Origin of the sequence: Pseudoalteromonas sp. SR43-2 (assembly GCF_014163885.1) — a bacterium.
Lineage (GTDB): Bacteria > Pseudomonadota > Gammaproteobacteria > Enterobacterales > Alteromonadaceae > Pseudoalteromonas > Pseudoalteromonas distincta.
The window spans coordinates 1-230,686 of the sequence record NZ_JACJED010000001.1 but is presented as its reverse complement, the minus strand read 5'-3'; the positions used below and the strand labels follow the sequence as shown (position 1 = coordinate 230,686).

Here is a 230,686-nt window from a genome sequence, read left to right as displayed (position 1 = left end):
TAAAGTCAGCGGAATTAGTGCCACCAGCCAGTTTATAAATGACGCTTGCAGGCTTGTAAGCTCATTTTGGTTATTGGTAATTTGCGCTTCGTTTTTATCACGTAACCATAAAGTAAGCTCAGCAATTAAATCGCTCACTGGCACAAATAGCTCAGCTTGTTGTTGTTTTTGCTCAACGAGTTTTACATGCGCGGTTTGTAAGGTGGTATATAAGCGTTGCCATTGGTTGATATACTCTTTATTCGGGTTTACAAATTTGAGTTCATCAATGCTTTGTAGGGATGATTGCCATTTATCGACAATGAGCTTATCAAGCGATTCACTTTTTAATACCCAGTTTTGCCTAGTAGCGCGTTCAAGGCTGTTGAGTTCTTGCTTTAAAGTGTTAAACGATTTGGTAACTTGGTAGTTACTACTCACAATACTTTGAGTAACCGCTAATTGCTTATTAAGCGCATTTAAAAATACGATCACCACTATAGAAAGCGGAAGTAGCGAAAGCAGCATACTCATTGCAAATTGCCCAATTAAATTAGGCCGCCAGTTAAGCATTGCTTGGTATTTTTTAGCTATGGTTGCTGGCATTTCGTTTAGTCCTTTTAAGTTAAGCGCTCTATTATTAAGTGCTTACCTTATACACTAGCTGAACCAGCAATTATATTTAATACGATTAACAGCCAGCACTATAAAACAATGTGTCGCCAAATAGAGACAACGTAACTCGTTGATTTTAATAAATTCCCTTTCAACCTCACTAAATAGTGTTGCAAAAGGCGCACAAAAATTACAATAAACCCAGTAAAAACTTCTCACTGGCTTAAAGCAAAAACAATAACCAATTGAAAAATAACAACAATTATTATTGGCACCATTTTTGTAATAGGAGTAATAACTTTAATCAATAAGGAAATAATTATGAACAAACGCATTTTAGTAATTTCATCATTACTGGCTTTAGGCTTTTTAGGCGCTAATGCACACGCAATGGACGTTCACGCGACTTTTAACGAACTTGATAAAGACAGTAACGGCACATTGAGTGAAGCCGAAGCAGGTGAAGATGCTGTGCTACACGAGAATTTTTCTCAAATTGATACTAATCAAGATGGGCAATTGTCGCTAGATGAATTCAAAAAATTTATTCAATAAACTCATTTAATAAGGAACGTGATTATGAAACAACTTATAGCCGCTTTTTCATTAATGTTTTTAGCAATTAGTGCCACCGTAATTGCATCGCCAACAAATGTGCGCTTTGCCCACTTAGATAAAGACATGGACGGACAAATATCAATTGCAGAAGCAAAGGAAGACAAGGAAGTAATGAGACAGTTTGCCGACTTAGATGAAGACGGTGATGAAAAAGTCTCAAAAAAAGAATTTGAAAGCTTTAAACCTTAATGAGTAATTACTGATTAAGCTTTACTTAAGCTTGTTATAGGTAAACTGGAATTAAAAGCATTTGCCATAATCCCTGAGGGAGTGTGTAAAAGGATTTAATGTTGGGAGTTAAATTACGGCAAGTGCTTTTTCCTTTTCACTTTATTTTAGCCACAAACTTTAAATACATCTTTTGGAAGGAACACCATGAAGATACTTCCCCTTATTATAAGCATCTTAATGCTATTAAGCTTTGATGCCGCTGCACTTGATGTAAAGCAACGCTTTGATCACCTCGATAGCGACAAAAGTGGCTATTTAACGCATGACGAACTTGATCCCCAACCACAACTATTAAACACATTCGTAAAATGGGACAAAAACCAAGATAACCAAATTTCGTTAATCGAATTTAAAAATTACCTTACCAATAACCTCTACTGAGTATTTTTCATGAAAAAAACAAGCTATATAGCGCTTTTTGCGTTTAGTATTTTTAGCACATTAGGCTTTGCTGCAAGCAACAATGTTGCAGAGCAATTTGAAAAACTTGATAGAAACCAGGATGGTTTTTTAACACGTTCAGAAACCGCTGTAGACCCCGCTTTGTGGTCTCGATTTTCAAGCTATGATCAAGACAAAGACGGCAAGCTAACGCTAAGTGAATACAGTTTATATGCAAGTATGTAATCTTATAGCTAGGTACACAAACACCTAGCTTATTATATTTATACTATTAATTACGTTTAGACTTTATTTTTACAACAATGCGCTAAGTACTCTGCATCAGTAGGTTTTGGGCTCACCATAAAATCCATTTTGAGATAAGTTAGAATCGGTTGCTTACTCGTATTTTCAACTGTCGGTTTCCAGCTCCATAAACCCACAGCAGCTGCCGCATCAATATCAAACACGCCCTCAGGGTAAGACGAGACAACCTTATACCCTTGGGCTTCACCTTGTGAATTAATTAACATAGCAAACTCAACACAGCCTTAAATACTTTTCTTTGCAGCTTCTATCTGATATCGCGGCTCAACTCTTTTAGCAACATCCCAGTATTCACCTACCTTACTTCGCAGTTCAGGACTTGATAAATCAATAAAACTCGGCATTTCATCGTTTATTTGTTTATCAGACATTGAGCTACAGACTGTCAGCATCATGCTCAAGGGGAGTAATAAATAGAGAGCTTTCATAGCATTTCCTTATCAATTCGTTATAAATAATTTTTTAAGTAGTTGCATCAATTACCTGTTATGCAAACGCACCACCAAAGTGAGGTATATAAATACTCCACTTAAAATCTTATGACTTTCTTCTTTCTCCCGTTATTTGAAATGCTTCGCCAGCCGGACAATTCTTTAAATATTTTTCACCTACTGGTTTTGATTCAATAGTGAAATCAATTCTAATATGAGTAAGAACAGGCTGTTTAGCTACATTTACGTTAGTAGGCAACCAGGCCCATGTACTTAAAGATTGAGCTGCGGCTTCATCAAATAACCCTTTAGGATATGAGGAGGTTACTTTATATCCTTGCGCCCTACCCTCAGAATTAATGATAGTCATGAGTTCTACACAACCTGCAAGACCTTTTTTTGCAGCAGCTATTGGATATTGTGGTTCTGTTCTTGTTAAAATATTCCAATAGTTTTTCACCCTATCGCGCAGCTCAACACTTGATAAATCTATATAATCTAGCTTTTCAACAGTTTCCTCTGTCGTAGGTGTTGCTCCACATGCCACAAGTAATGAAGTTAATGGGAGTAATAAATAGAGGGCTTTCATAGCGTTTCCTTATGCTTTATTGATTGTTTTACATACTAAATATTCACATCAATTACCTATTTTGTAAACAGTTAGTATAGAGAAAAACCTTAAAATGAGACCTATCAATTCATTGGTATTATAAAATCAAGTTTGTTAATGTAAGTAAATTAACAATAAAAATTAAGTAACTATGCCGCTCAAAAAAATAATCAAACCACTCATACTAGCCAGCCTTTGCGCTAGTTCTAGTTACACTATTGCACAAACAAAAGTAATTTATAATGCCAACGGTTATACCCCTTTATATCAAGGTGAAGTACAGCAGTTTACTACCCTCGTTATTAAAAATGGCAAGGTAGTAAAACTAGGTAGCGATACACTTAAAGATAGCTACCCAGATGCCAAGCTAATTGACGCGCACGGTAATACCTTATTACCAGGCTTAATTGATGCTCATGGGCACGTTATTGGCCTTGGCGATAATTTATCGCAACTTGATGTACGCGGTGCAAAATCGGTTGATGAAGTAACGAATAAACTAAAAGTATTTGCCGATAACAAACAAGGTTGGATTATAGGGCGAGGTTGGAACCAAGAGCTATGGCCTGATACACGCTTTCCTACGGCTAAAGATTTAGACAAAGTAGTTAACGATCGACCTGTGGTGCTTTCTCGAGTTGATAGCCATGCCATTTGGGTTAATTCAAAAGCGCTCGAACTTGCAGGTATTACCGCCCAAACAAAAGCACCTGAAGGCGGTGAGATAATTAAAGACGAATTTGGCAATCCTACGGGTATTTTTGTAGACAAAGCAGAATCGCTAATTACACAGCATATGCCAGCCCCTTCAAAACAAGATATAAGTGACTCACTAGATGCAGCTGGTAAACATTTATTAAGTTTAGGCATTACCTCTACTCACGATGCAGGTATTGATAAAACCACATGGGAGGTTTACAAAGAGCGCGGCGACCTTGGTAATTTACCACTGCGTATTGTGGCAATGTTAAGTGGTGCAAGCCCTGATTTAGACACAATGTTAAAGGCAGGCCGGTACCACGACAAAAATGACTTTATGGAAATTCGCAGTGTTAAAGTTTACGCCGATGGCGCACTGGGCTCTCGTGGTGCAGCACTTATTGAAGAATATGCAGACAGACCTGGTCACCATGGTTTAATGCTTGAAACACAAGAGAAACTCGAAGCACTCTTTACACAAAGCTTTAAAAGCGGCTTTAGCGCAAATACTCACGCCATTGGCGACAAAGCAAATAAAGTAGTACTTGATGCCTATCAAAATGTGTTTAAAAAAACGGGCGGTATATTACTGCGAAACCGAATAGAGCACGCCCAAATTGTAACCCCTGATGATATCCCTCGCTTTAAAGCGTTAAAAATAATCCCTTCAATGCAGCCGGTGCATGCCACTTCTGATATGCATATGGCAGAGCAGCGTTTAACTGAAAAACAACTAAGCGGCGCCTACGCGTGGCAAACATTTTTACAGCAAGGTTCGGTGGTTGCTGCGGGCTCTGATTACCCTGTAGAGCTTGCAAATCCATTTGATGGTTTGTATTCAGCCATTACACGCATGGATCATAACAAACTACCGGAAAAGGGCTGGCGCGCAAGTGAAGTACTAAGCCGCGAAGATGCATTACGTGCATTTACTCTTGGTGGCGCCTATGCAGCTCATCAAGAATTTAAGGTGGGTAGTTTAGAAAAAGGTAAATGGGCCGACTTTATTTTAATTGATAAAGACTACTTTAAAGTGCCTGTTGAGGAGATATACAAAACAAACGTACTGCAAACATGGGTAGCAGGAATAAAGCGATACGAAAAAACTAAAACAGAAAATACCACCGAAAAATAAAACTAAAAAAGGGTTAACGCAAGTTAACCCTTTTTGGTTGTGTAGGAAGGCACTTTTAGCTAAACATGTTTTTCACATCTTTTAGCATGTCGTTGTACTCATCACTTGTGAATAGCTGCATAGACGGTATAACGCCTTTGTCTATATACGTTTGCAGCGCTGCAGACTTATCAGAAACTTGTAACGTGCCCTCTAAAATAGCCCCTACTCGAATAAAATCCACGTAACTTACTTTTTCAGGTTTGTAACTTGGGTCAGCCCAGCTCTGAGCTACATCAACAAACTCTTTAGGGAATTCCCACGCTTGCATAATAGATGAGCCAACCTTTCCGCTAAGCTTTTGAATTGCATGAGCCAAAAAGCTTGGATTAGCAAACACCTCTGGGTGGCGCTCAGCTTCAGTTAAAATTGGTAATACACCAATATTATAAACAAGTGCGGCTAGTGTAATAGAATCGCGGTTTAGTGACGTGTGCTTACTATTTTTTAAATAAAACTCCATGAGTGATATTGAATGGCTAGCAACGGTTAATGTTTTTTGCCATGCCTTACCCATGTAGCCTTTAATTAGCTCATTATTTGATACAAATAATTGTTCCATAGCCATAGCTGTAGCAATGTTTTTAATTTGACGTAATCCAATACGAGTCACTGCTTGTTGTAAATTAGATACTTTTACAGAACGTCCCATAATCGCACTATTAGCTACTTTTATCATACGAGCTGAAAGCGCTGGATCTTGTGAGATTACATCTGACATTTGGATTAAATTCACATCTGGGTTATCTGCAGCTTGGCGAACCTTAATCGCTACTTCAGGTAGCGTTGGTAAAACCAACGTATCGTTATTTATTCTATCGACTAGAATCGTTAATAAAGCGTTTTCTGTAGACATAAAGCTGCCATCCTTTTGTGTTCAGCCTGTAAAGTAACCGCAAACTCAGGCATTTAATTTTCGTATTAGTAATATAATTAGTATTGTCTAACTTACCGATAAAGTTAAGAAAATTATAGAAGTTTATTTTTATTTATAATGCTTTACCGCTCATGCTTGCCTTACAACGCCAAATACTTGCTATTTACCATTTAGTTTTGCTTTAATGCACTCACAATAAGGAAGCGTTTGTACATACTTAATATTTTAACTAAAGCAGTACAAATTATTAAACTTACTTTTTAACAGGCAATATAATGATCTTAAATAAAATTAGCCAAGCAATTATGCTCTCTGGTGTTGTTTTTCTTAGCGCATGTTCTGAAAAAGCGCCGTCTTCTACCGACAACACAGCCGTAGAGCTTGCTCAAAAAAGCAGTGCACAGTCAGGCCCTAAGCTTATTAATGCAGATAAACAACGTTTAGATATTTACACCGACTTTAGCTTACAAAGTGATTTATCGCACTTAAGCGATAATCAACGAGCAATGGTTGCAAAGCTTATTGACGCTTCAAAAATAATGGATGAGTTATTTTGGAAGCAAGCATTTGGTGAAAATAAAGATGCTTTTTTAGCAAAACTAAACGATGGAAAAGTACGTAAATTTGCTGATATTAACTATGGTCCATGGGATCGTTTAAATGGTGATGAAGCATTTTTATCCAGCTATAAAGAAAAACCTCTTGGCGCACAGTTTTACCCTGCTGATATAACCAAAGAAGAGTTAAACAATGCAGACGTTGAAGACAAAACAGGGCTTTATTCTGTAATTAAGCGTGATGAGCAAGGCAAGCTTTACAGCGTGCCATATTCAAAAGAATACGCTGATGAGCTTGCAAAAGCCGCTGATATTTTACGTGAAGCAAGCAAGCTTGCTGACGATAAAGAATTTGCTAACTATCTAAACTTGCGTGCCGATGCTCTACAAAAAGATGACTTCCAAGTATCTGACTTTGCTTGGATGGATATGAAAAATAACCCAGTAGATGTGGTTATTGGTCCAATTGAAACTTATGAAGATCAATTATTTGGTTACCGCGCAGCTTATGAATCTTACGTACTTATTAAAGATTTAAAATGGAGCGAACGCTTAGCTAAATTTGCAGCATTTTTACCTGAGCTTCAAAAAGGCTTACCTGTAGATGCTAAGTACAAACAAGAAGTACCAGGCTCTGACGCCGACCTAAATGCATATGATGTTGTTTACTACGCTGGGCATTCAAACGCGGGTAGTAAAACAATTGCAATTAACTTACCAAACGATGAGCAAGTACAGCTAGAAAAAGGAACTCGTCGTCTGCAACTTAAAAACGCAATGCGTGCTAAATTTGATAAAATTTTAGTGCCAATTTCAGAGCAGTTAATTGTACCAGAGCAGCGTAAACACATTACTTTTGATGCATTTTTTGCCAATACGATGTTCCATGAAGTGGCTCACGGTTTAGGTATTAAAAATACAATTACTGGTAAAGGTACTGTTCGTCAATCATTACAAGAACACGCAAGTGCCCTTGAAGAAGGTAAAGCCGATATTTTAGGTCTATACATGATTGAACAGTTACTTAAAAAAGGCGAAATAACTGAAGGCACTATTGAAGATTATTACACGACCTTCATGGCTGGTATATTCCGCTCAGTTCGTTTTGGCGCATCAAGCGCGCATGGTAAAGCAAATATGATCCGCTTTAACTTTTTTGCTCAAGAAGGTGCTTTTTCTAAAAATGAAGAAGGCTTATACCGCGTTAATATGGAAAAAATGAGCATTGCAATGGCCAAGCTTTCTCGCTTAATTTTAACTCTGCAAGGTGATGGCGATTACGAAAAAGTAGATCAACTAATTGCAACGCATGGCGACATTAAAGAAGAACTTGCTAAAGACTTAGAAAAACTAAGTAAAGCTAATATCCCTGTAGATGTAACATTTAAGCAAGGTAAGGAAATACTAGGGCTTAAATAAGTTTAGTTAAACTTAGTTAAACCCTAAAAAAGCGTTGCAGCTTATAAATGCAGCGCTTTTTTTAGCTCTGTAATTTGTAGATCTGTATAAGGCACTGCTGGGTGTTTACCCCATATTGGCGCAGGCCATGCAGCATCACTCGTAAAACGCGCAATATGATGAATATGCAATTGCGGCACCATATTACCTAAAGCCGCTATGTTTAATTTATCAGGTTTAAATACATCCATTAATAATTTACTTAGCTTGGCTGACTCTTTTAAATAAACAATTTGATCATCCTCAGATAAATCAATTATCTCTTTTAAGTTAGCCTGCCTAGGCACTAATACAAACCATGGATACAAGCTGTCGTTCAATAAAAGTACTTTACACAATGGCCAATCGGCAAGTTCTATACAGTCGCGTTTAAGTTCTGGCGCTAGTTTAAATTCAGGGTGAGTCATTGCTATGTCCTACTTTGTCTTTGATAATCGCCACTTTATAGCATTTAGTTGCAGTTGCACACGCTTGGCTTTACCATCAAAGCAATATTTATAATAAGCTAAGGCAACCTTGTGCTAAAAAAAATAAAACACCTCTCACTAGCTATACCGTTAATGGTTGGCGCTATTAGTGTTCAAGCAAAACCTTTATCGCTGGAGCGAATTTTTGACGATCCGAGCCTTTCTGGTAAATCACCTGTACAACTTAAATTTTCGCCTGACGGCAGCCGTGTAACTTACCTACAAGGCAAAAGCGATGACTACAACCGCTACGATTTATGGGAATACAATCTAAAAGATAACACCAACCGTGTGCTAGTTGATTCGGCAAAGTTATTTTCAGGCCCAGAAAACCTATCAGATGAAGAAAAAGCACGCCGCGAACGCCAACGTATTTTTGGTAAAGGCATACTTGAATACAAATGGTCTAAAGATGGCAAAGCACTTTTATTCCCACTCAATGGTGACCTTTATTATTACGATTTAGCCTCAGCTAAAAGTAAAAAACTAACCGACACTGAAGCATTTGAAACCGATGCACGCTTTTCACCTAAAGGTAACTACGTATCGTTTATTCGAGAGCAAAACCTTTATGCTTTAGAGCTTGAATCAGGTAAAGAGATTCAGCTTAGTAAAGATGGCGGCGGCGTAATTAAAAATGGTATGGCCGAATTTGTTGCTCAAGAAGAAATGAGCCGTATGACAGGTTACTGGTGGTCAGGTGATGAAACTAAAATTGCCTATACCCGCGTTGACGAAACCCCTGTAAAAGAAGCTATCCGTAACGAAATTTACGCTGACGAAGTTAAATTATTTAACCAGCGCTACCCGTTTACAGGTACCGATAATGTTAAAATTCAACTTGGTGTGGTTAAGCTAAACGACCAAAAAGTAGATTGGATTGATTTAGGTAAAGATGAAGACATTTATATCGCGCGTGCTAAATGGCTAAAAGACGGCCATACACTGTCGTACCAATGGCAAAATCGCTCGCAACATAAATTAGAACTGCGTTTTTATAACAGCGAAACTAAAGCCCAAAAAGTAGCGCTGACCGAAAACAGCGAAACGTGGATAAACCTACATTTTGATCTTGAGTTTTTAAAAGACAAAAAACACTTTGTATGGGCATCTGAGCGCGACGGCTTTAAACATTTATATCTGTATCGTACAAACGGTCAACTTGTTCGCCAAATTACCTCAGGTGACTGGGCTGTTGATAGCTTAAAAGGTATTGATGAGAAAAAAGGCATTGTTTACTTTGCCGGCCGAAAAGATACACCGCTTGAAAGCCATTTATACAGCGCGCCTTTATTTAAAAAAGGCGATTCTAAACGTATTACCGAAAAAGGTCAGTACCACAATGTTGTGCTAGCAAAGGACAGCAAAACCTTTATCGATAATAGCTCGTCTGATAATAAACCAAACTCAGCAGCACTTCGTAAAGTAAACGGTGAATTCATTACCTGGCTTGAAGAAAATAAGCTTGATAGTAGCCACCCCCTTACTCCTTATTTAAGCGACTTAGCAAAACCAGAATACGGCACAATTAAAGCCGATGATGGCCAAGTTATGCATTACCGTTTATTTAAGCCTAGCACCATTGCTGATGGCAAAAAGCACCCTGTTATTGTTAACGTATACGGCGGCCCGCATGCTCAACGAGTGACGAATAGCTGGCGCAGTAAAAACTTGTACTTTCAGTACATGGCGCAACAAGGTTACGTAATTTTTCAACTGGATAACCGTGGTTCGTACAACCGTGGTAAAAAGTTTGAAGATGCTATTTATAAACATTTAGGTGTGGTTGAAGTTGCCGATCAAATTAAAGGCGTAGAATTTTTACGTACACTTGATTACGTAGACCCACAACGCATCGGTGTTTATGGCCACAGCTACGGCGGCTACATGGCGCTTATGACTATGTTTAAAGCGGGCGATTACTTTCAAGCCGGCGTATCAGGTGCTCCAGTAACCGATTGGGCTCTATACGATACACATTACACAGAGCGTTATTTAGGTCACCCCGATACAAATGCTAAAGGCTATGAAGACAGCGCAGTATTTCCATATGCTGATGGCTTAAAAGGCCCATTAATGATTTACCATGGAATGGCTGATGACAACGTATTGTTTACGCATTCAACTAAGTTGTTTAAACAACTGCAAGATAACGAAAAACAGTTTGAAATGATGACCTACCCAGGCTCTAAGCACAGCCTACGCGGTAAACAAGTGCAAACACACTTACATCAAACAATTACAAACTTCTTTAATCGCCATTTTGACGTTAAATAAGCAAGTAAAGTAATAACAGACTAAAGGCTGATTGATAAATCAGCCTTTTTTTTGCATTAATAGGCGTTAAGCCTAGATTAAACTCTTTTTTTAGCTACGCTTATTCTATGCGCTAAAGCGCACACTTTTTGAGGATAAATGTATGCCTAATCTACGAAGTTTTAGTATAACCCAGCGTTTTTCACTGTTAATAGCCATCGTTGTATTTGGACTAATAATACTTAGTATATCGAGCCTAACTCACCAATATAGTTCGCTAAAAGACGAGCAATACATAAAAACACAAAATGTAGTAGAAACGGCGTACAGTATCATCGAACACTATTATGCACTTGAACAAGATAACACTCTCACTCAACAACAAGCTCAATCACAAGCACTTAATGCAATAAAAGCACTGCGCTACGACAAAACCAATTACTTTTGGATTAACAATTACCAGCCAACAATGGTTATGCACCCTATAAAACCTGCGCTTGATGGAAAAGATTTAACTAATAACAAGGACCCTGACGGCAAAGCATTGTTTGTTGATATGGTAAATATAGTTAAACGCTCTGGCGAGGGATTTATCCCTTATAAATGGCCAAAACCAGGTAAAGATAAACCGGTTGAAAAAATCGCATTTGTTAAAGGTTTTAATCAATGGCAGTGGATTATTGGCTCGGGTGTTTACCTTGATTCAATTGACGAAGCATTTAGTGAGCAACGTAACCTTATAGTCATCAGTGCAATAATTATGATTATTGCTGTTATTTTACTTAGTTACTTTATAGGTAAGAGTATTTTAATACCGACTCGCTTAGCAGCCGATATGATGAAAGACATTTCTCAAGGCGAAGGCGATTTAACCCGTAAATTAAATGAATCCGGTAATGATGAAATATCTGAACTATCACGTTCATTTAATTTATTTGCTCTAAAAATGCGAGAGTCACTTGTTCATGTAGCACAAAGTGCAAACGATGTAAGCGAACATGCGCATACAGTTGACGACTCAAGTAGAACAAGCCACTCATTTATTGAGCTTCAAAACGATAGTTCAACCCAAGTTGCAGCTGCCATGGAGCAAATGACTCACCAAATACACGATGTAAGCCGTAACGCTGAAGCCGCAGAGCAAGCAGCTAAGGATGCAGCACAAAATGCATCAACGGGTAAAAATGTGGTTGCGCAAACAATTACAGCAATAGAAACACTCTCAAGCAACATTGAAACAGTCAGCCGTGTAACAGAAGATTTAGCCAACGAGAGCCATAATATAGGCTCTGTGCTTGATGTAATAAGAAGCATATCAGAACAGACAAACTTACTGGCATTAAACGCTGCCATTGAAGCTGCTCGCGCAGGAGAGCATGGTCGAGGATTTGCTGTTGTTGCTGATGAAGTAAGAACATTGGCCAGTCGTACAGGGCAAAGTACTGACGAAATTCAAACCATGATCACTAAACTACAAGAAGGTGCAAAAGCAGCAGTAGAAGCAGTTAAATCAAGCCAAGCACTTTCAGTTTCTACTGTAGAGCAGGCGTCATCAGCCAATACTTCACTTAATGAAATAGAACGACTTGTTTCAATTATTACCGAAATGAACAGCCAAATAGCACGTGCCACAGAGCAACAAACGCAAGCTGCCGACGAGGTTAATTTGCGTATAAATGAGCTATCTCAATCAACTGAGCAATCATTAAATAATACTAAGCAGCTTACCGATGCCAGTGATAATCTCAAACAAAGTAGCGAAGGTCTTTCGAGCGTAGTTAATCGTTTTAAATTAGATTAATCGATAGCGTTCTCATAAAATGCAAAAGCCCTGAATTAACAGGGCTTTTTTATTACATGTAAGTTTTTAGCTTACAAACAATAACGTGCAAACAAGCTCGTTACTGATGCAGCTGTTGGCTTACCATGCTGCCAATCACCGCCTTCAACACCGCTACCTGCTATATCCATATGAACATAAGGTAGAGGCTGTGCAGAGTCATTACCGTGCTTATCAAGCCCACCAACAATAGCCATAAACGCCATAGGGAACTGATGTCCACGAGCAGTAACGGCAGATGCTGCGTTATTGCTAGATAAAACATCGTCAGCTAGCGTACGTGGTTTAATAAAGTCGTAGTCTTCACGGCGTGAACGCGATACTTCAGCGCCATCGGCCCACAAATCTCCAAGGTCAGCTATTTGACGTGAGACACCAGCACTACGAGCTGGACCATTTTCAACATACGCACCGTAAGGACCCATTGCACGTGCCGCATGACCCGTTAATGTAGCAACAGTAAACAGCGTTGGGTTAATCTCACCTTTAGCTAAATCTTTCATTTCGCTAAGCAGGTCGCCCATTGCTAAACGCCCTTCTGCATCGGTATTACCAATACGTACACGAACACCTTCACGGCTAGTAATAATTTCATCTGGCACAAAACAATCTGAGCCAATAGAGTTACGAACAACAGCTAAGTACGATACCACTTTAACGCCTTTAGGCTGATAATCAGCAACGGCTTTCATAAAGCCCGCAACAGAAGCTGCGCCGCCTTTATCACGACTCATGCCTGCCATATGGCCGCCTACTTTTAAATCTGCACCGCCTGTATCGTATACAAGGCCCTTACCTACAAACATAAGTGTGCGAGTAATTTCTCCCTCTGGTACATATTCAAGCTTAACAACACGTGGGTGATGGCGCTCAACTGCATACGATGCGCGAGCAACAGTACTTAGCATTGGGTAGTTTTTATCAATAGCTGCAATATCATCAATTACGTCAACTGCAATGTTTGAGCCTTTAAACAATTCAACGCAGTAATCAGCAAAACGTGGGGGAGCCATACGCTCAGGTTCAGTGCCACACAGGTCACGCGCTGCATATTGGCCAGCTGCAATTGCATTAACAGCTTTAATAGTTTGCTCGCTTGCGCCAACTAAACCAATCTGTGTAATTGGTTCAATGCTTTCACCGTGATATTCACGCGCTTCTAATGGCTGCCATAAGGCTTGGCAAGCACCTAAATAAGCAACTTCTAAAGCATGCTGATAACGGCTATCGCCATTTAAATTTGTTAAAAATAATGCAGGGTTAACACTGCCCGACGCTTTTGCTTCGTTAATTGCTAATTTAGCAGCATCAAAATAACGACGCACGTCGTCGTAATCTCTATTTAACGGACCGGTTGGCGCAAGTACAACGCGCTTGTTTTCAATTACTAATAAAGTAACTTGCTTACCGATGCGAGAATCTACGTTTGCTTGAGCTAAAATAGCATCACGTAATGAGTTATTTGGTAACTGAGAAAAGTCATTACTAATAATAATAAGCGCATCATGAGATGTGCATTCAAGGCTTGCACTAACCGCTTGAGGGTATGCCATAAATAAGGTCCTGTTAGAAAACATAAGCCCCTATTATCGTCGATTTAAATATTGAAGACCAGCAAGGAGCGATGAGCTAATCACATAACCTGTCAATAAATGGCAACTTGAAGTTACAGGCTTTACAGCTTAATCGAGAATACTAAGTTGGAAGTTTTGCTCTGGTTCGTTTTTAATGCCAACGCCTATGCCAAGTAATCTTACAGGCTGCTGTAGCCCACGCTGGTAGGCCTTAGTAAGTAGTTGAACAAATATTTCTGTGTTGAGCTCGTGATATACCTGATCGGCTGAGGTCACTACAAAATTTGCAAACTTCACCTTAACACTCAATTTATTAATACGGTTTTGTAACTGCTGTTTATTTAGCCTTAAAACTAATTCCTCTAACAATCTTGGCAGCTCATCTAAGCACTCTTGCAAACTTGTTTTGTTGTACTCGTAGGTATGTTCAACACTCAGCGATTTTCTTATACGATCTGTGGATACTTTACCAACATACTCACCTGCACATTTTTGATAAAGCGACACACCAAAATTACCCACATGTTGCTGCATCCAATTAACGCCTTTTTCACGTACATCCTTGCCAGTATATAAGCCTTTTAAATTTAGCTTTTCGAGCGTTACTTTGCCCACTCCTGGAATTTTCCCCAGCGGTAATTGCGCTAAGAAGTCATCAACCTCATCAGGCAAAACGACAAATTGACCATTCGGTTTGTTTTCGTCACTGGCTATTTTGGCAATAAATTTAATCGGTGCAATACCTGCTGATGCAGTGAGCCCTGTAGCATTGTAAATATCGGCTCTTATTTGCTGTGCAATAAGTGTGGCACTGCCTTTACATGCGGTGCTGTCTGTTACATCTAGATAGGCTTCGTCTAAAGAAAGGGGTTCAATTAAGTCTGTGTAGCGGCTAAATACTTCACGTATTTGGTTTGAAGCTTCTTTGTATACAGCCATGCGCCCTGGGACAATAACTAAATCGGGGCATAATTGTTTAGCATGATAGTTCGACATAGCCGATCGCACGCCATACTCTCTAGCTATATAGTTAGCGGTTGAGAGCACGCCTCGTCGGCTATTGCCTCCAATAGCAAGCGGTACAGATGCAAGTTTTGGATTATCTCGCATTTCTACTGCTGCATAAAAGCAATCCATGTCTATGTGAATAAACTTTTTCATCACCACAATAATAACTGGTTATTTATACAGTCATTATTATAGAATCACATGCGATAAGCAAGCCTAGGGCCTGTTTATCTTTCGAGGTTAAATTTGCAGAAGTATGTTTGGTATTTAGGCAAGGCAGAGCCTATGTAGTGTGGTTATTCCCCATAAATAGGCGATAACGTAGCACAAATGCCAAACATACGCTGCCCGAAGGGTTCTGCCTAGGGCCAATGTACTCTTTGTTGCCTACATGGATGTAGGTAAGGGGCGTGAGCAGGACGCGGAAGCTTTGCTCGGTTTTTACTTAGCCCACTAGGTCACAAACCTCGCGCCGCGATTAAATAGCCCCTAGATTGAACAAATTTTAATCCTGAAAGGTCAACAGGCCCTAGTTAACGATTAAAAAAAGTGTTTATTGTCCTCCGCTCTCTTATAACCACGTAGCCAATACATAACCTCAAATAAAAATCCTGCCAACATTAAAATGATAGCGCCAGATTCATTCCCCATCGCGTAACAGGTAAAAGAGGCTATAAAAACCAAACAAGCTAAGGACCAATTAATTATATTCTGCATATTATTACCTTTGTGTGTGTTTTTATGTGTCTGTGTAATTTAACTGTAGACCTAAAATTAAACAGGTACAATCATCTTATAAAAAAAACATGCCATTAATTACCTTGAGCTCGTAACACCATGTTGATAATCTAAGTACTTTAAAAATCAAGGGCCAATAAATAATGCAAACGTTTAAAGATCAGCACCCTATTCATACCGATATCACCGTAGCATGGGCTGATATGGATGCGCTACAACACGTAAATAATGTAGTGTATTTACGTTACTTTGAAATAGCCCGAATCGACTTTTTAAATAAAATAAATCTGTTCGACACAATAAGCCCAAACGGTGTGGGCCCAGTAATAAGCGAAAATAACGTTCGCTATAAACGCCCAGTAACGTTTCCCGACACACTCACTGTAGGCGTTACAATTACAGATCTTAAAACAGATCGCTTTACCATGAACTACACCGTTTACAGCCATGCACAAAAAGCAATAACGACTACGGGTGCATCTAAAGTTGTAATGTTTGATTTTACTACAGGGCAAAAAGCCCCAATCTCCGAGCCTCTTTTATCGGCTTTAATCAGCCATGCTCAAAACTAATTTAGTTAAGGAATTTTTATGCAATACAACCCACTAGGTAGCAGTGGCGTAAACGTATCTCGAGTGTGCCTAGGGAGTATGACATGGGGTAAACAAAATACTCAAAGCGACGCTGATGAACAAATAGCCTACGCGCTAGCGCAAGGCGTAAACTTTATTGATACAGCCGAAATGTATGCTGTACCTCCTTCGCCAGAGACCTATGGTAAAACCGAGGAAATTATTGGCAATTGGCTATCGCGTAATCAGCAAAAGCGCAGCGATGTGGTACTAGCTACAAAAATTGCAGGCAATGGATTATCGTGGGTACGTGATGGCGGCAATATTACTCGCCAAACAGTAATAGAAGCCGTGGATGATTCACTTAAGCGACTTCAAACAGACTACATTGATTTATATCAACTACATTGGCCAAACCGCTCTACCCCTCACTTTGGCAGACAATGGCCCGGCACTCTTAAATTTACCGACGTAAATACACAAGAGCAGCAAGCTAGTATGCTTGATATTCTAGAAGGCCTTAATGAATGTGTTAAAGCAGGTAAAATTAAGCACTGCGGTTTATCTGACGATACGCCATGGGGTATAAGCCAGTTTTTAAGTTTGGCCAAAGAGCATAACTTACCGCGAATGGTATCTATTCAAAATGAGTTTAGCTTAGCGCACGCTAAAGACTGGCCGTATTTAATAGAACAATGTGTACACGAAGATATTGCCTACTTACCGTGGTCGCCTTTAGCAGCCGGTTTATTAACGGGTAAATATCTAAATGGAGCTCGCCCTGAAGGCTCTCGTTGGACCTTCATGCAGCGTAACGGTATTTTTAGAGATACACCCAATGCAGAGCAAGCAACTAAGCAGTATGTTGAGCTGGCTCATGCAAACAATATTACTCCAGCACAACTAGCCTTAGCATGGTGTAACCAAGTAGATGGCGTAACTTCTTCAATTATTGGGGCAACATCTATAGCTCAATTAAAGGAAGATATAGACGCATTTAGCATAACGCTAAACGACGAAATTCTTAGTGAGGTTAACACCATATTTAGAAACCATCCGATGCCTTATTAAGTATGTATGAGTTAAAAGCAGCCTTGAATGAGGTTGCTTTTAACTAAAATATTTGACCCTACTACAACCAACACTATACTTTTATTAAGTTTTCTTAATTCAACGAACACTTATCAATGCTGAAAAACGGATACTATGCATTTTGCTTATTAATTGTATTTAACGCGCACGCCGTTGAGCAAAAAGTACAGCCTCTAGAAGAAATTATTTGGCTGCAAAGTTACACGCCCCCTTTTCATATAGCTAAAAGTGAAAGCGCACCACAAGGCGGAATTTGCGACAACCTAACCGAGCAACTCATCAGAACTATAACTGATGTAAAACATACCCGCTTAATTGTTCCTCAGCAGCGTATAAATAAATATTTAAATGAAGGAAAAAATGTATGTTTTCCGTGTGTTATTTATAAAAAAAATAATAACCAACAACTTAACTACTCAAATCCAACAACGGTATATCCCCCATTTTCAATTATCACAACTAAAGAGCTAAAGCCGCAATTAGAAGAAAAGCACGGCTCGCCTATCCACCTTATTAATTTATTAACCGACCCGCAATATGTATACGGGCAAGCAGCTGCACGTAAATTTACAACTAAAATTAATACAATTATTGAAAATACAAAACGAGATAAAGAGTCCTCGTTAAGTTGGAATAGCGAAAATGAAAGTCAGGCTGTTATAGCACGCTTGAGTCACGGCTTTTTAGACTACTCAATTGATTACCCGTTTATGGCTGATTACTTTAATAAACAAGGGGAGTATACGAATATAGAAAGTGTGCCAATTGCAGAAAATGACATTCAATTTATAAGAGGAGCAATAGGTTGTGCGGCTAACGCACCTAATAATTTTGCACAGCAAGCCCTTAAAAAAATTAACCGCGCACTAAAAGCTAATGTACTCCAATCGCCTGAGTATCAACAAAGTCAGCATAATTGGCTTAAAACTACCTTTACTGACTTTGATAAACACTACCAACAGCAAGTCATTAATTTTTACTTACTTGCCACTGATGCTCAAGCAAACACTGATCATTAGCATAAAGCGCCACTGCAAAAATACTTTTAGCTGTTACCTCACCTACGCCCGACGGTGTACCTGTCATTATTACATCACCGTCTTCTAAGCTCATAAATTCACTAATTTCTTGTAAAATTGAGTCAGGGTTGTGCAGCATAAAATGAGTATCACCTCGCTGAATCACTTCATTATTAATTTTAAGTTCAAAGGTAAAGTGCTTCATTGCATCAGTTAGCGCTACAAAATCAGTTAAAATTACAGAGCCGTCGAACGCTTTAGCGCGCTCCCATGGAAGCCCTTTATTTTTTAATTTACTTTGCACAGTACGCTTAGTTAAATCAAGGCCGAGTCCCACACCTGCAAATTTTTTATCTTTAACTACAAAACATAGCTCGGTTTCATAATGCAGCGTATCGCCGTTGTGAGCTGCAAATAACGTATTAGTAATTGCGCTATTTGGCTTATTAAATAAAACCATTTGATCTGGCGTTTCGTTATTTAGCTCTGCAATGTGTGCGGTATAATTACGACCAACACACACTACTTTTGATGGTGTTAATTCTTCAGATACTAACTTTATTGAATGCATATAAATAATGTCTCAGTTATTGGACCTGTTGACCTTTCAGGATTAAAATTCGTTCAATCTAGGGGCTATTTAATCGCGGCGCGAGGTTTGTAACCTAGTGGGCTCGATAACTGATCCTGCGTTATTCTACTGACTTACATCCCTGTAAGAATAAGTAAAAACCGAGCAAAGCTTTCGCGTCCTGCTCACGCGCCTTACCTACATCCATGTAGGCAACAAAGAGTTAATAGTCCCTAGCTAATAAGCGTTTCAAGTAAGCTCAAATTAATAGGTTTAAGTAAAACTCGGTCAATATTTAAATCTTTTATTTCTCTTGGATCTGGCTCTGCGCCACTTACAATCACTAAACGTAATTCAGGATATCGTTCATTAATTTGCTGACCTAAGTCAACGCCACGACCATCAGGTAAATGCATATCTAACAATACCTTATTAAATTGCTGGTCGTGATTAAGTATTTGCAAACATTGTGCGCAGCTAGACGCAATGACGGTTTCAACACCTAAACTTTCTAAAAGTAGTTGCGTAATTTGCGCTGCATCATGATCGTCTTCCACAAGTAAAAAGCGCTGCTTTTTCTCGGTTAAGCCATTACTACAATTTATATCTTTAGCTTGCGGTGCATGCTCTGGCGCTACCAAGTAATCTTGCAAACATTGATATAAAGCCGCGCTATCAACAGGCTTTGGTATTACATCGTTAAAACCAAGTGCAGCAAGCTCCTCATGTATGCCTTTCATAGTAGCAGCAGTGAGCGCAATTATTGGGCCTTTGTAGCCCATTTTTCTAAGCTCTATGGTAGCTTCCTTGCCGCCCATTACAGGCATATGAATATCAATAAAAATAATATCGTAAGGCGCTTTATACGCATCTGCTATGCGTACTTTTTCAAGTGCTTGCTGGCCATGTTCGGCATAATCTACGCGCGCACCACAGGTACTGATCATATGACCAACTAGCATGCGTAAATCACGTAAATCATCAACCACTAATACTCGCCCATGCACTTTGCATGGAGCCGATTTACTTTGTAATTGTGGGGCACTACTAAAATTAAGTACTTGTCGTTCTACTTCGCTAATATCACCTGGATATACCGAAATCGTAAATGTAGAACCTTTGCCTATTTCAGAGTGCAAACTAATATCACCGTGCATACGCGCTAACAATTCAGCACATATTGCCAAACCTAAGCCTGCGCCACCTACAGAGCGTGATTCTACATCGGCTATTTGTTCAAATGGCTTAAATATGAGTTCTTGTTTTTCAGGGGCAATGCCCATACCTGAATCTTTAATGCTAAAAAATAGCATTTCGCGATCATCAACCCATTGCGTCCACGCATTAACAACAATTTCGCCTTTATCGGTAAATTTAACCGCATTGTTTATTAGATTTATTAAAATTTGACGAACTCTTGTTGCATCAAGTCGTGCAACCAAAGGTAATGGCTGATGAGATTCAAAGCGCAGCGTAAGGCCCTTATCAAGCACCGATACGCGCATTAGCGTGTAAACATCGGCAAGCATGCTATCAAGGTTAACTTCGCTTAGGGTAAGTTCCAGTTTATCGGCAGCTATTTTTGATAAGTCGAGCACGTCGTTTAACAAGCTCAATAAGTGTTTACCATTTCGATAAATAACACCCAATTCATTTTCAGCTTGCTGACTAAAATCGCTCTGCATTAACAGTTCGGTGTAGCCTAAAATAGACGATAGAGGAGTACGTAACTCATGGCTCAAATGAGCTAAAAATCGATCTTTTGAACGGTTTTCGGCCTCAGCTTTTAAGCGCTCTACTCTCTCGCCTTCAACATCTTTACGTGCCAAAGCATAACGAATAGCACGCGCAAAGCGGCTCGAACTCATTTCTGTTTTAATTAAGTAATCTACTGCACCGGCATCAAGCGCCGCCGAGTCTAACTCGTCGTTTGACTGCCCGGTAAGCATAATAATCGGTCCGCTAAAGCCATTGGCAATTGCTTCTTTTAATACATCTAAACCATTCGATGCACCCAAGCGGTAATCAAGCAGGCAAATGTCGTGCTCATTTTTACTAAGCGTTGCAATTGCCTGCTCTGGGGAGCTTATCCATTGAATGTTAAACGTGTGTGAATCCAATTGGTCCAGATAGTCGCAGGTGAGTATGTAATCATCTTCATCGTCTTCTACAAGCAGCAACTGAGTCACTTTATCTAACATACAATCTCCATTAATCGTTAAATGTTGTCGGTAGCTCTACAAATTCTACCCAGTATTTTCCTAGCGTTTTCATCAAATCAACCAAACCATCAAACGTTACTGGTTTTGTAATGTAAGATGCAGCACCTAAGTTATACCCTTTAACCATGTCTTCTTCTTGTTTAGACGTAGTTAATATAACAACCGGAATTCCCTTTAAGTTAGGGTTTCCTTTTATAGCTTCAAGCGCTTCACGGCCATCCATTCTAGGCATATTTAAATCAAGTAATATAAGTCCAGGACGCGGCGAAACTGCTTTGTCTTCAAACTTACCTTTACGCTCTAAATACTCAAGCAACTCAACGCCATCTTCAACAAAATGAAGCTCGTTAAGTACACGACTTTCAGCAAGGGCATCTTGTGTTAACAAACGATCATCTTCATCGTCGTCTGCCATTAAAATAGTAATCGGTTTTACTTTTGAATAGGGCATTTAAGCCTCTCCTTGCAATGTGAAAAGCTCAGCTTCCACAGGTAGTTTTATAATAAAGGTTGCACCTTCACCGTCTTTACTTTGGGCTGTAATTGTTCCGCCGTGGCGCTCCACAATACGCCTACATACAGAAAGACCAATACCCGTGCCTTTATATTGTGAGCGTCCATGCAAGCGCTGAAACGGTACAAATATTTTATCGGCATAGTCTTGTGAAAAACCAATACCGTTATCTTCTATGGTAATAACTTGAAAACTTAAATGAGTATTATGATCAGAGCTGAAAATATCTTCATCTTGATAACTAATTTTTATGTGTGGGTTTACGTCGGGACACCTAAATTTAACAGCGTTCGACAACAAATTTAAAAACAGCTGCTGCATTTGGCTTTTATCTGCCTGAATAACTGGCAAATCATCTACATCAATTTGTGCTTCAGACTCTTTTATCGCTATCTCTAAATCACTTAATATATCAGCTACAACTTCATTTAAATTCGTGTCATCAAAATCTTTACCACGCGTTGTAATTCGCGAAAACTCTAATAAGTCGTTTATTAAATTAGACATACGCTGCGCTGCATTTTTCATGCGCCCAATGTAATCCATCCCCTTTTCACCCAATTCATCTTTAAACATGGTTTCAAGACGGTCGCTAAAGGCTTGGATTTTTCTAAGAGGTTCTTGTAAATCATGGCTTGCTACAAAAGCAAACTCTTCAAGCTCTCGGTTACTACGGCTCAATTCATCTGAATATAATGTTAGCTCTTGTGTCCGTTCAGAAACCTTCATTGCTAATGTTTCGTTTTGTTTTTCAAGCTCAAAACGATATTGTGCTGCATTTCTTAAATTAAGGCGCGTCATAATAAACATACCAATAATCAGTAACGCACTCGTTATTGCTGTTATAGCGAATGTAATTTTAGCTTCATTTTTAATCTGTGCTAATTTAGAAAAATGGCTTACTTTAAAGAGTAATTCACGGTCTTGAATTTCATTAACATACTCTCTAATTTGCTTATAAAGCTTTCTTCCTTTATGCGTATTTAATACATACAACGCACGTCTTTCTTTGTCATCTAGCGCAAGGTTTACAGTTTGTTTTAATTCTTTAATTTTACTATCTACAAGAACTAACAACTGGGCTATACGCTCAGCTTGACCGTCAATCTCAGAGTGAAGCGACTTGACATGTTCTGTTTGCGCTTCAATTTGGCCTACAGCATCGTAGTACGGCGTTAAATAGTCAGCCTCTTCTGTCAATAAATAACCACGCTGTCCTGACTCAGCCTGCACTATGGATAGATGCAGCTTCTCAATTGCAGTGGTTAGCATGCTAGTGTTGTCTAAACTTTTTTGGGTTTGTGTTAAGCCTTGAATCGTATTCAATGCTAAAAATGCGTTGCCCACAATAATACCTAGCACAACCACCATAAATGTTGCCCAAGTGATATTCGCCTTACCTTGCTGTTTTTTCTTGCTCATTTAGCTTCCCGAATTAAAGTTTATACAACACTTAATATTTATTGAGAGTCTGATATTTTTTGCAAACTTTCGCTGCACTGTTGGCAATTATTGATAATTTTATCAAGTGCATCTAACGCTTTTTCTTTTGGCATATCGTTTTCAAGTACCAATTTAATCAGCTCAGCATTCATCGAAATACGATTTAGCGGCCCTCTTGCATCGTGCACTAATTTATTGAGTTGCTCTGTTTGGTTATCGGATGTCATGCCCTTCCTCAAATCTATTTATATTCGCCAATACCGCCATATGCATTAAGGCGGTTATAAAGTGTTTTAGTACTAATACCCAGCATTTGTGCAGCAAGCGTTTTATTACCTTGCACCTTATCAAGCGTTGCATGAATAAGTTCTTTTTCAACTTCTTCAATTGTTTGCCCTGCTGATACAGGCTTTTCGGCAGCTTGATTATTAACGCGCGAAAAAGGTGACTCTAAGTTATCAGGTAAAATAATGTCGCTGGTTTGTGGGTCGCTCATAATAAATGCACGGTGTATAGCATGGCGGAGCTCTCGCACATTACCCGGCCATTCATAGCTTTGCAGCTCTTTGAGCTGTGCGGCAGTCCAACTAAAGGCAGTGCCGTTTTCGTCATTAAGTTGATCTAAAAAGGCTTTTGCTAATAAAGGTACATCTTCTTTTCTATCGCGAAGTGGCGGTATATCAATAGGAAAAACAGCCAACCTAAAGTAAATATCTTCACGAATAACATTATTTTGTGCTAAATCGGTAAGCGAGCGGTTAGTAGCTGAAATAACACGGCAATTAGTTGGTATTTCTCTGTTACCACCTACGCGTGTTACCTTTTTAGTTTCAAGCACTCGTAGTAAATTTGGCTGCATATCAATTGGCATTTCAGTTACTTCATCTAAAAACAAAGTACCGTTATTTGATTGCTCAAATACACCTTCTTTACGTGCAATTGCGCCTGTAAATGCGCCTTTTTCGTGGCCAAATAACTCACTACCAATTAACTCTTTGGAAAGTGCGCCACAGTTGCTAGCAACTAATGGCCCTTCGCACTGGCTTGCGTTATGAATAGCTTGAGCCACTACTTCTTTACCTGCACCACTTTCACCCATAAGCATCACGTTAGCATTTGTTTTAGCTACACGTTCAATCATGCTGTAAAGCTTTTGCATTGGCTCAGATTCACCAATCAAACCGCCAAAGTGGCGTACAATACCGCTCGACTTTGCTTTTTTAACTGCTTTTTTAGGGCCATTTAAAACGAGTTCTAAATCTTCACGTTGTAATGGTTTTAATAAATGCCCTACATTTGGCTCACACATATCAGCTAAAATACCTTTAACTGAAGGATGGCCCGAAATAAGTGTAATTTTTGGAGATTGCCCAATCGTTTTTAAGTGATCAAGTAAGTGCAAACCGCTACCATCAGGCAGCATAAAATCAAGCAGCACATGATCAAAGGCATTATTTTCAAACCATTGATGTGCTTCTTTTAAACTGGTAGCTGTGCTTATATTGTGGCCGAGGAATTCGACTATGTGGCAAACAACGTCACTAAATTCAACGTCGTCATCTACTAAAAGTATGTCTAACATGATAAATCCCTATTCTTTTTCCTTATTCTACGCATCCTAGATATTAATTTAAAGGTGCGCACAGAATCTAATTTTTAAAATAAACTTAAGCGATTAAATGCTATTAATGTTACCAACCTAATATTTACGTATGCTGAAAAAAATCGATCATAAATTATGATTAATAATTAAAATCATTTCTATTTATAGAATGCTAGCAACTATTATTATTATTAAAAACCTAAAAAAGGAGACGAAATGCAGCAATTAAAAACCTTAATACATTCAGGTATTAATATTGACCAAGGCACTCAATTTACACGCTTAACAGCTCGCGCCATTGTAATTAAAAATAATAAAATACTTTTAATGTATACAAACCGTTATGAAGACTACAGCCTACCCGGCGGTGGAGTAGATGACGGCGAAAGTATTGAGCAAGGCTTAATTCGCGAACTAAGCGAGGAAACCGGTGCACAACAAATAAGTGTAGTTAAAGCTTATGGACTCTATGAAGAGTATCGTCCTTGGTATAAAGACGATTTTGATATTATTCATATTAAATCGTATTGCTTTGTATGCAGTATTGCCGACGAGTTTGGCAAAGCACAGTTAGAGCATTACGAGCAGCAAAATGGCATGACAGCTAAATGGGTTGATATTAACGACGCAATTGCACATAACGAGCGCACCATTGCTAACAGTGAAAAACAAGGGCTTTCTATTTTACGAGAAACTTATTTATTAAAGCGCATTGCAAAGGAGCTAATATAAAGCTCTGTGTTTGCCCCAGAGGGTGTTGTAAATTTTGCAACGCCCAGAATATTTTACTACCTCGAGCACCTCAATTTTTATATTTAAAAAATACCCCTTCAGCAAAAATATAAATTTAACTAATAAAATCAGATGGATAAAAACAAAAGCAACTTTTTTAAAAACTGGCTCTAGCCTTGCACCTTTTAAATAACTAAATTTGTAAGGAGATAGAAATGAGTAACACAGTTAAAACGATTAATCCCGCAACTGAGCAAACCATTGAAACCTACACGCTACTTTCTCAAAAGGAAGCAGAACAGGTAATCGAAAAATCTCACGAAACATATTTAAAATGGCGATTAACGTCATTCACTGAACGTGCAAAATACCTTAATAAGTTAGCATCGCTATTTGAAGATCAAAAAGAAGCTATTGCAAAACTCATGACCGAAGAAATGGGTAAAGTTTACGAGCAAGGCTTTCAAGAAGTTGAACTATGTGCAGGAATTTGTCGTTATACAGCCGAACAAGGCCCACAAGTACTTGCTGACGAAGAACGTGATATGGACGGCGGCCGCGCAATTATCAGCTACCAACCAACAGGTGTACTATTAGGTATTCAACCGTGGAACTTTCCGCTTTATCAGGTAATTCGCTACAGTGCTGCTAACATCATGGCGGGTAACACAACCGTATTAAAACATGCTGGTAATGTATTTGGCATGGCTGAAAAAATAGAAGAGCTATTTAAACAAGCTGGTTTCCCAGAGTATTGCTTTAACAATCTACTTATCGACGGCAAAACAGCCAGTTCTTTAATTTCGCACAAAGCAATTAGCGGCGTAACCTTTACCGGTAGTGATGCGACAGGTAAAAAAGTAGCAGAAGAAGCAGGTAAACACGTTAAGAAAACAGTGTTAGAGCTTGGTAGTAACGACGCTTACTTAGTACTTGATGATGCAGACCTAGAGCTTGCAGTTAAAACCTGTGTAACCGGGCGCATGATCAATAACGGTGAAACGTGTGTATCAGCTAAACGTTTCGTTGTTGTAGAGTCACTTTACGATGACTTTAAAGCGCAAATTAAAGAGCAATTTGAAGCCATGAAAATGGGCGATCCAATGGCTGATGACACAGACTTAGGTCCAATGGCACGTGAAGACTTACGCGACGGTATTCACGACCAAGTAATGGAATCAGTTAAAGCAGGTGCAAACATATTAACGGGCGGCGAAATACCTTCGCAAACAGGCTATTACTACCCACCTACTCTACTAGATAACTTAGCCCCTGGTATGCCAGCCTACGACGACGAATTATTTGGCCCAGTAGCTTCGCTTATTAAAGCCAAAGACAACGACGATGCAATGCGCATCGCTAACGACTCTCGCTACGGTTTAGGCGGCGGTATTTTCTCTAAAGATGAGAAAAAAGCCATTGAACTAGCTAAAAAGTACTTTGACACAGGCATGATCAATATTAACGGCTACGGTTTAGCACAACCTAACCTACCGTTTGGTGGTGTTAAAGAAAGTGGCTACGGCCGAGAGCACGGCGGCTTTGGTATGCGCGAATTTGTGAATATCAAATGTATTATGATCAATAGCTAATTTAGCTGCATAAATGAAATAAGTGTTTTAAATACAGATTCTTAATACCTGTTTAAAATACAAAAATTACTAAGCCTAAAAGTGGTTACCCACTTTTAGGCTTTTTTTGTGGGCTAGTGTTACTCAGTGTTATGCGCTTTAAAATACAAATTTAAAACCTCACTTCACAATTTAGCTTATTTGATAAAAACACAGGCATGATTTTTAAACAGTTTGAGTGCAAATAGCTCGATAAACTCGATTAAACACAGCACTAATAATTGAAATGTAGAAGCTGATACTGAGCTTAGAGTTTATATAGATACAGATAGACTTAATCAGGCTGGCAATAATGAGTGAACAACGATCGTTGATAAAGTTGGTTTTCACGTGCAAAATAAAATCTTAAATTGTTGTTGCTTTGCATGGTGTAAGATTGAATCAGTTTATCGTTACGAATATTGAAAACTATGAGGAGAAAGTCTATGAGCTCTCTGAAAATATTGTTGAAGATTTTTTAAAATCCAAAAAAGTTCTTTCTAACACTTTAAAAGCCGAAACACTCTACGACCAAATAATAGAAGCTCATTTAGATTTTAAAAATAAGTTAAACTATTGGAATATGAGAACAGCAGCGAGCATGCTACTAGATTATAATCTAAACTACGAAATAAGAAGCTCATTGAACCGCCTAGCATTTAATCTTCTAAACTTGGGTAAACTATATTTAGATTGGCATTACTTTGAAGAATCTAAGAGAAATAAAAAAAAGAGTAAAAACAATACCCCTCCCAAAACACTTGCTTACGACATCACAGAAGATGAAGCAGTAATTAAAAAAGTTAGAGAACAACGTGAGAGTATTTTTGATAATAACAACCTTTACCGTATCGCTTGTAAACTAAGGGGCTATAGCCAACACAGTGCATTACCAATTAACAAATTTAGAACGAATAACATTAATAACACCGCAGGTTTTTTTATATGTTTTGAAATATTCTATGAATATGATGAATTAATAAAGATCGGTGTGCCGAAAGAGATTTTAAATGAATTCAAAACTATTGATTTAAAAGAGATTATAGATGGTTATGTTTATGCTATTGGACAGAAACATACACTTAATAGAGAACTAATTAGCGATGCGGTAGAGCTAGCTAAAAATAATATTAATGAGCTTACGAATAACTACTTTAATTCTAGTGGATTTAATAAATGCTATGGTCGAATTATTACCATGGGACTAGTAAAACATAATGTAAATACTGAGTGGTTTGATGTCGTGAATTATCTTCAAAATAAAAATTGCTTTAACATTAACCATTCAAGCGTTAGTTTTGATTCATTTTCAGCCAAAAAAAGTTAATTTTAATGCTCTCTGGACATTTTTCTTAAATTATTTTCTAAATATTCAAGAAAAAAAGCGATTAATTTTGTTTTTTCAGTTATTACTGGCCACTTTCTCCTTAAATAGAATTAGCGACGTTTCTACAATTTAAAAGAAGAAAATACTTATTAAGTGTTTGACTAGTAAATCTAATTAATATTGATATATTGCTTTTGAATATAAATAGGCGAAGTTACGGCAGAAAAAGAGGCTACTTTCTTATAATTAAACCGTTATTCATCTGAAGGGCTTATGAGTGAAATGAATGAGCAGTTAAAAATAGCGACTTCTTTAGCTAAAGAGAAGCGATTTGATGAAGCAATTGAATTATTGCAAACCATTATTCCTCAAATGGGCCAAATCGGTGGTTATAGCCACTCAAGTTATACAAAAATAATCCCTTACTTTCAAAAAGCAGGCAAGTACTTCGAAGTAGAAGAATATTGTAAAGGCGACTTGTTCGCAGCAGTTGTTACAGATTGCAGAAACGTTTTAGGGCATCAACCTGAAGAAACAATCAATGCATTTATTCATTTATTTACCTGTAAAATCTACGATAAGTTACGCCTCTGTGCTCAAAGAGAAAGTGATTTGGATTCCAAGCTACGTTTTGAAGATGCAGGGCGTTATCACTATGAAATCTATGAAAAGTGGTTAGATAAACAAGGTTTCAATCTAGGAAAAATATAACAAAGCTACGATCAGTCGCAAGATATTCGGGTCCACGTCTTGCACTGCGCGCAGTGTAAGGTGACTAACGACCACTTCACGCTCTAAGACTTATTCAACTGATAGCTAAAAACTAGCAGCTATCACTTTTCCTCAAACCTCGGCACTTTTCGCTTATCTGCCTTATTCATAGCAAGCTCTTGGATTTCTTCATGCTTTAGATCTTCGGGTTTATCTTCTAGTGACTCCTGATTGGCGTTCTCAAAAGAAAGCTCAGTCAGTAGCGCAAAGTGATCAGAGCCATACTTAGCTAAGCGCTTAATACGTTTTACTTTAAAGCCTTCGCTGTGAAATAAGTGATCGAGCGGCCAACGCATAAAAAAGTAGCTTGCATGAAAGGTGTTATAAAAACCACGGCCTTTTCGAGGGTCTAAAAAGCCACTTATTTGCATAAACAAACGGGTGCTACGCGACCATGCTACGTCGTTTAAATCACCGGCAACTATGGTAGGTCGTGTTGGGTTTTTAAGTGCTTTAGCCACCATTATTAGCTCAGAGTCGCGCGGACGTGATGAGTCTTCCTCTGTCGGGCTTGGCGGTGCTGGGTGAATAAAGTGCCCTTGCATTTGCAGGCCTTCATCGTTTTCAAACAGAATATGAATTGAAGGAATATCTTCTTCTATTAGCTCACATATTTGTGCATCGAGTATTTTAAACTTGCTGTATAAGTGCATGCCATAACGATTGTCTTTAGGGCATTCTATGTAATACGGGTAATTTTTTTTAATGACTGATAATTTATTTTCCCACCAGCTATCGCTTTCAAGCGTAATGAGCAGGTCGGGTTGGTGCTCATCTACAAGGCTAATTAGCTGCTCACTTTTATGGTTCGACATAAGTACATTTGCCGACATAATTCGTACGCTGTGGTCTATATGCTTTGGTGCGCTTTGCACTTCTTTTTTAGCAAGCCACGTATACGGGTAAATCCATTTACCTTGTAAAACCATTATAAATAATGAGGTTAAGGCTATAAATACATAACCTATTGCGCTACTTTGCCATAATAAAAACAACGATGTAACGGCTACAAAACTGGCAATATAAAATACCTGTAAGCGCACAAAGTCGCAGCTACGCACTAAGTAATGCTGGCTGTACGACATAGGCAACAAGGTAACCAGTAAAAAAAAGCCAATAATTATAGCCAGCGCAATAAGCATTTTAATATCCTTATAAAGTTAGTTTAGCGACTTAAAATTGAAAGTATTTCTCGGGTGTCGTGCACCATATGGATAACTGTACGGTCTATTTCTATACTCACTGTACCATTATCTCTAGAGCGTTCAATCACTCTACCTCGTTTATATAAATCACGATCTAAATAGTCGCCTCTGTGGTAGCTTTTACTTAGCCCTGGTGGCGTCCAACCTGCGCGAATTAACTGCTTAGCCTCTTTTTTAGAAAGGTAGTCATTGTCGTTGTGTTTATGTGAATGATGCTTATTATGGCCGTGTTTATGACCATGCTTATCTTTATGCGGTTTTGCATCTGCGCTTATTGAACATAAAGCCAATGCTATTAGTGCTGTGTATGTTAGTGCTCTCATAAATAATCTCTAGCGTAATTAATAGCTAAAGGTTAACAAACACGGCTGAACATCATATGAAACAGCTTACACTTATTTAACGTTGTTTATATTGTGTTTTACAGTGGCTTCGCATAATAGCGGGATCGCGTAATTTTAAGTGTTTTGTTTTACGACCAGCATGGCGTTTACGCCACACTTTAAAACTGCCTTTTGAAATATGTTCGCGCATAAATACCATCAGCTGCGGGTATTTTAATCCGTATAACTGCTCTATTGCCTCAAAAGGGGTTCTATCTTCCCACGCCATTTCGATAATGCGTGACTGCTGCTCTGCGTTAAACATGGTATATCTCACAAAATTTAACTTATACGCTAGGTAAAAATACTTAGATCAATGCAATTAAGCTCAGTAACTGTATAATTGGCGTTCAATTTATGTATTTTAAAAGATATCGAATTTTTATTTATGCGCGCAATATTTCTGTTTTTAGCTTTAACTTTACCTTCGTTATTACTTGCAGCGCCAAGTAAGACTTTGCGCTGCGTAACAACTCACTACCCGCCTTTTACTATATTTGATGAGAAAAGCGATACGTTCACAGGTTTAGATATTGAATACTTAACCTTTATTGAGCGTAATTTAAATCTTAAAATTGACGTAATTCATCTGCCATGGGCCCGCGTTAAAAAAGAAATGGCGCTGGGCTACTACGACTGCTATTTCTCTTTGGCCAATACAGAGGAACGAGCAAAGTATTTAGATTTTACAAGCGTGCCCTTGCATACTACTAAGTATGGTTTATTTGCTTTAAACAAAGATAAATTGCTCACTGACGATTTATCAAATACCCCAATAGCAATGCTGCGCGGCGTTCCTGTGCCTGAGGTTATTGCTAAAAAGTATAACCTTGATGAGGATAATCTGCTTCGTTCACTTTCAACTAAAGACACTTTTGAGCTGCTAGAAAAAAATCGCGTTGAATACGCAATAACTAACTATCAAGCAGGTTTGTGGTACTCAAAGGAATATAAAAACGTATCCGCTAGGCAGCTCAATGAGTTTACGTTTCCTACTTACATTGCTTTTAAGCGTGGCGTAATAGATACAAAATTAGTTGATGAGCAAATAAAGCGTTTTAAAACACAAACTCAATAATTAACACCGCACACGTTAAGAGATAACCAATGTTTACAGAACTACCAAAGTGGGTTGAATATGGCGCGTTTACGCTCGCATTTATAGCGGGCATAGTAAACGCTGTAGGCTTATTAGGATTTGAGCACCAGGCTATTTCGCATGTATCTGGCTCTGTTACTTTACTTGGTATTAAAGCAATAACTAATTCTAGTACTGCCTTATTGTTACTTTCAATAATTGTTAGCTTTATGTTGGGTTCGGCACTGTCGGGCTTTTTGCTCTCTGGTGGCTCATTAAAACTTGGTCGTCATTACGACACTTTGCTTTTTATTGAAGGATTGCTACTACTTGCGAGTGCTTATTTACTCAAAAACACATTCGTTTACGGCATTGTTTTAACGTCAGCTGCGTGTGGGTTACAAAATGCGCTAGCAACTAATTACAGTGGTGCTGTTATACGTACGACACATTTAACCGGTATTTTTACTGACCTTGGTTTAATGCTAGGTAAAGCGCTTAAAGGTGAGCAATTTGATACCCGTAAAGGCGTTATGTTTTTACTCATTATTGCAGGCTTTTTAATAGGCGGTATAACCGGCTACGTTTTATTTAAGCATTACTTAGTGCTGGCTTTGGTGTTTCCTGCTGTGGCTTGTTTTGTTTTATCAATTACGTATCGGATTTATAGGTTACGTACGCTTTAACGCAACAAGTTTAAATGCATATTAAAACCGCATATTATAGAGGCAATGCAATATAGATTACTTTCAAGGAATGTATGAAACCTTATTTTTTGCCGCTGATATTACCCTTTAGCCACACTGCGTTTGCCAATAATCAAAACAACGATGCAATAGAAACCATAACAACTACTGCATCACGTATTGAAGCGCTATCTACCCCAATGCCTTTATCAATAAGTACACTCAGCGAAGCGCAGCTAAATAGCATAGCGCCTACCCATATTGAAGAAGCCCTGCAACGTGTAGCAGGGGCTAATATTCAACGCGGAAATGGCCAAGAATATTTACCCGCACTTCGCTCCCCCGTACTTTCGGGCGCAGGCGCATGTGGTGGCATATTGACTTTGGAGGATGGCATACCACTGAGAGCCGCTGGGTTTTGTAACATAAACGAGCTATTTGAAGCGCACAGCGAAATGGCGCAGCGCATTGAAGTACTAAAAGGCCCTGGCTCTGCACTTTATGGCTCAAACGCTGTGCATGGTGTTATTAATGTAATAACGCCCGACACCACACAAGGCGGTGGCTTAGTTGGTTTAGATTATGGCTCGTACGGTTATACTCGCTACAAATTACGCGCAGGGCAAGATTACGGCAACAGCGGTATAGGCATTAACGCAAGTGTTACCGACGATAGCGGTTACCGCGACGACGAAAGCGTAGAGCAACAAAAAGTAAATATTCGCCATCGCTATTCAAATAATAATTTATTACTTACCTCAGGCCTTACTTACACAAATCTTAATCAGCAAACGGCTGGATTTATTACAGGCTTTGAAAGCTATAAAAACGAAGACCTCGCGCAAAAAAACTTTGACCCTGACGCATTTAGAAAAGCACGCGCATTTAGAGCATGGAGCAATGCAACATGGCAATTAAATAACGATGATGTGCTCTCTACTACGTTATATTTTCGCGACCAAAGCATGGACTTTTTTAAGCACTTTTTACCCGGCACACCGCTTGAAACAAACAGTCAAACTGGTTTTGGCATACAATCGCTTTATCAACATAATTTACAAAGCAATGTAAAAGTAAACCTCGGGCTTGATGGCGAATACACGCAAGCCGACTTTACTCAAAGCCAAAACGACCCCACTCAAGGTTCTGCATTTTTAGTTGCTACAGTACCCCAAGGTAAGCATTACGATTACGATGTAAACGCCACGCTTTATGCCCCTTTTGCATCGGTTGATTGGCAATTAAATAAATGGTTACTTACCGCAGGTGTGCGCTACGAGCATATGCAGTACGACTACACCAATAATATGCTAGCAGGTAGAACAAAAGACGATGGCACAGAATGCGGCTTTGGTGGTTGCCGATACAGCCGCCCAGCGAGTGCTAAAAATAGTTTTAGTAATCTATCGCCAAAGCTTGGGGTTAGTTATCAGTACAATACAAATAACACGCTTTATGCAAACTTTTCTCGCGGTTATAGAGCGCCACAAGCGGCTGAGCTATACCAATTACAACGCGAGCAAACTACTGCAAATTTAAGCGCCGAAATAGCGAATAACGCAGAGCTGGGTATTAAAGGGATTTACGAAAAACTACGTTATGGTGTGTCACTTTACGCTATGAGTAAACACAATACGATTTACCGCGATAGTGACTTTTTTACGGTAAATAATGGCAGCTCTCGCCATCGTGGTATTGAGCTTGAGCTTGACTACCAGTTCACTAAGTCGCTTGCGCTTAACTTTGCAGGCACTCACGCAAAGCATACTTATACTAACAACCAAATACTTAACGGTTTAAATATAAACGGCAACGACATAGATACCGCGCCGCGTAATATTGCTAATCTCGATTTAACATGGCAGGCATTAAACAACGCGCAATTTGCTTTGCAGTGGCACCGCGTTGGTAACTACGACACCGACCCAGAAAACTTAAATAAATACCAAGGGCATGATGTTTTAAGCCTACGCGCACAGTGGCAAGTTACTAATAACCTTGAAGTGCTTGCCCGCATTATTAATTTAACTAATGAGGCTTATGCAGAGCGCGCCGATTACACCAGCTTCACCGGCGACAGGTACTTTCCTGGCAAACCACGTAACGCGATGCTTTCGGCAACTTACACGTGGTAATGCTTACTTAAAGGCTAAACTTATTTAAGAGCTAAGCTAATTTAACTGATTTAGGTCGCTCATGTATTTCATGGGCGACTTTTTCATTACCTTTTTAAACATAGTAATAAACGCACTCACCGACTCATACCCTAATAATTCCGACACCTGCTGCACACTTTGCTTATCAGAAAGCGCTTTTAAGGCTGTAATTATATGTAATTGCGTACGCCACTTTCCGAATGTCATGCCTGTTTCTTTTTTAATTAACCGCGCTAATGTGCGCTCAGTTAATGCAAACTGCTTAGCCCATTGTGGTAGTGTTTTTCGGTTATTTGGCATATTTATGAGCTGATCGCTCATAGTTTGAATTACCTCATTTTTAGATAATACAAAATCCAGTGGTTGTACGGGCATTTCAATAAGTTGATCAAATAACACCTGCGCTAAACGCGCTGTTTTACTATTTAAAGTATAGTGCTGATTATGCCCAGCCAACTCACACATTAGCTCTTTAACCAGCGGCGTAATGGCTAACGTACAGGTATTTAACGGCATACCGTTTTTACTACTATCAATAAATAAATGACAAAGCTGCGCGTTATCAGACGCCCTATTGCTATGCACCTTTTGTGCTGGGATCCAAATTGCACTGTGCGTAGGCACCATCCACATTTTTGCCGACACTTCACACGTTACATAACCATGTAGCGCTAAAATTAATTGCCCTTTTGGATGGGTATGCAGTGGTATTTCGTGACTTGCATGGGCGTGCTCTATTTTGGCTATTATGGGCTGCGCCATAGTTTCAAAATTTTTAATGTCGTCCCAACCAATTGCATCAAACATAGTTTTGTCTGTTTTTAGTTATTTAATGTCATTATCTCTAAATTATAGTTTTTACTAAGCCTTTATACTAGCGCCCATTAAGTATTAGCTTTAATGGTCTTCCCTTTTGTTAAATAACACACCTAAATCACGCTTTGCTGGCATATTACTTGTGCTTGGCATATTACTTATTGCCGCAAATTTACGCGCTACATTTACAGGTATTGCACCTGTGCTTGAACAAATTATTAATCACTTTGGGCTTAGCGCATCGCAAGCTGGTTTTTTAACAACATTGCCACTCATTGCCTTTGCGGTTGTATCGCCAATGGCCGCAACCCTTGCTAAAAAGCAAGGGTTAGAGCGCACCTTGTTTTTGGCTTTGTTATTTATACTTGCAGGGGTTGCAGCGCGGGTAATAAATACCTCAGCTATGCTTTTTGTAGGCACCGCTATTATTGGTGTGGGCATTGCCATTGCAAACGTATTATTACCAAGTTTAATTAAGCGCGACTTTCCTGCAAAGGTTGCGTTAATGACCTCAGCCTACGTGCTTACTATGGGCGTGGTGTCGGGTGGGTTTTCTACTTTAGTATTTCCGCTTAGTCAGTTAAACGGATTAGGATGGCAACTTGCGCTGGGCTCATCAGCTCTTATTACTTTGGCGAGTATTATTGTATGGATGTCGCAATTAAGTAAGCACACAAAACCCGCGAGTATTGCTCAACACACCGACACGTCAAAAAGTGTATGGCGTTATTTACTAGCATGGCAAATTACCCTACTGCTGGGCTTAAACTCGTTTTTAAATTATATAATTATTACGTGGTTACCAAGCATATTAACCGAAACCGGTCACTCAGCTACCCAAGCAGGTGCTTATCATGGTGCTTTTCAAATAGCGACTGCATTACCGGGTTTAATATTAATCCCCCTATTGGCAAAATTAAAAGATCAAAGCGCGCTTAGCTTTATTTTAGCCATGTTGAGTGCACTCAGTGCATTGGGGCTGCTTTACATGCCTAGCTTTGCTTTTGTTTGGACCCTAATGCTGGGCTTTTGCTCTGGGGCATGTTTTATATTGGGGCTGTCGTTTATTAGTTTACGAACCGATGATTCGCAACAAGCAGCGTCGCTTTCAGGTATGTCGCAAAGCGTAGGTTATTTGCTCGCGGCTATTGGTCCTATGCTAGCTGGTGCATTACACACGACTACGGGCAGTTGGAGTGCGCCATTATGGCTGTGCGCTATTGCAGGAGTACTGTGTGCTTTATGTGGTTTGGGCAGTGGTAAAAACACCACTTTAGCTAAATCAGCTAACTAGCTGCTGTAACCACGAAAATAAACCAGACGAAGGTTTACTACTCGCATGCTTTTGCTCATAGCGTTTATTCGTTGCTTCGCGCTGTTCACGGCGCTCTTGTGCTAAATTAGCTTTTGCAGCAAAACGCAAGCGCTGCTCTTGAGTAAGCTCATCATTAAAGCTAATGGCTGACTTTTTAACGGCTCGGCTACTTTTAGGTGAACTACACATATATTTCTCCACATGACGGTCTTATAAATAGACAGTCATGTAGGAAAAAAAATTTCAATAATCGTTTGTCGTATCCATTGGTTGTTTCGCTTTTAGCATTTAACGCACCTAATTTAATACGGCGAGGTAGAGCGACATGCTTCTATTTCATCGGTGGTCGGTTTTTTTAAAAATTTAACGCTGTGGCTCTTTTCGTCAATTTTAACTATATCCATTGCGGCCATTTTTTTTAGCCAACCAAACATAGGTAAAAATTGCCACTTTTTTGCAAATGTATTGGCGTTGTTACAAATATCTTCGGTGTAATTTAAAGGTGGCGTAAACTTATCGTGGTACTGGTGCAATACCCAGTCATCAATGTAATTAAGCTTTATATTGCTTACTTTGCACTGCATTGCAAAGTCGGTGTCTTCTGCGCCGTAACCAATAAACTGCTCATCAAAACCATTAACTTTATTAAAGTCACGTTTGTTAATCACAAAAATTAAAGACCAAAAAGTTAAAAAATCTACCTCTTCGTTTATAGGTAAGTTTTTGCGTTTAGGGTGATCAACAGCTTCCTCCACTAATAATTCATAGTTACCGCTTTTGGGCACATACGGTAAATACTTTGCTTTAGCACTGACCACTAATCCGTGCGTTAGTTTAGCAAGTAAACTTTCAAAAAGTGTTGGGGAGCAAATGCAATCTACGTCTATAAATATAACGTCGTTTTGCTGCGCATTTTTAACCCCCGTGTTGCGCGCTTTAGCAAGGGGTAAGCCGTTTTCTTGTATGTACACATTTTTAGTCACAAAAGACGTGTTTGGGGTAACATTATGGCTGTTTTTTTCATCCATCCACACCACCACCATATCAGATGGGCGAAGCGTGCTATTTTCTATACTGTGGATAAGGTTAGCAAGCTGCTGGTGGCGGCCTTTTACAATAGTAACGATTGAAAAATTATGACTCAATTGCAACCTCCTTAACTAATTCTACAAACTCGCTGGTAAACTGTTCTGTAGCATTTATTATTTGTGTTTTACTTGTTTGGGTTTTTCTTACATTAACCAACGCAGCCTCTATTTGGGCATTGTTGTGCTGTAAAAACGCTGAAAAAGGCAAATGCACTGCGAGGTTATTTTTAGCTAACATGCGCGCTTTTTCATCTTGCTCTTGGTAGGGTCGGTTTTCGGGTATAACAATCAGCTTTTTCCCCAGTGATAACAACTGTGATACTGCGTTATTGCCACCACTTGTTACAACCACATTTGCTGAAATCGCTTGATCTATATTGCTCACTTTGCCTTTGTAGGTTACTCCTTCAATGGCTTCACCTTGGCAACCAATAACCTCAACGTGTTCGGTGTACTTAATCAGTGTACGGGCAATTAATGCCGCGCTTTGGGCATCGGTCATTAGCAAAGTAATACAGCTGCCAAAATCTGTATTGGTGGCACTTTCACAACCTGTGTATTTTGATATAAATCCTAAATAATGAGTTTTATTAAAATAGCTGTAGTGAGGTGTTTCTAGCTGCTTTGGGTACGGGGCATATAGTTTAGTCGCGCATTCGTAAGCAAACACTTGCGTGGGGTCGCCACTAATATCACCCGAATGGCGCTGCATTAAAACAGGTAAACCAATGCTTCTGGCCATAATAGTCAGTTCGGCCGATACATCACTAATAAATAGTACCGGTTTGTATTGCTGCGCCAATAGGTTAAAGGTTATGGAGCGTTCAAGTGGCGCTTCGCTATATTCTATTCCTTCAAATGCAGTGTTATAGCTTCTTTGTACAGCGCTTTGGCCTGCCCATTTTGAAGGTAGCTTTTCAAAAATGCTCCGCTTACACACTTTATTCAAAGCAATTTTTACGTTTAAATCGCCATAAAGCACCACTACGTTATAGCTATTTTGTAACTTAGTAATAAGTAACTCAGCACGTGTAATGTGGCCCGCGCCATGATGGTGAACATAAAAAAATACAGTCGGTAAATTTGGCTCATATAAGTGCTGCATATTCGGCCTCATAATTTGAAACAGTCACGTTAAAGTCGAAGTTTTTAGCAAAAGATTGGCACGCTTGCGGCGATACTTTGCCTAGCTTTTTAATGGCTGATACAGCTTCATCCACATTGTTTAGTGCAGTACACACGTTAGAAAATCGTAGTTCTTCTGGTATGGCTGTTTTAAAGCCTACAACAGGTATACCATGAGCAAGCGCTTCAATAGTGGTTAGGCCAAAAGGTTCATTCCACTTAGAGGTAGCTAAAAACAAACAAGATTTAGCAAGCTGTGTAAACAATTCATCGTGTTTTAAATGCCCAATATAATAAATGGAGTCTGTAAGTAGCGGTTCGACGTGAGCATTGAAGTATTCCCTATCCTCAACGGGGCCAGCTATGCATAATTTGCGCTGTAATTTTTGCGCTATTTTAATCGCCGATACTAGGTCTTTTTCGGCGTTAATACGTCCCATCCAAAATAAATCGTGGGTTTTGTTAATTTTTTGCACACACTCACTTTTGGGTAGAGTAACGCCATTTGAAATCACTTTAATGGCACTACCTAGATGAGCCTCCCACTCTTTGCATAACCTGTTAGATACGGCAATATAGCGGTGATCGCTACGCGCTTTATGCAGCTTATGTATTAAGCCTAACTTTGGTGATACCGGGGCATGTAAAGTAATTACGCTTTTTATATTATGAAGTAATGCCACATCATATAGTGCATGGTAGTAACTGTGGTAATGCACAACGTCGTAATACGAATTATCTATTAGCGCAAATTGGGCAGCCTGGTACAGCTTTTGGCCTTCTTCCTCTGTGGTTATGTTGTCTTTCATGCGCAGTGGGGATTCGTCTAACTGTAAAATGTTAAACTCGTTTTCTTCATCAGCATCTTTACACAACACATCAACAGTGTGGCCTTTTTTACACAATGCGTTAGCTAAATTAGCAACAAAGGCTTCTGTGCCCCCTTTAAAGGGCTGCCTTAAAGAGACTATTGGGCTTGCGACCATCAGTATTCTCATGCAATTCTCCCCAGTATATTGCTATATTCGCTACACATTTTTGCAATAGGAAAATTACGAGCGCTTTTAATTACATCGCTTCGATTTAGTGAGAATGAAGCTTCAAGCGCGGCGGCTAAACTATTTACATTATTGCCCTTAGCAAGCACGCCTGCGCCTTCACTGACTATTTCAGCAAATGCACCGCGATTAAACGACACCACAGGCGTACCTGTTGCCATAGCTTCTAAAGTAGAAAGCCCAAAAGGCTCATCCCATCGGGTGCCAAATACTGCAGCTTTGGCATGAGCCAATTGGTGTTTGATACTATGGTGATCAAGGTGCCCTAAATAGGTATCGCAGGGTTTTAGTAAAGGCCGCACTACGTCATCCATATAGTGTTGATCGGCTATGGGGCCGGCAAATTTAATAGCAATCCCCATTTGCTGAGCTGTAGATATTGCTATATCAATGCCCTTACTTGGTAATATTCGACCATACGTAAACACATAATCTTGCGGCTTTTTTGTTACCTGCCAGCGTTTAAGGTCTATACCATTGTAGGTCACTTCTACTTTATCGTTTATAAAAGGCTCCCACGCTTCTGCTAAAGAGTGCGACACTGCAGTAAAGTGTATAAATGGCGAGTAAGAAGCCAGCCCTACCACCGCTTTTAATTTTGAGTAAGGCGGTGTGTGCAACGTGGTTAACATAGGAATATTATTTTTACTGGCCCACAGTATGGGAATCGGGTTAAGGGAGTTGTTATGCACTACGTCAAACTGCTCTTTAGTTATATCGTCCATTACCTTGAGCATAAAATCGTTTTCAACTATATCGGGGTATTGTTGATATTGGCTGTTATCCATCGGGAACGATTTTAATTTACAGTCAACCTCACTGTCTGGGTGAGCATATAAAGTAACCTCATAAACTGATTGGTAGTATTCAACTAATGCGCCAGTAAAAGCTTCTAGCCCACCAGCATAGGGAGATTTAATAGGAAATCGGGGATGCGCTATTATTGCTAGTTTCATACAGCAAGCTCCTCGCGACCATGCGGTTTTTTATACAAAAGAACGAGTGGCACTTCCTTTTTGCTTTTTGTAGCAAACATCTTTTTCATTAGCTGCCAATCGCTGCTTGGGGCTGTTTTAAAAGGTAAAAACGCTAATAATGAATTCTTTTTAAATACCAGGGTTTCTATCGGTCTTTGATAAGTGTGCTCTACTTTTTTTGTATTATCAAAGTAATAGGGAGTAAAAACAAAGTCCTCTTCAAAGCCTTCGTTTATTAGTTTAAAAGTGTGCTTTTCATCAAATACATCGTCGTCAGTACGAAAAACAACAAAATCACTCAACGTTGTTTGCAGCCCCACGTTATAAGCCGTAAACCGACAGTTTAGTGTGTGATCAATATAAATAATGTTGGGGTCAATCGCCTTTAATCTTAGGCGTAAGTTATACCTTTGTTTGTACTTTTGTGTTGAGTTATCAACAATCGTGATGATGTAATTACTGGCGTATTTTTGTATTTCTTTAACGCGCTCTATAACACCTTCATTGCAGTGGTAAGTTACTAGCACGATGGCCGTTTTACAGTACCTTTTGCTTTTCATTGTTTTTCCTTAGCCATATTATTTAAAACCGCTTAAACAAGGGGATTAATTTCCATATCTATTACGCTAATAAATCAAACGCTAACTTTTGTATTCGTTAAAGTAAGCGCTTAGTTGTTTTAAGCGCAGCTCTAAGGCTAACTTTTCAGAGAGTTTCCAGTGGGGTAATTTTTTTAAACGTGATTTGGCTGCTTCTAATTCAGCCCCTACTTCGCTCGTGGATAAAATTCTCATTCGTTTCACCTCATCATTAATATGTAGTCCGTGGTGTTTATCAGCAATTAACAAGCCAAATAGGTACATATAAAAATAAACTTTATTTTTATAAATATCATGAGCTTAAATACAAAAACTGAGGTGAGGTATTACTACAAATGAGCATATAGGCATATATTTCAATAAAATATGAAAATAATTCACAAAGTCATTTGGCCTACAAATACTTTAATTTTTATATAAAGAGGAGGTAAAAGGAGGGAGTAAAATGCAGCTAGCGAGATTTTTCCCACTAGCAAAGCATAGCTAATTAGCTGTTTTATTTTCTCAACGCTCACAGCACTTATGATTGAGGTGTAGTTTCAAAAGCAGGCACCTGGTGTAAATCGTTTAGCCATTTAAGCGTTGATTGCGACCAAATTTGTGCAGCTGGGGTAAATTCATCTCGCTGATCAACAGCACCTATACGCAGGCCGTACACTCTATCGGCCTTTGCTTCATTAGTTGCGTAAAGTGTAGTGCCGCACGTACCACAAAAGCCTTGCGCACGTTTATTGCCGCTCTGTGCTGTTTTAACATACTCTTTTGGCTCGCCTTTAGTAAAAACGACTGAGTTAGGCTCTGCAATTATGACTGCTCTAAATGGGCCGCTCGACATACGTTGGCAATCGCTACAATGGCAAACAAGTGCGTTGTTATTTTGAGACTTTGCTTGGTATTTAATTTCACCACAGTAACAGCTTCCAGTAATTTCCATTATTTAAATCCTTAATGCTTATGAAGATTGAATCGAGATATAAGACCGGCAATATCGATTCATTATTTTTAAAATATAAAAAACTGCTCGCCGGTTCATTTGTATGTTCGGTTAGATTTTTAATTTTTGAGAGTGATTTTTTAAAAGTTGAGCAAGTGCCAAAAACATGATCCGATGTTTTAAATAAAACAGCAATACCACGTTAAGCTAATAGCGTAACGTGGTGTGTTTAAGCTATCTTTTATGTGCGTTTAAATAATCAACAGCTAACAGGCTAAGCGCCTTAGTGCCTACTTTAAACGATGATTCGTCGGCATAAAAATAAGGTGAGTGATTACTAGCCACTGTATTTAAATCTTGCTCACTTGGTGTGCCGCCTAAAAATACAAATACACTCGGTACTTCTAATGCGTAAAACGAAAAGTCTTCTGCGCCGGTTATTTTTCCCATTTCAACTACGTTTTCATTACCTGCTGCTTTTTTAAGGCTAGGTAACATTTGCGCAGTTAACTTTGGGTTATTAATCGTTACCGGATAACCTTCGTGAATGTGTACCTCTGCAGTAGCACCTGACGATTTAGCAATGTGCGTGGCTGTGGTTTTTATTTTTTCAAATATTTGTGCTCGGTTATCCATATCAAAGTTACGAATTGTGCCTACCATTTCGACTTCTTCAGGAATAATATTATTACGTACCCCACCCGCAATCTTACCAAACGAGACAATAGCAGGCTCTTTGGTAATGTTGATTTGGCGACTAACAATATGATTTACGCCTGTTACTATTTGCGCAGCTGCGGCAATGGGGTCAACCCCAGTCCACGGTGCAGAGCCGTGTGCCTGCTTGCCATGTACTGTTATTTCAAATCGGTCTGCACTGGCCATTGCAGGGCCACTTCTATAGCCAATTTTACCGCTGTGCAAACTAGATGTTATGTGTAACCCAAAAGCAGCTTCTGGTTTGTATTGTTTAAATATGCCTTCTTTAAGCATTAACTCAGCGCCCCCCTCTTCCCCCTCAGGTGCGCCTTCTTCTGCAGGCTGAAATACAAACATAATATTACCGTGTAGCTCATCTTTCATGTTTGCAAGCACTTGTGCAGCGCCCATTAGCATAGCCACGTGCGTGTCGTGCCCACAAGCATGCATTATGCCTACATCTACACCACGGTAATTAGTGGTTTTAGTTGATTTAAAATCAACATCTGCTTTTTCAGTAACGGGCAGCGCGTCCATATCTGCGCGTAGCATTACTGTCGGGCCTGGCTTTGCACCTTTTAATAGCCCCACAACACCTGTATAAGCAATCCCTGTTTGTACTTCCATACCCAGCGACTTTAAGTGCTTAGCGACAATACCTGCTGTGCGGGTTTCGCGATTTCCAAGCTCAGGGTTTTGATGAAAATCACGTCGCCAATCAATAACCTGTTGCTCTATCTTTTTAACTTGCTGATCAATGTTTGCATTGGCATTAAACGCACTAAGAGCAGCAAAGCCCAACGCTATTGAAATTAGTGATTTTTTCATCCTGTTTGTCCTTATTATATTTATTGGTTTTATAATATTGATGAGCACGAGCCCTTATGTATTATTGAGAATATAATTAGTTCGCTCTATAACCACTATTACTGAAGGCTCTACAATAATCAATCCCATTTAAGTTAGATGCCCAACTATGGGGGGCTTTATCTATTTTTAGTGTAAAGATTTAGCGCTAATTAAACCTACCATTTTTGCTTTTGTTGATTTAAAAATGGCATTGAATAGTCAACCAACGCACGTAAAGTGAGTTTTAATAAGCGCGGTGGTGGATAGAAGAAGCTGGAGAGTAATAGGCTTGGTACATAATTGCTATTCAGATTATAAAATAAGAATAGCAATGTAAGACCTCCTAATGTTGGAGGTAATTATTTATAAGCATTCGCATTTTTAATGCTGTCAAAATCGTTAAAGCGCACGTTGTGCTGCGCCATTACTTTAAGTATTTTTTTACTTAGCATTTGGCGTAAATAAAACGGCTGATTTGGCACAAAATGATGAATGGTATGCGTTTTACCAAAGTTAAAACAAAACAAGTGAAACGGCATAAATAAACGACTCGTTAGTACATGAGTTTGTTCAAGCATGTTATTAACGCCACCATAGTAATGCATGCTTGAGGTAACAAAATTAAGCGAGCTTGAGCGAATAATATTAGGCACAATGAGCACAACCATTAAAAATTCAAACACATCCATTGTACTTAACAACCAACTAGGTGAATTTAGCGAAAGTGGTATAAATAAATCAACAATATGGAATAAAATAACGCTATATAAAATAGCAAAATACGCAGTCGCTATCGGAAATCCCGCATTAAAAACACTCGAAAAACTAAAGCCATTAATTTCTTTTCTAAAACGTTTAGTAGAAATAATTAGCCCTAATAACCCATCTACAATAACTAGCGCACGTAAAAATGGATTTTTAATACCGTTTCCCACCAAGCGTTCTTCTAGGTCTTGTTGTGTGCCTGAGGTTTTGTGATGGTGTAAATGCATTTTACGTCGGTACCATGGGCTAATAGTATTTGGCCGCATTAACCATACTACTAACATCATAGAATTATGCATGAAAGGCTGATTGCTAAAGTATTGTTTATGTATAAGGTCGTGCTCTAACTCATGGGAAATAGACGCAGCAATAGCCGCAAGTACTATACATACCCAAGCAGGTATTAAGGCTAAATAATATAAAGCACCAACACCAATTAATGCGCTAAGCGACAGCAATAAAATAATTAACCCTAAGGTATTTTGATGTGCAAGTAATGGGTATTTTTGACGAAGTGATGCTTCCTCTGCCTTAATAGCTTTAACAATCGATTGAATGTTCTGTTTGGCACTTAATTGAATCATAATTAATGTCTTAAAAGCCTTGTTGTACAAATAATACCTGAATTAAACGCAAAATCGGCATAAAGCAGGAATAACTATTATAATACGATTCACTATTATCAATAGTTCAATTGCTCATTTATTCAATCGCATGACAATTTAATAGCACTCATAACCCAAAATATTCGCTTTATATATCAACCAAAAAAGACTTAAAAAATTTGCCGGTGGAGTCTCCTTGCTATAAACGATTAATTATCAATCAGTTGTTATTACAAACAAAAGAAAATGCTTGCCGCCCCCTCTTTTGTTTGTATAATGCGGATACAGAATAAGAGGTATATAAGTATCCTTTTTATTTTAAGTGGTTTTTCTTTATCTTTTTATGCTTAAAAGATTAAAGAAAAATTATGCCAGCGTGATGAAATTGGTAGACATGGGGGATTCAAAATCCCCTTCCGAAAGGAGTGCCGGTTCGAGTCCGGCCGCTGGTACCACTTTTTGAACCTCAGCTAATTATTGGCTGAGGTTTTTTTATGCCTAAAATTTAACTAGTAATCTATACCAACTCACTTTACTAAGTGAGCTACTTTTAGGTAAGAAAACCGTGTCGATAACAAGGCAAAACCTAGTTAAGTTGAAGCAAAAGCTACAAGCCTTCCATTGAAGCCATCAAGGTAATTAGAAAGCTACATAAATCTAATTAGCATGCGAGTTATGCGTCTTGCTCTTGATTTGTTATATTCCCAATTCGATTATTTAACTCTTCGTCACTAACATCTTCTTTGTGTGTACCAATGATCCATATATGACCAAATGGGTCTTGTAGCGTGCCGGTCCTATCACCATAAAACTGATCATGTACGGGTCTTATTTCTGTTGCACCAAGCTCAATTGCTTTTTTAAACACGGTATCAACATCTTCAACATAAAGCATAAGGCTTAGCGCTGTACCACCGAGCTCTTTTGGGTTTTTTAAATGCTCTTCAGAACCATTATCTGAAAGCATAATATGCGAATCACCAATTATTATTTCTGCATGTGCTATTCCACCATCAGGTAAAGGCATCTGCATTACGTGTTCAGCACTAAATGCATCACAATAAAAATCTATCGCTTTTTGTGCGTCATTCATAATTAAATAAGGTGTAACTGAATGAAACCCTTTTGGTATTGCTGAGACTGCCATAATATTCTCCTTTACTTACGCGGTGATTTTTAATATTTAATTAACTAAATATGCATTTAATTGCCCCTAAATTTAAGCTTAGCTCATACAAAAAATTGCGTTACTTTTCGAGGTTTAAACGCTTATGCCAAGCAGCAATACTTTCATCAGGGTATTCTTCAAACTGCTTGTCACCTTCATTAATGGGCGCATTTACCCAATTTGCTTTACTACCAAGCATTAAATGAGTGCGCTCTGCCGGTATGGGTAACTCACTATCTATTGCACCTGCAAAGGGGTGAACTTGCTCAGGCCAACGTGCATCGTATAACCACAAGTTAGCACTACAATGCTTACAAAAATGACGCTCTGCAGGGCTGATTTTATCGCCTATTTTTGCATGATAAATAGTTATGTGTTCACGCCCTGTAACCTCAAGCGTGCTGTATTGCGCGTTTAAATTAATAACAAACCCGCCACTCCCTGCGGTTTTACGGCATATAGAGCAGTAACATAAATTGTAAGGATAAGGGTGTTTTGAGTTGACCTTAAATACCACTTTGCCACAGTGACAAGCGCCATTAAGCTTCATAATATATCCAATTTTATTGTTGGCTTGAACTAATACCTTAACTAGGTGAGCTAAAAAAAACCACAACAATTACATGTTGTGGTTTTTTTGATTATTGAGCTTACTAACGTTCCCAATATCTTAAATTACGCAATGTATTTATAAATTTATCGGCTGAATGTGCCTCTAAATCTATCCAACCATCATCTACTTTTCCATCAAGGCCTGCCGCTTTGAATAAAGGCTTAGCCTCATTTGTAAAGCCTATAAATTTCATATGTGCGTACGCATCACTTACAAAGTCTTTAGCTTCTGCTATGGCAGCTAGTTTTTCAGCTCCATCTTCGGTGGTGAGTACAAGTACCGCATCGTATAAAACCGATGGACCACCATTAATAACCTGATCAGCTTTAAAGTGCTTACCTTTACTGCATTTAGCACCGCCAACTTGCGGGGCAATAATTTCAAAGTTTGCACCTTCACTTTTAAGTGCATTGGTAACCGATTCAAAAATTTCTGCATTAAAGCCATCACTTACTATAATACCTAATTTACGGCCTTTGAAGGTGTTGGGCGCATTTTTCAAAATACTTAACGCATCTGATACAGGTAAGTCTTTACGTGTTGGCATTGCAGCTTCAGCTGGAGCTGGCATTTCTTGCAAGCCAAGACCTTCGGCAACTTTATTTGCGAGGGTTTCGTCAATATTTAACAAGTGCGATACCAAACGTTCTCGTATTGGCAAATGCTCAACTTTAGACAGCTCAAACACGTACGCAGATTGAATATGCGCCTGCTCTACCTCTGTTTGACTTAAATAAAATTGACGAGCTTGACTGTAATGATCGCTGAATGTTTCTGAGCGATAACGCAGTTTATCACCGCCACTTACTTCAGGTTCCTTTGAGCTTTTAAAGCCATGTACTGGGCATTCGCGCGGGTTGTTTTCGTCGCCGCTCCATGAGTTTGGCTCATAATTAACACGCCCTTTTGGATTGTGCATTGCCATGTGGCCATCTTGCTGAAAATGACGCATTGGACATTTAGGCGCATTGACCGGAATATGCGTAAAGTTAGGACCACCTAAACGCTTAGTTTGAGTATCTAAGTATGAAAAGTTACGACCTTGCAGTAGCGGGTCAGGTGTAAAGTCGAGCCCCGGTACAATATTTTGAGTACAAAATGCTACTTGCTCTGTTTCTGCAAAAAAGTTGTCTACAACACGGTCAAGCACCATACGGCCAACAATTTGCACTGGTACTTGCTCTTCAGGTATAAGCTTAGTGGCATCAAAAACATCAAATTCAAATTCATCAGCAAATTGCTGATCAAACACCTGCACACCTAGTTCCCACTCAGGGAAGTCGCCGTTGCCAATAGATTCCCACATGTCTCTGCGATGAAAATCAGGGTCCGCGCCGTTTAGCTTAAGTGCTTCGTTCCATACTACAGATTGCATGCCGCCTTTTGGTTTCCAATGAAATTTAACGAATTTCTCTTCACCTTTGGCATTAATAAATTTAAAGGTATGAACACCAAAACCTTCCATAAAGCGTAAAGAGCGTGGAATAGCTCTATCAGACATTGCCCACATAACCATGTGCATTGACTCAGGTGACAAACTCACAAAGTCCCAAAAGTTATCATGTGCTGTTTGCGCTTGTGGAAAACCACGATCAGGCTCGGCTTTAGCTGAATGAACTAAGTCTGGAAACTTCATCGCATCTTGAATAAAGAATACCGGTATATTGTTACCCACTAAATCCCAGTTTCCTTCTTGGGTATAAAATTTTACCGCAAAACCGCGTACATCACGTGCTAAATCTGGAGACCCTTTATTACCTGCAACCGTAGAGAAGCGAGTAAACACAGGCGTTTTTTCACCTTTTCGCTGAAAAATATCTGCACAGGTTAAATCTTCAAGCGTGTCGTAAGTTTCAAAATATCCGTGTGCACCATAGCCTCTGGCGTGCACTACACGCTCAGGAATGCGTTCGTGATCAAAGTGAAAGATCTTCTCGCGCATTATGTGATCTTCTAATAATCCGGGGCCACGCTTTCCTGCACGTAATGAGTTTTGATCGTCACTTACGGGGCAGCCCTGCGCGGTGGTCATGGTAGGGTGTTCACCCGATGCCTTTTGATGCAATTCGCCGCCATGCCCTTTATTACCTGAGTATTTAAATGATTCAGCCATGTTTAGTCCTTCATACAGTTTAATTTAATGGGTCGATAGTTTTTATGAGCTTTAAAGCTAAAAGTGACTATGCAAATGCAAAATAAAGACCAGCCATCAAACCTAGTAAAAAAGGGCTGTACAGATAACAATGTAGTATTTGAGGTGATTTATAAAAGAAAAGGTTACACAGGTATGTAACTTTTTCACATAAAAAAAGAGCACTTAAAAGTGCTCTTAGGTTTATGCATTTTTAAATTTAGTTAATCTTTATTCTCGTTAACTAAAATAACTTTACGATGTGGGAAAGGTATTTCAATGTTGTTTTCATCAAGTGCTTTTTTAATTAACTCTGGCACCGTGTAAAGAATATCGAAGTAATGCTCGCCCTTACAAAATGGCCTTACTAAAAAGTCTACTGAGCTGTTGTTAAGTGTTTCTACTTCAACAAAAGGAGCTGGATCTTTTAGTATATGTGGGTGCGCTGCAAGTACCCCATCTATAACTTTACGTACAGCCGTTGTATCTTCACCGTAAGCAACACCAAAATGCATATCCACACCACGAATTGGATGATGTGAATGGTTTATAATTTGCGCGCCCCAAATTTGACTATTTGGTATAATAACCTGTTGGTTATCGAACGTTTGTAAAATAGTAGTGAACATATCTACTTCTGTTACTTTACCAAAACGCCCTGCTGCCTCAATAAAGTCATTCACTTTATAAGGTCTGAAAACAAGCAACATAACGCCCGCGGCAAGGTTCGACATTGCACCTTGTGACGCCAAGCCTATAGCAAGCCCCGCAGCACCGAGTAAAGCAATAATAGAGGCTGTTTGTACACCAAAGCGATTTAACACAGCAATAATAACGAACGCTAATATGATGTAGCGAGCCATGCTGCCTAAAAAGCGAATCGTCAAGATGAGTGTATTTATGACACAAGCCAATACTTAAATTGCGTACTTTGCCCGCTAACCATAAGCCCGCAAGTAAAATTGCAATTGCTAGTAATATGTTGGTTGCCCACGTAATTGCAGCGGGTAAATATTGATTAATATCAATGTTGTTTATTATGTCTTCCATTGTTTTTCCTGTTTTAAAAACTTTTAGCTAGTTTTGCTACACCAAGCGCAACAGTTTAACAAAAAATTAACCAAAGTACGGATATAGGAGTATTTTAAAACATAACGAAAGAGCGTTCCCCTCAAAACATGTCATCGCTCATGTAAATCTTTCAACACATAATTTTGCTTTACCCCTTGGTTTATAGCTTAAATAATTAAACTTTAACTAGTTCATAAATAAAGCTAATACCCGAGATACACCTCGGTTAACTCTCTTAATTTTCTAATTATTGCTGGCACTCATCTATAAATTTACCGATAATCTCACCTAAGCGCGCATATATTGCGAGACATCACAATTGGATGAAATTAAAACAAAGGATTATTATGAAAAATTACTCAATTTTAGTTACAGCGGCAGCACTTACTGTACTTGCTGGTTGTTCAACATCTGTTGCAGTAAGAGACTTTGAACAAAACCCTATTCCGCAAACATCAACAATTACCAACAGTGAAGCTGACGTAGAAAAAGGTATTCTAAAGGCATGTATTCAGCTTGGTTGGAAGTGTACGCCTTTGAGTGAAGGTAAAATAAAAGGTGTACTGGATATTCGCACACATCAATTAACTGTCGATATTGCGTATGACAAAACGGCATACTCAATCAACTATAAAGACTCTATTAACTTAAACTACAACGGCAAAAAAATTCACCGCCAATATGTTAATTGGGTATCAAACCTAATACGCCATATAGATGCTGAAATGATTTAGCAGCGCGTTGACCTGCTTTACATATTATAAAAAAACACTAAATATGAATAATCAAAGTGGAGAAGTTACCTATAGCTACTCCATTTTTTAGTTGAGATTTAAACAGTAATAATTACGTCAAAAATATTACTAACTTTCAACCAGCTAAAAGTCAAAAAGTACCAAACCTTATACTATTAGTAAAAGTACTCTCCCATCTTTCCACTCTTTAATGAATGAGTAATTTTTTACTTATCCCCCTTCGTAAAAGCATATTTTATATCTTGCTATAACGCAGTTTGGCTCATATAGTCAGCAAATTATCACACCTTATTTTGAACATCTTTGTTTATGAAATCTTCTGCTCCTGCTAGTGATTTTGGTACTTTATTAGGTTATGCACCTGGTAATGTTGCTGTTTACTCATCTGATTATGATACGGCTGATGAAAGCATTTATCCTAACCGTAGTGCCTATCGTAGTTACCTAGACGGTATTTACATGGGCTATAAATGGCAATGCGTTGAATTTGCCCGAAGATGGATGTACCTCAACCATGGTTATATTTTTGATGACATAGCTATGGCTTACGATATTTTTGAGTTGCGTTCAGTGCGCGATGTAAGTAGCCAAAACAGATTGCCACTAAACGCGTTTAAAAATGGTGCTAAACATCACCCTCAAGTAGGTAGTTTACTTATATGGGAAGAAGGCGGCGAGTTTGAAGAAACAGGCCATGTTGCTGTCATTGTTGAAGTGCATGAAGATAAAATACGTCTTGCTGAGCAAAATGTAGGGCATCAAATATGGCCAACAAATCAAAACTGGTGCCGTGAACTAAAAGCAAAAGTAACTAAAGATGGCGACTATTGGATTGAGTGCTCTTACAGCGACGCCACTATTTTAGGTTGGATGACACAAACTGATGAAACAGAATATGCTGAGCCAACGTTTGAGCTAAACACTGACTTATTTACTATAGAAGCCCATAAAGCAGCAGATACAGGCCAAGCAAACAAGTCATGGTTAAATATTGCGAATGACGATGAAGCTGCCTACGTAAAAATGATGCAAGGCCATAAACTTACATCCGTAGATGAAGATCAACATAATTACTTTGCAATATTTCAAACGGCGCAGCAAAGCATTGAGCATGCAACAAATGAGCTGCATGGCTTATTTATGCATGCAACTGACTATGTACTACAGCACCCTGAGTTATTAAAAAAGTTTAATTTACCCGATGTTGTACTTAATAAAATTCGCCAATCGTGGGATAACCGCTTAAACCAATTAATTACCAGCCGGTTTGACTTTGCCTTAACAACAGCAGGTTTAAAAGTTTACGAATACAATTGCGATTCGGCATCGTGTTACATGGAAAGCGGCAAAGTTCAGGGTAAATGGGCAAAACACTTTGGTGTTAAAGCAGGTGTAGATGCAGGCCAAAATTTATTTAAAGACCTCGTAAGAGCATGGCGTAAAAGTGAAGTAAAAGGTCTTGTTCATATTCTGCAAGATGATGAACAAGAAGAACATTACCATGCATTATTTATGAAAGAAGCTATTGAAGCCGCAGGCTTTGAGTGTAAGTTAGTAATTGGCTTAAGCACACTTCGCTGGAATGAGTCAGGCAACATAGTAGATGAAGACGGCGCACAACTGAGTTACGTGTGGAAAACGTGGTCGTGGGAAACCGCACTTGATCAAATTCGTGAAGAATGTGAAGCCGACCAATCATTAGGTGATAACTTTGAACCACAATTCAAAATTGGTGAAACGCCACGTTTAGTCGATGTATTACTGCGTAAAAATGTCATGGTATTTGAACCGCTGTGGACATTAATTCCAAGTAACAAGGCTATTTTACCAATACTGTGGAGCTTATTTCCTAATCATAAATATTTACTTAATACCGCGTTTGAACTTAACGACGAGTTATTACAAACTGGTTATGTAGTTAAACCAATAGTGGGACGCTGTGGCGCTAATATTCAACTTGTTGATGAACAGCAGCAAGTTATAGAAAAAACAATGGGGCACTTTGCCGATCAAGACCAAATATACCAACAGCTATTTGCATTGCCTAAAGTAGATGACTACTTTGTACAAATATGTAGTTTTACCGCCGCCGGAAAATACTCTGGTGGTGGCGTACGCGTTGATAAAAGCATGATCATAAACGGCCATAGCGATTGTATGGCGCTGCGTATTAAATAATAAACAATACTAAGCCCGCAATTTGCTGCGGGCTTAAGTTTGTGTAGCCCTTCCCTCTTTTAAGTTTTATAGCTATCTCAAGCGAGTTACTCCTGATAGAGTAAATTTATTAAACACCACTAATTAAGGTATTTCATGGCGAATCAATTTAATGTACTCGGCACACGCTTAAAACTATGTTGCGGTAATGGTGGCTACACACGTGAAGGGTTTTGTTATGTACCAGAATCAGATCTTGGCAATCACAGTGTGTGTGCAATTATGACTGATGAGTTTTTACAATTTTCAAAATCACAAGGTAACGATTTAATAAGCCCGAACCCTCTTTACGATTTTGAAGGTTTAAAAGCCGGTGATAAATGGTGCTTGTGTGCGCTAAGATGGCTTCATGCTATTTCAGCAAACGTTGCGCCACCAGTGGTACTTGAGGCTACAAATAAAAAATCATTAGAAATAGTGCCGCTCGATGTTTTAAAAGCGCACGAATATAAAGCCAACGTTTAAATACACCTAAAAGTAACTAGATCGAAGTCTGCATATTTTACAAATATATGCAGGCTTTTCAAAAATCCAATCACCCCTCCAGCCTCTAAAATCTTAAATAAAAACATAACCCCATGTCTTTAAATGATTTTTAAAAGAAATCAACTTACGGCATAACAGTTGCTTTATTAAGTTTAAGTCACGCTCATCACGCAACATATTATATGAGCAAAACATTACTTAATGTAGGAGAAATTATGAGTAACAATAACGAATCAAACAAAACAACTAAATTTACCGCGCCAGGTATGAGTGACGAATCAGCCCAAAAAACAATAGCTACGCTAGATAACCGCATGGTTGCATTGATAGATTTACAGCTTACTTTAAAGCATATTCACTGGAACGTAGTGGGACCTAACTTTATTGGCGTACATGAAATGATAGACCCGCAAGTAGACATTGTACGCGAAATGACAGATACAATTGCAGAGCGAATTGCGACTCTTGGTGCAGTACCTGTTGGCACACCAAAATCAATTGTAGATCGCCGTACTTGGGACGAATACTCTGTAGGCAAAGGTTTAGTAACCGAACATTTGGCTGCGCTTGATAAAGTATATAACGGCGTTAATGCCGATCACCGTAAAGCAATCGAGACTCTTTCTGAGCTAGATCCGGTCTCTGAAGATATGATCACCAGCCAACTAGCCGATTTAGAGCAATTTCAGTGGTTCATACGAGCACATTTAGAATCATCTACAGGCGAATTACAGAGCTAATACATCTAAAGTAAGAAAGCCCAGCATTATTATGCTGGGCTTTTTTTTGCGTAAAAATCTATTTATCGCTACCTAGTGTATCGCCCCCCCAGCTAGTACAAAATCAATATAAAAACAATAGAAAATTGGTATTACCAAATGATTTTTAATTATTTTAACCTCTCCACTATTTCGCAAATTTATAAATCATTTAGAACTTTTAATGGTCGCTCTTCCAAGTCAATATCACTTAAAAAGTAAACTAAACACGTATAAAAGTACGCATAAAATTTAAAAATAGTACTAACAAATGTATTAAATAGTACAAATAATATATAAAAATGCCTTTGGTAAAGATACTTCAATAAAATTCATTCAAAATACAAAAAATAAAAACACACTATAAGCCTTTAAATTTATTAAATATAAGCAAAATAAAAGAGGTTTTTGTAATACACATTGTGAAATTTTGGTAAACAAAGGTTGTAAATAAAGTTGAATTGGATTAATTTCAACCATACCACCTGTATGACACACTACAGGAAAGAAACAGTTAAATTGGTTAACCAAACCAGGTAACAACACACACAATGACGCAAGTCGTACCCAAACGGGAGAGATACATGAAACTCAATCAAATTACTTCAACATTAATTAATAAGCATAAAAGAAGTAGCTCTACAGCAATCAGTGCCGCAGCCCTTTTACTAATGGCTTCTTCAAATATTGCAGCGCAAGAGGCTCCCGCAGCTTCAGAAACGGCAGCTGCAGACATTGAAGTTATTGAAGTAAAAGGCATGCTAGGCAGTATGAAAGCCGCCGCTATGCTTAAGCGTACTGACGGACGTATTGTAGATGCAATTGTTGCTGAAGACATTGGTAAGTTACCAGATAATAATATTGCAGAAGCGTTGCAACGTATTACTGGCGTATCTATTAATACCGATTTTGGTGTGGGTGACAGTGTTTCGATTCGTGGCTTACCTCAAAACCGTGTTGAATTAAATGGTCGCTCTACTATTGGTGACTCTCGTGACGGCATTAGCTTGCAAGATTACCCATCAAGCTTCTTAAAAACAGTAGAAGTAGTTAAGTCTCCTACTGCCGATATGATTGAGGGTGCATTAGGCGGAACAGTTAGTTTAAAGACAGTTCGCCCATTAGAGTTAGATAAACTAACTGGCGCAGTTTCATTAGATGGCGAATACGCTGATAAAACAGAAAATGTAGCTCCTATTTTTAGTGGTTCAATTGGTAACAACTGGGACTTTGATGAAATGGGTACCTTTGGTGCCATTGCTATGTTTTCATTCCAAGATCGCGAAATTCGCCAAGATGAAACATCTAGCCGTGTTAAACCTCAGGATATCGAAATTAATGGCCAAGAAGGTAATACACCTAGTGGCAACGCTATCGTAAGAGACGAGCACAGTGTTGAACAATATGTAGAACAACGTAAACGAACTGCTGTAAATTTATCTCTTCAATGGGCACCACAATCTGGTAATGGCATGGTGTATCTTGATTTAAGCGGCACAAAGCGCTCAGGTGAACAAGCTGGTAACTCTATTTTAGGTGTCGCAGGTTCGTTATCAACAGATGCAAATACAACTCAAGATGCTAACGGCGTAAATAATTACACGTTAACAAACGAATTTGGTATTCCTAAAACATACAGTGACTTTCGTGAAACTGACTCGTTTTCAAATGCACTTGGTGCAGAGTGGAACCTTACTGACAGCATCAAAATCTCTGGTGAAATTGCGGTAGCATCATCAGAAAGCGTAAGACCTGACTCTGAATTTACACTTCGCCCAATCGAAAAATCAACATTTGAAGCAAGTGGCGGAACTCAGCTAACAAATCATTTATATGATGGTGCATTCTCTCAAGACGGTAATAAATTACCAAGCATCATTCATTCAGATCCTAATGCATTTACTGACCCACAAAACTTAGCACTTCGTACGTTTAAAAGTGAAGATAGAAGAACAGACAATGACGAAACAGCTATTCGTTTTGATGTTGAAATGTTTGAGCCACTCAGCAGCTTAAGCTGGGTATCTAAAGTAAAAGCGGGTGTACGTGTTACTAACCGCGATTACGAATATGAGCAATACAAAGTAGAAATTAAAGACATTTATAAAAATGCATTTAACGACTCAGACGGTTCGTTAGCCACTTTATGGGTTGATGACTACAATGCTGCTTTTTCAAATAGCTTTACAACAGTTAGCCACGACAACTCATTTGACCAATTAGGTCATTCGGGACAAAACGACCTACTAACCTTTTTAAGCTACAACGGTTTATCTAACCCGGCCAATACTTACGCTCAACTTCAGCAGTTACTTGCAGGTACTAACCTAGCGTCAACAGGTAGTCTTTCAGATAACCAAGAGTTCCAAGAAAGCGCATACCGTAACGTAGTTGAAGATACAGCTGCCGTGTATATATCAGCCTACTTAGACTTTGATAACATCACCGCAATTGTGGGTGGTCGTTATGTAACTACGGATTTAGAATCAAGCGTATTTCTTAATGGCGAAAAAGTAACTGGCGACAATGACTACAGCGACTTTTTACCAAGCTTAAACGTAACGTATAACTACTCAGACGAAACATTATTCCGCTTTGCTGCTGCAAAAGTTATGCGCCGCGCTGACTTCAGTGAGCTAAGCCCTGCATTTGACGTTAATAACGACATTACAGGTGCAACGCAAGGCTCTATTGATTTAGAACCATATCGTGCAACGCAATACGACTTATCTGTAGAGCATTACTTTGACCAAGGTAACGTAATTTCTTTCGCAGTATTTTATAAAGATGTTGAATCTTTCTTAAGTAACGAAAGTAGCTGTGTGGCGGCATCAAGCACTTCAACAGGCCAAAACGTAACTCAATGGAACCAAGTATGTCAGCTTGACGTTGCAGGTGTTTCACAAGATAACCTAGTTTACTCGGATGCAACTGACTTCCCAGTAGATGCTGATGGCTTTAACCATGTAGCAGGCTTACGTGACGCAGGACTAACGGGTATCGATACTGTTAAAAATGTAAACGGTGAAAACGGCTCAGTACAAGGCTTTGAAGTTGGTTATCAACAGTTCTTTACAGACCTACCTGGTGCATTTTCTGGCTTAGGCATTAACGCAAACTACACATACGCAGACAGCGAGCAACCAAACGGTAACCCGTTATTAGATATTTCTAAAAATACGTATAACTTACAAGTATTTTGGGAATACGAAGGTTTCTCTACTCGTCTAGCTTATAACTACCGTGACAGTTTCTTAGATACTGAAAACGAGAAACGTGTAGAAAATATTAACTCTGACGGCAGTATTTCAGCAGAAGGTACTGTTTACGGTAATAACTACCGTGACGACAGAGGCCAGTTGGACTTCTCTGCAAGCTGGGATATTAACGAAAACGTGACCTTAGTAGGTAATGCGACCAACTTAACGGGTGAGCCTTCTATTTACCTATCTGAACTAGGTGGTGCTTGGAAGTACACTGAAGCGGATCGCCGTTACAGCTTTGGTATTCGCGCTAAATTTTAATTTTCCCTAGAAACTAAAGCCTGCTTTTATGCAGGCTTTTTTACGTCTATAAAAAAGTGGCACTTGTGTTAAAACATCGCACAATTTTTATAACTAAATATTTATTTAAAACAATAAAATTATCATTGAATAATACTTCAAACTAAAATTTAGATACCGCGTAAACAATATCAACCTCCTGCACTTCACTTTTAGCGCACAAACTAAGCACCATACATTGCACTAAAAACCAGCAACCTTGCAGCTTGGTTATAAAATGTCTAGTATTCTAAAGCCGTACTTATAATTGGTACGAAAAAAGGATTAACAATGTCTCTAAAATACATAACAACAATATCAATCACATTATCATTACTATTATTAACAGCATGCGGCTCTGGGGGAAGTAAAACAAAAGAGGCTGAAAGCATTGAAATACCACAATCAAAAGCGGTTATTAATAACAGTCCCTTAAGTGACTACAAAATAATTATCTATGGTAATAGCCATAGTTCACAGTTAGGGGGCTTATTAGAAATAATTATTACAAACCAGTTACCTAGCACTTCAGTCAAAATAACGACTGTTAGTGGTCGATTTTTAGATGAAATAGTCGCAGTAAATGCGAATGTCGATAAATTAAAAAGTGATAACTGGAGTCATGCAATTTTTCAAGGCCAAAAGTACTCACAATCAGGTTCGACTGACTACCCTACAAGTGCAACTGAGCAATTAATCTCGAACGCAAAAGAGCATAAAATTACACCTATTTTATTTCCAGAGCATCCTCAAAAAGGGGATCCCGCAGAAGCAAAGCTGGTTTACGACCTCCATTTAGCAATCAGTCAAAAACAACCTAGCTGCATAGCGCCTGTTGGCTTTGTATGGAATCGAGTATTAGAAATAATGCCTAGTATAAACCTTCATAGTGCCGACGGTAATCATGCATCCTATGCTGGGAATGTCCTTACAGCGATGACCTTTTATCAAATCATTACCTCGGAATTAACAGACACAATGCCATTTATTCCTGCTATAGATTTAACACAGCAAGAACAAGCCTTATTTGGACAAGTAGTAACAGAGGTGCTTGAGTTATATCCGGCATGTGGTGCTAAATAATCTTAAAAAATTTAAAACTAGATTTTAGATTTAGTGATTTCCTGAGGTGCTCAATACCAGTACATTAATACTACGCACATAAGCTGATTAAAAGACACCTCAGGAAAATTCAATTTTCACTTTTTTGCCAAATTATAAATTTAATATCTTGATAAATAATCACCTGCAATTTATTAAAATAACCGCCGTCCTAGCTATACTTATTTGAATATTAAATTTACTATCAAAACGTTGTAACTATTAGCAGGAAAACTAAAGTGCTGTCGCGTTTATATAATTTTATGCCCGGTTTAAATACATTGCTGCACTATGAACGCCAATGGTTTGCTGATGATGTAAGGGCGGCGCTATCAGTAGCTGCAGTGGCTCTACCTGTTGCCATTGCTTACGCACAACTAACCGGTGTTAACGCCGCCGTAGGGTTATATTCTTGCATACTGCCAATGATGCTATATGCACTTTTTGGTACTTCAAAACAATTAATAGTCGGCCCTGATGCCGCAACCTGCGCCGTTATTGCCGCTGTAGTAACACCTCTTGCTGCAGGTGACAGCTTTAAGCATTGGCAACTTGTTGTCACCATGACCGCTATGACCGGCTTTTGGTGCTTTATAGCCAGTAAATTTAAGTTAGGTGTATTAGCTGACTTTTTATCTAAACCTATTTTAATGGGCTTACTAAACGGCGTAGCTATCACTATTATTGTGGGTCAATTTTCTAAAGTATTCGGTTTTACCTTTGATGAACGCTACTTACTTGAGCGCCTAGGTGGTGTGCCCACATACCTAGCGCAAACACACGTTCCAACCTTATTAATGGCTTTGTTTACACTGGCGGTCTATTTTGCCATGAAACGGATAAAGCCCACGTGGCCTGCATCTATGTTTGCTATTGCTTTTGGTGCGCTTTTGGTATGGATTTTCGATTTAAAACAATTTGATATAAAAACCATTGGCACCGTAACTGGCGGGCTTCCCGTTTTTAATACCCCTGTTTTTGATTTAGGGATTATTCGCGAGCTGGTGGTACCCGCACTTAACTTAGCCATCGTGAGCTTTGTTAGTATGATGCTAACTGCCCGCAGCTTTGCTGCTAAAAATGGCTACGACATAGACGCCGATAAAGAATTTAGAGCGTTAGGTATTGCCAATATAGCGTCAGCTCTTTCGCAAGGTTTTGCAGTCAGTGGCGCCGACTCACGCACCGCTGTTAACGATGCAACAGGTGGTAAAACGCAGTTAGTATCAATAATAGCAGCGGCCATTATTGCGCTCATAGCTGTATTTTTAACAGCCCCACTTGAATTTATTCCAAGCGCAGCGCTAGGTATTGTACTTATTATTGCCTCTGTACACTTACTCGATTTAAAAGCTGTTTGGCAATTAAAACGAAAAGACAAACAGGCATTTTATCTCGCCTCAGGCACCTTACTTGCGGTGTTATTTATTGGCGTTATACCAGGGATCACACTTGCTGTATTACTGGGGTTATTTCAATTTATTCGCACTGTTATGCGCCCAACCGACAATATTCTCGGCGTAGATGTTAACGGTGTAGTAAGAAGTTTAGACGCCACAGATAAAGCAAAAGCAGTGCAAGGCGTGTTTATCTATCGCTTTAATTCACCTTTAACTTACTTTAATGCCAGCTACTTTAAACGCAGATTACTTGAGCAATATGCAAGGCAAAAAGACGACACTCAATGTGTAATAATTGACGCTGTGCCCTGCTTTACTCATTTAGATTTAAGTGTAATGGCCATGCTTGCAGATCTCGACGTTATATTTAAAAAGCGCGATATAAGGCTTGAGCTTGCAGGTAGAAAACGTCAGTTACTTTCGTGGTTTGATATTGCAGGAATGAAGTCAGGAAAAGAAGGTATATATATTCATTCAGATTTATACATCGCCCTAAAAAGAAATAGCGTAAGCAAGCACACGCAAGAGGTTAGCTTGTTTGAGTCAGACGAAAATAAAGAACCGCTCACACAGCAATAAAATACAATAAGCAGATCAGCTAACTGATCTGCTGTTTAGTATTAATTACTTTTTATACTTTTGGGTAGTTTGAAGGAAAAAACGCTTTTTTAGCATCTTCATCAAACTCTTTTTTAAAGGCTATATCAGTACCAATTGCGCGTGCACGTGCAACCGCTGGGCGGCTATCAATGCTTTCAAACCAACGCTTAAGATTTGGGTACGGTGCTAAGCCCTCTTCACCTAATACAACCGGTGCTTTATCAATCCAACCCCATGCAGATACATCAGCAATGGTATACGTATCACCCACTATAAAGTCACGACCTTCAAGGTGAGTATCAAGTACTTCGTAATGGCGCTGCGCTTCACGTAAATAACGATTAACCGCGTAATCAAGCCCTTCTGGCGCCATGTGTCTAAAGTGAACACTTTGCCCTGAATATGGACCTAAACCCGATGCGATAAACATTAACCACGACAGCATTTCAGCGCGGTCTTCTAGTTTTCCTTCAAGCTTCCCATACTTTTCAGAAAGGTACATTAAAATAGCATTTGAATCGAACACACGCGTTTCACCATCAACAATTGCTGGCGCTTTAGCGTTTGGATTAATTGCTTTAAATTCAGGTGTATGTTGCTCACCTTTTAAAGTATCAAGAGGAACAAGTTCAAACGGTAAGTCTGTTTCTTCTAAAAAGAGCGCAACCTTCATTGGGTTAGGAGTATGGTGAAAATAAAATTTAATCATATAAAGTTCCTCAATAATTGAGCAACGATTAAAGCACAACTTGAGCGGGTGTTCAAATTAAGTTTTAACTAAGTAAAATACACAGTTAAAACGTGATTTAATTGTGAGTATTTCGTGATACTTCAATCGTAAAAATCACTTATGCCAAGGAAAATATCAGCCTTTGCGAGAAGTAACATGCTTTTAGAAATTTATGATTCACAAGGTGAAGAATTTGCCCACCAGCAGAGCTGCTGAGTTTCAAAATTTACAGATGATGTAAAACTATAGACTGGTTTAATCCTTATTAATTCCGATGTTAATTACTGAGAGTGTTCAGTATGGAAAGATCCTTTTTACTTTCGCTGGTTTTATAAAAACTTCAAAAAATAATAATAGAGTAGCAAAATGCAATGTCTTTTTTTTAGCCGGTTCTACATGTTAAAGTTGTCATTATCACTAAATTACTCTTATAGTGAATCTATATAAATATTGAGCATTACTATGATAAAAGCACAAATACCAGCTGACGAAGAATCTAGATTAAAGGCCCTTTACGAGTATGAAATATTAGATACTGAAGCCGAAAAAGTATTTGATGATTTAACTCAACTTGCTTCTGATATTTGTGAGGCCCCCATATCACTTATAAGCTTAGTTGATCCACAAAGGCAGTGGTTTAAATCAAAGTATGGTATCGATGTAGACTCCACTGAAAGAGATATCGCATTTTGCTCTCATACAATACTGCAAGACCAAGTATTTGAAATACAAAACGCTCTACTTGATGAACGTTTTTATGATAACCCTCTAGTAACCAGCGATCCAAACATTCGGTTTTATGCGGGCACACCGCTAGTTACACCTAGTGGCAGCACAATTGGTACATTATGTGTTATCAGCGACCAGCCAAAAAAGCTAACTCAAACACAAATTAACGCACTGAAAATACTTGGCAAAGAAGTTATCGCACAACTTGAGCTCAGGTTAAACAACAGAAAGCTGGCCACTGCATTAAAACAACAACAAATCCATAATAAAAATCTTGAAGAACTAAAAAAAGAAGCTGACACAGCTAACACTCTAAAAGGTCGATTTTTAGCAAATATGTCTCACGAGCTAAGAACTCCGCTGCACGGCATTTTAAATTTAGCTGAGTTTGGACTAGCAGAGACTTCAAATATAGAAAAAGATAACGCCTTAAAGAGTATTTTAAGCTCCGCGAATATACTCTCAAATATTGTAAATGATATTTTAGACTTTTCAAAAATTGAAGCGGGTAAATTAAATATTGAGAATATTAACTTTAACCTGAGCGAAGTCATTAACAATGTAATTAATCCACTAATGAAACAAGCCACAGATAAAGGCATAAAATTTATTCCATCTATAGATAAAAATATCGCTACAACCCTAAAAGGCGACCCTGTCAGAGTTTCTCAAATTTTAAATAACTTATGCTCAAATGCGATTAAATTTACACAACAAGGCCAGGTAGAGTTTAAAGTCACTGTAAAGGAGAATCTCTTAAACACGCAAAATATTGTATTTGAAATAATCGATACGGGTATTGGTATTAGTAAAGCTGCGCAGCAAAATTTATTTCAAGAGTTTCATCAGGCCGATTCATCTACATCTAGAAAGTACGGGGGCACGGGACTTGGTCTCTCCATTTGCACCAAGCTAAGTGATTTAATGAATGGCAAAATCAACTTCACGAGTAAAGAAGATAAAGGTACTGTATTTACTTACCAACAAAGCTTTGAAACATCAGAACTCGATGAATTATTAAAACCAAATAAAGAAATAACCGATTTACAAGGGTGCACTATTTTGGTTGCCGAAGACAATAAAGTAAATCAAGTTGTCGTAAGTAAAATGCTACAAGCTCATAATGCGAAAGTAATATTTACCGAAAATGGCAAAGAATGCATTGATTACTTTTTTGCCAACCATGTTGATTTAATTTTTATGGACATTCAAATGCCAGTGATGGATGGAGTGCAAGCCACTAAGATAATTAGAGAGCAACAAACAGGTAAAACAACGCCAATTATTGCCATGACAGCCAACACCATGAAACCAGATATTGAACACTATTTGAATATTGGTATGGATGGCTATTTAACGAAGCCATTTAATAAAGATCATTTAAATAGTTTGCTCAATGTTTATAATCCAAAAAACTCAAATCTCAAAAATTTAGCAGTTAAAGTTAGTAACCCAAACATTACGAGTGAACGTAAGCTAAAACAGATATGCAATGAGCTAAAAAAGTTAATTTCAAATGCCGACAGAGTCAGTCTATGGTTGTTTAATCACGACTATACTGCCATTAATAGCTTAATTTGCCTTGATGAAAAAAATGAGATAGTAAGTAATGCAGTTTTAAAAGCTGAAGACTTTCCTGCATACTTTGACTATATTTTAGAGCATAAAGTATTAGACGCATCAGATGCGAGAAACCACGAAATCACTAAAAACTTTACCAAGGTTTATTTTGAACCATCAAACATTTACTCCTTGCTTGATTACATCTACTTTATTGATAACAAACCGCTAGGTGTTATTTGTTGTGAAAGTGTTGGCTCAAAAATTTCATGGAGCCATGCAGATAAACTGTCACTTATTAAAGTAGCTGATGTAACAACCTTGTTTTTATCCAAACAGTTGAAATCATAGTAGCTACTTTGATTTATTAAGCATCGCTTTTAAATCGGCAAATGGAGAATGCGTTGCAGCCTCAACTTTTCGCTCTGTAGTCGACCCGCCATACATAATATATTCGTGGTATTTATTGTGCTCATTGTCGTGGCAATAAATACACAATAACTCCCAGTTACTGCCATCCTCTGGATTATTACTATGGTTATGATCAATATGATGCACCGTTAACTCTCGTAAATTAGAGTACTCAAACTCACGAGCACAACGCCCGCATACCCAAGGGTATAATCTTAAGGCTTTTATTCTATAACCTTCCTCTTGCTTAACATAAGCCTGGGGTACATCGTTATTCTTACTCATAATATTCCAGTTAAATTTGTTATTTCTATGCTTAACAAGTAAATAGCCAATATGTTAAAGCAAATATAAAAGTAAAAAGTTCGTAAGGGATCTAACTTAAGCTACGTTTCGTATAAGCCAGGTCTAATTATAAAGTTGAGCAACATGGAAAATATATTCCAAACAAGTCGGTTTTTGGTCGTAATCGCCGTTATTACCGCTGCAATATCATCATTACTCGTTTATGTTTCATGCATTAATATTGTAGCTAATATAGTAATAACAACGCTATTTGACCTGCCTGATTCAGCTAAAGCCGGTAAAGCCCTAATAGTTGAACTACTGAAAATTCTTGATTTGCTACTAATCGGAATTACCTTACAAGTTATTGCTATTAGCTTGTACCGACTATTTATAACACCATCTAAGCCTGAGGAAAGTAAATTTCTTGCTGCTTTTAATATTAAAGACTTTCATGATTTAAAAATAACTCTGGTACAAGTAACTTCGGTTGTACTGGTAATACTATTTTTAGAGCACGCAGTTGAGTTCGGGGGCACAATAGAAACACTCTACTTAGGTATTGCCATTGCGATCGTTATTGCAGCATCTACATTTGCATGGCGCTCAATGAAAGACTAACTAAGCACTCATTACTATTAAGTAATTACATGCAGGTGTAATTACTTATCCCTAAAATTCTGCAAAAACTTAAGTGAGAGCCCCAGCACTCAATACTAAAAAAACTTAATTACTGACAAATCACCAAAAGACGTATCTATATGCCGGCCTGTTTGCTCCCACGCACGTAGTACGACCATAAGTTTTTTATTGTCGGAAGTCCAAGAAATTCCACCACCGTATGCCTCGACTTTTTCGGCGCCCGAATCTTTTAACCCCAGCCCAGGGTTTGTGTTTTGAATATGCCCTTTACCTACTTTGTATTCAGCAAATACGTGAACATTATGCGGTAACGAAAATGATAAAAGCGAGCCAATACTCGCCCCATACGAATTAGAAATTAACTTAGTGATCTGTGGCACAGGTGAACTTAAAAAATCAGCCTGAAACACAATATTATCTTTGTTCTCAAGAGATACATGCTTGAAAGACCAAGCGCCAACAACACTTAACGACAAATCAAATTTGCTGCTTAGCTTTGGCCTATTAAGAAAAAAATGCTCAAACAAAGACGCTTTATTATTGAAGGTATAAAAGTTGTGTTGGCCAGATAGCTCAAACTTGGTTGAACGTGTATTTTGCGAGAAAATTTGATCCGTTTGATTGCTGCTTAAATTGCTAGCCGTGCTTTGCAGCCCTTCAAGCGTTTGATAGTTAAATGTGATTTTAGAATTTTTAAATTTTCTATACGAAAGCAGTATATCCTGTGTTTTTGTTTCAACGTCATCTTCAAAAATATCGGCAGAGTAGCCAATTTCAATGTCGTTAATATCAAAAAACACACCCGCACGCTGGTTATTTATGGGCTCTAACGAAAACAGTGCTTTTTGATTACTCCCAGCCAAGTCGTCGTATATTAACGCATGGCTAGTATTTGGATTTGAAATAGTTGTGCGTACCGATTTTAAGTCGAAGTCGAAAGCCAATACAGCACCGGATTGAAATGCCGCTAAAACAGCAAAGCCCACAATAACCAAGTAATTGCGATTCATTAAAAACACTCAAAAATTAATTTGTATTAGAGTAGCGTTTTTTTCACCTTAACTTATCACAAAAGATTAACAATTGATGAAAACTTTAAATAATGCGCTTTATGCCATTTTTTGGGGTGCTTTCAAGGTCAAACTCACTTACATGGTTAATTAGCTCAGGGAAAAACTCTAAAAAAGTAGCCTCTAGTTCGTCGTAATTCTGTGCTATGTCATCAGCCGCGCCCGCAAAAGTGTTCGTAAAACGAATGCGCTTGGCTATGTTATCGAGCGCAAGCCCTACTCCCTCAACGGTTTCGTACTCTTTAAACCAATCGTTTTTAGTCATACTTGTTACAACATGCTGCATTCGCGCTGGCATAACAGGTATACGGTTATTTAAAAGCTGATAGCTGGTGTACTTAAAATCACTCAAAGGTTGCTTGCTAAATCGTTGCCAATGCACAATTAAAAAGTGATCAAACACCACATCAATAGCCACACCAGCAAAGCGTTTACGCTCGGGTGAAAAGTATTGTTTAGCGTGTTTTACTGCAGGGTGGGAGTCGGTAAATTTATCAACTAAATAATGGTTATCGAGGCCATTTTTAACTGTGTTTGGTAAGTGCTTTACATGTCTTTTTCCACCAAAGTCACCCAACAGGTTCCCAAAGTGAGAGTCTGCTGTGGGCTGCGCTAAATAAAGATGAGCTAAATAATTCAAAGTGTTCTCTGATTGGCTAATACAAATAAATAATAACGCAAATTTAAACCAAACTCACATTCGTGTTTAAGGCAGTACTTATGGTTTTGCTTACCAGTTTTTACTCAAACAGACTGCAAAGTATTGTATAAACATCGCAACTATAAAACGAGTATATAAAAAGCCGCTATATCAGCTATGGCGGCTTTTAAATGCTTAAGCTTTGTTGTTGGTTTAGTTACTCGACTTTACCCAATTTCCATTATCATTTTTGCTATAACTATTTTTAACCGCCGACCAAGCTACTTTGTGCGCTGTTGTTTCGCGGTCATCATCGTTTTTTCTATCGCTAGGGTCCTTATAGGTATCCCACGCACTATTAAACGCCTCTTGATATATCTCTTGAGCATGTTTAGGTAAGTTACTTTTTACCGACTCAGGTAATTCATCACGATTTTTATATGGCATAACTTTCTCCTTATATTTACTCAATTACGCCACAAGCAACACGTTTGCCACCGCCACCTAATGGCTTTGGCTTATCTGCATAGTTATCACTTCCTTCGTGAATCATTACTGCGTGTTGTTTAAGTTTTTCAAGCGTGAGCCTTGGTGCTAAAACAGGCGATTTAGCTTGGCCACTTTCATTTACATACAACGCCGGTAAATCGCCTAAATGGCCATCCCCCCAAGGAGCATCATGATGCTCACTAGCTTTTGGATCGAAATGCCCACCAGCGGCGCCCCCCGGCACAACCTTATCGCCTTTTTTCTTGGGTTCACAACTAGCAAATTGGTGAACATGAAAACCATGCAGCCCCGGTGTTAAACCTTTTAAACTTGGTGAAAAAACAACACCGTTATCATTTTCTGTTAGTGTAATAGTACCTAGTGATTGCCCTTGGCCTGACTTAGTTACTTGGTGCATTTGAACTTTTACATTAGCCAGTGCGCTATTTTGTAGTAACACACCGGTAAGTAGTATCGCAAAAGTGGGTTTTAAAACGCGGGTTAAAGATCTTTTAGCGTTTGAATCAAACTGCAAACAATTCATCATCATCTCCTCGTTTAGTATCAAATTAATAAAACAATAACGCTAAATTAAGCGACTATTAAACAAGTAGTTTCAATGTATATACCAGTCCTACGCGAAAGCATTAATTTATGAATGATTTATTTTTAATCTATTGATTAAAAAGTAAATTTATAGTTTTTATTAAACTTAAATAAGTAGCTAATTAACTAACAAAACTGACTTTCAGCCAAGGATTGAGCAAAAACCAAGGCATATTTACAAACAAAATGGCAACTTTACAAAACTCATAAAAGGAGATTACCAACGATCCAGCTCAAAAAGCCAAGTTAAAAAAACGAAAAAAAAGGTGAAACTAAGTTTCACCTTTATAATTAATTTTGAAACTAATTAGTTAGCGTTAAGCCGTAGAAACGTTACTTGCGCCTGCATTGTTAAGTATTTCTTCAATAGCGTTTTTGTTGTCACTATCGTACTTAACACCAATTAATATAGAGCCCTTTTCAATGGCATCTTCATAATATTTAATTTCGTGCTCAGGGATAAACGCACCAATTGCAGCACCTAAAGTACCACCTACTGCGGCGCCTGCGCCACCAGCTGCAAATGCTGCGACTAATGGTCCGGCAACTAATAAGCCCGTACCACCTGTTGCCACAGTACCCACTGCAGTAAAACCGCCAATAATTGCAGCAAGAATACCACCTGAAGCCGCGCCTACAAGGCCACCTTCAGCCGCTTTTGTACCTTCGTCTACAGCAAAATCTTCCTTTGCGTATGAGTCATTGGCTACAATGCTTATGTTAGCTTCATTAATACCTAAAGCTTCTAATCTATAAATTGCGAGTGTTGCTTGTGATGCACTTTCGAATAACCCAGTAATAACGGTACTCATAATAACTCCTTTATTTATTTAAGAAAATACACTTACTACTAAGCAAAACCCAAGCCAATAAATTTATTATTTAAAATCAATGAGATAAAACAAAATCAACAACTAACCCTTTCATTGTTAGAGTAAAAATTGCCAAATTTTGTAAAAAACTCCTATCTACAAAAAAACAACTTACGAAATAAAGGGTGGTTTTTATTACTCTCTTGTTTATGGTTATTACCATGCTTACCAATAAAATTAAAAACACCAAAAGAGCATTATTTTTCATACGCTTTAAAGGTTAAAAAAGACGCTTATGCTCTTCAAGCTCCCTACCCAGTTACAATTGAGTTTTATTAATTCAGTAAAGAGTCAGCCTAATTTTGTTATCACTACTGCTCATTTTTAGGTGCGCATGAATCGTAAAATACTGTGCTAAATCTCCTTTTTATATTGCCCTGCTATTAGCAGATATAGGCCGGCCATGGATTATGAAAACAACTTTTTAAGTCAATCACAGCAAGCTGCACTTCAACAATCGCTAATTAATACCAAGCTTTTAAGTCGCCTTTCAGTAAATAGTGAAGATGTACCTTCGCTTGAGCAACAAGCTTATGGGGCTATTGCAGTTATGCTTTATCGCTTTAATTTACAAAAAATAAAATGGTCATCATTTTTAAAAACGGCAATAAACACAGCTAGCAACGCCTGCCAATGGCTAGCCAGCGAGCTTACAAGATGCCAACAAGAATACAAAACCCAACCTAATGACGCTGTAATAATTGAGCAAAACGCTTTTTTGAATGGCATTTTTAGCGAAGAGCTCGTCTATATTGACGCCTTACTAGGTACTGAGTTACTAACTTAAGAAATACCCTAACATCAGTAGAGTAATCTTTAACCTAATATTCTAACTAATGCCACGGTACTGGTTGCTCTATAACCACCAATCCTCAACTAAGTTAGCATCAGGCTAATGCTTCAAATTGATTAGTATTATTGCGGGTAGATATAAATGCTTTGTGTTTCTCGTAATACCTATTTTAAGCCTATCGGTATATAAATTGCTGTTAATACTGTTCTTACTTAAAGAGTTACCTATTAATAACTCAAGTTACAACTAAATAATCGAGGATAATATGAGTAATAAACAGCTAATTACGACAATAGGTATAGGTCTGGCCGCTGCATCTGCAGGTATGTTAACAAGGAAAACTTTACAAAAATCGTGGGAAAAGGTTACCAACGAACCAGCCCCAAAAGATAGACCAAGCGAAGAAACAGATCTTAAAGAGGCCGTTACATGGGCAGTAGTCTCAGGTATTGGTGCGGGTGCTGCAAGAATGGCCGTACGCTATGTACTAGACAAGCGCCGATCTAAATAAACCGTCCCTATTGATACCTCTTATAAGTATTAAACGTAATACGGAGAGGCTCAAAAGGCGGCTTGCGACAGCTAATCCTGTATTGTCGCAAGCTACTTAAAAAAACCTCAAACAAGGTTATTTAACCATAGAGTTAAAATACATTAATATTAATGTCCAAATTAAGGTCCTGCGATGAAGTTTGAAATGTCGGATGGCACGGCTACGCCGCTTATACGACCTACGTAGATTGGAAAAGCCAAAGGCGCCTTCCAACATGCACTCCAGACTTTAAACAGATACACTCTATTAAGCATTAATCCCCTTTCAAAGTTGTTGCCTGCCCACAAGCTTGCGTATAATGCCCACATTCCGGCTGCATTTTTTAGCCGCTAACTTGGATTTTAATAATGAAAAAACTCTCTGCAGTGCAAATAAAACAGCAAGCGCTTGTACTTAATACTGCTGAAAAATTAGAAGAGCAAGGCCGCGCTGAGCTCCCAGGCATGCTGCAATGCTGGTTTGATGTGGAATATCACTTATTTCCAAGTTCACTACTGCTGTGCTTTCAGTTTGAAAACGAGCAAGCCTTAGCAGCCGCAGAGCCAGATTTATTAAAATGGCAAAAACGCTTAAGCGGCGCAATGCTTAAAAAAGGCGTGATTTTAAAGGATATGCGTAAACATTTAGTGTTTACCTTAAAAGGGCCAGATGATTAATAGAGGGTTTTAAAGGACTATAAAGCCTTTCGCTCGTATCGTCGAAGCGCATAAAACCATAATGAAAAGCCGTTGCATTGCTGTAACGGCTTTTTACTTTTATTAGAACTTAAAGTAGAACCTATAAAGATCAATTTTTGACTCAGGGATTTTTATTAGCCGATGATACTAATTGGCCGTTAAACAATACTAATGCACGGCAAAAGCAAATTTCAGTCGATTCAACGTTAATCGGTTGCCCTAAGTTAGTAATAATAGGATAGTAAATTACACATAAAAAATAGCCTTATATTAGGAATATTATGATTAAAGTATTATTAGCGACCAGCTTAATTGCCTCTTCATTCGCTGCTTTAAGTAATCCTTTAACTGTTGAAGAACAGCGCATCAACAAAGCCCAATCGGCAATGCCAAATGTTTTAAATGCATTTACCTCACAAGTATCAAGTTTTGAGCAACAATTTAAAGAATTAAACAACTTTAAAAGTGCAAAAGCATTAGTACAAAGCTTTAGCTTTGAGCTGTGGGAAAACGCAAAACAACGCATAGTAAAAACCAATAACTACGACGACCGAGAGCTTTACTGGGCGCGCCTGCTTTCAAGCAAAGTAATACGCACAACTTCACCTAAATTTTCAATTACGCAGGCTCAACTAAATACTTTACTAACCCTACTTGAGGAAGGCAGCAGAGGCCGCACCGACCTTGCTTTTTCATCAGGCAGCACTAAAAAAATATTACTTACGGGCTTTGACCCTTTTTTACTCGATAGAAACATAAACCAAAGTAACCCCTCAGGTGTTGCGGCGTTATTGCTCGACGGCCAAATTATTAATTACAACGGCATCAGCGCAGAAATTAACACCGTTATGGTACCTGTACGCTACGAAGACTTTGATCAAGGCATAATAGAGTCACTACTTGCCCCCTACTACGCACTTAATAATGTAGACATGGTAGTAACCGTAAGTATGGGCAGAACAGAATTTGATTTAGAGCACTTTCCGGGTAAACGCCGCAGTGTAACCGCCCCCGATAATGCCAACATTGTGTATGGTGGAACGCAAACAAACCCAGTAATACCAAAGCTTAATGGCCGACCGCTCCCGGGCAACGAGTTCGTGAAATTTAGCTTGCCTGTAAATTACATGCAAAAAGCCAAAGGGCCTTATAAAATTATCGACAATCATGAAGTCACCACGCTTGAAAAAACCTATAAAGCGCCTTCGTACGGCGATCTTAAAAATAGTATTGCGGTAAATGGCGGCGGCGGTGGTTACTTGTCTAACGAAATATCGTACCGAAGTATTCGCCTGCGCGATGCGCTTAATTCGAGTATACCTACAGGGCATATTCATACCCCACGTATACAACAATTCGAACCTGAAACAGAAGCTAAAATAGTAAAACAAATAAAGGCAATGCTAGAGCAAAGCTTAGTAGCACTATAGTTTATAACTACCAATTTAAGCGCATAATAAAGGGCAATAATATTGCCCTTTATTATAACCAGCTGTAAAGAAGTAGTAATAGGGTTTCTTCTGCTCTAAGCTTTGTTAGTTTAGATATAAGAACTTTTGTAGGATCAGCTTCCATAATAGGCGAATTTTACTAGAGGTTTCTAAAGTTGAATGAAAGCAAGCAGAAAAGCAGTATTCAATCTCAAACAATGAATTAATAGCCGAGCTAGCCGGCCAAGTTGAAACAACAACACTGAAATTTGTGATATTTCCGGCCTTAATTACCGTGTTAACAAGTGGAGTCCGTACAATGACCTTAGTTTGTGAAGAGAAAAATTTAAATGAGCTATATCTTATAAGTATTATCGAGCCAAAATGATAGGGCTTATTATATTAGGCTTAGTTACATTAATTTATTATGGGAAAATTAAATTCACTAAGCCTACAAACATCGCCTCTGAAAACGGAATAAGTAAACTATTTATCTTATATACAATCCACTGCGGTACAGCGCTAGGGCTAGGTATAGCTTTGCCTGTAGTTGCTCTTTTTACAGTGCCAGATCTTTTGCTGCTACTTATTTTATCATTGGCTATTCTGGCTGAGTTTATCGTTTCATATTTCTATATTTCATCCAAGGAAGTTGAGTGAGTTTAGGGTCAAAGGGCTTGTGGTCTGTGAAGGTTTGCAAGGCTAGGCTTGGAGTCGGTAGGCTTGGGGTCAGGTAAAGGCTAGGCTTGGGGTCAAATCTTGACTTCATACATCAAACTATCTCGAAGTTTTTCGAACTGTAAGTTGACCTTATCATCTTCAATTATTAACTTATTTAGCCTGCATACCGTTTGAGATATGGCAGAATAATGTTGAACATTAAAAGCAACGGCCAACGCTTTCAAATTTTGCCTTGTTAAATCTTGGCATAATTTTATGGCAAACATACGAGGCAAGTTTTTCTCTTTGCGCCCTTTTTTAACCGTTAAAATATCATGTGCATCTATACAAAAATATTTAGCTAAATACGCAATAACATCATCAGTTGAACGCCTCTGAACAACAACGCTTTTTTCGTTGTCTGATTTTGCGATATACTCCTTAATATTCTGAATAAATTCATCGCCGCCCAACACCGAAAATAACTTTTTAGCGCCATAAAAAGCACTTATTTCTTTATTGTTTTCATATTCAACAAACTGTTTGTACGCAGCATATTTACGATTTTTTCCTTGAAGCAAAAATATAAAGTCTCGAACCAACCATTTTGGAGTTGCTGTTTTTTTGATAAAAGCTGAATAGCTAGACCATTTATAGTCAATTAGCTCATCTACTAACGGTGTACTTGTTTCTATTGGGTTACGATGTATATAACGACTAACATGTAGTAAGTAATTATCAGCATCCACCAGCACCACCTTGTAGCGACCTCTAAACAGTGCACCATCTGTATTATGTGTTCTATTAAAATATTGCGTATAAAGGCCATTAATATGCTTCATGGCTCTGCCTAAATTTGCATCAGGGGTTTTTATAAGTAGGTGGTAATGATTGGTCATTAAACAATACGAATGCACTTCAATATTAAAACGAAGGTTTGCTTGTTCAATGCAGTATAAAAAGTGCTTAAAATCGTCATCACTCAAAAAAGTGTTTTCACGCCCTCTGCCGTGATTCATCACATGATAAAACGCATTTTCATAATCTATTCGCAACGGTCTAGACATAATAATAAACTCAATGAGTAATAAACTATAAATCAAGACCATTGATGTATGAAGTCAAGATTTGACCCCTTTGGTTTCCGCATAATAAGTACAAGGGGCAGGACTGGCTTCTTGCCACGACCAAACTCCAATATCACGTTTAAAAACCTCTCAACGTCATTGCTAGGTGCGTAGCCATATTTAAATTGAGTTTAAATAATAAGAACACTTGGTTTTTGAATAAAAAGCTAAAGTAAACACAGCTGCTTGCTTGACTGGGACTTTCTAATGGGTGACCCCTCTGGTTTTTCTATCGCCTAAAGTCATTATTCAAAAAATAATGTAGATAAAAACATTAAAAGTACGCAAAGCATAAAAATTACAAAATACACTTTAAATAGTATCGAGGCTTGAGCTGGCACCTTGTTTCTATCACTTAATAAATTATAACGCTTTGCATACCAATCAAATAAAAATACACTGCCATAATGAAGCAAACCATGAAGCGCCATAAAAATATTTAGAGAATAATAGCGGTTTCCTGACTCTAAAATGTCTTCAACTGTTCTGAGCTTTTTCCCTTTTAAATAAAAGGCTAAAGGGAAAATAATGACAAAAATGACACCTAAGCCAATCCCAAATAAAAGCAAGCCAAAAAGTTCGCTATCAATAGTCACTTTTCAATCTTCTCATATAAAACTCCTCCCAATTTATCACCTTTTTCTGAGAAATATTTTCCACCTAAATACCCGCCACCTCCTCCGACAACAATACCGCACCATAGTAAACTTGTTCCTCCAGAGGGTAGACCAAAAGCTACAGAACAAACTCCCCAAGTCGCCAGCCCGCCAGAAACAATGCCACCGCCTATTGCTCCTGCCGCTTTACCTGTCTCAACATACTTAGCCTTAGTACAAGCTTGCTCATTTCCTTCTGTGCATGCTTTTACAATATTTGCACTTGCCTCGACACCTGTCAGCGCAATTCCAACATACCCAACTCTTTTCAGGTTTTTGGCCATATTGGCTACTGTTTTATAGTTTTGGGCAAATTCAGGAATACTTTTAGCCATCCCACCTTGTTGTTGCCAATGATGTATCATGCTTTTAGAGCTTAATCCTAAATTTCGTCTTATATCACCCGCCACTAAACTTCCGCCTAAGGCTGGCTGAGCAAAGCGGCTTAGAGCTGTATCTAAACGAGTAAAAAGAAGTTTGCGCCTATGGAAAAACTGTTGGTTATTTAAATTGCCATGCGCATTGTATTGATTAACATATGTCTTTTCTAACTCCTTTAAAATCGCTTTAACTTGCCCAACGTGTGAATTCCAAGAGTTGTTAGCAACACCTAAATACAACCCATTATACTTAGCGACATTACTAAGCAGCTCATAACGCTTAGAAAGTATTTCTTTTTCATGCTCATCGAGCTCTCTTAGCTTTTTATCTACTTCAAGAGCTGAAGCCTGAAATTGCTGTTCTAGCTCAGTGCACTCCATTGTATTGATTGGCGATATCAACACGATCTGACCTGGCTTTGCATAGCCATCAACAATATGTGAGTTTACAAATTTAAAGTGTTTGAATGTCTTTTCAGAAGGGGTGTTATAGAGTGCGATTATTAAAGCATCGATACTCATTCGCTTTTCTACAATATGAATCGCGTAGTCGTTTGGTACTAAGAATTGATCAGTCATATTCGCTCCTTGCGTTATTAATTACTCTAGAAAGCATACTACAGCATGTAGTTTTTTCATATATCTCAATGCTTACATATATTAAAAAATGAATCAATAAAACACCCTAGGATAATTAGAAGTACAATCTATAAAAATTATATTAATTTGTACAAAGGAGATGAGAGCTGTTCACGTCATTAAAAAATATGAATGCACTTCAATATTAAAGCAAAGGCTTACTTGTTCAATGCAGTATAAAAAACATTTAAAATCGTCATCACTCAAAAAGGTATTCTCACGCCCTATTCCACGGTTCATCACATGGTAAACGCATTCTTAAACTCTACTCGTCGTGGTCTCGACAGAGTAATTAAATCAATGAGCAATAAATTAAAAACCTAGATACCTGATGTGTAGTCAAAATTCAGTGCCTTTGGCTCTGTTAGAAAGTCGACTTGCTGCACAAATGTTATGGGGCTTTGGGGATCATGAAGGCTAAATCCTTTTACCATACTATAGAAATAATTACCCCCTCGCAGGGCGCTGAGCTTACGGGTAGCGGGAGGGGTGTTGTTGATGTCAATAATAGAGATTATAAGTATAATTTCAAGGCATTTGTTGTTTAGGCCGATATTGGCACTAAACGATGAGTGAGAGGTAAGCCAAGAGCCTTAATTAATCATCAATGATGCGTAATTAAAACGCTTAAACTCATATGGCGCTCTTTATTCAAGCCATGGTGGATATTCGCACCAATCGACGACATTACTAGTTAAGTATTCATATTTAAATTGAGTTTAAAAATAATAAGAGCACTTGGTTTTTGAATAAAAAGGTCAAGGAGATAGAGCAGCCTGCTTGACAGGAGTTATCTAATGGGTGACAACTTTAATCTCCTGCTTTTGAAAATTATATTACTACTAGTCTTCAGTATTTATTGATATTCTTTTTTAAGGATTATTGATTTTATAAAGGATAAGGAATGTCGATAAAAAATGTAATTGAGTGGGTTAACGCTAAAGGTAAACCTTTGTGGTGGCGAGCAGCAGTTAAAGATATTTTAGACAATGGAACTTTGACTGGACAGCACAGAAATGTGTTATTAGAGTTAGCTAAAACAGAGCATTTAATTAACTCTCCAGACGCTCTCTTTGCAACTAAAACAGCTCTTGTATCAGATGTTGGATATAACGTTGAAAGCGAGCCTGTACGTTTGCTAGGTATCTCCAACACTTCTAATGTTGCATCACTGGTGCAAAACCAAAATTTAGCATTTGACGCACAAACTAATTTGATTGTTGTTTATGGCAATAATGGCTCAGGCAAATCCAGTTATGCCAAAGTGTTAAAAAATGCATGTTTAACTAGAGGTGATGCTCCTGAAGTAATTTCTAATGTTTATGAAAATACGAAAGGAATACCAAGTTCAGAAATTAACATTCAGATAAGCGATAAACAGCCCAAAGCAGATGTTTGGGTTAAAAATCAGGCATCATCACCTGAGCTGAAATCAATTCGAGTTTTTGATAATAAATCGGCCAATCATTATCTAGCTAAAAAAGGTAATGTTGAATATAAGCCTGCGGCTCTAAAAGTGTTGGACGAGCTAATTCTAGTCTGTAATCACGTAGCTAAGGCTAGTATTACTAGCGTTCGAGCACTAGGAGAACAGACTACTTTCCCTCAACTTCCGACAGGTTCTCGAAGTGCAATATTTCTTCAAAAAATCAATAAAGACACTACTGTTGAAGAGTTAGAGCAAAATTGTGCATCACAAGTTGAAGTAGATAGCCTAACCCAATTGAGAAAAGAGTTGGCTGAATTGCAGGGGAGTTCGCCTGAAGACCTGCGTAAAAAATTTAAAGAGCAATATCAGCGACTTGATCCTCTAATAAATCACTTTGATAGGCTATTAAAGTCCACAAGTAATGAAGCTGTTTTAACTATTTCTAAGCTATTTGATACTTATAAGACAACCGAAACAGCGGCAGATCTCGCTAGACATCAAGCTTTAGGTGGATTGCCAGTTGAAGGTATTGGTTCGCAAGTATGGAAATCAATGTGGCAACATGTTGAAGAGTTTATTAAGCATAACGGGCAAGGTCAATCATTTCCACCTGTGGCTGGAGAAAGTTGCCCTACTTGTTTACAGCCGATAACAGAGACAACCGCCAAACAATTACAGAAGTTTAATGATTACTTAAAAGACAAAACACAAAGTGAAGCAGATGCAGCTAAGAAAAATTTCGATCAAGCAGTTAAATGCTTAGGGAGGTTAAACTTTGACTTAACAGCGCATGAAGGAGTTTTAAGTTGGATTGAAGGCTCCAAAAAAGAAGTTGCGGATAGCTTAAGAAACCTTAATGCTGATATTCAAAAAAGGGTCAATGGTATAATTGGTAAACCTGCTATTTTCCAGTTTAAAGAGTTAGTGCTTAATGGCTTAACTTGGTTGAAACTACAAAGTGAAAACTTTAAGAAAAAAGAACAAGAAGTAAAAGATGACGCAGCTAAACAAACCACAATAACTTTACTGATAAATAAAATATCTGATATAGAAAATCGCAGCCAAATAACGACAAATAAAGCTTTAATACAAAACGAAATTAAACGTTTAAAGCAATTGCACTTGTTAGAAAATTTAGGCCTAAGTGCCAAAATTTCTTCTATTACAAGAAAGGTAAACGAGATAGCAAAACAAGGTAGTGTTGGCAAACTACAAGAAACCTTTGTTCAGGAACTCAAAAAACTCAATTTCAAACACCTTGAAGTCCAAACTACAACTAGCGGTAAAGCTGGTCAATCTATGCTAGAGATTAAATTAGCTAATAGCGAAGCAAAAATCCCTGAAATTGCCAGTGAAGGCGAGCAAAAGTGTATTGCACTAGCTGGCTTTATGGCTGAGCTAATAGTAGATAACCGTAAGTCTGCGATCGTGTTTGATGATCCCGTAAATTCGCTTGATCATCTATGGCGTGAAAAATTTGCAAATCGTATTGTTGAAGAGAGCAAGAATAGACAAGTAGTTGTATTAACCCACGATTTACCATTCTTAAAAATGCTTGAAGATCTGGCAAATCAACATCAGTTTCCTATTAGTATTAGTGCAATTCGAAGGCATGGAAAGTTAGCTGGATACCCTATGGTTGAACCACCTTGGGAAGCATTTAATACTAATAAGAGGATTAAAAAGCTGAAGACCCAATTACCTGAACTTAAAAATCAATTTAATAACCCAGCTCAACAGCAATATATTTTATCTACCAAATCTTTTTATGATCAAATGCGTAAAACGTGGGAAAGGTTAGTTGAAGAATGGTTATTAAAAGGTGTCGTTGAGCGTTTTAGTTATGGGGTAAAAACTCAGAATTTAAAATATATTGATACCATTGATGTTAATGATAACAAAATCATTAGCGATGTTTATGCAAAATGCTGCAAGCATGTTCATGACACTGCTAGTGCGTTTGGAGTTAGTTTCCCGGATTTTGAAGAACTTGAAAGTGACCTTACAGGCTTAGAAAGTTACTTCAATGACCTAAAAAAGCGAAGAGAAAAACCGGTGCCATTAGGCGTACCATCATCGAATTAAATTAATCACATGAATACAGAGGGTCAGGTCTTGTATCTTGCCAAGACCAAGCTCCAATCTCACGTCTAACACCCTTCCCCGTCATCACGCCCTGAAAATAAGTAATTCATGAGTAATTCATTTCATGGATGAAATGAAAGCCATGCTTGCACATGGATGTGCTTTCATGGCGTTTACGTTCACATCAATTAATTATTTGAGGATTAAGCGTGATGCTCGGGTGCGCTGAGAGTGTCCAGAGAGGGACCAGCGGCAGCCCCTCTTTGGCTGCCGTCGTCAGCGCGACAAAACCTTGAATAAGGTTTCTAATTTCTAGAAGTGCAAAACGTATTCGCGTTATCTGTAATAGTAACCTCAAACACCTATTCAAATACTTATTCGGGCTGCCGCCCGCGCGTCAGCAAGCTAAACGCCTACAATAAATAACACACACTCTTGGCTTTTAAGCGAGTAAGTATATTTGTGATTCGCTGGGTTTCGTTTCACTCTACCTAGAGGAAATACAGAGGGTCAGGTCTTGTTTTTACCAAGACCAAACAGCAATCTCACGTTTAACACCCTTCCCCGTCATCACGCCCTGAAAATAAGCAATTGATGAGTAATGTCGCGCATGGATGCGCGATAAGGCGGAGCTAAGCCATGGATGGCCTATCTTAGCCGTTTACGTTCACATCAATTGTGCATTGAAGGATTAAGCGTGATGCTCGGGTGCGCTGAGAGGTGACGAATAACCGAAGCGCAGCTTCGCAGTATGAGGAAGTGAAGGCATGGATGCCGACAGTAACCCAGCTTCAAGGATGAATTACTTGCAGCAGAGTAAAATTTGAAAATCTATAGCCCCTCTTTGGCTGCTGTCGCCAGCGCGACAAAACCTTGAATAAGGTTTCTAATCTTCAAAAAGCGCGAAACGCATTCATATTATCGGTGATAGTAATTCCAAATACCTATTCAAATACTTATTAGAGATAACGCCCGCGCGTCAGCAAGCTAAACGCCTACAACTAATAACACATACTCTTGGCTTTTGAGCTAGTAAGTATATTTGTGATTTGTTGGGTTTCGTTTCACTCTACCTAGCCTATGCAACTTGTGTTGTAAGACGAAAGTTAAGTGCTTTCATCACTTTAAAAATAGTTTCCCAACGTGGCTTGGTTTTACCGTTAACTGCTTTATATAAGCTTTCACGGTTTAATCCCGTTGCTTTAGCAATATCACTCACGCCATGTTTTTTAACTAATAAGCCAAGTGCTTCAATAAAGGTATTTGGATCATCATCAGCTAAACACTCTTCTAAAAATGTATTAATTTCTTGTTGTGTTTCCATATAGTCAAACGGGTTAAAATCTGATGTTTGTAGCGCCATAATAATTACTCTAATTTATTCAACTTGCTAAATTAATGTAGCCTAAAAGCTACAGGCCCACAATGTTATTTATAGCTTTAAGGCTGCCGCCAGCGCGTCAGCAAGCTAAGCGCCTACAATAAATAACACATACTCTTGGGTTGTGAGCGAGTAAGTATATTTGTGATTTGTTGGGTTTCGTTTCACTCTTCCCAACCTACGCCCATATAATTTATAGCGAATCACCACACACAAAAAAGCCGTTGCATTGCTGCAACGGCTTTTATAATTTTGATAAATTCCCAAACTATAATGGAACTTACTACCCATTAAAGTTCAAAAATCAGTCTCTGCTCTTAGTCGCGATAAGTCTCAACCGCTGGGCATGAACATACTAAGTTACGGTCGCCGTATACGTCATCAATACGTGTAACGGTTGGCCAAAACTTGTTTTTAGCCACTGCAGGCACTGGGAATGCAGCGTAAAAACGGTCGTATGCACGGTCCCATTCGTTACCTAACACGTCGCCTTGTGTATGCGGTGCAAATACTAGCGGGTTGTTTTCGATTGACCATTCGCCAGAGATTACTTTTTCGATTTCGCCTTTAATTGACACCATTGCTTCGATAAAGCGGTCAATCTCACCTTTTGATTCAGACTCAGTTGGCTCAATCATTAATGTGCCAGCTACTGGGAACGACATAGTGGGTGAATGGAAGCCGTAATCTTGCAAGCGCTTAGCTACGTCCATTTCAGTAATGCCTGATTGCTCTTTAAGCGGGCGTAAGTCAACAATACACTCGTGAGCAACACGGTTGTTACGACCACGGTATAAAATTGGGAAGTGCTTGCTGAGCTCATGCGTTAAGTAGTTAGCATTAACAATTGCCATTTCAGTAGCTTGTTTTAAGCCCTCGCTGCCCATCATGGTGATGTAAGCCCATGAAATAGGTAAAATAGCGGCTGACCCGTAAGGCGCTGCCGATACCGCACCGTTACCAATGTTAGTACCTGGTACGTTAATTACGCTGTGGTTTGGCATAAACGGCGCAAGGTGCGATTTAACACCAATTGGGCCAACACCTGGACCACCGCCACCGTGTGGAATACAAAACGTTTTATGCAAGTTTAAGTGCGATACGTCTGAGCCAATAAAGCCTGGGCTTGTTACGCCAACTTGCGCGTTCATGTTTGCGCCGTCCATGTAAACTTGGCCGCCGTGCTCATGAATAATGTCACAAATTTCGCGAATGGTTTCTTCGTATACGCCGTGCGTAGACGGGTATGTGATCATGATGCACGATAAGTTTTCAGACACTTCCTCAGCTTTCGCTTTAAGGTCGTCCATGTCTACATTACCGTTTTTGTCGCAGTTAACTACTACAATTTTCATGCTCGCCATTTGCGCTGATGCAGGGTTAGTACCGTGCGCAGAGCTTGGGATTAAACATACATTACGGTGTGCATCCCCTCGTGATTCGTGGTATTTACGAATCGCGATTAAGCCTGCGTATTCACCTTGCGCGCCAGAGTTTGGCTGAAGTGATACTGCATCGTAACCGGTAATATTTACTAGCCAGTCGTGTAGCTCGCCAATCATTATTTGGTAACCTTCTGCTTGGTCTAGCGGGCAGAATGGGTGAAGGTTTGCAAACTCAGGCCACGTAATTGGGATCATCTCAGCAGTCGCGTTTAGTTTCATGGTACATGAGCCTAACGAGATCATTGAGTGATTAAGCGATAAGTCTTTGCTTTCTAGTCGCTTAATGTAGCGAAGCATGTCTGTTTCACTGTGGTAGCTGTTAAAGTTTGGATGCGTTAGTACTTCGTCGTCACGTACTAAACTTGCAGGGATTGACTCGCTGCCATTTGCTTCAACGTCTGCTGCAATAGCATCAACACTTAGGCCATGGCCTTCGCCTAAAATAATATCAAATAACTCAGTAATATCGGCACGTGTTGTTGTCTCTGATACCGAGATTGAGTACTCGCCTTCGTGGTTTGTTGCAAAGTTTACGCCTTTTGCAATTGCACGTGCTATTACGTCGTCTTTGCTATCGCTTACTACTGTTAGCGTATCAAACCAAGTGCTGTGCTTAAGTGCAATGCCTTTAGCTTTAAGACCACTTGCTAAAATATCAGCAAAGCGATGTATGCGCTGCGCGATAGTTTTTAAGCCTTGTGGGCCGTGGTACACCGCGTAAAACGCTGCCATGTTGGCAAGTAATACTTGCGCTGTACAAATGTTTGAGTTGGCTTTATCGCGGCGAATGTGTTGTTCGCGCGTTTGCATTGCCATACGTAGTGCGTCGTTACCTAAACGGTCTTTAGATACACCAATAATACGACCTGGTAATGAACGTTTGTATGCGTCACGTGTTGCAAAAAATGCAGCGTGTGGACCGCCGTAACCCATAGGTACGCCAAAACGTTGAGCCGAACCAAGTACTACGTCTGCGCCTAGTTTACCCGGTGCTTTTAATAGTAATAAACTCATTATGTCGGCAGCAACACAGGCAATGGCCTTTTTGCTTTGTACGCCAGCAATTAGGTCTGTTATGTCTACCACTTCGCCTGATGTAGTTGGGTATTGGAACAATGCGCCAAAAATATCAAAGTTAACGGCATCTTCTGCTTTACCTACAATTACTTCAAAACCAAACTGCTCGGCACGCGTTGTTACTACGTCGATTGTTTGTGTGTGTACGTCGTCTGCAATAAAAAAGGCATTGGCTTTTTTTGCTTTTGATACGCGTTTTGCAAGGCCCATAGCCTCTGCAGCCGCTGTTGATTCGTCAAGTAGTGATGCACTTGCTAAATCAAGACCTGTTAAATCTAGGGTCATAGTTTGGAAGTTTAATAATGATTCTAAACGCCCTTGAGCAATCTCTGGCTGATACGGTGTGTACGCTGTATACCAACCTGGATTTTCTAGTACGTTACGTAAAATTACGTGCGGTACGTTAGTTGGGTGGTAGCCTTGGCCAATGTACGATTTGAAAACTTTATTTTTGCTTGCTACTGATTTTAAGTAGCTTAGTGTTTCAACTTCAGTACGGCTTTGCCCAACTGTTAGCGGTTGTTCTAGACGAATGCTAGCCGGTACAGTTTGGTCAATGAGCTCTTGCACACTCGATACTTCTAAAGCACTTAGCATATCGCTTACTTGTGCTGGGCTTGGCCCAATATGGCGGCGAATAAAATCTTGCTTTTGCTCTAGTTCTTCAAGAGATTTGGCGTTTGACATGAATCCAGATTCCTATGATCCTAAATGCTAATGGGTAACTAGCATTAATTAAAATATTTGACGATTTAACAGTTCACTCAGTATGGGGTTGTGAGCTGTAAAATCATAAAAGCCCCATTTTTATACATTAAACGGGGCTTTTAGTTATCTACAAAGAATAATTATTCTTCGTCGATAGTGTGCGAGTAACCTTCAGCGTCTAATAAGTTGTCTAGCTCAGACTCGTCAGATGCTTTAATACGGAATAACCAACCGTCGCCGTAAGCGTCGTTGTTTACTGTTTCTGGTGAGTCTTCAAGTTCTTCGTTAATAGCAACAATTTCGCCACTGATAGGTGCGTAAATGTCTGATGCTGCTTTAACTGACTCTGCTACTGCACAGTCTTCGCCAGCGTCTACTTCGTCGCCAACTTCTGGTAATTCAACAAATACCATGTCGCCAAGAAGTTCTTGTGCATGCTCAGAAATACCAACAGTAAATGTACCGTCGCCTTCGTTACGAACCCACTCGTGTGAAGGTGCGTATTTTAACTCGCTAGGAATGTTGCTCATTTTATTTGTCCTTTGGTTTATATTGGGAGGATATCAATCACAATAATTATTGTGATTGATATAACCAAATTATTTAAATTATTGATTTACCGTTACGTACAAAGCTAGGCTTTACTACTTTAACGTTTACTAATTTTTTACGCATTTCTACTTGAGCTGTGTCGCCTGTTGAACGTGGTACACGTGCAAGGGCTACACTAAAACCAAGTGTTGGTGAAAAAGTACCTGAGGTAATAACCCCTTCACCACCATCAACAATTACTTTAGAACCGCTACGCAAAACGCCTTTTTCTTCAAACACTAAGCCAACTAGTTTGTCAGTGCTTTTTTCTGCGCGTTGCTTAACAAGTACGTCACGGCCAATAAAGTCGCGATCTTCTGGTTCCCATGCAATGGTCCATGCCATGTTAGCTGCAAGTGGTGATACGCTTTCGTCCATATCTAGGCCGTAAAGGTTCATACCTGCTTCTAAACGTAGCGTGTCGCGTGCACCTAAACCAGCAGGCTTAACACCTGCGTCTAGCAGTTGTTGCCATAAATCGGCTGCTTGGTCGTTCGGTACTACTATTTCGTAACCGTCTTCGCCAGTATAACCCGTTGTGGCAATAAATAAATCACCTACTTGAACACCAAAAAACGGCTTCATACCTTCAACAGCTGCTTGTTGCTCAGCATTTAAAAGAGTGGCTGTTTTTGCTTTAGCGTTAGGGCCTTGTACTGCAATCATTGCAAACTCTGGGCGCTCTGTAACAGTTACGTCAAAGTCGCTCGATACGTTAGCTAAATGCGCTAGGTCTTTTTCGCGCGTTGCTGAGTTAACAACTAGGCGGTAAAACGTTTCACTAAAGAAATAAATAATTAAGTCGTCTATTACACCGCCTTGCTCGTTAAGCATGCCTGTGTAAAGCGCTTTGCCTGGTACGGTTAATTTTGCAACGTCGTTAGCTACTAGCTTACGTAAAAATGCTTTTGCTTGAGGCCCTTCAATATCAACAATAGTCATGTGTGATACGTCAAACATACCTGCGTCGGTACGTACGCTATTGTGTTCTTCTATTTGTGAGCCGTAGTTGATTGGCATTTCCCAGCCATGAAAATCAACCATTTTTGCGCCCGCTTCTAGGTGCTTAGCATGTAGTACAGTTTTAGAAGTCATAACATTCCTTCACGTTTAAATTAACCCTGTTTAGGGCGTGGCTTAAATAGATATAAAAACAGGTAAACATTGTAATGCTCGCCTGTTGTTTTTATTCATTATGCGGCTTCACTATGCATAAGTGCAAAGCCTTGCGCTTGCATGTAGCTTTGCCATTTTTGTAATTTTTGTTGTTTAGCTACTAATACAAAGTGTTGTTCGTCGTTTTTATCAATGGCGGTAATAAATACATCACCGCTTTGTGCACCGTAGCAAAGTTGCGCGTCAGAAAGGCGCAAACCTGGTGTTAATTTAAAAGCATTAACTAGGGTATCAAATGCGTTGTCGCCACTTAAAATAAAGCTTGCTAGGTCGGTGCGTACTACATAATCAATATCAAAACGTAATTGCTGCTCGTTTATAAGCGCTTGTAGTTGAAGGCTTGCGTTGTGTGGTAGTACGAATCTAAAGGCGGTTTCGCTAAAGTAATAAACAGCAAAACTGTAGTCAGAATTATAGTCGCCATCAAGCGTGCCTTTTAAGCCTAAACCACTGGCGGTAAGCTTAGTTAAATCAAGGCCTAAAATAGTGCTTAAAAATACACTGGTTTCGGTGCCGCTAAAATCCATTACAACGTGATTGTTGTTAGTTTGCAAAGCGTTAGTAACCGCACTACTTGCGTTGCTGTGGCGGGCAAACATTATTGGGTTAAAAGTCATAACAAACACCTGTGTATTTTTGATTACAAAAGTATATTGCCCACGCCTATCAACAACAAATTGTAATTATTTATCAATTGATAAATAATACTTATATATATAGCCATATAAATTGTAATTTTAAATATGAAAAACATATCAACAGACGGTTTACGTACTTTTGTAATGGTAGTTGAAATAGGTGGCTTTGCTAAAGCAGGCGATTTACTTGGCCTGTCGCAACCTGCTGTAAGTTTGCAAATAAAGCGCTTAGAAGACGTGCTTGGCTATAAACTATTTAAAAAACAAGGGCAGCGCCAAGTATTAAACCAGTACGGCGAGCTATTATTGCCTATGGCAAAACAAATGATGCAACACAACGATGCTATTTTGCAGCAGTTCACCTCAGAAAACATTGCAGGTAAAGTGCGCTTGGGTATTCCGAGCGAATTTGCAGCGCGTATTTTACCCTCAATTATTGGCGACTTTGTGGCGCTCTACCCTGAGGTGTCGTTAGAGGTTAAGTCGCGTTTAAGTAAGCATTTGCTTTCGGCTTCTCGCCAAGATCAGTTTGATTTAGTACTTGCGCTAAATGAGCGACTCAACTCTGATAAGTTTCCTATTTTTATGCAAGACGAACTGGTGTGGGTGGGCGACCTTTCACTTGCGCATAACGAGGTGGTTACGCTAGTTACCGCACCAGAGGGGTGTATTTATCGTCGCCGTGCTACTGATGCATTAAAAAGTGCAGGCATTAAATACCGAATAGTTTATAGCAACGCCGATTTAACCGGCCTTATTGCTGCATTAAAAGAAGGCTTAGGTATTACGGTACTTGCCAAAAGCACAGTACCGAGTGAGCTTAACTATCAGGTTCAAACCAAGCATTTACCAGCTCTTGGTAATATTGGTATTAGCTTGGTTAAAAGTTCGGGTGAGTCGGAAAATGCGGTAGATAAACTCGCTGAATTTATAGCTCTACGCTTGGGCTAGCGCTTATGTAGCACGTATAAATCGTTCAGCATTTATAGTTAGTAAAGCAATTACAAAATAATACAAAAGAAACAATTTAGTTAATTAAGTTGCATAAGCAGGTGTTTTTAGTTCTATTAAACTGAATAATTAAATAGTTAATAACATTGATTCGTATTCGTTAACGTGTTCAAATTACGCCAATTAAGATAATTGACATGATTAGGAACACAATGAACCCTAAGTTTTTAGTATCTACTTTGGCAACTGCGGTTGCTTTGTCTTTTAGTGCTACTGCAATAGCAAAAGACACCAGCAATAAAGAACAACGCTTTGAACAAATTACTGTTATTGGCTCTCAGCAAGCAATTAACGATATTCCTGGTTCGGCTACGTTTATTTCTGAAGAAGAGCTTCAAAAATTCCAATTTACCGATATTTCTCGCGTTTTAGCGTCTGTTCCGGGCGTATACGTGCAAGAAGAAGATGGCTATGGCCTTCGTCCTAATATTGGTATGCGCGGCACAGGTACTGGTCGTAACGATAAAATATCAGTAATGGAAGACGGTGTTTTAGTTGCACCAGCACCCTATTCAGCACCTTCTGCTTACTACTTCCCTACTATGGGTCGTATGGAGTCTATTGAAGTATTAAAAGGCGCAGCCTCAGTCAAGTACGGCCCGCGTACTACGGGTGGTGTTTTAAACTTACTTTCGCGCAGCTTACCAACTGAGCCAAATAGCTCAAAAGGTATGGTAGATGCAGCCCTTGGTAACGACGGTTACTACAAAGGCCACGCTTACTTTGGTAAAGAAAAAAATAACACAGCAGGTTTAATTGAAGTATTTACTTACGGCGCAGACGGCTTTAAAGAGCTGCCAGTAGGCAATGACAACACCGGCTTTGAAAAAACAGATTTACTATTAAAGTTTGGCCATACGTTTGGTCAAAACGATGCGCATAATCTTGAGCTAAAAATTAAGTACTCTGACGAAACATCAGACGAAACATACATGGGCTTAACTGACGAAGACTATAAACAAAGTCCTTACCGTCGTTATGCTGCATCGCAAAACGATGAAATGAATACGCGCCACAACGCATACCAACTTAACTATGCATACCGTTTTGGTGATGGCTATGAGTTTTTAGCTACGGCTTACTTAAACGATTTTCATCGTAACTGGTATAAAGCCAGCAAAGTAAGCGAAAGCTACCTTGAGCAATACAGTGAATTTGAAGCAAACCCAACAAGCGAAGGTATTGAAGGTATTGGTATTAAAGCTAATAACCGCGATTACCAAGCCAAAGGTATTCAGTCTGAATTACATATTCCGGCAGGCGATCACTATGTGACTGTTGGCGTACGTTACCACGAAGACGAAATGGATCGTTTTCAATGGGAAGACAAATACACACTTAATCAAGACCTAAGCTTAACGCTTACAGAGCAAGGCGTTCCGGGCTCTGATAGCAACCGCGTAGATAGCGCAGAAGCAAGCACCTTGTTTATTCAAGATGAGTGGACAATTGATGCATTAGTAGTAAGTGCAGGCCTTCGTTATGAAGACATTACTATTACGCGTGAAGAGTGGTCTAAATCAGATCCAACACGCAGCAACGGTTTAACTAAAGATGTGTCGAACGACACTGAAATTTTAGTCCCGTCACTAGGTGCTACTTACACGCTTAACGAAAACGTAACGCTACTTGCGGGCATTCAAAAAGGTTATGCACCAGCTGCACCTGGTAATGCTGACCAAGAAGAAGAAGAAAGTGTAAACATTGAGTTTGGCTCTCGCTTCAATATGGATGGCTTTAGCGGTGAAGTAATTGCGTTTTACTCAGACTACGACAACATGCACGGTAACTGTACTGCAGCGGTTGGTTGTAGCGACGACAACATTGGCGACCAATACAACTACGGTGAAGTAGAAGTAGCGGGCTTTGAATTTAGTGCAGCACGTACTTTTGCAACTGATACAGCTATGTTCCCAGTTAAATTAACGTACACCTACACAGACTCTGAGTTTAAAAACGATTTTGATTCAGAAATTTGGGGCGCGGTAGAAAAAGGCGATGCAATGCCTTACGTACCAGAAAACCAAGTAGCGTTATCGTTAGGTGCTGAGTTTTCTGCGTTTGTAGTTAACAGCCAAATACGTTACGTATCTGATGCGCATGCTAACTTAACTGAGGCGGGCTTAAACGCAATTGATAGCCGCGTAGTATGGGATTTAGCTGCTAAATACTTAATCGATGAGAATCAAAAAGTATACCTAAGCGTTGATAACTTGTTTGATAAAACATACGTTGCTAACCGCTCAAACGGTGGCATTCAACCAGGTAAGCCGCGTACTGTTCAAGTAGGCTACACTTACTCATTCTAGCGAGTTATACCAACCTGCATCAATTGATGCAAAGTTAAAGCGTAAATTACAGACACAAAAAAGCCGAGATTGAATTTCAACCTCGGCTTTTTAATACATAAAACTTATCGTTTTATATATTAGTTATTTGCGTTACGTTGGCGTAATACTTCAAACAAACAAATACCCGTGGCTACCGATACGTTTAAGCTTGAAACAGTACCCGCCATTGGGATTTTAACAAGCATATCGCAATGCTCACGCGTTAAGCGTCGCATGCCCTCGCCCTCTGCGCCCATAACAATAGCCATTGGCCCCGTTAAGCTTGCATCAAATACGTGGTTATCAGTTTCGCCAGCGGTACCTACAACCCATACGCCTGCATCTTTAATTTCGCGAAGCGTACGTGCAAGATTAGTCACTTGAATAAGCGGTACTGTTTCGGCTGCGCCACAGGCCACTTTACGTGCAGTACCGTTAAGCTTAGCCGACTTATCTTTAGGTACAATCACAGCGTGAACACCTGCCGCATCTGCACTACGTAGGCATGCACCTAAATTATGCGGATCGGTAATACCATCAAGCACAAGTAAAAACGGTGTGTCTTCACGAGCGATTATCGCATCAAGATCTTTTTCATTAAACGTTGGCGCTGCTTTTACGTTAGCAATAATACCTTGATGCTGCTCACCCTTTGATTTGCTATCAAGGGCTTTACGCTGCATAAACTGTACTGAAATACCAAATTTACGTGCTTCATCAATAATCGGAGTTGAGCGTTTGTCGTCACGGCCTTTAAGGGCGTAAATTTCTACAAAGCGCTCTGGTTCGCTTTCTAAAATTGCTTCAACAGAATGAAAGCCAAAAATTAATTCATTACTCACGTATTGTCTGCTCCTGGGCTAGTACGTTTGCGGGCATTTTTGCCTGCTCTTTTAGGCTTTTTAACGGCCTTCTTCTTTGGTTTTTTCTTTACGGCAGTGTCTGCTGCTTTTTTATCTGCAGGTTTTGTTGCAGACTTATTTGCAGGCTTGCCTTTATCTTTATTTGCTGGCTTTTTTCTACCTTTTGGTTTGTCATCGCTGTGCGACTTTTTACCTGGTACTTTGCCTGCTTTTAATTGCGAACGTACACTTGCTGGCGCATGCTCAGACTTGCCTGAACCTTTTTTTGGTGCACGACGACGTGAGTATCTGTCTTGTGCAACATCGCCTTTAAGCGTTAAGTTTATACGGCGATCGTCTAAACTAACCGACGCAACTTTTACTGTTACTTTATCGCCAAGGCGATAAACTTTGTGGGAGTGCTCACCTATTAGGGTGTGTTTTGCAGCATCATGCGCAAAAAACTCGTCGCCTAAATTAGTAACGTGAATAAGCCCATCAATTTGTAAATCGTCTAAACGAATAAACAAACCAAAATTGGTAACCGATGAAATAACACCATCAAACTCTTCACCTACATGGTCTTGCATAAACTCACATTTAAGCCAATCAGCTACTTCGCGAGTTGCATCGTCCGCACGACGCTCTGTTGTAGAACACTGCTCACCTAGTTGATCAACTTCGTCGTCGGTATAAGCGTATTCGCCAGACGTTTGCTGACCTTGTGCTTTTATTACTGCTTTAATAGCACGATGCACTACTAAATCTGGGTAACGACGTATTGGCGATGTAAAATGCGCGTAAGCCGATAACGCTAAACCAAAGTGACCAATGTTATCTGGCTGATATACAGCTTGTTTCATTGAACGCAGTAACATAGTTTGAATAAGTTCAGCTTCTGGGCGGTCACCTAGTCGCGCTAATACTTGCGTTATTTCTTTTGGTGTTGGCTCGTCGCTTAATGTGCTTTCAATACCTAACTCGCCTAAAAACTTAGTAAAGTTACCTAGTTTTTCTTGGTCTGGTTCGTCATGCACACGATAAAGCGCGCTTGCTTCATGCTTTTCAAGAATTTTAGCCGCTGATACGTTGGCTAAAATCATACATTCTTCAATGAGTTTGTGCGCGTCGTTACGAATAACAGGCACTATTGATTCTATTTTACGCTGAGCGTTAAATACAAAACGTGTTTCTAGGGTTTCAAACTCTATGGCACCACGGTCTTGGCGTGCTGCTTTAAGTGCCATGTACATTTGCTGTAAATCAGTTAAATGTGGCACAACGGCTGAGTATTCTTCGCGTAGTTTTTCGTCGTTTTGTAAAATGGCATTTACTTTGGTGTAAGTTAAACGTGCATGCGAGTTCATTATCGCTTCGTAAAACTTATAACCCGAAAGTTTACCCGCGCTCGACACGGTCATTTCGGCAACCATACATAAGCGATCTACTTTTGGATTAAGCGAACATAATCCGTTAGAAAGCACTTTTGGTAGCATCGGAATAACTTGCTCAGGAAAATACACTGAGTTACCACGCAAAATTGCTTCTTTGTTAAGCGGCGTGTTCATTCCTACGTAATGCGATACATCGGCAATAGCAACCCATAAGCGCCAGCCACCTGATTTTTTAGGTTCACAATATACGGCGTCATCAAAGTCGCGTGCATCTTCGCCATCAATAGTTACAAGTGGTAAATCACGTAAATCTACACGACCTTGTTTGTCAGCTTCTTCAACAAATTCACCTAGGTGAGCAACTTGTGCTTCAACTTCTTCTGGCCATACATGTGGAATATCGTGATTGCGCAGTGCAACTTCAATTTCCATACCTGGGGCTAAATGCTCACCAAGTACATCTATAACTTTACCTACCGCGTTCATGTTACGGCTTGGGTTTTGCGTAATTTTAACCTGCACCATTTGGTTATGGCGGGCACCGTTTTCGTTGCCTGGTAAAATCATTATATCTTGCGTTATGCGCGGGTCTTCAGCGACTACAACAGCAACACCGTGCTCAACAAAGTAACGGCCAACAATTGGCGCGCGCTCGTTAGTAAGCACTTTTATAATACGTGCATCGCATTTTGAGCCAGAACCACGTTTAGTGCCTTTAGCTAATACAATGTCGCCATGTAACACCATATTCATTTGGTGCTTAGCAATAAACCAATCTTTACTCTCGCCTTCAACTTCTAAAAAGCCGAAACCGTCTCTGTGGCCTATTACTTTGCCTTTGGTTAAACCGGCTTCGTCAATTAGGGCGTAGCATTTAAATTTATTGAAATACAGCTGTCCGTCACGCTCCATAGCGCGAAGGCGGCGTTTAAATGCTATTTGGCGTTCGTCATCGTTTACTGCTAGTTCTTCACATAATTGCGCGTAGTTAGCGGGCTTTGAACGCTCTTGAAGGTGAGTAAGTATAAACTCACGACTAGGGACTGGGTTTTCGTACTTTTCTTGTTCTCGACTGAGATTTGGATCTTGGTTTGACATTCACTATCTTGTTAGTTGGTTATGTAGGTATTTTAACCCATATAGTTATAATGAGACAGGTAAAAGCTATTAAACTTTTAAGAAAGCACTTTTACCTTGCTGTATAGTTTAAAAATCTAGCGCAATGGGGCTTAACGATCCCTTAACTGCAAAGTGTTTAGTCATCTCGTAGCAATGCTAAAACCTATACTATTTTTTTTGTAGGTTTTTCCACAGCAGTTTACTTATATTATCAATAAAGCTCGGGTCTTCTTCTTTCATCGTAAGTAAAATCTGCTTATTCATTTGTGTTTTATTTTGAGCGTAAATCCAACGATTTTTATTAAACTGCTGAGCAAACTCAAGTGCACCCGCTTGTAGTTCGTCGTTATTTGCAAACACAGCTTCAACTACTTTGTTCTCTAGCAACTGCTGTGCACCAACCCGCTCTCCTGACATAGCTAGACGATTAAAGAAGGTTTGCGAAATTGCTTTATTAATTATAGGAAACATCGATGGAACAAACGGCACCATTACATCCACTTCAGGAAAACAAAAAAAGCCTTTGTCTGATTTCATAAATCTAAAGTCGCACGCACACGCAAGTACAGAACCATTACCATAGGTATGCCCGTTTAACGCAGCAATAATAGGCATAGGAAAAGTAACTATACGTTTAAATAAGTCACTTATTTGAATCATAAAGTCTGAAATTGCTGCAGGTAAAATACTTGGATTAGACATCCATTGAAGGTCGATACCCAATGACCAGTTTTTATCACTTGAAGACGTTAAAATAACTGACTTAATATTTTGTTCAACTTCAATGTGGTCTAGGTGTAAATTAAACTCAGCCAAAAACGCTGGGTTGTGGCGGTTTTCAGCAGTATTCATGGTGAGTATAGCGATATTATTTTTAGTTGTTAGTTCTATTAAATTTGCCATTAAAACCTCTTTTAGCGCTTTTTAAGCCAATTTTAAGCGCTGTTCGTTACTTTTACATATCATAGTAATACTTTGCTTATAATTTATAAACCCACTAATTAAAGCCATCCTTTTTGTTTAGCTATACGCGCAGCATCTATGCGGTTAGTGGCGTTTAATTTTGCAATGGCGTCCGATAGGTAGTTACGCGTAGTCCCTTCGCTTATAAATAGCTGCTTGGCTATGTCGCTTGTTTTAAGGCCGTCGCTTGCAAGTTTAAGTGCTTTGCGTTCTTTATCGGTAAGCGGATCGGCGTCGTCTAATGCATTAATAGCAAGCTCTGGGTCTATCACTTTTTGCCCCTGCATTACTTTTTTAAGCGCATTTATCAGCTCTTCACTGGGTGCTTCTTTTAAAATAAAACCTTTAACACCTGCCGTAAGCGCTCGCCTAATATAACCTGCACGAGAAAATGTGGTCATAATAACCATTTTTATAGCAGGGAACTTAGCGGCTATTTTTTCGCTAAGCTCTATACCATTCATGGTCGGCATTTCTATATCGGTTAAAATTATATCGGGATGCAAATCACTATCAAGCGCCTCAATTGCATTAAGTGCATCTTGCCCGTTACTTGCTTGCCCAATAATCTCAATATTAAAATCAAGCCCTAACAATGCTGCTACGGCGTCGCGCACAAGCGCCTGATCTTCCACTAAATATACTCTGATCATTATAAATCCTTAGCTGTAATTGGCAGCACTACTTTTAAAGTAAAATTATCGCCACAGGTAAATGCTGCACTGCCATTTAGTTGCTCTGCTCGCTCTTTAATACCATTTAGGCCATTGCCCGAATTCAATGTACTGCACGGACCATGGTCAATTACGCTTATAAGTAACTGCTGCGCTGTTTGTTCTATATTTATTTCGCAGTTTTTTGTGTTGCTATGGCGTAATAAGTTAGTTACTGCCTCTTTAATTATAAGGCCTGCTATACCCTCTACTTTAGCGGGCAGAGCATTTAAAACCACATTAAATGAAACGTTAAACCCTTGCTCTATTAACCTTTGCTTTAACTGTGCTACTTGGCTGACAAGATTAAGCTGTTTTAAATCACTTACGGCGCTTCTTACATCGCTAAGTAACTGCCTTGCCAAATCGGCCACTTGTGCAATTTCGCTATTTGCTTGAGCGTATCGCTCTCCTTGGTTTAATTTATTAGCAAGCTCAGCCTTTAGAGCAATAGATGACAATGAGTGGCCTAAAATATCATGCAAGTCGCGAGCTATTCGTTCTCGCTCTGCAATAGCTGCTAATTGCTCTAGTTGGTTAGCGCTTTCTTGTTCGCGCTTTTTGTATAAGCTTTCTCTTTTTGCTGCAATACCGTAACTAAATAATGTGGCGCAAAGAATCAAAGCAACGCCTAAAAAGTATTGAACCTTACCTATATCTCCAATATATGTGCTTAATAAAACCGTGAATATAATTGCGATCGCAGCATAAATTCTTTGTCGGGAGCTGTAAGAGTAGCCTGCTATATAGGCTACGAAACCAAATAAAGTAGGCGTACCTGTGGTGTAAAAAGTAGCGCAAAAACAAATTAAGAGCATGGCTAAAAATAACTTAGTCACCCCTGCACTTTTACAGTTTATTGCTTTTATATACAAAAGAATAAAAGCAACATAGAAGGCTAAAGACATAACAATTTGGTTAACGGTAAAGCTCGCAAAATTAATTATTAGCGGGAGTAAATAAAAGCCGGTAAAAATTAAATGTCCATATTTCCAAAAACCTTTATCACTTTGTTGAGAAAAGCTGCTTAACGAGCTCATACTAATACCTCTGGCATATTATTTTTACTTATAGCACTATTTTTATTAATAAATATAAATAACATAAAAATGCATACCAGCATAAAGCAATCTGCGTACGTAATCGTAAAACTTAACGCCTCTAGCACTTCATTAATAGTTAAGCTGATTAAAATTAAAGAATTCATAATTACCTCCTGTTGAGTAAGGTAACTATGCCCGCGTACAAAAATAATAAGAGTGTGAAGTGTCATCAACTTTAATGACTTTTGTCATGTGGAAAAAATTCATCTTAAGAATTTTTAAGCGATGTTAATATATTCAAAAAGTACAACAAGGAAACTAAATGCAGCCTCAGCAACAAAGTTTAATTTATTTACACATAGCGGTATTACTTTTTGGCGGGACCGCTCTATTTGCCAAACTTATTGGTTTAAATGCTTTAGATATTACCGTTTACAGAACTGCAATTGCAGGAATGGCTATTTTAGCCATGCTTTATTTTCAAAAAAAACAAATTAAACTCAACAAACCTAAAGACTATCTTATTGCATTATTTTTAGGTGTTGCGGTGGGTATTCACTGGGTTACCTATTTTGCTGGTATGCAAATGGCCGGTATAACTATTGGAATGCTGGCATTTTTTAGCTACCCCGTAATGACGGTGTTTTTAGAACCCTTATTTAATAAAAGCAGGCCAAAAGCAAAAGATATAATAAGTGCAGCGGTGGTTGTTTTAGGTATTTACTTATTAGTACCAAGTGCAAACTTGGGCGATGATGTAACCCTAGGTGTAACCCTAGGTGTAATATCGGCATTGTTTTTTTCAATAAGAAACATTACTCATAAGCGCTACTTTAGCCAATATGGCGGGCCGCAAACGATGTTTTATCAAACCTTAGTGGCAAGCATTATGTTGTGTGCATTTATAGAAGTACCAGTGTATGAGGTTAGTAATTACGACCTGATTTTAATTGCTGTAGCGGGTGTTATATTTACAGCTACACCGCACTCGTTATTTGCAGCAAGTTTAAAGCATTTATCAGCGGCAACCGCTGGGTTAATTTCTTGCTTGCAGCCACTTTATGGCACCATACTGGCTATAGTAATTATTCATGAACGTCCTACTGTTATGACGTTAGTTGGTGGAGCACTCATAGTGAGTGCCGCTTGTTTTGAAACGTGGTCAATCACTAAAAAGGCTCGACAATGAAAGTATTTGCACACCGTGGTGCCAGTGGGGATTTTCCTGAAAACACCAAAAGCGCTATTTTAGAAGCGTTAAAAGTAGGTGTTGATGGTATTGAAGTAGATATTCAAAGTTCCTTAGATGATTACATGGTAATACATGACTCATGGCTTGATAGAACCACCAGCGGTAAAGGTAGGGTGAGTAACTTTACCGCTCATGAGCTCTCTAAGCTTGATGCTGGAAATGGTGAAAAAATTCCTACTCTTCAGCAGCTGTTTGATTGGAATAACAATAAATCTTTATTAAATATTGAGCTTAAACACACGTTTGCACTAGAAAGGTTTGTGGCTCAATTAGAACAAAACATTGAAGCTAAAAAAATATCGAAAGCCAATATTTTAGTATCATCGTTTGATCATCATCAACTACAGTGGCTTAAAAACAAGCTACCATGGCTTAAAATAGGTGCCCTTACTTCTTCTATTCCAATTAACTATGCAAAGTTTGCTAGTGATTTAAACGCTTATAGCGTACATGCAGATAAAACCTTTATAAATAAGGCTTTTGCAGAGGATGCAAAAAAAAGAGGCCTAAAGATTTATGCTTATACAGTCGATAGGGAAGAAGATATAGCGCTAATGCTTGAGTATGGCATAGACGGAATTTTTACAAATTACCCAGCGCGAACCAAAGCTTACTTGTTGTCGTTACAAAAAGGCTAACTTACATTCCCCTCACTTAAATAACAATCGTAGGGCTTGAGCATAATGAGTGGTTTTATGAAAATTTATAACTATATAGAGCAAACATTCTTTTTTACGTTAACCCGTAAAATAGTCGGTAATTTAAGTTTTGTATTATTGTTCCAAGCAATTACGTTATTTTGGCTGCATCAGAGTTTAAGCGAACAACAGCAAAGTACAGGGCTATTTTGGCTGCTTACGCTTGTGATTATATCTGGTTTTATTTTTACTCTTTTTTATATGCGTTTTTTAATTGTTCGCCCTGTTACTGCTATGCGCGATACTTTGATAGAAATAAACCAACAAGATGCAAATTTAGCAGCAAAACTTCCCCACTTTTCGTATGACGAATTTAAAGATTTAAGTTCACAATACAATATATTTACTGCCCATTTAAGTGAGTTACTCAGCACAACATATAACAGTGCTCAAGCTAGTGCACACAGCAATACACAAGTCACTGAATCAATGAAAAATACTGAGCAATCAAGTGAGCAACAAATACAGTTAAGCCACAGTATTATTAATGCCAGTATGCAAATAACCCAAAGCTTACAAGACATAGTAAATAATACAGATAGCGTACATAACGTTAATAATGAACACCTTAACTTTGTAAAACTATCTGCATCAGAACTCGCTGCTTTAGTAGAGCAGGTGAAACTTATTACTAATATGCTAGGTAGCTTTTCAAATACAATTGCGGGACTAAAAGAGAACAGTGAAAACATTCGTAGTATTTTAAAAATGGTTGAAGAGTTTTCTGATCAAACTAATTTGTTAGCCCTCAACGCCGCAATAGAAGCAGCTAGAGCGGGTGAAGCTGGCAGAGGATTTGCCGTAGTTGCAGACGAAGTACGCACGCTTTCAATAAAGGTAAGTGGCGCAACTAGGCAGATTAGCGACTTTATAAATCAGATGAATCATTTGGTAAACGAGACAAATAAAGAGTCAGAGCAATTAATGACTCACTCTAATAACGCACAAAGCTCAATTAGTGCAACCTGTGATGGCTTTACTAAAATGCTTAGTGAGTTTGAGCACAACCAGCAGCAGCTGCAACAAATAGCCAGTGCTGTGCATTTGCTTGAGGGCACCCAAAGTACGACTCACCAATCGGTAGAGCAAATCGTAGCTTTAGGGGAGCAAGCTAAACAGCAAATAGATACGGCATTAGCCGATAGCGAGCAATCTCAACAGCTAAGCTTGCAAACCCAACAACAGTTAAAACGCTTTGTGCACTAAGAAGCGTTTTCGGGCTCAGAGAAATATGGTAAATTACGCAGCTATTAATTTAAGTGTGTAAAGCGTGTGAGCAACCCTACCCCAGACTATGAAAAATTAGCCCTGCAAATAAAAACCTGGGGGCAAGAGCTTGGCTTTAGCGAAGTGGGCATTACTGATATTGACTTATCTAAGCACGAAGCCCAATTGCAACGTTGGCTTGATGCAGGCTACCACGGCTCGATGGATTATATGGCTGCCCACGGTATGAAACGCGCCCGCCCTGCTGAATTAGTACCTGGTACACAGCGTGTTATATCTGTAAAAATGAATTATCTGCCTCCCGATGCTGGCTTTGCAAAAACCTTAAAAAATAAAGAAAAAGCATATATAAGCCGCTATGCATTAGGTCGCGATTACCATAAATTAATGCGTAATCGTTTAAAAAAACTCGGCCAAAAAATAGAACAAGAAATTGGCGAGTATGGCTTTAGACCCTTTGTTGATTCAGCTCCTGTACTTGAGCGTCAACTTGCCGAAAAAGCCGGTTTAGGGTGGCGTGGTAAGCATTCGTTATTAATTAATCAAGAAGCAGGATCGTGGTTTTTTTTAGGCGAGCTATTTATTGATTTACCTCTACCTATAGATGCAGAGAATACCTTTGAAGGCTGCGGTAAATGCGTTGCTTGTATTACGCTTTGCCCAACAGGTGCAATTGTAGAGCCTTACGTTGTTGATGCACGTAAATGTATATCGTACTTAACCATAGAACACCAAGGTCCTATTCCAGAGCAGTACCGAACTTTATTAGGCAACCGTGTTTATGGTTGCGATGATTGTCAGTTGGTATGTCCTTGGAATCGTTATGGACAAATAACTGACGAAAATGACTTTCATCCTCGCACTCAATTAAAAGATAAAGATTTACTTGAGCTGTTTGCTTGGGATGAGCCTACATTTTTAAAAAATACCGAAGGCAGCCCTATTCGTCGCATTGGCCACGAACGTTGGTTACGTAATTTAGCAGTTGGTTTAGGTAATGCAGAGTTTAGTCCCGCTATTATTAATGCCCTACAAGATAAAAGCCAAATATGCAGCGAACTTGTTTTAGAGCATATTGAATGGGCACTTGCTCAGCAAAACGATAAACAACGATTACAAATTCGTAAAACAGCTAGGTTAATTAGAATTGTAGAAAAAGGCTTACCAAGGGATGCATAGCACCGCTTAAGTAAACCTTTATATTGCGAAGTAACTAGTTTTTCAAAAGTAACGATAGATCTTGTTCTATCTCTGTAAAGGCTGCTTTGACTTGTTTAACAGACTCTTCTCTTGCTACTGAGTTTTGGATAGTTTCATCTACTTTTTTATAAATAAACACCTCCTGATCTTCATCCAGTCCCATTGATGGGATACGTTCTTCGAGCTCTTCTTGTAACTGTTTAAACACTTTTTCGTTGTTTTGACGGTTTTCATTCAACAAGCTAATTAAGCTATGAAACTTACTATGAACAGTACTTGCTACGGCATTAAGTTTCGCTCGTTGTGATTCAAGCATTTTCTTGGTCATGATGGCGCGTAGCTGCTGCTCGGTAACACTGACAATAAAACATACGTGGTCGCGTATACGACCATGCTTATCAGGGTCATGATCGGGCATATTTAAAATAAGTAAGCTAATCAATTCATAGTTAACTAAAATTCGGTGCGAAAACTCATGTAAGCGCCCTTTGTTTTTCAGCATTTCAAATAGCTCCACCACAATAGGTGAACACACGCCGTTTAGCGCAAAGTGGCTAATTTCATTATTTTCTCTAAATTCTACATTGCTTTGTAAATCAAAAGACTGCAGGCAATCTACAAGCGCTTTACCTAGCTCTTGAGGATCGTTAATAAAGCCTATGTTTTCAACGTAGTTAACTATTTGCCCCATTTCACTGCTATTGGCCATTGCATTAAATGCAGTTGATGTTGCATCTTCAACTTGCTTTTCTAGGCTTTGTTTTTCAACGAGTACTTGATTTAAATTTTTAAGCTTTGACTTAAGTTCATCATGGCCAAAGGGTTTTACAATATAGTCTTCTGCACCAACCGAGTAGCCTTCCATGCGCTCTTCAACTGTGCCACGAGCAGACACAAACATAACAATAATGTGTGCTGTATTTGGGTTTGCTTTAAGTGCCTTACATACTTCATAGCCGTTCATTTGCGGCATACTTACGTCGAGCAATATAACCTGAGGCATATAGCCCTCAACCATGTTTAAACACTCAGGACCATTCGTTGCTACTTGTAATTCAAAATCAAGATCCTCTAAAATTTCCTCAATAATTTCAAGGTTAAAGGGTTCGTCATCAACGGCAAGTATTTTAGTTAAGGCCATAATTTATCATCCATTTAAATTCTTTAAAAAGTTACTTGGTATGCCAAAAAACAATTAATTAGTGTGTTGTATTAACTGATCTTCAGCTAAATGCTCGTCTAAGTTTATTTCTAATGGCACTTGTATAGATATAGTTGCACCACCATTTTCGTTGTTACGTGCAGTGATTTCACCTTGGTGTAAAGATACAAACTCTCTACACAATGCAAGGCCTAACCCTGTGCCACCAGCACCACTATTTGTTTTACTGCTTTGCACAAACTTAGTAAAAATATGCTCCAACTCATCTTCTGGTATACCGACCCCATTATCGGTAACCTCTATAGTAGCAAGCTTATTATCTGACTCTAAATTTACCCGTATTTTACTTTTAGGTTCGCTAAATTTAAGTGCGTTACCTAGTACGTTTCGAAGTAACTGGTTTATTTGCTCTTCATCACATTGTGCAATTACAGGTAATGGCTGTGCGGTAAATATAATCTCAATTTCTTTTTCCATTGCCGTACCAGACACATCATCAATACTTGTTTTAATAATATTCGCTAAATTATAGGGACGAGGGTTAAATGGAAACTTGCCTACATCTAGCTTAGATAGGTCGAGTAAATTATTTAGTAACGACAGTAAACGCTCACCACTACTCTCTATTCGCGATAAGTACTTAATGAGTTTTTCTTTTGCAAAATCTCCAGCTTCTAATTTACTTAAACCAAAACGAGAAAAGCTTAAAATAGAGTGCATAGGTGTTCGAAGTTCATGCGACATGTTTGCTAAAAATTCTGATTTACTTAAGTTTGCAGCCTCAGCCACATTTTTAGCATGCTCGAGTTGTGAAGTACGTGCTCTTACTTGCTCTTCAAGAACATCTTTTGCTTCAAGTAATAAATCCTCTTTTTGCTTAAGATGGGTTACATTTTTAAATATGACCGCAAGTGCTATTTCGCCATGGTGATCTATCTCATTAAAAGAGCCAACCAAGGGTATATAACCTCCCGCTGTTTTAGATAAACGTAAATCGCAGCTAAATTGTCGATTACTATTTAATGTCGAAATCTTATCTTTAATACCTAAAATTGAATCATCATCTAAAAAATCAAATACTGATTTACCTTCGAGTTCATTAAACGGTAAGTTAAATAGTCTCAAGCAAGCATCATTAGCTTCTATCACTCTACCGCATTTCTCAAACAACATAATTGCATCGGGCGTATGCTTATAAATAACCTGAAGTAGGCTGTCTTTTTCAATCAGGGCATCAACTGTATCTTGTAGCCTTTCGACAAGTTCTGCGTTATGGCGTTTTAATAGCTCTGTTTGCCACAGTTTATGTATTGATTGTAATAATGAGCTGTCGTTCAATGGCTTAATAAGTACGTCTTCTACACCTTGACGAATAGCTTCAATCATTGAAACTTGATCGGGACGTGAGGTAAATAATAAGCAACGGCAATGTGGTTGCATTATTTTTAAGTTTGAAAAAATTTCTAAACCGGTTCCGTCATCTAAAATAAAATCGCTTATCAGTATATCGATTTGCTTTTCTTTCGTAATTTCTAAAGCTTCTGCAGAGGTGGTTGCTGTATGGGTCTCGATATGAGCACCGATTAAGCTATTTTTCATTTTTTCGAGACGCTCAGGAACATGATCGACGAGTAAAATAGCGGGTAATTGCAAAATATGATTAGAGCCTAATTCTAGTAGGCTCTCTAAAAGAGAAGTAATTTCTTTATTAGAAAAAAATGGATATATCACGGTTGCGTCAGGCGCAACATGATTTAGCTCACTAAACGCAGTTAGTTGCTCACCACTTTGTGCTTTTGGAGCAAGCAGCATAAAACGCTCTTGCGCTACTTCGCTTACAAGCGGTTTTATAGAATCAACAGGCACACCATTGGCAACAACAACTAAGTCGTAGTCGCCTATATTGGTATACATGTCTAGCATGCTGAAATGAATTAATTCGACTTCACATCCTATTAATTCTAAAAGCACTTTCACACGCATTGCGATGACACTGCTACTATCAACAATTAATATTTTTCGAATCATCAAGCTACACTTCAAATTAATAAACTTAATATGTTAATAGCGTAGACTATTTTTATTTAATTGGCATAAACCCTTCGTCTTATTTTGTAAAAAAATATTACAACATTATGAAAAATAATTTATTCCAGATGTTTTCCAAAAATAGTAAGGCTATACGCCTTATCATCCATTATGGCAACGCTTGGCAACTCACCCCATATTGCAAAATCAAAATGCTTAAACAATTTAACACTCGGTAAGTTATGACTAAAAATAAAACCAAGCAATACTTTAATATTTAATTGCTTAGCTTGTGTTTGAGCAAATATCATTAGCTTTTTACCAAGCCCTTTACCTTGTGCTTTACGGGTAATGTAAATGCTCATCTCTACTGTGCCATCGTAAGCAGGACGCCCATAAAACGATTTATAACTTACCCAAGCAAGTACTTGGTTATTTTCGCAGTAAACATAAATAGGCCTTTTATCGTTATGGCTATTAAACCAGTCACGCTTTTCGTCAACAGTAACTTCTTGCGTATCTGCAGTTACCATTCGCCCTGCAATGGTTTCGTTATAAATGGCTACAATTTCACTAAGATCGTCAATAGTTGCTAAACGGGTTGTCATAGGTCATTCAAAGGTTGATCAATTTGTTTCATATTAGCGTATGATTATCCAATCAAACAATTGAAAAGTTTAGGTAATGTAATGCTAAAAAAAATTATAATAGGATTAATGGCTTTATTTATTAATGCCCCACTCCACGCTGAAACATCATCAACTATAAACCAAACCTCTACCCAAGACTGTCAAGATTTTACCAATGTCGATATTCGAAAGCTGCGCTCAAAAGAATCTATTAATTTATGCCAATTTAAAAATAAGCCTTTATTAATAGTAAACACGGCAAGCAACTGCGGTTTTACACCCCAATTTAAAGGCCTTGAAGCGCTATATCAGCGATACAAAGAACAAGGTTTAGTCGTATTAGGCTTCCCTTCTGATGATTTTTTTCAAGAAGAGGATAGTGAAAAAGAAACTGCAAAAGTATGCTTTGTAAATTATGGTGTAACCTTCCCTATGTTTGCTACAAGCGAAGTGCGTGGTAGTAAAGCGAATCCAATTTTTAAATATTTGAATGAGCAAACTAGCTCTCCAAATTGGAACTTTTATAAGTATTTAGTGTCTGCTGATCGTGAGACGGTTTTACGGTTTAACAGCAAAGCAGCACCTGATTCAGAACAAATGATTGCTGCAATTGAAACTGTGCTTTCTGATAAATAAGTTTATACTGGTACAATTAGTTCAAACTAACTAGAATGATATTTTAATTCGGTTAAAAAAACACCACACTATACTCGGGAGATTTTATGACAGTAGCAAGCGCACGACATATACTTGTAGACAGTGAAGCACAATGCTTAGACTTAAAAACAAAAATTGAGCAAGGCGAAGACTTTGCTGAATTAGCCAAAGCGCATTCAAACTGCCCATCAGGTCAAGATGGCGGTGCTCTTGGTGAGTTTGGTCCTGGTATGATGGTTCCAGAGTTTGATAAAGTTGTGTTTTCAGCTCCAATTAACCAAGTACAAGGCCCTGTGCAAACTCAATTTGGTTATCATTTACTTGAAGTTACTAGCCGTTCAGAATAAATTTAACTGTATCGTAAGTAACGTTTTATAAAAGCCGCTTATGCGGCTTTTTTATGGAGTAATTATGCAATTAATTGGTTCTGTACCTTCACCTTACGTGCGCCGAATTAGAATTTGGGCACAACAAAACAACTGTAAACTAGAGCTTGTGAGTCTTGATATATTTTCTGAGCAAGATCGCCCTACTATGGCCAGTAAAAATCCAGCTCGAAAGATTCCCATTCTGGTAGATGGCGACTTAACACTTAGTGACTCTAATTCTATATTGCGCTATTTACTTGAAAAAACAGGGCAACCAAAACTAACGTGGCCGCAAGAGCACTTACTTACGACTATAAATGCCTGTAACGATTCGCTAGTAGAAATGCTGCTATGTGAACGCTCTGGATTTGACACCAAAAGCGATAAACTCTTTTTTAATTTGCAAAACGAACGAATTGAACAAACATTAAGCTTTTTAAATACCCATTTAAGCGATGAAGAATTTAAAAGCTGTGAATACCTCAACATCAGTTTATACTGCCTGCTTGATTGGATTTGCTTTCGTGAATTAACTGACTTTAGTCAGTATTCAGAGCTTGTTGCTTTTCATAAGCAATATGGCAAGCGTCAAGCAGCAATAGATACTAATCCTCGTCACTAATTTAAAAAGGTAAACACATGAGCGATATCGAAATTGAATCACAACTAGTTAACTTTGTAGAAAAAGTACGTGTTAGCGAAGTAATTTGGGCACTTGGTGCAGAAGATAATGGCTTTGTAGTGTGCGATTCTAACCAATTTGACGAAACTGACGTACTACTGCTTTGGGAAAGTGAAGAAGCAGCTAAAGCGCAATGTAAAGAAGAGTGGAAAGACTACAGCCCTGTAGAAATAAATCTTGATGAATTTTTAGATGCATGGGTTGAAGATTTAAATGAAGATAACGCACTTGTTGGCATTAACTGGAATGATGACCAAGTATGTACAGAGATTGAACCTACTGGTTTAGCTCGCGCATTAAGTGAGTAATACTTTATACGCTTTATTTTAAGAGCGGATAAAACCCGACTAGCATCTACTGCTAGTTGGGTATAAAATAAAACACATCATTATTTTCAAGGTATTACGTTGAAAACCCATCTTGGTCGCCGGCCCTTTTCAGCCATGGAACTGCACACTCTTTATAATGGATATATATACGGTGATTTTAAAGTTGCACGTGAGCAACCAAAACACTGGCATTTTTGGCTTCCTCTAATTGCATATTACAGTGGTGCATATAGCGATGAAATTGGCTATCTAACGCTTGATGATCTGTTTCTTGAGAAAGATGTCTTATGTTTTAATTTTCATACTCACGGTAAGATAAAACCTCGCTTAGTTCCAGTGCATCAGGCACTTATAGATGCCGGGTTTAATGAATATTTAGCATTCATAAAATCACAAAATCAACAACGATTAATGTTCGACTTACCCGCTAAAACTGGCAGATACAGTGAAAAAGTCCGTATTTGGTTTTCAGGTGAAGGTGAGCGAGCCGGCTATTTACAAAAATGTGATATACCAAACGTTGATCAACTCGGTATGAAAACAGCCATAAGCAGCCTTCGTCTTAACTTTGAGCAACAAGTGCGTATACATGCTCTGCAAGCCAACTCTAAAGACGCCTTTAATTACCTCATGGGATTTAACGAATACCCACATAATGAATTTAAGGACGTGCTTTTATTAGATAACGTGATCCAAAAAATACGTATTATTAACTCACACCTGCATTGGCAGCGTTTTATAACACGCGAAAGCCACTGACAAACTTTGTTACTATTTCCCCTTAAAGTCACCGTTATAATCAATTACTCTATTAAAAAAAACTGTTAGGATATCTAACCCCCTAATAATATGAGCATAAAAAAGCCTATTTAGGGTAGTTTCTAACAACAACAATCTAGGGATCACTATGTTTCTTAAAAGCCTCTTAACAGTGAGCGTTGCTTTGGCAATGGGTGCTGCAAACGCTAACGAATTCGTTATTGAAAAACTCGCAAAACCAAGTTCACAACAGGTATCGTTAACACTCGATCCGAGCCAAGATACATTCACAGGGATGACTGAGATTTCCCTAGAAGTACTAAAACCAACAAAATACATTGAATTAAATGGCGTAGCTTACGCTGTTAAAATGGCGCAACTGCTTGGCGACGAAAACTGTGACTTAAACAACGAAATGCTTAAAACAGGTAAAGTTAAATTTAGCTGTGATGAGCAAATCCAACCAGGTAAATACACCCTTAAAGTTGATTTTTCAGCGCCATATAACCGTCAAAGTGTTGGTTTATACAAAACGTTAGACCAAGGCACACCTTATTTATTTACTCAATTTGAAATGAGTGATGCACGCCGTGCATTTCCTGTTTTTGATGAGCCAAGTTACAAAATTCCATTTCAGTTAACGATTACTGCACCTACATCACAAAAAGTATATTCAAATACGCCAGAACTAAAAACAACGGTTGATGGCGATATGACCACACACTTTTTTGATAAAACGCCGCCAATTCCTTCATACTTAGTCGCGATGGCTGTTGGCCCGTTTGAAGAATTAGATATTAAAGGCATGCCAATTCCTGGTCGTGTAATTACCCCTCAAGGTAAAATCCACTTAGCCCAATACGCAAAAGAAAACATGCCAAAAGTACTGGGCGCACTTGAAGCGTATTTTGGTATTCCTTACGTTTACAAAAAATTAGACTCAGTAGCGGTACCAGAGTTTCCATTTGGCGCAATGGAAAACTCCGGCTTAGTAACCTACCGAGAAGATATTTTATTAGTTGATTTAGCTGCAGCAACACGCAGTAAAAAACAACGTAATGTATCAATTATTGCTCACGAACTTGCTCACCAATGGTACGGTAACTTAGTAACCATGAAATGGTGGAACGACTTATGGTTAAACGAAGCATTTGCTAGCTGGATGGCTGCAAAAATTACTAAGCAGCTTAACCCTGAGTTTGAATCGCACTTAGACCTGCCACAAAACAACGTAATGGCACTTGATGCACGCCTAAGCACCAAGCCTATTCGTAAGCCAATTAAAACCGAAGCCGACATTATGGACGGTTTAGGTCTTGCTTACAGTAAAGGCAGCTCAGTACTTGCTATGGTTGAAAACTGGATTGGCGAAGATGCATTTCAAAAAGGTATTCAAAGCTACTTAAAAGAGTTTTCATATAAAAATGCAGAAGCAGCCGACTTATGGGAAGCACTTGGTAAAGCGTCAAATAAAGACGTAGCGAGTGTTTTAAAATCGTTTATTGAGCAATCTTCTTTTCCACTAGTTAAAGTAACTCAACAAGGTAGCAAAGTAACTATTTCACAAAGCCGCTTTGCAAACGCAGGCGTTGATGCGCCAGAGCAGCTATGGAATGTACCTGTTGCAATTAAATATGGTGCTGGCGATAAAGTAAAAACAGCAAACGTATTACTTAATAAACAAAGCCAAACACTAGATTTAGACTTTGAACCAGAGTGGATTTATCCTGACCAAGGTGCATTAGGCTACTACCGCTGGGTAATGGATGATGCACAATTTAGCGCACTTGTTAAAAAGGCGCCAAGCGTACTGAGTGACCGTGAACGCTTAGCGTTACTATCTGCTACTGATGCGCTACTTGATGCTGGTGTTATATCTGCTGCTAAGTTAATGCAAACACTTGAAGTGTTCGTAAGCGATAGCCACCCTCGCGTAGCAAATACCGCACTAGGTTACTTAGTGTCGCAACAGCGCACTTTTAAAGACGATAGCAATAAAGACCTATGGCCTGAATTTATTCGCGGTGCAGTAACGCCTGCTGCTAAAAAATATGGTTTAGAAGCAAAAGCGGGTGAAGATGGTGCTATTGCACAACTTCGTGCAGCCGTTGTATCACGCTTAGGTTTTGATGGTGAAGATCAAAACGTCATCAATAAAGCCAAAGAACAAACGCAGGTTTATTTAAATGATCCACAAAAAGTAGACCCATACTTAGCGGGTACGTACTTAACTCTTGCTGCTTTTCATGGTGACAAAGCGCTGCTTGATCAATTCATGACAACGTTTAAAACGACTAAAGATCCGCAAGTACGCACAAACATGCTTGCAGCTATGGGCTTTTTTGGTAAACCTGAGTTACAAAAAGCGGTATTAGCTTATAGCTTAACGGATGAAGTAACGGCATCTGACATGCGTACTATTTTGTCAGGTCAAAGTTACACAGATGAGCGCCAAGCGTTATTTATTGATTGGGTTTACAGTAACTACGATAAAGTAACAGCAAGCTTACCGCCTTTCTTTATTCCTAACTTGCCGTACTTTACAACTGCAAGCTGTGATGCAGAAAGCTTAGCGACAACAAAAACCTTCTTTAACGAAAAAGTAGCTGATGTAGCTGGTTACGCTCGTACATTAAGTAAGCTTGAAGAAAGCACAAACGATTGTATCGCGCTTAAAACACGTGAACTTGAATCGGTTAATAGCTTTTTAAAAAGTAAGTAATTATTAGGTTTATTGAGCTATAAAAATACAAAAGCCGCTGAATATAAATTCAGCGGCTTTTTACTTTTTATATAAAATTAGTTGCCAATAATCATAGTTAGCTTGGCTATAAAATCTTTGGCTGCTTGCTCAGAGTTTATTTTAAACGCAACACCGTAGTGAATAGGTTGAGCGCTTTTAAAAATGCGCGTAGGAAAGCGTGTCATCTCACTGCTATGGAAGTACCCTTGCGCACGTGTTACGCCATCTATATCATTAAAATCATCGCTAAATACTTCAAATGCAGGGCGAATTACTATTTTACCCTTGCCGCTTTCGCTGTGGGTATAAAATGCTTCTTTAGAGTTTACTAACATGTACTCTGCAATATTTTTAATCTTAAAATTACTTCTGCACTGTAATTTAATGAGCTGTTCTGTCAGCTCGTCTGCACTATAAGCCACGTGTAATCCCTATTAGTTAATTTGCGCATTAGATTAACGCATACACACAATAAAATCTGAATTTATTTGTCTGCTTTACTTTGTTATATCACATACAAAAGCGAGTTTTTCATTGTTGTAACTCATTCTTGTTATATTTGTTTCGCAGTAGGTGCTTAAATTAAGCCATTGCGATACTTCATCACTTCCATCAAGTTTACGCTGATAAACGCGGTTTTTAATAGCATAAGCAATGGTCGCATTATCTTTTAAAATAAAATCTTGAACTTGAGCCGGTAACCTTAATAGGTCTTCAACTTGTTTATCTTGTGGATTAAAACTCGCTAAAATGTGTTGCTCGTTTTTAGTGTAACTAAATAAAAATGCAGCCATTGAGTTGTTATAAATAAGCGTTCGGCCAATATTACTGGCAGCTATTTCCCCCTTCGCTTGTGCAACAGAAGTATATTGAAGAGTGTGAGGCTTTCCTAAAATAAACATCACTAAATCATTTCCCCCCCCCCATGCATGGTATCCAACAGGTTCAATCCAATCAAAAATACGACTTGGCGCATCTTCATTTTTGAGTGGGTATTGCCACAATTTTTGCTTACCGTCAGCTTCTACAACAATCGCTGATATCGCATCACCACTTGGCATAACCGTTGGTGAATATTCGCTTACAGGAGAGTTAGTCATATTGGTAACTTTTTTTGATGTGAAATCATAATAAGCAATATCAGTTTGGCTTTGCACTTTATTAATTACTTCATGAGTAAAGTATAAACCTGTACTTGTTAAGTGCGGTTGGTTGTTATAACTATTTTTATCGCTAACTATACTAACTTGTACCCCGAAAGGTGTATTTAAATCAGCAAGTAATACTTGGCTTTTTGGCATGCTAGCCTGCACCACTATTGGGCTCAGCGCTGCTATAGAAAATAATCCAAGTAAAGGTTTAATAAGTTTCATGCTTTCTCTCGTTTTAATTTTAAGCACCTCATGATAACGTTATTTGCTGATGACGTCACTTGAGCTAAGTCAGTCAACTCTTAAGATACCCAAACGACTTAAAATAATGTTAAGTTTAGTCTGGTTATAAAACCTGGTCCTAAAAAAGAGAATTAACATGTCAGCTAAAAATCCTATTATTGCGATTACGGGTTCATCTGGTGCGGGTACAACCACCACAACGAATGCAATTAAACATATTTTCCGTAGCCTTAATATTCAAGCGGCTTTTGTCGAAGGAGATAGCTTTCATCGTTACACTCGCCCCGAAATGGATAAAAAAGTTCGAGAAGCACAACAAGAAGGTAAACATATTAGTTACTTTGGCAGAGAGGCCAATGACTTTGGCGCTTTAAAAACGCTGTTTGAAAACTATAGCGAAACAGGTCAAGGAAAGTTACGCCGCTACTTACATACCTTTGATGAAGCCGTTCCGTACAATCAATTACCTGGTACATTTACACCTTGGCAAGATCTTGACCATAATACTGACATTTTGTTTTATGAAGGGTTACACGGTGGTGTAGTTGATCAAGATGTAGACGTTGCAAAGCATGTCGATTTATTAATAGGCATGGTTCCAATTATTAACCTTGAATGGATTCAAAAATTAATACGCGATACATCCGAACGAGGCCATTCTCGCGAAGCGGTTATGGGCTCTATTGTGCGCAGTATGGATGACTATATAAATCATATTACCCCGCAGTTTTCTCGTACCCATATTAATTTTCAACGCGTGCCGACCGTTGATACATCAAACCCATTTAGCGCCAAAGATATTCCATCTCTTGATGAAAGCTTTGTAGTTATTCGCTTTAGGGGGATTGATGATGTTGATTTTCCTTATTATTTACGGATGATCGAAGGCAGTTTTATGTCTCGTATTAATACGCTTGTAGTACCAGGGGGCAAAATGGGCTTAGCTATGGAGCTGGTTCTTACTCCACTTATTAAAGATATTATTTTGAAAAAGCGTGCACTGGAAAACTTAGCACCTTTGGATATACCTATTTAACTCCTCTTCTAAGATTGAGCTCTCTCACGTACACTGCTGATTTTAGTAACAATAAGGGGCATTGTGTTGTACTCATTAAAAATTATTGTGGGTTCTAAAAACCCTGTCAAAATTAACGCGGCTAAACATATTTTTGCAATGTATTTCCCTGAACATGAAATTGATTGCCAAGGTGTTGATGCCCCATCCAATGTGCCAGATCAACCTATTGGCGAAGAAGAAACACGTGTTGGCGCACAAAACCGTGTTAATTATTGCAAAGAGCATTACCAAGCTCACTACTACGTGGCAATGGAAGGCGGTGCAGAGCAATTTAGCTATGGTGCAGCAACCTTTGCTTACGTAGTTATTGATAATGCCTTAAATCAGGTTGTAGGGCGCAGCAGCAATCTCCCCTTGCCTCATGTGCTTTATAACGCCTTACTTAATGGCGAAGAGCTTGGCGATGTAATGGACAAAGCATTTAATACCACCAACGTTAAACAAAAAGGGGGCGCTATTGGGTTACTTACAAACAATCACGCCACGCGCGAAAGCACCTATACACAAGCACTCACTTTAGCTATGGCACCTTTTCTACACGTAGATCTCTACAGCCAAACAAATTAATTTAGGAAGTTTAATGAAATACAACTATGTATTGTTTGATGCAGACGAAACCTTATTTAGGTTTGATATTTTAGCGGGCATGACTCGCATGTTTAAAGCTTACAACGTAGATTTTAGCCAAGACGATTATATTCATTATCAAAAAACCAATAAGCAGCTGTGGGTTGATTATCAAAATGGCACTATTAGCGCAGATTACTTACAAGTAACACGCTTTAATGAGTGGGCTTCAAAGCTTAATGTGCCCGCAAAAGAGCTAAACGATGCTTTTTTAGATGCTATGGCGCAAATTTGCGAGCCATTACCTGGTGCTATTGAGCTTTTAAATAAACTTAAGCCAAATGCTCGATTGGGTATTATTACTAACGGATTTGCCCGCTTACAAACCGTACGCCTTGAGCATACTGGCTTAAAAGATATGTTTGAATGGTTAGTAATATCTGAACTTGTGGGTATAGCAAAACCAAATAAAGCGATTTTTGAGCACACATTTGAGCTAATGGGTAACCCTGATAAAAGCGAGATACTTATGGTGGGTGATACTGCTGCAAGCGACATACTTGGCGGCAACAATGCAGGTATTGATACTTGCTGGTTACAACACCCTGGTGAGCAATTAGCCGAAGGAATAAAGCCAACTTATACAGTAACTCATTTAAATCAGTTACAAGATCTTTTAGAGTTGTAATAGAGTAAATTTTACGCAAAAAAAATGACGCTAATTAGCGTCATTTTTTATAACTGTTTGCGAGCTGTTCATTTGCTGCTTTTAGGCTGGAGCTAACTCAAGACCGGGTGCAGGCATCGTCACAGGCGTTTCAAATGTTGCCCACTCCCATGCTGACTCTGTAGCCATAATTTTACGAAGTAATTTGTTATTTAAATCATGACCCGATTTAAATGCAGTTACTTTACCTAAAAGATTATGACCTGTCATAAACATGTCACCAACACAGTCTAATATCTTGTGCTTAACAAACTCATCGCTATAACGTAAGCCATTAGGATTTAAAACTTTGAATTCATCAAGTACCACAGCACTATCCATGCTACCACCTAGCGCTAGGTTGTTTGCATGCATGTATTCAATATCTTTCATAAATCCAAAAGTACGCGCACGGCTAATTTCTTCAATAAAGCTTTGCGTTGTTATATCCAACCCAATACGTTGGCGACTTTCATTGATAGCTGGGTGGTTAAATGCAATCTCAAAGTCGATATGAAAACCATCATATGGTTCAACTTCAGCCCACTTACCATCTTCTTCAATGCGTACTTTTTCTTTAATACGGATAAAGCGTTTAGCAACGTTTTGTTCTTCAATTCCGCCTTTTTGTAACAGATATATGAATGGTAATGCACTACCATCCATAATCGGCACTTCTGAGCTGTCCAATTCTACAATTAGATTATCAATGCCCATTGCAGCAACAGCTGCAATAAGATGCTCAGTAGTTGATAAGCGAACACCATCTTTGTTAATTAAACAGGTACACAACTGCGTATCACCAACGGCTTCAGGTGTTGTTTCAAAATCAACAACCGGATCAAGGTCGACACGACGAAATACAATCCCAGTATTTGCGCTCGCAGGTCGGAGAGTTATTGTGACCTTCTCACCTTTATGAAGTCCAATTCCTATGGCTTTGACTACTTGTGCAATCGTACGCTGTTTAATCATAGGTATGCTCACTTTTAAATCAGTTACAGTTAGACGGCGGAGTTTAACATAAATCCTTTTGCCTTTCAATATTTGTACATATTTCAAACAAAAGTATTATTAAATGTTAATCTGCCTGCTTACGTAAAAAAGCGGGAATATCAAAATAATCACCACCTTCTGATTTATCTGCTTTTTTACTATTTTGCGCTGAAGAACTTGAACTACTTGAACTCGTTGAAGGCGCTTTTTCTTTGCTTTGCGCTTGCTCTTTAGTCGTATTTTCTTCAGTGTTTGTATCTTGGCTTGCAAAGCTTGGTACGTACATGCTGCTCGTTTGGTTTGATGTGCTTGCAACATCAGAACCTGATGCTTTTTTAAAGCCGTTATCAACAATACCAAACTGTGGACGACGATCGCCGCCTAAACCAGTTGCAACAACCGTTACACGTAGCTCATCAGTCATTTCTGGGTCGATTACCGCACCAACAACAACCGTTGCGTTTTCTGACGCAAGTGCTTTAACGTGATTACCAACAATTTCAAATTCTTCAATCGCAATGTCCATACCAGCGGTAATATTAACTAAGATACCTTTAGCACCTGTTAAATCAACGTCTTCTAGTAGTGGGCTTGAGATAGCGGCTTCTGCGGCTTCTTGTGCACGATCAGGACCTGACGCAGACGCCGTTCCCATCATTGCAGTACCCATTGCAGACATTACAGTTCTAACATCGGCGAAATCCACGTTAATTAAACCAGAACGTGTAATTAGCTCTGCTATACCTTGTACCGCACCAAATAATACGTCATTAGCTTTAGCGAAGGCATCTAGAAGTGTAGTCCCTTTACCTAAAACTTTAAGCAATTTATTGTTAGGAATTGTAATAAGTGAATCTACAATTTCTGACAATTCATTAATGCCTTGTTCAGCGGCTGCTGCACGTTTTTTACCTTCAAAATCAAAAGGACGTGTTACAACTGCAACAGTTAAAATACCGAGTTCTTTAGCAATTTTAGCAACTACCGGTGCTGCACCAGTACCTGTACCACCGCCCATACCGGCTGCAATAAATACCATATCGGCGCCTTCAAGGCTGGCACGAATTGTATCTGCATCTTCTTCAGCCGACTTACGGCCTACTTCAGGGTTTGCGCCCGCACCCAACCCAGAGGTTATTTGCGTGCCTAGTTGAACTGTAATATCGGCAGCAGAGTTACGTAATGCTTGCGCATCCGTATTAGCGGCTATAAAACGCACGCCTTCTATTTGTTGTTTTACCATGTGCTCAACAGCGTTACCGCCACCACCGCCCACGCCGATTACTTTTATTACAGCTTCTTCGCTGTGTTGTTCCATTATATCAAACATGTTTACTCTCCGACTTGAGTCTTAAAACTCGCCTTGGAACCATTTAGTAATGCGGTTCCACCAATTATTGTTATCCTCTGCTTTCGACTTTTGTGCATTCATCGATTGCATGGTACGCCCGTATTGTAACAAACCAACAGCGGTTGCGTACGAAGGATCATCTACATAGTCTGTCAAACCAACCATCCCGATTGGTTTGCCTATTCTTACTGGCATTTGGAAGATGTCTTCTGCCACTTCCATCGCGCCAGTCATTTTAGCAGTTCCGCCTGTTATAACGAGACCTGCCGCAATTTGGTCTTCTAAGCCTGAACGACGAATTTCTTCCATCGCAAGCTCAAATAATTCTCTAAAACGAGGCTCTACCACCTCAGATAATGTATGGCGCGACATTAATCTTGCTGGTCGTCCGCCTACACTTGGTACTTCAATTGTGTCTTCGCTACTTGCCATTTGGCTACTAGCACATGCGTATTGTACTTTGAGTGACTCTGCATGTGATATAGGTGTGCGAAATATTTTTGCAATATCACCAGTAACTTGGTTACCCGCTACAGGTATAACCGCAGAGTGACGAAGTGCGCCATTGATATAAATGGTGATATCCATAGTACCGCCACCAATATCAAGTACTGCAACACCTAGCTCTTTTTCGTCATCTGTTAGTACAGAATAGCAAGACGCAAGGGCAGTAAAGATAAGTTGATCGACTTCAAGACCACAGCGTTCTACACATTTTTCGATATTTTTTGCCATGTCGTTTGAGCACGTAATGATATGTGCACGCGCTTCCATACGAACGCCGCTCATGCCTAGTGGGTTTTTAATGCCCTCTTGCATATCGATGCTGTATTCTTGCGGCAATGCATGTAGCATTTTACGCTCTGCTGAAATAGGCACAGAACGCGCAATATGTATTACGTTTTCAATGTCTTCGTCAGTGACTTCGGTGTTATTAATTGCCACCACACCACTTTCGTTTTGACACTGTATATGTTTGCCAGAAATACCCAAATACACAGAGCTTATACGACAATCAGCCATTAACTCGGCCTCGTCTATTGCTCGTCGAATAGACTCAGACACTAAGTTTAAATCGTTAACGCCGCCTTTATCCATACCATGAGATACTTGGCTGCCCACACCAACAATGCTGAGCTTGTTATCTGCGGTGATTTCACCTACCGTGGCAACCACTTTCGAGGTGCCAACGTCTAATCCTATTACTAGGTTTCTTTCTGCTGACTTAGTCATGCCTTACTCTTATTTTGTAATTGTTCTTCTTGCATTGGCTTAAAGCTTACTGCAAGGCCGGTATCATACCGTAAATCGATTGTATCTACTTGTGCATCTGCACGTTGTTCCATTCGTGGATAAACGTCTATAAAACGTTGTACACGCTTGGCTTTATCTTTACGCCCTAAATTTAAGCGAATTCCGTTATCTAGCCAAAGTTGCCACGAAAAACGCTCCGATAATGCCAAACTTGTTAATGTTAAACCATTAACTCTGAGCATTTCATCAAATTGCTTAAAAGCAACCCACGCCTCTTCTTCGCTACCTTCTGGGCCATATAACTGCGGTAAGTTATCATCTAACTTATCGCTGCTGGCTTGAAATGCTTGGCCACTTTGGTTGAGCAACAAGTCGCTATTCCAGTGAGCAACTACTTCATGTTCAACTACATACACCTGTATAGTATCAGGCCATTGTTTACGTACCGAAGCGGTAGCAACCCAAGGCAAGTCTTGAACTAGCTGCTGCACGTGCTTAACATCAAGTTCAAAAAAACTACTTAAATCGGCTTTTTTAATTGCTTTTATAATTGCCGTTTCATCTGTGTATTTGGGATGCCCTTGCACTGTAAGGTGCTTAATTTGAGCATCTTTATTTTCAACTAACCAATCAGATACACCGGTGGTTATTTGTACTAAGCCTATAACCACAACCAGAAAAAAACTCACTCCAAAAATCAGCGACCAATTAAAGTTAAGTTGCTGTTTTAGTTGTTGAGCTTTTTCTAAAAGGGGATGCATATTAAAGCGTTTGCTCTAAAATGCGAACAACTAATTGCTCAAAAGTTGCCCCGTTCGCTTTTGCAGCCATCGGTACTAGTGACTTTTCTGTCATGCCTGGTACTGTATTTACTTCAAGCAGGTAAAAATTCCCTTGCTCGTCTTGCATAGCATCAACACGACCCCAACCACTTGCACCCACTAAATCAAACGCATCTAGCGATATGGCTTGTAAGTACTTAGTATCTTGCTCTGATAAATCTGCAGGGCAATGATACTGGGTTGTATTTGATTGATACTTAGCTTGGTAATCGTAAAAACCATTAGGTGTCGTCATCTCAATGACTGGTTGTACATCGTCGCCAAGCACCGTAATTGTAAACTCACGACCAGTGATCCACTGCTCTACAAGTACTTGGTTATCAAACTTAAATGCATTAGCGAGTGCATCTTCAAGCTCTTGTGTTGTACTTGCTTGCGCCATACCTATGCTTGAACCTTCATGGGATGGCTTAACCATTACCTTTTTAAATTCATCCATAATGGCTTTAGCATCAAAACCTTTTTTAGCATCAACTACGGTATAAGGTGCTGTACTTAAACCCGCTGATTTAAATAAGTGCTTACAACGTACTTTATCCATAGCAAGTGCTGAACCGAGTACATTACTGCCCGTGTAAGGCAAGTTCATAAATTCAAGTGCACCCTGCACTGTGCCGTCTTCGCCACCACGGCCATGCAAAGCGATAAAAACGCGATCTACATTTAATTCTTTTAACTCCCACAAAGAACGACTTTGTGGGTCAAATGCAATTGCATCAATACCACTATTTTGCAGCGCATTTAAAACAGCCTGACCCGATCGTAAAGACACTTCACGCTCTGCTGAGTTACCACCTAGCAGTACCGCTACTTTACCAAATTGTGTGTTTACCTGAGTCATACTTCACCTTGCTTAAGTTTTTCTATCGACATACCCGTTGCAGCTAATGTTTTAACTAACTGACCTATATTACCAGCGCCTTGGGTTAATACTAAATCATTGTTTTGTAAATTTGCGGCCAAAACACCTGCAAGCTCAGCATTTGTTGCTACGTGCAGCGGCTCTTTGCCACGTTGGCGAAGGCTACGGCATAAGCTTTTGCTGTCGGCCCCTACAATAGGATCTTCACCAGCGCTATACACATCAAGCAATAGTAACTGATCTACATCAGCAAGAACTTTTACAAAATCTTCGTATAAGTCGCGTGTACGAGAAAACCTATGAGGTTGATAAACCATTACTAAACGCTTATCAGGCCAACCTTCACGCACTGCTGCAATTGTTGCTGCAACTTCTGAAGGGTGATGCCCGTAATCATCAACTAACATCACATTGCCCCGCTCGTTTTCAAATTCACCATAGTGCTGAAAACGACGACCAATACCTTCAAACTTCTGCAGCGCTTCTAAAATTGCATGATTCGCAATGTTTTGATCTTTTGCAACAGCAATCGCAGCGGTTGCATTAAGTGCGTTGTGTCTACCTGGCATATTCAATGTGGCAGTTAAACACTCACCTTGTTTGTTAGTTACTGTAAATGTGCACGTATTAGCTGATTGGCTAAAGTCGCTCATGCGATAATCAGCATCCTTCGATTCACCATACGTAATAACTGGGCGACCAAAGCGAGGGATAAGCTCTGCAGCAACTTCAGAATCAATACATACAACAGCTAAACCATAAAACGGCAAGTTATGAATAAAATCGACATACGTGTCTTTCATTTTTTCAAGACTGCCGCCATAAGTGTCCATGTGATCTTCTTCAATATTTGTGATCACCGAGACCATTGGCTGTAAGTGTAAAAACGACGCATCGCTTTCATCAGCTTCTGCTATTAAAAAATCACTTTTACCTACTTTTGCGTTACTACCTGCGCTATTTAACAAGCCACCAATAATAAAAGTTGGATCTAGCCCTGCTTGTCCATAAATACTCGCAATTAGGCTTGTTGTCGTTGTTTTACCATGCGTACCCGCAATTGCTATACCGTGGCGAAAACGCATTAGTTCTGCGAGCATTTCTGCGCGGCGCACAACAGGGATTCTTGCGGCTTTAGCTGCAATAATTTCAGGATTTGTTTCATCAATCGCGCTTGAAACAACCACTACATTGGCATCTTTCACGTTATTTTCATGATGGCCAATAAATACCTCAGCACCGGCTTTAATTAAGCGATCTGTCATAGCGCTATGAGCAATGTCAGAACCTGTAATACGATAGCCTTCAAAAGCGAGTACTTCAGCAATACCGCCCATACCGGCTCCACCAATACCAATAAAGTGAATGGTTTCTATTCGGCGCATTGCTGGGCGCGTGTGTTTTTCTTGTACTGACGTTTCTTTCACTTATTTTCTCTTATTTGTTACTTGCTCACAGTGCGTTGCTACGCTTGCTGTGGCATCTAAAATGGCTTGTTTTTTTGCATTTGTAGCCATTTCAGTAATTAATGAAGGTTGGGCTAAATATGGGCTTAATAGTTCAACAATTGATTGTTTATTAAACTGCCCTTGTGGCATTAATAATGCGCCATTAGCCATCACTAAATATTGTGCGTTTGCTGTTTGATGGTCGTCCACGGCATGTGGAAAAGGAACAAAAACAGCCATTTTACCTGCTGCTGCAATTTCGCTAACAGTTAATGCACCAGCGCGGCAAACAACAATATCAGCCCAGCTATACGCCGCGTCCATATCATCAATAAATTCAGCTATTTTTGTATTACCATCCGCAAAGCCATGCATTTTATAAGCTGTTTCTACAGTAGATAAATGACCTTTACCTGTTTGATGCCATACGCTTATAGGAGCTGTATTATTTAGTACTTTAAATGCTTCTGGTAATGTTTGATTAAGCACTTGTGCACCGAGCGAGCCCCCTACCACTAAAATATTAATAGGGCTTGATACATCGCGTTTGGCTATATTCATAACGCTTTGGCGAACTGGGTTACCTACTAGCTCGGCTTGACCCTGTGCAAAAGCACTTGGAAATGCTGCTAATACACGTGTAGCCACCTTAGCTAGCAGTTTATTGCTCATACCCGCTACAGCGTTTTGCTCGTGAATAACTAACGGAATACCTAAACTCTTTGCGGCAATTCCCGTTGGTCCCGTAACATAACCGCCCATTGCGAGTACTACATCAGGACGCTGTTCTTTCAATACCTTACGCGCTTGCAATACTGCATTAACTACCATGAATGGGGCTTTAATAAGACGTTTTAATCCGTTACCACGAACACCTTTTACATTAATAAAATCAATATCTATATTATGCTTAGGTACAACGCTTGCTTCCATTCGATCTGGTGTGCCAATCCAGCTAACTTGCCAGCCCTGCTGTTTTAAATAATCAGCCACTGCAATACCAGGAAAAATGTGTCCGCCAGTTCCACCAGCCACTACTACTAATTTTTTACTCATCGCTTGCCTCCACGTGAGGTGGCTTGTTTGGTTGCCATTTTGGTTTCAAAATCAACACGCAATAAAATGCCCGTGGCAATGGTCATAATTAACAAGCTTGAACCACCATAAGAAATAAATGGCAGGGTTAAACCCTTAGTTGGCAAAATACCCGCGCTCGCACCTACATTCACCATGGTTTGAAATGCAAACCAAATACCAATGGCAAACGAAAAATAACCTTCGTATTCTTTGCCACACTTAAGCGCTTGTTGGCCTATTAATAACGCTCTAAATACTAAAGTAGCTAATACCATTAAAATACTTACAACGCCTATTAAACCAAGTTCTTCACCTATTACAGCAAAAATAAAATCGTTATGCGCTTCAGGTAAATATTGCAGTTTTTGTACACTGTTACCTAAGCCTTGGCCAAACCAACCACCTTGGCTATAAGCCATTAGCGATTGAACCAACTGATAACCTTTACCAAAAGGATCATCCCAAGGGTCTAAAAAGCCGACAACACGCGCCATTCGATATGGTTCAACAATAATCAGTAATACAACCAAACCGACGCCAGTTAGAATAAGTACAAAGAACTGCCATAATTTAGCGCCAGCTAAAAACAGTAAACCAACCGTTGTTACAAACATAACAACCACTGTACCTAAATCAGGTTGTAGCAAAATAAGTAGCGCATACACTGCAAATACAGCTATTGGCTTTGCAAAGCCTTTAATATTTTCTTGTACTTCTTCGCGTTTTCTTACCAAATAACCCGCAATATAACTAAAAAAGTATAATTTAGCGGCCTCAGCAACCTGAAAACCAACAGGACCAATAGGTATCCATCGTTTAGCACCATTCACTTCACGCCCAACAATCAATACAGCGATTAACAGCACCATGCCTAGTATTAATAAATAAGGGTTGGATCGTTTCCACCAATCCATTGGCACACAAACACTTATCCAAAAAAGCACAAAAGACATTGCCAAAAACATGCTGTGGCGAATAGTAATATGGTATGGGTCATCAAATAACCGCTCAGCGGTCGGCATTGAAGCGCTGGTTACCATGATAAAACCAACACCAATTAACATAATTACGCAGTACAGCAGCGGTACATCATACAACTGACCTGAAGGTTTTGGTGTTAATGCATCTCTTATATCGGCAAAAGCAATCATAGTTGCCCTGCCATAACACATTGAATAAAATCATCACCACGTTGCATATAGTTGTTATACATATCAATGCTGGCACATGCAGGTGCTAACAAAACAATATTGCCTGTACTACTAAGTACGTTGGCCAAAGCAACGGCTTCTTCCATGTTGTTAGTTAAATAGCTCTTATTGGTAATCGCAGCTAAGTCACTTGCATCTTTACCAAAACAAATTAATGCTTTTACATGCTGTTCTATGTAGGATTTAAGTGCGTTTAAATCAGCGCCTTTAGCATCGCCACCTGCAATAACAATCAGGTTTTCACCATCACTAGCCAAACTATCTATTGCAGCAATGGTCGCTCCAACATTCGTTGCCTTTGAATCGTTAAAATACTTTACACCGTTAAGCTCAGCTACAAATTGGCAGCGGTGAGCCAATCCATTAAATTGACCTAACGCGTTCTTATATTGCTCTTTACTTACTTCAAACGGACTTAAAAGCGCCATTACTGCAAGCGTATTTAAATAATTGTGCTTACCCACTACCGCAAGCGTATCAACAGGTAAAAAGGTATCGCCTTTAAGCATAAAATGAGTTTCGCCATTATGCTGCGCTAAATGGTAATCACCTTGTTGAGCACCAAAGCTGATTAGGGGGGTTGTACCACGCTCAACTGGATGTGTTTGAATATCGTCGGCATTGACAACAATAAGCTCTGCACCGTCATAAATACTTAGCTTTGAGTCTATATAAGCTTGGTAACTGTCGTATCGGTCAAGGTGATCTTCTGACACATTTAATACCGTTGCACTTACAGGTTTTAAACTCGTTGTGGTATCTAGCTGAAAACTAGATAACTCAAGTACATACACATCAAAATCATCGTTGAGTAAATCAAGCACCGCTGTGCCAATATTCCCACCCAAAGCAACTTTATAGCCGGCTTCTTTTAATACTTCATAAGCGAGCGTAACCACGGTTGATTTACCGTTAGAGCCCGTAACAGCAACAACCGGTTTTGTATTAATACGTGCAAATAACTCAACGTCGCCAATCACTTCAACACCTGCGTTAATTGCATTTGCAACAGCTGGTATTTTTAAGCTAAGCCCAGGGCTTATAATAATCATATTGCTTGAACAAAGCTCAGCGTCATCTAAATTACCAAAGTGGGTATCTAGATTTGGCGCATGCTCTTTTAACCAATCAATCCCCGGCGGGGTTGCTCGGCTATCAACGACCTTGGGGGCGAGGCCATGAGATAATAGAAAACGCACAATGCCCAGACCGGTTACACCGAGTCCGAGCACTGTTATTTGTTTGTTTTTTATCTCGTTTAAATACTGCATTTATCGAATCTTTAAAGTAGCTAAGCCAGCAAGCACTAGCACAACAGAAATAATCCAAAAGCGCACAATAACGCGAGGCTCTGGCCAACCTTTTAATTCATAATGATGATGAATCGGCGCCATTCTAAAAATGCGTTGTCCGCGTAATTTATACGACCCCACTTGTAATATTACCGATAGTGCTTCCATTACAAATACACCACCCATAATAATAAGTAGTAACTCTTGGCGTACTAAAACAGCAATAATACCTAATGCGCCACCAAGTGCTAATGAGCCAACATCGCCCATAAATACTTGTGCTGGGTAAGTGTTAAACCATAAAAAGCCAAGCCCTGCGCCCACAATGGCAGTACACACAACTACAAGCTCACTCGCTAGCGGTAAATGTGGAATATGTAAGTAAGCCGAAAAGTTAATATTACCTGTTAAGTAAGCAATAATTGCCAATGCCGCAGCCACCAAAATAATTGGCACAATCGCCAAGCCATCTAAGCCATCGGTCAGGTTTACTGCGTTTGATGTACCTACTATGGCAAAATACGTAAGCACAATATAAAACAAACCTAATTGCGGTAATACGTCTTTAAAAAATGGAACAACAAGAGATGTCTCAGATGCTTGAGCACTAGTAAAGTACAAAGCAGTAGCTACAACTAATGCAATGACCGATTGCCAAAAGTACTTCCACTTAGCAATTAAACCTTTTGGGTCTTTACGAATAACTTTACGGTAATCATCAACAAAACCAACAATACCTAATGAGCCAATTACAAACAGTGTTGCCCACACATATTTATTTGATAAATCGGCCCAAAGTAGCGTGCTGGTAAAAATAGCCGCTAAAATAAGTAAGCCACCCATAGTCGGTGTACCCGACTTAGACAAATGCGATTGCGGACCATCGTCGCGAACTGTTTGACCTATTTGCATACGTTGCAAACCACGAATTAACTTAGGCCCTAAATAAAGAGACATAATTAACGCAGTTAAAATACCTAAAATGGCACGTAGCGTTAAATACGAAAAAACATGAAAACCACTAAAATACTGTGTTAAATACTCTGCCAGCCAAACTAACATTATGATACTCCATTGATGGCTTGTTGCTGGCCATTAACTAAATCGGTTACTAATAATTCCATGCGAGAACTGCGCGATCCTTTCACTACTATTGTTGTTTTTTTATTCACTTTATTAATGCTTTCTTGAATTTTTTGCTGCATCTGTTCGCGGCTCGAAAAGTGACGATTAGGGAGTTCAAACACATCACTTGCGTATTTACTTAACACGCCTAATGTAAATAACTCATCAATCTCTTGTTCAAGTGCATACTCGCCAACTTCTTGATGGTACTTACGTGCATCTTCACCAAGCTCACCCATATCTCCGAGTGCTAAAATGCGGTGACCTTGCATATCACTTAACAAGTCAATCGCAGCCTTTACCGACTTAACATTGGCATTATAGGTATCATCAACCACGGTAAGTAAATCAGACACTTCAATTAAATTAACGCGCCCTTTTACATCACCCATTGTGGCAAGTGCATTGGCTATTTCTTCAAGGGTTACATCAAATTCACTGGTCAGCGCCGCAGCGATAAGTGCATTACTAATATTATGCTTACCAGGTAGTGCCAAAGTAACAGGTACTTGCTTGTTTTTAGTGCAAAGCGTAAAGCTTGCACGTGCATTGGCATCAAGCGTGATGTTCTCTGCCCAAATGTCTAGTTTTTCGGTTGTAGAAAAGCGTTTAACATTACGCCCTTCAAGTTTATCTAACCAATACTGGCTAAATTCACTATCGCAATTAACAATGGCAACGCCGTCATCTTTAAGGCCATCAAAAATCTCACCTTTAGCTTTTGCAACGCCCATTAAGCTACCAAAACCTTCCAAGTGAGCTGCTGCAACATTACATACAACGGCCACATCTGGTTTTGTCATTGCCGTTGTGTAAGCAATTTCACCTAAGTGATTTGCACCTAGCTCAATAACAGCAAAACGATGTTGAGGCTCTAAGCGCAATAACGTAAGCGGGACGCCAATATCGTTGTTAAAATTACCTTTAGTAGCCAATACATCACCGTGAACCGACAAAATTGCCGCACACATTTCTTTTACGGTGGTTTTGCCTACGCTGCCCGTAATTGCAATTGTTTTAGGCGCCACTTGTGCCATAACAGCGGTGCCAATTGTACCTAGTGCAATACGTGTATCGCTTACTATAAATTGTGGAATATCCACATCAACTTTGTGCTGAACAATAACGCCTATAGCGCCTTTTTGTTTAGCCTCAGCTATAAATTTATGCCCATCAAAATTTGGCCCTTTCAGTGCTAAAAACACTTCGCCATCGCACACTGTACGAGTATCAGTATTTATATTAAGTACGTGTTGATTATCACCTTGATAATCGGTTGTTAGCACATTAGCTAACCAATCAAAATCCATTGGGATCATTGTGTTATCCCTCTTACTGCTTTTTTTAGTTGTTCTTGTACATACCGGCGATCGCAAAAGTCGATTCGCTTATCGCCTATAATTTGATAATCTTCGTGGCCTTTACCTGCAATCAAAATAACCTCATCAGCTGTAGCGTTTTCTATAGCAAAACGAATTGCAGTTGCTCTATCAGCCTCTAAATGTGCATTTCGAGGATGGGTTAAACCGCCAGCTACATCTGCAATAATGTCATCAGGGTTTTCTGAGCGAGGGTTATCACTGGTAATAATAATTTTATTAGCGTTTTGCTCTGCAGCTTGCGCCATTAATGCGCGCTTACCTTTGTCTCTGTCGCCACCGCAACCAAATACACAACTTACACCACCTGGCACATGCAGCTGCAATGCTTGTAATGCAAGTGCAAGTGCATCGGGTGTATGTGCGTAATCAACAACACACGTTGGCATGCCAGCTTGACTAAAAGCTTGCATTCGACCAGCAACTGGCTGTAACTGCGCACAACCTGAAACTAATTGCTCAAGCGGATAACCAAGCCCTAGTAATGTAGCGATCGCGGCAGTTAAGTTATATAAATTAAACTCGCCAAACAGAGGCGATTTAATCGACATATCACCCCAACTAGTCGATAACTGCGCCGAAATACCTTCACTTGAATATTCAACATCAGAAAAATAAACGTACTGAGCATTCTTAGGGGCTAAGTTTTTGCGGCCATAACAGATTAGGTTATTGAAATCATACTTTTCAAGCCATTGCTCAGCTTGAGAATCATCTTGATTAAGCACTACAACTTGCGGCTCAAAATCACGGAAAAGCATTAGTTTCGCATCACCGTAACTTGCCATATCACCATGGTAATCTAAGTGATCGCGCGAAAGATTAGTAAACACAGCCGCTTTAAACTGACATTTAGCAACGCGTTGTTGCACTAACCCATGAGATGATACTTCCATGGCTACCAGCTTTTTATGCTGCGAATTTAAATCGCTCAAAATATGCTGTAAATCAACCGTTGAAGGAGTAGTGTTTATCAGTGGAATTAAGTTATCAGGATGGCCATAACCTAAAGTACCTATAATAGCCGACTCAGTACCACAAAATTGTGCTAAGTGGGCAATCATTGCTGTGGTGGTCGATTTACCATTTGTACCCGTCACACCAATTAAATCAAGAGTCTGACTTGGTTGGCTATAAAAGCGACTAGCTAATTCTGGAAGCTTTTTATCAAGCTCTGAGACTAAATACAGTGGCTCAAAACTGCTTTCAAATTCACATAATCTGTCAGCAATGATAGCTATTGCGCCATTTTCAATTGCTTTACTAATAAATTGTCCGCCATCAAGTGTATGGCCTTTAATAGCAACAAATACATCACCTGGCGTTACTTCACGGCTATCAAGGCGTAAATGCTTAACCAGTTGCGAGGGCGCATCTATTTCGATGTATTTTAAAATATCCTTTAAATCACGCATCGTTATCTTTACCTTGTACGTACGCAACCTCTTCCTTGTCAGGCGCTACGTTTAATATTCTTAATGCGTTAGAGATGATTTCTGCAAATGCAGGGCCAGCGGTGGCACCTCCATAGTACACATCACCACCTGGTTCATTAATCATAACTACCACGGCTAAACGAGGATTACTTGCCGGTGCTACACCTGCAAAGTAACCTACATATTCATCACCATAACCACCTGCTACGGCTTTTTTAGATGTACCTGTTTTACCTGCAGCACGATACCCATCAACTTTTATGTTGCGAGCAGTACCGTCTTTTTCAAATACACTTTCCATCATGTGGACTACGGCTTCTACGTCTTTTTGTTTAAAAATACGTTCGCCTTCAGGTATATTATCTTGCTTTAAAATAGTCAGTGGTCGATTAACTCCACCAGCGCCTAACATGGTATAAAAGCGCGCCATTTGCGCAGTACTTACCGAAATTGCATAACCAAATGACAAAGTTGCAATTTCAAAGTCAGACCAACGACGATTTGGATAAAACAAACCGCTGCTTTCACCTACCATTCCAGTACCTGTGTCACTGCCAAAGCCTACTTTTTGATATAAGCCAACAAGGTAATCTTTAGGCACTAACTGAGTAACCTTCGCAACCCCCATATTTGAGGAGTACTTTAGTATTTCGCGCAGTGTTAGTTCGCCGTGATTACGAGTATCTCTAACTAAACTACCACCTAAACGCATCCAACCTGGGTAGGTATCAATCGTGTCATCTGCCTGAATGGCGCCGTAGTCTAGCCCAGCTAAAATGGCTAGAGGCTTAACAGTTGAGCCTGGTTCAAACAAATCTGTAATTGCGCGATTACGACGCTTATGAGGTGCAGCATCGCTTAAGTTATTTGGATTAAATGAAGGACTATTTACCATTGCCAGCACTTCACCGGTTTTAACATCAACTACCATAGCTGAGCCCGATGTGGCTTTGTAAGTCAGTACAGCTGATTTTACAGCTTTGTAGGCAATAGCTTGAATTCGTTGGTCGATACTTAATTCTATACTTTCTGGCTCTACGCGCTCACGCTCGTCAAGCACTTCTACTTCACGCCCTTGTGCGTCTTTACGTATAGTGCGGCGGCCTTCCTCGCCCGTTAAAGCGTTTTCGTATAGCTTTTCAATGCCTTCAATGCCTTTACCGTCTATATTAGTAAAACCAATAACATGAGCGGTAACCTCACCGGCGGGGTAATAGCGTTTAGATTCATCTAGTAAATGAATACCTGGTAGGCGTAAATCGCCAATATAATTTGCTACAGCAGGAGTAACTTGGCGCTTTAAATAAACAAAGCGACGCGAGGGATCGTTTAAAAGTCGAGAGTTAATCTTCTTAGGATCAATACGCAGCACATCTGCAAGCTCACGCCAGCGTAAATCGTTTTTATAATAAAGTGCAGTACGCTTATCAAGCTCGGCGGTATTTTCAGCTAAAGATAAATGATCTTCGCCGCTTTTACGTGCTTGTTTAATTACTTTAGAGACTAGCGACTTGTGCAATGCTTTAGGATCAGCATATACACTTACAACAGGCACACTTACCGCTAACTCTTTACCATTACGGTCAAAAATCATCCCGCGTTGCACATGTAGTTTTTCAACGCGCACGGTACGTTTGTCACTTTCTGAACGTGCTTTATCAGGTTCTATTACTTGTAAATAAGCAGCGCGAGATACGAGTGTTACAAACACCATAAACACAACTGCACACACCAGCATGAAGCGCCATGTGATTAAATTAGTGACTGGTTTTTTGCCTCTATTTCTCATTGTACTATTATTACCTGCTCATCTTGACTCGTAGGTCTTTTCATTTTCAATTGTGATGTAGCTACTTCTTCAATGCGTGCATGTTGCGAATAAAATTCTTCTTCAACAAGTAAGTAGCGCCACTCTAAATCGAGCTCATCGCGTTCTTGTAATAATTGATCTTGCTGTATAAGTTGGCCACGAGCTAAGTGGGTTGTTTGCACAACAGCTAAACTAGAAGCGAATATCACAACCAACAAGGCCGAGGTTAGCTTATTAGCTCCTAGGCCTTTTAATATTTCAAAGAATAAATTAGGTTGCCGATAGCTCGCTTTTTTACTCATCCCAACCTCTGTGCAATCCTAAGTACAGAACTACGAGAACGTGGATTACGCTCTACTTCTGCAGCACTTGGCTTAATAGCTTTACCCACTGCTTTTAACGTCAGATTTTTATTTATTTGTGCATCAGTTAAAGGCAGACCTCTGGGTAATGCTTCTCCCTTACTCTGTTTTCTAATAAACTGTTTTACAATACGGTCTTCTAAAGAATGAAACGAAATCACCACTAAACGTCCGCCTGGCTTTAGCACTTTAACTGCAGACTGAAGCGCAGTTTGAATTTCTTCAAGCTCACTATTAATGTAAATACGAATAGCCTGAAAAGTACGGGTAGCTGGGTGTTTAAACTTATCTTTTACCGGTACAGCTTCATCAACAAGGTCAGCAAGCTGCTTGGTAGTTGTGATTGGCGTGTGCTCACGAACTTCAAGTACTTTGTGTGCAATGCGTTTACCAAACTTTTCTTCGCCCAATTTTTTAATTACGTGGGTAATATCATCCAACTCAGCCTCTGCTAACCACTGTGCTGCACTGCGACCTGTTGTAGGGTCCATACGCATATCGAGTGGGCCGTCTTTCATAAAACTAAAGCCACGCTCAGCGTCATCTAGTTGTGGTGACGAAACACCAATGTCTAATAAAATGCCATCGACTTTACCAATTAGATCGTTTTGCTGTGCTACTTCGTATAAGTTTGAAAAGCGAGTGTGTGCAATTGCAAAACGTGGGTCATCAGCAAATTTTTCAGCTGATTGTATTGCTTGTGGATCTTGGTCAATTGCTTGCAGGCGACCTTCATCACCAAGGCGTGCTAAAATTTGCCCAGAGTGGCCACCACGTCCAAATGTACCATCCATGTATATACCGTCTGGCTTAATTGCAAGGGCATCGATGGTCTCATCCATTAATACGGATACGTGTTCAAATTGCGCTGTCATTAGCTATTGTGTGCCTTTTTTTGTGCCGTTAGAGTGTAAAATTATCTAAATCTTGGTTAGGTTCAAAATCACCAAGCCTTTCAAGCTCAGTATCTTGCTGCATTTGCTCGTGCCAACGCGCCTCGTCCCAAATTTCAAACTTATTCATCAAACCAACCAGCATGATTTTTTTGCCAAGAGATGCATGGGCACGTAATGACGGCGCAAGCAAAATTCGACCATTTTTATCAAGTTGATACTCTGTAGCGTTACCTAGCAACATACGTTGCATTCGTCGAGCTCGTGGATTCATATTAGATATTTTCGCTAAACGGCTTTCTATTTCGAGCCACTCAGCCAATGGATATAACCATAAACACGGTTCATTTAATGCGACGGTACAAATAACTGTCCCCTGATCTTCAGACAACAGAGATTCTCGGTACTTTGTCGGTACCGCAAAACGCCCCTTATCATCCAAACTCAGTGAACTCGCGCCACGAAACATAAAAAACCTACTTTGAAATTGTTTTATTCAATTTTTTGTTTATTTTATCCAATGAGATCCACTAAAAACCACTTTTTACCACAGTGCTCCAGTTTAGGGCTTGACAAGCCATTTTGTCAAGTAAGCTGACCAGCTTTAGTGAGTCCCAAAGCTAGAAAAAATAAGGGCTCAAGCGAAGCGTTTGAATTACGTGGGAAAAAGTGGGATTGAGGTAAAGAAAAATATCAGCTTTGCTTTTATAACTTTCTGTTTACATGCTTTGCTTACTGAATAACCAATGAATATTTACAATTTTTAAGGCGTTTTTATCCTCTTTGTAAAATTTACCTAGCCGTGTAGTAATAGTTACTGTTTATTTTAAAATACTAATTATCAAAAATTAAAAAAAACAAACAAAACCTATAAAATTCAGTCAGTTAAAATAAATAACAAGTTTGGTTTAATCATTGCATCATCTAAATCACTATTTAAATTTTTAACTTATTAAGGATTGATTATGGCTACTGCAACGAATACGAAACCAAATACAACTTCAGATGTTAAGCCTGACGTTAAACTAACAAATACTGAGTCTCCTCTTACAGAGAAAGCAACATCAGCGGCGCACGATGCTGTAGATGCACTTTCTAGCAAAGCTGCAACAGCTGAAAGCAGTGTGCGTAAAGGAGCTTCTAGCTCAGCAGATGCATTGAGCGAAAAACAACTTATCGCACGTGAAAAACTAAGCGAATGTACTGCAAAAACTCGTGCTTTTGCTTCTGAAAATCCATTAGCAACTGCGGGTATTGCTTTTGCTGCGGGTATGCTAATCACATCACTACTTCGTCGTAAGTAATTAGTGATGAATAACCCACAAACAACAGCAACCAAGGATGGTAATGCGCAAGACCAAACTACTGAGCAACATAGCCAAAAGGACGATTGGCAAGATCATGTTGCAATGCTTTTAGAGTATTCTAAGCAGCTCAAGGATGATTACCAGACTCAAGGAAAGATCACCCACCAGCTTGCTAAAGCTGAATGGCGGTTATCGCTTAGATCGCTTGCATTGATCACTATATTTTTAGGATGCTTTGCCAGTGGTTTGGTTTTGTTGTGGGCAGGATTTCTAGGTGCTGTTGGATACGGTGTATACGATGTTTTTGGGTCGGTATGGCTAAGTATTGCAACAGCTACTTTGCTACAAGTTGCTTGTTTAATATGGCTTTGGAAAAATACAGTTTACTTAAGCAATAAAATTGGCTTTAGTAAAACGCTTAAAAGTTTAAAGCAGCTATTTAACCTACAAGGAAATTAGTATGTTAGTTAACTACTTAATTAAAGCACCTAATGAAAACGTTGATGCTCTAAGTAAGCAGATGGATACGCGCAGTGAATTGAAACGCCAACATCATGCAGCGTTCCAATATAGACTAAAGCGTTTTGCCGTAACCAAAGTTGGGCTTTCAAGTGCCTTTATCGCAGGTGCAGCAGTACAAGCGGGTAAAAGCGAAACCAGCTTCGTAAGAAAATACGGCTGGCTAGTGAACTTGATAGCTTAAGCGCTAAACATTTCTACCGTGATCAGATAAGTAATCAATACTTGGACCACTTGGCACAACTTGTGTTGGGTTGATCATTGTGTGACTAAAATAGTAATGACGCTTAATATGATAAAAATCAACTGTTTCAGCCACTCCTTTAACTTGATATAGCTCTCTAAGGTATCCACTCAATGCAGGGTAGCTTTCAATTGTGCGTAAATTACATTTAAAATGGCCAACGTACACACTATCAAACCGAATGAGTGTAGTGAATAATCGCCAATCTGCCTCGGTGAGCCTATTACCTGTTAAATAACGCTGCTTGCTCAGTATCCCTTCTACTTTATCGAGTGCTATGAATAAATCGTTAAACGCCTCTTCGTATGCATCTTGAGTTGTTGCGAATCCCGTACGATAAACACCATTATTTATACTTGGATAAATCAACGCATTTAATTCATCAATTTTTGGTCGTAGTGCCTCTGGGTAGTAATCATCGTTATTACCTGTTAATTCATCAAATGCACTATTGAACATACGTATAATATCGGCAGACTCATTACTGACAATTTTATTTAGCTTTTTATCCCACAATACGGGTACGGTAACTCGCCCGGAATACTTAGGATTATTTTTTGTATACACTTGATGTAAGTAGTTACTATTAAATAAAGCATCACCAGTACTGTGGTTTTGCGTATCAAAAGCCCAACCACTATCAAGCATATCAGGGCTAACAACCGACACCGTAATTAAATCTTGCAGTCCTTTTAACGCTCTAAATATAAGCGTTCGATGCGCCCAAGGACACGCAAGTGACACATATAAATGATATCTGTTCGCTTGTGCTTTAAATCCGGCCTCGCCCGTTATTCCAGCGCTACCATCAACAGTTACCCAGTGACGTAACTGCGCCGTTTCGCGTTCAAACTTACCGTTACTTGAATCTGTGTCGTACCATTTATCTTGCCATTGACCGCTAACTAATAATCCCATAAAACTCTCCTAAAAATACCTTTATATTTTGCCAAACTCGCCGTTTTGATAATCACGTACCGCTTGCTGTATTTCAGCTTGCGTCGTCATTACAAACGGCCCCATATGAGCAATAGGTTGATTAAGTGGATCGCCTGCTAAAACCAAAACACCAGCGCCGTGCTCAGAGCTAATATTAATATCACTGCCTGGTTCTAAAATAAGTAACTTACCCGCTGGTATTGTTTGATTGTCGCTCATTATTAGTGAGCCGCTATGAATATAAAGCATTACTTTTTGTTGGCTAAGAGGCTCTAAATAAGTGCTTTTACCAGCAGGTAATATAATATCAGCGAGCGCCGCATTAGCAGCTAAACTTTGCAGCTCGCTTGCAAGCGTTTCACTTTCGAACTGCCACGATCCCGCAAGTGCTTTTAACGTCACGCCTTGCGTATTTGTAAAACTAGGAGCTGGGTTTTTAGTCGTATCTTGATAACGTGAATCACGCATTTTTTCTGCGCTTGGCATGTTTATCCAAATTTGAAAGCCATGCAGACCATCTATAGCATCAGCGAGTGGCATTTCACTGTGCATGACGCCGCGCCCTGTGCTCATCCATTGCACATCGCCTGCTTTAATAGCTTCTTTGTTACCCATTTGGTCACGATGTTCAAAGCCACCTTTTAGAATATAAGTAAACGTTTCAATTCCTCGGTGCGGATGCTCAGGAAAGCCTCCCATATAATCTTTTTTGTCATCTGACTTAAGTTCATCAATCATCAAAAATGGATCTAAATATTTACCATCAAACCCAGGTATACGGCTAATGTTCACGCCATCGCCATCTTGAGTTGCATAAGCTGTAAGTATTTTTGATATTTTCATTTTTTAATTCACTCTAAAGAATAAGTTTATGAGGCTATTAAATCATTCATTAAACAAAACAACTATGTCTTTAAATCGAGCTTAAGGTTCTAAAAAATAGAACGACATTGATTCATTGGTTACATTTTCAACCTTATAATTACTATGGTTATTTGGAGTGAATTTGGCTACAATTGTTATTGCAAAATACGAAACTAAGGAATGGTTATTTTTACTTATTCTCTCAAACATCAGCTTTATCGTTTGCTTATATTGCTAAGTATTCCGGGCACCGCTGTAATTATTTTTACTCTGCTGCTTGAACGCCACCACTCTATTGAGCAAAGTGAAAAAAAAGTAGAAAACATTGCTAAGCAATTAATTTTACAGCAAAAGCACTTAGTCGATGATATTGACCGTTTAGCGCGTTATTTGGCTAAAGAGGAAAGTAAGAAAGAAAATTTAGCAACGTCCTGCCCTTATTATTTTAATCAATTTAGAGCTATTTATGCCCATGTTGCCAATATCGGGATTATAGATCCAAATGGCATTGTTATGTGTACAACAAGCGGATTAACCAAAACAATAAGTATTGCAGATCGTGCGTATTTTCAAAATGCCTTAAAAAGTAACCAATTGTCAGTAGGTTATTTTCAGCACGATAGAAACTTGCAAAAAAACACCCTTAACTTTGCGTTACCTATCATTAATAAAAAAAATGTAATTCAGGGCGTTGTAGTTATCGTTGTTGCGCTTGACTGGTGGAACAATGCTTTTAATAATATTGAATTGCCACCTGGCTCTATTGCTGCAATCGCTGATTCTAATGGAAAAATTTTAGCGCGTTACCCACCAACAACTGCAGCCCTTGGCGATAATATTGCAAAGACTTTATTAGCAACTGATTCTTCGATTGATAATGAGGCATCAACAAAAATAAAATCTATTAAGGGTGAAGATCGAATGCTTCATCACTCTATTATTTATAAAGATCCAAGTAATAACAGCTTAAATATACATATTGCACTTCCTATTACACATGCTTTAAAGCAAATAAATAATAATTTTTTTATAGCGATTGGTGTGTTTATTTTATCACTGCTAGTGCTATGTTTAATTGCACGTAAGCTGCTTAAAACCAGCATTATCGACCCAATTAATAATCTAACAAATGCAACAAACGTGTTGGCTAAGGGCGAAATGCCGTCACAAAAAATACAGCCAAATAATCCAGAGCTAAATACTCTCTATCAGCGCTTTAAATCAATGGCGCAAACCAGGTTAACAGCCGAGGCTAATTTAAAAAACAAGCACGATGAGCTTACCAGCTTGCTTAATACTCTACCCGACAGTTACGTTAGAATTAACATCCATGGCGATATTCTCAACATAACGGGGCAATTTAAGCCTCAAGTAAACCCAAACAGCACTGCAGCACCTCATTTATCATCAATACTTTCTCACAACAATGTGCAGCTTTTGTTATCGCAGTTATCTAAGCTTGATGTTTCGAGTAATTTAGAATTTACACTCGAAAAATCAGATCCTAAACGTAGCTTTGAAGCACGTATTAGTGCAATGCAAAGTAAAAATGAATACGTTGTTGTGCTAAGGGATATAACACAACGAAAAATAAATGAAGAAGCACTCCACCTTGCCTTGCTAGTGTATAACAACAGTAGTGAAGGCATGGCAATCACCGATCCAGCGGGTATAATATTTGATGTAAACCCTGCGTTTTGCAAAACGACTTTATATAATAAAGAAGAAGTTATTGGGCGCTCCTCTTCAATTCTTTCATCAGGAAAACATGATAAGAATTTTTACAATAAAATGTGGTCTGAATTACAGCAAACAGGCCGCTGGCAAGGCGAGGTTATTAACCGTAAAAAGAACGGGCAGCTTTACTCTGAGTGGCTCACAATCGATACGGTTTATGATACAAACAACGCACCTATTCGTCGAATCGCGATATTTACAGACCTCACTGAGAAAAAACAAGCCGATGAAACAATTTGGCGACAAGCTCACTTTGATCACCTAACTGACTTACCAAATCGTTTAGAGTTAAAGGAGCGATTAAATCAACGATTTTCAAGCATTGTTACTCCCGACAATCAATTGGTTGTCATGCTTTTAGATATAGATCACTTTAAAGATATTAATGACACATTAGGCCATCACTATGGTGATAACTTATTAAAACTCGTATCGCAACGCATAGTCCAGTCGGCAAAAAATGCTGAGTTTGTGGCACGTATTGGTGGTGATGAGTTTGTTATTGTGTTTAATCGTATAAAAAGTACGCGTCATATTAATCAAATTGCCAGTAATATTTTGCTTAGCCTATCGTCGGCTTTGCATCTTGAAAACGAAGAATTATTTATTAGCGCCAGCATGGGCATAGCATGCGCCCCTAATGATGGTGAAAATACTGAACAGCTTTTAAAAGCAGCCGATCAGGCTATGTATAAAGCAAAAAGTACTGGTCGTAACTGTTTTGAGTTTTTCTCTGCTGACATGCGCGAATATGCACACGCACGCATGGTGCTATTAAAAGACTTACGAAGTGCCATAGAACTTGAGCAGTTTGAGTTGTTTTATCAGCCCATTGTTGCTTTGAATGATTTACATATTCATAAAGCTGAAGCACTTATTCGTTGGCAACATCCCGAAAAAGGCCTAATTAGCCCTGTCGCATTTATTTCACTTGCTGAAGAAACCAGGCAAATAAATGCAATTGGCCAATTTGTATTTGCTCAAACCTTGCAAACGCTTAAAGATATAAAAACCCTAACCGATGATACTTTTCAAATAAGTGTTAACGTATCCCCTGTGCAGTTATCCACGCCAGAGAGTGGTATAGATGAATGGTACGATATGCTAAAAGCTGCAAGATTACCTGCATCCTCAATTGTGGCAGAAATAACTGAAGGCCTAATGATTAACCCCGAAGCATTAACGCAACGTCGCTTAAAAGAAATAGTAAAATCAGGTATGCAGCTTGCCCTTGATGATTTTGGTACAGGATATTCGTCACTCGCTTACTTACAAGAAATGGATACCGACTATTTAAAAATAGATAAACGTTTTGTTGATAATATCCAAGTAGGCAGTCAAGAACTTGCACTGTGTGAAGCAATAATTGTTATGGCGCATCAACTGGGCTTAAAAGTAATCGCCGAAGGAATTGAAACTAAATTACAAATGCAGCTATTACTTGAGGCCGGATGTGATTACGGACAAGGTTATTTATTTTCAAGACCTTTAAATAAAAGCAGTTTTATGGCACTTCTAGCTGATAAAAAAGTCGCTTTATTAAAATAAATAAACAAAAAATCACTGTTACGCAATAAATAATGCGTCTGCGCGGTCAAGTTAAGCAATCAGATATAAGTAGTAACAGGATTTAAAAATGGCAAAAGCAACATTAGAGCAATGGCGAATGTTTAAAGCGGTTGTGGATCACGGCGGATTTGCAGGCGCAAGTGCGGCTGTACATAAAAGTCAGTCAACCGTACACCATGCTGTTCAAAAACTTGAAGCCGCCTTGCAAATTAAGTTGCTTGAAGTAAAAGGTCGTAAAGCATTTTTAACCGATAGCGGTAAACTAATTTTACGTAGAGCTGAATTTTTAATTGAAGAAGCAACTAAAATAGAATCGGTAGCGAGCACGCTAAGCGAAGGCGTAGAAAGCACATTAAAAATAGCTGTTGATGAAGTTTTTCCACACACCATTTTATACCAGGCACTTGCTAAAACGAGTGAACTTTACCCGCTTTTAAAGATTGATTTAGTAGAAAGCGTGCTAACCGGTGCAAACGAATTACTACATAACTCAGTGGTTGATTTAGCCATTTCATCAATTCCTATCTATGGAATTAGTTGCAGTACGTTATGCGATATAGAGTTTATAGCCGTTGCGCATAAAGACCATGTATTACACCAACAAACTGAACAACTCAACTTTCGCGATTTAAAGCTACACCGGCAAATAGTAGTTCGCGACTCAGCAACCCACACCAGTCACAATGATGGCTGGTTAGGTGCTGATATGCGCTGGACAGTCAGCCATTTACGCAACTCTATTGATATGGTTAGTCAAAATTTGGGTTACGCTTGGCTGCCAAAAACACAAATAGCACATTTAATTGAAGATAAAACGCTCATCCCACTTAATTTAGACCAAGGTACAACCCGTACCCTTAATTTATATTTAATGTGCAACGACAACGACAGGCTTGGTCCTGCAGCACAAGAGTTTAAAGAGCAGCTTACGGCTCTCACTAACTTAGCTAGCTATTCGTTTTTTACATCGAGGTGATCTGCCACATAGGCGCCTCGCTGCCCACGCTCTTTAGCTGGGCCTATAGTACTGTCTTTACCTGTTTGCTGCTCAGTAGCTGCATTAATAACAGCACCTAATGTGATTATATAAGCGCTGATGTACAACCACATCAACATGATCACTACACCACCTAGTGAGCCGTAAGTTTCGTTGTAACTAGAAAAACGCGACACATAAAAAGAAAAACCTATAGATGCCAAAATCCAAAGTACAGTAGCAATAGACGAACCCATAGTGATCCAACGCCATTTGGCCGGTTTACGGTGTGGGGCATAACGATATAAAAGTACCAATGCAAAATTAAAGGTAAAAGCTAATAATGGCCAAGAGATGAGTTTAATTAATAAATCTATACTTTCTTTTAGCCCCACTAAATTAAGCACAATAGGTAAAATACCAATAATTAATAACGCAAAAATTGCGACAACAATCGCCCCTACCGAAAATAAAAAGCGTACTAATTGAGCTTTAAAAAATGAACGTTTTTCATATTCACGATAACTAATATTACACGCAGTAATAAGTGCTTGGCTGCCCTTAGAACTACTCCAAATGGTAAGTATAAGCGTACCAATTGCACTTAAGCTCAAGCTGGCACTTGATGTTTTTGCAAGGCTAGAAACCTGAGATAAGATTAGTTCACTGGTACTTGGTGGGAGCAAAGTAACTATTTTACTTAAATGATCACTTATATCTGCAGGGGATGAAAAGTATGCATACACAGATACCATCGCCGCAATGGCCGGAAAAATAGCAAGTAACGCATAAAATGCCACACCCGCTGCCACTATAGATAAGTTATCTTCACTCATTTGCTTAAAAATGCGCTTAACAATATCCCACCAACCTATAAAAGGGATATGACCAGGCTGCTCAGCTTGCTGTCCTCGTTTAGCTTCTTTCATTCTAAACCTCAATATTTGTATTACATTACTACAGCAAAATGTTTGCCAAGTTAAATAAAGTATTTGGTACTAAACTTGCTGTTACCTAATATTAACGATTATAAAAACCAAATACGGACGATAAGCCATGCCTAGTAGCCAATCAAACATTATAGCTTTAAACAATACGCTTCCCAGCACACAAAGTTTTCAAGGCGATGTGTTTACGTGGCAGTTTTTTCATGAACAAGCTGTGCAATTACTTCATGCAACAGCGCAAATATTACCCACACTATTACTCGGTATAATACTTTTAGCATTAAGCTATTTAATTGCAGGGCCACTTTCTCGATTGCTTATAAAGCCTATTGACTACATGACTGACAGTAAACTAGTTCATCTAGTTGTTAGGCGCAGTATAAGCACTTTAATTATTTTATTTGGCGTGTACTTATTCCTGCGCTTAGCAGGGCTTACCGAGTTTGCTGTTGCCATTATGAGTGGAACGGGACTAATAGGACTTATATTAGGTTTTGCCTTTAGAGACATAGCTGAGAACTTTATCGCTAGTTTATTACTGAGCATACAAAGGCCTTTTAAAATCGACGATGTAATTGAAGTAGACAATCGTTTAGGTGTTGTTAAAAAAGTAACCGCAAGAGCAACCACACTTGTTGATTACGATGGCAATCATATTCAAATACCCAATGCGACGGTATATAAAAATACTATTAAAAACCTGACTGCTAATCCAAAAATGCGCGGAAAAGTAGAAATTGGTATTGGCTATGATAACGATATACGCAGCGCACAAACCCTCGCCCTAGATATTGCGAATCAACAAAATGCGGTACTTAGCGATCCACCCGCGCAGGTTTTAATAAAAAACTTAGGCTCATCTACTATTAACTTTGTTTTGTATTTTTGGGTTAATAGCGAGCAGCACAGTCCATTAAAAGTAGCCTCTCAACTTATGCGCGAATTAGTCAATGAGTTCACAAAACAAAACATCAGTATGCCAGATGACGCACGAGAGCGAATTATACTCACCGACCCTAGTGAAAGTGTTTCTAGTTTAGAGGAAAAACAACCATCGCAAATACAAAACGGAAAGAATGAAACTGTTGAGCAAACTAAAACACTTGATGATGTGAGCAGTGATACCGACGAAATACGTGAACAAGCAGAGCAATCTCGCGATCCAGAACAAGGTAAAAATATTATTTAAAGATGCTGAAGTTGTATTAACTAAAATTTAGACACAAAAAAGCCCGCAGCGTTAACTGCGGGCTTTTTATTGAATGAGTGAGTCAGCCTATAAGCCGGGTTTTGTCCTTTCCGAAGAAAGTGATAATCATTCGTCTAGGCCATAAATCGCTCTATGGCTCAAGCAACCTACCCGGTTCTCACGTGGGCCACGCGTTCATTATTTAAAATGATAGAACCCTATTTGGTCTTGCTCCGAGTGGAGTTTACCTTGCAACCGACTATTACTAGCGGCCCGGTGCGCTCTTACCGCACCCTTTCACCCTTACCAATCGAGATTGGCGGTCTCCTCTCTGCTGCACTTGTCGTGGGCTCACGCCCCCCAGCCGTTAGCTGGCACTCTGCCCTATGGAGCCCGGACTTTCCTCCCCCTGATCATTTTCGTCACAGGCAGCGATCATCTTGGCTGACTCGGCGCGCAGTATACATGAGGCTAATACCAAGCGCAGTAAAATTTACTCTTTTTCTTCAATAATTGTTTTATATAAAGCGTTTTTCTTCATACCAAAGTATTCGGCTACAACGCCACAGGCTTTTTTCATTGGCATTTCACTTTCAAGAAGTGCCAACATTTTGCGCGCTTCAGGCGGAACATCGTCTATTTGCTTTGGTTTGCCCGCAAGCATCAGCACTATTTCGCCGCGCTGCTTGGTAGGATCATCTGTTAAAAACTGTTTAAGCTCACTTACACTACCATTAAAAAATGTTTCAAAGGTTTTGGTTAGCTCTTTAGCAAACACGACTTGCTGCTCATCACCAAGGGCTAGTGCTAAATCATCAAGGCTTGCCATAATACGGTGCGTACTTTCGTACATTATGCTGGTAATGCCTGAGTTAACAGCTTCGGTAAAAAAGTCTTGGCGAGCTTTGCTTTTAGCTGGCGTGAAACCAATAAACTGAAAGCGGTCAGTTGGTAAGCCTGAACAACATACGGCTGTAATTGCAGCACATGCACCTGGAACAGGTGTAACATGAGCGCCTTGTTCGCGACATAGATTTACCACAGCGTAGCCTGGATCACTAATTAGCGGTGTACCAGCGTCAGATACTAAAGCAATATTTAAACCTTGATTAAGTTGATCAATAATTTGCTGTGCTTTTTGCTTTTCGTTGTGGTCGTGTAATGCAAACGTTTTTGCCTTAATTCCAAAGTGGCTAAGTAGCTTGCCGGTATGGCGAGTGTCTTCAGCAGCTATTAAGTCAACTTGCGATAATGTCGCAATGGCACGGTGACTTAAGTCGTCATAATTGCCAATTGGGGTGGCAACAATGTAAAGAGTGCCAATTTTCTGTGAATTCTCCTCATTTAACATTGAGGTCTCCTGCGTCAGTCAGTAATATAAGCAAATCGCGTTAACGTATTGGGAAATCATTGTGCGACTTAAACTAGTTAGTCTATTAATTATATTGTCAGGGTTATCGGCGTGTAGCACAACCGAAAAACCAACTAAAAACAGCGATAACGTAAGTAACCGCACTAATGCACCGCAAAATCAGGCAACCAGTGCGCAATCTATCTACCAATTGGCGCAAAACCGCCAAGGTGCCGATAAAATACAGTTATTGTATAGCGCCCGTGATGCCGCAATTAGTGAGCAGAACTGGCCTTTGTTAGAGAAAATAGGTAATGAGCTTGAATTAACCGCAAGTGTTGATCAAATCCAAAACCGTCTTTATATAGCATTTGCACAAAAACAACAGAATAAGAATGATCAAGCTTTGGTGATTTTACAATCGCTAGACGGACAACTTACTCAACCTGAGCATTTTGCTTGGCATCAGTTTTTAACAGCCAGTATTTATGCATCGCAAAATTTTCCAAAAAAAGCTGCCCCTTATTTCTTTAGAGCTTCTGAAACAGCCACAAAAAATAATATAGAAATCCCTCAGCTCAATCAAAATTTGTGGGATAACTTAAAACAGCTCTCTTCATATGCGCTTGAACGTTTTAACCGTGGTTCGGTTATCCAGCAAGGCTGGGTAAACCTTGGTCTATACTATCAAGTATATGCAAGTAGTGGCGTGGAGCTAGACCAAGCAATTAATAATTGGCGCAGGCGCTATATTGGGCATCCGGCTTCTTCTGTATTACCTGAACAAGACGAAATGCTTACTGAGCTCGCCCCTATTAATATAGAGCGTTTAGTTGTGTTGTTTCCACAATCAGGCCCTAACGAACGCTTAGGTGATGCGCTTAAAGCCGGTGTGTTAGCTGCACTTGATACGCAAACTATCAACGACACTATTTTTATTGATGAAAACCTAAGCACTGAGGAAATCGCAGCGCAACTTGAAGAAATAAAGCCTGATTTTGTAATTGGTCCTCTACTTAAAGCAAATATTGATAAACTAGCCAATGCACAAACTCTTATTGATACTCCAGTACTGCATTTAAACACCTTTGATGGTGAGCGCATTTCGCTTCAGCATTATTACTTTGCATTGAACCCTGAGCACGAAGTACAGCAAGCTCTGGAACACTTTTTAACTAAGGGCTATCAAAAGCCTATGCTGCTTGCGCCAAATAATGCAAATGGCCAACGTTTAGTTGATTATTTTAACCTACAGTGGCAACGCTACAGCGAAACCAAGCCACAAATCGGTTTTTATAACGATAAAAAAGATATGCCGAACACAATTACCAGCTTATTAGAAGTTGATAAGTCAAAAAATCGCATACAAACAGTTAAAGCATTATTTAAGCAAGAAGTAGAAAACGAAACGCGTTCACGCAGTGATATAGACGTTATTTATATTTTGGGTGATGCAATAGAAACTCGCCTAATTAAACCTTACCTTGATGTAAACGTCAGTACATTTGCTGATCGTATCCCACTTTATGCAAGCTCTAAAAGTCATAGTAAACAAATTGACAGTACAGACAAAGGCGACTTAGACGGCCTATACTTCACTGAATTACCGTGGATGCTTGATTCACAAATTAAACAACATAATTTACGCCAGCAGTACAACTCTCTATGGCCTGAACAAATTGATATTAGCCAACGCTTATTTGCAATGGCGTACGATGCAGTATCAATACTACATGACATTAGACAGTTAAGCGTAATGCCAAGCAATCAATATAGTGGTTTAAGTGGTAAGTTATCTGTTAATACCAGCGGCCATATAGAACGTATGCTCGACTGGGCTCAATATACAAACCGTCGCATTAAGCCTGTGCAATTAGAAACACAACGCCCGGTACCATTGTTTATGCAATCAGCGGGTGATATACAAACTATAAATTAAACTTTATTAAGTTAAGGGGGCGGCATGTCGTGGTTTAAAGAGCTGTGGCACAATAGTCGCGAAAAAGGCCAGTATTATGAGCTTGAAGCGCAAAAATACTTAGTTACTCAAGGCTTAACACCCATTGAACGTAATTATTACTGCCCCTTTGGCGAGCTTGATGTCATTATGAAAGAAGGCGACACCCTTGTATTCATTGAGGTCAAGTTTCGCAAAAATAATGCCCGTGGCGGTGCCAACTATGCACTTAGCCCACAAAAACAAGCTCGATTAAAACGTAGTATTTATCATTACTTAGCAGCTAAAAATTTAACTAACCAAGCACTAAGAATTGATTATGTAGCCATTACAGGAGATGCATCTCCTAATATTAATTGGCTTAAAAATGTATTTTAAACGCAAATACAAAGATAAATTATTGGTAGGCTATGCAAGACACAATTAAAGAAATTTTTACAGAAAGCATTCAAGTTCAAATCGCTGCTGGTGAAGTGCTACCTAGTGCGCTTGAGTCAGCTGCATTTACTATTGCACAAAGTCTGATCAACGGAAATAAACTCATTTGCTGCGGTACTGCAAATTGCCACATGCTCGCCCAGCACATGGCGGGTGTATTGGTTAATCACTATGAAACCGAGCGTCCTTGTTTACCCGCAATTGCTCTATCGCAAGAAAACGTTAACCTTGGACAAAGTACTCAGGTAGACGATCACGATACATTTGCTCGCCAAGTCCGCGCTTTTGCTCAGCAAGGTGATTTACTGCTTGTACTGGCTATTAACGGTAACGAAAAACATGTTATTTCTGCCGTTGAAGCTGCACTAACTAAAGATATGAAGGTCATAGTTATGGTTGGAGATGATGGTGGCGAGTTGGTTGGCCTACTTGGCCCTAACGATGTTGAAATTAGATCCCCATCTAAACGCCCTAGCCGCATTATCGAATCCCATTTAGTTAACTTACATTGTTTAAGCGAACTTGTTGATTTAACGCTTTTCCCTCAGGATGAAAATTATGTTTAAACGCTCTCTTATTGTTTTAGGTACTGTTGTATTACTACAAGGCTGCGCAGCTGCTGTTGTTGCAGGTACAGCCAGTGCAGTAACTGCAGCGAACGATCGCCGTACCATTGGCTCTCAAATTGACGATAACAATATTGAAATAAAAGCCAGTATTGCACTTAGCGAAGTAGAACGCCTTGAAAAGTTTGCCAATATAAGCGCTGTAAGCGTTAACGGTATTGTTTTACTTGTAGGCCAAGTCTCTAATGAAGAAATGAGAAACGAAGCACAGCGTACCATTGAGGGCGTTTCAGGTATTCGTAAGATACATAACCAAATTCGTATTGGCTCAAATATTGGCATTACTACACAAACGCATGACTCTTGGTTAACTTCTAAAGTAAAAGCTCAGCTACTAACAGCAAAAGACATTAGCAGTAATAACATTAAAGTAGTTACTGAAAACGCTGAAGTATTTTTAATGGGTTTAGTATCTGACTCTGAGTCTACTCAAGCTGTAAACATTGCCCGAAATGTATCTGGCGTAGAGCGTGTAATTAAAGTATTTGAATACTTGTAAACACAAAATACAGACATAAAAAAACCGCTTATTAAGCGGTTTTTTTTTGGCATTTACTTATTATTTAATAACGCGTAAATGAGAGCCTTTTTTCTTCTGTGGCTTTTCTGGTGGTGTTTCATCAATAAATTCAGCTGATGAATCAACACTTTCAAGCTCAGGCACAAAATCGTCTTCGTCCTCTAAAAACTCATCTGCAGTAAAGACTGTTCCTTCGCCATTTTCACGCGCGTATATTGCAAGCACAGCACCTAGAGGCACATACACTTGCATTGGCTGACCACCAAAGCGCGCATTGAAGCTAAGTTGGGTTAAGTCTAACGAAAACTGTGTGACCGCTGATGGACTTATGTTTAAAACAATTTGTCCATCTTGAACAAACTGTGTTGGCACTTGTACATTTGCAAACCCAGCGTCTACCACTAAATGCGGTGTACACTCGTTATCGACTATCCAATCAAAAAAAGCACGTAATAAATAAGGACGATTAGGCGTCATTATAAACGGATCTCACGCTCAGCTTCAGTTAAAGAGGCTTGGAATGACTCTCGTTCAAATAAACGGATCATGTACTCTTTAAGCTCTTTAGAACCTGCACCATTAAGCTCAATACCAAACTCTGGTAAACGCCATAATAGTGGAGCTAAATAACAGTCTACTAAGCTAAACTCTTCACTCATAAAGTAAGGTGCTTCGCTAAAAATAGGTGCTACAGCAAGTAATGCTTCTGTTAGCTCTTTACGAGCTTGAGCAGCATCTGACGTGTTGTTACTGATTTTGTCAGCTAGGCTGTACCAGTCAGTATCAATACGATGCATCATTAAGCGGCTACGACCACGCATTACCGGGTAAACAGGCATTAGTGGAGGATGAGGAAAACGCTCATCAAGGTATTCCATGATGATGTTTGCCTGGTATAAACCAAGCTCACGGTCAATCAGTGTTGGCACTGTGCCGTAAGGGTTAATTTCGTGAAGTGCTTCTGGCAAGTTATCTTTTTCAGCCAAATGAATATCTACACTTACACCTTTTTCCGCAAGTACAATACGTACTTGGTGGCTATACATACAGTTAGCACCAGAAAAAAGGGTCATTACAGGGCGCTTATTGGCAGCTACGGCCATGCCTATACCTCCATTAAATAACTAAAACAGCAAAAGGGGCTTAAGCCCCTATTGCAAAATTACCTTTAAAAATGTTCAACTTAATGAACATCTCTCCAGTATTCTTTCTTAAGCATAAATGCCAAGATAAATAGAATTATTAAGAATCCTATTACCTTAATACCTAGCGCTTCCGATTCAAGACGTGAAGGTTCACCCACGTACTCAAGGAAGTTTGTTAAATCACGAGCCGCTTGGTCGTATTCATCTACGCTTAATTCACCCGTACCATCAGTTTCAGTAGCAATAACTTTGGTCACAGTGTGGCCATGTTCTTCTACTTCTTTAGTGATAGGCGTTGGTAAACCTTGTAGTTCTTGAAGAACATGAGGCATACCTACCGATGGAAAAACAATATTGTTAACTCCAAACGGGCGAGATTCATCTTTATAAAACGATTTTAGGTACGTGTAAATATAATCTGGTGATTTTACACGTGCAATTAGAGTTAAATCCGGCGGAGCCGCACCAAACCATTTTGCTGCATCGTCTTTTGTAATTGCGTTGGTGATATGGCTACCTACTTTAGAGCCGTCAAAAATTAACTGCTCTAAACCAACTTCTGTTGGGATACCGATATCACGAAAAGTACGCTCATAACGTTGATACTGCATTTGGTGACAACCAAGACAGTAGTTCATGAACAACTTTGCACCGCGTTGTAAAGATGGTTGATCAGTAAGGTCGTTATTCGCTTCCATTAAAGGAACCGACGGACCTGCTGCCATAACCATGTTAGGCAACAAGTTTACTGATAAAGCAAATAAACCAATAATAAGCTTCTTCATCATTTCGTTAACCTCTCTGGCAATGGCTTAGTTTTTTCGTTCTTACTGTATACAAACAACAGTACGAAGAACATAAAGTAAGTCACAGTACAGATTTGAGAAATAATCGTTTTCATATCAGTTTGTGGAGTTGCACCCACCCAACCAAGAAGAACGAAAGTTACAACAAAGCCTGCAATGTTCCATTTATGGAAACCACAACGGTAACGAACCGATTTAACTCTACCACGGTCTATCCAAGGTAGTAATGCAAGTACTACAATCGATGCACCCATCGCCGCAACACCGATTAACTTATCAGGGATTGCACGTAAGATTGCATAGAATGGCGTAAAGTACCAAACCGGGAAAATATGCTCAGGTGTTTTAAGTGGGTTAGCTGCCTCGAAGTTTGGACCTTCTAAAAAGAAGCCATTCATCGCCGGCATAAAGAACACAACCCAACAAAACAGTATTAAGAAACCAACCACACCCACAATATCTTTAACTGTGTAGTAAGGATGGAACGGTATCGCATCAACAATGTCTTTTTTGTTAGTGTAATACTCGTGGAATTTAAATTTAGGCTTATCTTCTTCAGCTACTGAGCCTTTCTTACGTTTAATCTCAATACCTTCAGGGTTATTTGAACCCACTTCGTGTAGAGCAACAATGTGTAAGAAAACTAAGATTACAATAACCAGTGGTAGTGCAATTACATGTAATGCAAAGAAGCGATTAAGCGTTGCACCTGATATTACGTAGTCACCACGGATCCAAAGTGTTAAGTCATCACCAATAACCGGAATAGCACCGAATAATGAAATGATTACTTGTGCGCCCCAGAACGACATTTGGCCCCATGGTAATAAGTATCCCATGAATGCTTCAGCCATTAGCGCTAAGAAAATGAACATACCAAATAACCACAGTAATTCACGCGGTTTTTGGTAAGAACCGTAGATCATGCCACGGAACATATGCATATATACAACGATGAAAAACGCTGATGCACCTGTTGAGTGCAAGTAACGTAGTAACCAGCCATATTCTACATCACGCATGATGTACTCTACCGAGGCAAAAGCACCTTCAGCAGACGGAACAAAGTTCATCGTTAACCAAATACCTGTTAGGATTTGGTTTACTAGTACTAACATGGCTAGTGAGCCAAAAAAGTACCAGAAGTTAAAGTTTTTAGGTGCTGGATACTGTGCAATGTGCATGTTCCAAACACGTGTCATTGGGATTCGGTCGTCTATCCAACCAATAATCTTACCAAACATTAGGCTACCCCTCTTTCTTCGCCCACTAAAATAGTGGTGTCATCTAGAAAAGTATAAGGTGGTATTTCTAAGTTTAATGGTGCAGGTACCGATTGAAATACTCGACCAGCCATATCAAATTTAGAACCGTGGCACGGGCAGTAGAAACCGTCATCAGTCCCTTCTACTTTCTCACCAAAATTACCTTGTAAAAAGCCTGGTGAACATCCTAAATGCGTACAAATACCTACAGCCAAAAATATTTCTGGACGTAATGAACGGTAATCATTTGTTGATGATTCTAATTGTTGTGGCTCTTGCGATTGCGGATCACGAAGTTGACCTTCATGTTCTTTCATCTGCTCAAGCATTTTTGGGGTACGTGATACAACCCATACAGGTTTACCACGCCACTCGACACGTATTAATTGTCCAGGTTCAAGTTTGCTGATATCTACTTCTACAGGCGCACCCGCAGATTTAGCTCGCTCACTTGGATTCCAAGACGCAATAAAAGGAACAGCAGCCCCAGCCGCACCAACACCACCTACAACAGAGGTAGCTATGGTTAAAAAGCGACGTCGGCCATTGTCTACAGGCGCATTGCTCATCCACTTATCTCCACTATGATTCTCAACACTTGCTATATTGAGAACATCAGTTACAGCAGGTTAATTATTCGAAATTTTTAAAATAGAAGCGATCATAATTAAAACCCTTGATTAAAACAAGGTTATTCAAAGCCCCATGCTCGAATAAACCTGACTTGATCAAAAATTTGATTAAGCTAGCTCGAGAATAAAGCCGAACGACTATAATAACGCTTCTGTAAAAACAATATACTGACCGAGATCAACACCACTAAGAGGAAACAGTAAAAACTGTACATAGTGTCGTTAAACTCACTCATTTTACTTCCACGCCAATTGTAGCAAAAAATTCCACCAATTAACTGATGGATTTAAACTAATTACGATAATTATTTAACTTTTTTGCAGCTATCTGAGTGTTTTTTAACTTTCGTTCGATTAATACGCAGTTATTAATAAATTTGATCATCATTAATTACAGCAATACCAAGTATGGCGACCGCTATAAACAAATTTAAATTAAGTAGCAAATGTAAACTTTTTGATTGGAAAACAAAAAACCCAGCATAAGCTGGGTTTTTGAATTCTTGATAACGTATAGATTAACGTTTTGAGAACTGTGGACGCTTACGCGCTTTCTTAAGACCCACTTTCTTACGTTCAACTTTACGTGCATCACGTGTAACAAAACCTGCTTTACGAAGTTGTGGACGTAGTGACTCGTCAAACTCCATAAGTGCACGAGTGATACCGTGACGGATAGCACCAGCTTGACCAGTTGTACCACCACCAGAAACGGTGATGTAAAGGTCAAATTTTTCAGTCATATCAACTAGCTCAAGAGCTTGATGAACAACCATGCGTGCTGTTTCGCGACCAAAATACTCTTCTAGAGAGCGTTTGTTGATTACGATGTTACCAGTGCCTGGGCGTAAGAATACGCGAGCACTTGAACTTTTACGACGACCTGTACCGTAGTATTGATTTGCCATGATGGTGCTCCTTAAATGTCTAGAACCTGAGGCTGTTGTGCAGCATGGTTATGCTCAGTACCTGCGTAAACTTTAAGTTTACGGTACATAGCGCGGCCTAAAGGACCACGTGGCAACATGCCTTTTACAGCTTTCTCGATGATCATTTCAGGCTTTGCAGCTTGAAGTTTATCAAAAGTAGTAGACTTAAGGCCACCTGGAAAACCAGAGTGAGCGTAGTACACTTTATCTTTGAATTTGTTACCAGTTACAGTAACTTTTTCAGCGTTGATAACGATGATGTAATCACCAGTATCTACGTGAGGAGTGTATTCAGCTTTATGCTTACCGCGTAGGCGGTGAGCGATTTCAGTAGCGATGCGACCTAAAGTTTTACCTTCAGCGTCAACTACGTACCAGTCACGTTTTACTGTTTCTGGTTTAGCAACAAACGTTTTCATTTATAAAAATCCAATGTTTTTCAATTAAAACCACAAGTAGTTAATATTAACTACTGCTCTAAGTTTGCTATAACCCCTTCGAGTTTTAGACTTTTGCGCCGCTCACAAGTGGCTAGACTATATGAGGACATAGAACGCAACGTGGCAGACGCGGGAGTATACCAGCACTTAAAACACATTGCTACTCGCCGGTTGTTTTTTCCACAAGAAATTTCAGAAATAAGAAGTACTATATATGTACCTCTTTTTATAGTTACCCTATTTCACATTTACTTACTTATTTAAACTAAATGCTCTCTAGCTAAATATTCTAAGGATTGCATTTCTTGTAAACGACTAATACAACGCTTAAATTCAAAGTTTAAATTACCTTGGGTATAAAGTTCGGTAATAGGTTTTTCAGCCGATATAATTAAAGTTACATGGCGCTCGTAAAATTCATCCACTAAAGCAATAAAGCGTCTAGCAGCATCATCATTAGTTTGCCCTAGCTGTTTTACGTTAGAAATAATCACCGTATTGTATAAGCGGCTAATCTCCATGTAATCGACCTGGCTACGTGCTGTTTCGCACAATTCACTAAACTCAAACATCACAACGCATTTAGCTACTTTACGCGTTTTGATTTTTCGCCCTTCTATCTCTATCGGCTCATCTAATTGCCCAGGCTCTGGCGATAACTTATCGAAGTACTCAAATAGGTTCTTATCCGCATCTTCATCTAATGGGCTGTGAAAAATTTCAGCTTGCTCTAAAGTACGTAATCGGTAATCAATACCTGAATCTACATTAACTATCTCGGTATTTTTTTTAACAAGCTCGATTGCTGGCATAAAACGCGCTCGCTGTAAGCCATTTCTGTAAAGTTCATCTGGCACTATATTAGAGGTTGCTACAAGTACTATGCCCCGTGCAAATAGCGCTTCCATTAGGCCACCTAATAGCATGGCATCAGTAATGTCTTGTACAAAAAACTCATCAAAGCAAATAATGTCTGTTTCTGCTTTAAAAGTGTCAGCAATTTTTTCTAATGGATTAGCCGTATTATTTAGCTTTTTAAGCTCATTATGCACTCGGTGCATAAATCGATGAAAGTGCACACGCATTTTACGTGTGCCCGGTAATGATTCGTAAAAAGTGTCAACTAAATAAGTTTTACCACGCCCTACTCCCCCCCAAAAGTACAAACCTTTTACAGGCGCAGGTTCTTCTTTACTAAATAGCTTAGCAAAAAAGCCTTTTTGTTTTGGCTTTGTCTGAGTTAGGTCATCGTATAGACGTTGTAAATGGCGCACAGCATTTTCTTGTGCTGCGTCGTGTACAAAGTCATCTCGCTTTAAGTCTTGTTGGTATGTTTGCCAAGGAGTCATATCTATTTACAGTTAAAACACAGTTTAATTTGCAAAGCATATTAACACGCATCATAACTCGGGGTATATTACACTTAGTATGATTTATAATTGAATCGGCATTCGTTAGTTATTTTCCCAAAGGGGTAGTTTTTATGGGCACAGTTATGTGGGTAGGTTTGATTGTTATTGTTGCTGTTGTAGCATTTTTTATTGGCGCATTTGTTACTAAAAAACAGTTCAAACAAGATGAATTAAAAGAGCAAGCAGAGCAAGCTGAAAATGCGTTAGAGCAGTATCGCCAAGATGTAGCTGATCATTTAGCGAATACTGGTAAGCTCGTAAATAAAATGAAAGAAAACTATGATCAACTGCTTAGTCACGTTGAAGAAACAAACCAGCTTCTTCTAGAAGATAGAAATAAAGCACCAGCTGAACCATTCTTTTCAAAAGAAACAACAGAACAACTGCAGGCTTCATTAAAAGAGCGTCAATGCGATCGTTCTACAGCGGCAGCACAACCAGCTGATTATGTTTCAGGTGAATCAGGTTTATTTGCTGGTCAAAATAAAGTTTCAGAACATTCTAAAGCATCTTGATGAACTTTTTTTTGACCCCATAGTCTTTAGATATAACAGCTTTGTTGTTTTATCTTAATAAACCGAAAAGGGCTGCTGTAAAGTAGCCCTTTTTGTTTTGCTTTATCTTAAGTGGAGTTACCCCTGACTATGAAAATGAAATTATCACTTATCAGCGCAGCTATTCTATCTACAAGCTTGTTAATGAGCCCAGTAGCGTCTTATGCAAAAATGCCAATTGCAGTAAATGGTCAACAACTACCAACTCTTGCCCCCATGCTAGAGAAAATATCTCCAGGTGTTGTAAGTATCCAAGTTTCAGGCTCAAAAGAAGTACGCCGCCGTGCAGATCCGCTTGAATACTTTTTTGGACAGCAACAGCCTCGCAGTCAAAAGCGTCAATTTAGTGGATTAGGCTCTGGGGTGATTATTGATGCTGATGAGGGTTATGTAGTCACTAATAATCACGTAATCCAAGATGCCGAAAAAATGGTAGTAACCCTCGAAGATGGCCGTGAATTTGAAGCAACTAAAATTGGTACTGATACAGAATCAGACATCGCTCTTTTACAAATAGACGCTGATGACTTAACTGAAATAAAACTCGCAAATTCAGATAGTTTACGAGTGGGCGACTTTGCTGTCGCTATTGGTAACCCATTTGGACTTAGCCACACAGTTACATCTGGTATTGTTAGTGCTCTTGGCCGTAGTGGTTTAAATATTGAGGGCTACGAAGATTTCATTCAAACCGATGCTGCTATTAACCAAGGCAACTCTGGTGGTGCATTAGTTAACTTAAACGGTGAATTGATTGGTATTAACACTGCTATTTTAGGTGCTTCTGGCGGTAACGTGGGTATTGGTTTTGCCATTCCATCAAACATGATGAAAAACTTAGTTGATCAAATTGTTGAACACGGTGAAGTACGCCGAGGTTCGCTGGGTATTTCTGGCCGCCCACTTGATGCAGGCCTTGCTAAAGCGCAGCAACTTGACGTCAAACAAGGTGCTTATGTAATGCAAGTAATGGACGACACTGCCGCAAGTAAAGCAGGTATAAAAGCAGGTGACGTAATTGTTAGCATTAATGGCGGCGATATTAGTGGTTTCCACGAGCTGCGCAGCAAAATTGCTACGCTAGGTGAAGGACGCGAAATAAAACTAGGTATTTACCGCGATGGTAAAATTAAAACGGTAAAAGTAACTCTTGATGGTGCATCAGGTGTTACAGCGACAGGCGAAGAGCTGCATCCTGCCTTCCAAGGCGCGACACTTGAAAACGTGCAAAAAAATAGTAATAAAGGTATTGAGGTTACGTCTGTAGACCCTCGCTCACCTTCTGCCCGTGTTGGCCTTGAAGAAGGTGATATTATTATGCAAGTGAATCGTCAACGAGTAGAGACTATTCGTGATATGAATAAGATTATCGAAAACACCAAAGGTAATATCGTACTTGGCGTGCAACGTGGTCGTGAGTCTATATTTATTTTAATTCAGTAATAAATAGCACTATTAATGTAATAAAAATAACAGTGGCACTTGCCGCTGTTATTTTTTTTATGTCATCATAAAGAGATTGCTCACTTACATAATAAGAAAACTGTGCTGAAATTAATAAAATTTATTCTTCCCCCTTTATTTGCAGGTCTAAGTATTGCTTTTTTAGTGGTTTTTTTCAGCCCTAATATGCGAGCCGCCTTACTTCCTAATGTTCCCCTTCCAAGCGCGATGAGTGCGAGTCACTTGAGTTTTTCTGATGCAGTTAAACGAGCAGCTCCTTCTGTAGTTACTATTTTTTCAGAAAGCATTTCCAAAGAACCTCGTTATAAAAGAAAAAACACGGTACAAGAGCTAGGCTCTGGCGTCATTATGTCGCAAGACGGTTATATTCTTACTAACTACCATGTTGTGAATAATGCAGACCAAATTATGGTTATCTTAACCGATGGCCGACGCTTTTTTGATGTGCAACTAATTGGTTTTGATACTATTACTGATTTAGCCTTACTTAAAATCAATGCAGATCACCTCCCGGTGATTCCCGTAAACGATAGCTATGTATCAAATGTAGGCGATGTTGTACTTGCTATAGGCAACCCGCTTAACTTAGGGCAAACAATCACTCAAGGCATTATTAGTGCAACCGGTAAGCAAAAAATTACAGATAGCCCTTACAATAACTTATTGCAAATGGATGCAGCTATTAACGTGGGCAACTCCGGCGGCGCATTAGTTAACTCCAATGGTGATTTAGTCGGCATTACTTCTGCACAATTTAAAACGCGTGAGAACCTGAATATTCAAGGAATATTTTTTGCGGTTCCTTACTCACTTGCTAAAAAAGTGATGGGTAAACTCATTCGTCACGGTCGCGTTGTACGCGGCTATTTAGGCTTTGAAGGTACAGCAGTAGATAGTACAGGTAAAGAAGTAAACGACAGCCTAACGCCGGTTACCGGCATGCGCATTACTAATTTAGACCCTTTGGGGCCAGCATGGCAAGCGGGTATTGAAGAGCAAGATATCGTCATTAAAATTTCAGGGCTTTCGGTAGCAAACCCGCAAAAAGTGCTTGAAAAAATAGGTAATACGGAGCCAGGTAAAGAAATAGAATTTGAGCTTTACAGAGATGGAAAAATAGAAAAAATCATGGTGGTGGTAGCTGAGCTTGAAACAAAGCTTTAATAAATAGTAATACCAATCGTCAATAAAAAGGTCGGATAGCAATTTGCGTATCCGACCTTTTTAAAATAGCTTAACTAGTTATCTACTTAGCTACTTCTACGTTTAATGTTTGCGCCTAATGCACTTAGTTTATCTTCAATGCGCTGATAACCTCTATCAACGTGATAAATACGGTCAACAACCGTTTCACCTTGTGCCACTATACCCGTTAAAATTAAACTAGCTGAAGCGCGTAAATCGGTTGCCATTACTTGCGCACCCGTTAAGCTTTCAGTCTCACCACAAATTGCGGTATGCCCTTCTAAACGAATATTAGCGCCCATACGCTGCAACTCTGGTACATGCATAAAACGGTTTTCAAAAATCGTTTCTGTGATCGTTGCACTACCATTTGCTACTACATTCAATGCTGTAAACTGAGCTTGCATATCCGTAGGAAAACCTGGGTGCGGAGCTGTTTTAATATTCACGGCTCTAAGTTCACGGCCGCGCATATCAAGATAAATACTATCGTTATGTACTTCTAGGTGCGCATTCGTAGCACGTAGCTTTTCAATCACAGGTTCAAGAGAATGAAAGTCTGTATTTTTACAAAGTACTTCACCGCCAGCCATTGCTGCTGCGACTAAAAACGTCCCCGTTTCAATTCGGTCAGGTAAAATACTGTGCTCACAGCCAGCTAAACGCTCAACGCCCTCAACTTCAATGCGGCTAGTACCTGCACCCGTAATTTTAGCGCCCATAGCAATTAGGCAGTTAGCTAAATCAATTATTTCAGGCTCGCGTGCCGCATTATCAAGTATGGTTTTACCATCAGCCAGGGCCGCTGCCATTAATAGGTTTTCGGTAGCGCCTACGCTTACCATTTCCATAAAAATTTCAGCGCCTTTTAAGCGACCATTTACCTTGGCATTAATATAACCATTTTCAACGTTTATTTGTGCGCCCATGCGCTCCAAGCCTTGAATATGAATATCAACCGGACGAGCACCAATGGCGCACCCACCAGGTAAAGACACTTGAGCCTCACCAAAACGAGCCACTAGAGGGCCTAATGCAAGCACAGAGGCGCGCATTTGCTTTACTAAGTCGTAAGGCGCTAATGTTTTATCAACCGTTGCACCGTCAATCACTAGCGTATCGCCATGCCAATTAACATCAGCACCTAAAGTTTTTAATAAGGCTTCAGTGGTCACTATGTCGCGAAGACGCGGCACATTAGTAAAGATACTTTTACCATCAGCTAATAGCGAAGCAAATAAAATAGGAAGTGCGGCATTTTTAGCGCCCGAAATAGTCACTTCACCAGCAAGTGAAGTGCCACCTTGAATTACAAATTGATCCATTAGGAGGCCCTAGTTATTGCGGTAAAATAAATTTTTGTTCACGCTTCCACTCTACAGGAGTAAATGCACGAATAGATACTGCGTGAATTGTCCCATCTGAAATTGTATTCATTAATGGACCATAAACTAGCTGCTGCTTTTTAACTCGGCTTAAACCGTCAAAGCATTCGCCTACTGCAACAACTTCATAATGACTACCATTGGCTTTTACATGTACTTCAGCTAATTGAAGTTCTTCGCGTAACAATGTTTCGACTTGGCTAGTTTCCATAACTCTCACTCAAATAGGGTTGTAACCTGACCCAATTGCATTAAATTTTGCAATTGCTCAGGTAGGTTTTGCAATTCAAGGCGAATGCCTTGCTGCTTTAATTCTGCAAAAGAGTGAATTAACCAAGCTAAGCCTGCTGTGTCAACCCTTGATACCCCACTTAGGTCGAAATAGATGGTTTTATGCTTAGTTAATAACTTATTGTTCAGAAGCTGTTCATCGCCAATTGAATTTCGAGTAAGCTCACCGCTTACTCCAAAATGTTGTCCATCAACTTGGCTTATTGCCAATTTAGTCATTCGAGTTACTGCCTCTAAACTGAACTGGTAGCTGACTCTTTTGCTCTAAAAGGTTACTTACATTATCAATACCTTGCTGGCGCAAAATACCTTGCAGCTCGCTTTGCTTTGCATCTAGTAAACTAATACCTTCGGCAATCATATCGTACGCGCGCCATTCACCGTCGCGGTCTTCGCGTACTTTAAAATCGATTCTGATATCAGGTTTACCGTCTTCAATAATTTTAGTCTTAACAACAACAACGTCTTTGCCTTTAAACGCTTGCTCTGCACCAAACTCAACTTTCTGGTTTGTGTATTGAGTAAATACACCTGCATAAGTAGCAACTAAGTACTCTCTAAATACACCAATAAAGCGTTGAATTTCTTTAATTGCTTTGGCCTTTTCAGCCTCGTCGGTAATTGCACGAACTTTAGATACTTCACTACCAAGTACACGAAGTGCTGCATATTTATAGTCGATATAAGGCATTAATTCTTCTTCGACTATTACGCGAAGGTACTCTTGATCTTTAACAATTAATGGCTGATCTTTTTTGATGCGCGCAAATGTATTGTCGGCAACTTGGCGTACCATTTTATTAGGATCGATTAATTTCACATCTGCTGCACTTACGCTTTGAGTTAGCGTCATTGTGCCTATTGCTACAATAGCTAAAAACTTTTTCAACATAATAATTACTCACTACCTTGGTTGAATAAAAACTGCCCGATTAATTCTTCAAGTACAATGGCAGACTTAGTATCAGTGATTGAATCGCCATCACCTAGTGCTTTACTTTCCACACCAAATAAATCGTCAATTGCTTCATCTTGCTTGTTTTCTGTCACTGTTTCGCCTAAACAACGTTGCTTAGCAGAATCTGGAGAAATTACAGGGTGAATACCCAAGTACTGCTCACCTAAAATACCCGACGTTAAAATAGAGATTGAGCTTGTGTCTGAAAAACGACATAAGTACTGTGCGTCAATGGTCATATTAACGACTGGTAAAAACTCTTGTGGGTGAACATAAATTGATTCAACACGACCAATTACAACACCACCTACTTTTACTGGCGCACGCGCTTTTAACGAGCCGATATTTTCAAACTTGGCATTAAGCGTATATGTTTCGCCAGAGCCACTAATACCTGAATTGGCAACTTTAAGTGCAAGCATCGCAAAAGCTAAAATGCCAAGTGCTACAAAAAAACCAACTAAAATTTCTAATTTCCGTGAATTCATTATCTATACCCTATTAGCTGGTAAACATTACCGCTGTCAAAATAAAGTCAAAACCTAAAACTGCTAATGACGAATGAACAACCGTTTCGGTGGTTGCTTTGCTGATCCCTTCAGAGGTCGGCACACAGTCATATCCTTTATAAAGCGCAATCCAGGTCACCACTATGGCAAATACAAAGCTTTTAATAATACCGTTTAGTATGTCTTGCTGAAACGACACTTGCGATTGCATGATTGACCAAAAACTACCTGTATCAACCCCCAGCCAATCTACACCCACTAAATGAGCGCCTATAATTGCTACAGCTGAAAATATCAATGCAAGCAATGGCATGCTTATAAAACCCGCCCAAAAGCGCGGTGCAATAATACGTTTTAGCGGATCGATTGCCATCATCTCAAGTGATGAAAGTTGCTCTGTTGCTTTCATTAAGCCAATTTCAGCGGTCAAAGCGCTACCTGCGCGTCCTGCAAATAGTAATGCAGTAACAACCGGGCCCAGCTCTCGCAATAAACTCAGTGCCACTAAAGGCCCTAAACTATCCTCAGCGCCATAACCAACCAATACGGTGTAACCTTGTAAAGCCAACACCATGCCGATAAACAAACCCGACACCATAATAATGAGTAACGATTGCGAACCAACCATATAAAGCTGGCGAACAAGTAACGGTGTGCCTTTTTTAAAATTAGGAACATGCGCTAATGCACTAAACAGCATATAAGCAGAACGACCAAGGGCCGCAAAACGTCCTAGCGTTTTATGCCCTAGCTTTTGAAATAAATCCAACATTATGCTTTTTCTCCAAGTAGTTCGTCTGCATAAGCCTGAGCCGGAAAATGAAATGGTACAGGACCATCCGACAAGCCTTTTAAAAACTGTTGAACTAAAGGAGATTCATGATTACGCATTTCATCTGGAGTACCAGAACCAATTACCCCTTGATCGGCGATAATTATAACGTGTTCGGCAATACTCATTACCTCTGTTACATCGTGCGTCACGATTAAAGACGATAAACCTAATACTTCGTTGAGCGACTTAATTAGCTTAACCAATACGCCCATCGAAATAGGATCTTGCCCTGCAAATGGTTCATCGTACATGATTAGCTCTGGATCAAGTGCTATAGCGCGTGCAAGTGCAGCACGCCTTGCCATACCGCCGGATAACTCAGATGGCATTAAATCTTTAGCGCCACGTAGTCCAACAGCTTGCAATTTCATTAACACAACTAATCGAATCAGGTCTTCACTTAGCTTTGTGTGCTCTCTTATAGGAAACGCGATATTGTCAAATACCGACATATCAGTAAACAACGCACCACTTTGAAAAAGCATACTCATTTTAGTACGTGCTTCGTATAACTCTTTACGAGACATTTTAGGAATGCTGCCACCTTCAAATAAAATATCACCTGAATCTGGTTTAAGCTGACCACCAATTAAACGCAACATAGTGGTTTTGCCAATTCCGCTTGGCCCCATAATCGCAGTAATTTTACCTTTAGGAACGCTAAAACTCATATTTTTATATATGGTTCTATTGCCTCTCGAAAAGCTAACATCCTTGACTTCTACTATTGATTGCGACAAGTCGCTCTCCATAAAAATGTTCACTAGTGCCCCTATTTTAAAGCTTTTTTGTCAAAGATGGAAAAAACAATTCGTAAGATTTTGTAATACACCCATGAAAAGGATTATAAGACTCGCTCAAAACAGCTTAACCCCGGCTTAAATTTTTAAATTAGCTGTTTAAAAGCAACATTGTTACCTAGTTGACCTTACTCTTTTATTTATACTTTCATCTTGGCTTTTGTTACTATTCGCGCCATCCGTATTTTGTATAACTGGCTTAACACAATGGTTACCTCGTTTGTTATTTTAATTCTTGGTTTTGCAGCTCTTGTTTGGAGTGCCGATAGGTTTGTTTATGGGGCTGCGGCTCTTGCTAAAAACTTTGGTGTACCTACACTTATTGTTGGTTTGACCGTTGTAGCCATGGGCTCTTCAGCCCCTGAAATGATGGTTTCAGCCTCTGCCGCTTTAGCTAACAAAACCGACACAGCCGTTGGCAATGCTGTTGGCTCTAATATTACAAACATTTTACTTGTGTTAGGTATCACAGCTCTATTTCGCCCTCTTTCAGTTTCATCTAGTACGTTAAAACGTGAAATGCCATTAGTGATGCTCGTATCTTTAGCTACTTGGTATGTGTTCTCAGATAACTACTTTTCATTTAGTGAAGGTGTTGCGCTTTTAGTTGGCTTTATCGTATTCATCGGTGGGTTAATTATTGTATCTATGCGTGCAAAAAACCAAGATGACCCATTTGTCTCAGAAGCCTGCGACGATGTACCAAACGATGTACCTACTAAAAAAGCGGTATTTTGGTTAATTGTCGGCATGATACTCTTGCCGGTTAGTTCTCATTTTTTAATCGGCTCAGCTGTTGATATTGCTAAATACTTCGGCTTAAGCGACTTAGTCATTGGTTTAACAATTATTGCCATTGGTACTAGCTTGCCTGAACTTGCCGCCTCGGTTGCAGGTGTACTTAAAAATGAAGATGATTTAGCACTAGGTAATATTGTTGGCTCAAACATATTTAATATTTTAGCTGTATTACCTCTAGCAGGTATTATTAATCCTTCAGCAATTGATCCATCGTTAGTAAGCCGAGATATATTAATTATGATTGGTGCAACACTTGCTCTTATTATTATGTCATTGAACTTTAGAGGCACCCAGCGTATCAATAGGGTAGAAGGCGGCTTATTGCTAATAGCGTTTTTGGGTTACCAAGGGTATATTTTTAGTCAAGTAGGGTAAATGATGGCAACGCTAAACTTTATTGAACAAGGCCTTCGCGTTTTAGATGTTGAGCGCCAAGCACTTAGTGATATTGCACAATATGTAGATGAAAATTTTCATAATGCGTGCCAATTAATGTACGACTGTGAAGGCCGTATTATTGTTATTGGCATGGGAAAATCAGGCCATATAGGCAATAAAATAGCGGCAACTCTTGCAAGCACTGGCAGCCCTGCGTTTTTTGTTCACCCTGGTGAAGCAAGTCATGGTGATTTAGGTATGATCACTAAAAATGACGTGGTTATGCTTATTTCTAATTCAGGGGAAACCAGCGAAGTTTTAAATATCATTCCGGTTTTAAAACGACTTGGTGCCAAAATGATAGCGATGACTGGCAATACGCAATCAACCATGGCAACCCTTGCTAATGTACATGTGTGCATTAAAGTAGAAAAAGAAGCTTGTTCATTGGGTCTAGCCCCTACATCAAGTACCACTGCAACGCTTGCGATGGGCGATGCCATGGCTGTTGCATTATTAGAAGCTCGCGGCTTTACAGCTGATGACTTCGCGCTATCTCACCCAGGTGGTAGTTTAGGCAAGCGCTTATTACTTACTTTAAAAGATGTTATGCACAGCGGCGCAAATACACCTATTATTGATGTTTCACAAACAGTTAAAGATGCCCTAATTGAAATGTCAGCTAAAGGGTTAGGTATGACAGCCATTGTTGATGAAAATCAGCAACTCGTAGGGTTATTTACCGATGGTGACTTACGTCGCATTTTAGAACAAAGAATTGATATTCATACAACACAAATAGATGTTGTTATGACTAAGTCATGTACTACAGCTACGCAAGATATTTTAGCCGCTGAAGCGCTCAATATTATGGAACGTAAACGTATAAATGGCCTAATCGTCGTCAATGAGAAAAACCAACCTATTGGCGCATTAAATATGCAAGACCTATTAAAAGCAGGAGTGTTATAAATGCAATTTGAAGAACTCTATCAACCGCTGAGCGATGATGCAAAAGCACGCGCTAAAAAAGTAAAACTACTTATATGCGATATTGATGGTGTATTTTCTGATGGCCGTATTTACCTTGGCAATCAAGGTGAAGAGCTAAAAGCATTTAATACAAAAGATGGTTTTGGCATTAAAGCACTTATAAACAGTGGCTTTGAAGTAGCTGTTATTACTGGTCGTCATTCACAGATAGTACAACAACGTATGAGCAGCTTAACCGTACAGCATATTTATCAAGGCCAAGAAAATAAGCTCATTGCCTATCAAGAATTAAAAGATAAACTCAACCTTAGCGATGAACAAATTGCTTATATTGGTGATGACGGTCCTGACATGCCTGTTATGGAGTTAGTAGGCTTTGCCGTTGCAGTAAATGATGCCCACCCACTTATTAAGCGTTTGTCACATTATGTAACGCAAATGCCTGGCGGTTTTGGTGCTGTGAGAGAACTCACCGATTTGCTCATGCTTGAAAATGGTAAAACATTGACTACACAAGGCACTAGTTCATGAATGCAGCGCGCATAATATTAAGCGTTTTATTCATTAGCTGTATGGTTTGGCTTTGGTACCCTTATTTTACACAAACAAATATTGTGCCTCAGGCTGAGCCAGAAGTTATTGCTAAGCCTGATTACATTGCTATTGAGCTCAAACAGACAGCCTATGATGAGCAAGGTAAAATTAGCCACAAAGTCACTGCGGCTAAAATGGAGCTATACCAGCAATTAGGTTTCACGTTTTTCGAAAAACCCATTTTTACTTTATATAACGAACAACAAACGTGGCAAATAAATGCAGACGAAGCAACATTATACGAAGATAAACAATTAATTTTAGAAGGTAATGTGGTTGCCAAAAATTTAACCGATAACGCCATGATAGACAAAATCAATGCTGATAATATTCAGGTAGATATAAAGCTATTAACAATGCGTTCGGAGCAACCCGTCATTATCACTGGACCCAATTTAAAAATCACTGGTAAAGGCCTAGAGGCCGACTTAAAAACCGAAGTGATAAAACTAATTAACCATACGCGAACCATATATTATGACCAATAAAATATTAAAATCACTTATAATTCCTACACTTATACTAGCGTTTAATAGTAGTGCTGCAGAGCAAAACACGCAACCTGCTGCCAATCAAATTTCAATAAGTGCCGACAAGCAAGAAGGTCAATTAAAAGCTAATGTCGGGATTTTTGAGAAAAACGTTGAGATAATTCACGGTAATCGCCGCATTACAGCCGATCGCCTCGAAGTACACAAACGCGATGAACTTGGTGATAATAAACAATTATTAATTGCCACAGGTAGCCCTGCGCACTTTGAAGAAAAGCAATCAGATGGCACGACTATGAGCGCCAGTGCTGACGAAGTACGTTATGATGTATCTAAGCGTTTTTTAACGCTTGTTGGTAATGCACAAGTATCGCAAGCCGGACAAAAAATAAATGCTAAAAGCATTACCTACGACATAGAGCAGCAGCTCATCAGTGCCGAAAAAGATGAAAACTCAACTGACCGCGTTCACACAATTTTAGTACCGATCGAAACTAAAAAAAGTAAAAAAGGCGATAAAGGTCAACCATGAGCACATTAAAAGCAGAACTATTGGCAAAAAGCTATAAAGGTCGTGAAGTTGTAAAAAACGTCGGCCTCGAAGTACAAGCTGGCAGTATAGTTGGCTTACTTGGCCCTAACGGTGCTGGTAAAACAACGACTTTTTATATGATCGTAGGGCTTGTTCCTAGCGACAAAGGTAAAATATCTATTGATGATAACGATATTACTCTTTTACCTATGCATAGTCGTGCTAGATTAGGCATAGGCTACTTACCGCAAGAGTCATCAATTTTTAGAAAGCTGACTGTTTATCAAAACTTAATGGCCATTTTAGAAACGCGCAAAGAACTAAATAAACAAGCCAGAGAAGATACGCTCAATAACTTATTAGATGAATTTAGCATACAACACATTCGTGATAGCCAAGGTATGGCATTATCGGGTGGAGAACGTCGTCGTGTAGAAATAGCACGAGCGCTGGCAGCAGATCCTAAATTTATATTACTGGATGAACCGTTTGCCGGTGTTGACCCTATTTCGGTATTAGATATAAAGAAAATAATAGAACATCTTAAAAATCGTGGGATTGGAGTATTAATTACCGACCATAACGTAAGAGAGACCCTTGATGTTTGCGAAAAAGCCTACATTGTTTCTCATGGGGAGCTGATTGCATCAGGTACTCCAGAACACGTATTAAATGATAAAACAGTACGCGATGTTTATTTAGGCGAGCAATTTAGGCTGTAACATTTACGCCATGTCTTTAAGCATCTGCTAGTATTAATTATAACAACATAAAAGGATTGTTAGAGATACATGAGGCAATCACTACAGCTGCGCATGGGCCAGCAACTTACAATGACTCCACAGCTGCAACAAGCTATTCGTTTGTTGCAACTCAGTACATTGGATCTCCAGCAAGAAATACAAGAAGCTCTCGACAGTAATCCACTATTAGAGGTTGAAGAGGCAGACTATTCTGAAGACGCTGCTGGTAAAAACGAGCAAAAAGCTGATACCGATGACATAACTGTTAGCGCATCTGCTGATGATGCTCCGAGCGAATATGAACAAGATACTGGTGAAGCACTTGCAAAAGACACGCTAAGTGACGACATGGCTATGGATGTTAGTTGGGATGAGTACATGAGTGCCGCTCCTGCAGCCTCATCAGGTCCAATGCCTGAAGACGAATCAATATACCAAGGCGCCTCTACTGAAACGCTCCATGAGTATTTAATGTGGCAATTACAACTAACGCCATTTAGCCCTACCGATGAAGCCATCGCTATTGCGATTGTAGAGGCCGTCGATGATTCAGGTATTTTAACATTAAGCTGCGAAGAGATTTTAGAAAGCTTTAATCAAGAAAACGAAGATGATAACGAAGTCGAACTTGATGAAATTGAAGCGGTATTAAAACGCATCCAACTGTTTGATCCTGTGGGTATTGCCGCACGTAGTTTACAAGAGTGTTTGTGTATTCAGCTTAATCAATTTGATAAAGAAACACCTTACATTAATGAAACGAAAATGATTTTAACCGAGCATATTGATCTATTAGCAGCTCGCGACTATCGTACATTAATGAAAAAAACTAAGCTTAAAGAAGAAGAGCTTAAAGAAGTGATGACACTAATACATACTCTCAACCCAAAACCTGCAGATACTATTGTAAGGGAAGAATCTGAGTATGTTATTCCTGATGTGTCAGTTAAAAAAATTAAAGGCCGCTGGGTTGTCGAATTAAACCCAGATAGCATGCCTAAAATTCGTGTTAATAGCCAATACGCGGCAATGTCTCGCACTGTAAAATCAAGTGGCGACAGCCAGTTTATCCGCTCACATTTACAAGAAGCTAAATGGTTTATTAAAAGCTTAGAAAGTAGAAACGACACGCTATTAAAAGTTACTAATTGTATTGTTAAGCAACAACAAGGCTTTTTTGAACATGGCCCTGAAGCCATGAAACCAATGGTTTTAAATGATGTCGCTGAAATGGTAGAAATGCACGAATCGACAATTTCGCGTGTGACTACTCAAAAGTACATGCATACACCCCGTGGTATATTTGAGCTTAAATATTTTTTCTCAAGCCATGTAAGTACTGAAAACGGTGGTGAATGTTCATCTACAGCAATACGTGCGCTTATCCGAAAATTAATCGCAGCAGAAAACTCAGCAAAACCATTGAGTGATAGCAAAATAGCGGATATATTGGCTGAGCAAGGAATTAAAGTAGCGAGACGTACAATCGCAAAATACCGCGAATCTCTTGCTATTCCACCGTCAAATCAGCGTAAAAGTCTGATTTAAGACGCTAAACTAAGAGGGTAATGCTTATGCAACTAAACTTAACTGGTCGTCACGTAGAATTAACCGATTCACTAAGAGACTATATTAATACTAAATTTGCGAAGCTTGAAAGACACTCTGATCATATTAATAATGTTCATGTCATTCTCGATGTAGAAAAGTTAAATCAAAAAGCAGAAGCCACAATACACGTAAGCGGTGCTGAGCTATTTGCCTCTACAGAACATCAAGATATGTATGCCGCTATTGACTCGTTGATCGACAAGCTCGATCGCCAAGTAATCAAACACAAAGAGAAGCTTGCTCGACACTAATATGATGAAATTAAGTTCACTTATATGCCAGGACTGCAGCAAAGCTGCGGTCCTTTTTAATAGCAAAAAAAGAATTTTAGAGTTCATTAGCGAACTTGCTCACGACAAACTTCCGTATTTACCGCAACAAGATATTCTTAATGCTTTAATGAGCAGAGAGAAATTAGGTAGTACAGGTATAGGGCGTGGCATTGCTATTCCTCATGGAAGAATGAGCGGTGCAGAAGAGCCTTTGGCTTTAGTGCTCGTTAGCGAAACTCCAATAAACTTTGATGCAATCGATAATCGCCCTGTTGATATTTTTGTCGCACTCATCGTACCAGATGGCGATAACCAGCAGCACTTAAAGACTCTAGCAACCATTGCTGATAAACTAAACAACAAAGATTTTTGTAAACAGTTACGCAGTGCAAAATCTGATACTGAGCTTTACCAAGTTATTGTCGATCAATCATAGTTTTATAAAGGGTGTTAAATGGAGTTAATTATCATAAGCGGCCGTTCTGGTTCTGGAAAGTCGGTTGCTTTGCGCGTTGTAGAAGATTTAGGTTATTATTGCGTTGATAATATTCCAGTAAACCTACTACCTTCATTAGTTCGCAGTGTGTCTGATAGCTACGATAAAATTGCTGTTAGCATAGATGTGCGCAACATCCCTAAAGAACAAGATGAATTTAACGATATTCTTGAATACTTACCAGGCTTTGCAAACCCTACGTTATTTTATTTAGATAGCGACGATCAGACATTGATCAAACGCTTTTCTGAAACACGCAGATTACACCCACTATCAATAGACTCGTTGCCGCTTGATTTAGCCATCAAAAAAGAAAAAGAATTACTTGATGTATTAACCACTCGCGCCGACTTTATGATAGATACGACTGATTTAAGTGTTCATCAACTCGCTGAATCTATTCGTGAAAAGATTTTAGGTAAAAAAGATAAGCAACTGATTGTCACATTTGAATCATTTGGTTTTAAACACGGTATACCAAAAGAAGCAGACTACGTATTTGATGCACGCTTTTTACCAAATCCACACTGGGAACCAGAGTTAAAGCCTTTAAATGGGTTAGATCAACCGGTTAAAGACTATTTAGCTAATCACAGCATAGTGCAAAAATTCACATGGCAAATTCAAACATTTGTACAAACGTGGTTACCGCATTTAGAACGAAATAACCGCAGTTATTTAACCATTGCTATTGGGTGTACAGGCGGGCAACATCGTTCTGTGTATTTAGCGCAAACTATCGGTGAAAGTTTTGCAATGACACATCCCAATGTAAAAATTCGCCATCGCGAACAAGAAAAATAATATAGCTGAATAATCACCTGTTCAGCTTAGGTAGAGTAAGTTATGCATTGTGAAGATACCTTTTTAATAAAAAACAAATTAGGCTTGCACGCCAGAGCAGCTACTGTGCTTGCGCAATTAGCAGTACAATTTGATGCGACAATCACATTATTCCAAGATGACAAAGAAGCAGCAGGCGATAGCGTACTTGCACTAATGTTACTTGAAAGTAGCCAAGGAAAAGAAGTTAAAGTTGTTTGTAAAGGCCCTGATTCTGAGCAAGCTTTACACGCTGTTGGAGAATTAATAGCACAACGCTTTAATGAACAAGAATAACCTGTTTTATAAAAACAATATTCGCATTACTAATGCTTCAATTAAAACAGATATATAAAATAGATAGGTTAGTAACGCCAGTTAACTCACCTCCCCCCCATAAAGTAATATAACAATTTATAAAGGACGCCAATGCCTGAAGCTTTTGAACAAGATTACCCACTACAGCAACTAAAACAGGTGACGAAGTCACTCAATAGTGGTCAATTTGTTCAAGTTAGGCGCATGCTCGCAAAAACGGCTCCTTGTGATACCGCATTATTATTAGAATCATCACCGCATAAAATTCGCCGACTGCTTTGGCAATTGGTCGATCCTGATGTGCAGGGTGATGTTCTTGAAGAATTATCTGAAGATGTTCGTTTAGGCATTATTGCCCAAATGGAACCTAAGCACATTGCCGCCGCAACTGAAGACATGGGCCACGATGACTTAGGTGAAGTATTACGTAGCCTGCCAGATACCGTCTATAAAGACGTTGTTAGCGCGATGGACATTCAAGACCGTGAACGTGCCACGCAAGCACTGTCATATCAAGAGCGTTCAGCAGGTGCGCTAATGAACACCGATACGGTGACCATTCGCCCTGATGTAACACTCGATGTTGTACTTCGTTATATTAGACTGCGTGGTGAGTTACCAGAGGGTACAGATGATTTATATGTTGTTGATAAACATAACTGCTTTATAGGCGCTTTATCGCTGAGTACATTATTAACTAATCCGCCAGAAAAAATTGTGCGCGATTTAATGGATGAAGATTGTGAGTCTATCCCAATCTCAATGGATGAAAGTGAAGTAGCGCAATTATTTGAGCGCCATAATTGGATATCGGCCCCTGTGGTGGACGATAACGACCAACTCCTCGGTCGTGTTACTATCGATGACATCGTTGATGTAATCCGAGAAGATGCCGAGCATAGCTTATTAAGCCTAGCCGGTCTTGATGATGAAGAGGATACATTCGCGCCTGTACTAAAAAGCTCTAAAAAACGCTCAGTTTGGCTAGGAGTTAATTTACTAACCGCACTTGCAGCTGCTTTTGTAGCTAGCTTTTTTGAAGGCACTTTAGATGTGCTCCCTATTTTGGCTGTGCTTAACGGTATTGTCCCTTCTATGGGTGGTGTTGCTGGTAGCCAATCATTAACGCTTGTTATCCGTGGTATTGCAGTAGGTCATATAAACCAAACAAACCAACGTTTCTTGATGATGAAAGAACTGGCCATTGGCGCGCTAAACGGTATTTTGTGGTCACTATTAATTGCGGGTGTTATTGCGCTATGGCAGTGGGACTTTATGCTTGGTGGCGTACTCGCCTTCGCTATGTTTATGAACTTAGTGGTGGCAGGTGTTGCTGGTGCAAGTATTCCAATAATTCTTAAAAGAATGAATATAGACCCTGCTCTTGCAGGGAGTGTGGTGCTAACCACAGTGACTGATATTGTTGGTATATTCACCTTTTTAGGTACTGCCACATGGTTGCTGATATAAATTAAACGCTTTAAATGTAAAAAACTACAGCAAAAATACTTAGGGTAAATCAGTAGCTATGGCAACGGATACCAAACATAAAAATGACATACCTAAAAAAACGCTAAAACAAAAAAGCGTATCCATATTAAAAAGTGTACTGGTATATGGCTCTATATTTTTCGTCCTTTATACCGCCGTCAATTGGTGGCGGCAACCTGTCATGCCAGCAAATCCTCTATTACAATTAATCGATTATAAAGGGCAAAACATTGATTTAGCAGCAATGAGCCAAGATAAACCCACGCTTGTGTATTTTTGGGGAACTTGGTGTCCTATTTGTAGTATTACCTCCCCTGCCATAAACGAACTCGCAAACGAGAATAAATACCCCGTTGTGAGCATCGCGATAAAATCAGGCTCTGATCAAGAGCTGCATGATTATTTAAATGAGCAAGGCTACAGCTTCAGTACTGTTAACGATCAACACGGGGAGATATTTTCCGATTGGCAGGGACAAGTCACGCCATCTTATATAATCTTAAAAGATAATAAAATGACGCAAGGACTCACCGGCATTCAGCCGTTATGGTCACTTAAATTGCGTTTGTGGTTATCATCAATGCTTTAAAAAGCTAAACTTAGCACAGGATATCTAAAGAGAGGGGCTCTAAAACCTCACCCTATATCACCTACAATAATATAGGTAATAAAGAGCAAGGCTTACTTAATTTACGTATAAAAAGCTAAAAAACGCGTACCGCAATTAGCCTTATCTATTAGCAAATAAAATTACTAACGTGTGCTTTGACGATTACCGCCTACTTTTGGCTTAGTGTTTGCCTTTTTAAATTGGCTAAAACCGGTATGTCGCGTTAGTGCCGGACGCCCACCTTTTTTACCACCTTTACCTGCTTTTTCATCCCGACCTTCTTCTGGCACTAAACAGTTAGGCCCTTTACCAATTAAATTAGCTTTACCCATTTTACGTAGAGCTTCACGTATCATTGGCCAACCAGCTGCATCGTGGTAGCGTAAAATAGCTTTATGTAATCTACGTTGGCGTGCACCTTTAGGTACAGGAACAACTTCTGAGTTGTTTTTTATATTACGCAAAGAGTTCATCTCTGTATGGTAAATAGTCGTCGCATTAGCCATAGGTGATGGGTAAAAATTTTGTACCTGATCAAGCTTAAAGTCGTTTGATTTAAGCCATAAAGCCATGTTTACCATGTCTTCATCTTTTGTACCTGGGTGAGCAGATATAAAGTAAGGAATTAAATACTGCTTTTTACCAGCTTCTTTAGAGTACTTATCAAATAGTTCTTTAAATTGATCGTACGCTCCCATACCTGGTTTCATCATTTTTGATAATGGACCATCCTCTGTATGCTCTGGCGCTATTTTTAAGTAACCGCCTACATGGTGCGTTACTAATTCTTTAACGTAACGCGGGTCGCGTACAGCTAAATCGTAACGTACACCTGAAGCAATCAATACCTTTTTAATACCCTTAACTTCACGTGCTTTTTTATACAAATCTATTGTTGGCGTATGATCTGTATCCATGTGTTTACAAATATCTGGATACACACATGATAAGCGTCTACAGGTACTCTCGGCCTTTTTACTAGTACAGCGCAGCTTATACATATTCGCCGTTGGGCCACCTAAATCAGAAATAACACCAGTAAAGCCGGGAACTTTATCTCTAATTTGTTCAATTTCTTCAATAATAGATTCTTGCGAACGACTTTGAATAATGCGCCCCTCATGCTCTGTAATTGAGCAAAACGAACAGCCACCAAAACAGCCACGCATAATATTAACTGACGTTTTAATCATATCGTAAGCAGGTATTTTAGCATCACCATAACTTGGGTGAGGAATACGCTGATACGGCAAACCAAATACAGCATCCATTTCATGTGTTTCTAATGGATATGCTGGCGGGTTTACCCAAATAGAGCGATCGCCATGTCGTTGGTAAAGCGCTCTTGCACAACCAGGGTTTGTTTCTTGATGTAAAATTCGCGAGGCATGGGCGTATAAAGGTTTGTTAACACTTACTTGCTCATAAGCAGGTAACTTAACATAGGTTTTTTCCCACGGCTTAGGACGTGCAGGCTGAACCATGATTGGTTTTGCCGCTTCTGCTTTTAAATCAATACCCGCTTGTTTAAATTCAGATTTACTACAGCCAACATCATCCGCGCCATATGGGTTTGGAATAGGGTCTATTTTACCAATTTTATCAATAGCGGTAGAATCACTGCCACGCCAACCAGGTAGAGGCTCTTTTCGAATAACAGCCGTGCCGCGAATATCCTGAATCGTATCCATCGTTTCACCCGCCGCAATACGGTGTGCAACTTCAACTAGCGGGCGCTCTGCGTTACCGTAAATTAAAATATCGGCTTTTGCATCAAACAAAATACTACGACGTACTTTTTCCTGCCAATAGTCGTAATGAGCAATACGGCGAAGGCTGGCTTCAATACCGCCAATAACAATTGGGATACCTTTGTATGCTTCACGGCATTTTTGCGAGTAAATCATCACGGCGCGATCTGGGCGCTTACCGCCAACGTTATTAGGCGTGTAAGCATCATCGTGGCGCATGCGTTTTTCCGCTGTATAGCGGTTGATCATCGAATCCATGTTGCCGGCTGTTACACCAAAAAATAAATTCGGTCTGCCGAGCTCCATAAATGCATCTTTAGAGTCCCATGCAGGTTGGGCAATAATCCCCACTCTAAAGCCTTGCGCTTCAAGTACACGGCCAATTACAGCCATACCAAAACTAGGATGGTCAACATACGCATCGCCACTAATTATTATTATGTCGCAGCTATCCCAGCCAAGTGCATCCATTTCTTCACGTGTAGTTGGTAAAAATGGCGCGGTGCCATAACATTCAGCCCAGTATTTCGGGTATGAAAATAAGGCGCGCTTAGCTTTGAGTGTGCTCATAATTGTGGCCGTAGAATAACAAAAGGCGCGAATTATACCCTACTAAATTCTTTATATATACAAAGTAGTCAAAGCATATCGCGCTTTAAATTCTAAATCGTTCATTAGCTTAAATAATAAGTTAATCTTTTTTAGCGTTTATTTATAAATTCTATCAATTCATGCTCAGGCATTGGTTTAGCATACATAAAACCTTGTACCTCATCACAGCCTAAGTTTTTTAAGAACTGAGCTTGTTCTTGTGTTTCAACGCCTTCAGCAATCGTTTTTAAACCCAACTTAGCACCAAGAGAAATAACTAAGGCAGCAATAGCGCCAGTGTCATCATTTGGCAGATCCTTAATAAATGCACGATCTATTTTCAACCTATCCAAGGGTAAACTTTGTATATAACTAAGCGATGAAAAGCCAGTCCCAAAGTCATCAATAGCAACCTCAATCCCTAACTCTTGAAGCTCTCTAAGTGTATTAATAACAGTTTCGAGTTCATCCATTACTACGCTTTCTGTGACTTCTAACTCTATGTTTTTTGGCTTAACACCATATTTTAATAATGTATTTTTAACGTTTTGAGCATAACCTTTTACTTTAAACTGCGGAACAGACACATTAACCGCAATACAAATTTCGGTGCCCATATTTTCTAGGCGCTTTTGTTGTTGGCAAGCTTGCTCTAAAACCCACTGCCCTATATCAACAATCAAGCCCGCATCTTCTGCAAGTGGAACAAATACCGCTGGCGATATATATGATCCATTACCGGTAGGCCACCTAAGTAATGCCTCACACCCAATTAAAGACAAGTCATCTAATGAAAGTTGAGGTTGATACCATACCTCTAACTTATTTCGAGCAAAATCATGACGTAATTGTCTAATAATTCCTATGCGCCAAGCCATTTTATCTTGCATGTCTACACTGTAATAAATTCCCTCTTTGTGTTTTGTTTTTTTAGCTTGATTAAGTGCAATATAAGCAACTTTAAGTGTATCAATCCCGCTACTTTGAAAGTCTTGCTGTTGGCATAAACCCAATCTAAAATCGATAGGCAATGTATGCTCTTCTGCGCAAAATGGAACACCTAACTGCTCATTCAATTTTTTTAAGTCGAGTTCATCACGGCGAATAATAAAACCAAAAACATCAGCACCAATACGAGATAGTAACTTAGCTGTTGGGTAGTTTTCTTTTAACCTTTGCACAATGCCAATTAATACTTTATTGCCGACCTCTTGCCCTAAGCCATTATTAATATCTGCAAAATTAACTATATCAAGTAGTACAAATACATAATCATTCACGTGCGGCTTTTGATAACGCTCTACCCGTTCAATAAAATTGGTACGATTTGAAATACCTGTAAGCACATCTTTATAAGCTGCATCTCTTAACTTTACAAACAGCCTTATATTATCCAGGGCAACACTCACATTTGTTAAGAAGATTTCAGCGAACTGCAATTGTGCCTGCAAAGGAACATGGTCACATTCTATATATAAAGCCGCTTTTCTATGCTTACTTTTTAATACAAATGTTGCACTTGAGTCTGTATGTTGATGCTTTGATAAATCAAAACACGACTCAACTTGTTTAAATACTTTGCTATCAACATTAATTAATTTTTCACCAAAGTAGTTTTCGTAATGCCCACAACCACCTAATACTTGAATAAAGTCATCGCCGTCTAATTTGCTGCACACAAGCCCTCGAGGTGAACACTTTAAAATAATACTCATGTGCTTGATGATTTCTTTGCATAGTTGCTTAATATCAGTAAGCCCTAAAATAGACTTTGATGCAGAAACAATCGTGTTCATTGCATCACTTTGATATTCAAGCTGGCATACCTGCTCGTAAGAGCGAATAGCGGTTATGAGCGATGTTACTAATTTAGAGCGAGTGAGTTCTGTTTTAGTTTTATAATCATTTATATCGTATTCACGTATTACTTTTTCTTCTGGTATATTACCAGCTTGCCCTGTTCTTAAAATAATTCTTACATGTTGATTATTTAATTCGTCACGCACCCTTTTTACAACCTGCAAGCCAGCATCGTCAGTTTCCATAATAACGTCTAAAAAAATAACTGAAATATCGTTATTTTCAGCTAAAATCTCTATTGCTTCAGCTCCCGAATAGGCATCATGAAATCGCAAGCCTGCCCCCAAAAACTCAACCCCAGACAAAGCTAACTTTGTTACAGAATGGATCTCAGGTTCGTCATCAACAATTAAAATATCCCAAAACTTAGTCGGCTCAATTACTGCATCATCTTCATAGTCTTGTTCAAAAAATAAAAAATCGTTTTGATCTGACGACATTCGCTCTCCTAGGTAGCAATTTATAAATTATTTTTGGTTTATAATCTAATTCATACTATAGTCGATTAATAAAAAGTTGTTGTATTTCAACTCAAAAAACTAATAAAAGGTGTGCTTATTAAACCATTAAAAATATTGATCAAAGGCGTACTGTTATTGCTATTGGTATTAGTACTGGTAGGGCTGATACTTCCTCAAAGTTATAGTGTAAATAAAACAATAGAAATTAATGCAAACATTGACGCAGTAAAACCGCTTATTACTGACTTTAATCAATGGCAAAAATGGTCTCCTTGGGAAAAAGTAGACCCCAGTATACGTTTTACCTTGGGCGAACCTAGCTCTGGCCTAGGTGCTCATCAGTCTTGGAAGGGAAAATGGGGGTATGGTGAAATGATCATAACTTCGGTGAGTCAAAATAAGGTCAGCTTTAATATACTTTTAAATGCTGAGCATATTATTAGAGGGACTTTTAATTTTAGTGAGCAAAACGGTATCGTCACTTTAATATTTAAGATTAACGGACAAACAACCGCTCCTTTAATATCTGGTTACACTGCAATTTTGAGCGAATATGTGCTCCGTAATACAGTTTCATTGGGGTTAAATAACCTTAAAACTGTTGCTCAGCTTAGCCATTCACAAAGGACAATGCACAGCCATGACAGTCAAGACAGCACAAGCGAGAATTAACCTTGCTAACATTATCGAATCCTTACTTGGTTACCCTATAACAAAAGTTGGCAGTAACGGAATATTGCCTACCTCTGAACAAAGTTACGATATTAAAGGCCAAGTTAAGCCGCTTTATCATATTAACAGTGAAAACTCTGTTTTAGCTCGTGCCCAAAAGCGCCAAGATTTACTTCTAATAAAACAACAACAAAATATAGAGTCAATTTTGGCAATGGCTATGGGGTTTTGCCCCGATGTAGCAAGTAGTAAACAACCTGATGTTGATTGGGTAGAGCATTTTATCGCACTGTGCGAAGATACTTCAAATGCGTCAATGCAAACTTTATGGGCGAAAATTTTAACGGGAGAAACACTCAACCCTGGTACGTTTTCAATTAAAAGCTTGCAAACGTTAAAGCATATGACACAGCGAGAAGCTGACTCTTTGCAAAAATGTGTGTCGCTCTCAGGCTATAACGAAAAAGACGACAGCCACTTTATTCTACTAGGCTTTTACAAAAAACCGTCATTGTTTGATTTGCTACGAAAAGGCAATAAAGTGTCTCTAAATCTAGGAAAAACAGGTATTAGTTTTCCTGACATTTTAACACTTATGGATCTTAATTTACTGTATAGAAAAGAAATTGAATCTGCAGTGCTTAAAGCGGGACAAGAACTTACCCTTTCATTTTTATCGCAAAAAGTAACGTTAAAAGCAAAAAGTAGTGATTTGGTATTGAGCTATTATAAATTCACGCAAACAGGTGATGAGTTATCTAAACTCATTAATTTTCCTGTAAATAAAATTTATAAGCAGTTAATTAATAATGCGCTGGAGGGAGAGTTTGATTTAGCGTGGCACGCAATAAAATAATATGCCACGCTATGTTTAATTAGAAAATACTAATTAAAAGTGAACCTGAATACCCGCAAATGGGCCAGATGCATCAATATCAGTAGTAATATCATCTACATCATCAAGTTCTAATACCATAGAGCGGTAACCTGCTTTAACAGCAACATCTACTGCTAGGTTATCAATAAGTTCCCACGCTACGCCTACTTGGTAATCTTGTACTTTGCTATCGTCAATAGCCAAAAAGCTACCTTCAAAAAATACACTTAAGCCAGTAAATGGTAAGCCAGCTTCGGCACGGCCATATGCAAGAGGAACAAAACCTGAGAAATCAACGGTTTCAGTAAAGTTAGTGTTGCCACTTTGAGTAGTACCTGTTACAGCAATCTCACCATCAAACTGTTTCGCATTCAAACCTAAATCAATAGAGATTAAGTCGTTATCAAAAATTTCGTAATACAGAATATAATCAATGTGTGTTAGATCGCTAATTGAATTAACTGTCGTACCAACCACATAGTCTGAACCATTAAAGCTAAATGTATCAGTTAAAACTGCAGAACCGTTTAGTTCAAGTTCGGTATACTTTAATTTAATATTTGGAACTAATGGTACAGGGTGCTCAAGTGCCGCGTAGTAACTTACAAACGTCTCATCTTCAAAATTAAAATCTTGAGATGCATTATTTTTATAAGAAAATTGACCATCGTTATCTGACTTCCACCCATCAACACCTACATATAAACCTAGTAGAGTGTCAGCTTGCGCTGCTGGTGCTAAACATGCCATTGAAAGGGCTGCTGCTAAACAATACTTTTTCATTTTTTATCCTTGAGCTAGTAGTTCGCTGAGTTCGATTAAAGCCGCATTGGCTCTAGAAATATAATTTGCCATAACTAAAGAATGGTTTGCCACATAGCCAAAACCATTTCCGTTTAAAATAAGTGGGCTCCATACTGTTTCTTGAGTTGCCTCAAGTTCACGTATGATTTGTTGTAAGCTTACACGTGCATTTTTCTTTTCAAGCACGTCATTAAAGTCATACTCTATCGCTTGTAAAAAATGCAGTAATGCCCAAGTTGCACCGCGCGACTCGTAAAACACATCGTCAATTTCTAACCACGGGGTTCTTACTTGCTGCTGCAGTGGCGCAAGCGTTGCTTGTTTATTAGATGAATTACCCGCTAAATCGGTGTTCACTTTTTCCTGACCTACGCTGGCACTTAAGCGCTGGCTTAGGCTACCTAAACGTTTTTCAGCTTCTTTAAGCCAACTACGTAAGTTATCTGCTCGTGCGTAAAATTGGCTATCGCGCTCATGCTCATTAGCAATTTGTCCACGATATACCATTAAGTAGTCAATACCTTTTTGGTACTCACCTTCAGCACTTGGCCACGCCCATGCCTCAGAGCTTATATTAAACTGCGGCTGCGCCTTTTTAAGAGCTTCATGTTCCGTTGATTGTGATTGAGAACGGCTAAAATCTTTTCGCATAGAAAGCGATAAATCACGTACCATTTCTAGTGCGCCATATTCCCACGCTGGCATATCATCCATAATAATACTTGGTGGTATTACATCATTTGATAAGTAGCCACCCGGTTTATCTAGTAAGGTATTGGCTACCGTAATTAATGTAGAAGTAGTTACATAACCCGTTACTATTTTTTCATTACGAAGCTGCGCTTGCTCTTTCGCGTTTGCAACAACGTCAAAACGTGAAGGTTCTGTGCTCCAATAAACAGCAATTGCGTAAAAAATGATAAGCAGTAAAACAATTATTCCTGCTATTTTTCCTTTATGTTGCGACATGTGTACTCCTAATGATGAGCGTGTTGAGTAGATGGTTTTGACTGCTTAGCTTGCGCTTCAAGCGACACGACTTGAGCATTAGTAAATAAGCGATTACCGTCACTAAAATATAGTGTGAGTTTACGATCTTGTCCTACTTTTAATGGCTCTTGTGGTTCAAATGCCATTAAATGATAACCGCCAGGCTGAAAGCTGACACTTTCGTGCGCCTTAATTTCAACCGATTCAACTTGTTGCATTTTCATCATGCCGTCTACATGTGAATGCTCGTGTATTTCAACACGCCCTAAGCCATCAATAGTTGCCTTAGTTAAAGTTGCTGCGGCTCCACTGTGATTAATAAGGGTTAAATAACCTACAGTTGAAGTACTGCCAGGTAAAAACTCTCTAACTTGCGCGTTAGTTACTTCGAGCACAGCCACATCAGAACCATGATCGTGCCCTGAGTGCGCCGCCAACGATGACGAAAAAAAACTAAATATTAATGCAGAAGCCATCGAAAGACATAGTTTCGTCATCATTCTTATCCTTATGAAAACTTTAAATTACAGGCTAAATTTAACATAGTTAACCTATAATAGTCAGTCAAATTAAGGATTAAGAGGCTACTTTTTTGTTATCGGCAACAAGCCAACACAACACTGCAACAAATAGTAACGGCCATGCAATCATTATAGATCCGAATAAAAGCGCTAAAACAGTCCCTGCTAATGCCACTACACCCGCACCAACTAATCCCATAGTAATTAAAGCCACTACCGCAACTACAGCAATAATTGCGGCCAAAGCACCTACAAGCTCGAGCCCAGCCCAACTAATATCAGCAATCCATAACGGCAACTGCCAAGAATCAATCTGCACAAACGTTATTAAATCAGTAAACAGTAATAAATAGATAATTACACATACTGCCAAAGCTTTCATAGTAATTCTCCTTATACCAACCGGCTTATATATGAGGTCTATTTAACGATAAGAAAATTGCGCTATAACTAGGCAAAATTTTTATACCTAGTTGTTCTAAATGAAAATTTATAACAACGTTATAGGGTGATTTAATTCGTTAAATTGTTCAAATATTTATTCCTGTTGGTATTAATACTCTTTATTTTCAAGGCAGCAATGCGCTATAAAATAACCAAGTGCAATTGCAAACGGAAAACTCAAAAACAACAAAATAGTAACTACGCGTGTTGCCCATACCGGAAAGTCCAATCTATGGGCTAAACCACTACAAACACCCGATATTTTTTTATTCAGAGTATCTTTATACCAACCTCGTTGACGATTAAAGCTGTTCATAGCAATCTCCTAAGCAGTGTGTTTTAAATTAGTATTTAAGTTCGCTTTTAAGCGATCCAACTCAGCATCAATTTTTTCATTTTTAACTAACGACTCAATTTGGGCACTGGTAGAGCTTGGTGTATCAGTCAGCTCATAAGCCTCTACTTGAGCTTCAATACCTTCAACACGCTGCTCTATTTGTTCAAAACGAGACAACGCATGAGCTACTTTATCGCTTTGTAGTTGCGTACTGATTCGCCCTCTAGCAATAGCAACATTATGGCGTTGCATTAACTGAGCTTGCTTAGTTTTAGCCATAGCCATTTTTTGCTGCAAGCGCTCACAATCAGACTTAATTTTTGCAATAGACTCTTGCAAAGTTTCTAGTTGAGTTTGCTTATTTTCAATGCTTTCGTTAACGCGTTGCTTCTCAAGTAAAGCTGATTTAGCAAGATCATCACTGCCCTTCTCAACCGCACGTTCTGCTTTAATTTGCCAAGCTGCTAATTCTGTTTTTTTAGTATCAATTTGGCGATTAATTACTTTCTCTTCACACAATAAAGCGGCTGCTGTACTACGACACTCATTCAATGCATCTTGCATCTCGCTAAGCATTAGGTTTAAAAGCTTTTCTGGATCTTCTGCTTTATCAAGCATGGCGACAATGTTTGATTGAATTACATCGTTTACGCGATTAAATATTCCCATGGTATTCTCCTGTTGATTTTTAATTAATTTCAACAAGAAGATTCCAAGAGTTGTGCCAAGTCCATCAAAACAAAAATAAAGCATTTAAAATCATAACATTAAATAAAAACCACTCTAAATTTTAGTGACTTTAAGCTGAACAAAATAGAGTGTAATTGGCCAATAAATTATGATTTTGACTAATTTTTAGGATCAAAAAAGCCACTCGAAAGTGGCTTAAATTTAGAATTTTTAAAGCTTAGTTTTATTCTGGTACAAAGCTTAATGCTTTATCCATTACCGATAAATCAGCTTGCTTACCGTGACCACTTTCAGAAAGGTGGCGTCTAAAACCTCGCGCACCAGGCTGCCCCTGAAAAATACCGAGCATGTGACGTGCAATATGCCAAAAATTAGCACCCAAACGCATTTCTTCTTCAATGTAGTCATACATTGAACGCACTACATCGTGGCGTGACTGCGTATTTGCAGCATCACCATAAATTTTCTCATCAACGTCATTGAGCATAAATGGGTTGCTATAAGCCTCACGCCCAATCATTACACCATCAATATGTTGCAAATGTTCTAGGCTCTGCTCAATTGTTTTAACACCGCCATTTAGGCTTAAATCTAGCTGCGGATAATCTTTTTTAAGTTGATAAACACGTGGGTAATCAAGTGGCGGAACCTCACGATTTTCTTTCGGGCTTAAACCATTAAGCCATGCTTTACGAGCATGAATAATAAAATCATCACACCCTACTTTATGAGACGCTTCAATAAGCGCACATAAAAACTCATACGAATCTTGCTCATCAATACCAATACGCGTTTTAACGGTAACAGGAATGCTTACTTCGTTTTTCATTGCTGCAACACACTCAGCAACTAATTGAGGTTCAGCCATTAAACATGCGCCAAATCGGCCATTTTGAACTCTGTCTGACGGGCAACCTACATTTAAATTTATTTCGTCATAGCCACGCTCACCTGCGAGCTTTGCACATTGCGCAAGCGCTTTAGGATCAGAGCCACCAAGTTGCAGCGCAACTGGGCCTTCGTGTTTATTAAAATGTAAGTAGTCGCCTCGACCAAATAAAATAGCCCCTGTGGTTATCATTTCAGTATAAAGCACAGTATGTTTAGTCATTTTGCGATGAAAAGTACGACAATGGCGATCAGTCCAATCAAGCATGGGGGCCACAGAAAAGCGTCTATCCAAAGTACATTTATTCAAAGCAAACCTCAGGGTATAAAGTTATTAAGCACAGCTTAAAAGGCGCTGCATTTTACACAAAAGCCTAGCGAGCATCAATGTTAAGAAAACACCTGCAAGCCAAAATAATGGGCTATGCCATTTAAAATATTGGTAACCGCAACCGAGCTTAAAATAAGCCCCATAATTCTACTTATTATACTTGCACCACTATCACCAATTAATTTATGTACATGTGTTGCAAGCAGTAACAAAACTAGTACAACCGCTAATACAGCAAGCATCATCGAAGACGTTAGTAATTGCTCAACCCAGGTATATTCTTCATTACGAGTCATTAATACGGCGCCTAACATAGCGCCAGGGCTCGCGATAGAGGGAATCGCAAGCGGAAAAATAGCGGTTTCAGTGCTGTCGCGTACACTTTTAATTTCGGCTTCTGGTTTACTTTCACCAAATATCATTGAGAGCGCAAAAATAAGTAATATGATACCGCCGGCTATTTGAAAAGCCGAAAGTGGAATTTCAATTGCGTTAAGTAATTGCTCACCTGCAAGTACAAAAAATAAGAGCACTAATGCAGATACGCCTACCGCTTTATATATAACTTTGCGTTTAAATTTCTCATCATCACCACGTGTGACTGCAATAAATACAGGTACAGTACCAATGGGGTCAATAACCGCAAAAAAGAAAATAAATATAGCTAATAGTTCGTGCATTACTGGGTTTCCTAGGTAAAAAGCGCTTAATAAAAACGCTGCAACTACAACACAGTATGTTAGTATATCACGGTAGCATAAGGATAAGAGTAATGATGAATATAGAATCACTCGTAAGTAAAGCAAAACAAGTTTGTGACAACCGTGGTGCGCGTTTTACGCCTATCCGCGAGAAAGTATTTCGCCTATTAGCCAGCGCACAAGGTGGTGTTGGTGCATACGATTTGCTTGAGCAATTAAAAATAACTGAAACGGGTGCTAAACCTGCAACTATTTATCGTGCATTAGACTTTTTAGCTGAGCTAGGTTTTATTCATAAAATTGAAAGCACAAATGCATTTATGCTGTGTCATCATTTTGATCATATACACCCAGTACAATTGTTAATTTGCGATACCTGTGGTTTTGTCAAAGAATTACACTCGAGTGTAATTTCGCATGAGCTAAATAATTTAGCTGCCGAAGGTGGCTTTGTTGTATCAGGGCAGACAATAGAAGCACATGGTAAATGTGAATCTTGCAGAGCATCATAATCCTTCAAAGTTATCCTTAGTGACTATACTCAAACTATATAGTCATTTCACAGAACAAATTTAAGAGTAGCCACTATGAATGTAGAATTCATCAATCCTTTTTTATCTTCTTTAATTAATGTTTTGAGCACTATGGCTCAAACTCAATTGAAGCCAGGTAAACCTCGCATTAAAACTGATGAGATAGCCTGTGGTGATGTATCAGGTTTGATTGGTATGGTTGGCCCGCAAACGCGAGGATCATTTTCAATTACATTTGATGAAGAACTAGCATTGACCATCATGGAGCGTATGCTTGGCGAACGCCCTGATACCATAGATGAAGAAGTTACAGATATGGTTGGCGAAATAACCAACATGGTAACAGGTGGTGCTAAAAATTTACTTGGCGAGAAAGGCTTTGACTTTGATATGGCAACGCCTATTGTGGTATCTGGTAAGGGTCATACAATTACTCACAAAAGCCAAGGTAAAAAAATCATCATGCCATTTAGCTGTGATGCTGGTAATGCAAACATTGAAGTTAGTTTCGATAAATTATGAGTTGGCAGCAAAAGCAAATTACATTAAAGCCTCGCCCGCGAGGTTTTCATATAATCGATGACGAAATATTGTCTCAGCTTCCTGAACTGGCGAGTTATAAAGTTGGCTTGTTACATTTATTTATTCAGCATACCTCAGCGAGCCTTACAATAAACGAAAATGCAGACCCCACTGTTCGTATGGATATGGAAAGCCATTTCAATAAATTCGTTCCTGAGCGTCAGCCTTATTATCGCCACGATTATGAAGGTGACGACGACATGCCTGCACACATAAAAACCAGTACGTTAGGCTGCGAGTTAAGTATTCCTATTTCAAATGGTTATTTAGCGTTAGGTACATGGCAAGGTATTTATTTAGGTGAGCATCGCGATTCTGGTAGCTCTAGACGAGTTATAGCAACTATTCAGGGGGAGCTTTTTTAACACAAGCTTCTCGGTTTAAAATGTTAACCTCTGTTTTTCTTCAGCCATACCCTCATAGATTCAAAATACGTCACTCTATAGACGTAAATCTTAGGCGCGCGAAGTAATAATTTATAACAACCAAAACTTTAATGCTGAATATTGCACATAGAATAAAGTAGATAAGAGAGATTTTAAATTATAATTTTATTTATGATTTTTAATACAGAGAATTTTGAAAGGATATAAAAAGATTGGAGCGGTACACGAGGCTCGAACTCGTGACCTCGACCTTGGCAAGGTCGCGCTCTACCAACTGAGCTAGTACCGCATTTTACTTCTTTCAATCACTACAATTTCTTTTGGTTAGAAATTGGAGCGGTACACGAGGCTCGAACTCGTGACCTCGACCTTGGCAAGGTCGCGCTCTACCAACTGAGCTAGTACCGCATTTTTACTTCTTTTAATCACTCAATTTCTTTTGGTTAGAAATTGGAGCGGTACACGAGGCTCGAACTCGTGACCTCGACCTTGGCAAGGTCGCGCTCTACCAACTGAGCTAGTACCGCATTTTTTATTTCTTCAGTTATTTTACGTTGGTGCGCGACGGGTCGCGTTCAACATTCTAGCAACTGAGCTAGTACCGCATTTTTTATTTCTTCAGTTATTTTACGCTTAAGCGCGACAGGTCGCGTTCAACATTCTAGCAACTGAACTAGTACCGCATTTTAATTATGGATATAAAACGACCACAATAAAAACAACTCAAACACACTAACCCCGCGTGGGTTATCGTCTTGAGCGGGGCAGGATTCTACAATAATCCGATGTGTTTGCAAGTGTTTTTTACAAATTAAAGAAATTTTCTCTATAGACTTTTAATTCCATAATCGAATCCTTAATGTCATCCAAAGCAAGGTGTGAGCCTTTTTTGTTCACTTTTGCAAGCACTTCAGGTTTCCAGCGACGTGCTAATTCTTTAATGGTACTCACGTCAAGATTGCGGTAATGAAAAAAATCTTCAAGTTCACGCATGTATTTATTCATAAAGCGGCGGTCTTGCCCAATTGAATTACCACACATTGGTGATACGCCTGCAGGCACCCACTGTTTTAAAAAGTCTAACGTTTGTGCCACGGCATACTCTTCATTGAATGTACTTGCTTTACAGCGCGCTGTTAAACCCGACTTACCATGCTGCGTAGTACACCACTCGTCCATACCATTTAGTAATTCATCACTTTGATGAATAGCTATGGTTGGCCCTTCAGCTAATATATTCAGGTCTGCGTCAGTGACAACCGTCGCAATTTCGAGTATTTTATCGGTCTCTGGTTCGAGTCCTGTCATTTCAAGATCGAGCCAAATTAAATTTGATTTATTAATAGTCATAATTACCTAAGCGGTGCTTTCCTTTAGATCCAACGCATTTCGATATATCATATTAGCATCAACCGTCGAGCTAAAGCTTTTTTTAGGAAAAGCGACATTTAACTAAGGTTATAGGCCTCCAGTGGCAAAACAGAAAAAATTAAGTAAAGGCCAATCGCGTCAGATCAAGGCCAACCACCAAAAGCGCATTAATAGCGCAGACTCAAGACCAGCTAAAAAAGGCGCGCAAGAGTGGCAAACCGATAATTTAGGTCAGGTCGAGAGCGCAATTGTGATCAGTCGTTTTGGGCAACACGCCGATGTCGAAACTGAAAATGGCGATGTACTTCGTTGTAATATACGACGTACCGTGTCAAATTTAGTGTGTGGTGATGAGGTATTGTTTCGCCGTGCCAAAGTAAGTGAAGGTGATTTAGCCGGAGTAATTGAAGCCACGCAAGAGCGTCGCTCGCAACTTACCCGCCCTGACTTTTACGACGGCGTAAAAGTTATTGCGGCTAACATTGATCAAATACTCATGGTATCGGCGGTATTACCTGAGTTTACCCCAAGTATTATCGACCGCTATTTAATAGCCTGTGAAGATATGGGTATTGAGCCAATTTTAGTACTCAATAAAATAGATTTAATTGATGACGCAGGTCTTAGCGAAATACAAAAAGTTCTCGATATCTATCGTAAACTTGATTACCAAGTACTCCTTGTTAGTAATATATCGGGCAATGGTATTGATGAATTAAAAGAAGTACTTGTTGGTAAAAATAACATTTTTGTTGGCCAAAGTGGTGTGGGTAAATCCACCCTCGTTAATACTGTATTACCTAACGCTGAAATATTAACTAAAGAAGTATCTGAAAACAGCGGCTTAGGACAGCACACAACAACTGTTTCACGCCTTCACCATTTACCAAGTGGCGGTAACCTAATCGACTCGCCAGGAATTCGTGAGTTTGGTTTATGGCATTTAGATGTTGAGCGTGTAACCTGGTGCTTTAAAGAGTTTAGAGAATTTATAGGCGGGTGCCGCTTTAGAGACTGTAAACATTTAAACGATCCGGGCTGTATAGTTAAAGAAGCTGTAGCAGATGGCAAAATTTCTCAATTGCGCTTTGACAGCTACCACCGAATTTTAGAAACAATGGCCGATGGCCGTGCAGGCGCCCGTGCGCCTCGCGTATAATTTAGGATAAATACTGTGAGTTTAGACAAATTTAAAATCGCAATGCAGTACGCAATGCCAAAACATTTTATTTCACGCGTAGTGGGTAAATTAGCCGCAGCTAAAGCAGGCGCTTTAACAACGACTTTAATTAAACTATTTATTAAGCAATATAAAGTAGATATGAGCGAAGCCCAATACCCAGATCCTGCTCATTATAAAAGCTTTAATGAATTTTTTACTCGCCCTTTAAAAGACGGCATGCGCCCAATGGTAGAAGATAGCGATATCATCATTCATCCAGTGGATGGCGCAATCAGCCAGCTAGGCGATATTGTTGACGGACAGCTAATACAAGCTAAAGGTCACGATTACAGCTTACAAGCGCTACTAGGCGGCTCACAAGATGATACAACACCATTTTTAGGCGGTAAGTTTGCAACGATTTATTTAGCACCTAAAGATTACCATCGTATTCATATGCCAATTGATGGCACACTAAGCAAAATGATTTACGTGCCAGGTGATTTATTTTCAGTAAACCCACTTACCGCGCAAAACGTGCCTAACTTGTTTGCGCGTAATGAACGAGTAGTAGCAATTTTTGAAACTGAGATTGGTCCGCTTGCTATGGTACTTGTTGGCGCAACAATTGTAGCCAGCATAGAAACTATTTGGGCAGGTACTGTCACGCCACCAGCAGGTAGCGATGTATTTAGTTGGAAATACCCAACCACTGGCGATAACGCCATCACGCTTAAAAAGGGTGAAGAAATGGGTCGCTTTAAATTAGGCTCTACTGTGGTACTAGCATGGGGTGCTGATAAAGCTGAAATACTGGAAGATCAACTACCAGAAGTGGTTACTCGCTTAGGTACTGCGTTTGCAAAAATTAACGACTAAAATAAATCGTTAATTAGAAATCAAAAAACCGCGTTATTTAAACGCGGTTTTTTTATTTTTGTAGGCGTGAAGCTTGCTCACGCGAAAAGCGCAGATTTTAGTTTCTTAAAGCCACATGTAATAACAGGCACAAGCCCATTCAAAACCTATTTTCCACACTCTTTACACTCTGAATCTTTAATCACTTTAAAGTACTGCTGCTTTAAAGTAAGCGCATCAAAGGTTATAAACACACTTCCCTCTGCATGCCCTAGCAATAAGTTAAGCGTAAGTTGCGCCTGCATAGAGCCTATTACACCAAGTAACGGGCTAATAACCCCAGCGTTACTGCAATTTATAACCGGTGTAGCTTCGCCCTGTGGAAAAACACAGCCATAACATGGGCTATCACTTTGCCTAAAATCAAAGCCCATTAACTGCCCTTTGGTTGCGAGTGCAGCACCAGAAATTAACGGTATTTTATTACTAATACAATAACGATTAACACTATAGCGAGTACTAAAGTTATCAGAGCAATCAAGTACTATATCAGCACCTTTTAGAATATTAGTGGCGTTACTCTCAGCTAATTTTTGGCAATGCGTTACTATTTCTATTTGATTATTAAGACTCGCTAATACTTTACCCGCTGCAGCGACTTTGCTTTGTCCTAAGTGATTTATTTTATAAAGCACTTGGCGCTGTAAGTTTGAAAGCTCAACCTCATCATTATCAATTAAAATAAGCGTTCCAACACCCGCAGCGGCTAAATATAAAAGCGCTGGGCTACCTAACCCACCAGCCCCCACTACAGCAACCGTTGAGGATTTAAGTGCTAATTGCCCTTTAAGCCCAACTTCTTCAAGCAACAAATGGCGGCTGTAACGCAGAGTTTCTTTATCGCTTAGCTCACTCACGTTTATCAGCCTTGTTAGTTTTAATAGGCACTGCTTATGGCCACTTGCAGAGCGCTTATAGCCTCTACGTAATTATCAGCTTCGGTAATCGCACGCACTACGGCAACACTGCCCACGCCTGTTTTCGCTACCTGCTCAGCACGGCTTAAATCAATACCGCCTATTGCTACTTTTGGGTAGCTTTGCATAAGTGGTACAAACTTAATCAGCTTTTCAAGGCCTTGTATTTGACCTGTCATATCTTTTGTTGTGGTTGGGTAAATAGCGCCAAATGCCATATAACTAGGGCGATAATTATGCGCACGCAACATTTCATAAAAACCATGAGTAGAAAGCCCAAGCCTTAACCCTGCGTCTTTAATTGCCGCTAAATTAGCAATGTCTAAATCCTCTTGCCCTAAATGCACGCCATATGCACCGTGCTTAATAGCTAACTGCCAGTAGTCGTTTATAAATACCTGTGCGTTGTATTGTTTGCCCAGCTCAACAGCTTGCTTAATGAGCCCATCAAGCTCGTCTTGCGTTTTATTTTTAACGCGTAACTGCGCTGTTTTAATGCCTTGTTGTAAGCATTTTTCTAGCCAATCAGCACTATCTACAACCGCATATAAGCCAAGCGATTTACTTTCACAAGGTGCAAAATCAGCGGCCATATTAAAATCAAGCGGCACATCAAAATCTAGTTCATCGCCCAGCCAGCTACCTGGCTCAATTACTTGTGGGTAGTCAGCTAAATTAGTGGGAAACGAGGTTTGAGCAACCGGTCCAATCCCCTCGCCGTACCGAACAGACTGTTTTAGCCCTTGGTTTATATATGCTTTAGCTAAAATAAAAGCATCTTTTAATGGGTAGTCTTTAGCTAAACACGCAGCAATGACCGAAGCCATGCTACATCCGGTGCCGTGGTTATGCGGTGTTTGTATTTTTTGATTGCCTAACCAGTATTCTTCACCATTTTGCGTATTACTATCAATACAATAATCAATGCAGTAGCCACTTGGGTAATCCCAATGTCCGCCTTTAATAACAACGGCTTTTGCGCCCCAGCTTAATAACTTATTAGCCGCTTCTTTTATTGCAGCTGGGCCAATTAAATACACACCGGTTAATAACTGTGTTTCGTGGGTGTTTGGGGTTATTACATCCACCAGCGGCAGTAAACATTCTTTTATTGCGCTTACTGTGTCTTCTTCTGTTAGTAAGTCACCGCTTGAGGCAATCGCAACAGGGTCATATACAATAACGGGAGGCACCGGCCACTTAGCTTTATAGTGACTTATATGTTCGCTGATCAACTGAATTTGCTGCACATTGGCAAGCATGCCAATTTTTATCACTTTGGCTTTCATGTCTTTTTCAAGCGCTAGTAACTGCGATTCAATAATATCGGTAGACACCGCATTAATAGCTTCTACGCCTAAACTATTTTGTGCAGTAAGCGCCGTAATTGCCGTGCAGCCATGCACACCAAAACTTTGCATTGCTTTTATATCAGCTTGAATACCTGCGCCGCCGCCCGAATCAGAACCGGCAATAGTCCACACTACGTTATTCATATTCTCTCCTTCACTGCTGATGCCAAAATGGCATACCCATTGTTGGGGTTGATGGGGCTGCAACGTCTTTTTCAGGCATTGCTTTTGCTTGATATGCAAAGCGCCCTGCTTCAACTGCGGCTTTAAATGCGCGGCTCATAGTAATTGGGCAACCCGCCCCTGCAATGGCTGAATTTAATAATACCGCATCATACCCCATTTCGAGTGCTTGGCAGGCATGCGATGGCAAACCTAAACCTGCATCTACTATTAATGTGGTATCGGGTAAACGCTCTCGAATAGTTTTTAAATTATAACTATTTAACAAGCCTTTACCGGTGCCTATTGGCGCCCCCCACGGCATAAGCACCTCACACCCTAGCTCATTTAAGCGCTGGCAAAGTACTAAGTCATCGGTGCAATAAGGCAATACTTTAAAGCCATCATTAATTAATATTTTTGTGGCTTCAAGTAACGCAAAAGGGTCAGGCTGTAAATTGTAATCATCGCCAATCAGCTCCAGCTTAATCCAGTCGGTGGCAAATACCTCTCGGCACATTTTTGCAAGTGTAATCGCCTCTTTTACACTGTGGCACCCTGCAGTATTAGGGAGTATTTTTAAGCCTGTATTTTTTATTAACTGCCAAAAGTCATCACCGGCTGCTGCACTTTGTTGGCGCCTAAGCGACACGGTTACAATTTCAGCACCAGAGGCGACTATCGATTGGGTCATAATGTCGGGCGACGGATAAAGCGCAGAGCCTATTAATAAACGGCTATTTACTTGCTCACCATAAATAGTTAAACAGTCTTTAGTTTGCATGAGCTTTATCCGCCTTGAATGGGTGACAGCAACTCAACACTGTCGCCTTTATTAAGTACATAGTTACTGTGCCGACTTTGTGGAATAAATTCGCCATTAACAGCCACAGCAAAAGGCGCAACCGCACCAAAACTTTGAAGTACCTCAACGAGCGCTTTGCTATTAACATTAAGTAGCTCGCCATTAATTGTAATGTTCATTTTATTCTCACTCTATTCGTGAAACTACTTGCGCCACTAATGCCGGTGCCAGCATATAACCATGACGATATAAGCCGTTAATGCTAATTACATTGCCAACTTGTGATACTTCTGGGCGGTTATCGCTAAATGCAGGGCGTAATCCGGTTTGAATATTAAGTAGTCGTGCTTCGGCAAATCCGCTGTGTACGGTATAAGCCGCTGAAAGTAACTCAAGAGTTGATCGCACTGTTGCGGCGCCGCTATCTTGCGATTCTATTTCGGTCGCACCAATTACATATTCATGATTCGGTTTAGGCGCTATATAAATTGGGTAACGCGGATGCATTAAACGCACAGGTCGCGTTAAATTTACTTCAGGTGCATATAGCCTTGCGACTTCACCGCGCACACCTCTAAGTGGTTTATCGCTTTTAGCACCAAGCCCACGACAATCTATAATGTAGTCAAATGGTCGATTATTTATTTCACCGTTTTTAATGGTTACGCGCTGGTTAAACACACACTTAACTTTGCGCTTGTTGAGCATGGTAAAACTTGCTTTATAAAAGGCTTGGTTATCTATTTGCCCCTCGCAGGGTAAAAATAGACCTTGGTTAAACCGATTAGCAAGCTCTGGCTCTAACTGCGCTATTTGCTGAGCATTCAATGCCTGAGCGCTTTGCCCTGCTATGGGCTTTATTCTCTGAGTAAAGCTTTGTAGATCGCCTTTATCTTGCTGATGCGCAACGACCAATGTGCCTTGCTGCTGAAAAAACACATCCCCCTCAAGTTCACTCACTATTTCTGGCCAGCGCTTCATTGAATCAAGCCCCATTAAAGCTAAATCAGCCTCGCATAACACCGACTCAGCCAGCGGGGCAAGCATTGCTGCTGCCACTTTACCGGCGCTATTTGGGGTTTGCTCATCGTCTGCTTCAAACACCGTTACATGATGCAACTTACTTAGCTCAAGGGCAGCTAAGCGCCCTGCTAAACCAAAACCCACCACAGCAATGTTATAAAACATAAAACCTCCAAAAGCAGTTATTAGTAGGTGCGAACTCACTCGCACTTCTTCAATGTTTAAAGAAGCGAGGTATAAAACCTCACCTACATCTGCATCTAACTTCTTGCTATACCGCTTTGTGGTAAATTTCTGAGCCTGTTTGCTTAAACTGGGCAGATTTAGCTTTCATTTCGGCTTCTACATCAATCATTTTGATCTCAATAGCCTCGCCAGCGTCATTTGGATCAATACCGCGTGTTTCTAAATCTTTAGCGTAATCGCGTACTTCTTGGCTAATTTTCATAGAGCAAAATTTAGGGCCACACATAGAACAAAAGTGAGCCACTTTGCCTGATTCTTGCGGCAGGGTTTCGTCGTGATATTCACGAGCACGCTCTGGATCTAAACCAATATTAAATTGGTCATGCCATCTAAATTCAAAGCGTGCTTTTGATAGCGCGTTATCACGCTCTTGCGCGCCTGGGTGACCTTTTGCTAAATCGGCGGCATGTGCAGCTATTTTGTAGGTAATTAAGCCTTCTTTAACATCTTCTTTATTTGGCAGACCTAAATGCTCTTTAGGTGTTACATAACAAAGCATTGCACAGCCGTACCATGCTATTTGGGCCGCCCCAATACCTGAGGTGATATGATCGTACCCTGGTGCAATATCGGTCGTTAGCGGGCCTAAAGTATAAAAAGGCGCTTCGTCGCAATGCTTTAATTGCTCATCCATATTGGCTTTAATCATGTGCATTGGCACATGCCCTGGGCCTTCAATAAATACTTGTACGTCGTGCTTCCACGCAATTTTAGTCAGTTCACCTAATGTGCGCAGCTCACTAAACTGCGCTTCATCGTTGGCATCAGCAATCGAACCAGGGCGAAGGCCATCACCTAATGAAAAACACACATCGTATTGTTTTAAAATTTCACAAATGTCTTCAAAGTGCGTGTATAAAAAGTTTTCTTTGTGATGCGCTAAACACCATTTAGCCATAATTGAGCCACCGCGCGACACAATACCGGTTACACGTTTAGCCGTCATTGGTACGTAGCGAAGCAGTACACCGGCATGAATAGTAAAGTAATCAACGCCCTGCTCAGCTTGCTCTATAAGCGTATCGCGGAAAATCTCCCACGTTAAATCCTCAGCCACACCGTTTACTTTTTCAAGCGCTTGATAAATCGGTACTGTGCCAATAGGTACAGGCGAGTTACGTACAACCCATTCGCGCGTTTCGTGAATGTAACGCCCCGTTGATAAGTCCATCACGGTGTCTGCGCCCCAGCGGGTAGACCACACCATTTTTTCTACTTCTTCTTCAATAGATGAGCTAACCGATGAATTACCAATATTAGCATTAACTTTTACTAAAAAGTTACGACCTACAATCATAGGCTCTGTTTCTGGATGGTTTATATTATTTGGTAAAATAGCGCGACCGCGGGCTATTTCGTCGCGTACAAACTCTGGGGTAATAAATTCAGGAATACTCGCACCAAACGACTCGCCTTTATGCTGCGCGGCAAGTAATTCTTTACGGATTTCTGCACGCCCCATATTTTCGCGAACAGCTACGTATTCCATTTCAGGGGTAATAATCCCTTGGCGTGCGTAGTGCATTTGCGTTACGTTTTTACCAGCGACACCACGGCGAATTTTTGGAAGGTGATCGAAGCGAATATGATCCAACCCTTCATCTGCCATGCGCTGCTGCGAAAACTGCGACGTCACTGATTCTAAAATTTCAGTGTCACCACGGTTTTTAATCCATTGTTCACGAAATTTTGGTAAGCCTTTACGCACGTCTAGTTCAAAATTAGGATCGGTATACGGGCCCGACGTATCGTAAACACGTAGCGGATCGTTTGTCTCATAAACAGGGTTTTCATCTGTACCGCCAATAAACGTATCACTTAACGTGATTTCACGCATACCAACGCGCACGCCTGGTTGAGTACCTTCAACGTATACTTTATGAGAATTTGGGAACGGTTGACCCGTTAAGTTATAAATATATTCAGACGCGGCAGCACGAGTTTCTCGGCGTGACGCTTTATTTGTAGTATTTGACATGACTTGCCTCATTGCTTAAGGGTTGTCTTGTCAGATATTCCGAGGAATAGAGAAAGATCGTAAAGTAGCGTACATGCTACTTTGCAGCCTAAAAAATAAATCACTTTATTGTGCGCATAAAAAAAGACGCACAAGCGTCCCATTTTAGGCAGCTTGTTCCCTACGCAGGTATTAACCTGATCAGGTTCACGGATCCCGCTTTCGCGATCTCAGCCAAAAACTAATTCCTTAGCTTTGGCACTCCGACAAGTATTGATATATACATTTTGTTCGTCGATTCGAAGATATTATTCAACAAATCTGCGCTGAGTGTACGTCAGTTAAAAACAGCCCGCAAGGGGCTGTTTTTCAAAAACTTAAAATTATTTAGGGATAAACACAAATGTTTGCTCGCCCTGCATGACTAATTGCTGGTCTTGCATTTTAAGCTCGGCACCTTGCTTTAAGGCTTGTAATAACTGCTGCTCAAACTCATCAAGCTCTTCGCCGCACGACTTGCGCGTCATTCCTAATTTACTTACGGTAAGGTTACTTTCTTCAAGCGAGCCTTCACCAAAAAATTTGTTACAGCCAGCAAAACCGTTTACTTGCAGTGCTTCAATAAAGCTCATTGATGCATTAAACGAAGGTGGAATTGCTAAACCATCAACACGTGATAATTGCCATTGGGTGTATTTAAGCTGCTCACTGGTAACCGTCCCTGTTGATGCGCAACCAACACATAAACCGACTATAAGCATCGGTATTGCTGCTAATTTCATGCTACTACTAACTAATTGTCTAATTAATGTAATTGTAACAATATTTATGCCCTTTATCCGTTAAAAATGCATGTTTTAAATGTAAATTTTTGTTCTATGATAGTTCAAAAGTTATGCGATTAAGTACTAAGTTGCAGTTTTAAATACGTTATCTATTTGCTCAGGTAAAAACGGTCTACCTTTTTCATTAACAGACGTTCCTATAACCAGTGCATTAAGCATTACTTTTTCATCCCTTTTACGTATAACCGTTTGCTTAAACGCAAATTTTAAACGACTAATACGCTGCGGCTCCACAGCCACATAAAATTCATCACCTGGTAGTAGTGAATGTTTATAGTCCATTTCGCTGCGCATCACGACTAGGTTAATTTTATCTTTCGCTAATTGAGCAAAATCAATACCGTGTGCGTACAAGAATTCATGGCGAGCATGCTCTAAATAATTAAAATAAACACTGTTATTTACGATACCTTGTAAGTCACATTCGTAATCACGTACTTTGAAGTCAACTTTAAAGGTCATATTAGTAATCCTGATTATTTAACGTATAATTGCCGCGTTTATAGCACATGTGTTTAAATAATTGCTACCATACGAGTCCCTAAAATGGAGTTAAGTAACCCAATGAACTTACGTTTGTCTTTAATTACTGCCGCACTTTTACCGCTGCTTGGTGCACCAATTGCAGCTAACGCTGATGATAGCGACCTAGAAAGAATTGTTGTAACTGGCGATTTTCAGCGCGAAAGCATTCAAACTTTAAGCGCGAGTGCGAGCTTATTCAGCGAAGATGAAATTAATCAACGTGGTGCAAGTTACTTAGACGAAATGTTAGGCAGTACCGCCAATGTAAATTTTGCATCTGGTGCATCACGTGGTCGTTATATTCAAATTCGTGGCGTGGGACTTCGTTCACAATTTGTAGACCCTATTAATCCATCTGTGGGCTTAGTTATTGATGGTATTAATTATTCTGGCCTTGGTGGCAGCTCATTATTATTTGATATAGACCATGTAGAAATTTATCGTGGCCCACAAGGTACACGCTTTGGCGCAGACGGTATGGCCGGTATGATCCAAATGGGTTCAGCTAAAGCCACAAGCGATCCAAGTTTAAAATTACAAGTAGGTGCTGGCACGTACAACACACGTGAAGCAGGTATTGCAGCAAGCACTGGTTTAACAGATGACACTAGCGCACGCGTTAGCTACTTTCGCAGAAAGTCAGACGGTTACGTAGATAACTTGTACTTAAATGACGAAACACAAAATCAAGACGAACAAGTAGCCCGCTTTAAAATAAACAGTCAGCTTACAAAGCATTTAAATACTGAGTTAAACCTTCACTATATTGACATAAACAATGGTTACGATGCGTTTACGCTTGATAACAGCCGCAATAGTGTTGCCGATGAACCAGGCCAAGATAATCAAGAAAGCTACGCTATAGGTGTCAAGAATACTTACACGGGTTTTGACGCTTTTGATGTAAATCTAAACCTGTCGGCTATTGATACCGAATTACTTTACAGCTTTGACGAAGACTGGGTATGTAACGATACAAGTGAGCCAAAGTTATGTGCTGCTGGCTTACATCCAGATGGATACAGCTCAACTGATTTATACAGCCGCGATCGCGACGATCAGTCTGTAGATTTACAGTTTAATTCTAAAACGGGTAACTGGGTTGCGGGTATTTATTACCAAAACCGTGACGTTGATTTAGAGCGCCAATACACATGGTTAGCAAGCCCGTTTTCTTCAACTTACGAAACGAGTAACGTTGCAGTATATGGTCAAGTAGCGACTCCAATTGGCCCTAAAACAACATTAATTACAGGTTTACGTGTAGAGCAATACCAAGGCGACTACACCGATAGCAATGGCTTTATACAAGACACCGACGACGTAATGGTTGGCGGTAAAATAGTACTTGAATATCAAGTGATTGATCGCACTATGATCTACACCAGCATTACGCGTGGCTACAAAGCTGGCGGTATTAACTCAGAAGCGCTTGCTAAAGCCAAAGATGAAGGCTTAAACCTAAGCGCTGATTTTTTCCAGCAACACACCAGTTTCGACCCTGAATATTTATGGAGTGGCGAATTTGGTGTTAAAGGTTCATCACTTGATGACAAATTTACGCTTCGCTTAGCTGCATTTTACATGCACCGCGACGATATTCAGTTAAAAGCATGGCAAGTAGAAGGTCAGCAATTTACCGGTTATGTTGATAACGCAAGTTCTGGTAGCAACTACGGACTTGAAGTTGAAGGTAGTTACCAACTAACTGATAATCTATTTTTAACAGGTAGTGCTGGTTACTTAAACACTGAAATTGACGACTTTGTAACACAATCAGGCTTAAACCAAGACGGTCGTGAGCAAGCACAGTCACCTAAATACCAGTATGCGTTTACTGCACGTTACAACTTTACTAACGCATTTTACGGCATGGTTGGTATTGAAGGTAAGGACGATTACTACTTCTCAGATAGTCACAATTCACAAGCACCAAGCAGCAACTTAGTTAACTTAAGCTTTGGCTACGAAGCAGACATGTGGGCAGTTCGCGCGTGGGCTCGTAACGTGTTTGACGAGACAGTCCCTACACGTGGTTTTGAGTTTGGTAACGATCCACAAGATGGTTACACAACGCATACCTACACACAATTAGGTGAGCCTCGTGTTGCAGGTGTTACGTTTACACTTAATCTGTAAAGCACAGCCGTTGGCTTTCAAATGAAAGTTACAGCAAGCAAATAAAAACACCGCGTTTAATTTAAACGCGGTGTTTTTATTTGTAGGTAAGGTTTTATACCTCGCTTTTTATAAAGTTAAATTACACGAGCACGAAATAAATTCGCACCTACAGGTTTGCCGTAGGTTGTTGGGGTTGATGTTTATTGTAGGTGAGGTTTTATACCTCGCTTATTTATAAAGTTAATTTACATGAGCGCGCAATAAATTCGCACCTACAGGTTTTCCACCTACGCCTACAAGCTAAGCATTACGCTCTTTGCACATCAAACGCTATTACGTCTTTAATTTTCTCTTTATTTGTTGCGAGCATTACAAGCCTATCAATCCCCAAAGCCACTCCTGCGCACTGTGGTAATCCATGCTCCAGCGCTTTAATTAAACGCGTATCCATTGGCACTTGCTTTAAACCGTTTTCAGCGCGGTATGCGTTATCTTCATTAAAACGTTTAGCTTGCTCGCTGGCATTTGTGAGTTCGTTAAAGCCATTCGCCAATTCCATATTTTTGTAATAAAGCTCAAAGCGCCCTGCTACGCGTGTATCGTGTTCACAAATTTGTGCAAGTGCCGCTTGAGAAGCTGGAAAGTGATACACAAAACATGGCTTATCTTGTCCTATTGTGGGCTCCACTTTCATACAAAATAATAATTGCAGTAAGGTATCTTTATGCGTTTCATTTTGGGCTATATCAGCAAATCCATGCTCACACGCTAGTTGCTTTAATTGCTCTATATTTGCGGTTAACGGATCGAGTCCAAGTGCTTGTTCAAACGCTTGCTGATAGGTAAGCCTTGTTGCCGGCTCGACATCTAAAACAAGCCGCATTAGTTCATCCATTTCATCCATAAGTGCAAACTCATCAAAGCCTGGGCGATACCATTCAAGCATTGTAAATTCAGGATTGTGATGACTACCTGCTTCTTCATTTCTAAATGCTTTACAAAGCTGAAAAATAGCGCCTGAGCCTGCTGCTAACAAGCGCTTCATAGCAAACTCTGGAGATGTTTGTAAAAAAAGAGGAAGCCCACCTGCGTGCCCTGGACCTACAAATGTGGTGTTAAAACTGGCCAAATGCACATCGGTTACACTGGCACTGCTTAAGCTAGGAGTTTCTACTTCCATTACATTACGCGTATAAAAAAACTCACGAATGTTACGTAATATTGCTGCACGTTGTTTTAGTGTTTCAATGCTTGCGCTTGGGGCCCAAAGATCTGCTGACATATTTTCTCCAAAAAAAATCCCAGCTTAAGCTGGGATTTTATAAACAATGTTAAAGCTTACTTAACACGGCTTACGTATTCACCGTTACGAGTGTCTACTTTAATTACTTCGCCAATTTGTACAAATAATGGAACTCGTACTACAGCGCCTGTGCTAAGCGTTGCTGGTTTACCACCAGTACCCGCTGTATCACCCTTAAGGCCAGGATCTGTTTCAGTGATCTCAAGCTCAACAAAGTTAGGTGGTGTAACAGCAATAGGGCTGCCGTTCCATAATGTGATTGTACATAAATCATTTTCAACTAACCATTTAACTGCATCGCCTAGTGCTTTTTCGTCAGCAGCAATTTGCTCAAATGTTTCGTTGTTCATGAAATGCCAAAATTCGCCGTCTGTGTATAGATACGCTAAATCTGTATCCATTACATCAGCACCTTCAACTGATTCACCCGATTTAAAGGTTTTTTCAAGCACCTTACCAGAGATAAGTTTACGGATACGAACACGGTTAAACGCCTGACCTTTACCAGGTTTTACCATTTCATTTTCTAAGATACTGCAAGGCTCGCCGTCCATCATAATTTTTAGGCCGCCCTTGAACTCGTTGGTGCTATAATTCGCCATCGTTTCCTCTATTTATATTTTTTCGAGTAATCTACATGCCAATGATACAAAGAAATGAAGCAAATTTGCATAAAAACTGGCAAAAAGAATTAGCAAATGTAGTTACCTGCCCAAAAACCTTGCTTGAAATGGTCGGTTTATCGAGCCAAGTCCATGAAAACGACCTAAAAGCCCGCAGTTTATTTCCGGTACGCGTGCCTATCCCTTTTATAAAAAAAATACGCAAAGGCGATCCAAACGATCCTCTTTTATTGCAAGTCATGCCACGCCATCAAGAATTTTTAACTAAGTCGGGTTTTAATAAAGATCCCCTACTTGAGCAAGACAACTCCCAACCAGGCCTTTTACATAAGTATAAATCGCGTGTTTTAGTGATGTTTAAAACCGGCTGCGCGGTAAATTGTCGTTACTGCTTTAGACGCCACTTTCCGTATCAAGAAAACCAGCTTAATAAAAAAAGCCTGCTTGATGCACTGAGTTATATAAAATCAGATTCCAATATAAACGAAGTGATTTTAAGTGGTGGCGACCCGCTAATGGCCAAAGACGATGCAATAAGCTGGTTTTTAGATGAGCTTGAGCAATTACCACAAATTAAACGAATGCGAATTCATAGCCGTTTACCTGTTGTTATTCCTGCACGTATTACCAATGAGTTATGTGAGCGATTAGCAAAATCGCCATTAAAAATTATTTTTATTAATCACATAAACCACGCCAACGAAATAGATTCCGATTTTAAAGCAGCTATGCAAAAGCTTAAACAAGCAAATGTCACGCTATTAAACCAAGCTGTAATTTTAAAAGATGTGAATGATACTGTTGATGCGCAAATAAATTTAAGCGAAGCGTTATTTGATGCCGACGTACTGCCGTATTATTTGTATTTGCTAGATAAGGTTGAAGGCGCAAGTCACTTTGATATTAACGAAGAAGACGCTATAAAAATAATGGCAGAACTATTAAAAGCCCTGCCTGGATTTTTAGTGCCTAAATTAGTGAGAGAAATAGGTGGTCAAAAAAGCAAAACACCTGTCGATCTTAAGCTAATTTAAACATATATATTTACGTTGTTACCCAATGATGCAGTTACCGACTTAGCCAGTGTTTGTGCACTCGACGATTGTGCAGCACCTTCAATAAGTGCAAGTGCTGCTGCACCATCAGCTAGTTGCTGCTTTTTAGATAAAGCAGCGCTATAAAGCTCACTGCCTTGTCCTGAACCAGACATAGCTGGTAAATTTCCACCTGATATATTCATAATTATAAGCCTTAATCAACCTGACTTTTAAATGTAATCCACGTATTATGTCGGCCATGCAGCACAAAGCTTTAGGAAAACCATGGATTCTATAATTGAACAACTCAACACTAACTTAAAAATTGTTTATCGTCAGGCACTTGATGCCGATAAAAAATTAGACGAATTACAACAACAAGGCCATGGCAAATTTAAAGCCTTATTTGCACAAGATGCCGGTTTTAGCTTTGAAGCCAAACGCTTTAAGCCGTATGTTCTTGACGTAGCCGCTGACGTTGAAAGCTTATCTAACGATGGCTTTGATGAAGAAAAACTTAAAACAACCGTTATTAAGTTACAGCAAATACTCACGCTGTTAGCTACTTTTAAGTAAAGCTTAAAAAGCAAAAAAGCCGCTATTTAGCGGCATTCTTATTTTAAGTTAATCTAAACTTGGTAATATTTGCTCACCAAACCACTGCGTTAATAAGCGTTTTTCGTAATATAGTGATTCTTCGCGGCCCATTTTAATTTTATCCATAAAGCCCATATCTTTGAGCTCCACATCAGTATCTTTACTAAGCACGGTACCGTCGTTATCGGTTAACGAATAATTAAGCTTAATTCGTGGAAAGTATATTGGTTTTACTACACGAATTTCCTCCATACCACCATAACGCACATCTCCCGCTAAATCTAAATCAGTAAACTCTACGTTTAACTTATAATCTTTTGGTAGTTGCTCAGCTAATTTAGACATATGTTTTTCAAAACTTGCCGCAATACTTTTGTGATACGAGCCCTTAGCTTGGTTAGACGCTCGCACATCACGATAATCATTAAAGTCATTCCATTTAACAACAGACTCACCAGCATGGGCAAGCGCAGGTAATGCGATACACATTGTTGTTGCTATTTTTTTAACTAAATTCATATCTTTCTCCAAAGAGGTAACCAATCACAAAAGTGTGGATTGGAGTAAACCTAGCACTAGCTATTACTAAAGCTATTTTAGCACTTGTTTATTAACTATAACTTAATCTTACGAATCAAGTGTTACTTGTTTTGCACAAAATGTAATCAAAAGTATTTAATGTGCTGATATCAAAAAAATACGATTAAAATCATATAAATTACAGATAAAACATGTAAATCACCTCTATTTATGGTGAAATTAACTTAATTGATAAAAGGTACCCACGGAGCTTTCATGACTATTTTAGTAACCGGTGGCGCAGGCTATATTGGCTCGCACACTGTTTTAGAACTTTTACAGCAAGGTAACGATGTTGTTGTTATTGATAATTTAAGTAACTCATCACAAGAATCACTTGCGCGCGTAAAAAATATAACAGGTAAAGAAGCCACTTTTTACCAAGGCGATATTCTCGATAAACCCTTTTTAGATTCAGTATTTGCAAAACACACGGTTGATAGTGTTATACATTTTGCGGGTTTAAAATCAGTAGGCGAGTCGGTTGCAAAGCCAGTTGAGTACTATCAAAACAACGTTCAAGGTACGCTTACGCTTGTTGATGCGATGCGCGATGCGGGTGTATTTAAATTGGTATTTAGCTCGTCAGCCACGGTTTACGGCGACCCTGCAAGCTTACCAATCAAAGAAGATTTCCCTGTAGGCGGTACAACCAACCCTTACGGCACATCTAAGTTAATGGTTGAAATGATGCTACAAGATATCGCTAAATCAGATGAGCGCTTTGCGTTTGCTATTTTGCGTTACTTTAACCCAGTGGGTGCACATGAGTCGGGCTTAATTGGTGAAGATCCTAATGGTATTCCAAACAATCTTTTACCGTTTATCGCACAAGTAGCGGTAGGTAAATTAAAGCAACTCGCTGTATTTGGTGATGACTACGACACAGTTGATGGCACCGGTGTGCGCGACTATATACATGTTGTAGATTTAGCGATTGGTCATTTAAAAGCGCTTGATAAAATTGCCAGCAGTACGGGTGCATTAGTTTATAACCTAGGTACTGGTAATGGTTACTCTGTACTACAAATGGTTAATGCATTTATTAAAGCAAGCGATCAGGCTGTACCCTATCAGGTTTCACCTCGCCGCCCTGGTGATATTGCAGCGTGTTATGCAGCGCCAGAAAAAGCACTTAATGAACTTGGCTGGGAAGCCGTGCGCGGTATTGATGAAATGATGCAAGATACCTGGCGCTGGCAGTCAAATAACCCTAACGGTTATAAGGGTTAAGTAAAACAAGCTTTGCGCTTACAATAAGTGCGCGGCATCAAGCCGCGCATACCGAGCATTTAAAACACCGAATTCAATTTTATGGCTGCGTCGTAGGCGTAGAGCTTACTCACGCGAAAAGCGCAGCTTTTAATTACTTATATCCAATATTTAATAACGAGTATCTTCGTTATGTCTGTGCCCACTGTCTTAGTAAGTTATGGTACACACCTGTTAATTGAATAATCTCTGGGCTATCTTCTACTTTGCTGCGCAAACTTTGAATCGACATATCTAAATCAAATAACAAACCACGTTTTTCGTCGCTGTTTACCATGCTTTGCATCCAAAAAAATGAGGCTAATCTGCGCCCACTCGTTACTGGCATTACACGATGTAAACTCGTTGAAGGGTATAACACCATACTGCCTGCGGGCAGCTTTACACTGTGTGAGCCATAAGTGTCTTCAATAACAAGTTCACCGCCCTCATAGTCTTCAGGATCGTTAATAAATAACGTCATTGATACATCTGTACGAATTTTTACTGGCGTACCCGGCACTTGTCTAATTGCATTATCTACATGTACACCAAACGATTGCCCGCCTTGATAGCAATTAAATAACGGAGGAAAAATTTTTGCAGGAAGTGCAGCCGACATAAACAAATTACTACGCGCAAGTGCTGCCATAATAATATCGCCAAGCTCTTGGCATTCAGGACTATTTTCAGGTAGCTGTAAGTTATTTTTTGCTTTGGTTGATTGATGACCTGCGGTAATACTGCCATCGGCCCACTGCGCTTTAAGCAAAACCTCATGGCAATACGCCACTTCTTCTTTCGTTAATAGCTCTGGAATTTTAACTATCATGTGCGCCCTCTCACATTTTCATCAAATAATTAAGGGCAGGTAATAGGCCTGCCCTTATGCTTACTTTTGTTTTTTAATTTGTTTTAAAATTAAAAAGAGTAGCTCGCTGTTAAACTAAACTTACGACCATCACCTGGTACAAAGTGTCCACCACCTAACTGATCAACGTAATCTTTATCACCTAGGTTTTCACCATTAAGCTGCAGGCTCAAATCTTTTGATATGTCATACGCAACCATCAGGTCAAAAATAGTATAACCTGGCGCACGAGAGCGTGTTGACGTAGTGCCGTTGTAACGCTCACCTACATACTGCGCACCTAAACCAAACGATAACTTATCCGACATATCGTACGTAGTCCAAACACTCGCGCTATTTTTAGGCGTACGTGCAAGCTCGTTACCAATTTGAGTTGCGTCGTCGCCTAATGCTTTAGTTACTTCGCTATCTTGGTAAGTGTATGAAGCAATTACAGTCCACTCTTTAGTAATTAGGCCTGTTGCTGAAAGCTCTAAACCTTGTACACGCTGTTCACCACCAAGTATTTCGTCACTTGAGCTATCTGCAAATGGGTCATCAGTACGGGCATTGGTTTTTTCAGTACGGAAAAGTGCAGCATTAGTTTGCAGGCGGCCATCCATTAGGCTCCATTTAGTTCCTAATTCATAACTGCGGCTTTCTTCTGCGTCTAAATCAGCTGCATTTGAACGCGTAGATACCGTTAGGCTTTCCGCCGATGGGTTAAATGAATTACCTGCGCCTAAATATACACTGCCATTTTCTGTAGGTTTATAAACTACAGCTGCATTCCAGCTAAATAAATCGTCACTTGTCGAAATTAAAGCGCTTGGATCATTGTAATCGTTGTGATAATCCGTAGTGAAGCTATCAAAGCGAATTCCACCTGTAACTTCCCATTGCTTGTTAAGCGTCACTGTATCAAATGCATAAATAGCTTGGTTTTTAGCTTTAGCTTCAATGCTTGTACCGTCACGGCCGTACACACCCGTAAACGCAATTGTTGCATCAGGGTTGTATAAGTCGTTACGTATTCCATCTTCAATTAAGTTATCAGGCGTAGTGGCAACAAAGTTATGGCGTGTAAACGTTTCATTTGCAAGTTCAACACCCACTACAACATCGTGAGTAAAGCCAGCAAATTCATAGTTACCAATTAAATCAACTTGAAGTGCAGCAAGTGAATTTTCAGTATCACGTGTTTTTTCATCTGCAAAGGTAATGTCAGTGTCTGTTGTAACCGAGAAATAACGCGGTGCAGTTGTTACTGATTCACGTTTTACTTTACCTAAACGACCTTGCACACGTAACGTAGTATTTTGAGAAAAATCATACTCATAACGAGCTGTTGTTGAGTAAGCTTCAATATCTTCGTAATCACGGTAAATATTACCGTAAAAGTTATCAAAATCGACAGGAGAAGGTGAGCGCGCGCTATCTGCAAGTTCAGCTACTGGCGTATCGCTGTAAACCCAAGGAATACCATAATCAGGTAAATTGTCTTGGCGTTGATACTCTAGGTTTAAATCAAAACGGCTGTTTGTACCAAGCCCTGTTGCAAATGCAAACGCAACAGCATTTGTTTCATTTTCAACATGATCGCGACCTGCAACATCACCTTTATCAGTAAGAAGATTGATACGTAGTGCGCTTGTATCGTTTACTTGAATGTTAGTATCAAAACGACCACGGTAATCGTTTTCTGTACCTAAACGTAGAGAAACGTCGTTAAAGTTGTCTAACTTCGCCTTTTTACTTTCTAAATTAACACTACCACCTGTTGCGCCACGACCAGAAACTGCAGAGCCTGGGCCTTTTGCAACTTCAACGGCTTCAATGTTGTAAATATCACGTGTGTAACCTGCAACATCACGAATACCATCAACAAAAATATCATTTGTTGCACTAAAACCACGAATCGACATGCTATCGCCAGTAGGTGAGCCACCCTCACCTGCTGCTAAAGAAATACCTGAAACATTACGCAAAGCATCACGTAGGCTATCTACGTTTCTGTCTTTCATTACCGCTTGGTTGATTACTGTTACCGTTTTAGCTGTATCGAGTAGCGGTTGAGTGTATTTATGCGACGTTGATTTTTCTACAACATAACTAGACTCAGTTTTAGTTTCTGCTTTGGTTACCGATAGTTCTTGAACATCCTGTGCACTTGCCCAAGTTGAAAGCGTAGCTGTAACAACCGCTGCAATTGGCTTCACGTACGCATTTCCTTTATTCGATGGCTTACTCATGGTTACTCCGTAGTTTTTATTAAGCACTTAACTATTGTTAATTTAAGGTACATATTTAATTTCGGCGAAATCCTACCACTCAAACAACTCAATGTAAACGATAACTGTTATCAATTGCATTATTATGTGAATTCCTATATTGTATACACACTCAAAAATTAACAGTAATTACGTCCTTGTAATTGCTTGTCGTAACTTTCAGGATTGTTGTTAAGTAATGCGAAGCTTAATTAAACCAATTAGCGTAGTTATCGCGCTTTGTAGCACTATGGCAGTAAAAGCCGACACTGTTAGTGAGCTAGAACAACTCGTTAATAAATGGCTACAAATAGAAAATCAAAACACAGAATTAAATACTCATTGGCTTGAACAAAAAAGCAGTATGGAGCAAACCTTAACGCTTCTTAATGCCGAGCAGCAGCAACTTAGCGAGCTTAATCAGCGTAGAAAAAAAAGCACCAGTGAACTTGCCCAAAAACGCGAACAGCTTGTAACTCAGCAATCAGAACTTGAAAATGATCAACAGCAATTAAATGATCAACTAGCACGTATTTCTCAGCAATTACTTTCATTACAAGTGCAATTACCTCCGCCACTATTAAACAGTTGGAAAAATGCAGGTGATTTAAGCGATTCAAAACTCAGTACAACTGACAGATTACAAACAGCGCTCAAAATGCTGACTCTACTTAATGATTTTCAACAGCGTATTTCTATTCACGAAATGGCTATTAAACACCCTGACGGGCAAGAAGTGTGGGTAAAGCAGCTTTACTTAGGTGCAGCTCAAGCATGGTTTGTAAGCGAAGATTTAAGTTATGTAGGTATTGGTTTTCCAAGTGACTTAGGTTGGCAGTGGGAGTTTGATTCAAGCATTAATGCAGAACAAGTTGCACTGGGTATTGCTGTACAGCAAAAAAAGCGCGCTGCTGATTGGGTAACACTCCCAATATTAAGTTATGTAAATAAAAACCAGCAAGGGGCTAAATAATGGCTACTAACAGCATAATTAAAGTATTTAGCGCCACAGTGTTACTTTTTAGTGCAAACATATCTTTTGCAGCTAGCAGTGATGATGCTAAGCAAAGTATTTTAAGTGATATTAAAACAGCGCAGCGTACTCTAAGTAAAACTCAAAATAGCATTTCAAAAGAGCAAGCGACCCTTGCAAAGCAAATTTTTACCAAGCAGCAATCGCTCAGTAAATTACGCGAACAAGCAGCCGTTAATCGCCGCCTAGCTGACGAAAACACATTAAGCCTTGATCAGTTACAAACCCGATTAGACACTTGGCAACAGCAGCAGCAATATCAATTAAACTTACTTAGCCGTTTTGTACGCCAAAATACCAGCAATAGTGCTAGCAGTAACGAGTCGGCTAATAGCCAAAACGAGTTATTAAGCCGTGTTGTATCGCTAATTAATAATCAAGAGCAGGCACTTTATCCACAGTTAAAAAAACAATCGGTTGTGCTAAGTAATGGCGAATTAAGCCAAGCTAATACCCTTCAAGTCGGGCCTGTTGCATGGTTTAGTACGCAAACACCTAAACTTATGGGTTTATTAAATTTAGATGATGAATCTAATGCATTAAAAGTAGCGTTAGTACAATCAACAAGTGACGACAACCCACTCGATAATACTTTAAAGCAAAACGGTGTAGGCTCTACATTACTTACTTTTGATCCTAGTTTAACGCACTTAGTAACTAGCCAAGCCCAACAAGAAAGTCCGCTTGAACACCTAGAAAAAGGCGGTTTATGGGCTATCCCTATTATTTTATTTGCCTGCTTTGCACTTACCATTGCGCTATTAAAAGCCGCACAGCTACTGCGTTTAAGTAAAATTAAAATGCACTCTCAAATGCAATTACAGCAACTTTTTAAAGCTGAAAATAGCAGTGAATTTTCAGGTATGCAGCAGCAGCTATTTAACTTAACGCTGCAAAGCGAAAAAGGCCAAGTACGAGACGATCAATTATTTAATCAGTTAATTCATGATAAGCATAAACTCGATAACTTTATTGGCGCTATTGCCGTTACTGCAGCAGTAGCCCCACTACTTGGGTTATTAGGCACTGTTAGCGGCATGATCGAAACATTTAAAATGATGACCTTGTTTGGCTCAGGCGACCCAGAAGTTGTATCGGGCGGTATTGCACAAGCACTTATAACAACCGAACTGGGTTTAGTCGTTGCTATACCAGCACTCGTTTTAAATGCACTGTTATCGCGTAAAGCAAAAGCGTATTACAGCCAACTAGAAGGCTTTGCATTACAGCTAAGCCAACTAGAAAAAGGAGATAACAATGTTTGAAAAAATAGTTAGTAACCCTATTTGCTGGTGTATTCTTTTACTCGCTTTATTTGTATACCAGCTGATTTTTCATGACTTACTGCACCTTAAACAATACCAAGCGCAGCGCAAAGGTTATTGGCAAGAAGTTAGCTCTATTTTAACTGCAGCGCTTCCGCTACTTGGTTTATTAGGCACCATTGTTGGTTTGCTTGATACATTTAAAGTAATGGCGCTGGGCCATAACGAGTTAATGAGTGACGCCATTGGTGATGCATTGCTAACAACTCAACTTGGTCTTGTGTGCGCTATTCCTGCGTGGTTAATGCAAGCTTACTTAGCGTATTCGCAGCGTAATCCTAAATTACATACATTAAGTAAACAGTTAGGGTAACACTATGCAATCACGATTAAAGCACAAGCTAGAGCAAGAAGCGGGGCAACATATTGATATGTCGCCGCTACTTGATGTGGTATTTATATTGCTAATATTTTTTATTGTTACAACCGTATTTGTACGCGAAAGCGGCGTTGAGGTTGATAAACCACAAGCCGTATCGGCCAGTCGTCTTGAGCAGCAAGTTATATTTTTAGCAATAACCGACAACCAACAAGTATTTTTTGATGGCGGCCAAATTGGTGTTGCCGGTGTACGTAGTAGTGTCGAGCAAATGTTAAAACAGCAACAACGCCCTGTGGTTATTCAAGCTGATAAAACAGTACCTACTGAATTACTTGTTCAAGTAATTGACGAAGCAAAGCTGGCAGGCGCAGCGCAAGTTAACTTAGCTACGAAACAATAATATGCACACGATTAACCCGCTTCAAAAAACAAAAAACAATCGCCATCCGCTGTTTGCATTTGGCCTTAGCCTCATTGTGCTTAGTGCTGCATTACTGCTTTTATGGCTTGGGCAACTTGCAGAACATCATATAAAAGACAAAGTGGTTGTACGTGAGATTGCCATGGTGGCACTGCCACCTCCCCCTCCTCCATCTATATCGCAACAGCAAACAAATGAGCCAATGCAAAGCTTAGCGGTAGAAGGTGCCGGCGCGTCAATCCAAGCCGTAAAAATTAAGATAAACAGTGATTTAAGTATTGTAAAACCCGATACACCCAACGTAAAAGTAAGCGCGCCACAATGGCAATCAATGAGTGTAAATTGGGATGCATTTAGCTTAAATCAACTCGATGGTCTCCCAACTTTACTTACTCCCGTCAAGGCAGTTTTACCAAAAAGCTTAACCCGCCGAGGTGTTGATGTATTTACTGTAAAACTCGATGTATTTATTGATGAAAGTGGCAAGTTAAGTTTAATTGAGGTAGTACAAAACCCATACCCTGAACTTAAACCAGCTATCGACAAAATTATTAAACAAAGCCGCTTTAGTGCACCTAAAAAAGAAGGTGAAACCGTACGCGCTCGCTTTATTTGGCCAATCGAATTTAAACCTTAAGCCTATTAAAATGAAAAACATGAATATATTTAAAACGCTAAAACCATTAACTTTTGCACTGTTTACGACTGTAATGTGCTCACTCCCTTTATTAGGTGTAAGTAGCGTGCATGCAAGCGCTGCTAGTACGTCATTAAAAAGTGCGCCACTAAAAGTAACTTTATCGCCTAGCGATCCAACATGGCAGTTGGCTATAAATAATAAATTACTAGGCCCTACAGAGGTCCTTATTGAGCCGACCGAGCGCGGTTTTGCTCGCCAAGTACAACCATTATTACAAGCCGGTAATTACAGTGAAGTTGCGGCGCTATTTAAAGGCCGAGATATAAGCCAAGATAGCACTGCTTTAAACTTATTACGTGCACAAGTACTGCTTTCAACAAAAGACTTTAATAACGCTGAACTAGCTTACCTAGCGTGTTTAAAAGCTTCACCTGATTTAGTAAAAGCACACCAAGGTTTGAGCCTTTTATACATGCAACAAGCAAAGTATGACAAAGCACAAACACACCTAGTTCACAGTATTGAACTAGGCCAAGCTGACGCACAAAGTTATGCGCAACTTGCTTATATACACGTGCAGCATAGCCAACCTTGGAGCGCAGTAGCGGCGTACCGCCAGGCGCTAATGCTAGCGCCAGAAACAAGCCAATATCAACAAGGTCTATTGTTTGCGTTAATTGAATCGGGTGATTTAAGTCAGGCAAGTGCATTACTAAAAGAATTACTTAATAAAAGCCCTGATAAAGCTGAACTTTGGCTGCAACGTGCACAAATAGCATTACAGCTTGATCAAAAAAAGCAAGCGCTTGCTGCTATTGAAGTGGCCTTAAAACTCAACCCTAAAGATACCAGTAACCAGCTTTTAGCAGCCCAGCTGCATTTAAGTGAAGGCAGCACTGAACGCGCTGTGAGTTTATTAAAGCAAGGTTTAAAACACGCCACTAAACAGCAGCAAGTTGAGGTTATTAATACCACGATGCAAACTTTAGGCTGGCTTGTATCTCAACAAAAATGGGATTTAGCTAAAGAGCTAATAGGCAGCGCAAAAAGATTAACTAAGCAGCTACCCCGTGATGAACAAGCGCAGTTTTCTGTATACAGCGCACAAATTGCTATGCAACAAGGTAATACTAAACGTGCTCTTAAAAGCTTAAATAATGCACTTAAAATAAACCCGAATTTAGGTGATGCCCTACTTAGTTTAGCAAGTATATATCGTAGTAAAGGTCAACTTACCCAAGCTAAACTTATGTATGTTCGTGCACAAGCTCTGCCTGATTACCAACTATCGGCGTGGCTTGGATTATCGCAAATAGCAATTGATTCTAAAGACTACCCGAGTGCGCTAAAGCATCTTAGAAAAGCATTACAAGCCAACCCACAACGTCAGGACTTAATTACTAATATTCGCGCCCTTGAGAATATAGTGCGCCAAGAAGGGTAAGTTTAACGCCGTGGTTAAATTTACTTGTATAAGCGCAGCTTGCTGGCGTGACGCGCAAAGCTCGTAATTTCTATGTTTTAATGTCTTCTCATTTACTCCTCTTTGTGCAATAAGATCTTAAGTGATTTATTCACAAAGAGGTTTAGAGGGCGCTGCGCTTTAGTGAAGTAAAAATACATGATTACTGTTGTTTTATGTCCTCTCATTTACTCCTCTTTTACTTCTCTTTGTGCGATAAGTTTTTAGATAATTTATTCACAAGGAGGTTTAGAGGGCGCTTCGCTTTAGAGAAGTAAAAATACATAATTACTATTGTTTTATGTCTTCTCATTTACTCCTCTTTTGCTTCTCTTTGTGCAATAAGATCTTAAGTGATTTATTCACAAAGAGGTTGAGAAGGCGCTGCGCTTTTCGCGTGAGCAAGCTCGTTTACAATATATATTAAAGCGTTACCAATTTTGCATTTCGACTATGCGTGATTGCGTGCGCGCATATTCAAAGCTCAACTTTTTACCTTTATACAAATGTTCAATGTCGGTTTGCGCATTTATTACTAGCAATTTATGGCAATCGTAAAATTCATCGACTAAGGCAATGAAGCGCCGTGCTTCGTCGTCAAAAGTATGCTCATCAAGTGTTTGTTTTTCGCGTTGGTAGCTATCTTCTATACCGTGAACAATAACTTTACCCGTTGCTTTAACACCCATTTGCGGCACGTTCGATACATATAACACATCAAATTGCGTTGCTAAAAACATATAATCGTTAGCACTACGCGGGCCGGAGCATAGAGCCATAAAATCAATCATCAAGGCATTATCTGCTTTTAATAAATAGGGTAAATCGCGGCCATGCACAGTAATTGCATTGCTACATGTTACAACCGGATACGAAGCTAAAAACTCATTTTGAAAATCGCGTTTAGGTAAATTAATAAAATAGTGACGACTGTTTTTACCATATCTAAAACGGTGATCGTCCTCCCCTGCCACGTTAATTACATGGCAATGGTTATTAATTAAATCGATAGTAGGTAAAAATCGCGCTCGTTGTAGGCCGTTGTAATAAAGCAGCTCTGGCTTTGCGTTCGATGTGGCCACCAGCACAACACCTTGTTCAAACAACGCATTGAACAATCTGGACATAATCATGGCATCGCCAATGTCGCTCACAAAAAACTCGTCAAAACACAGTACTCGAATATTTTTAGCCCACTGTTTTGCAATTAGAATAAGTGGATTTTTTTGACCTTGTAGCTGCAAAAGTTGGGTATGCACTTGTGCTATAAAATGATGAAAATGCAGCCGCTGCTTTTGCTCAATAGGTAGGTTTTTATAAAATAAATCCATTAACATGGATTTACCACGCCCTACGGGTCCATATAAATAAATGCCTTTTATTAAGGGCGCTTTTTGCCACCATGATGTGTGAGCTTGAAGTTGCTCGCTTAGCGTATTTAAAGCTTCCACCGCATTTTGCTGCGCTGCATCAAAACATAGTTCACCTGTGTCTATTTTTGCTTGGTAAAGGCTTAAAATTTGTGTGCTGTGCACTGTCATGGTATTTCACTATCGGCTATAATCGCGCCCATTGTAGCCGACTAAAAATGTGAACCAAAATGAAATTCCCTTGCCGCTTAGATAAATTTATTAGCCACTTAGCTGAAATACCGCGCACGCAAGCTCGCGCTAGCATTAAGCGAAAAGAAGTAAGCGTTAATGGCGAAGTAATCACATCACATAATTTTCAGCTAGCCCAGCAAGATGAAGTATTGCACCAAGGTGCACCTTTGGTATTTTTAGGTAAGCGCTATTACATGTTAAATAAACCTGTTGGCTATGTATGCGCTAACAGCGACGAGCTACATAAAACTGTTTTTGACTTACTTGATGAGCCAAATATGAGCGACTTTCACGTAGCAGGTCGCCTTGATATAGATACCACCGGGTTAGTTATTATTACTAATGATGGCGATTGGTCACATAAAATTACGTCGCCTAAAAGCAATAAATTTAAAACCTACCTAGTCGAAACTCAAGAACCGATTACCGATGAAGCACTTGAGCAATTACGCACAGGTGTCATGCTGCATAACGAAAAAGATTTAACCCGCCCAGCTATTGCCGAACGACTTGCTAATTACGGACTGCGTTTATCAATAAGTGAAGGAAAGTATCATCAAGTTAAGCGTATGCTTTACGCGGTAGATAACAAAGTGGTTGAGTTACATCGCGAGCAGATTGCGGGGATTACCCTAGATGAAAACTTGGCCAGTGGTGAATATCGATTATTAACACCCGAAGAAATTAAGTTATAAAAGCGCTTCAAAGGAGCTAAGGCTTGGACTATTAGTTAAAACAATATAGCCAAACTTTTACTTGAGCCTGTTGGCTTGCTCTACTAAAATAGCGCCCTTCAAAATTACTAAGGTCGGCCGTGTTAGTTAACTACAATCCCCCTATGAGTCCGTATTTAACGATACTTTTTCAGGATGACGACTTACTGATAGTTAATAAACCAAGTGAGTTATTAACTGTCCCAGGTAAAGATCCTAAACATGCCGACAGCTTAATTAATCGTGTTAATCGTGTTTTTCCAACAGCAAGAATAGTGCACCGCTTAGATATGGCGACTTCTGGCATACTGTGCCTTGCCATGAATAAAGCAGCGCACAGACATTTAAGTATGCAGTTTCAAGAGCGCGAAACAGCGAAACGTTACATAGCACGTGTATACGGACAACTTAAAGCTGAAACAGGATCAGTAGATTTACCCCTTATTTGTGATTGGCCTAATCGCCCTAAACAAATGGTTGATCACGACAGAGGTAAACCTTCGCTTACGCATTTCAAAATACTTGAGCGTGAAGAAAATGCAACCCGTGTAGAGCTAACTCCCATCACTGGTCGCTCGCATCAACTACGTGTGCATATGTTAAGCTTGGGTCATCCTATTTTAGGTGATAGACTTTACGCCCACAAAGAGGCACTTGCTGCCGCTCCTCGCTTACAATTACATGCACAAATGCTGGAATTAAAGCACCCCGTAACTGAGCAAGTACTTACTTTTGAAGCCGAATTAGAGTTTTAACAGGTTTAAATTTACTAGCTAATTCGCTCTATATATTAAACTTTTAGATAACCTTGCCGATACCTAACTAATTGTCATTAGTTAGGTGCGTTATGCTATTTACACGGTTTTTAAAAGGGGCTTTTTATATACAGCTCAGCTGTGCCCTACTTTTAGCTAACCCCATCAGCGCGGCTGAACATATTGCTCCACCTAGCCTATTAAGTATTGAAAATAGCGATATTGAGCGACTACTTCCAAGTGATGAAATAAAGCCTATATTGGCGGGTGAAACAGAATTTTTAAGCCTTTACAGCGAGTATATGAGTAGTAATTTTAGAGGTATCGTAATACTTATACCCGACTGGCATTCTTCACCTACCAATAACTCCGGTATGAGCTACTTGCGCAAAGAGCTTAATAATTTAGGTTACAGCACCTACGCAATGACAGTGCCCGACATTGACTGGCAAGCAAGTAAACTGGCCGAAACAATGCCCAGCGAAACCGAAGCGGCGCCTAGTAAAGCCGATGAGCCTGCATCACCCGACACCACAACAAACGCACAATCACAGCCTGCAAAAATCAAAGGTGAGCCTCATTACGTTAATGCAATTGAAAAAGTAACTGACGACATACTTGATGACTATAAAATAAATCTCATTTCTCGGTTTAATGCGCTGTATCAAACCGCTATGGAAGATTCGAGTAATATAGTGGTTATTGCACAAGGTACTAGTGCGGGTGTGTTGTTGGAGTACTATGCAGATTTTCCGGACGAGAGACTAGATGCGTTTATAAGTTTAAGCAGTTACTTACCTAATACTAAACGTAACGAAAGTTTGAGCCAAACAGCGTCACTTGTTACACCCGCCTTACTTGATATTTACTACGCAAATGACAACACAGACATTTTAATGAGCCTTAAAAATCGTCAGCGCTGGGTTGAGCGAAATGCAAAATTTGATTACCGCCAACGACAATTGTTTGGCCTGCGCGATCAACCCGGTCAACACGCACGCCTAACAAAAGAAATAGACGGGTTTTTACGCCGACTTTTTTAAATACTCATAAGCGGCTTGAATATCTTGGCTCTTTTTAACAGCCAATTCCATCATGTGCTTTGGTAAACCTTGCGACACTAATTTATCTGGATGATGTTGCGACATAAGTTTGCGGTACGCTACTTTTATATCACGCTGCGTTGCATCGCTATTTAAGCCTAATAAAGCCAATGCTTGCGCACGGTTCATATTATTATTTGGCGGTACATGATGGCCAGAACCCTCACGATAGCTACTACTTTGACCTTGGCTTTGTTGCTGTTGATTAAAGCGCTGTTGTTGCTTTCTAAAGTTAAACTCAGCTTGATAACGTTTTAATACAAATGCAAAGTGTGTTTTAGAAATGCCTAGCTGTTTACTTACTTCTGCTAATAATTGCTTTTCTTGTTCGGCTAATACCCCGTCAGAAAACGCCATTTGTATTTGTATTTCTAAAAATAACTGTATTAGATCGTTTCGTTTAGCAAAGCGTTCTTTAAAATCGTGTACGGTTTCTTTAAGTGAAAAGTCGCTCTCTTTACCTGACTGAAATGCATGTTGTGCTTCGCGGCGCTCTTCCCCCTTTAAGCCCATTTCGTCCATGAACAAGTTAGCCGCTTTTATGTGTATTTCGCTCACTCGGCCATTCGATTTTGCAATGTGCCCCATAACAGCAAAGCAACTTGAAAAGAATAAAGCTTGGCGCTCGTGAACATCGTCACCACTAAATAAACTAGAAAAACCGCCTGCTTTATCAAAGTTATTTTTTAAGCTTTTATCAAATAAATGACCTAGGTATAAACCTAAAATAGCACCAAATATTTTGCCAAACATAAAGCCAAAACAAAAACCGAGAATTTTTCCCCACATCTATAATACTGCCTTCTTAAAAATTGAGTTGTTACGCCTCAAGGCGCGTGTTTAATTGGTTTAAACGCTCTGGTGTACCAATGTCATCCCACTGCCCTATGTAGAGCTCAGTAGAGACTAAATGTTCATTTAGCTTTTCACGTAAAATAGGCCCTAAAGGGCGAATACCTTGCGTTAATCCTTTGAAAAAATCAGCCTGATAGCGGCCAATCCCTGAAAATGTATATTTTTGACTCTCGGCCGGCAAATGGCTCAATGCAAAGTCGCCATCTGGGTTGTGTGGCGGGTTTTCTATAAGCACTATGTGCGCCTCACCGGGTTGCAAATGAAGTTGCATTAGCGCACTTACATCATAGTCGGTGTATACATCGCCATTTATTACAATGAACGAGTCGCCCAACAACGGTAACGCTTCAATAATACCGCCGGCCGTTTCAAGGCCACCTTCAACTTCTTGGCTATAAAGTATATTTACGCCAAATTGACTGCCATCTCTAAAATAGTCTTTTATTTTATCACCCTGCCACGCAAGGTTTATTACAATATCGGTAATACCGGCAGCTTTAAGGTTATTTATATGGTGCTCAATAAGTGGTTTTCCTGCCACTTTTAACATTGGCTTTGGCATATTTTGCGTAAGCGGCATCATACGCTGTCCGCGCCCTGCAGCTAAAATCATCGCTTTCATGAGCGCTCCTTTGCCAACTTTTCAGTCACTTTTGGCACTATGGTATTTTTTGTCCACTCACTCAATGTTTTAAGCTCTGGGTAATTTGCCGCTACTTCAATAATGTAATCAAGCGTCGGTAAAATATTATCTAAATAACCTGTTTTACCATCGCGTAAATACAATCGACAAAATATACCCGCAGCCTTTAAGTGGCGCTGTAATCCGGTTAAATCAAACCAATATTTAAACTCATCAAATGAAGTGTTAGCCAGTAAATTTTGAGCTGTAAATTCTTGATAAGCAAAATCAAGCAAACTTGTTAATTCTTGCTCTGGCAATTTAAAGTAGCAATCGCGCAGTAGCGATACTAAGTCGTAGCAAAGCGGCCCGCGTACAGCATCTTGATAATCTATAATGGCCCACTGGCCGTCACTATTCATAATATTACGGCTATGGTAATCACGATGAACGGTAACCGTAGGTTGCTCAAGCAGCGCCTTTATTAATAGCTCTGAACTTGCTTGCCACATTATTTTTTGTTCGGTACTGAGTGGCTCATTAATAAAGTCGCTTACTAACCACTGGCTAAATATATCAAGCTCTAGCTTTATAAAATCTTCGTTATACGCTTGCATAGCAGAAGCTGTGGGCGTTTTTGCCCACTGAGCACTTAAGCTAATTAATGCTTGGTAATGCTCGGTGCGATTTGCATCATCAAGCATGTCAGCTAGGTGCGTACTGCCTAAATCACTGAGGATAAAAAAGCCCTGTTTCTCATCGCTTGCAATAATACTGGGAAGTAAAAAACCTTGATCAACAAACACCTGATTTAGCGAAATGTAAGGCTCGTTATTCACTTTTTTTGGATCTGAGTCCATCACTATTAAATGTTTATTATCGTGATTTAAACGATAATAACGGCGAAAGCTAGCATCCCCCGTGATCGCGTTTAAAGTATGCGACTTGGCATTAAGGTGTGTGTTTATAAATTGTTGTAAATTCTCAAAGCGTGTCATTTTATTAGATATCTATTTTTATAGGTCAATTACTGTAATTGCCATTATTTTCCTTTATTATGTGTATATTATATTAAACACAAAGTATTAAGGTCGATAAATGAGCAAAACCTGGGGCATATTGATGCTAAGCGTAGTTAGCGCACCATCGCTTGCCGAAACTGAACTGGCACACAACCTTTGTGGCATTTCAATGCAAACCAGAGCTTGGCAACCACTTGAAGGCCTTAACCTTGGTGAAGTTGATATCCAAGCTGATGATGTTGAGCTACTTGGCACTCAAAGCGCTGAATTTACCGGCAATGTTGATATTAACACCCTTAAGATGAGTTTGTCCGCACAAACTGCGTTGATAGACAAACAGCGTGGTTTATTAAATGCAACGGGGCCAATTACTTATCAAGACTACGTAAGTAAAGTAAACAGCACCGGATTAAATGCCGATTTAAATAATTCAGAAGTCAGTTTGTTAGGCGCCGACTACAGCCTAACCGAACAACAAGGTAAAGGCGGCGCTGAAAAGCTCACTGTTAATCAGTCTGGCCTATTACTTATGAATGCAAGCTTTACTACTTGCCCAAGTGACACCCCAGCATGGGAAATTGAAGCTGACGAAATAAACCTTTCACGCGAAGAAGGTTGGGGCGAAACATATAACGCCGTATTGCGTATTTTAGATACACCGGTTTTATATTTACCTTATTTTACATTCCCGCTAGACGAACGCCGTAAATCGGGCTTACTTACCCCGACTATTTCAAGCTCTGACAAATACGGTCTTGAAACAATTACGCCGTATTATTTAAATATTGCACCTAACTTTGATGCCACTATTACCCCTCGTTATATGTCTAACAAAGGGCTGCAATTACAAACAGAATTTAAATACCTAACAGAGCAACACGAAGGCTTAGTAGGGATTGAATACTTAGATAGTGATGATTCTGAGCCTGATTTGAATGAACGCTACATGTTTCATTGGCAACAGCAAAGCTACCTAGGTGAGAACTGGCGCGCAAACGTTGATGTAACCAATGTGAGCGATGATAACTACATCACCGACTTAACTTCAAACTACGCAAGTAAAACCGATACTCAATTGTATCGTACTGGTTCACTTACCCATTTAGGTGATACATGGCGCACTGATATTAAAGTGCAAAACTTTGAAGTACTCGGCGATCACTTAGAGTCATACACTGCAATACCACAAGTTAATTTTACGCAAACAGCGCCTTGGCGTTTTGATAATTTTGACTTTAGTGTGTCGGGCGAGATAAGCCATTTTACTAATGATTCATCAGAAGTGGCCATAGACAGCGCAACTCGTGTACACGTAGAGCCAAAAGCACGCTACAACTACGCTACGCATGCGTGGTCATTTTTATCTGAAGTGAGCTTATTACAAACAAATTATAAGCAAAGCGGAAACTTAACCGGCACGCAATACAGCGATACCGTATCGCGTACTATCCCAAAAGTACGTTTGTACTCTCAACTTAACTTTGAGCGTGACGCATCTTACTTTTTTGAAGATGGTATACAAACACTAGAGCCGCAAATTCAGTATTTATATACACCTAATAAAGATCAGTCAGACATTGGCTTGTTTGATACAACCAAACTGCAAGATGATTATTATGGTTTATTTAGAGACGTGCGCTTTTCGGGTGTTGACCGTATAGCAGCTGCTAATCAGTTTACTTTAGGTGCTACAACGCGCTTATTTGATAAAAAACAAGAAGAAGTGTTTAACTTTAGTGCGGGCCAAATATTTTATTTAAGTGACGATGCCAAGCCAACAGAGCAAGGCTTAAACTCAGACACTAATTATAATGCACTATTTGCAGCTCAAACCATGTTACATTGGCACCGCCGTTGGTACCTCGCTGGAGGTATTCAATATGATACAGATGGCAAGCAAATGGTACAGTCAAATGTAACGCTTGATTATAAAGGTGATAATAATCAGCTAGTACAATTGAACCATCGCTATGCAAATGATGTCTCAGGAAATACAATCGAGCAAGCAGGTGTATTTACAAGTATTCCTATTAGCGACGAATGGCAATTTATTGCGAGCTATCATCGAGATCTTGAAAACAACAGAAGTATCGAAGTATTGAGCGGATTACAGTATGAATCATGCTGTTGGGCTATCCAAATTACTGGCCATCGCCAAATTGAAACTGATTTAAATCAGTCAATAGGACAAGAACAAGCAACTTTTGATTCAGGTATTAGTTTGAATTTTGTATTAAAAGGACTTGGCAGTAAAAGCCGTTATGATGCACAAAAATTATTACAACAAGGTATTTTTGGCTATCGTAGACCGTATTTTCTTAGTAACTAGAGTACTATCAGCAAGAGTAGTAAAAAGAATATGAATTTAAAAAAATTATTAACATCAGCAGTTTTAAGTGCCAGCCTTTGTCAAAGTGTAATGGCTGCACCAGTAGAAATAGATAAAGTTATTGGCGTTGTAAACCAAGGCGTAATTTTAAAAAGCGAAGTAGACACCATAATTGATCGTGTTAAAAAGCAAGCACAAGAACAAGGCCAGCAATTACCAAAAGATGAAACACTTCGTGTACAAGCTGTAGAGCGTTTAGTTAATCAAGCGCTTATGATGCAAATGGCTGAGCGTATGGGGTTACAAATCTCAGACAGCCAACTCGATCAAACTCTCGCTAACATGGCAAAAGAGCAAGGCGGAACAATCGCCGACTTACGCCGCACTATTGAAGGTTCGGGCGAAAGCTTTCAAGCTTACCGTGAAGAAATTCGTAAAGAAATCACAACGCAGCAAGTAACACGTGCAAGCGTTGATCGTCGTATTTATATTAGCGAACAAGAAGTTGATAACCTTTTAAAAATTATGGAAACCCAAGGTCAAAGTGCTGAAGAGTACGACATTGGTCATATTTTAATAGATATCCCTAACGATGCGACAGCTGACGAAATTGCTGATGCAAAAACACGTGCCGATAAAGTTATTGAGCTATTAAACGATGGCCAAGAATTTAAGCGTATTGCTATTTCATCATCAAGCGGCTCTAAAGCACTTGAAGGTGGACAACTTGGTTACATGGGCATTAACGAAATGCCATCGCTTTTTGCTGAAGCAGTAAAAGGCCAAAAGAAAGGCGCTATTGTTGGCCCACTTCGCTCTGGTGCTGGTTTTCATATCATTAAAGTACAAGACGTTCGTGGTCTACAAGTTGTAGAAACAACTGAAGTACGTTCACGCCATATACTTATTAAACCTTCAATTATTTTAAGTGAAGAAAAAGCACGCTCAATGCTTGCAGGCTTTGCAAAAGACTTACGCGCAGGAACAGCCGACTTTGGTGAACTTGCTAAAGAGTACTCAGAAGATCCTGGCTCTGCACTTAAAGGTGGCGAGTACGATTGGACAGATCCAACTACCTACGTACCTGCGTTTAAAGATACACTACTTTCTCTTAAAGAAAATGAAATAAGCGAACCGTTTAGAACACAGTTTGGTTGGCATATTGTGCAGCTACTTGGCAAACGTGTAGCTGATAAAACTGAACTAGCTAAACGTAACCGTGCTCACGGTATGTTGTTTAACCGTAAATTTAAGGAAGAAAGTTTTAACTGGCAGCAAGAAATGCGCGAGCAAGCTCACGTTGAAATTTTCCCTATAGACCAATAAATATGACTCTAAGAATTGCTATTACACCGGGTGAACCAGCCGGTATTGGCCCAGATTTGCTACTCACGCTTGCTCAGCAAGCGTGGGACGCTCAACTAATAGCGATTGCTGATGGCAAACTATTAAAAGAGCGTGCAAAGCATTTAGGCTTAACAATAAACTTAATTAAATTTGATGATAATGCCCCCGCCATATCAGCACCTGCAGGCAGTTTGTACATTCATCAGGTTGATTTAGGTGCGGTTGTAGAGCTTGGCGTACTAAACGACGGTAACGGCCAATACGTGTTAGATACCTTGCGTATAGCAAGTGAAAAAAACATGGATGGCACGTTCGATGCGGTTGTTACGGGCCCTGTTCACAAAGGCATTATTAACAAAGCGGGCATTTCATTTAGCGGACACACTGAGTATTTTGCGCAGCAATCAAATACTGCAGATGTAGTTATGATGCTTGCAACTGAAGGTTTACGCGTTGCACTTGTAACCACGCATATTCCACTTGCGTATGTATCGCGTGCCATTACTCCTGAGCGCTTAACTAAAGTAGCGGGTATTTTAAATCACGACTTACAAACTAAGTTTGGGATAGAAAAACCACGTATTTTAGTGTGTGGCTTAAACCCACATGCAGGTGAAGATGGCCATTTAGGCCGTGAAGAAATAGAAACAATCACCCCAACGCTTGAAATACTTAGAAGCGAAGGGATGAATTTAATTGGCCCACTACCGGCCGATACCTTATTTCAACATAAATACCTATCTGAAGCAGATGCAGTACTTGCTATGTATCACGATCAGGGATTACCTGTGCTAAAATACAAAGGATTTGGTAAATCGGTGAATATTACCCTTGGCTTACCATTTATCCGCACCTCAGTTGACCACGGTACTGCACTCGATTTAGCAGGGACTGGTACAGCTGACGTTGGCAGTTTTGAATTAGCGATCCGCGAAGCAATTAAGCTCGCCCAAGAAAAAGCACAAAATCAATGACCGATAAAGTACATTTAGGACACCGCGCTCGTAAGCGTTTTGGGCAAAACTTTTTATTTGATGAATCTATCATCGATAAAATAGTCTCTGCGATTGATCCTAAACCAGAAGACAACTTAGTAGAAATTGGCCCCGGCCTTGGCGCAATCACTGAGCCAGTAGCCGACTTAAGCGGCCATTTAACGGTTGTTGAATTAGATAAAGACTTAGCACAACGATTAATTGAACACCCATTTTTGGGTCCTAAATTAACCGTTAACCAAGGCGATGCAATGACGTTTGACTTTGCAAGCTTGGTTCGCGATGACAAAAAATTAAAAGTGTTTGGTAACTTACCTTACAATATTTCGACACCGTTATTGTTTCACCTTTTTGAATTTTCAGATCATATTGAGCACATGCACTTTATGCTTCAAAAAGAAGTAGTAAAACGCATGGTAGCAGGCCCAGGTAGTAAAACATTTGGTCGCTTAAGCGTAATGACTCAATACTACTGTAATGCAATGCCGGTTGTTGAAGTACCACCTGAGTGCTTTAAACCAGCGCCAAAAGTTGACTCTGCTGTTATTCGTTTAATACCTAAAAAGCCAGAGCAACGTACAGCAAAAAGCGTTAAAATTTTAAACACCGTGTGTTTAGAAGCATTTAACCAGCGCCGTAAAACGCTACGAAATAGTTTAGGTAACTTACTTACCGCAGAAGAACTAACTAGCATTGGCATTGATATAACGCTGCGTGCTGAGCGCTTATCTTTACAACAATTTATTGATATAGCTAACTGGATTTATGACAACAAGCAGTAACATTGGATCGCCTGTAAAGGTATCTGTAGAAACATTTTACGTAGAAGGTCAATCTCAACCGGAGCTTGAAAAATACGTATTTGCTTACTCGGTAACAATTAAAAACCATAGTTTATGCAGTGCAAAATTACTGAGCCGCTATTGGTTAATTACCGACGCAAATGGCAAACAAGTAGAAGTTGAAGGCGAAGGCGTTGTTGGCGAAATGCCAGATATTGGCCCAGGCGAAAGCTATAAATACACCAGCGGTGCAATTTTAGATACACCTGTAGGCACTATGCAAGGCCATTACACGTTACGCAACGAGTTTGGCTCTGAGTTTCAGGCGCCTATTAATGTGTTTCGTTTGGCTTGCCCTAACATTTTGCATTAAGCACTTATATGGCAGATTATGCGATAGGTGATTTACAAGGGTGTTTTAGTGAATTTAACATCCTTTTACAACGGGTTGATTTTAATCCAAGTAAAGATCACCTATATTTAGTTGGCGACATAGTTGCTCGCGGGCCAGACTCCCTAGCCTGCTTAGACTATATTTATCAACATCAAAATAGCATGACCATCACTTTAGGCAATCACGACCTTCACATGGTTGCCTGCTACTTTCTTAACAAACCCACTAATCCAAACGATAAATTAAACTCAATATTTGAAAGCCCTAAATTGGCTAACTACATCGCTTTTTTACAAACCCAGCCATTGGCATTAGAGCTTATAAAACATAACTGCTTTATATCTCACGCGGGGTTAAATCCCGATTGGTCTGTTGAAGATGCGCTAAAACAAGCCCAATTTGCACAAAGCTGTTATCAATCAAGTAACGCAAAAGCGTTTTTTGAACACATGTATCAGCCTCACTCCGCTAAGTGGTCGAATACCCTTGATGACTTTGCAAAGTTTAGATACATAGTTAATTACTTTACCCGCATGCGTTTTTTAACAAGTGATAACACACTCGAGCTTAATGCAAAGGGTGCAATAACCGATAGCGAAACTCTCACTCCTTGGTTTAACCACCCCAATATAGCTAAATCTAAACACGATATTATTTTTGGCCACTGGGCCGCACTTGAAGGTAGAACAGGTAATTCACGGGTTCACGCCCTAGATACAGGCTGCGTATGGGGTAACACCATGACCCTAATGGAGCTAAGTACTAAAAAAGTAATCGTAGAAAATTCCCACCTTTCGTCTAAATAAACTGAAAAAAAACAATACATCTGTTAGATTTATCAATTAATAGTTAAAATTAATTAAAGTAATTGATTTTAATTACTTAACTTATTGGTACAAACGCCGATAAGTTTTAATTGAAGTACTTTTTGAGTGGAAATCTTATGAACCTGACAGTAAGCCAGCGTATTTGGGGTGGTTTTATATTTATCACACTATTATTATTAATAATTGGTGGTAATTCCTTAATAAAAATTGCAAATATTGACCGTTCCACTCAAAAAGTGAACCAACTATCACTCCCAGCATTAAATAAAAGCTCTGAGCTACAAGCCGAATTTATTTTAATGAGTAAAGCCGCACAAGCGAGCTTTTACACGACATCAGCCAATGAGCTTGCGCCAATAAAAGCACAAGTCCTTGAACAAAAACAGCAATTCAACACGCTGCACCGTGAGCTTCAAGACGTAGTAAAAAACGATGCTGCACTTAATCAAAGTAGCCAAAATGTAGAAAAAACTTATTTAAGCTTTTTAAGCACCGTTGAAAATTTATTAGCAGATAAAGGCAAACAACTAGCATTAAATAAAACATTAAAAGCACAATTAGAAAATATAGAACTAAGTGCAGAAGATGCTAACTCTGTTGTACTCGACATTATCGACATTGACGGGTTTGAACAAAACCACCCTCGCGCTTATCAAGCTGCAAATAATTTAGAAAACAACTTTATGTCGGTAGTTAGTAACAGCACCGACATGCTAACAGTTAAAACGCTTAATACTCTCGATATTGTTAAAAACGAGCAAACGTATTACCTTGAAGAAGTAGTACGTACCGTTGATTTAATTAAGCCAGCAATAGAGCAAACGCATAGCGACTTATATTCAAGCCTAAAAGAGTATGTTGATATTTTAGAAAATAACATAAAGGGCAGTAACAGCTTAGCAGCAAACAAAAAACGTTTAATTGATTCGATTACGCTTACGCAATCAGAGCTTGCACAGTCAGAGCAAGCCACCAAAATGGCACTTAACCAAATTGACGAGCTAGTTAATCAAGCGAGTGACGTTGCGTTTAAATTACAACAAGGTGTGCGCAGCGATGTAGACTCAGCTAATTTATGGACCTGGGTTGGTATGGTTATAGCCACCATTTTAGCAATTGTGATTGCCATTATTACTGTTAGCCGCATTACTAAACCACTTGCCGAAGTTAATCGCATTTTAGATATTGTTGCCAGTGGCGACATGACACAACGTTTAGACGACAGCGCTCAAGACGAGTTTGGCGAACTATCTAAAAGTTGTAATACACTAATTGACAGCCTACGCAGCCTAATTAAAGGTATTATTTCGCGCTCGACTCAGCTTGCAGCAGCATCAGAGCAAACATCGGCCATTACCTCAGAATCAAGCCAAGCAATTCGTAACCAGCAAGCACAAGTTGAACAAGCAGCTACTGCAACAACCGAAATGAGCAGTACATCGCAAACAGTTAGTAACAGCGCTCAACAAGCGCTTAGCGAAATTAAAAATGCTGATAAAGAAGCTGAACGCGTTAAAGGTATTTCGAATAACAATAAAGCCACGATTGAACAGCTAGCACGTGAAGTAGACGACGCCTCACAAGTTATTAATAAACTGCATCAAGATAGCGCATCAATAGGCAGCATTTTGGATGTAATACGCGGAATAGCGGAACAAACGAACCTACTTGCACTAAATGCCGCAATTGAAGCTGCGCGAGCTGGTGAATATGGCCGAGGCTTTGCTGTTGTAGCTGACGAAGTACGCTCTCTAGCGAGTAAAACTCAAGAGTCGACCCAAGAGATACAATCAATGATTGAGTCTCTTCAAACAGGCGCTGAAGCTGCCGTAACGGCAATGAGCAAAGGTAAGCAACGTGCGGTATCGTGTGTTGAACAAACCGACCTAGCAAGTAGCGCACTTGATTCGATTACATTTGCGGTTTCGCAAGCTCACGACGTAAGTGAAGAAATTTCGACTGCCGCACTTGAGCAACAACAAGTAGCACAAGAAATTAGCGAACGCCTTGAGTCGATTGTAGCCATCGCAGAGCAAACAGCCGAAGGCGCAAATCAAACTAATATTTCAAGTTCAGAAGTAGCAAAACTTGCTGAAGAGCTTCGCTTGTCGGTAGACGAATTTAAAGTTTAGGCTAACAAAAACAATTAAAAAAAACCCGATGGTACACAGTACCATCGGGGTTTTTGTTTATAAGACCTTTAAAAGTGAGGTATAAAACCTTACCGGTAAGCGCTGCTCTTACTCACGTAAAAACGCAATTTTAAACATTTATATTACCTACTTTTGCCTTCACTAAAGTGCAGCGCCCTCTTAACCTTTTTGTGAATAAATTACTTAAAACCTTATTGCACAAAGAGAAGTAAAAGAGGAGTAAATGAGAAGAGACTAAAGCACAGAAATTACGAATTTTGCTCGCCTACAAGTAAGTTTAACCACAGCATCAAACTTTCCAGGTAGGCGTGAAGCTTGCTCACGCGAAAAGCGCAGCTTTTGATATTTATTACTAATAACTTACCCACTTTTGGCTTCTCTAAAGCGAAGCGCCCTCTTAGCCTCTTTGTGAATAGATTACTTAAAACCTTATTGCACAAAGAGAAGCAAAAGAGGAGTAAATGAGAAGACATTAAAACAATAGTAATTATGTATTTTTACTTCTCTAAAACGCAGCGCCCTCTTAACCTCTTTGTGAATAAATAACTTATAAATCTATTTTTTGTAGGTATAACTTATTAAATATATTCACCACCTGCTTTATAGCTAAACACTAAATACAAAAACGCGCTCGAATTTAACGGATAGTCTATCACCTGTGAATGATAGCCTACTCCTATATATACCCACTAATATATCGCTTTTTTCTTCCTTACTTAGGCGTTTATTGCTAACCTCGCGTTAACGTTTTTACTTAAACAACTTTTTGCTAACGGAATAATTATGCTCAAAAAAATATCACTGTTTATCGGGATGGCAATCAGTGCAAATGCTGTTGCTAAAGGTGGCGTATCACCCTACTTACCTTTAAATCAAGCCCCAGAACTTGAGCACCAAGTACAACGACTTTTAGCCGTAAGTAAAAACACACATATTATGAGTAAGCCCTATAAAGCTCACGATATTTATAGAGTACTGCAAACAGTAAGGCATACTTACCCAGAACTATATCAAACACTTTCGTACCAACTTAGCCCTTATATTCAAAGCGACGCGGGGGCATTTGCAAAAGTAACACTTGCTGCTGGCACAAAAGATAAAACACTGCCTAACCAACGCGGCCAAACCACTAAAACTAATTTAATTGTTGAAGGTGGCGCTTATGCTAACTTCGGGCGTTACTTTGGTGTAAGTGTTGCAGGCATAGCCAACGAAGACGAAATATTACCTACACAAAGCTTTTTTTACCTTGGTAATAAATACGCGCAGTTAGATGTAGGTTACCGCGAACATTGGTACTCACCTTTTAACGACAGTGCCATGTTACTAAGCACACAAGCTAAAACAACCCCTTCTATAACGCTTAGCAATGTAGAGCCAATAACCAGCTTTAATATTCGTTACGATATGTTTATTAGTAAAATGACAGAGCAACGTGGGATATTAAGAGAGGGAAGGCAAGATGGTGTAGCTAGGGTTTATGAACCAGGAAAACCATATTTGTTTGGCTTTCACACTAGCTTGGCAGCAACCGATAATTTAACAATAGGCTTAAGCCGCTTAATGCAGTTTGGTGGAGGCCCGCGAAGCGTTACAATTAAAGATTTTACAGAAGGATTTTTTAGTCCTGGTAGTAAAGATAATATCAATAGCGATGACGCTGAAGAGTTAGGTGAAGATTATGAGCTTGGGGATCAACTTGGCTCTATTACATTTGCCTACAGCAATAGTATTTATGCGCTACCGTTCGAGTTTTATGGTGAAGTTGCACTTGAAGATACATTAGGTGGCTCTCGCAATAATGCATATAGCTTTGGTATTTACTTGCCTTTTATTGCTAATAACCACAGCCTACGTTTTGAGCACAGTAATTGGCAAGTTAGCTGGTATAGTAACCACTTATATTTAGATGGCAACCGTAATTCAGGCAATGTAATTGGCCACTGGGCGGGTGATGAGCATGACTACACCGACTACACCTCTGCTAAATCTATGAGCGTAAATTGGCATTGGCAATTAAGTAAAATAGAAAGCTTAAATACCACTATACGTATGCTTGAAAATAAACGTGATGCTTATAAAACAAGTTATGAACTGCAAACAGCGTACACACGCAAGTTAAGCAAACCAATAATGGGCGCTAAAAGTTGGGGAGCTGAGCTATATCAAGGAAAGGATGTATACGGGGAAACATTTGCTAGGTTAGGTGTATTTGCTAATTTTTAACACCCTGTAGGCGCGAATTTACTTCGCGCTAAGCTAACTTAACTTTACCAAAGCGAGGTGTAAAACCTCACCTACAACATATCCAACCCGTAGGCGCGAATTTACTTCGCGCTCATCTAAATTAACTTTATTAAAAGCAAAAAAAAGCACTGTCTTAAATTTAAAACAGTGTTTTAAATGACTTACAAATTGTAACCTTTATTTATAAAAGCTTTTATACCACTTAATAAGCTCACTTACGCCTTGCTTAACACCAACTTGCGCTTTATAGCCTGTTGCATTAAATAAGTCGGTAGTATCAGCATAAGTTTTATAAACATCGCCGGCTTGCATTTCACGGAAGTTCTTTTTAGCTTCAGTACCTAGTTCAGCTTCAATGGCTTCAATAAACTTCATTAGGTTTATTGGGCTACCGTGGCCAATATTATAAACCGCATACGGAGCAGAGCTAGAAGCAGGCGAACCAGTTTCAACTCTCCAGTCAGGGTTTGCAGTAGGTATAACATCGGCAGCACGAACAACGCCTTCTACTATGTCATCTATGTAAGTAAAGTCACGCCACATATCGCCGTTGTTGTTTATATTAATAGTGTCGCCGGCAAGTATTTTTTTAGTAAAAATATACGGTGCCATATCAGGACGACCCCATGGGCCATAAACGGTAAAAAAGCGTAAACCTGTTGTAGGTAAGCTATATAAATGAGAATAACTATGCGCCATTAGCTCATTCGCTTTTTTAGTAGCAGCATAAAACGACACTGGGTGATCGACACTGTCGGTTGTTTCAAACGGTGTTTTTTCGTTTAAGCCATATACAGAGCTAGATGAAGCATAAACCAAGTGCTTAACTTTAGTATTACGACATCCTTCAAGCACATTTAAGTGCCCTACTAAATTAGAGTCTGCATAAGCATCAGGGTTTTCTATTGAATACCTAACACCGGCTTGCGCCGCTAAATGTATTACTTTATCAAACTGCTGTGTTTTAAATAACTCGCTCATTGCTGGGCGTTCACTTATATCAAGCTTAATAAATGTAAACGCTTCATGGCTTTCAAACTGCGCTAAACGAGCTAGTTTTAAATTTACATCGTAATAATCGTTAAGGTTATCAATACCGACTACTACATGGCCAGCCGCTAACAATTTTTGACATGTTGCCGCGCCAATAAAACCAGCAGCACCCGTTACTAAATATTTCATAATTTCCTAATCTTTAAGCTGATAAAGTTGAAAGTTGAAAGTTGAAAGTTGAAAGTTGAAAGTTGAAG

General features: G+C 39.4%; 223 protein-coding genes, 4 tRNA genes, 1 other RNA gene, 2 pseudogenes and 1 riboswitch (1 of these 231 cut by a window edge). Of the genes and pseudogenes, 103 read left to right on the top strand and 127 right to left on the bottom strand.

Annotation, left to right across the window (positions count from 1 at the left end; genetic code table 11):
* A protein-coding gene (locus H5120_RS01145) for a HAMP domain-containing sensor histidine kinase (RefSeq protein WP_182673322.1) crosses the window boundary here: on the bottom strand, nt 1–585 show its 5' end (the start). Its footprint begins 873 nt before the window's first position; the window shows 585 of its 1,458 coding nt (coding positions 1–585); its start codon is at nt 583–585; the stop codon falls past the left edge of the window.
* A 330-nt stretch (nt 586–915) separates the two neighbouring features.
* Here H5120_RS01145 and H5120_RS01140 point away from each other — a divergent pair, with 330 nt between their 5' ends.
* From H5120_RS01140 to H5120_RS01125, 4 genes are all read left to right on the top strand, one after another.
* Complete coding sequence (locus H5120_RS01140) at nt 916–1,149, top strand: EF-hand domain-containing protein (RefSeq protein WP_002961641.1); 234 nt, start codon at nt 916–918, stop codon at nt 1,147–1,149.
* A 24-nt stretch (nt 1,150–1,173) separates the two neighbouring features.
* A complete protein-coding gene (locus H5120_RS01135) occupies nt 1,174–1,401 on the top strand; it encodes a hypothetical protein (protein ID WP_024597597.1) in 228 nt (75 codons plus the stop codon).
* Between the two features lie 186 nt (nt 1,402–1,587).
* Entirely contained in the window at nt 1,588–1,824 is a 237-nt protein-coding gene (locus H5120_RS01130; RefSeq protein ID WP_033021630.1) for a calcium dependent protein, read from the top strand.
* A gap of 9 nt (nt 1,825–1,833) precedes the next feature.
* Nucleotides 1,834–2,070 carry an EF-hand domain-containing protein gene (locus H5120_RS01125; RefSeq protein ID WP_182672838.1) on the top strand — a complete coding sequence of 79 codons (237 nt, stop codon included), beginning with the start codon at nt 1,834–1,836 and terminating at the stop codon, nt 2,068–2,070.
* Nucleotides 2,071–2,126: 56 nt separating this feature from the next.
* Here the strand turns inward: H5120_RS01125 and H5120_RS20165 are convergent.
* From H5120_RS20165 to H5120_RS01115, 3 genes and pseudogenes are all read right to left on the bottom strand, one after another.
* Nucleotides 2,127–2,363, bottom strand: a pseudogene (locus H5120_RS20165) (energy transducer TonB); the annotation flags it as partial.
* 12 nt (nt 2,364–2,375) lie between these two features.
* A complete protein-coding gene (locus H5120_RS20160; RefSeq protein WP_259395751.1) occupies nt 2,376–2,579 on the bottom strand; it encodes a hypothetical protein in 204 nt (67 codons plus the stop codon).
* A 109-nt stretch (nt 2,580–2,688) separates the two neighbouring features.
* Nucleotides 2,689–3,171, bottom strand: a complete 483-nt coding sequence (locus tag H5120_RS01115; protein WP_182673321.1) for an energy transducer TonB — start codon at nt 3,169–3,171, stop codon at nt 2,689–2,691.
* A 172-nt stretch (nt 3,172–3,343) separates the two neighbouring features.
* Here H5120_RS01115 and H5120_RS01110 point away from each other — a divergent pair, with 172 nt between their 5' ends.
* Nucleotides 3,344–5,026 carry an amidohydrolase gene (locus tag H5120_RS01110; protein WP_182673320.1) on the top strand — a complete coding sequence of 561 codons (1,683 nt, stop codon included), beginning with the start codon at nt 3,344–3,346 and terminating at the stop codon, nt 5,024–5,026.
* Between the two features lie 55 nt (nt 5,027–5,081).
* Here the strand turns inward: H5120_RS01110 and H5120_RS01105 are convergent, their stop codons facing one another.
* Complete coding sequence (locus tag H5120_RS01105) at nt 5,082–5,921, bottom strand: HDOD domain-containing protein (RefSeq protein ID WP_039485043.1); 840 nt, start codon at nt 5,919–5,921, stop codon at nt 5,082–5,084.
* A 296-nt stretch (nt 5,922–6,217) separates the two neighbouring features.
* Here H5120_RS01105 and H5120_RS01100 point away from each other — a divergent pair, with 296 nt between their 5' ends.
* Nucleotides 6,218–7,918 carry a dipeptidyl-peptidase 3 family protein gene (locus H5120_RS01100; protein ID WP_182672841.1) on the top strand — a complete coding sequence of 567 codons (1,701 nt, stop codon included), beginning with the start codon at nt 6,218–6,220 and terminating at the stop codon, nt 7,916–7,918.
* A gap of 41 nt (nt 7,919–7,959) precedes the next feature.
* Here the strand turns inward: H5120_RS01100 and H5120_RS01095 are convergent, their stop codons facing one another.
* A complete protein-coding gene (locus H5120_RS01095; protein WP_182673319.1) occupies nt 7,960–8,364 on the bottom strand; it encodes an HIT domain-containing protein in 405 nt (134 codons plus the stop codon).
* A 111-nt stretch (nt 8,365–8,475) separates the two neighbouring features.
* Between H5120_RS01095 and H5120_RS01090 the strand changes: the two genes are divergently transcribed.
* Together H5120_RS01090 and H5120_RS01085 are read left to right on the top strand one after the other, a co-directional pair.
* A complete protein-coding gene (locus tag H5120_RS01090) occupies nt 8,476–10,701 on the top strand; it encodes a S9 family peptidase (RefSeq protein ID WP_182673318.1) in 2,226 nt (741 codons plus the stop codon).
* Between the two features lie 142 nt (nt 10,702–10,843).
* Entirely contained in the window at nt 10,844–12,481 is a 1,638-nt protein-coding gene (locus H5120_RS01085) for a methyl-accepting chemotaxis protein (RefSeq protein ID WP_182673317.1), read from the top strand.
* Between the two features lie 71 nt (nt 12,482–12,552).
* Here the strand turns inward: H5120_RS01085 and H5120_RS01080 are convergent, their stop codons facing one another.
* Nucleotides 12,553–14,073 (bottom strand): leucyl aminopeptidase family protein, encoded by a 1,521-nt coding sequence (locus H5120_RS01080; protein WP_154903474.1) that lies wholly within the window; start codon nt 14,071–14,073, stop codon nt 12,553–12,555.
* Nucleotides 14,074–14,202: 129 nt separating this feature from the next.
* Nucleotides 14,203–15,255: a DNA polymerase IV gene (gene dinB / locus H5120_RS01075; protein ID WP_182673316.1), complete on the bottom strand. Its 1,053-nt coding sequence runs from the start codon at nt 15,253–15,255 to the stop codon at nt 14,203–14,205.
* A 728-nt stretch (nt 15,256–15,983) separates the two neighbouring features.
* On the opposite strand from dinB, the gene H5120_RS01070 reads away from it, so the two are divergent.
* The 3 genes from H5120_RS01070 (at nt 15,984) to H5120_RS01060 (ending at nt 18,523) form a co-directional block, all read left to right on the top strand.
* Entirely contained in the window at nt 15,984–16,412 is a 429-nt protein-coding gene (locus tag H5120_RS01070) for a thioesterase family protein (protein WP_002958095.1), read from the top strand.
* 18 nt (nt 16,413–16,430) lie between these two features.
* Nucleotides 16,431–17,483: an aldo/keto reductase gene (locus tag H5120_RS01065; RefSeq protein ID WP_182672846.1), complete on the top strand. Its 1,053-nt coding sequence runs from the start codon at nt 16,431–16,433 to the stop codon at nt 17,481–17,483.
* A 116-nt stretch (nt 17,484–17,599) separates the two neighbouring features.
* Nucleotides 17,600–18,523 (top strand): ABC transporter substrate-binding protein, encoded by a 924-nt coding sequence (locus H5120_RS01060; RefSeq protein ID WP_182673315.1) that lies wholly within the window; start codon nt 17,600–17,602, stop codon nt 18,521–18,523.
* On the opposite strand, the gene H5120_RS01055 is transcribed toward H5120_RS01060, so the two are convergent.
* From H5120_RS01055 to H5120_RS01030, 6 genes are all read right to left on the bottom strand, one after another.
* On the bottom strand, nt 18,474–19,094 hold the full coding sequence (locus H5120_RS01055; RefSeq protein WP_149602190.1) for a fumarylacetoacetate hydrolase family protein: 621 nt from the start codon (nt 19,092–19,094) through the stop codon (nt 18,474–18,476). The two genes, H5120_RS01060 and H5120_RS01055, sit on opposite strands and share 50 nt — an antisense overlap.
* A 233-nt stretch (nt 19,095–19,327) precedes the next feature.
* A complete protein-coding gene (locus H5120_RS01050) occupies nt 19,328–21,295 on the bottom strand; it encodes a hybrid sensor histidine kinase/response regulator (protein WP_039485072.1) in 1,968 nt (655 codons plus the stop codon).
* Between the two features lie 10 nt (nt 21,296–21,305).
* Nucleotides 21,306–21,767, bottom strand: a complete 462-nt coding sequence (locus H5120_RS01045; protein WP_039485075.1) for a response regulator — start codon at nt 21,765–21,767, stop codon at nt 21,306–21,308.
* Nucleotides 21,768–23,252, bottom strand: a complete 1,485-nt coding sequence (locus tag H5120_RS01040) for an ATP-binding protein (protein ID WP_182673314.1) — start codon at nt 23,250–23,252, stop codon at nt 21,768–21,770.
* A gap of 38 nt (nt 23,253–23,290) precedes the next feature.
* Nucleotides 23,291–23,500: a histidine kinase gene (locus tag H5120_RS01035; protein WP_039485081.1), complete on the bottom strand. Its 210-nt coding sequence runs from the start codon at nt 23,498–23,500 to the stop codon at nt 23,291–23,293.
* A 14-nt stretch (nt 23,501–23,514) separates the two neighbouring features.
* Nucleotides 23,515–24,855 (bottom strand): sigma-54 dependent transcriptional regulator, encoded by a 1,341-nt coding sequence (locus H5120_RS01030; protein WP_182673313.1) that lies wholly within the window; start codon nt 24,853–24,855, stop codon nt 23,515–23,517.
* Between the two features lie 237 nt (nt 24,856–25,092).
* Between H5120_RS01030 and H5120_RS01025 the strand changes: the two genes are divergently transcribed.
* The 4 genes from H5120_RS01025 to H5120_RS01010 all read left to right on the top strand — a co-directional run bounded on the left by H5120_RS01025 (nt 25,093) and on the right by H5120_RS01010 (nt 29,256).
* Nucleotides 25,093–25,608, top strand: a complete 516-nt coding sequence (locus tag H5120_RS01025) for an NUDIX hydrolase (RefSeq protein WP_182672850.1) — start codon at nt 25,093–25,095, stop codon at nt 25,606–25,608.
* A 215-nt stretch (nt 25,609–25,823) separates the two neighbouring features.
* Complete coding sequence (locus H5120_RS01020) at nt 25,824–27,200, top strand: NAD-dependent succinate-semialdehyde dehydrogenase (RefSeq protein ID WP_182673312.1); 1,377 nt, start codon at nt 25,824–25,826, stop codon at nt 27,198–27,200.
* Between the two features lie 415 nt (nt 27,201–27,615).
* On the top strand, nt 27,616–28,545 hold the full coding sequence (locus tag H5120_RS01015) for a hypothetical protein (RefSeq protein WP_182673311.1): 930 nt from the start codon (nt 27,616–27,618) through the stop codon (nt 28,543–28,545).
* Between the two features lie 282 nt (nt 28,546–28,827).
* Nucleotides 28,828–29,256, top strand: a complete 429-nt coding sequence (locus H5120_RS01010) for a hypothetical protein (RefSeq protein WP_182673310.1) — start codon at nt 28,828–28,830, stop codon at nt 29,254–29,256.
* A gap of 122 nt (nt 29,257–29,378) precedes the next feature.
* Here the strand turns inward: H5120_RS01010 and H5120_RS01005 are convergent, their stop codons facing one another.
* The 3 genes from H5120_RS01005 to H5120_RS00995 form a co-directional block, all read right to left on the bottom strand.
* Nucleotides 29,379–30,458: an endonuclease/exonuclease/phosphatase family protein gene (locus H5120_RS01005; RefSeq protein WP_182673309.1), complete on the bottom strand. Its 1,080-nt coding sequence runs from the start codon at nt 30,456–30,458 to the stop codon at nt 29,379–29,381.
* A gap of 23 nt (nt 30,459–30,481) precedes the next feature.
* Nucleotides 30,482–30,844 carry a hypothetical protein gene (locus H5120_RS01000; protein WP_024595125.1) on the bottom strand — a complete coding sequence of 121 codons (363 nt, stop codon included), beginning with the start codon at nt 30,842–30,844 and terminating at the stop codon, nt 30,482–30,484.
* Nucleotides 30,845–30,920: 76 nt separating this feature from the next.
* The gene (locus tag H5120_RS00995; protein ID WP_182673308.1) at nt 30,921–31,169 is read right to left on the bottom strand and encodes a TIGR03643 family protein; all 249 of its coding nucleotides are present in this window, start codon (nt 31,167–31,169) and stop codon (nt 30,921–30,923) included.
* A gap of 123 nt (nt 31,170–31,292) precedes the next feature.
* On the opposite strand from H5120_RS00995, the gene H5120_RS00990 reads away from it, so the two are divergent.
* From H5120_RS00990 to H5120_RS00980, 3 genes are all read left to right on the top strand, one after another.
* Nucleotides 31,293–31,982 (top strand): ABC transporter substrate-binding protein, encoded by a 690-nt coding sequence (locus tag H5120_RS00990; protein ID WP_182673307.1) that lies wholly within the window; start codon nt 31,293–31,295, stop codon nt 31,980–31,982.
* Between the two features lie 29 nt (nt 31,983–32,011).
* On the top strand, nt 32,012–32,668 hold the full coding sequence (locus tag H5120_RS00985) for a YoaK family protein (RefSeq protein WP_182673306.1): 657 nt from the start codon (nt 32,012–32,014) through the stop codon (nt 32,666–32,668).
* A gap of 74 nt (nt 32,669–32,742) precedes the next feature.
* Entirely contained in the window at nt 32,743–34,803 is a 2,061-nt protein-coding gene (locus tag H5120_RS00980; RefSeq protein ID WP_182673305.1) for a TonB-dependent receptor, read from the top strand.
* A 36-nt stretch (nt 34,804–34,839) separates the two neighbouring features.
* Here the strand turns inward: H5120_RS00980 and H5120_RS00975 are convergent, their stop codons facing one another.
* Nucleotides 34,840–35,631: a helix-turn-helix domain-containing protein gene (locus H5120_RS00975; RefSeq protein WP_007581507.1), complete on the bottom strand. Its 792-nt coding sequence runs from the start codon at nt 35,629–35,631 to the stop codon at nt 34,840–34,842.
* A gap of 106 nt (nt 35,632–35,737) precedes the next feature.
* On the opposite strand from H5120_RS00975, the gene H5120_RS00970 reads away from it, so the two are divergent.
* Nucleotides 35,738–36,934, top strand: coding sequence for an MFS transporter (locus H5120_RS00970; RefSeq protein WP_182673304.1), 1,197 nt, complete (start codon nt 35,738–35,740; stop codon nt 36,932–36,934).
* Here H5120_RS00970 and H5120_RS00965 read toward each other — a convergent pair.
* From H5120_RS00965 to H5120_RS00920, 10 genes are all read right to left on the bottom strand, one after another.
* Nucleotides 36,923–37,144: a hypothetical protein gene (locus H5120_RS00965; RefSeq protein WP_182673303.1), complete on the bottom strand. Its 222-nt coding sequence runs from the start codon at nt 37,142–37,144 to the stop codon at nt 36,923–36,925. The two genes, H5120_RS00970 and H5120_RS00965, sit on opposite strands and share 12 nt — an antisense overlap.
* A gap of 113 nt (nt 37,145–37,257) precedes the next feature.
* Complete coding sequence (locus H5120_RS00960; protein ID WP_182673302.1) at nt 37,258–38,100, bottom strand: glycosyltransferase family 2 protein; 843 nt, start codon at nt 38,098–38,100, stop codon at nt 37,258–37,260.
* Nucleotides 38,090–39,148, bottom strand: a complete 1,059-nt coding sequence (locus H5120_RS00955; RefSeq protein WP_182672861.1) for a glycosyltransferase — start codon at nt 39,146–39,148, stop codon at nt 38,090–38,092. The genes H5120_RS00960 and H5120_RS00955 overlap by 11 nt, the downstream gene beginning before the upstream one ends.
* Nucleotides 39,132–40,166: a glycosyltransferase gene (locus H5120_RS00950; protein ID WP_182673301.1), complete on the bottom strand. Its 1,035-nt coding sequence runs from the start codon at nt 40,164–40,166 to the stop codon at nt 39,132–39,134. The genes H5120_RS00955 and H5120_RS00950 overlap by 17 nt, the downstream gene beginning before the upstream one ends.
* Nucleotides 40,163–41,182 carry a glycosyltransferase gene (locus tag H5120_RS00945; protein WP_182673300.1) on the bottom strand — a complete coding sequence of 340 codons (1,020 nt, stop codon included), beginning with the start codon at nt 41,180–41,182 and terminating at the stop codon, nt 40,163–40,165. Before H5120_RS00945 ends, H5120_RS00950 begins: the two co-directional genes overlap by 4 nt.
* Entirely contained in the window at nt 41,179–41,763 is a 585-nt protein-coding gene (locus H5120_RS00940) for a glycosyltransferase (protein WP_182673299.1), read from the bottom strand. The genes H5120_RS00945 and H5120_RS00940 overlap by 4 nt, the downstream gene beginning before the upstream one ends.
* A gap of 81 nt (nt 41,764–41,844) precedes the next feature.
* Nucleotides 41,845–41,997, bottom strand: coding sequence for a hypothetical protein (locus H5120_RS00935; protein ID WP_160318638.1), 153 nt, complete (start codon nt 41,995–41,997; stop codon nt 41,845–41,847).
* Nucleotides 41,998–42,322: 325 nt separating this feature from the next.
* Entirely contained in the window at nt 42,323–42,736 is a 414-nt protein-coding gene (locus H5120_RS00930) for a GFA family protein (protein WP_182672953.1), read from the bottom strand.
* A gap of 234 nt (nt 42,737–42,970) precedes the next feature.
* Complete coding sequence (locus H5120_RS00925) at nt 42,971–44,263, bottom strand: amidohydrolase (RefSeq protein ID WP_002958068.1); 1,293 nt, start codon at nt 44,261–44,263, stop codon at nt 42,971–42,973.
* A gap of 380 nt (nt 44,264–44,643) precedes the next feature.
* The gene (locus H5120_RS00920) at nt 44,644–45,633 is read right to left on the bottom strand and encodes a fatty acid desaturase (RefSeq protein WP_182672951.1); all 990 of its coding nucleotides are present in this window, start codon (nt 45,631–45,633) and stop codon (nt 44,644–44,646) included.
* A 391-nt stretch (nt 45,634–46,024) separates the two neighbouring features.
* Here H5120_RS00920 and H5120_RS00915 point away from each other — a divergent pair.
* Nucleotides 46,025–46,109 (top strand) — tRNA-Leu (locus H5120_RS00915).
* A gap of 218 nt (nt 46,110–46,327) precedes the next feature.
* On the opposite strand, the gene H5120_RS00910 is transcribed toward H5120_RS00915, so the two are convergent.
* From H5120_RS00910 to H5120_RS00895, 4 genes and pseudogenes are all read right to left on the bottom strand, one after another.
* Nucleotides 46,328–46,801, bottom strand: a complete 474-nt coding sequence (locus tag H5120_RS00910; protein WP_182673298.1) for a VOC family protein — start codon at nt 46,799–46,801, stop codon at nt 46,328–46,330.
* A gap of 100 nt (nt 46,802–46,901) precedes the next feature.
* Nucleotides 46,902–47,372, bottom strand: a complete 471-nt coding sequence (locus tag H5120_RS00905; RefSeq protein ID WP_182673297.1) for a GFA family protein — start codon at nt 47,370–47,372, stop codon at nt 46,902–46,904.
* Between the two features lie 103 nt (nt 47,373–47,475).
* Nucleotides 47,476–49,548, bottom strand: a complete 2,073-nt coding sequence (locus tag H5120_RS00900; RefSeq protein ID WP_182673296.1) for a catalase — start codon at nt 49,546–49,548, stop codon at nt 47,476–47,478.
* A 242-nt stretch (nt 49,549–49,790) separates the two neighbouring features.
* Nucleotides 49,791–50,616 (bottom strand): annotated as a pseudogene (locus H5120_RS00895) (mechanosensitive ion channel family protein).
* 368 nt (nt 50,617–50,984) lie between these two features.
* Here H5120_RS00895 and H5120_RS00890 point away from each other — a divergent pair.
* The 7 genes from H5120_RS00890 (at nt 50,985) to H5120_RS00860 (ending at nt 61,475) form a co-directional block, all read left to right on the top strand.
* Entirely contained in the window at nt 50,985–51,371 is a 387-nt protein-coding gene (locus H5120_RS00890; RefSeq protein WP_058154196.1) for a hypothetical protein, read from the top strand.
* A gap of 330 nt (nt 51,372–51,701) precedes the next feature.
* On the top strand, nt 51,702–53,570 hold the full coding sequence (gss, locus tag H5120_RS00885) for a bifunctional glutathionylspermidine amidase/synthase (protein ID WP_182673295.1): 1,869 nt from the start codon (nt 51,702–51,704) through the stop codon (nt 53,568–53,570).
* 135 nt (nt 53,571–53,705) lie between these two features.
* A complete protein-coding gene (locus H5120_RS00880) occupies nt 53,706–54,074 on the top strand; it encodes a DUF2237 family protein (RefSeq protein WP_182673294.1) in 369 nt (122 codons plus the stop codon).
* Nucleotides 54,075–54,310: 236 nt separating this feature from the next.
* Nucleotides 54,311–54,835: a DNA starvation/stationary phase protection protein Dps gene (dps, locus tag H5120_RS00875; protein WP_024595435.1), complete on the top strand. Its 525-nt coding sequence runs from the start codon at nt 54,311–54,313 to the stop codon at nt 54,833–54,835.
* 602 nt (nt 54,836–55,437) lie between these two features.
* Nucleotides 55,438–58,377 (top strand): TonB-dependent receptor, encoded by a 2,940-nt coding sequence (locus H5120_RS00870; protein ID WP_182673293.1) that lies wholly within the window; start codon nt 55,438–55,440, stop codon nt 58,375–58,377.
* 309 nt (nt 58,378–58,686) lie between these two features.
* The gene (locus H5120_RS00865) at nt 58,687–59,478 is read left to right on the top strand and encodes a hypothetical protein (protein ID WP_182673292.1); all 792 of its coding nucleotides are present in this window, start codon (nt 58,687–58,689) and stop codon (nt 59,476–59,478) included.
* A gap of 257 nt (nt 59,479–59,735) precedes the next feature.
* Nucleotides 59,736–61,475, top strand: coding sequence for a SulP family inorganic anion transporter (locus H5120_RS00860; protein ID WP_182673291.1), 1,740 nt, complete (start codon nt 59,736–59,738; stop codon nt 61,473–61,475).
* 52 nt (nt 61,476–61,527) lie between these two features.
* Here H5120_RS00860 and H5120_RS00855 read toward each other — a convergent pair whose 3' ends face one another.
* Entirely contained in the window at nt 61,528–62,205 is a 678-nt protein-coding gene (locus tag H5120_RS00855) for a glutathione S-transferase family protein (protein ID WP_182673290.1), read from the bottom strand.
* A 483-nt stretch (nt 62,206–62,688) separates the two neighbouring features.
* Between H5120_RS00855 and H5120_RS00850 the strand changes: the two genes are divergently transcribed.
* Nucleotides 62,689–64,866 carry an ATP-binding protein gene (locus tag H5120_RS00850; RefSeq protein WP_182673289.1) on the top strand — a complete coding sequence of 726 codons (2,178 nt, stop codon included), beginning with the start codon at nt 62,689–62,691 and terminating at the stop codon, nt 64,864–64,866.
* A 3-nt stretch (nt 64,867–64,869) separates the two neighbouring features.
* Here H5120_RS00850 and H5120_RS00845 read toward each other — a convergent pair whose 3' ends face one another.
* Nucleotides 64,870–65,211 carry a YajD family HNH nuclease gene (locus H5120_RS00845; RefSeq protein ID WP_058154187.1) on the bottom strand — a complete coding sequence of 114 codons (342 nt, stop codon included), beginning with the start codon at nt 65,209–65,211 and terminating at the stop codon, nt 64,870–64,872.
* A gap of 144 nt (nt 65,212–65,355) precedes the next feature.
* On the opposite strand from H5120_RS00845, the gene H5120_RS00840 reads away from it, so the two are divergent.
* Entirely contained in the window at nt 65,356–65,832 is a 477-nt protein-coding gene (locus H5120_RS00840) for a YqhA family protein (protein ID WP_007581432.1), read from the top strand.
* Between the two features lie 95 nt (nt 65,833–65,927).
* On the opposite strand, the gene H5120_RS00835 is transcribed toward H5120_RS00840, so the two are convergent.
* The 5 genes from H5120_RS00835 to H5120_RS00815 all read right to left on the bottom strand — a co-directional run bounded on the left by H5120_RS00835 (nt 65,928) and on the right by H5120_RS00815 (nt 69,470).
* Entirely contained in the window at nt 65,928–66,863 is a 936-nt protein-coding gene (locus tag H5120_RS00835) for a hypothetical protein (protein WP_182673288.1), read from the bottom strand.
* A gap of 85 nt (nt 66,864–66,948) precedes the next feature.
* Entirely contained in the window at nt 66,949–67,563 is a 615-nt protein-coding gene (locus H5120_RS00830; protein ID WP_182673287.1) for an ACP phosphodiesterase, read from the bottom strand.
* A 213-nt stretch (nt 67,564–67,776) separates the two neighbouring features.
* A complete protein-coding gene (locus H5120_RS00825) occupies nt 67,777–68,010 on the bottom strand; it encodes a ChaB family protein (protein WP_039485228.1) in 234 nt (77 codons plus the stop codon).
* A 16-nt stretch (nt 68,011–68,026) separates the two neighbouring features.
* Complete coding sequence (gene sodC / locus H5120_RS00820; RefSeq protein ID WP_182673380.1) at nt 68,027–68,596, bottom strand: superoxide dismutase family protein; 570 nt, start codon at nt 68,594–68,596, stop codon at nt 68,027–68,029.
* A 379-nt stretch (nt 68,597–68,975) separates the two neighbouring features.
* Nucleotides 68,976–69,470, bottom strand: a complete 495-nt coding sequence (locus tag H5120_RS00815) for a general stress protein (protein ID WP_024604742.1) — start codon at nt 69,468–69,470, stop codon at nt 68,976–68,978.
* Between the two features lie 463 nt (nt 69,471–69,933).
* Between H5120_RS00815 and H5120_RS00810 the strand changes: the two genes are divergently transcribed.
* From H5120_RS00810 to H5120_RS00795, 4 genes are all read left to right on the top strand, one after another.
* Complete coding sequence (locus tag H5120_RS00810; RefSeq protein ID WP_182673286.1) at nt 69,934–70,317, top strand: hypothetical protein; 384 nt, start codon at nt 69,934–69,936, stop codon at nt 70,315–70,317.
* Between the two features lie 271 nt (nt 70,318–70,588).
* The gene (locus tag H5120_RS00805) at nt 70,589–70,834 is read left to right on the top strand and encodes a DUF4235 domain-containing protein (protein WP_024593336.1); all 246 of its coding nucleotides are present in this window, start codon (nt 70,589–70,591) and stop codon (nt 70,832–70,834) included.
* Nucleotides 70,835–71,223: 389 nt separating this feature from the next.
* Entirely contained in the window at nt 71,224–71,532 is a 309-nt protein-coding gene (locus H5120_RS00800; protein ID WP_024596321.1) for a hypothetical protein, read from the top strand.
* A gap of 302 nt (nt 71,533–71,834) precedes the next feature.
* On the top strand, nt 71,835–72,983 hold the full coding sequence (locus H5120_RS00795) for a hypothetical protein (RefSeq protein ID WP_182673285.1): 1,149 nt from the start codon (nt 71,835–71,837) through the stop codon (nt 72,981–72,983).
* Between the two features lie 752 nt (nt 72,984–73,735).
* On the opposite strand, the gene H5120_RS00790 is transcribed toward H5120_RS00795, so the two are convergent.
* The 3 genes from H5120_RS00790 to H5120_RS00780 all read right to left on the bottom strand — a co-directional run bounded on the left by H5120_RS00790 (nt 73,736) and on the right by H5120_RS00780 (nt 76,385).
* Nucleotides 73,736–74,710 carry a transposase gene (locus tag H5120_RS00790; RefSeq protein ID WP_182673284.1) on the bottom strand — a complete coding sequence of 325 codons (975 nt, stop codon included), beginning with the start codon at nt 74,708–74,710 and terminating at the stop codon, nt 73,736–73,738.
* Between the two features lie 305 nt (nt 74,711–75,015).
* The gene (locus H5120_RS00785; RefSeq protein ID WP_310735956.1) at nt 75,016–75,366 is read right to left on the bottom strand and encodes a hypothetical protein; all 351 of its coding nucleotides are present in this window, start codon (nt 75,364–75,366) and stop codon (nt 75,016–75,018) included.
* A complete protein-coding gene (locus tag H5120_RS00780; protein ID WP_182672932.1) occupies nt 75,363–76,385 on the bottom strand; it encodes a hypothetical protein in 1,023 nt (340 codons plus the stop codon). Before H5120_RS00780 ends, H5120_RS00785 begins: the two co-directional genes overlap by 4 nt.
* Before the next feature lie 964 nt (nt 76,386–77,349).
* On the opposite strand from H5120_RS00780, the gene H5120_RS00775 reads away from it, so the two are divergent.
* Complete coding sequence (locus tag H5120_RS00775) at nt 77,350–79,959, top strand: AAA family ATPase (protein ID WP_182673283.1); 2,610 nt, start codon at nt 77,350–77,352, stop codon at nt 79,957–79,959.
* 1,078 nt (nt 79,960–81,037) lie between these two features.
* On the opposite strand, the gene H5120_RS00770 is transcribed toward H5120_RS00775, so the two are convergent.
* The 5 genes from H5120_RS00770 to H5120_RS00750 form a co-directional block, all read right to left on the bottom strand.
* The gene (locus H5120_RS00770) at nt 81,038–81,322 is read right to left on the bottom strand and encodes an addiction module antidote protein (protein WP_007579952.1); all 285 of its coding nucleotides are present in this window, start codon (nt 81,320–81,322) and stop codon (nt 81,038–81,040) included.
* A 335-nt stretch (nt 81,323–81,657) separates the two neighbouring features.
* Nucleotides 81,658–84,549 carry an aminomethyl-transferring glycine dehydrogenase gene (gene gcvP, locus H5120_RS00765; protein WP_182673282.1) on the bottom strand — a complete coding sequence of 964 codons (2,892 nt, stop codon included), beginning with the start codon at nt 84,547–84,549 and terminating at the stop codon, nt 81,658–81,660.
* A 161-nt stretch (nt 84,550–84,710) separates the two neighbouring features.
* Nucleotides 84,711–85,100, bottom strand: coding sequence for a glycine cleavage system protein GcvH (gene gcvH, locus H5120_RS00760; RefSeq protein ID WP_002958029.1), 390 nt, complete (start codon nt 85,098–85,100; stop codon nt 84,711–84,713).
* Nucleotides 85,101–85,173: 73 nt separating this feature from the next.
* The gene (gene gcvT, locus H5120_RS00755) at nt 85,174–86,256 is read right to left on the bottom strand and encodes a glycine cleavage system aminomethyltransferase GcvT (RefSeq protein ID WP_002958027.1); all 1,083 of its coding nucleotides are present in this window, start codon (nt 86,254–86,256) and stop codon (nt 85,174–85,176) included.
* Between the two features lie 98 nt (nt 86,257–86,354).
* Nucleotides 86,355–86,954: a hypothetical protein gene (locus H5120_RS00750; protein ID WP_058154172.1), complete on the bottom strand. Its 600-nt coding sequence runs from the start codon at nt 86,952–86,954 to the stop codon at nt 86,355–86,357.
* 126 nt (nt 86,955–87,080) lie between these two features.
* Between H5120_RS00750 and H5120_RS00745 the strand changes: the two genes are divergently transcribed.
* Nucleotides 87,081–87,926, top strand: coding sequence for a LysR family transcriptional regulator (locus H5120_RS00745; protein WP_002958025.1), 846 nt, complete (start codon nt 87,081–87,083; stop codon nt 87,924–87,926).
* A gap of 212 nt (nt 87,927–88,138) precedes the next feature.
* Nucleotides 88,139–90,295 carry a TonB-dependent receptor domain-containing protein gene (locus tag H5120_RS00740; RefSeq protein WP_182673281.1) on the top strand — a complete coding sequence of 719 codons (2,157 nt, stop codon included), beginning with the start codon at nt 88,139–88,141 and terminating at the stop codon, nt 90,293–90,295.
* Between the two features lie 119 nt (nt 90,296–90,414).
* Here H5120_RS00740 and rlmB read toward each other — a convergent pair whose 3' ends face one another.
* The 6 genes from rlmB to H5120_RS00710 form a co-directional block, all read right to left on the bottom strand.
* Nucleotides 90,415–91,158: a 23S rRNA (guanosine(2251)-2'-O)-methyltransferase RlmB gene (gene rlmB, locus H5120_RS00735; RefSeq protein ID WP_002958023.1), complete on the bottom strand. Its 744-nt coding sequence runs from the start codon at nt 91,156–91,158 to the stop codon at nt 90,415–90,417.
* Nucleotides 91,155–93,650 carry a ribonuclease R gene (gene rnr / locus H5120_RS00730; RefSeq protein ID WP_182673280.1) on the bottom strand — a complete coding sequence of 832 codons (2,496 nt, stop codon included), beginning with the start codon at nt 93,648–93,650 and terminating at the stop codon, nt 91,155–91,157. Before rnr ends, rlmB begins: the two co-directional genes overlap by 4 nt.
* 189 nt (nt 93,651–93,839) lie before the next feature.
* The gene (locus H5120_RS00725; RefSeq protein ID WP_182673279.1) at nt 93,840–94,574 is read right to left on the bottom strand and encodes an enoyl-CoA hydratase/isomerase family protein; all 735 of its coding nucleotides are present in this window, start codon (nt 94,572–94,574) and stop codon (nt 93,840–93,842) included.
* Between the two features lie 98 nt (nt 94,575–94,672).
* Entirely contained in the window at nt 94,673–95,287 is a 615-nt protein-coding gene (locus tag H5120_RS00720; protein ID WP_058154167.1) for a DNA-binding response regulator, read from the bottom strand.
* Nucleotides 95,287–96,387, bottom strand: coding sequence for a sensor histidine kinase (locus tag H5120_RS00715; protein WP_182673278.1), 1,101 nt, complete (start codon nt 96,385–96,387; stop codon nt 95,287–95,289). Before H5120_RS00715 ends, H5120_RS00720 begins: the two co-directional genes overlap by 1 nt.
* Nucleotides 96,384–96,554, bottom strand: coding sequence for a hypothetical protein (locus H5120_RS00710; RefSeq protein ID WP_164487629.1), 171 nt, complete (start codon nt 96,552–96,554; stop codon nt 96,384–96,386). Before H5120_RS00710 ends, H5120_RS00715 begins: the two co-directional genes overlap by 4 nt.
* Nucleotides 96,555–96,712: 158 nt before the next feature.
* Here H5120_RS00710 and H5120_RS00705 point away from each other — a divergent pair, with 158 nt between their 5' ends.
* The 4 genes from H5120_RS00705 (at nt 96,713) to queG (ending at nt 100,746) form a co-directional block, all read left to right on the top strand.
* Nucleotides 96,713–97,579, top strand: coding sequence for a DMT family transporter (locus H5120_RS00705; protein WP_182673277.1), 867 nt, complete (start codon nt 96,713–96,715; stop codon nt 97,577–97,579).
* A complete protein-coding gene (locus H5120_RS00700) occupies nt 97,576–98,280 on the top strand; it encodes a glycerophosphodiester phosphodiesterase family protein (RefSeq protein WP_182670918.1) in 705 nt (234 codons plus the stop codon). Before H5120_RS00705 ends, H5120_RS00700 begins: the two co-directional genes overlap by 4 nt.
* Before the next feature lie 45 nt (nt 98,281–98,325).
* The gene (locus H5120_RS00695; RefSeq protein WP_182670919.1) at nt 98,326–99,546 is read left to right on the top strand and encodes a methyl-accepting chemotaxis protein; all 1,221 of its coding nucleotides are present in this window, start codon (nt 98,326–98,328) and stop codon (nt 99,544–99,546) included.
* A gap of 66 nt (nt 99,547–99,612) precedes the next feature.
* Entirely contained in the window at nt 99,613–100,746 is a 1,134-nt protein-coding gene (gene queG, locus H5120_RS00690; RefSeq protein ID WP_024594635.1) for a tRNA epoxyqueuosine(34) reductase QueG, read from the top strand.
* 34 nt (nt 100,747–100,780) lie between these two features.
* Here the strand turns inward: queG and H5120_RS00685 are convergent, their stop codons facing one another.
* From H5120_RS00685 to H5120_RS00675, 3 genes are all read right to left on the bottom strand, one after another.
* Nucleotides 100,781–101,908: a PleD family two-component system response regulator gene (locus tag H5120_RS00685; protein WP_058154163.1), complete on the bottom strand. Its 1,128-nt coding sequence runs from the start codon at nt 101,906–101,908 to the stop codon at nt 100,781–100,783.
* A 54-nt stretch (nt 101,909–101,962) separates the two neighbouring features.
* On the bottom strand, nt 101,963–103,957 hold the full coding sequence (locus tag H5120_RS00680) for an ATP-binding protein (protein ID WP_058154162.1): 1,995 nt from the start codon (nt 103,955–103,957) through the stop codon (nt 101,963–101,965).
* A gap of 119 nt (nt 103,958–104,076) precedes the next feature.
* Nucleotides 104,077–104,565: a GNAT family N-acetyltransferase gene (locus tag H5120_RS00675; RefSeq protein WP_058154161.1), complete on the bottom strand. Its 489-nt coding sequence runs from the start codon at nt 104,563–104,565 to the stop codon at nt 104,077–104,079.
* Between the two features lie 81 nt (nt 104,566–104,646).
* Here H5120_RS00675 and H5120_RS00670 point away from each other — a divergent pair, with 81 nt between their 5' ends.
* The 6 genes from H5120_RS00670 to H5120_RS00645 all read left to right on the top strand — a co-directional run bounded on the left by H5120_RS00670 (nt 104,647) and on the right by H5120_RS00645 (nt 110,103).
* On the top strand, nt 104,647–105,222 hold the full coding sequence (locus tag H5120_RS00670; RefSeq protein ID WP_002958010.1) for a glutathione peroxidase: 576 nt from the start codon (nt 104,647–104,649) through the stop codon (nt 105,220–105,222).
* 86 nt (nt 105,223–105,308) lie between these two features.
* Nucleotides 105,309–105,590, top strand: coding sequence for a peptidylprolyl isomerase (locus H5120_RS00665; protein ID WP_002958009.1), 282 nt, complete (start codon nt 105,309–105,311; stop codon nt 105,588–105,590).
* Nucleotides 105,591–105,654: 64 nt separating this feature from the next.
* Nucleotides 105,655–106,233 carry a glutathione S-transferase family protein gene (locus tag H5120_RS00660; RefSeq protein WP_024605976.1) on the top strand — a complete coding sequence of 193 codons (579 nt, stop codon included), beginning with the start codon at nt 105,655–105,657 and terminating at the stop codon, nt 106,231–106,233.
* Nucleotides 106,234–106,250: 17 nt separating this feature from the next.
* Nucleotides 106,251–106,601: a DUF2750 domain-containing protein gene (locus H5120_RS00655; RefSeq protein WP_002958007.1), complete on the top strand. Its 351-nt coding sequence runs from the start codon at nt 106,251–106,253 to the stop codon at nt 106,599–106,601.
* 99 nt (nt 106,602–106,700) lie between these two features.
* Nucleotides 106,701–107,381: a hypothetical protein gene (locus H5120_RS00650; RefSeq protein WP_182673276.1), complete on the top strand. Its 681-nt coding sequence runs from the start codon at nt 106,701–106,703 to the stop codon at nt 107,379–107,381.
* 148 nt (nt 107,382–107,529) lie between these two features.
* Complete coding sequence (locus H5120_RS00645; RefSeq protein ID WP_182673275.1) at nt 107,530–110,103, top strand: M1 family metallopeptidase; 2,574 nt, start codon at nt 107,530–107,532, stop codon at nt 110,101–110,103.
* Nucleotides 110,104–110,180: 77 nt separating this feature from the next.
* Here H5120_RS00645 and H5120_RS00640 read toward each other — a convergent pair whose 3' ends face one another.
* Together H5120_RS00640 and H5120_RS00635 are read right to left on the bottom strand one after the other, a co-directional pair.
* Entirely contained in the window at nt 110,181–110,546 is a 366-nt protein-coding gene (locus H5120_RS00640) for a hypothetical protein (protein WP_007376965.1), read from the bottom strand.
* Between the two features lie 75 nt (nt 110,547–110,621).
* Nucleotides 110,622–111,497: a hypothetical protein gene (locus tag H5120_RS00635; RefSeq protein ID WP_182673274.1), complete on the bottom strand. Its 876-nt coding sequence runs from the start codon at nt 111,495–111,497 to the stop codon at nt 110,622–110,624.
* A 157-nt stretch (nt 111,498–111,654) separates the two neighbouring features.
* Between H5120_RS00635 and H5120_RS00630 the strand changes: the two genes are divergently transcribed.
* The 3 genes from H5120_RS00630 to yjjG all read left to right on the top strand — a co-directional run bounded on the left by H5120_RS00630 (nt 111,655) and on the right by yjjG (nt 113,851).
* On the top strand, nt 111,655–112,554 hold the full coding sequence (locus tag H5120_RS00630) for a phosphoribulokinase (protein WP_002958002.1): 900 nt from the start codon (nt 111,655–111,657) through the stop codon (nt 112,552–112,554).
* Nucleotides 112,555–112,617: 63 nt separating this feature from the next.
* A complete protein-coding gene (gene yjjX, locus H5120_RS00625; protein WP_182673273.1) occupies nt 112,618–113,163 on the top strand; it encodes an inosine/xanthosine triphosphatase in 546 nt (181 codons plus the stop codon).
* 13 nt (nt 113,164–113,176) lie between these two features.
* Nucleotides 113,177–113,851 (top strand): pyrimidine 5'-nucleotidase, encoded by a 675-nt coding sequence (yjjG, locus tag H5120_RS00620; protein WP_002958000.1) that lies wholly within the window; start codon nt 113,177–113,179, stop codon nt 113,849–113,851.
* Nucleotides 113,852–113,932: 81 nt separating this feature from the next.
* On the opposite strand, the gene lpxC is transcribed toward yjjG, so the two are convergent.
* From lpxC to mraZ, 16 genes are all read right to left on the bottom strand, one after another.
* Entirely contained in the window at nt 113,933–114,844 is a 912-nt protein-coding gene (gene lpxC, locus H5120_RS00615) for a UDP-3-O-acyl-N-acetylglucosamine deacetylase (protein ID WP_002957999.1), read from the bottom strand.
* Nucleotides 114,845–114,950: 106 nt separating this feature from the next.
* Nucleotides 114,951–116,195, bottom strand: coding sequence for a cell division protein FtsZ (ftsZ, locus tag H5120_RS00610; RefSeq protein WP_002957998.1), 1,245 nt, complete (start codon nt 116,193–116,195; stop codon nt 114,951–114,953).
* Between the two features lie 21 nt (nt 116,196–116,216).
* The gene (ftsA, locus tag H5120_RS00605) at nt 116,217–117,449 is read right to left on the bottom strand and encodes a cell division protein FtsA (protein ID WP_007582937.1); all 1,233 of its coding nucleotides are present in this window, start codon (nt 117,447–117,449) and stop codon (nt 116,217–116,219) included.
* Entirely contained in the window at nt 117,446–118,231 is a 786-nt protein-coding gene (locus H5120_RS00600; RefSeq protein ID WP_002957996.1) for a cell division protein FtsQ/DivIB, read from the bottom strand. The genes ftsA and H5120_RS00600 overlap by 4 nt, the downstream gene beginning before the upstream one ends.
* 1 nt (nt 118,232) lies before the next feature.
* Nucleotides 118,233–119,153, bottom strand: coding sequence for a D-alanine--D-alanine ligase (locus H5120_RS00595; RefSeq protein WP_039485318.1), 921 nt, complete (start codon nt 119,151–119,153; stop codon nt 118,233–118,235).
* Nucleotides 119,150–120,601, bottom strand: a complete 1,452-nt coding sequence (murC, locus tag H5120_RS00590; RefSeq protein WP_039485322.1) for a UDP-N-acetylmuramate--L-alanine ligase — start codon at nt 120,599–120,601, stop codon at nt 119,150–119,152. The genes H5120_RS00595 and murC overlap by 4 nt, the downstream gene beginning before the upstream one ends.
* On the bottom strand, nt 120,602–121,678 hold the full coding sequence (gene murG / locus H5120_RS00585; protein ID WP_024596376.1) for an undecaprenyldiphospho-muramoylpentapeptide beta-N-acetylglucosaminyltransferase: 1,077 nt from the start codon (nt 121,676–121,678) through the stop codon (nt 120,602–120,604).
* On the bottom strand, nt 121,675–122,850 hold the full coding sequence (gene ftsW / locus H5120_RS00580; RefSeq protein ID WP_024606332.1) for a cell division protein FtsW: 1,176 nt from the start codon (nt 122,848–122,850) through the stop codon (nt 121,675–121,677). Before ftsW ends, murG begins: the two co-directional genes overlap by 4 nt.
* Nucleotides 122,847–124,181 (bottom strand): UDP-N-acetylmuramoyl-L-alanine--D-glutamate ligase, encoded by a 1,335-nt coding sequence (gene murD / locus H5120_RS00575; RefSeq protein ID WP_182673272.1) that lies wholly within the window; start codon nt 124,179–124,181, stop codon nt 122,847–122,849. The genes ftsW and murD overlap by 4 nt, the downstream gene beginning before the upstream one ends.
* Nucleotides 124,182–125,264 (bottom strand): phospho-N-acetylmuramoyl-pentapeptide-transferase, encoded by a 1,083-nt coding sequence (gene mraY / locus H5120_RS00570; protein ID WP_002957990.1) that lies wholly within the window; start codon nt 125,262–125,264, stop codon nt 124,182–124,184.
* Nucleotides 125,264–126,646, bottom strand: a complete 1,383-nt coding sequence (gene murF / locus H5120_RS00565) for a UDP-N-acetylmuramoyl-tripeptide--D-alanyl-D-alanine ligase (protein WP_182673271.1) — start codon at nt 126,644–126,646, stop codon at nt 125,264–125,266. Before murF ends, mraY begins: the two co-directional genes overlap by 1 nt.
* Nucleotides 126,643–128,121, bottom strand: a complete 1,479-nt coding sequence (gene murE / locus H5120_RS00560) for a UDP-N-acetylmuramoyl-L-alanyl-D-glutamate--2,6-diaminopimelate ligase (RefSeq protein WP_182673270.1) — start codon at nt 128,119–128,121, stop codon at nt 126,643–126,645. The genes murF and murE overlap by 4 nt, the downstream gene beginning before the upstream one ends.
* Entirely contained in the window at nt 128,114–129,931 is a 1,818-nt protein-coding gene (locus tag H5120_RS00555; protein ID WP_002957987.1) for a peptidoglycan glycosyltransferase FtsI, read from the bottom strand. Before H5120_RS00555 ends, murE begins: the two co-directional genes overlap by 8 nt.
* Nucleotides 129,928–130,254, bottom strand: a complete 327-nt coding sequence (gene ftsL / locus H5120_RS00550; protein ID WP_002957986.1) for a cell division protein FtsL — start codon at nt 130,252–130,254, stop codon at nt 129,928–129,930. The genes H5120_RS00555 and ftsL overlap by 4 nt, the downstream gene beginning before the upstream one ends.
* On the bottom strand, nt 130,251–131,189 hold the full coding sequence (gene rsmH, locus H5120_RS00545) for a 16S rRNA (cytosine(1402)-N(4))-methyltransferase RsmH (protein ID WP_024606338.1): 939 nt from the start codon (nt 131,187–131,189) through the stop codon (nt 130,251–130,253). Before rsmH ends, ftsL begins: the two co-directional genes overlap by 4 nt.
* Nucleotides 131,190–131,217: 28 nt before the next feature.
* Nucleotides 131,218–131,676: a division/cell wall cluster transcriptional repressor MraZ gene (gene mraZ, locus H5120_RS00540; protein ID WP_007582904.1), complete on the bottom strand. Its 459-nt coding sequence runs from the start codon at nt 131,674–131,676 to the stop codon at nt 131,218–131,220.
* A gap of 496 nt (nt 131,677–132,172) precedes the next feature.
* On the opposite strand from mraZ, the gene H5120_RS00535 reads away from it, so the two are divergent.
* From H5120_RS00535 to H5120_RS00525, 3 genes are read left to right on the top strand one after another with little or no spacing between them, the layout of a single operon-like run.
* Nucleotides 132,173–132,511 carry a hypothetical protein gene (locus tag H5120_RS00535; protein ID WP_002957982.1) on the top strand — a complete coding sequence of 113 codons (339 nt, stop codon included), beginning with the start codon at nt 132,173–132,175 and terminating at the stop codon, nt 132,509–132,511.
* A 6-nt stretch (nt 132,512–132,517) separates the two neighbouring features.
* Complete coding sequence (locus tag H5120_RS00530; RefSeq protein ID WP_024596382.1) at nt 132,518–132,973, top strand: hypothetical protein; 456 nt, start codon at nt 132,518–132,520, stop codon at nt 132,971–132,973.
* A gap of 1 nt (nt 132,974) precedes the next feature.
* Complete coding sequence (locus H5120_RS00525; protein ID WP_024596383.1) at nt 132,975–133,217, top strand: hypothetical protein; 243 nt, start codon at nt 132,975–132,977, stop codon at nt 133,215–133,217.
* 3 nt (nt 133,218–133,220) lie between these two features.
* Here the strand turns inward: H5120_RS00525 and H5120_RS00520 are convergent, their stop codons facing one another.
* Together H5120_RS00520 and H5120_RS00515 are read right to left on the bottom strand one after the other, a co-directional pair.
* Entirely contained in the window at nt 133,221–134,195 is a 975-nt protein-coding gene (locus H5120_RS00520; RefSeq protein WP_182673269.1) for a glutathione S-transferase family protein, read from the bottom strand.
* Nucleotides 134,196–134,216: 21 nt separating this feature from the next.
* A complete protein-coding gene (locus tag H5120_RS00515; protein ID WP_182673268.1) occupies nt 134,217–135,059 on the bottom strand; it encodes a pirin family protein in 843 nt (280 codons plus the stop codon).
* 201 nt (nt 135,060–135,260) lie between these two features.
* Between H5120_RS00515 and H5120_RS00510 the strand changes: the two genes are divergently transcribed.
* Both H5120_RS00510 and H5120_RS00505 read left to right on the top strand, forming a co-directional pair.
* Nucleotides 135,261–138,365 (top strand): EAL domain-containing protein, encoded by a 3,105-nt coding sequence (locus tag H5120_RS00510; RefSeq protein WP_182673267.1) that lies wholly within the window; start codon nt 135,261–135,263, stop codon nt 138,363–138,365.
* A gap of 88 nt (nt 138,366–138,453) precedes the next feature.
* Nucleotides 138,454–139,362 (top strand): LysR family transcriptional regulator, encoded by a 909-nt coding sequence (locus H5120_RS00505; RefSeq protein ID WP_182670938.1) that lies wholly within the window; start codon nt 138,454–138,456, stop codon nt 139,360–139,362.
* Here H5120_RS00505 and H5120_RS00500 read toward each other — a convergent pair.
* Nucleotides 139,338–140,291, bottom strand: a complete 954-nt coding sequence (locus tag H5120_RS00500; protein WP_182670939.1) for a YihY/virulence factor BrkB family protein — start codon at nt 140,289–140,291, stop codon at nt 139,338–139,340. The genes H5120_RS00505 and H5120_RS00500 overlap by 25 nt on opposite strands.
* Nucleotides 140,292–140,418: 127 nt before the next feature.
* Between H5120_RS00500 and H5120_RS00495 the strand changes: the two genes are divergently transcribed.
* Nucleotides 140,419–141,498 (top strand): mechanosensitive ion channel family protein, encoded by a 1,080-nt coding sequence (locus tag H5120_RS00495; protein ID WP_182673266.1) that lies wholly within the window; start codon nt 140,419–140,421, stop codon nt 141,496–141,498.
* 74 nt (nt 141,499–141,572) lie between these two features.
* Here the strand turns inward: H5120_RS00495 and rnpB are convergent.
* Nucleotides 141,573–141,950, bottom strand: an RNA gene (gene rnpB / locus H5120_RS00490) — RNase P RNA component class A.
* A 41-nt stretch (nt 141,951–141,991) separates the two neighbouring features.
* A complete protein-coding gene (gene rsmI, locus H5120_RS00485; RefSeq protein WP_024595588.1) occupies nt 141,992–142,849 on the bottom strand; it encodes a 16S rRNA (cytidine(1402)-2'-O)-methyltransferase in 858 nt (285 codons plus the stop codon).
* Nucleotides 142,850–142,910: 61 nt separating this feature from the next.
* On the opposite strand from rsmI, the gene H5120_RS00480 reads away from it, so the two are divergent.
* The 4 genes from H5120_RS00480 to dolP are packed head-to-tail and all read left to right on the top strand — an operon-like array spanning nt 142,911 to nt 146,369.
* Nucleotides 142,911–144,788, top strand: a complete 1,878-nt coding sequence (locus H5120_RS00480) for a penicillin-binding protein activator (protein WP_182673265.1) — start codon at nt 142,911–142,913, stop codon at nt 144,786–144,788.
* A 24-nt stretch (nt 144,789–144,812) separates the two neighbouring features.
* Entirely contained in the window at nt 144,813–145,184 is a 372-nt protein-coding gene (locus H5120_RS00475; protein ID WP_182673264.1) for a YraN family protein, read from the top strand.
* Nucleotides 145,185–145,216: 32 nt separating this feature from the next.
* Nucleotides 145,217–145,810 carry an SIS domain-containing protein gene (locus tag H5120_RS00470; protein ID WP_002957968.1) on the top strand — a complete coding sequence of 198 codons (594 nt, stop codon included), beginning with the start codon at nt 145,217–145,219 and terminating at the stop codon, nt 145,808–145,810.
* The gene (gene dolP, locus H5120_RS00465; protein ID WP_002957967.1) at nt 145,803–146,369 is read left to right on the top strand and encodes a division/outer membrane stress-associated lipid-binding lipoprotein; all 567 of its coding nucleotides are present in this window, start codon (nt 145,803–145,805) and stop codon (nt 146,367–146,369) included. Before H5120_RS00470 ends, dolP begins: the two co-directional genes overlap by 8 nt.
* A 60-nt stretch (nt 146,370–146,429) precedes the next feature.
* Here the strand turns inward: dolP and H5120_RS00460 are convergent, their stop codons facing one another.
* From H5120_RS00460 to zapE (H5120_RS00425), 8 genes are all read right to left on the bottom strand, one after another.
* Nucleotides 146,430–146,867 carry a ClpXP protease specificity-enhancing factor gene (locus H5120_RS00460; RefSeq protein WP_002957966.1) on the bottom strand — a complete coding sequence of 146 codons (438 nt, stop codon included), beginning with the start codon at nt 146,865–146,867 and terminating at the stop codon, nt 146,430–146,432.
* Nucleotides 146,867–147,493: a stringent starvation protein SspA gene (gene sspA, locus H5120_RS00455; protein ID WP_002957965.1), complete on the bottom strand. Its 627-nt coding sequence runs from the start codon at nt 147,491–147,493 to the stop codon at nt 146,867–146,869. The genes H5120_RS00460 and sspA overlap by 1 nt, the downstream gene beginning before the upstream one ends.
* Before the next feature lie 80 nt (nt 147,494–147,573).
* Entirely contained in the window at nt 147,574–148,323 is a 750-nt protein-coding gene (locus H5120_RS00450; protein ID WP_002957964.1) for a cytochrome c1, read from the bottom strand.
* Nucleotides 148,320–149,585: a cytochrome b N-terminal domain-containing protein gene (locus H5120_RS00445; protein WP_002957963.1), complete on the bottom strand. Its 1,266-nt coding sequence runs from the start codon at nt 149,583–149,585 to the stop codon at nt 148,320–148,322. The genes H5120_RS00450 and H5120_RS00445 overlap by 4 nt, the downstream gene beginning before the upstream one ends.
* Entirely contained in the window at nt 149,585–150,175 is a 591-nt protein-coding gene (petA, locus tag H5120_RS00440; protein WP_002957962.1) for a ubiquinol-cytochrome c reductase iron-sulfur subunit, read from the bottom strand. Before petA ends, H5120_RS00445 begins: the two co-directional genes overlap by 1 nt.
* Before the next feature lie 581 nt (nt 150,176–150,756).
* Nucleotides 150,757–151,149 carry a 30S ribosomal protein S9 gene (gene rpsI, locus H5120_RS00435; protein ID WP_024595789.1) on the bottom strand — a complete coding sequence of 131 codons (393 nt, stop codon included), beginning with the start codon at nt 151,147–151,149 and terminating at the stop codon, nt 150,757–150,759.
* Between the two features lie 8 nt (nt 151,150–151,157).
* A complete protein-coding gene (rplM, locus tag H5120_RS00430) occupies nt 151,158–151,586 on the bottom strand; it encodes a 50S ribosomal protein L13 (protein ID WP_002957960.1) in 429 nt (142 codons plus the stop codon).
* A 281-nt stretch (nt 151,587–151,867) separates the two neighbouring features.
* Nucleotides 151,868–152,956, bottom strand: coding sequence for a cell division protein ZapE (gene zapE / locus H5120_RS00425; RefSeq protein ID WP_002957958.1), 1,089 nt, complete (start codon nt 152,954–152,956; stop codon nt 151,868–151,870).
* Nucleotides 152,957–153,090: 134 nt separating this feature from the next.
* Here zapE (H5120_RS00425) and H5120_RS00420 point away from each other — a divergent pair, with 134 nt between their 5' ends.
* From H5120_RS00420 to H5120_RS00410, 3 genes are all read left to right on the top strand, one after another.
* Nucleotides 153,091–153,534 (top strand): YhcB family protein, encoded by a 444-nt coding sequence (locus H5120_RS00420; RefSeq protein WP_002957957.1) that lies wholly within the window; start codon nt 153,091–153,093, stop codon nt 153,532–153,534.
* 129 nt (nt 153,535–153,663) lie between these two features.
* The gene (locus tag H5120_RS00415) at nt 153,664–155,016 is read left to right on the top strand and encodes a Do family serine endopeptidase (protein ID WP_182670943.1); all 1,353 of its coding nucleotides are present in this window, start codon (nt 153,664–153,666) and stop codon (nt 155,014–155,016) included.
* 102 nt (nt 155,017–155,118) lie between these two features.
* The gene (locus tag H5120_RS00410; protein ID WP_182673263.1) at nt 155,119–156,201 is read left to right on the top strand and encodes a trypsin-like peptidase domain-containing protein; all 1,083 of its coding nucleotides are present in this window, start codon (nt 155,119–155,121) and stop codon (nt 156,199–156,201) included.
* Between the two features lie 86 nt (nt 156,202–156,287).
* Here the strand turns inward: H5120_RS00410 and murA are convergent, their stop codons facing one another.
* Genes murA through H5120_RS00375 form a run of 7 tightly spaced genes read right to left on the bottom strand, consistent with a single transcriptional unit; the run spans nt 156,288 to nt 160,952 of the window.
* On the bottom strand, nt 156,288–157,547 hold the full coding sequence (murA, locus tag H5120_RS00405) for a UDP-N-acetylglucosamine 1-carboxyvinyltransferase (protein WP_149593490.1): 1,260 nt from the start codon (nt 157,545–157,547) through the stop codon (nt 156,288–156,290).
* A gap of 13 nt (nt 157,548–157,560) precedes the next feature.
* Entirely contained in the window at nt 157,561–157,818 is a 258-nt protein-coding gene (locus tag H5120_RS00400) for a BolA family protein (protein WP_002957953.1), read from the bottom strand.
* Nucleotides 157,819–157,823: 5 nt separating this feature from the next.
* Complete coding sequence (locus H5120_RS00395; protein ID WP_149593489.1) at nt 157,824–158,117, bottom strand: lipid asymmetry maintenance protein MlaB; 294 nt, start codon at nt 158,115–158,117, stop codon at nt 157,824–157,826.
* Nucleotides 158,110–158,790 (bottom strand): phospholipid-binding protein MlaC, encoded by a 681-nt coding sequence (locus tag H5120_RS00390; protein WP_002957951.1) that lies wholly within the window; start codon nt 158,788–158,790, stop codon nt 158,110–158,112. The genes H5120_RS00395 and H5120_RS00390 overlap by 8 nt, the downstream gene beginning before the upstream one ends.
* 5 nt (nt 158,791–158,795) lie before the next feature.
* On the bottom strand, nt 158,796–159,344 hold the full coding sequence (mlaD, locus tag H5120_RS00385) for an outer membrane lipid asymmetry maintenance protein MlaD (RefSeq protein WP_002957950.1): 549 nt from the start codon (nt 159,342–159,344) through the stop codon (nt 158,796–158,798).
* 13 nt (nt 159,345–159,357) lie between these two features.
* Complete coding sequence (gene mlaE, locus H5120_RS00380; protein ID WP_002957949.1) at nt 159,358–160,137, bottom strand: lipid asymmetry maintenance ABC transporter permease subunit MlaE; 780 nt, start codon at nt 160,135–160,137, stop codon at nt 159,358–159,360.
* Nucleotides 160,137–160,952 (bottom strand): ATP-binding cassette domain-containing protein, encoded by an 816-nt coding sequence (locus H5120_RS00375; protein ID WP_080945050.1) that lies wholly within the window; start codon nt 160,950–160,952, stop codon nt 160,137–160,139. Before H5120_RS00375 ends, mlaE begins: the two co-directional genes overlap by 1 nt.
* 255 nt (nt 160,953–161,207) lie before the next feature.
* On the opposite strand from H5120_RS00375, the gene H5120_RS00370 reads away from it, so the two are divergent.
* The 13 genes from H5120_RS00370 to H5120_RS00310 all read left to right on the top strand — a co-directional run bounded on the left by H5120_RS00370 (nt 161,208) and on the right by H5120_RS00310 (nt 171,131).
* Entirely contained in the window at nt 161,208–162,176 is a 969-nt protein-coding gene (locus tag H5120_RS00370) for a calcium/sodium antiporter (RefSeq protein ID WP_002957947.1), read from the top strand.
* A 3-nt stretch (nt 162,177–162,179) separates the two neighbouring features.
* Nucleotides 162,180–163,151, top strand: a complete 972-nt coding sequence (locus H5120_RS00365; protein ID WP_002957946.1) for a KpsF/GutQ family sugar-phosphate isomerase — start codon at nt 162,180–162,182, stop codon at nt 163,149–163,151.
* The gene (gene kdsC, locus H5120_RS00360) at nt 163,152–163,703 is read left to right on the top strand and encodes a 3-deoxy-manno-octulosonate-8-phosphatase KdsC (protein ID WP_002957945.1); all 552 of its coding nucleotides are present in this window, start codon (nt 163,152–163,154) and stop codon (nt 163,701–163,703) included.
* Nucleotides 163,700–164,254 (top strand): LPS export ABC transporter periplasmic protein LptC, encoded by a 555-nt coding sequence (gene lptC, locus H5120_RS00355; RefSeq protein WP_024606357.1) that lies wholly within the window; start codon nt 163,700–163,702, stop codon nt 164,252–164,254. The genes kdsC and lptC overlap by 4 nt, the downstream gene beginning before the upstream one ends.
* Nucleotides 164,244–164,789, top strand: coding sequence for a lipopolysaccharide transport periplasmic protein LptA (gene lptA / locus H5120_RS00350; protein WP_002957943.1), 546 nt, complete (start codon nt 164,244–164,246; stop codon nt 164,787–164,789). Before lptC ends, lptA begins: the two co-directional genes overlap by 11 nt.
* Complete coding sequence (gene lptB, locus H5120_RS00345; RefSeq protein WP_002957942.1) at nt 164,786–165,511, top strand: LPS export ABC transporter ATP-binding protein; 726 nt, start codon at nt 164,786–164,788, stop codon at nt 165,509–165,511. Before lptA ends, lptB begins: the two co-directional genes overlap by 4 nt.
* 69 nt (nt 165,512–165,580) lie before the next feature.
* Complete coding sequence (locus H5120_RS00340; RefSeq protein WP_002957941.1) at nt 165,581–167,080, top strand: RNA polymerase factor sigma-54; 1,500 nt, start codon at nt 165,581–165,583, stop codon at nt 167,078–167,080.
* Between the two features lie 26 nt (nt 167,081–167,106).
* Nucleotides 167,107–167,394, top strand: coding sequence for a ribosome hibernation promoting factor (gene hpf, locus H5120_RS00335; RefSeq protein ID WP_007580301.1), 288 nt, complete (start codon nt 167,107–167,109; stop codon nt 167,392–167,394).
* 4 nt (nt 167,395–167,398) lie between these two features.
* Complete coding sequence (gene ptsN, locus H5120_RS00330; RefSeq protein ID WP_024595797.1) at nt 167,399–167,851, top strand: PTS IIA-like nitrogen regulatory protein PtsN; 453 nt, start codon at nt 167,399–167,401, stop codon at nt 167,849–167,851.
* 18 nt (nt 167,852–167,869) lie between these two features.
* Nucleotides 167,870–168,715, top strand: a complete 846-nt coding sequence (gene rapZ / locus H5120_RS00325; protein ID WP_002957938.1) for an RNase adapter RapZ — start codon at nt 167,870–167,872, stop codon at nt 168,713–168,715.
* A gap of 42 nt (nt 168,716–168,757) precedes the next feature.
* Complete coding sequence (locus H5120_RS00320; RefSeq protein ID WP_002957937.1) at nt 168,758–169,030, top strand: HPr family phosphocarrier protein; 273 nt, start codon at nt 168,758–168,760, stop codon at nt 169,028–169,030.
* A gap of 132 nt (nt 169,031–169,162) precedes the next feature.
* On the top strand, nt 169,163–170,521 hold the full coding sequence (gene mgtE, locus H5120_RS00315) for a magnesium transporter (RefSeq protein ID WP_182673262.1): 1,359 nt from the start codon (nt 169,163–169,165) through the stop codon (nt 170,519–170,521).
* 202 nt (nt 170,522–170,723) lie between these two features.
* Nucleotides 170,724–171,131 (top strand): protein disulfide oxidoreductase, encoded by a 408-nt coding sequence (locus tag H5120_RS00310; RefSeq protein WP_259397804.1) that lies wholly within the window; start codon nt 170,724–170,726, stop codon nt 171,129–171,131.
* Nucleotides 171,132–171,295: 164 nt separating this feature from the next.
* Here the strand turns inward: H5120_RS00310 and H5120_RS00305 are convergent, their stop codons facing one another.
* Together H5120_RS00305 and H5120_RS00300 are read right to left on the bottom strand one after the other, a co-directional pair.
* Nucleotides 171,296–173,473, bottom strand: coding sequence for a YgiQ family radical SAM protein (locus tag H5120_RS00305; protein ID WP_002957933.1), 2,178 nt, complete (start codon nt 173,471–173,473; stop codon nt 171,296–171,298).
* Between the two features lie 131 nt (nt 173,474–173,604).
* On the bottom strand, nt 173,605–175,794 hold the full coding sequence (locus H5120_RS00300; protein ID WP_182673260.1) for an EAL domain-containing protein: 2,190 nt from the start codon (nt 175,792–175,794) through the stop codon (nt 173,605–173,607).
* A gap of 111 nt (nt 175,795–175,905) precedes the next feature.
* Here H5120_RS00300 and H5120_RS00295 point away from each other — a divergent pair, with 111 nt between their 5' ends.
* Both H5120_RS00295 and H5120_RS00290 read left to right on the top strand, forming a co-directional pair.
* A complete protein-coding gene (locus tag H5120_RS00295) occupies nt 175,906–176,487 on the top strand; it encodes an SRPBCC family protein (RefSeq protein WP_182673259.1) in 582 nt (193 codons plus the stop codon).
* Nucleotides 176,456–177,343, top strand: a complete 888-nt coding sequence (locus tag H5120_RS00290; RefSeq protein WP_182670950.1) for a TIGR03899 family protein — start codon at nt 176,456–176,458, stop codon at nt 177,341–177,343. The genes H5120_RS00295 and H5120_RS00290 overlap by 32 nt, the downstream gene beginning before the upstream one ends.
* A 33-nt stretch (nt 177,344–177,376) precedes the next feature.
* Here the strand turns inward: H5120_RS00290 and H5120_RS00285 are convergent, their stop codons facing one another.
* The 8 genes from H5120_RS00285 to H5120_RS00250 all read right to left on the bottom strand — a co-directional run bounded on the left by H5120_RS00285 (nt 177,377) and on the right by H5120_RS00250 (nt 183,049).
* On the bottom strand, nt 177,377–178,147 hold the full coding sequence (locus tag H5120_RS00285) for a TIGR04219 family outer membrane beta-barrel protein (protein ID WP_182673258.1): 771 nt from the start codon (nt 178,145–178,147) through the stop codon (nt 177,377–177,379).
* Between the two features lie 3 nt (nt 178,148–178,150).
* A complete protein-coding gene (locus tag H5120_RS00280; protein ID WP_024603343.1) occupies nt 178,151–179,137 on the bottom strand; it encodes a DUF2333 family protein in 987 nt (328 codons plus the stop codon).
* A gap of 8 nt (nt 179,138–179,145) precedes the next feature.
* Entirely contained in the window at nt 179,146–179,655 is a 510-nt protein-coding gene (locus H5120_RS00275; protein ID WP_182673378.1) for a copper chaperone PCu(A)C, read from the bottom strand.
* A 79-nt stretch (nt 179,656–179,734) separates the two neighbouring features.
* Nucleotides 179,735–180,061, bottom strand: coding sequence for a hypothetical protein (locus H5120_RS00270; RefSeq protein WP_002957925.1), 327 nt, complete (start codon nt 180,059–180,061; stop codon nt 179,735–179,737).
* Between the two features lie 171 nt (nt 180,062–180,232).
* On the bottom strand, nt 180,233–180,439 hold the full coding sequence (locus tag H5120_RS00265; protein ID WP_008172691.1) for a PspC domain-containing protein: 207 nt from the start codon (nt 180,437–180,439) through the stop codon (nt 180,233–180,235).
* Between the two features lie 9 nt (nt 180,440–180,448).
* Complete coding sequence (locus H5120_RS00260; RefSeq protein WP_182673257.1) at nt 180,449–181,129, bottom strand: PspA/IM30 family protein; 681 nt, start codon at nt 181,127–181,129, stop codon at nt 180,449–180,451.
* Nucleotides 181,130–181,373: 244 nt separating this feature from the next.
* Entirely contained in the window at nt 181,374–182,306 is a 933-nt protein-coding gene (dusA, locus tag H5120_RS00255) for a tRNA dihydrouridine(20/20a) synthase DusA (RefSeq protein ID WP_039485439.1), read from the bottom strand.
* 122 nt (nt 182,307–182,428) lie between these two features.
* Nucleotides 182,429–183,049, bottom strand: coding sequence for a MarC family protein (locus tag H5120_RS00250; protein ID WP_002957920.1), 621 nt, complete (start codon nt 183,047–183,049; stop codon nt 182,429–182,431).
* Nucleotides 183,050–183,144: 95 nt separating this feature from the next.
* On the opposite strand from H5120_RS00250, the gene H5120_RS00245 reads away from it, so the two are divergent.
* The 3 genes from H5120_RS00245 (at nt 183,145) to H5120_RS00235 (ending at nt 184,550) form a co-directional block, all read left to right on the top strand.
* Entirely contained in the window at nt 183,145–183,582 is a 438-nt protein-coding gene (locus H5120_RS00245) for a transcriptional repressor (protein ID WP_002957918.1), read from the top strand.
* 75 nt (nt 183,583–183,657) lie between these two features.
* A complete protein-coding gene (locus tag H5120_RS00240; protein ID WP_166419386.1) occupies nt 183,658–184,125 on the top strand; it encodes a chemotaxis protein CheX in 468 nt (155 codons plus the stop codon).
* Nucleotides 184,122–184,550: a secondary thiamine-phosphate synthase enzyme YjbQ gene (locus H5120_RS00235; protein ID WP_182673256.1), complete on the top strand. Its 429-nt coding sequence runs from the start codon at nt 184,122–184,124 to the stop codon at nt 184,548–184,550. Before H5120_RS00240 ends, H5120_RS00235 begins: the two co-directional genes overlap by 4 nt.
* Before the next feature lie 234 nt (nt 184,551–184,784).
* On the opposite strand, the gene H5120_RS00230 is transcribed toward H5120_RS00235, so the two are convergent.
* The 4 genes from H5120_RS00230 to orn form a co-directional block, all read right to left on the bottom strand.
* Nucleotides 184,785–184,860: transfer RNA gene (locus tag H5120_RS00230), tRNA-Gly, on the bottom strand.
* Nucleotides 184,861–184,903: 43 nt separating this feature from the next.
* Nucleotides 184,904–184,979: transfer RNA gene (locus H5120_RS00225), tRNA-Gly, on the bottom strand.
* Nucleotides 184,980–185,022: 43 nt separating this feature from the next.
* Nucleotides 185,023–185,098 (bottom strand) — tRNA-Gly (locus tag H5120_RS00220).
* Nucleotides 185,099–185,375: 277 nt separating this feature from the next.
* Nucleotides 185,376–185,921, bottom strand: a complete 546-nt coding sequence (orn, locus tag H5120_RS00215; RefSeq protein WP_182673255.1) for an oligoribonuclease — start codon at nt 185,919–185,921, stop codon at nt 185,376–185,378.
* A 121-nt stretch (nt 185,922–186,042) separates the two neighbouring features.
* Here orn and rsgA point away from each other — a divergent pair, with 121 nt between their 5' ends.
* Both rsgA and asd read left to right on the top strand, forming a co-directional pair.
* Complete coding sequence (rsgA, locus tag H5120_RS00210; protein ID WP_004336055.1) at nt 186,043–187,101, top strand: small ribosomal subunit biogenesis GTPase RsgA; 1,059 nt, start codon at nt 186,043–186,045, stop codon at nt 187,099–187,101.
* 15 nt (nt 187,102–187,116) lie between these two features.
* The gene (asd, locus tag H5120_RS00205; RefSeq protein ID WP_182673254.1) at nt 187,117–187,983 is read left to right on the top strand and encodes an archaetidylserine decarboxylase; all 867 of its coding nucleotides are present in this window, start codon (nt 187,117–187,119) and stop codon (nt 187,981–187,983) included.
* Between the two features lie 146 nt (nt 187,984–188,129).
* On the opposite strand, the gene H5120_RS00200 is transcribed toward asd, so the two are convergent.
* From H5120_RS00200 to H5120_RS00165, 8 genes are all read right to left on the bottom strand, one after another.
* Entirely contained in the window at nt 188,130–188,879 is a 750-nt protein-coding gene (locus H5120_RS00200) for a HesA/MoeB/ThiF family protein (RefSeq protein ID WP_182673253.1), read from the bottom strand.
* A 20-nt stretch (nt 188,880–188,899) separates the two neighbouring features.
* Nucleotides 188,900–190,435 (bottom strand): thiamine phosphate synthase, encoded by a 1,536-nt coding sequence (thiE, locus tag H5120_RS00195; protein WP_182673252.1) that lies wholly within the window; start codon nt 190,433–190,435, stop codon nt 188,900–188,902.
* Between the two features lie 10 nt (nt 190,436–190,445).
* A complete protein-coding gene (locus H5120_RS00190; protein ID WP_138488527.1) occupies nt 190,446–191,237 on the bottom strand; it encodes a thiazole synthase in 792 nt (263 codons plus the stop codon).
* A 5-nt stretch (nt 191,238–191,242) separates the two neighbouring features.
* Nucleotides 191,243–191,437 carry a sulfur carrier protein ThiS gene (gene thiS / locus H5120_RS00185; RefSeq protein WP_182673251.1) on the bottom strand — a complete coding sequence of 65 codons (195 nt, stop codon included), beginning with the start codon at nt 191,435–191,437 and terminating at the stop codon, nt 191,243–191,245.
* A 7-nt stretch (nt 191,438–191,444) separates the two neighbouring features.
* On the bottom strand, nt 191,445–192,446 hold the full coding sequence (locus tag H5120_RS00180) for an FAD-dependent oxidoreductase (protein ID WP_182673250.1): 1,002 nt from the start codon (nt 192,444–192,446) through the stop codon (nt 191,445–191,447).
* Nucleotides 192,447–192,552: 106 nt separating this feature from the next.
* Nucleotides 192,553–194,505, bottom strand: a complete 1,953-nt coding sequence (gene thiC, locus H5120_RS00175) for a phosphomethylpyrimidine synthase ThiC (protein WP_220487014.1) — start codon at nt 194,503–194,505, stop codon at nt 192,553–192,555.
* Nucleotides 194,506–194,645: 140 nt separating this feature from the next.
* A riboswitch (TPP riboswitch) is annotated at nt 194,646–194,760 on the bottom strand.
* Nucleotides 194,761–194,867: 107 nt separating this feature from the next.
* A complete protein-coding gene (locus H5120_RS00170; RefSeq protein ID WP_032826923.1) occupies nt 194,868–195,266 on the bottom strand; it encodes an META domain-containing protein in 399 nt (132 codons plus the stop codon).
* Between the two features lie 126 nt (nt 195,267–195,392).
* Nucleotides 195,393–195,791, bottom strand: a complete 399-nt coding sequence (locus tag H5120_RS00165; RefSeq protein ID WP_165729224.1) for a thioesterase family protein — start codon at nt 195,789–195,791, stop codon at nt 195,393–195,395.
* Between the two features lie 84 nt (nt 195,792–195,875).
* On the opposite strand from H5120_RS00165, the gene H5120_RS00160 reads away from it, so the two are divergent.
* Nucleotides 195,876–197,993 (top strand): TonB-dependent receptor, encoded by a 2,118-nt coding sequence (locus tag H5120_RS00160; RefSeq protein WP_182673249.1) that lies wholly within the window; start codon nt 195,876–195,878, stop codon nt 197,991–197,993.
* Between the two features lie 289 nt (nt 197,994–198,282).
* Here the strand turns inward: H5120_RS00160 and epmA are convergent, their stop codons facing one another.
* Nucleotides 198,283–199,257 (bottom strand): elongation factor P--(R)-beta-lysine ligase, encoded by a 975-nt coding sequence (epmA, locus tag H5120_RS00155; protein WP_182673248.1) that lies wholly within the window; start codon nt 199,255–199,257, stop codon nt 198,283–198,285.
* 56 nt (nt 199,258–199,313) lie between these two features.
* A complete protein-coding gene (efp, locus tag H5120_RS00150; RefSeq protein ID WP_024596699.1) occupies nt 199,314–199,880 on the bottom strand; it encodes an elongation factor P in 567 nt (188 codons plus the stop codon).
* A 41-nt stretch (nt 199,881–199,921) separates the two neighbouring features.
* On the opposite strand from efp, the gene epmB reads away from it, so the two are divergent.
* The gene (epmB, locus tag H5120_RS00145) at nt 199,922–200,935 is read left to right on the top strand and encodes an EF-P beta-lysylation protein EpmB (RefSeq protein WP_182673376.1); all 1,014 of its coding nucleotides are present in this window, start codon (nt 199,922–199,924) and stop codon (nt 200,933–200,935) included.
* Here the strand turns inward: epmB and H5120_RS00140 are convergent.
* Entirely contained in the window at nt 200,932–201,141 is a 210-nt protein-coding gene (locus tag H5120_RS00140) for a hypothetical protein (RefSeq protein ID WP_182673247.1), read from the bottom strand. The genes epmB and H5120_RS00140 overlap by 4 nt on opposite strands.
* 82 nt (nt 201,142–201,223) lie before the next feature.
* Between H5120_RS00140 and H5120_RS00135 the strand changes: the two genes are divergently transcribed.
* A complete protein-coding gene (locus tag H5120_RS00135; protein ID WP_002960798.1) occupies nt 201,224–201,514 on the top strand; it encodes a hypothetical protein in 291 nt (96 codons plus the stop codon).
* Nucleotides 201,515–201,562: 48 nt separating this feature from the next.
* Here the strand turns inward: H5120_RS00135 and H5120_RS00130 are convergent, their stop codons facing one another.
* Nucleotides 201,563–202,054 carry a DUF3016 domain-containing protein gene (locus H5120_RS00130; RefSeq protein ID WP_182673246.1) on the bottom strand — a complete coding sequence of 164 codons (492 nt, stop codon included), beginning with the start codon at nt 202,052–202,054 and terminating at the stop codon, nt 201,563–201,565.
* A gap of 276 nt (nt 202,055–202,330) precedes the next feature.
* Between H5120_RS00130 and galE the strand changes: the two genes are divergently transcribed.
* Nucleotides 202,331–203,347 (top strand): UDP-glucose 4-epimerase GalE, encoded by a 1,017-nt coding sequence (galE, locus tag H5120_RS00125; protein ID WP_002960801.1) that lies wholly within the window; start codon nt 202,331–202,333, stop codon nt 203,345–203,347.
* A 169-nt stretch (nt 203,348–203,516) separates the two neighbouring features.
* Here galE and H5120_RS00120 read toward each other — a convergent pair whose 3' ends face one another.
* Complete coding sequence (locus H5120_RS00120) at nt 203,517–204,197, bottom strand: Fe2+-dependent dioxygenase (protein ID WP_182673245.1); 681 nt, start codon at nt 204,195–204,197, stop codon at nt 203,517–203,519.
* 89 nt (nt 204,198–204,286) lie between these two features.
* Nucleotides 204,287–206,467, bottom strand: coding sequence for a TonB-dependent siderophore receptor (locus H5120_RS00115; protein WP_182673244.1), 2,181 nt, complete (start codon nt 206,465–206,467; stop codon nt 204,287–204,289).
* 217 nt (nt 206,468–206,684) lie between these two features.
* Here H5120_RS00115 and H5120_RS00110 point away from each other — a divergent pair, with 217 nt between their 5' ends.
* Genes H5120_RS00110 through H5120_RS00085 form a run of 6 tightly spaced genes read left to right on the top strand, consistent with a single transcriptional unit; the run spans nt 206,685 to nt 211,670 of the window.
* The gene (locus H5120_RS00110) at nt 206,685–207,458 is read left to right on the top strand and encodes a DUF3450 family protein (protein WP_182673243.1); all 774 of its coding nucleotides are present in this window, start codon (nt 206,685–206,687) and stop codon (nt 207,456–207,458) included.
* Nucleotides 207,458–208,783, top strand: coding sequence for a MotA/TolQ/ExbB proton channel family protein (locus tag H5120_RS00105; RefSeq protein WP_182673242.1), 1,326 nt, complete (start codon nt 207,458–207,460; stop codon nt 208,781–208,783). Before H5120_RS00110 ends, H5120_RS00105 begins: the two co-directional genes overlap by 1 nt.
* Nucleotides 208,776–209,156: a MotA/TolQ/ExbB proton channel family protein gene (locus H5120_RS00100; protein ID WP_002960812.1), complete on the top strand. Its 381-nt coding sequence runs from the start codon at nt 208,776–208,778 to the stop codon at nt 209,154–209,156. Before H5120_RS00105 ends, H5120_RS00100 begins: the two co-directional genes overlap by 8 nt.
* Before the next feature lie 4 nt (nt 209,157–209,160).
* On the top strand, nt 209,161–209,565 hold the full coding sequence (locus H5120_RS00095; protein WP_002960813.1) for a biopolymer transporter ExbD: 405 nt from the start codon (nt 209,161–209,163) through the stop codon (nt 209,563–209,565).
* A 1-nt stretch (nt 209,566) separates the two neighbouring features.
* Nucleotides 209,567–210,223 carry an energy transducer TonB gene (locus tag H5120_RS00090; RefSeq protein ID WP_182673241.1) on the top strand — a complete coding sequence of 219 codons (657 nt, stop codon included), beginning with the start codon at nt 209,567–209,569 and terminating at the stop codon, nt 210,221–210,223.
* Between the two features lie 19 nt (nt 210,224–210,242).
* Complete coding sequence (locus tag H5120_RS00085; RefSeq protein WP_182673240.1) at nt 210,243–211,670, top strand: lipopolysaccharide assembly protein LapB; 1,428 nt, start codon at nt 210,243–210,245, stop codon at nt 211,668–211,670.
* A gap of 449 nt (nt 211,671–212,119) precedes the next feature.
* Here the strand turns inward: H5120_RS00085 and zapE (H5120_RS00080) are convergent, their stop codons facing one another.
* Nucleotides 212,120–213,229, bottom strand: coding sequence for a cell division protein ZapE (gene zapE, locus H5120_RS00080; RefSeq protein ID WP_182673239.1), 1,110 nt, complete (start codon nt 213,227–213,229; stop codon nt 212,120–212,122).
* A gap of 59 nt (nt 213,230–213,288) precedes the next feature.
* Here zapE (H5120_RS00080) and rsuA point away from each other — a divergent pair, with 59 nt between their 5' ends.
* From rsuA to H5120_RS00065, 3 genes are all read left to right on the top strand, one after another.
* Nucleotides 213,289–213,987 (top strand): 16S rRNA pseudouridine(516) synthase RsuA, encoded by a 699-nt coding sequence (gene rsuA, locus H5120_RS00075; protein WP_149593454.1) that lies wholly within the window; start codon nt 213,289–213,291, stop codon nt 213,985–213,987.
* Between the two features lie 119 nt (nt 213,988–214,106).
* Nucleotides 214,107–214,760: a bifunctional tRNA pseudouridine(32) synthase/23S rRNA pseudouridine(746) synthase RluA gene (gene rluA / locus H5120_RS00070; protein ID WP_182673238.1), complete on the top strand. Its 654-nt coding sequence runs from the start codon at nt 214,107–214,109 to the stop codon at nt 214,758–214,760.
* Between the two features lie 92 nt (nt 214,761–214,852).
* Nucleotides 214,853–215,803, top strand: a complete 951-nt coding sequence (locus H5120_RS00065) for a DUF3530 family protein (RefSeq protein WP_182673237.1) — start codon at nt 214,853–214,855, stop codon at nt 215,801–215,803.
* Here H5120_RS00065 and djlA read toward each other — a convergent pair.
* Genes djlA through H5120_RS00050 form a run of 3 tightly spaced genes read right to left on the bottom strand, consistent with a single transcriptional unit; the run spans nt 215,786 to nt 218,338 of the window.
* On the bottom strand, nt 215,786–216,652 hold the full coding sequence (gene djlA / locus H5120_RS00060) for a co-chaperone DjlA (protein ID WP_002960826.1): 867 nt from the start codon (nt 216,650–216,652) through the stop codon (nt 215,786–215,788). The two genes, H5120_RS00065 and djlA, sit on opposite strands and share 18 nt — an antisense overlap.
* A 31-nt stretch (nt 216,653–216,683) precedes the next feature.
* Complete coding sequence (murU, locus tag H5120_RS00055; protein WP_182673236.1) at nt 216,684–217,340, bottom strand: N-acetylmuramate alpha-1-phosphate uridylyltransferase MurU; 657 nt, start codon at nt 217,338–217,340, stop codon at nt 216,684–216,686.
* A complete protein-coding gene (locus H5120_RS00050) occupies nt 217,337–218,338 on the bottom strand; it encodes an aminoglycoside phosphotransferase family protein (protein ID WP_182673235.1) in 1,002 nt (333 codons plus the stop codon). Before H5120_RS00050 ends, murU begins: the two co-directional genes overlap by 4 nt.
* Nucleotides 218,339–218,438: 100 nt before the next feature.
* Between H5120_RS00050 and lptD the strand changes: the two genes are divergently transcribed.
* From lptD to H5120_RS00010, 8 genes are all read left to right on the top strand, one after another.
* On the top strand, nt 218,439–220,691 hold the full coding sequence (lptD, locus tag H5120_RS00045; protein ID WP_182673234.1) for an LPS assembly protein LptD: 2,253 nt from the start codon (nt 218,439–218,441) through the stop codon (nt 220,689–220,691).
* A gap of 30 nt (nt 220,692–220,721) precedes the next feature.
* Entirely contained in the window at nt 220,722–222,017 is a 1,296-nt protein-coding gene (surA, locus tag H5120_RS00040) for a peptidylprolyl isomerase SurA (protein ID WP_002960833.1), read from the top strand.
* 2 nt (nt 222,018–222,019) lie between these two features.
* The gene (gene pdxA / locus H5120_RS00035; protein ID WP_182673233.1) at nt 222,020–223,012 is read left to right on the top strand and encodes a 4-hydroxythreonine-4-phosphate dehydrogenase PdxA; all 993 of its coding nucleotides are present in this window, start codon (nt 222,020–222,022) and stop codon (nt 223,010–223,012) included.
* Nucleotides 223,009–223,815 carry a 16S rRNA (adenine(1518)-N(6)/adenine(1519)-N(6))-dimethyltransferase RsmA gene (gene rsmA / locus H5120_RS00030; RefSeq protein ID WP_002960838.1) on the top strand — a complete coding sequence of 269 codons (807 nt, stop codon included), beginning with the start codon at nt 223,009–223,011 and terminating at the stop codon, nt 223,813–223,815. Before pdxA ends, rsmA begins: the two co-directional genes overlap by 4 nt.
* Nucleotides 223,799–224,188: a Co2+/Mg2+ efflux protein ApaG gene (gene apaG / locus H5120_RS00025; protein ID WP_002960839.1), complete on the top strand. Its 390-nt coding sequence runs from the start codon at nt 223,799–223,801 to the stop codon at nt 224,186–224,188. Before rsmA ends, apaG begins: the two co-directional genes overlap by 17 nt.
* 8 nt (nt 224,189–224,196) lie before the next feature.
* Nucleotides 224,197–225,015: a symmetrical bis(5'-nucleosyl)-tetraphosphatase gene (locus H5120_RS00020; RefSeq protein WP_182673232.1), complete on the top strand. Its 819-nt coding sequence runs from the start codon at nt 224,197–224,199 to the stop codon at nt 225,013–225,015.
* Nucleotides 225,016–225,152: 137 nt separating this feature from the next.
* Entirely contained in the window at nt 225,153–227,168 is a 2,016-nt protein-coding gene (locus H5120_RS00015; protein ID WP_182673231.1) for a methyl-accepting chemotaxis protein, read from the top strand.
* 804 nt (nt 227,169–227,972) lie between these two features.
* Nucleotides 227,973–229,415 (top strand): capsule assembly Wzi family protein, encoded by a 1,443-nt coding sequence (locus H5120_RS00010; RefSeq protein WP_182673230.1) that lies wholly within the window; start codon nt 227,973–227,975, stop codon nt 229,413–229,415.
* Between the two features lie 198 nt (nt 229,416–229,613).
* On the opposite strand, the gene H5120_RS00005 is transcribed toward H5120_RS00010, so the two are convergent.
* Nucleotides 229,614–230,618, bottom strand: coding sequence for an NAD-dependent epimerase (locus tag H5120_RS00005; RefSeq protein WP_182673229.1), 1,005 nt, complete (start codon nt 230,616–230,618; stop codon nt 229,614–229,616).
* Nucleotides 230,619–230,686 lie beyond the last annotated feature (68 nt).

Bases quoted from the DNA above. Each gene is read 5' to 3' on its own strand.
- H5120_RS01140 (WP_002961641.1), top strand. From the start codon at position 916: ATGAACAAACGCATTTTAGTAATTTCATCATTACTGGCTTTAGGCTTT.
- H5120_RS01135 (WP_024597597.1), top strand. From the start codon at position 1,174: ATGAAACAACTTATAGCCGCTTTTTCATTAATGTTTTTAGCAATTAGT.
- H5120_RS01130 (WP_033021630.1), top strand. From the start codon at position 1,588: ATGAAGATACTTCCCCTTATTATAAGCATCTTAATGCTATTAAGCTTT.
- H5120_RS01125 (WP_182672838.1), top strand. From the start codon at position 1,834: ATGAAAAAAACAAGCTATATAGCGCTTTTTGCGTTTAGTATTTTTAGC.
- H5120_RS20160 (WP_259395751.1), bottom strand. From the start codon at position 2,579: ATGAAAGCTCTCTATTTATTACTCCCCTTGAGCATGATGCTGACAGTC.
- H5120_RS01115 (WP_182673321.1), bottom strand. From the start codon at position 3,171: ATGAAAGCCCTCTATTTATTACTCCCATTAACTTCATTACTTGTGGCA.
- H5120_RS01110 (WP_182673320.1), top strand. From the start codon at position 3,344: ATGCCGCTCAAAAAAATAATCAAACCACTCATACTAGCCAGCCTTTGC.
- H5120_RS01105 (WP_039485043.1), bottom strand. From the start codon at position 5,921: ATGTCTACAGAAAACGCTTTATTAACGATTCTAGTCGATAGAATAAAT.
- H5120_RS01100 (WP_182672841.1), top strand. From the start codon at position 6,218: ATGATCTTAAATAAAATTAGCCAAGCAATTATGCTCTCTGGTGTTGTT.
- H5120_RS01095 (WP_182673319.1), bottom strand. From the start codon at position 8,364: ATGACTCACCCTGAATTTAAACTAGCGCCAGAACTTAAACGCGACTGT.
- H5120_RS01085 (WP_182673317.1), top strand. From the start codon at position 10,844: ATGCCTAATCTACGAAGTTTTAGTATAACCCAGCGTTTTTCACTGTTA.
- H5120_RS01080 (WP_154903474.1), bottom strand. From the start codon at position 14,073: ATGGCATACCCTCAAGCGGTTAGTGCAAGCCTTGAATGCACATCTCAT.
- dinB (WP_182673316.1), bottom strand. From the start codon at position 15,255: ATGAAAAAGTTTATTCACATAGACATGGATTGCTTTTATGCAGCAGTA.
- H5120_RS01070 (WP_002958095.1), top strand. From the start codon at position 15,984: ATGCAAACGTTTAAAGATCAGCACCCTATTCATACCGATATCACCGTA.
- H5120_RS01065 (WP_182672846.1), top strand. From the start codon at position 16,431: ATGCAATACAACCCACTAGGTAGCAGTGGCGTAAACGTATCTCGAGTG.
- H5120_RS01060 (WP_182673315.1), top strand. From the start codon at position 17,600: ATGCTGAAAAACGGATACTATGCATTTTGCTTATTAATTGTATTTAAC.
- H5120_RS01055 (WP_149602190.1), bottom strand. From the start codon at position 19,094: ATGCATTCAATAAAGTTAGTATCTGAAGAATTAACACCATCAAAAGTA.
- H5120_RS01050 (WP_039485072.1), bottom strand. From the start codon at position 21,295: ATGTTAGATAAAGTGACTCAGTTGCTGCTTGTAGAAGACGATGAAGAT.
- H5120_RS01045 (WP_039485075.1), bottom strand. From the start codon at position 21,767: ATGCCCTATTCAAAAGTAAAACCGATTACTATTTTAATGGCAGACGAC.
- H5120_RS01040 (WP_182673314.1), bottom strand. From the start codon at position 23,252: ATGAGCAAGAAAAAACAGCAAGGTAAGGCGAATATCACTTGGGCAACA.
- H5120_RS01035 (WP_039485081.1), bottom strand. From the start codon at position 23,500: ATGACATCCGATAACCAAACAGAGCAACTCAATAAATTAGTGCACGAT.
- H5120_RS01030 (WP_182673313.1), bottom strand. From the start codon at position 24,855: ATGTTAGACATACTTTTAGTAGATGACGACGTTGAATTTAGTGACGTT.
- H5120_RS01025 (WP_182672850.1), top strand. From the start codon at position 25,093: ATGCAGCAATTAAAAACCTTAATACATTCAGGTATTAATATTGACCAA.
- H5120_RS01020 (WP_182673312.1), top strand. From the start codon at position 25,824: ATGAGTAACACAGTTAAAACGATTAATCCCGCAACTGAGCAAACCATT.
- H5120_RS01010 (WP_182673310.1), top strand. From the start codon at position 28,828: ATGAATGAGCAGTTAAAAATAGCGACTTCTTTAGCTAAAGAGAAGCGA.
- H5120_RS01005 (WP_182673309.1), bottom strand. From the start codon at position 30,458: ATGCTTATTGCGCTGGCTATAATTATTGGCTTTTTTTTACTGGTTACC.
- H5120_RS01000 (WP_024595125.1), bottom strand. From the start codon at position 30,844: ATGAGAGCACTAACATACACAGCACTAATAGCATTGGCTTTATGTTCA.
- H5120_RS00995 (WP_182673308.1), bottom strand. From the start codon at position 31,169: ATGTTTAACGCAGAGCAGCAGTCACGCATTATCGAAATGGCGTGGGAA.
- H5120_RS00990 (WP_182673307.1), top strand. From the start codon at position 31,293: ATGCGCGCAATATTTCTGTTTTTAGCTTTAACTTTACCTTCGTTATTA.
- H5120_RS00985 (WP_182673306.1), top strand. From the start codon at position 32,012: ATGTTTACAGAACTACCAAAGTGGGTTGAATATGGCGCGTTTACGCTC.
- H5120_RS00980 (WP_182673305.1), top strand. From the start codon at position 32,743: ATGAAACCTTATTTTTTGCCGCTGATATTACCCTTTAGCCACACTGCG.
- H5120_RS00975 (WP_007581507.1), bottom strand. From the start codon at position 35,631: ATGTTTGATGCAATTGGTTGGGACGACATTAAAAATTTTGAAACTATG.
- H5120_RS00965 (WP_182673303.1), bottom strand. From the start codon at position 37,144: ATGTGTAGTTCACCTAAAAGTAGCCGAGCCGTTAAAAAGTCAGCCATT.
- H5120_RS00955 (WP_182672861.1), bottom strand. From the start codon at position 39,148: ATGCAGCACTTATATGAGCCAAATTTACCGACTGTATTTTTTTATGTT.
- H5120_RS00950 (WP_182673301.1), bottom strand. From the start codon at position 40,166: ATGAGAATACTGATGGTCGCAAGCCCAATAGTCTCTTTAAGGCAGCCC.
- H5120_RS00945 (WP_182673300.1), bottom strand. From the start codon at position 41,182: ATGAAACTAGCAATAATAGCGCATCCCCGATTTCCTATTAAATCTCCC.
- H5120_RS00940 (WP_182673299.1), bottom strand. From the start codon at position 41,763: ATGAAAAGCAAAAGGTACTGTAAAACGGCCATCGTGCTAGTAACTTAC.
- H5120_RS00935 (WP_160318638.1), bottom strand. From the start codon at position 41,997: ATGAGAATTTTATCCACGAGCGAAGTAGGGGCTGAATTAGAAGCAGCC.
- H5120_RS00930 (WP_182672953.1), bottom strand. From the start codon at position 42,736: ATGGAAATTACTGGAAGCTGTTACTGTGGTGAAATTAAATACCAAGCA.
- H5120_RS00925 (WP_002958068.1), bottom strand. From the start codon at position 44,263: ATGAAAAAATCACTAATTTCAATAGCGTTGGGCTTTGCTGCTCTTAGT.
- H5120_RS00920 (WP_182672951.1), bottom strand. From the start codon at position 45,633: ATGATTCAATTAAGTGCCAAACAGAACATTCAATCGATTGTTAAAGCT.
- H5120_RS00910 (WP_182673298.1), bottom strand. From the start codon at position 46,801: ATGGCAGTCTCAGCAATACCAAAAGGGTTTCATTCAGTTACACCTTAT.
- H5120_RS00905 (WP_182673297.1), bottom strand. From the start codon at position 47,372: ATGAAGCTTAATGGCGCTTGTCACTGTGGCAAAGTGGTATTTAAGGTC.
- H5120_RS00900 (WP_182673296.1), bottom strand. From the start codon at position 49,548: ATGGCTGAATCATTTAAATACTCAGGTAATAAAGGGCATGGCGGCGAA.
- H5120_RS00890 (WP_058154196.1), top strand. From the start codon at position 50,985: ATGAAAAATTACTCAATTTTAGTTACAGCGGCAGCACTTACTGTACTT.
- gss (WP_182673295.1), top strand. From the start codon at position 51,702: ATGAAATCTTCTGCTCCTGCTAGTGATTTTGGTACTTTATTAGGTTAT.
- H5120_RS00880 (WP_182673294.1), top strand. From the start codon at position 53,706: ATGGCGAATCAATTTAATGTACTCGGCACACGCTTAAAACTATGTTGC.
- dps (WP_024595435.1), top strand. From the start codon at position 54,311: ATGAGTAACAATAACGAATCAAACAAAACAACTAAATTTACCGCGCCA.
- H5120_RS00870 (WP_182673293.1), top strand. From the start codon at position 55,438: ATGAAACTCAATCAAATTACTTCAACATTAATTAATAAGCATAAAAGA.
- H5120_RS00865 (WP_182673292.1), top strand. From the start codon at position 58,687: ATGTCTCTAAAATACATAACAACAATATCAATCACATTATCATTACTA.
- H5120_RS00855 (WP_182673290.1), bottom strand. From the start codon at position 62,205: ATGATTAAATTTTATTTTCACCATACTCCTAACCCAATGAAGGTTGCG.
- H5120_RS00850 (WP_182673289.1), top strand. From the start codon at position 62,689: ATGATAAAAGCACAAATACCAGCTGACGAAGAATCTAGATTAAAGGCC.
- H5120_RS00845 (WP_058154187.1), bottom strand. From the start codon at position 65,211: ATGAGTAAGAATAACGATGTACCCCAGGCTTATGTTAAGCAAGAGGAA.
- H5120_RS00840 (WP_007581432.1), top strand. From the start codon at position 65,356: ATGGAAAATATATTCCAAACAAGTCGGTTTTTGGTCGTAATCGCCGTT.
- H5120_RS00835 (WP_182673288.1), bottom strand. From the start codon at position 66,863: ATGAATCGCAATTACTTGGTTATTGTGGGCTTTGCTGTTTTAGCGGCA.
- H5120_RS00825 (WP_039485228.1), bottom strand. From the start codon at position 68,010: ATGCCATATAAAAATCGTGATGAATTACCTGAGTCGGTAAAAAGTAAC.
- sodC (WP_182673380.1), bottom strand. From the start codon at position 68,596: ATGAATTGTTTGCAGTTTGATTCAAACGCTAAAAGATCTTTAACCCGC.
- H5120_RS00815 (WP_024604742.1), bottom strand. From the start codon at position 69,470: ATGAGTACCGTTATTACTGGGTTATTCGAAAGTGCATCACAAGCAACA.
- H5120_RS00810 (WP_182673286.1), top strand. From the start codon at position 69,934: ATGGATTATGAAAACAACTTTTTAAGTCAATCACAGCAAGCTGCACTT.
- H5120_RS00805 (WP_024593336.1), top strand. From the start codon at position 70,589: ATGAGTAATAAACAGCTAATTACGACAATAGGTATAGGTCTGGCCGCT.
- H5120_RS00800 (WP_024596321.1), top strand. From the start codon at position 71,224: ATGAAAAAACTCTCTGCAGTGCAAATAAAACAGCAAGCGCTTGTACTT.
- H5120_RS00795 (WP_182673285.1), top strand. From the start codon at position 71,835: ATGATTAAAGTATTATTAGCGACCAGCTTAATTGCCTCTTCATTCGCT.
- H5120_RS00790 (WP_182673284.1), bottom strand. From the start codon at position 74,710: ATGTCTAGACCGTTGCGAATAGATTATGAAAATGCGTTTTATCATGTG.
- H5120_RS00780 (WP_182672932.1), bottom strand. From the start codon at position 76,385: ATGACTGATCAATTCTTAGTACCAAACGACTACGCGATTCATATTGTA.
- H5120_RS00775 (WP_182673283.1), top strand. From the start codon at position 77,350: ATGTCGATAAAAAATGTAATTGAGTGGGTTAACGCTAAAGGTAAACCT.
- H5120_RS00770 (WP_007579952.1), bottom strand. From the start codon at position 81,322: ATGGCGCTACAAACATCAGATTTTAACCCGTTTGACTATATGGAAACA.
- gcvP (WP_182673282.1), bottom strand. From the start codon at position 84,549: ATGTCAAACGCCAAATCTCTTGAAGAACTAGAGCAAAAGCAAGATTTT.
- gcvH (WP_002958029.1), bottom strand. From the start codon at position 85,100: ATGAGCAACATTCCTAGCGAGTTAAAATACGCACCTTCACACGAGTGG.
- gcvT (WP_002958027.1), bottom strand. From the start codon at position 86,256: ATGACTTCTAAAACTGTACTACATGCTAAGCACCTAGAAGCGGGCGCA.
- H5120_RS00750 (WP_058154172.1), bottom strand. From the start codon at position 86,954: ATGACTTTTAACCCAATAATGTTTGCCCGCCACAGCAACGCAAGTAGT.
- H5120_RS00745 (WP_002958025.1), top strand. From the start codon at position 87,081: ATGAAAAACATATCAACAGACGGTTTACGTACTTTTGTAATGGTAGTT.
- H5120_RS00740 (WP_182673281.1), top strand. From the start codon at position 88,139: ATGAACCCTAAGTTTTTAGTATCTACTTTGGCAACTGCGGTTGCTTTG.
- rnr (WP_182673280.1), bottom strand. From the start codon at position 93,650: ATGTCAAACCAAGATCCAAATCTCAGTCGAGAACAAGAAAAGTACGAA.
- H5120_RS00725 (WP_182673279.1), bottom strand. From the start codon at position 94,574: ATGGCAAATTTAATAGAACTAACAACTAAAAATAATATCGCTATACTC.
- H5120_RS00720 (WP_058154167.1), bottom strand. From the start codon at position 95,287: ATGATCAGAGTATATTTAGTGGAAGATCAGGCGCTTGTGCGCGACGCC.
- H5120_RS00715 (WP_182673278.1), bottom strand. From the start codon at position 96,387: ATGAGCTCGTTAAGCAGCTTTTCTCAACAAAGTGATAAAGGTTTTTGG.
- H5120_RS00710 (WP_164487629.1), bottom strand. From the start codon at position 96,554: ATGAATTCTTTAATTTTAATCAGCTTAACTATTAATGAAGTGCTAGAG.
- H5120_RS00705 (WP_182673277.1), top strand. From the start codon at position 96,713: ATGCAGCCTCAGCAACAAAGTTTAATTTATTTACACATAGCGGTATTA.
- H5120_RS00700 (WP_182670918.1), top strand. From the start codon at position 97,576: ATGAAAGTATTTGCACACCGTGGTGCCAGTGGGGATTTTCCTGAAAAC.
- H5120_RS00695 (WP_182670919.1), top strand. From the start codon at position 98,326: ATGAGTGGTTTTATGAAAATTTATAACTATATAGAGCAAACATTCTTT.
- H5120_RS00685 (WP_058154163.1), bottom strand. From the start codon at position 101,908: ATGGCCTTAACTAAAATACTTGCCGTTGATGACGAACCCTTTAACCTT.
- H5120_RS00680 (WP_058154162.1), bottom strand. From the start codon at position 103,957: ATGATTCGAAAAATATTAATTGTTGATAGTAGCAGTGTCATCGCAATG.
- H5120_RS00675 (WP_058154161.1), bottom strand. From the start codon at position 104,565: ATGACAACCCGTTTAGCAACTATTGACGATCTTAGTGAAATTGTAGCC.
- H5120_RS00670 (WP_002958010.1), top strand. From the start codon at position 104,647: ATGCTAAAAAAAATTATAATAGGATTAATGGCTTTATTTATTAATGCC.
- H5120_RS00665 (WP_002958009.1), top strand. From the start codon at position 105,309: ATGACAGTAGCAAGCGCACGACATATACTTGTAGACAGTGAAGCACAA.
- H5120_RS00660 (WP_024605976.1), top strand. From the start codon at position 105,655: ATGCAATTAATTGGTTCTGTACCTTCACCTTACGTGCGCCGAATTAGA.
- H5120_RS00655 (WP_002958007.1), top strand. From the start codon at position 106,251: ATGAGCGATATCGAAATTGAATCACAACTAGTTAACTTTGTAGAAAAA.
- H5120_RS00645 (WP_182673275.1), top strand. From the start codon at position 107,530: ATGTTTCTTAAAAGCCTCTTAACAGTGAGCGTTGCTTTGGCAATGGGT.
- H5120_RS00635 (WP_182673274.1), bottom strand. From the start codon at position 111,497: ATGAAACTTATTAAACCTTTACTTGGATTATTTTCTATAGCAGCGCTG.
- H5120_RS00630 (WP_002958002.1), top strand. From the start codon at position 111,655: ATGTCAGCTAAAAATCCTATTATTGCGATTACGGGTTCATCTGGTGCG.
- yjjG (WP_002958000.1), top strand. From the start codon at position 113,177: ATGAAATACAACTATGTATTGTTTGATGCAGACGAAACCTTATTTAGG.
- lpxC (WP_002957999.1), bottom strand. From the start codon at position 114,844: ATGATTAAACAGCGTACGATTGCACAAGTAGTCAAAGCCATAGGAATT.
- ftsZ (WP_002957998.1), bottom strand. From the start codon at position 116,195: ATGTTTGATATAATGGAACAACACAGCGAAGAAGCTGTAATAAAAGTA.
- ftsA (WP_007582937.1), bottom strand. From the start codon at position 117,449: ATGACTAAGTCAGCAGAAAGAAACCTAGTAATAGGATTAGACGTTGGC.
- H5120_RS00600 (WP_002957996.1), bottom strand. From the start codon at position 118,231: ATGCATCCCCTTTTAGAAAAAGCTCAACAACTAAAACAGCAACTTAAC.
- H5120_RS00595 (WP_039485318.1), bottom strand. From the start codon at position 119,153: ATGACTCAGGTAAACACACAATTTGGTAAAGTAGCGGTACTGCTAGGT.
- murG (WP_024596376.1), bottom strand. From the start codon at position 121,678: ATGAGTAAAAAATTAGTAGTAGTGGCTGGTGGAACTGGCGGACACATT.
- ftsW (WP_024606332.1), bottom strand. From the start codon at position 122,850: ATGATTGCTTTTGCCGATATAAGAGATGCATTAACACCAAAACCTTCA.
- murD (WP_182673272.1), bottom strand. From the start codon at position 124,181: ATGCAGTATTTAAACGAGATAAAAAACAAACAAATAACAGTGCTCGGA.
- mraY (WP_002957990.1), bottom strand. From the start codon at position 125,264: ATGTTAGTTTGGCTGGCAGAGTATTTAACACAGTATTTTAGTGGTTTT.
- murF (WP_182673271.1), bottom strand. From the start codon at position 126,646: ATGATCCCAATGGATTTTGATTGGTTAGCTAATGTGCTAACAACCGAT.
- murE (WP_182673270.1), bottom strand. From the start codon at position 128,121: ATGCGTGATTTAAAGGATATTTTAAAATACATCGAAATAGATGCGCCC.
- H5120_RS00555 (WP_002957987.1), bottom strand. From the start codon at position 129,931: ATGAGAAATAGAGGCAAAAAACCAGTCACTAATTTAATCACATGGCGC.
- ftsL (WP_002957986.1), bottom strand. From the start codon at position 130,254: ATGAGTAAAAAAGCGAGCTATCGGCAACCTAATTTATTCTTTGAAATA.
- rsmH (WP_024606338.1), bottom strand. From the start codon at position 131,189: ATGACAGCGCAATTTGAACACGTATCCGTATTAATGGATGAGACCATC.
- mraZ (WP_007582904.1), bottom strand. From the start codon at position 131,676: ATGTTTCGTGGCGCGAGTTCACTGAGTTTGGATGATAAGGGGCGTTTT.
- H5120_RS00535 (WP_002957982.1), top strand. From the start codon at position 132,173: ATGGCTACTGCAACGAATACGAAACCAAATACAACTTCAGATGTTAAG.
- H5120_RS00530 (WP_024596382.1), top strand. From the start codon at position 132,518: ATGAATAACCCACAAACAACAGCAACCAAGGATGGTAATGCGCAAGAC.
- H5120_RS00525 (WP_024596383.1), top strand. From the start codon at position 132,975: ATGTTAGTTAACTACTTAATTAAAGCACCTAATGAAAACGTTGATGCT.
- H5120_RS00520 (WP_182673269.1), bottom strand. From the start codon at position 134,195: ATGGGATTATTAGTTAGCGGTCAATGGCAAGATAAATGGTACGACACA.
- H5120_RS00515 (WP_182673268.1), bottom strand. From the start codon at position 135,059: ATGAAAATATCAAAAATACTTACAGCTTATGCAACTCAAGATGGCGAT.
- H5120_RS00510 (WP_182673267.1), top strand. From the start codon at position 135,261: ATGGTTATTTTTACTTATTCTCTCAAACATCAGCTTTATCGTTTGCTT.
- H5120_RS00505 (WP_182670938.1), top strand. From the start codon at position 138,454: ATGGCAAAAGCAACATTAGAGCAATGGCGAATGTTTAAAGCGGTTGTG.
- H5120_RS00500 (WP_182670939.1), bottom strand. From the start codon at position 140,291: ATGAAAGAAGCTAAACGAGGACAGCAAGCTGAGCAGCCTGGTCATATC.
- H5120_RS00495 (WP_182673266.1), top strand. From the start codon at position 140,419: ATGCCTAGTAGCCAATCAAACATTATAGCTTTAAACAATACGCTTCCC.
- rsmI (WP_024595588.1), bottom strand. From the start codon at position 142,849: ATGTTAAATGAGGAGAATTCACAGAAAATTGGCACTCTTTACATTGTT.
- H5120_RS00475 (WP_182673264.1), top strand. From the start codon at position 144,813: ATGTCGTGGTTTAAAGAGCTGTGGCACAATAGTCGCGAAAAAGGCCAG.
- H5120_RS00470 (WP_002957968.1), top strand. From the start codon at position 145,217: ATGCAAGACACAATTAAAGAAATTTTTACAGAAAGCATTCAAGTTCAA.
- dolP (WP_002957967.1), top strand. From the start codon at position 145,803: ATGTTTAAACGCTCTCTTATTGTTTTAGGTACTGTTGTATTACTACAA.
- H5120_RS00460 (WP_002957966.1), bottom strand. From the start codon at position 146,867: ATGACGCCTAATCGTCCTTATTTATTACGTGCTTTTTTTGATTGGATA.
- sspA (WP_002957965.1), bottom strand. From the start codon at position 147,493: ATGGCCGTAGCTGCCAATAAGCGCCCTGTAATGACCCTTTTTTCTGGT.
- H5120_RS00450 (WP_002957964.1), bottom strand. From the start codon at position 148,323: ATGATGAAGAAGCTTATTATTGGTTTATTTGCTTTATCAGTAAACTTG.
- H5120_RS00445 (WP_002957963.1), bottom strand. From the start codon at position 149,585: ATGTTTGGTAAGATTATTGGTTGGATAGACGACCGAATCCCAATGACA.
- petA (WP_002957962.1), bottom strand. From the start codon at position 150,175: ATGAGCAATGCGCCTGTAGACAATGGCCGACGTCGCTTTTTAACCATA.
- rplM (WP_002957960.1), bottom strand. From the start codon at position 151,586: ATGAAAACGTTTGTTGCTAAACCAGAAACAGTAAAACGTGACTGGTAC.
- zapE (WP_002957958.1), bottom strand. From the start codon at position 152,956: ATGACTCCTTGGCAAACATACCAACAAGACTTAAAGCGAGATGACTTT.
- H5120_RS00420 (WP_002957957.1), top strand. From the start codon at position 153,091: ATGGGCACAGTTATGTGGGTAGGTTTGATTGTTATTGTTGCTGTTGTA.
- H5120_RS00415 (WP_182670943.1), top strand. From the start codon at position 153,664: ATGAAAATGAAATTATCACTTATCAGCGCAGCTATTCTATCTACAAGC.
- murA (WP_149593490.1), bottom strand. From the start codon at position 157,547: ATGGATCAATTTGTAATTCAAGGTGGCACTTCACTTGCTGGTGAAGTG.
- H5120_RS00400 (WP_002957953.1), bottom strand. From the start codon at position 157,818: ATGGAAACTAGCCAAGTCGAAACATTGTTACGCGAAGAACTTCAATTA.
- H5120_RS00395 (WP_149593489.1), bottom strand. From the start codon at position 158,117: ATGACTAAATTGGCAATAAGCCAAGTTGATGGACAACATTTTGGAGTA.
- H5120_RS00390 (WP_002957951.1), bottom strand. From the start codon at position 158,790: ATGTTGAAAAAGTTTTTAGCTATTGTAGCAATAGGCACAATGACGCTA.
- mlaD (WP_002957950.1), bottom strand. From the start codon at position 159,344: ATGAATTCACGGAAATTAGAAATTTTAGTTGGTTTTTTTGTAGCACTT.
- mlaE (WP_002957949.1), bottom strand. From the start codon at position 160,137: ATGTTGGATTTATTTCAAAAGCTAGGGCATAAAACGCTAGGACGTTTT.
- H5120_RS00375 (WP_080945050.1), bottom strand. From the start codon at position 160,952: ATGGAGAGCGACTTGTCGCAATCAATAGTAGAAGTCAAGGATGTTAGC.
- H5120_RS00370 (WP_002957947.1), top strand. From the start codon at position 161,208: ATGGTTACCTCGTTTGTTATTTTAATTCTTGGTTTTGCAGCTCTTGTT.
- H5120_RS00365 (WP_002957946.1), top strand. From the start codon at position 162,180: ATGGCAACGCTAAACTTTATTGAACAAGGCCTTCGCGTTTTAGATGTT.
- kdsC (WP_002957945.1), top strand. From the start codon at position 163,152: ATGCAATTTGAAGAACTCTATCAACCGCTGAGCGATGATGCAAAAGCA.
- lptC (WP_024606357.1), top strand. From the start codon at position 163,700: ATGAATGCAGCGCGCATAATATTAAGCGTTTTATTCATTAGCTGTATG.
- lptA (WP_002957943.1), top strand. From the start codon at position 164,244: ATGACCAATAAAATATTAAAATCACTTATAATTCCTACACTTATACTA.
- lptB (WP_002957942.1), top strand. From the start codon at position 164,786: ATGAGCACATTAAAAGCAGAACTATTGGCAAAAAGCTATAAAGGTCGT.
- H5120_RS00340 (WP_002957941.1), top strand. From the start codon at position 165,581: ATGAGGCAATCACTACAGCTGCGCATGGGCCAGCAACTTACAATGACT.
- hpf (WP_007580301.1), top strand. From the start codon at position 167,107: ATGCAACTAAACTTAACTGGTCGTCACGTAGAATTAACCGATTCACTA.
- ptsN (WP_024595797.1), top strand. From the start codon at position 167,399: ATGAAATTAAGTTCACTTATATGCCAGGACTGCAGCAAAGCTGCGGTC.
- rapZ (WP_002957938.1), top strand. From the start codon at position 167,870: ATGGAGTTAATTATCATAAGCGGCCGTTCTGGTTCTGGAAAGTCGGTT.
- H5120_RS00320 (WP_002957937.1), top strand. From the start codon at position 168,758: ATGCATTGTGAAGATACCTTTTTAATAAAAAACAAATTAGGCTTGCAC.
- mgtE (WP_182673262.1), top strand. From the start codon at position 169,163: ATGCCTGAAGCTTTTGAACAAGATTACCCACTACAGCAACTAAAACAG.
- H5120_RS00310 (WP_259397804.1), top strand. From the start codon at position 170,724: ATGCCAGCAAATCCTCTATTACAATTAATCGATTATAAAGGGCAAAAC.
- H5120_RS00305 (WP_002957933.1), bottom strand. From the start codon at position 173,473: ATGAGCACACTCAAAGCTAAGCGCGCCTTATTTTCATACCCGAAATAC.
- H5120_RS00300 (WP_182673260.1), bottom strand. From the start codon at position 175,794: ATGTCGTCAGATCAAAACGATTTTTTATTTTTTGAACAAGACTATGAA.
- H5120_RS00290 (WP_182670950.1), top strand. From the start codon at position 176,456: ATGACAGTCAAGACAGCACAAGCGAGAATTAACCTTGCTAACATTATC.
- H5120_RS00285 (WP_182673258.1), bottom strand. From the start codon at position 178,147: ATGAAAAAGTATTGTTTAGCAGCAGCCCTTTCAATGGCATGTTTAGCA.
- H5120_RS00280 (WP_024603343.1), bottom strand. From the start codon at position 179,137: ATGTCGCAACATAAAGGAAAAATAGCAGGAATAATTGTTTTACTGCTT.
- H5120_RS00275 (WP_182673378.1), bottom strand. From the start codon at position 179,655: ATGACGAAACTATGTCTTTCGATGGCTTCTGCATTAATATTTAGTTTT.
- H5120_RS00270 (WP_002957925.1), bottom strand. From the start codon at position 180,061: ATGAAAGCTTTGGCAGTATGTGTAATTATCTATTTATTACTGTTTACT.
- H5120_RS00265 (WP_008172691.1), bottom strand. From the start codon at position 180,439: ATGAACAGCTTTAATCGTCAACGAGGTTGGTATAAAGATACTCTGAAT.
- H5120_RS00260 (WP_182673257.1), bottom strand. From the start codon at position 181,129: ATGGGAATATTTAATCGCGTAAACGATGTAATTCAATCAAACATTGTC.
- dusA (WP_039485439.1), bottom strand. From the start codon at position 182,306: ATGCTTGATTGGACTGATCGCCATTGTCGTACTTTTCATCGCAAAATG.
- H5120_RS00250 (WP_002957920.1), bottom strand. From the start codon at position 183,049: ATGCACGAACTATTAGCTATATTTATTTTCTTTTTTGCGGTTATTGAC.
- H5120_RS00245 (WP_002957918.1), top strand. From the start codon at position 183,145: ATGAATATAGAATCACTCGTAAGTAAAGCAAAACAAGTTTGTGACAAC.
- H5120_RS00240 (WP_166419386.1), top strand. From the start codon at position 183,658: ATGAATGTAGAATTCATCAATCCTTTTTTATCTTCTTTAATTAATGTT.
- H5120_RS00235 (WP_182673256.1), top strand. From the start codon at position 184,122: ATGAGTTGGCAGCAAAAGCAAATTACATTAAAGCCTCGCCCGCGAGGT.
- orn (WP_182673255.1), bottom strand. From the start codon at position 185,921: ATGACTATTAATAAATCAAATTTAATTTGGCTCGATCTTGAAATGACA.
- thiE (WP_182673252.1), bottom strand. From the start codon at position 190,435: ATGAATAACGTAGTGTGGACTATTGCCGGTTCTGATTCGGGCGGCGGC.
- H5120_RS00190 (WP_138488527.1), bottom strand. From the start codon at position 191,237: ATGCAAACTAAAGACTGTTTAACTATTTATGGTGAGCAAGTAAATAGC.
- thiS (WP_182673251.1), bottom strand. From the start codon at position 191,437: ATGAACATTACAATTAATGGCGAGCTACTTAATGTTAATAGCAAAGCG.
- H5120_RS00180 (WP_182673250.1), bottom strand. From the start codon at position 192,446: ATGTTTTATAACATTGCTGTGGTGGGTTTTGGTTTAGCAGGGCGCTTA.
- thiC (WP_220487014.1), bottom strand. From the start codon at position 194,505: ATGTCAAATACTACAAATAAAGCGTCACGCCGAGAAACTCGTGCTGCC.
- H5120_RS00170 (WP_032826923.1), bottom strand. From the start codon at position 195,266: ATGAAATTAGCAGCAATACCGATGCTTATAGTCGGTTTATGTGTTGGT.
- H5120_RS00165 (WP_165729224.1), bottom strand. From the start codon at position 195,791: ATGACCTTTAAAGTTGACTTCAAAGTACGTGATTACGAATGTGACTTA.
- H5120_RS00160 (WP_182673249.1), top strand. From the start codon at position 195,876: ATGGAGTTAAGTAACCCAATGAACTTACGTTTGTCTTTAATTACTGCC.
- epmA (WP_182673248.1), bottom strand. From the start codon at position 199,257: ATGTCAGCAGATCTTTGGGCCCCAAGCGCAAGCATTGAAACACTAAAA.
- efp (WP_024596699.1), bottom strand. From the start codon at position 199,880: ATGGCGAATTATAGCACCAACGAGTTCAAGGGCGGCCTAAAAATTATG.
- epmB (WP_182673376.1), top strand. From the start codon at position 199,922: ATGATACAAAGAAATGAAGCAAATTTGCATAAAAACTGGCAAAAAGAA.
- H5120_RS00140 (WP_182673247.1), bottom strand. From the start codon at position 201,141: ATGAATATATCAGGTGGAAATTTACCAGCTATGTCTGGTTCAGGACAA.
- H5120_RS00135 (WP_002960798.1), top strand. From the start codon at position 201,224: ATGGATTCTATAATTGAACAACTCAACACTAACTTAAAAATTGTTTAT.
- H5120_RS00130 (WP_182673246.1), bottom strand. From the start codon at position 202,054: ATGAATTTAGTTAAAAAAATAGCAACAACAATGTGTATCGCATTACCT.
- galE (WP_002960801.1), top strand. From the start codon at position 202,331: ATGACTATTTTAGTAACCGGTGGCGCAGGCTATATTGGCTCGCACACT.
- H5120_RS00120 (WP_182673245.1), bottom strand. From the start codon at position 204,197: ATGATAGTTAAAATTCCAGAGCTATTAACGAAAGAAGAAGTGGCGTAT.
- H5120_RS00115 (WP_182673244.1), bottom strand. From the start codon at position 206,467: ATGAGTAAGCCATCGAATAAAGGAAATGCGTACGTGAAGCCAATTGCA.
- H5120_RS00110 (WP_182673243.1), top strand. From the start codon at position 206,685: ATGCGAAGCTTAATTAAACCAATTAGCGTAGTTATCGCGCTTTGTAGC.
- H5120_RS00105 (WP_182673242.1), top strand. From the start codon at position 207,458: ATGGCTACTAACAGCATAATTAAAGTATTTAGCGCCACAGTGTTACTT.
- H5120_RS00100 (WP_002960812.1), top strand. From the start codon at position 208,776: ATGTTTGAAAAAATAGTTAGTAACCCTATTTGCTGGTGTATTCTTTTA.
- H5120_RS00095 (WP_002960813.1), top strand. From the start codon at position 209,161: ATGCAATCACGATTAAAGCACAAGCTAGAGCAAGAAGCGGGGCAACAT.
- H5120_RS00090 (WP_182673241.1), top strand. From the start codon at position 209,567: ATGCACACGATTAACCCGCTTCAAAAAACAAAAAACAATCGCCATCCG.
- H5120_RS00085 (WP_182673240.1), top strand. From the start codon at position 210,243: ATGAATATATTTAAAACGCTAAAACCATTAACTTTTGCACTGTTTACG.
- zapE (WP_182673239.1), bottom strand. From the start codon at position 213,229: ATGACAGTGCACAGCACACAAATTTTAAGCCTTTACCAAGCAAAAATA.
- rsuA (WP_149593454.1), top strand. From the start codon at position 213,289: ATGAAATTCCCTTGCCGCTTAGATAAATTTATTAGCCACTTAGCTGAA.
- H5120_RS00065 (WP_182673237.1), top strand. From the start codon at position 214,853: ATGCTATTTACACGGTTTTTAAAAGGGGCTTTTTATATACAGCTCAGC.
- djlA (WP_002960826.1), bottom strand. From the start codon at position 216,652: ATGTGGGGAAAAATTCTCGGTTTTTGTTTTGGCTTTATGTTTGGCAAA.
- murU (WP_182673236.1), bottom strand. From the start codon at position 217,340: ATGAAAGCGATGATTTTAGCTGCAGGGCGCGGACAGCGTATGATGCCG.
- H5120_RS00050 (WP_182673235.1), bottom strand. From the start codon at position 218,338: ATGACACGCTTTGAGAATTTACAACAATTTATAAACACACACCTTAAT.
- lptD (WP_182673234.1), top strand. From the start codon at position 218,439: ATGAGCAAAACCTGGGGCATATTGATGCTAAGCGTAGTTAGCGCACCA.
- surA (WP_002960833.1), top strand. From the start codon at position 220,722: ATGAATTTAAAAAAATTATTAACATCAGCAGTTTTAAGTGCCAGCCTT.
- pdxA (WP_182673233.1), top strand. From the start codon at position 222,020: ATGACTCTAAGAATTGCTATTACACCGGGTGAACCAGCCGGTATTGGC.
- rsmA (WP_002960838.1), top strand. From the start codon at position 223,009: ATGACCGATAAAGTACATTTAGGACACCGCGCTCGTAAGCGTTTTGGG.
- apaG (WP_002960839.1), top strand. From the start codon at position 223,799: ATGACAACAAGCAGTAACATTGGATCGCCTGTAAAGGTATCTGTAGAA.
- H5120_RS00020 (WP_182673232.1), top strand. From the start codon at position 224,197: ATGGCAGATTATGCGATAGGTGATTTACAAGGGTGTTTTAGTGAATTT.
- H5120_RS00015 (WP_182673231.1), top strand. From the start codon at position 225,153: ATGAACCTGACAGTAAGCCAGCGTATTTGGGGTGGTTTTATATTTATC.
- H5120_RS00010 (WP_182673230.1), top strand. From the start codon at position 227,973: ATGCTCAAAAAAATATCACTGTTTATCGGGATGGCAATCAGTGCAAAT.
- H5120_RS00005 (WP_182673229.1), bottom strand. From the start codon at position 230,618: ATGAAATATTTAGTAACGGGTGCTGCTGGTTTTATTGGCGCGGCAACA.